The sequence below is a fragment of the Pseudomonas sp. G2-4 genome (genome assembly GCF_030064125.1).
GTDB lineage: Bacteria > Pseudomonadota > Gammaproteobacteria > Pseudomonadales > Pseudomonadaceae > Aquipseudomonas.
Genome location: NZ_CP125957.1, coordinates 4290155 through 4517124 on the forward strand (window position 1 = coordinate 4290155; position 226970 = coordinate 4517124).

The following is a 226970-nucleotide window of genomic DNA, read 5'->3' on the forward strand; positions in this document are numbered from 1 at the left end:
CGTCAACGCCGGCCAGCTGGAGATCTACGACCAGATCCCGGCGGAACTGCGCGATGCCGTGGAGGACGTGATCCTCAACCGTACCCCCGAAGGCACCGACGCCCTCCTCGCCATCGCCGACAAGTACAAGGGCGACGGCAGCGTCAAGGAAGCGGAAACCGAGGAATGGCGCGGTTGGGAAGTCAACAAGCGCCTGGAACATGCACTGGTCAAGGGCATCACCACCCACATCGTTGAAGACACCGAAGAGTCGCGCCAGTCCTTCACCCGCCCCATCGAAGTCATCGAAGGCCCGCTGATGGCCGGCATGAACATCGTCGGCGACCTGTTTGGCGCCGGTAAAATGTTCCTGCCGCAAGTGGTGAAATCCGCCCGGGTGATGAAGCAGGCCGTGGCCCACCTGATTCCGTTCATCGAGGCGGAAAAAGGCGACAAGCCGGAGGCCAAGGGCAAGATCCTGATGGCCACGGTCAAGGGCGACGTCCATGACATCGGCAAGAATATCGTCGGCGTGGTGCTCGGTTGCAACGGCTATGACATTGTCGACCTGGGCGTAATGGTGCCGGCGGAGAAGATCCTGCAGGTGGCCAAAGAGCAGAAGTGCGACATCATCGGCCTGTCCGGCCTGATCACCCCCTCCCTGGATGAGATGGTGCATGTGGCGCGCGAGATGCAGCGCCAGGATTTCCACCTGCCACTGATGATCGGCGGCGCGACGACCTCCAAGGCCCACACAGCGGTAAAAATCGAACCCAAGTACAGCAATGACGCGGTGATCTACGTCACCGACGCCTCCCGTGCCGTGGGCGTGGCCACCCAATTGCTGTCCAAGGAACTCAAGCCGGCATTCGTCGAGAAAACCCGCCTGGAATACATCGACGTGCGCGAACGCACCTCTAATCGCAGCGCCCGCACCGAACGCCTGAGCTACCCCGCAGCCGTGGCCAAGAAGCCGCAATTCGACTGGAGCAGCTACCAGCCGGTCAAGCCGACCTTCACCGGCGCGCGGGTCCTGGACGACATCGACCTCAACGTCCTGGCCGAATACATCGATTGGACACCGTTCTTCATTTCCTGGGACTTGGCCGGCAAATACCCGCGCATCCTCACCGACGAAGTGGTCGGGGAGGCCGCCACCGCGCTGTACGCCGATGCCCGGGCCATGCTGCGCAAGCTGATCGATGAGAAACTCATCAGCGCCCGCGCCGTGTTTGGCTTCTGGCCGGCCAACCAGGTGCATGACGACGATCTGGAAGTCTACGGCGACGACGGCAAGCCGCTGGCCCGCCTGCATCACCTGCGTCAGCAGATCATCAAGACTGACGGCAAGCCGAACTTCTCCCTGGCCGACTTCGTCGCGCCCAAGGACAGCGGCGTGACCGATTACGTCGGCGGCTTCATCACCACCGCCGGCATCGGTGCCGAAGAAGTGGCCAAGGCCTATCAGGAGGCCGGTGACGACTACAACTCGATCATGGTCAAGGCCCTCGCCGACCGCCTGGCCGAAGCCTGCGCCGAATGGCTGCACCAACAGGTGCGCAAGGAGCATTGGGGCTACGCCCAGGACGAGAGCCTGGACAACGACGCCCTGATCAAGGAGCAATACACCGGCATCCGCCCTGCCCCCGGCTACCCGGCCTGCCCGGACCACACCGAGAAAGCCACCCTGTTCCGCCTGCTCGACCCCGAGGCCAGCGAACTGAAGGCCGGACGCAGCGGGGTGTTCCTCACCGAACACTACGCGATGTTCCCGGCGGCGGCGGTCAGCGGCTGGTACTTCGCCCATCCCCAGGCGCAGTACTTTGCCGTGGGCAAGATCGATAAGGACCAGGTGCAGAGCTACACGGCGCGTAAAGGCCAGGAGTTGAGTGTGACGGAGCGTTGGTTGTCGCCGAACCTGGGCTACGACAACTAAAACCCCCTCTGCCAAAAAGATCGCCGCTTGCGCCAGCGCCTACAGGGATTAACAATCTCCGCAGGGGCCGACGCAAGCGGCGATCTTTTTTCATGGGTTGTCTATGCTTGTCCCACACACATGACAGACGAGGGATTTATGGACGATCCAGTCGACAACAAGCCGCCCACCCTGTGGCAGATGATGCACAGCGTGCTGGCCGCCGCTATTGGCGTGCAGAGTGGCAAGAACCGCGCCCGTGATTTCACCCACGGCAAGCCCAGTCACTTCGTGCTATTGGGCATCGCGTTCACGGTGATTTTCGCCCTGACGCTGTTTGGCATCGTCAAGCTGGTGGTGCATTTGGCGGGGTTGTAACGCTCTCCAACACAACACATGGCCCTGTGGGAGCGAGCCTGCTCGCGATGGCGGTGTACCAGTCGACATCAATCCGACTGAACCACCGCCATCGCGAGCAAGCTCGCTCCCACAGTTTTTTCATCGCCTGGGACAACCGCTTATTGGTGACTGACCCAGAATACTGCGGTGCCTACCACCAGGATAATCAGGAACAAAATGGCCCAGGCATCAACAGAACTGTCGCTTTTCCTTGCTTTGGTCGGATTGCTCATTGCATCGCCTCTTGTCGGTTTTGTAGGTGATTGCATAGGGACTCGACCACAGTTAAGACGATGATTGCCCGTACGACAAATGTGGGTTAGGCAATAATCACTCTCAATAGTCGATTTGGTTCTTTACATATACTCAAACATCACTTTTGCGCATAACCCAAAACAGGTATCTTGCACCGGCTCCTTTAGGAGTGCGCGGCCGTGCGCGCAGAATTGCCGAGGCAGAATCCGATTTCAGCGAGCCAACACACAGCTGTTTCTGATCGGCCCAAGCCTGAGAACGAGACTTATATGTACGTATATGACGAGTACGATCAGCGAATCATCGAGGACCGCGTCAAGCAGTTCCGTGATCAGACCCGACGCTATCTGGCAGGCGAGCTGAGCGAAGAAGAATTCCGCCCTCTGCGCTTGCAGAATGGCCTCTACATCCAGCGCTTCGCGCCGATGCTGCGCGTGGCTGTGCCTTATGGCCAGCTGACTTCGCGCCAGGTGCGCATGCTGGCCAAGATTGCCCGCGACTACGACAAGGGCTACGCCCACATCAGTACCCGGCAGAACGTCCAGTACAACTGGCCGGCGCTGGAAGACGTGCCTGAGATCCTGGCTGAGCTGGCCACCGTGCAGATGCACGCGATCCAGACCAGCGGCAACTGCCTGCGCAACGTCACCACAGACCAGTTTGCCGGTGTCGCCGCCGATGAGCTGATCGACCCGCGTCCATGGTGCGAGATCGTTCGTCAGTGGACGACATTCCACCCGGAATTTGCCTACCTGCCGCGCAAGTTCAAAATCGCCATCAATGGTTCGACCTCGGACCGTGCCGCCATCGAAGTCCATGACATCGGGCTGGAGACGGTCTACAACGCCGCCGGCGAGCTGGGCTTCCGTGTGCTGGTAGGTGGCGGCCTCGGCCGTACACCGGTGGTCGGCGCGTTCATCAACGAGTTCCTGCCGTGGCAGGACCTGCTCAGCTACCTGGACGCCATCCTGCGGGTGTACAACCGCTACGGCCGTCGCGACAACAAGTACAAGGCGCGGATCAAGATTCTGGTCAAGGCCCTTACGCCTGAAGTGTTCGCCGAGAAGGTCGAAGCCGAAATGGCTCACCTGCGCGGCGGCCAGACCACCCTGACCGAAGCCGAAGTCCACCGTGTGGCCAAGCATTTCGTCGATCCAGACTACAAGGCCTTGAGCAATCAGGACGCCGAGCTGGCTGCACTCGACAAAGAACATCCAGGCTTCGCCCGCTGGCGCACCCGCAACACCCTGGCTCACAAGAAGCCGGGCTACGTCGCGGTAACCCTGTCCCTGAAGCCAACTGGCGTTGCGCCGGGCGACATCACCGACAAGCAACTGGACGCCGTGGCCGACCTGGCCGAGCGCTACAGCTTCGGTCAACTGCGCACCTCCCACGAGCAGAACATCATCCTGGCGGACGTTGAACAGAGCCAGTTGTTCACCCTGTGGGGCGAGTTGCGCGAGCAAGGTTTCGCCACCCCGAACATCGGCCTGCTGACCGACATCATCTGCTGCCCGGGCGGCGACTTCTGCTCCCTGGCCAACGCCAAGTCGATCCCTATCGCCGAGTCGATCCAGCGTCGTTTCGACGACCTGGACTACCTGTTCGATATCGGCGAGCTGGACCTGAACATCTCCGGTTGCATGAACGCCTGTGGCCACCACCACGTCGGCCACATCGGCATCCTGGGCGTGGACAAGAAAGGCGAAGAGTTCTACCAGGTTTCCCTGGGTGGCAGCGGTAACCGCGAAGCCAGCCTGGGGAAGATCCTCGGCCCGTCGTTTGCCCAGGATGACATGCCTGATGTGATCGAGAAGCTGATCGACGTGTACATTGAACAACGTACCGAAGACGAGCGCTTCATCGACACGTATCAACGTATTGGCATCGACCTCTTCAAGGAACGCGTCTATGCAGCGAATCATTAAGAACAACGAGGTCATCGACGAAACCTGGCACCTGCTGCCCAAGGATGCGTCTTTCGATGGCATCTCCAACTGCGATGACCTGATCGTTCCCCTGGCCCTGTGGCGCGATCACGGTCACGCCCTCAAGGCCCGTGACGGTGGCCTGGGTGTGTGGTTGGATGCCGACGAGGAAGCGGAAGAGATTGGTGATGATGCCAATCATTTTCAGGTCATCGCCTTGAACTTCCCGGCGTTTACCGACGGACGTAGCTACTCCAACGCCCGCCTGCTGCGTGACCGCTATGGCTTCAAGGGTGAATTACGGGCGATTGGCGATGTGCTGCGCGACCAGCTGTTCTACATGCGCCGCTGCGGTTTCGACGCCTTTGCCTTGCGCGCCGACAAAGATCCCTACGAGGCCCTCGAAAGCCTCAAGGACTTCTCGGTGATTTACCAGGCTGCCACCGACGAGCCGCTGCCGCTGTTTCGTCGTCGCTGAAACAGCCCCATGAAAAAGCCCTGATCCGGGTGTTCCGGTTCAGGGCTTTTTTATTGGGGCATGAATCATGTCGAAATCCCGCAACCACTTCGAAACCAAGGTGGGAGCGAGCTTGCTCGCGATGGGGGTGGGTCAGCTTGCATCAATGTGGGATGTGCCACCGTCATCGCGAGCAGGCTCGCTCCCACAAGGGTTAGCCGTTACCAGAAACGCTGCTGGGTAAGACGACTCCACCAACTGAGCAGCACCCGGTCAACAGAACCGCTGGCCGCCATGCCGATGCGTTCCTGCAGGCTTTTGCGTTCGGCGTAGTGCAGGTGATACAACTCGGCGCCTTTGGCTCGTTCGGCGAGGTATTCGTCGCTGGTCTTCAACTCGTCTACAAGCCCTTTGCCCAGCGCGGCGACACCCAGCCAGACTTCACCGGTCGCCACTTCGTCAATGGCCAGCTGCGGACGGTAGTTGGACACGAAGTTCTTGAACAGCTCATGGGTGATGTCCAGTTCTTCCTGGAATTTTTCCCGGCCCTTCTCGGTATTTTCGCCGAACACCGTCAACGTGCGTTTGTATTCACCGGCGGTCAGCACTTCGAAATCGATGTCGTGTTTTTTCAGCAGACGGTTGACGTTGGGCAATTGCGCGACGACGCCGATGGAGCCAAGAATGGCGAACGGTGCACTGATGATCTTCTCGCCGATGCACGCCATCATGTAACCGCCGCTGGCCGCGACCTTGTCGATGCAGACCGTCAACGGCACGCCAGCCTGACGGATGCGCGCCAATTGCGAGGAGGCCAGGCCATAGCTGTGGACCATGCCACCGCCGCTTTCCAGGCGCAGCACCACTTCATCCTTAGGGGTTGCCAGGGTCAGCAGCGCGGTGATTTCATGGCGCAGGCTCTCGGTGGCCGAAGCCTTGATGTCGCCATCGAAATCCAGCACGAACACCCGCGGCTTGGTCGCCGGTTTGGCCTTTTGCTTCTTTTCAGCCTTCTCAGCCTTGCTCTCTGTCTTGCGCAGGGCCTTGAGCTGGTCCTTGTCCAGCAGCGTCTGCTCCAGACGCTCGCGCAGACCTTTGTAGAAATCGTTGAGCTTACTCACCTGCAACTGGCCAGCCGACTTGCGCCGCCCCTTGCTGCGCAACGCAGCAAAACTGGCCAGCACCACCAGGATGGCGATCACCAGCGTTACGGTCTTGGCCAGGAAACTGGCGTATTCAATGAAAAACTCCACAATGGCTCCTAGTCGATTCAAAACGCCGCTCAAACGCCGGCACTTAACGCTCCCAGCATACCCATGCGCCTGCCTCGCGGCCAGCCATGAAACCTGCGGTTACCTTGGCGCTCCTTGGAATACAGGCTGCGCACTCAAACGCGAGCAGGCGCCTTGGCCAGCAGCTGCAACAGGCATTTCAAACAAGCGTATGTTTTTTCATTGACAGCTCACCGCCATCCCCATAACCTCGCCAAACCTTCAACGTACCGGGATGACGCGGACGTGGGCAGCATCTATCTGATTCGACATGGCCAGGCCTCCTTCGGTGCGGACGACTACGATGTCCTGTCGCCCAACGGCGTGCGCCAGGCGCAAGTCTTGGGCAGCCACCTGGCAGAGCTCGGTGTCGTGTTTGATCGTTGTCTCTCGGGTGACCTGCGCCGCCAGCAGGATACCGCCACCGGCGCGCTGGGCCAGATGTCCGCCGCAGGGCTACCGGTGCCCGAGCTGGAAATCGACGCCGCGTTCAACGAGTTCGATGCCGACGCGGTGATCCGCGCCCTGCTGCCAGATATGCTCCCGCAGGAACCCGAAGCCCTGGACATCCTGCGCAACGCCGCCCAGAACCGCGCCGAATTCCAACGCATCTTCGCACTGATCGTCGAGCGCTGGCTCAGCGGCCGCTACGACCCACCTGGGCTGGAAAGCTGGCTGGGGTTCGTCGAGCGGGCCCAGGCCGGCCTGCAGCGCATCCTGGAACAAGCCGACAATACCCAGAAAATCGCCGTGTTCACCTCCGGCGGCACCATCACGGCCCTGCTCCACCTGATCACCCAGATACCGGCCCGACAGGCCTTCGAAATGAACTGGCAAATCGTCAACACCTCGCTCAACCACCTGAAATTCAGAGGCCGCGAGGTGGCCCTGGCTTCCTTCAACAGTCATGCCCACCTGCAACTGCTGAAGGCCCCGGACCTCATCACCTTTCGCTGAGTCCGGATTACTGTAGACCCTTGCTGTATCACCCAAATAAGGATCGAAACCATGACCTCCGTAGCTGACGCCGTACAAGCCATGAAAGCCAAGTTCAACCCAGCCGCCGCTGCCGGCCTGGACGTGGTATTCGGTTTCCGTATCGACGATACCAAGAATTTCTCGCTGATCGTCAAGGACAGCACCTGCGAGCTGCAGGAAGGTGAAAACCCGGACGCCCAGGTGACCCTGGTCATGGACGGCGAAACCCTCGAAGGTATCGTCAGCGGCGAAACCGACGGCATGCAAGCGTTCATGGGCGGCAAGCTGAAAACCGAAGGCGACATGATGCTGGCGATGAAACTGTCCGAGCTGTTCCCAAGCTGAGACAGCGCTCGCGTTCTTCGCGGGCTTTTTGACTGCAAACGAATCCCGCCCCCCTCGTGGCGGGATTCGTGTTTTTGCCCTTCCCTGGTTTCTCCCTGCACGCCCCTCCAATGATTCCCGGTATCGGGGACGCGTGGCTGCTCTTACAATGCCCGCTTCCCCCGCATCGGCCCGAACATGGACATCGACCTCGCCCGCACCTTCCTGGAAATCGTCCGCCACGGCAGTCTCGCCGCAGCAGCCGATAAGCTGCACGTCACCCAGACAGCGATTACCGCTCGGGTACAGAAGCTCGAAAGCCAGCTCGGCTGCGCGCTGTTCGTGCGCAACCGGGCCGGTGCACGCCTGACCGCCGACGGCGAAGCCTTCGTGATCTACGCCAACCAACTGGTGCAAACCTGGGAAGCCGCCCGCCGGGACCTGCCGCTGCCCGAGGGTTATCGCAACGTTTTGCACCTCGGCGGCGAAGTCAGCCTGTGCAATCCCTTGATGCTCGCCTGGGCCGGCGAGCTGCGCCGGAAGATCCCCGGCCATGCCCTGCGCATGGACATCCGCGACGGTGAAAAGCTGCTGCAACAGCTGGAGTTGGGCCTGCTGGACGCGGCGGTGGTGTACCAACCGGAATACTGGCCGCGCCTGCAAGTCGAACAACTGCTGGAGGAAAAACTCATCCTGGTGCGCCTTGCCACGTGCCCCGAACCCTACGTGTACATCGACTGGAGCGCCGACTTCCGGCGCCAGCACGACACTGCGCTACCGGACAAGGCCAAGGCGGCAGTGACCTTCAACCTAGGCCCACTGGCCTTGCAGTACATTCTGGAAAACGGTGGCAGTGGCTACTTTCGCACTCGCGTTGTGCAGAGCTACCTGGACAGCGGCATTCTGGAACGGGTGCCCAAGGCCCCGGAATTCAACTACCCGACCTATCTGGTCTATTCCCGGGACCGGGATTCGGTCGCACTGCAGCAGGCGTTCGAAGTGTTGCGCGAAATCGTGCAGACCGGCAGCGACTGGTCCCAGCGCTGGGATCCGCTGACCTGATGGATCTGTGGCGCATCGTGGCGAGGGAGCTTGCTCCCGCTCGGCTGCGCAGCAGTCGTAAAACTTGCGAAATCGTTTTTTCCTGGTGCACCGTGTCGAATGGTTTTGGGGCTGCTGCGCAGCCCAGCGGGAGCAAGCTCCCTCGCCACGGGTTCATTGAGTTTCACCCGACAAGTCCAGGGCCCTTCAAAAGGGCCCCTCACAGGCAGGCCAGCCTGACGACTACTTCAATTTCTCTGCAATCTCGTCTTTGAGCAGCAAGCGTTTCTTCTTGAGTGTCTCCAGGGCTTCATCAGACAGCGACGCCGACGATGGCTTCTCGGCGTCGACCACCTCGGCATCAAGTTGGGAATATTTCTGAAGTAACGAGTTGAGCCTTGGGTCCTCGCTGCGTTTTTGCTGGATGTGGTCTTTTGTGCAGTTCAGGTCCTGGCACAAATCGTGGGACACCGGCATGGAACACCTCCTTCAGTGGTTCGGTGGAAGACGCCTTTACAGCGCCCGTCGATTATCAGGATGGCCTCGTCGACGGGGTTCTGTCGACCGCCAATCCGACCAGCGGTGACCGTTCGTCGTAACACCTCCCCCTCCAATCAAACCTTTGCCTCGGCGCCGCTCTCCATTGATCAGAGACGAAAAGAATCGCTCTTTCAACCTGTGTGGAGACTTACCTATGGACGGATTTACCCTACGTCAACTCGGCCTGGCAGTTGCCCTCAGCACCAGCATGGGCATGGCTTGGGCCGCAACCTCCAATGACTTCGTCGACAATGCGGCGGCCGGTGGCATTGCGGAAATCGAGACCAGCAAGCTGGCGTTGGAAAAAAGCGCCTCGGCAGATGTAAAGGCGTTCGCCAACAAGATGATCACCGACCACACCAAAGCCAATGAAGAGCTACTCGCGCTGGCGAAAAAACACGACATCGAAGTACCAGACGAAACCACGCTGATGAAGAAGGCCAAGGCCAAGATCCTCGAAGTACGGGATGAGTCTTTCGATGCGGCCTACGCCAACAACCAGGTGATGGCCCACGAAGAAACCATCGCCCTGTTCAAGAAAGAAGCCGAGACGGTTACGGACGATAAGAAGGCGGGCAACACCGAACTCAAGGCGTTCGCCCAGAAAATGCTGCCAGACCTGCAACACCACCTGGAAGAAGCCAAGAAACTTCAGGCTGCTCATCCAAGCAAGTAACAGGTGAAGTACGAAAAAGCCCGACCATGGCGTCGGGCTTTTTATTGACTAACCGCCGTCCGTGTCGATATCCGCATCCGTGCTGTCATCGGACTTTGGCCGGTCCGGTTCAGGCTTGAAGCCCGGACTGAAGGTATTGTCATTGTCCTGATGATGATTTTTCTGATCGACTTCGCTTTCGGCGCTCTGGGCCTGGTTTTCCCCTGCAGGGCTGACCGGCGGGGTGCCAGCCGGGGTGCTCGGAACCTGGGGATCGATGGCCGGATCGTTACGGGGGGACGGAGTTGGCGTCTGGTCTGGTTGCTGGGACTTTGCAGGATCGTCGTTCATGGGCACCTCGTTCATGGCAGGGCCGGATGGATGACCGGTCTTGTTTATTCGAAGGTGACGCAACGGCTTCGGTTCCATTTGTTTAAGGGCCTCGATCAGCCGCCCAACACAGTCCTCACCATCCGCGTCAGCGCGTCCGGCCCATAGGGTTTACTCAGCAAATGAGTATCGGGGCTCAATTGGTGATTCCGCGAGATGATGTCCCGGGTGTGGCCCGAGGTGAACAGCACCGGTACCGCTGGGTTCTGCACCTTGGCCCAGGCTGCCAGGTCGGAACTCTTGATCAGGCCGGGCATGACCACATCGGTGAAGATCAGGTCCACTGCGGCGCCCTCGAGCAGCAGTTTCATGGCCTCATCGGCGTTGACGGCCGTGAGGGTCCGATAACCGGACTGCTCCAACAACTCCACCGAGGCCCGGCGCACCTCGTCGTTGTCCTCCACCACCAGGATCGTTTCCTGCCCACCAGGCTGAAGCGAGTCGTGGTGCGCCTCTTCCGTGTTTTCAGGCTGGAGGCTACGGGGGAAATACATCTGCGCCCGCGTTCCCTCCCCCAGGCTGCTGGAAATCTCGATATGGCCGCCACTCTGCTTGACGAACCCGAACACCATGCTCAGTCCCAGGCCGGTGCCCTGGCCGTGAGTCTTGGTGGTGAAGAACGGCTCGAACACTTGATTCAGGACATCGGGCGGCATGCCTGCGCCGCGATCGATTACCGACAAACGCACATAGTCACCTGCCGGGAGCCCCTTGCCGGCGCAGGATGACTCATCGAGCAGGATGTTCTCGCCAATCATGCTGATCGTGCCCTCGCCGCCCATGGCATCGCGAGCATTGATCGCCAGGTTCAACAGGGCATTTTCCAGTTGATTGCGATCGACATGGATGCACCAGGGCTCCTGGGGCAAGCTCACTTCGATTTGGATGGTCTCGCCCAGGGCCCGTTGCAGCAATTCGACCAGGCCGTCGTAGATCCGCCGTGGGTTGTAGACCGCCGGTGACAGTGGCTGGCGTCGGGCAAAAGCCAGCAGTTGCGATGACAGCTTGGCACCCCGCTCCACGGCTTCGAGGGAGGCATTGACCCGCCGTTGCACATTGGCGTTGTCCAGCTCGTGGCGGGCGAGCAAGTGCAGGTTGCTGGCAATCACTTGCAGCAAGTTGTTGAAGTCATGGGCCACACCGCCGGTGAGACCACCAATGGCCTCGAGTTTCTGCGACTGGCGCAGCTGCTCCTCAGCCGCCAATCGCGCATGCACCTCGTCGGCGACGCGCTGCTCCAGGTCTCGGGTGAATTTGAGCAACGAGGCTTCGGCGGTCTTGCGTTCGTTGATGTCGATCAGCACCCCCGGAAAACGCAGGGGAGTGCCCGTCGCATCGAACTCGCATCGACCGCTGGCCAACACCCACAGGTAATCACCGCCCAGGCGCCGCACCCGATATTCAGCACTGTAAGGGGTGCCCGTACGCACGGTCAGTTCAACCCGCTGGTTGACCTCTTCCAGGTCATCCGGGTGGATGCGCTGGCGGGCAATCTCAACGGGCAGTGCGTCCAATGGAGTATCTGGCGGGTAGTTGAAGGTACGGGCAAAACGCTCATCGCCAGACAACGTATCGGCCTGGACGTCCCAGACAAACGACCCCAGCAATGGCCCGGCCGAGAGGGCCAGCTGGATGCGCTCATTAACGGCCCGGTAACTGCGCTCGGCTTCTTGCCGGGCACGCTCGGTCAGCACATGCTCGGTGGTCTCTACCACGACTGCCAAAACGCCTGCCGGAGCCTGGTCATCACCGGGGACAGGGCTGTAGTAGAGATCCATCCACACGTCTTCAGGTTTGCCGTTGCGCAGCAGTACCAGCTCCTTGCTGCGATAAGACAAGGTGCCACCGGCCAGGCAGACATCCAGCACATGGCGATTGAATTCGGCGACCTCCGGCCAACCCAACTCCACCGCGCACCCCAGCAGGTACGGATGACGACCACCGGCAAACTCAGCATAGGCATCGTTGTAGATCATGAAGCCCTGGCGGCCCCACAACATGACCATCGGCAGGGGCGAAGCCAGCAGCATTTGGACAGCGTTGCGCAGACTGGGGGACCAGTGCTCGATAGCGCCCAACTCGGTCCGACTCCAATCGAACGCGCGGATGCGCCCGGCCATCTCACCGTCCCAACCGGAACATCCATGATTTTGGGATAAGAACTGCATGGGTCGACTCTGAACCTGAAAATGCTTGCAGGGAACGTATAACACGAGTCCCTTGCGCTCAGACCTTCGAGCGCTGCGGTGGCGTTTGGTTTCATGGTGGTCGATCCAGGCTCGATCCTGTGGCGAGGGAGCTTGCTCCCGCTCGGCGGCGCAGCCGTCGTAAAAGCCGGTACATGCGGTGTGCCAGGCGAAACGCGGTGACAGGTTTGGGGCTGCTTCGCAGCCCAGCGGGAGCAAGCTCCCTCGCCACAGGTCCGGCATGTTCTCGGTCCAAACAAGTTGGCAGCCGATTTCAGCGAAAATCGCGGCTATACACTTGGATACCCGCCAACAAATCGCTCAAATCGCTCAAGCGCCCGGCAATCAGGTGGCGGACCTCGCCGACGCTTTCCCAGCGCCCGTCGACCCTGAGCAACTGCGATCCCACCAGAACCTTGCGTTGACGTTCGGCCAGGTCGCGCCAGACCACCACGTTGAGGTTGCCGAATTCATCTTCCAGGGTGACAAAGGTCACGCCGCTGGCCGTACCCGGACGTTGGCGGCCGGTGACCAGCCCGGCGACGCTGACGTTGCGGCCATGTTCCACTTCCTGCAATTCCCGTGAGCTGCGACAACGGCGGCCCCGCAGTTCGGGGCGCAGCAGGGCCAGCGGATGAGGCCCCAATGTCGTGCCGAGCGTGGCGTAATCAGCAAACAGGTTCTCTCCCACGGTGGGTGTTGGCAGGTCCACGGGGGGTTCTTCCTGGCTGGGCAAACCGGCGAACAAGCCCAGTTGTTTCTGCACCCCGGCCACCTCCCAGCGGGCACGATGACGATCACCGGCCAAGCCCTGCAAGGCATCGGCGTCGGCCAGTTGCGCCTGGGCCCGCGCATCGAGTTGCGCACGCTCACCCAAGTCGGCCACGTCTGTGAAGGCCCGCTGTCGACGAGCCGCTTCGATACGACGAGCATCCTCTTCACGAAAGCCTTTGACCATGCGCAGGCCCATGCGGATCGCCGGTTGCCGCCCCTCCACGGTTTCGAGGCTGCAATCCCAATCGCTGGCGCGCACGTCCACCGGACGGATCTGCAGTTGATGTCGGCGCGCATCCTGGAGGATCTGGTCCGGGCTGTAGAAACCCATGGGCCAGCTGTTGATCAAGGCACAGGCAAACGCCGCCGGTTCGTGGCATTTGAGCCAACTGCTGACGTAGGTCAGCAAGGCGAAACTGGCAGCGTGGGATTCAGGAAAGCCGTAGTTACCGAAACCCTTGATCTGTTCGAAAATTTGCGCGGCGAATTCAGGCGTGTAGCCATTTTTTTCCATTCCCTGCGCCAGGCGAACCCGATGCGGTTCAAGCCCGCCGTGGCGCTTCCAGGCGGCCATGGAGCGACGCAACTGGTCGGCCTCGCCAGGCGTGTAGTCGGCCGCGACGACGGCAATCTGCATGACCTGCTCCTGGAACAACGGAATGCCCAGGGTCCGCCCCAGCACCGTCTCCAGCTCTGGCGAAGGGTATGTGACGGCCTCCTCGCCGTTTCGCCGTTTCAGGTACGGGTGCACCATGCCGCCCTGGATCGGCCCCGGCCGCACGATCGCCACTTCGATCACCAGGTCGTAATACGTCCTGGGCTTGAGCCGGGGCAGCATCGCCATCTGTGCCCGTGATTCGATCTGGAACACGCCGATGGTGTCTGCGCGACTGATCATCTCGTAGGTCGCCGGATCGTTCTTGGGCAACGACGCCAGGGTATGGCGCTGACCCCGGTAGTGTTCGATCAGGTCGAAGCATCGACGAATCGCGCTGAGCATGCCCAAGGCCAGTACATCCACCTTGAGCAGCCCGACCGCGTCCAGGTCGTCCTTGTCCCACTGGATGATGGTGCGCTCAGCCATGGCGGCGTTTTCCACCGGCACCAAGGTGTCCAGGGGCTGCTCGGAAATCACGAAGCCGCCCGGGTGCTGGGACAAGTGGCGAGGGAAACCGATCAGTTGCTGGGTCAGGCCGAGCACCCGGCGCAGTATCGGACTGTCCGAATCGAAACCACCTTCGCGCAGGCGATCTACGGGGGGGGCCTCGTCGCTCCAGCGACCACAACAATCGGCCAGTGCGTTGACCTGGTCCGGCGGCAGGCCCAGGGCCTTGGCGACGTCCCGCACCGCCCCTGCACCGTGGTAGCTGCTGACCACCGCCGTCAGCGCCGCGCGATGGCGACCGTAGCGCCGGAAGACGTATTGCAACACCTCTTCGCGGCGCTCATGCTCGAAATCCACATCGATGTCCGGCGGCTCGTTGCGCTCCTTGGACAGGAATCGCTCGAACAGCAGGTTGGTCTGGCTCGGATCGATTTCGGTAATGCCCAGGGCATAACACACCGCCGAGTTGGCCGCCGAACCACGTCCTTGACAGAGGATGCGCTGCTGCCGGGCGAAGCTGACGATGTCCTGCACGGTGAGGAAATAGCTGTCGTAGCCCAGCTCGGCAATCAACGCCAATTCCTTGTCGATCTGTCGCCGGACCTTATCACTGACCCCATCAGGCCAACGTGCGCACATGCCGCGCTCGGTCAGTTCCCGTAGCCAGGACGCCGGATCATGGCCCTCGGGCACCAGCTCGCGGGGGTATTGATAACGCAGTTGGCCGAGGTCGAAGGTACAGCGCCGGGCAATGTTCAGCGTCTCATCGAGCAAGGCACGGGGATAGAGATCCGCAAGATCCTTGCGGCTACGCAGATGGCGTTCGCCGTTGGGGTGCAGGCGCTGGCCAGCCTCGGCCACCGTGACGTGGTGGCGAATGGCGGTCATGGTGTCCTGCAAGGCGCGACGACCACGCACGTGCATGTGCACATCGCCACTGGCCACGGCCGGAAGGCTCAAGCGCTCCGCCAACGCCAGCACATCCGCCAACCGACGCCGGTCGTCCTGCCCGCAATGCAACTGGACCGTCAGCCACAGGCGCCCGGCAAACCTCGACTGGAGCCAGCGGCCCTGTTCTTCGGAGGCTTTACCCTCGGGCACCCACAGCACCAGCAATCCCGGCAGGGGCTCGTCGAAGTCCTCCCGCATGATGCGATAGCGGCCCTTCTCGCTCCGACGCCGGGCACGGGTGATCAGCCGACACAAGGCTTGGTAACCTTCCAGGTTTTCCACCAGCAACACCAACTTTGGACCGTTCTCGACCTGGATCTCGCTGCCGACGATCAGTTGCAAGTCCAGCTCCTTGGCCGCCTGCCAGGCCCGGACGATCCCGGCCAGGGTGCATTCGTCGGTGATCGCCAGGGCCTGATAGCCCTGCTCTTTAGCCCGTCGACACAGTTCCAGGGCGCTGGAGGCGCCGCGTTGGAAGCTGAAGTTCGACAGGCAATGCAGTTCGGCATATTCGACGTTCATGCGAACCACCCCTGCAACCAAAGTGGCCCGCCCTCGCCCACCGGTCGATAGGCCCAGCCTCGTTGTCCTGCACGGGTTTCGATCAGGTAGTAATCCCGGCGTACGTCGGCGCCATCCCACCAGCCGGATTCGATGCGCTCCGGGCCGATAAGGATGCGTGCCTGGCTCTCTTGCAACGCTTGGGGTTCACCCAGCAGCCAGCCGGGACGCTGCACGCCATCGCGCACCGGGCAGGCCAGCGGCTGCGGCTGGGGGGTCAGCTGCCAGGCGCATTCGGGCCGATGGTCGTCGCGAAACCCCAGGCCCTGCACCGCGTCATCCCCCAGCCGGGCCCGCAAGCGTTCGCGCAGTTGCTCCCAGGGCAAGGACTGTTGCGGGCGCTCATCGAACAGTTCCTGGCGCTGGGGCACGAAACTCGGCAGGTCTTCGGCACACAAGCGAAAGCCCCGCACCGGGGCCTCCACCTGTACTTGTTCCAAACGGCCACGGGCCAATTCGAAGAGCATCGCAGGATCCCGTTCGGCGCTGAGCAGACCGACCTTGATCAGCGTGTCCGGCAATCCAGCGTGTTCCAGGTGCAGGTCAAACCGCTGCACGCCGCTGTCACGACCGCAGAGGAAAGCCGACAGATCACCCGTCAGCCGGCGCAACGGGAACAGCAACGCCTGATGGGACTGCACGTCGTAGTTGAGCTCGATGCGCACATCGAAACGGTCCGGTGGCAAATAGAACGACAACGCCAGGGTGCGGCTGCCTGTCAGCGCGTCGAGGTGCTTGAGCACTTGGGCCTCGAAGCGTCGTGCCAGGGTGTGCCGGGGCAAGGCCTGGACCTGGCTCAGGCGACGCAGGCCCATGCGCGCCAACGCCATGGCGACGTCGGGCTCCAGGCCGATTCGGTCCACCGGCATTTGCGCCAGGCACGCCTGCAAAGTCTCGCTATCGGGGACCACCAGGGCGTCATAGGCATTGGCCAATACCCGTGCCGCCACCGGGTTCGGAGCGGCGACGATGCGATGCCGAAAGCCCAGTTCGGTCAGCTCGGCCCGCAACCGCGCCTCGAACACCGGCCAGGGTCCGAACAGGCCCAGGCTCGACTCGATCTCGAACACCACCGTGCGCGGATAATGCACGCTGACCTGGGAGCTGAAACGGTAGGCCCAGGCCGCCAGGAACTGTTGCCAGTGCTCGATCTGCGCCGCGTCGTACTCGGCGGTGGCAAACCCTTTGCTCAGGGCCTGGGCAGCGGTCATGGTCTGGCCGGGACGCAAGCCCAGGGCACGGGCCGGTGCATTCACCGCTTGCAGCACCCGTCGCTGGGCCGGACCGGTCAGCAGCGCCAGGGGTTCGTCTGGATCGGGGCGCTGACGCAGCGCGGCGTCCAGCGCCAATTGCGGGAAAAGAATACACACCCAGCGCATCGCAACCTCAATGCTCTGTCAGTGAGGCAGGCGTGGCGAAGGCAATCGGCGCCGAACGGGTCAGCCCGCCCCGGCACTTGAGCACGCGCAATTGCCCAGGCCGGGCATCGATGGCGATGCGCAAGGCGGCCGGCGACGGGTTGATGGCTTCCTGGATCGAGCGCCAAGCGAACGCCAGGGTCTGGCCGGTTTCCGCCGCCACTTGCAGGCGGCGCAGGGCCCGGTCGTCCGCCTGGCGAGGCCAGCACAGCACCGCGCCACAGCTGCCCGAGCGCAGGCATTGTTCGGTGGCCCACAGGGCATCGCGCTCATCGGCCCGGATCACTGACAATTGGCGCAGGTCTACCCCGGCGTTCTGCCAGGCCTGGGGATAGGGCACGAACGGCGGCGCCACCAGCACAATCCGCTCCCCCGCCGCCGACAACCGCGCCAGGGTCGGCCACACCAGTTGCAACTCACCCACGCCCGGCGCGGCGATGAGCAATTCCGTCAACGCCGCTTCCGGCCAACCACCGCTGGGCAACGCCGCGTCCAATGCAGCATGGCCGGTGGGTTGTGGGCTGGCGGCCGGAGGAGCAGGCCGGCCCTTCCAGACCTGGCCGCCATTGAACAGCGTGTCCAGCGCGACGACAGCGCCCATCAGCCTTGCCTCAACAGGCCACAGAACACCCCTTCAATGGCCAGGTCTCGGTCGGCTTCGACGATGATCGGCTGGTAGGCCGGGTTGCGCGGCAGCAGGCGCACCCGTTCGCCGATTCGCTCGAAGCGCTTGATGGTGACTTCACCGTCCAGGCGTGCCACGACAATCTGGCCGTTGGAGGCTTGCGGCGTGCGCTGCACGCCCACCAGGTCACCGTCGAAAATACCGTCCTCGATCATCGAGTCGCCTTGGACCCGCAGCAGGTAATCCGGCGCCTTGGTGAACATCGCCGGGTCCAGCATCAAGCGGCTGTGGACCTCGGCATCGGCGCCAATCGGCCGGCCGGCAGCCACTCGCCCCAGCACCGGTACGTCCAGCAGTTCGGGGCGCGCTGGCTGGTTCAGCAAGCGGATACCTCGGGCCTGGTGCGGATTGACCTCGATGAAACCGGCCTCGGTCAGCGCCAGCACGTGCTTGCGCGCCACACTGCGGGAGGCGAAACCGAACGCCTCGCTGATTTCAGCGAGGCTCGGAGGCTGACCCTGCTCGGCGATGCGTTCGCGGATGAAGGTCAGGATGGCGGTACGGCGGGGCGTGAGAGTCGTCATGGAGTACATTTGTACTCTTTCGGGATTTTTCTGACAAGCGCCGCCAGTCAGTTCACAGGTTGACTGCACAAGTCCTTGTGGCGAGGGAGCTTGCTCCCGCTCGGCTGCGCAGCAGCCGTAAAAACCTACCTAATGTTTCCCAAATACACCGTGTTGAATGATTTGGGGCTGCTGCGCAGCCCAGCGGGAGCAAGCTCCCTCGCCACAGGTGTTGTCTCGGGATTGCGTGATCAGGGCAGCAACAACCCTTGCTCACGCTCACACAACTGCACCACGTAATCCCACAGCACCCGCAACCGCACGGATTTATGCAGTTCACGGCGGGTGCTGATCCAGTAGCTGCGGCGGATGGTTTCGTCTGGCAGCAGTGGCACCAGCGTCGGGTCGCCGCTGGCCATGTAGCAAGGCAGCACAGCGATCCCCAGGCCCGAGCGCGCAGCCTGTTGCTGGGCGATGACGCTGGTGCTGTGGAACACCACCCGGGGGTTGCGGCAAAAACTGTTGAGGAACATCAGTTCCTGGCTGAACAGCAGGTCGTCGACGTAACCGATCCAGGCGTGGCGGGCCAGGTCTTCGCGGCTGCGCAGCGCGGGCGAGCGATTCAGGTAGGCCTGGCTGGCGTACAGCGCCAGGCTGTAGTCGGTGAGCTTGCGGGTCACCAGCAGGTCGGCCGCCGGGCGTTCGAGATGGATGCTGATTTCCGCCTCACGGTTGAGGATGCTGACAAACCGCGGCACAGCCACCAGCTCCACTTCCAACCCCGGATAACGCTGGAACAACCCGTCCATGCGACTGGCCAGGAACATGATGCCCAAACCTTCGGTCACCCCCAGGCGGATCTTGCCCAGGGGCGCGCTGGACTGGGTGATGTCCTCCTGGGCCAGCAGCGCCACGTTTTCCATGGCCTCGGCGTGCTTGAGCAGCGCCTCGCCGGCCGGGGTCAGTTCGTAGCCTTGGGCATGCTGGACAAACAGCGCGGTGCCCAGGCTCTTCTCGATGGCTTCGATGTGCCGGGCCACCGTGGCGTGGGTGGTGTTCAGGCGGCGTGCGGCCGTCAGCAAGCGACCGCTGCGTTGCAGCTCCAGAAAGTAGCGCAGGTCATTCCAGTCGAACATCAACCCTCCTTGAACACGCCTGACGGCACAGCTGTTTATAAACGCACAGCAGCTGCGCAAAAACTAACATTCTTTTGACGAAAACTAACAACTAGGATGGCTCCCACAAGAACAAAAAATGAGGTCGCGAATGCAACCTGTCGTCGATGAATACGATTATGTGATCGTGGGCGCCGGCCCTGCCGGATGCCTGCTGGCCAACCGGCTCTCGGCCAACCCGCAACATCGGGTGCTGCTGCTCGAGGCCGGTGGGCGCGACAACTATCCGTGGATTCACATCCCGGTCGGCTACCTGTTCTGCATCGGCAACCCCCGCACCGACTGGTGCTTCAAGACCGAAGCGCAACCCGGTCTGCAAGGGCGCGCCTTGAGTTACCCACGGGGCAAGGTCCTGGGCGGTTGCTCCTCCATCAACGGCATGATCTACATGCGCGGCCAGGCTGCGGACTACGATGGCTGGGCCGCCGAGGGCAATCCCGGCTGGGCCTGGAACGACGTGTTGCCGCTGTTCAGGCAGAGTGAAAACCACTTTGCCGGCGATTCCGAATTCCACGGTGCCGGCGGTGAATGGCGAGTCGAACGCCAACGCCTGTCATGGCCGATTCTCGATGCGTTCCGCACCGCCGCCGAGCAGAGCGGCATTCCCAACGTCGACGACTTCAACGGCGGCGACAATGAAGGCTGCGGCTACTTCCAGGTCAACCAGAGGGCCGGGGTCCGCTGGAACGCGGCCAAGGCCTTTCTCAAACCGGTTCGCCAGCGCCCCAACCTCACCGTGTTGACCGACGTCGAAGTCGACCGCGTGTTGCTGCGTGATGACCGGGCCTACGCCGTCAGCGCCCGCTGGCAAGGCAAAGGCATGACCTTCAAGGCGCGTAAGGAAATCGTGCTGTGCGCCGGGGCCGTTGGCTCGCCGGGGATCCTGCAACGCTCCGGGATCGGCCCACGCAACCTGTTGCAACGCCTGGGCATCGGCGTGGTGCATGAACTGCCCGGCGTCGGCGGCAACTTGCAAGACCATCTTCAACTGCGGCTGATCTACCAGCTGGAAAATGCCCGCACCTTGAACCAGATCGCCGGCACCTTATGGGGCAAGATGGGCATGGGCCTGCGCTACCTGTACGACCGCAGCGGCCCACTGTCCATGGCCCCCAGCCAACTCGGCGCATTCGCCCGCTCGGGGCCGGAACAGACCTCGGCCAACCTCGAATACCACGTACAACCATTGTCCCTGGAACGCTTCGGCGAACCGCTGCACAGCTTCCCGGCGTTCACCGCGTCGGTCTGCGACCTGCGTCCGCAAAGTCGTGGCCGGGTCGATATCCGCTCGGCCGACCCGCACGAAGCGCCGCTGATCCAGCCCAATTACCTGAGCCACCCCGAAGACCTGCGGGTCGCCGCCGACGCCATCCGCCTGACCCGACGCATCGTCGCGGCCCCCGCGCTGAGCCGCTTCAAACCGGTGGAATACCTGCCGGGCCCCAGCCTGCAAACTGAAGAAGAACTGCACCAGGCCGCCGCTCGCATCGGTACGACGATTTTCCACCCGGTGGGCACCTGCCGCATGGGCCAGGACCGCGACGCCGTGGTGGATGCGCAACTGCGGGTCCACGGCGTCAAAGGCCTGCGCATCGCCGACGCCTCGATCATGCCGCGCATCACCTCGGGCAACACCTGCTCGCCGACGCTGATGATTGCCGAGAAGGCGGCGCAGATGATGCTTGAGGCAGACACAAGAATCACCACGTCCCAAAAGGAGCCGGCCACGGTCTGAAGAACAACAGAGTCCCCCTGTGGGAGCGAGCCTGCTCGCGAAGGCGGTGTGTCAGCTAACGATGATGTCGACTGGCACACCGCATTCGCGAGCAGGCTCGCTCCCACAAGGGAATGTGTGTAAGCAAAGGAAACGCATCAAAGCAGGAGACGCCACCCCGGCGTCGACAGTGGAACAACAAAAACAATCACTGTGAGGGATACCGCAATGTCTGAACATGTTCAGCCCCTGGAAGCCACGCGCAGCGCCGGCACCAGCCAGGAAACCCAGAAAGTCATCTTCGCCTCGTCCCTGGGGACGGTGTTCGAGTGGTACGACTTTTTCCTCTACGGCGCCCTGGCGGCGGTGATCAGCAAGCAGTTCTTCGCCGGGGTCAACGACACTACGGCGTTCATCTTCGCGCTGATGGCGTTCGCCGCCGGCTTCATCGTGCGGCCGTTCGGTGCGCTGGTGTTCGGGCGGTTGGGGGACATGATCGGACGCAAATACACGTTCCTGGCAACCATCGTGCTCATGGGCCTGGCGACGTTCTGCGTCGGCCTGCTGCCCAACTACGCCACCATCGGCATCGCCGCACCGATCATCCTGGTGGTGCTGCGCATGCTCCAAGGCCTGGCCCTGGGCGGTGAGTACGGCGGCGCCGCCACCTACGTCGCCGAACACGCGCCCATGGGCAAGCGCGGCTTCCACACCAGTTGGATTCAGTCCACCGCCACGCTCGGGCTGCTGCTGTCGCTGCTGGTGGTGCTGGGCTGCCGCTACTTCACCGGTGATCAGTTCGAAGTCTGGGGCTGGCGCATTCCGTTCCTGCTGTCGATCCTGCTACTGGGCATCTCCACCTGGATTCGCCTGAGCCTGCACGAATCGCCGTCCTTCGTAAAAATGAAAGAAGAAGGCAAGTGCTGCAAGGCGCCGATCCGCGAATCCTTCGGCAAATGGGAAAACCTGAAAGTGGTGCTGATCGCCCTCTTCAGCATCAACGCCGGCCAAGCAGTGACCTTCTACGCCGCACAGTTCTACGTGCTGTTTTTCCTCACCCAGTTCCTGAAAATGGACCCGGCCCTGGCCAACAGCTTGCTGATCGTCAGCGTAGTGATCGGCGCACCGTTCTTCATCTTTTTTGGCTGGCTGTCGGACAAGGTCGGGCGCAAACCGGTACTGATGATCGGCCTGCTGCTGGCGACGGCATTGTACTTCCCGATCTTCAAGACCCTGGCCCACTATGCCAACCCGGCCATCGACATGGCGAGCCGTCAGGCGCCAATCACCGTGATCGCCGACCCGGCCACCTGCACCTTCCAGTTCGACCCGGTGGGCAAGGCGCGTTTTGATAGCCCCTGCGACAAGGTCAAGACTTTCCTGGTCAAGCAAGGCCTGCCCTACAGCAGCGTCGCGGCCCCGGCCGGCAGCACGGTGCAGGTCAGTGTCGGCGACGTGAAACTCGAAGGCTATGACGAAGCCGCCCTGCGCGGTGCGGTGACCCTGGCCGGCTACCCGCAGCAGGCCGACGCCCAACAGATCAACCGGCCGATGATTGTGGCGCTGATCGTGGCGCTGATCATCATCTCGGCGATGTGCTACGGCCCGTTGGCGGCGTTGATGGTCGAGCTGTTCCCAACCCGGATCCGCTACACCTCCATGTCCCTGCCCTACCACATCGGCAACGGCTGGTTTGGCGGCTTCCTGCCCACCGTGTCGTTCGCCCTGGTGGTCTACACCGGGGATATCTTCTACGGGCTGTGGTACCCGGTGGTGATTACCGGGGTGAGCCTGGTAGTGGGCATGATCTGCCTGCGGGAAACCCGGAACGTGGACCTGGATAAGAACTGAGAAACGGCTGCTTCAGCAACATCCTGTGGCGAGGGAGCTTGCTCCCGCTGGACTGCGAAGCAGGCCCCTCTTGGCGGTCGCTGCGCACCCGAGCGGGAGCAAGCTCCCTCGCCACAAGGTCTGCCTGCCGAATGCCTCAGTGAACCTGGTGATCCTTTACCGTGCTTTCCACCAGATCCAACATCTGCCCCAACGCCCAAGGCTTGGCGATGAAGGACGCGTGGTGCTTGATCCCGGCGCTTTCCGGGGTCTCGAAACCGGACATGATCAGCAACGGTATCTGCGGCCAACGGTCACCGGTAACGTTGGCCAGGTCCGCACCGTTCAGCATGCCGGGCATGGTGATGTCGGTAAGCAGCAGGTCGACGTAATCAGCGCTCTCCTCGAGAAACGTCAGTGCCGCGTCGGCGCTTTCCCGAGGCTCCACGACAAACCCTTCGTCTTCGAGGATTTCGCACAAAAACTCTAGGATCGTCGGATCATCTTCAACAACGAGGATCAAACGTGTAGTCGCCTGTCCGTTGCCCTTTGGCATCGAATTCATGAAAGTGACTCTCCTTGACCTCATAAATCTTTTTTGCGGTTTCAACCGCTGTGCAAGTTATGAGCGATGCCTGTGCGAGAAATTCATTTTGCCTGTAGTTATCCCGCCGAACGTCGTGCCAGACATCCCGTCGCAACCCAGAGCAATGTTTTATCTGTATATCCATACAGATAAAACTTGCCCCGACACGCATCCATGACCATGCTACAGCCCCATGAAGTCTGTTGAGGATTGGGTGCCATGCAGTTGTACCTATGTGAAAAGCCGTCCCAGGCCAAGGACATCGCCGCCGTGCTCGGTGCCACGCGCCGTGGCGACGGTTGCTGGCTGGGCGCGAACGTCACGGTCACCTGGTGCATCGGTCATCTGCTGGAAACCGCTCCGCCCGACGCCTACGACGCCCGCTACAAGCGCTGGGTGCTGGCCGACCTGCCTATCGTGCCGGCGCAATGGAAAATGACCGTCAAGCCGAAAACCGCCAGCCAATACAAGGCGGTCAAGCGCCTGCTGGGGGAAGCGAAGGCACTGGTGATTGCCACCGACGCCGACCGTGAGGGCGAAATGATCGCCCGGGAGCTGGTGGAACATTGCCGCTATCGCGGGCCAATCCAACGGCTATGGCTGTCGGCCCTGGACGAGGCGTCGATCCGCAAGGCCCTGGCGACCCTCAAGCCGGGCGCCGAAACCTTCAACCTGTATCATTCGGCCTTGGGCCGTTCCCGGGCCGACTGGCTGATCGGCATGAACATGAGTCGCCTGTTCACGCTGCTGGGGCGCCAGTCCGGCTACCAAGGCGTGCTGCCGGTGGGCCGCGTGCAGACACCGACGCTGCGACTGGTGGTGGATCGCGACCGCAGCATCGCCAACTTCGTGCCGGTCGCCTATTGGGCCATCGACGTGCAGCTCAGCCACGATGGCACGGCCTTCACCGCCCAATGGCGCGCCGACCCGGATGCTTGCGACGATCAGGAGCGTTGCCTGAACCAGGCCCTGGCCCGCGATGCCGCCCAGGCCATGGGCAACGCCGCCACTGCCCGGGTGCTGAAAGTGCGTACCGAGCGCCTGCGCGAAGCGGCGCCGCTGCCGTTCGACCTGGGCACCCTTCAAGAAATCTGCTCGAAGAAGCTCGGCCTTGGCGCCCAGGAAACCCTGGACATTGCCCAGTCGCTCTACGAAACCTACAAACTCATCACCTATCCCCGCAGCGATTGCGGTTTCCTGCCCTTGAGCCAGCACAGCGAAGCACCGGCGATCCTGGCCGCCCTCGCCCAGGCCGACCCAAGCCTTGCACCGCTGCGCGAGCACCTGCAGCCACAGCGTAAATCCCGGGCCTGGAACGACGCCAAGGTCAGCGCCCACCACGGCATCATTCCCACCGCCGCCGCGAAGAACCTCGACAAACTCGCCAACAAGCAACGAGCCGTCTATACGCTGATTCGTGCGCGCTACCTGGCGCAGTTCCTGCCCAACCACGAGTACGACCGCACCCAGGCCGACTTTGACTGTGCCGGCCAAGCGTTGCGGGCCGTGGGCAAGCAGATCGTCGAACCCGGCTGGAAACGCGCCCTGCCCGAAGCGCTGGCGCCGGCAAAGGGTCGTGAAGCACCGACGCCGCAAACCCTTCCGGCGCTGGCCGAAGGTCGTGACTGCGCGGTGGACGAGGTGAAGTTCAAGGACCTGTGGACCCAACCGCCCAAGCCATTCACCGAAGGCGACCTGATCAAGGCGATGAAAAACGTCGCCAAACTGGTAGAAGACCCGCTGCTCAAGCAAAAACTCAAGGACACCACCGGCATCGGCACCGAAGCGACCCGGGCCTCGATCATCCAGGGGCTGCTCGACCGCGGTTATCTGGTGAAAAACGGCAAGGCCCTGTCCGCCACTCCGGCGGCCTTCAGCCTGATCGACGCCGTGCCCCGCGCCATCGCCGACCCGGGCACCACCGCCATCTGGGAGCAAGCGCTGGACATGGTGCAAAGCGGTGAAATGAGCCTGGAAGAATTCGTGACCCGGCAAGCCGCGTGGATGAGCAAGCACATCGCTCGCTGCCAGGGCATGAGCCTGACCATCAACGGCCCGGCCAGCCCTGCCGGGCGCGGGGCCACACCGTGGAAGAACAAGCGCAAGCCGGCCAAGCGCAAGACCGGCGGCGCACCGCGCAAGGCCAGCAAGGCCAAGGCCACCTGAGCCGATCAGGTTCCGCCAAACACAAAGCCCGTGGCGAGGGAGCTTGCTCCCGCTGGGCTGCGCAGCAGCCCCTCCTCCACAACCCCTCGCTCACCCTGACCCACCGCACCGCCAGGTTTTAGGGCCGCTTCGCGCCCCAGCGGGAGCAAGCTCCCTCGCCACGGGTCCAGGCCTCAAGCCCCATTCTTCATACCCAAACCATTTTGTCCGACAATATGTAGTGACCAAAAATAATCACTACAAAACCGTTGACGCTTCCGATTTGCCCTTGCATGATGCAGACGTCTCCCCGATCGGGAGTACAGGTAAATTGTTTGAGCAAGCTCGTCTGACCGCCGAGCTGTTTTTTGGATAAGGGACTGCCCACAAGGCAGATTGAAGGTGCTGACCTGGCATGACCGTCCGGTAACAAGGACGAGAAACGCTGGCGATCAATCCTCATGACGCGCGTGGTCGACCCTCGAAAGTTGACATGCCTGACGATTCTTCGCTGTTTCTCTTCGTTGTAGCGCATTTGCGTAGCAGCCCTTCGATAACACTACACAACCGATGCACGACCCCGTCGAAGTTCGACGGACGAACGCTGACGGCCTGGTTTCGGTAGCAGGCAGGCACTTACCGAGAAGCGAAGTTTTTGCGAACCACCAGACAGATCAACCAAATGGTCAAGGGGCTTACACATGAATCTGAATAATCAACCATCTATTGATGAACTGGCTCGCATGTTCGCAGCACATAAGGACACTCTCGACAGCCATATCCTGTGGATCAGCAAGACTGGCCAGGTGCATATGGACTGCCTGTCTCCCTACACCCAGGAAGACGAGTTCGAAAAGAACACTCAGGACCTGTGCGCCCGGCTGAAGATGTACCGTCGCGGCCAGGGCTACGTCGGCAAGAAGGCCGCCGCGGACAAGGACTTCATGGGACGCGTCCTGCAAACGCTGACCCAGGCCTGGGAGTCGATACAGAACACTTCGCAAGTGCGGGTCATTGACCGCCTCTGCTGATTGCACTTGAGTAAAAAAGGGCCCGTTCCTCAACCAGGAACGGGCCCTTTTTCATGGTGCCTAGAACACCGACCAGCCGATCCGCTGGCTGAGCAACTCCAGCGCCGCCATGCCCGCCAGCGAGTTACCGGCGACATTGAGCTCAGGCGACCAGACACACACCGTGAAGCGTCCCGGCACTACCGCAACAATTCCGCCCCCCACCCCGCTCTTGCCCGGCAGGCCCACGCGATAGGCGAAATTACCGGCTTCGTCATACAGCCCGCTGGTGGCCATGATGGAATTGACCTGCTGAGTCTGCCGCGCACTGAGGATCTGCTCGCCACTGTGTTTGCAGAACCCGTCGTTGGCCAGGAAGCAAAACGCCCGGGCCAGGTCGATGCAGCTCATCCGCAGGGCGCAGTGGCTGAAATAACTGCGCAGCACCGCCTCCACGTCGTTATGGAAGTTGCCGAAGGACTGCATCAAGTAGGCCATCGCGGCGTTGCGTGCGCGATGCTGGTATTCCGACTCAGCGACCTTGCCGTCCACCATCACTTGCGGGTTGCCTGACAGGCGCCGCACGAAATCGCGCATCGACAACGCGGGGGCGGCGAAACGCGACTGATTGATATCGCAAATCACCAAGGCGCCGGCGTTGATGAACGGGTTGCGCGGCCGACCGCGCTCGAATTCCAGCTGCACCAGGGAGTTGAAAGGCTGGCCGGATGGCTCATGGCCCAGACGTTCCCAGATCGCTTCGCCGGAATGCCCGATGGCCTGCACCAGGCTGAACACCTTGGAAATACTCTGCACAGAAAACACCGTATCGGCGTCGCCGGCGCAATACATCTCGCCGTCGTTGCCGTACACGGCAATGCCCAGCTGGTTAGGCACCACGGTGCCCAGGGCCGGAATGTAGTCGGCCACCTTGCCCTGACCGATCAGGGGGCGAACCGCATCGAGGATCTCGTTCAACAGTGCTTGCATATGCGCAGGGTCCAGTCATTCCCCGTTCGAGTGCGGGGATACAGACGCTAGACGCTGATGGGCGGTGTCAGAGCACACTGGATTGCCCGTAAAATCCGTGGCGAGGGAGCTTGCTCCCGCTGGGGCGCGAAGCGGCCCCTGATCCAACCCTGGGGAGATCAGTTGCGGCAAACCCTTGATGGGGCTGTTTCACAGCCCAGCGGGAGCAAGCTCCCTCGCCACAGGAGCCTTGCACGACACAATAGATGCAAGGGTTTTCACCGGCGCTTGTCACGAAATCGAGCAGTCTATAGTTGAGGGGATCAAACGGCAGGAGGTACACCATGCGTCAGATCATGCAGAAAGAACCCTGGTGGGCCTCGCCGCCCAGGCCCGGACAGGATGAAAGTGAGCTGGAATGGGGCTGGCTGGTGATCTACAGCGAAGGTGAACCACGCTTCGAATTCGTAAAAGAGCGCCCCACGGACGAACAGATCCGCCACCGCAAGGGTTGCCGCGTCACCCTCGGGCCCGAATGAGCCCGCCCCGTCACGGCTTGATGTCCGGCAACACCAGCGCTCGATTGGCCAGATCCGCCTCCACCAGGTTGCCTTCTATTTCCTCGCCCAGGTAGTACACCGGCGCCATCACCCCGCTAAGGGGATGCTTGAGCGAGGTGAACCAGGCCTCGTCGAACGCGGCGCTCAGGCTTTTGCGGATCTGCGTTTCCATTTCCGGCCGCTCGCCCTCGTGGATAATGGCGCGAATACCCGCCACGCCCACCGAGATCAATGCCCCCGCCGCCTTCCCCGCCACGGCCGCCGCCGCACCGGCCGCCCCTCGCGTGGCGAACTGCGCTTCAATCTTTTCACTGGTGCGTTGTGCCACCGTGGCGATCACTGCGTCCGATGGTCCCGAACCGGTGGCGGCGGCCTTGTTGACGTGGTCGATCAACGCGGCGTAGGCCGGCAGGGTGTTCAGCGGTTCGGTATGGACCATCTCATACAACGAAGCGTTACGCGCCGCGGGTGGGCCCAGGGTGACAGCAGGAATCGCGTGCAAGCGCCGGCTCATCAGTTCGGTGGGGATGTGCTGCCGCTGGCCGATCAGCTGGACCTGCTGATTGAGCAATCGCAGGTAATAACTCGTCGCATTCGCCCTGATCGCCTCGGGATCGATCTCCACCGCCACCGGCTCCAACACCTGCTCGCGATACTGCTCTTGCAGATAAACCGCCAGGCGCCTGGCCGAGGAACCCTCTTCACCCTTGGCACTGGCGGAATACCAACTGACCTTCATCGCCAGCCACTCCTGGGTCCAGTAGCTGCTGAACCAGGGAATGAACTCGGCCTCGGTACGTTCATACACCAACAACCGCCAATGCTCCATCGACCCACGAGCGTAGAGTCCGGCCTGTTCGATGGCACTTTTCGACGCGGCGATGATTTGTCGATCTACCTGCCGCCAAGTGTCCTGGGAAATTGCCACCGTGGCGCCCTGTTGCCCGCGCTGAGGCGTGGCGCACCCCACCAAAACGATCAACACGGCCAGCATCAGCGAACGCAGCACGATCGCGCCACCCCGGATTCATGTCACCCACGGGGTTGAGTATAGGTGGCGAGGAACAGGGGCTTGGCAAAAACACATAAAACCCATGCGAGAGCGCTTGCTCGCGCTCGGTTGCGCAGCCCCGATGAACTGACGAGCGCTTCGCGCCCGAGCAGCTCTTCAACCGAGCGCAGTATCGAGAAACATCATCACCGCAAACCCCATCATCAGGCCCAGGGTAGCGGGCGTCTCATGGCCGTTGCGGTGGGTCTCGGGAATCACTTCGTGGGACACCACGAAGATCATCGCCCCCGCCGCCAGCCCGAGGCTGATGGGGTACGCGACCGCCACGCCCGAGGACATGCCCAGGCCGATCACCGAGCCCAGCGGTTCCATCAGACCCGAGCCCACCGCAATCAGCGCGGCACGCAGGGTGCTGATGCCGGTAACGCGCAGCGCCATGGCAATGGCCAGGCCCTCGGGGATGTCCTGGATGGCAATGGCGGTGGTCAGGGGCAGGCCGACCTTGAAATCGCCGTCGGCAAAACTGACACCAATGGCCATGCCTTCCGGTAAATTGTGCAAGGTGATGGCGAGGACGAACAGCCAGACACGATTGATGCGTTCGGCCTGCGGGCCGCGCCGACCACTCAACTCGTGTTCGTGGGGAACGAAACGGTCAAGGCCGATCATCAAGGCGACGCCCAGCCCCAAGCCGACTACGACGACAAACGCGGCAAGCAGCTGATTGCCACAAATGACCTGCGCAGCCTCGATCCCCGGCAAGATCAGTGAGAATGAACTCGCGGCGAGCATCATGCCCGCGGCGAAACCCAGCATGATGTCCTGGGTACGGGACGAGATATCGCGCAGCACCACCGCCATCATGGCGCCCAACGCAGTGGCGACGAAGCCGGACGTGCCGCCCAGTACCGCATACCCCAGGTTTTGCCGGTCAGCCCCCACCAGAGCGTTGTAGCCGCTGTAGAGCAACAACGCGGTAATGACTGCCAACCCCAGCCAGAAGCTCACCCCCAGCAGCAGGTTGTTCTGCACAGGACCCAGCCAGTTACGCCAGGGCGATCGGATCCGGGAAGTGGGCTGGTCCATCGAATGTCCTTACTGGTCTGCAACCATGGCAAGCCTGATCGCAGCGAGATCGATCAGGCGGAAAAGGTCAGGCGAGGGAGTCGCCTCCCTCGCCGTTTTTTTACAGTTTGTCACCTTGCATCCCCGAACCCAAGTCGGCGCCCGTGGTGGGGTCGCTTTCGGGGTTGGACATCGTCCGCGCCTTCATGTCCATTAACAGTGCTTCGTCCTTTTTACTCAACTGTACGCTGGCCAAGCCATCGCCCCCGTCCACGGCTGGCGTTGGATTCTCGACGAACTCCCAATCATCGCCCTGGTTCCACGGCCCACGCACCGTAGGTTCGCCCTGGGACATGTTGAAGTACACATTGGTAAACTCCGGCATGCCCGGCAATTTGCCTTGGGGGAAATTGGGCTGGATGGAATGCAGGGCTTTTTCAAACGACATCTGGTGAGCGATTTCACGCGTCATCAAAAAACCCAGCGCTTCTTTTACGCCAGGGTCATCCGTGAGGTTCATCAGCCGTTCATAGATGATTTTCGCCCGGGCCTCGGCGGCGATGTTGGAGCGCATGTCCGCCGTTGGTTCACCGATAGTGTCCACATAGGCGGCGGTCCAAGGCACACCGGCGGAGTTGGTCAGCGGCGAGCCGGCGCCATACAAGAGGCTCGTGATGTGGGAGTCATTACCGGCACCGTTAATGTCTCGGTACAGTTGACCTTCCTTCTCCACGCCCTCAGCCATCTGACCCTTGGCGCCCTTGTTCAGCATCACAATGATCGAACCGATCACCTCCAGATGACTGAGCTCTTCGGTGGCGATATCCATCAGCAAATCCTTGCGACCCGGATCATCCTCGGACAGCGCCTGGGTGAAATAACGTGATGCCGCAGCCAACTCTCCTTGGGCGCCACCGAACTGTTCGAGCAGCAGGTTGGCCAACCCTGGATTAGGTTCAGCGACACGCACGGTGTATTGCAGTCTTTTGTTATGCAGGAACATGATTAAACCCCTCGATCAGGACACACCTCATGAGGACACTGGCGATAGCAAGGTCCACATAAATCAGAAGAAGTTAAGGCAATATGATTTATTTCTTATTCAGCAAACAAGACAAACGGTAATCAACCCAACTATGACCGTACATCGAGCCTTGGATAAACGATCAAGACGAGATAGCCAGGCAACACTCAAAAATGCCGGTAACTGTTATATAACCAATGGCGGCCCCATGCCATGAGCACGGGGCCGATAAAGTCACCGGGCGTTAAGAGTCACGGCCACCACCGCGGCTTTTTTCTCCGCCTTTCTTGCCGGATCCCGAGGCCTTTTCCTGGTCGTTGGCAACGTTGCCACCCGACGCCTGGCCACCTTTGCGGCCCGCTTCCGAAGCGCGCTCAGGATCGTTGGCAAAATTACCACCCGATGCTTGCCCGCCTTTGCGGCCGGCTTCTGCAGCACGTTCGGGGTCGTTGGCAAAATTGCCGCCGGATGCCTGCCCTCCTTTGCGCCCAGCCTCAGAGGCGCGCTCAGGATTATTGGCAAAGTTTCCACCGGACGCGTGTCCGCCTTTTTTCCCAGCTGCCGATGCCTTCTCACGATCGTTAGCGAAATTGCCAGGATTGTTATTTCCTGTGTTAGCCATTTCATTCACCTCGTTAGTCAAATTGAAACGAGCCTCATTGGCTCGTGTAATTGGGAAAACCTGCGGCGAATTAGGTTTGAAATAAGACCGTGAGTGGCGACGAACGGTCAAAACTTATCACCAACCTATATATAGGCCTCCCTGACATTACAGAGCACTATCCAATATGCAGCGCTTAATAAATTATCTTAAACACTTTGAGGCTGACTTATTGCAATTCGAATTAAAACAGTGCGTGTCTTTCCACGCTGTCCGCCAAAAAGCCGGGCGACGCCGGCACCCCTCTGCACCGGTCTCGTCACCCTGGCCTCGCGCCGTTCCAGGAAGCTAAAACTCGCGGGCTGCCGGCGTTTTCTTGCACCACCGCACTGACCGGCTTGCGGCGTCCGGATACCTGTCGCAGGTATCCGGATCAGAGGGGGTTCACGCTTGCCTTGCCAGTGCTTTCGCAGTGACAGTCCGGCGATGGACAAGGCTCACCGTTGGGATGCTGTTCGGCGCAGGCCTGGCTGCAATAAGCCTCGCCGTCGTGGTTGAACATCCGCTGCGGATCCACCTCACATTGGCAATCGGGGCAACCACACTTCAATTCGCTCATATTCTTTCTCCCGAGGTAATGGGTCGAAGGCGCCGTCAGGAAGATCCCACCAGCAGTTGAACCTCCAGGTTCGCCGCCGCGACTCCGTGGTTAGCCACATACACATCGGCGATCCAGCCCTTGGTCAGGTTGTGATAGGACTGAGTGCCCAAAGCCGTGCCGCTGTCCCACTCAAGGATGTCGCCGATGTCGATGTCGTTGGTCGAACTCAGTTCGAGCACGGTGTGCCCTTCCCCTTGCGCCACGTACACACCCACCATTGCGCTCTGTCGATTGATGGCCCGTACTTCACCTGTGGTCAGCTTCATACGTTTCCTCTTCTCGGCAGAATCAGAAGCGACCGACATCGGGCCGGTCGCTCATCACCTCAGCGCTTGGCTTCGGTGTGGGGATTGGCCGAACGCTCCAGGAATGCCTGGGTGATCTCCGGCAGGTGATCGCGCAGCCAGTCGGCCATGGCGATTTCCTGCGGCAGGATCTGTTCGCAGGCCCGTTGTGTCTCTACATCACCGGCCACTTTCGCGGCCTCGATCAGCACGGTGTAGGAAGCGATTTCGAGGTTTTCGAACACGTAGCCACTCATGGCGCCTTTGACCACTTCGTCGCTCATCGTCATGCCACCCACCGCCTGGCCGAAAGCCATGAGTTTGCCGGCCAGGTCCTTGAGCGTCGACGTACTGCCACCCAGGCGCGTAATGCACTGCTCCACCAACTTCTGCTGCCCGAGGGTTTCCTGCAGATGCTCCTCGATCCGGGCCTTGAGCACCGGATAATGTTCTAGGCGTTCGGCCTGGGCCTTGAGCATTTTTTCCGCCTGCTGTTCCATGGCGTGGGCATCGTTGAGCCAGTCCAGCAGGTTCTCTTTAGGCGTTGCCATGTCCTTCTCCTTAGCCGTGGTCGCCACTGCTGTGCAGCGCGACGGTTCTGAAGTACCGCACATAAAAATGGATATCGCGGCGCCGGGGAAAGTTTGAAAAGACCACAGGCCAGGGCGACGAAAGGCGCTGCAACGGTTTCCCGACACGTATGGAGTGCTAACCTCAACGGCTCCAGGCCAGCGGAGACACCCCATGCCCGACGACCTTCACCTCGAACCACTCGACCGGTTACTGGAGCACATGGCCGGACGCCGCTTCCTCGTGCTCACCGGTGCCGGCATCAGTACGCCCTCGGGCATCCCCGATTATCGGGACAGCGACGGAGTACGACGGGGGCGACAGCCAATGATGTACCAGGAATTCCTCGCCCAGGCCGAGGCCCGGCGGCGCTATTGGGCGCGGGCGATGCTTGGCTGGCCACGTGTGAGGCAGGCTCGGCCGAACGCTGCCCATGAGGCCTTGGCCGCGTTGCAGGCCGAACAACGCATCATCGGATTGATCACCCAGAATGTCGACACGCTGCATGACCAGGCCGGCAGCCAGGACGTCATCGAACTCCACGGCAGCCTGCACCGCGTGTTGTGCCTGGATTGCGGCCAGCGCAGCGAACGGGAGCAGATCCAGTTATTGATGGAAGCACAAAATCCTTACCTGGCCGGTGTCGACGCCGTGCAAGCGCCCGACGGCGACACCCTGCTGGACCCGGCGTTCGAGGCGCGCTTCCAAGTGCCCCCCTGCCCCCATTGCGGTGGCGAGCGCTTGAAGCCCGACGTGGTGTTCTTTGGCGAAAACGTCGCCACCGCCACCGCGACCCGCGCTACTGAAGCCGTCCGGGAAGCGGACGGCCTGCTGGTGGTGGGATCGTCGCTGATGGCTTATTCAGCCTTTCGGCTGTGCCGGGCGACCAAGGACCAAGGCAAGCCGTTACTGGCGATCAACCGGGGCAAGACCCGGGCCGATGAGCTACTGGATTTGAAACTGGAAGCGCCATGCGAACAGCTGTTGCCGCTGCTGACACAGCGCTCATTCCAGTAACACCCAGGTTCCCTGTGGGAGCGAGCTTGCTCGCGATAGCTGTGTGTCAGTCAACATCAATGCTGGCTGATCCAACGCCATCGCGAGCAAGCTCGCTCCCACAGGAGTCGGTCAATTGCGGCGCAAATCCTGCTCCTTGAGCGTATCGAACAACGCCTGCGCCGCCGCCGACAGTTCATGTCCCGGCTTGGTCAGCACACCGATAGCCCGTTCGATCACCGGATCGCTCAAGGTGATGCAGCGGGCTCCCAGCTCATGCATCTGGCCGACGCACAGCGCTGGCACCGCACTCACTCCCAGTCCACTGGCGACCATCCGTCCGACCGTCGCCAGTTGATGGCTCTCGAACTCAACGGGCAGTTTCATCCCCCGGGCCCGCAGATGCTCCTCCAGCATCACTCGGACGGTGGACGGCCGCTGCAAGGTAATGAACGGCTGCTCCAGCAAAGCCTGCCAGTTGATTTCACTGAGTTGAGCCAACGGTGAATCCAGCGGCACCACCGCGACAAAACGGTCCAGATACAACGGGGTGAAGGCCAGGGACGAACTCTGCATCGGCTCGAACGCCACGCCCAGCTCGACATGCCGATCACGCACCATCTCCAGCACCTGCTCGTTGATCACATCGTTGACCGTGACGTTGACATTCGGATAGCGGGCGCGGAAGGTCTTGAGGATCGGCGGCAGCAGGTTGCCGGCAAACGAAGGCATCGCGGCCAACGTCACGCGACCGCGCTGCAAGGTGAAGCGTTGGCGCATTTCATCCTCGGCGTTGTCCCAGTCGGCAACCAGCCGTCGAGCCAATGGCAGCAAGGATTCACCCTCGGGCGTCAGCGCTACGTTACGGGTATTGCGGCTGAACAGGCGTCCGCCCAGGCCTTCTTCCAGGGCCTTGATCGTCAGGCTCAGGGCCGACTGGGACAGGTGCAGACGCTCGCACGCCACGGCGAAGCTCAGGCTCTGGGCCACGGCGAGGAAGGCGCGGATTTGCTTGAGGGTCATGGTGGCTATGCTCCCAGCGGCAAGTGGTTAGCTTCAAGCTGCAAGCAGATGCCAGCCATTATTGAGTTTTATCAATCAATACCACCTAAAAATCAACTTAACAAATATATGACTTGGCGCAACACTGCATTTCATTGCGACCCCATCAAGAATAAAAGAGGTGTCTATGGCAGGTTTCGACAAACGCGTGAGTTCTTATGAAGAAGCGCTGGAAGGCTTGAAAGACGGCATGACCGTCATCGCTGGCGGCTTCGGCCTCTGCGGTATCCCGGAGAATCTGATCGCCGAGATCAAGCGCAAAGGCATCCGCGACCTCACGGTGGTGTCCAATAACTGCGGCGTCGACGGCTTCGGCCTTGGTGTACTGCTGGAGGATCGGCAGATCCGCAAAGTTATCGCCTCCTACGTCGGCGAAAACGCCCTCTTCGAGAAGCAACTGCTGAGCGGTGAAATCGAAGTCGTGCTCACCCCCCAAGGCACCCTCGCCGAAAAAATGCGCGCCGGTGGCGCTGGCATCCCGGCGTTCTTCACCGCCACGGGCGTCGGCACGCCGGTGGCCGAAGGCAAGGAAGTGCGTGAATTCCATGGCCGGCAGTACCTGATGGAAGAATCCATCACCGGCGACTTCGCCATCGTCAAGGGCTGGAAAGCCGACCATTTCGGCAACGTGGTCTATCGCCACACCGCCCAGAACTTCAATCCGCTGGCCGCCACGGCGGGCAAGATCACCGTGGTGGAAGTCGAAGAAATCGTCGAACCCGGCGAGCTGGACCCGACGCAGATCCACACCCCTGGCATCTACGTCGACCGGGTCATTTGCGGCACGTTCGAAAAGCGCATCGAACAGCGCACCGTGCGTAAGTGATCCCCTGCCCCCGGCCCGAATGAAGGAATAACAACATGGCACTTTCCCGCGAACAAATGGCTCAACGCGTCGCCCGCGAAATGCAGGACGGCTACTACGTGAACCTGGGCATCGGCATTCCGACCCTGGTCGCCAACTACATCCCCGAAGGCATGGAAGTCATGCTGCAATCGGAGAACGGCTTGCTCGGCATGGGCGCATTCCCCACCGAAGCCGAAGTCGATGCCGACATGATCAACGCCGGCAAACAGACCGTCACCGCGCGCATCGGCGCCTCGATCTTCTCCTCGGCCGAATCGTTTGCCATGATCCGCGGCGGCCACATCGACCTGACCGTACTCGGCGCGTTCGAGGTGGACGTCGAAGGTAACATTGCCTCGTGGATGATCCCTGGCAAGTTGGTCAAGGGCATGGGCGGCGCGATGGACCTGGTGGCCGGTGCCGAGAACATCATCGTCACCATGACCCATGCGTCCAAGGACGGCGAGTCGAAACTGCTGCCGCGTTGCAGCCTGCCGCTGACCGGAGCTGGTTGCATCAAGCGGGTATTGACCGACCTGGCCTACCTGGAAATCCAGGACGGCGCCTTCATCCTGAAAGAACGGGCCCCGGGCGTCAGCGTCGAGGAAATCGTCGCCAAGACCGCCGGCAAGTTGATCGTGCCGGACCACGTGCCTGAAATGCAGTTCGCTGCCCAGTGAGGAGAGATTCGATGCAAGAAGTCGTAATTGTCGCCGCCACCCGTACGGCCATTGGCAGTTTCCAGGGTGCGTTGGCTTCCATTCCCGCACCGGAGCTCGGTGCCGCGGTGATTCGGCGCCTGCTGGAGCAAACCGGCCTGACCGGTGAGCAGGTCGATGAAGTGATTCTCGGCCAGGTGCTGACCGCAGGCTCCGGGCAAAACCCGGCGCGCCAGGCGTCGATTCTCGCCGGCCTGCCCCATGCGGTGCCGGCGCTGACCCTGAACAAGGTCTGCGGTTCGGGCCTCAAGGCGTTGCACCTGGGCGCCCAGGCGATCCGCTGTGGCGATGCCGAGGTGATCATTGCTGGCGGCATGGAAAACATGAGCCTGGCCCCGTACGTGCTGCCGGCCGCCCGCACCGGCCTGCGCATGGGCCACGCGAAGATGATCGACAGCATGATCACCGACGGCCTGTGGGATGCCTTCAACGACTACCACATGGGCATCACCGCCGAGAACCTGGTGGACAAGTACGGCATCAGCCGCGAAGAGCAGGACGCCTTTGCCGCCGCGTCCCAGCAGAAAGCCGTCGCCGCCACCGAGGGCGGTCGGTTCGCCGATGAGATCACGCCGATCCTGATCCCCCAGCGCAAAGGCGATCCCGTGGCCTTCTCCACCGACGAGCAACCGCGCGCCGGCACCACCGCCGAATCCCTGGGCAAGCTCAAGCCGGCCTTCAAGAAGGACGGTAGCGTCACCGCTGGCAATGCTTCGTCGCTCAATGACGGTGCTGCTGCCGTTGTGCTGATGAGTGCCGAAAAAGCCAAGGCCCTGGGCCTGCCCGTACTGGCAAAAATCAGTGCCTATGCCAACGCTGGCGTTGATCCGGCGATCATGGGCATCGGTCCGGTCTCGGCCACCCGTCGCTGCCTGGACAAGGCCGGCTGGTCGCTGGATCAGTTGGACCTGATCGAGGCCAACGAAGCCTTCGCCGCCCAGTCACTGGCCGTGGCCCGGGAACTGAAATGGGACATGGACAAAGTCAACGTCAACGGCGGCGCCATCGCCCTGGGTCACCCCATCGGTGCGTCGGGCTGTCGGGTACTGGTGTCGCTGCTGCATGAAATGATCAAGCGCGACGCCAAGAAAGGCCTCGCGACCTTGTGCATCGGCGGCGGCCAGGGCGTGGCCTTGGCGCTGGAACGCGGGTAACCGGCAAAGCGTTCAACAGTGGTTGTGCGGCCCCACGAACAGCCGCGCAGCCACTGGCGACACCACCGGCGCCACTTCGGTTGCGCCGGTTTTTTTTGCCTGATGGTTTGAGCACGACTGGCCGGCTTCATCGCGAGCAGGCTCGCTCCCACAGGGGGCCGCGGTGTACCTCGACTGTGTGCCCAACCCCATCCCTCGTGGCGAGGGAGCTTGCTCCCGCTGGGCGGCGCAGCAGACCCTTTGCCTGAGACACCGGATCGTCAGGTTTCAGGGCCGCTTCGCGCCCCAGCGGGAGCAAGCTCCCTCGCCACAAGGGATCGGGGTCGATTGGCGGATTCGTGCACGCCACAACGCCATTGTGGGAGCGAGCTTGCTCGCGATGGCGGTGGCTCAGGTGACGATGAACTGTCAGGTTCGCGCACCAAACCGATCACGGCTGTTGGTCAGGTGCAGCCACATGGCGGCGCGGGCGGCGTCGGGGTCCTGGCGCTTGATGGCGTTGAAGATCGCCTCGTGCTCGAGATTGGCCAACTGCGCCAGCTTGCCGAGGTCTGCCTGGCCGCGCTCGGCCACGTTGACCCGGGTCCTGGGAATCATCGCGCTGCCCAGGTGCTGCATGATTTCGACGAAGCAGGTGTTGTCCGTGGCTTCGGCGATCAGCAGATGGAAACGCCGGTCGGCTTCGACGCAGCTGTCGTTGTTGCTGGACAAGCGCTGATAGTCATCCAGCGCCTGACGCATCTGCTGCAGCTGGCGTTCGCTACGGCGCTGGGCGGCCAAGGCGGCAGCCTGGGTTTCCAGGCCCAGGCGCAACTCCAGGATGCCCCGCACACCCGCTGCGGTGTCGACATTGAGGCGCAGCCCCGGCTCGCCGGTCTGCTCCAGCACGAAGGTGCCGATGCCGTGGCGGGTTTCCACCAGCCCTGAGGCTTGCAACTTGGAAATCGCCTCGCGCACCACCGTACGGCTGACCCCATGCTCCCGCACGATGGCCCCTTCGGAAGGCAGCTTCTCTCCTGGCTTCAACTGCCCCAACAAGATGCTCTGGCTCAGCTTTGCCACCAAGTCATGGGCCAGGTTATGGGTACGCTTGCGCGCGGGCGCTGCGGTGTCTTGCTGCATGAGTTGCTGTTCCTCGAAACGGCCCGGCTGAGGGTGGGGCGGAATTTACACCACCCTCTAGCTTGTATGACAAGTCAGATCATCTCAGCCAGCGGGAAAATCCACCAGTCCCGAACAGAACATTTATTTTTCCGCGTACCCCCAATGAATATTGGCCATACAAGCATGTGCAGGTGAAAAATCCCTTACTAACAACACCTCCTCGCTTGTCAGATAAAAAAATCAAGTTGTATGATGTCTATCAACACCATCGCCAAGCGATGCCCCTATAAAAACAATGAGTGGGAAAAACATGCAGACCCAAGAATCCAGCAAAGCCCCGATCATCACCAGCATGCAGATCGTGCCAGTGGCCGGCCATGACGGCATGCTGCTGAACCTCAGCGGCGCCCATGGCCCGTTCTTCACCCGCAACATCGTCATCCTCAAGGACAACGCCGGCCACACCGGCGTGGGTGAAGTCCCCGGTGGCGAGCGCATTCGCCAGACCCTCGAAGACGCCCGCTCGCTGGTGGTCGGCAGTCCCATCGGCACGTACCAGAAGATCCTCAACACGGTGCGCCACGCGTTCGCCGACCGCGATGCCGGTGGCCGTGGCCTGCAGACCTTCGACCTGCGCATCACCATCCACGCGGTGACCGGTCTGGAAGCGGCGTTGTTGGACCTGCTCGGCCAACACCTGGACGTACCGGTCGCGGCCCTGCTTGGCGAAGGCCAGCAGCGTGATGAAGTGAAAATGCTCGGCTATCTGTTTTATGTCGGCGACCGCCAACAGACCGACCTGCCCTACCGCAGCGAGCCGGACGCTGACAACGACTGGTTCCGCGTACGCCACGAAAAGGCCCTGGACGCCGACGCCGTGGTGCGCCTGGCCGAAGCCGCCCATTCGCGCTACGGCTTCCAGGATTTCAAGCTCAAGGGCGGCGTGCTCCAGGGCGACGCAGAGCTCGAAGCGGTCACCGCCCTGGCCGAGCGCTTTCCCCAAGCCCGCATCACCCTGGACCCGAACGGTGCCTGGTCATTGAAGGAAGCCATCCGTCTGTGCCGCGACCAGCACAAGGTGCTGGCCTATGCCGAAGACCCTTGCGGCGCCGAGAACGGCTATTCCGGTCGAGAGGTGATGGCTGAATTCCGTCGCGCCACGGGCCTGAAGACCGCCACCAACATGATCGCCACCGACTGGCGCGAGATGGGTCACGCCATCACTTTGCAGTCGGTGGACATTCCGTTGGCCGATCCGCATTTCTGGACCATGCAGGGTTCCGTGCGGGTGGCGCAGATGTGCAATGAATGGGGACTGACCTGGGGCTCGCACTCCAACAACCACTTCGACATTTCCCTGGCGATGTTCACCCACGTGGCCGCTGCGGCACCGGGCGATATCACGGCGATCGACACTCACTGGATCTGGCAGGACGGCCAACGGCTGACCAAGGCGCCGCTGCAGATCCAGGGCGGCTGCGTGCAGGTGCCGAAAAAACCGGGCTTGGGGATTGAGCTGGACACGGATCAGTTGGCCAAGGCCCATGAGTTGTACAAGGGCATGGGCTTGGGCGCGCGGGATGATGCGGTGGCGATGCAGTTCCTGATTCCGGGGTGGACGTTCAACAACAAGCAGCCGTGCCTCGTCCGCTGAAGCGACTCCGCCCCTTGTGGGAGCGAGCTTGCTCGCGATTGCGGTGGATCAGCCACATTGATGTTGACTGACACTCCGATATCGCGAGCAAGCTCACTCCCCCATTTGGAACTGTGGTGACCTTTGATTTTATGATCACCACAAATACCTGTGGCGAGGGAGTTTGCTCCCGCTGGGCTGCGCAGAAGGTCCCTCTTCGGGCGGTCGCTGCGCAACCGAGCGGGAGCAAGCTCCCTCGCCACAGTCATCATTCGCCTTCAGGCTTTTGTGGACCCTAACCCTCCGGACGCAGAATCAACACCGCCAACGGCGGCAGGTTGAGTTCCAGCGACAGGTTCTGCCCGTGGCTAGGCACTTCTTCGGTGGAGGCACCGCCGCCGTTGCCGTAGTTGGAACCGGCATAGGTGTCGGCATCGCTGTTGAGCAGTTCCACCCAACGCCCAGCGAACGGCACGCCGACCCGATAGGCCTCGCGCGGCACCGGTGTGAAGTTGGCCACCACCAACGCCGGCCGACCATCCTTGCTCCAACGCAGCCAGGCGTAGACGCTATTGACCGCATCGTCACCAATCAACCATTGGAAACCCTGAGGCGCGTCATCCTGATCATGCAGCGCCGGTTCCTCGCGATACAGTCGGTTCAGATCGCTGACCAGTTTCTGCACCCCACGGTGCTCAGGGTACTGCAGCAGGTACCAGTCCAATTGCTGATCGTGATTCCACTCCCGCCATTGGCCGAATTCGCAACCCATGAACAGCAGCTTTTTACCCGGATGTCCCCACATGAAGCTGAGGTAGGCCCGCAGGTTGGCGAACTTCTGCCAGCGATCACCGGGCATCTTGTCGATCAGCGAGCGTTTGCCATGGACCACTTCGTCATGGGAAATCGGCAGGACGAACCGCTCGGACCAGGCGTACATCAAGCCAAAACTCAGCTCGTTGTGGTGGTGAGCGCGGTACACCGGATCCTGCTGGATGTAGTGCAGCGAGTCATGCATCCAGCCCATGTTCCATTTATAGGCGAAGCCCAGGCCGCCTTGTTGCGTGCTTTGGCTGACACCCGGCCAGGCCGTTGACTCTTCGGCAATGACCAGCGCACCGGGGGTTTCCAGGGCCACCACGTCGTTGAGGTGCCGCAGGAAATCGATGGCTTCCAGGTTCTCCCGTCCGCCATGGCGGTTAGGCACCCACTCGCCAGCCTTGCGCGAATAGTCGCGGTACAACATCGAGGCCACGGCATCCACACGCAAGCCGTCGATGTGAAAGTGCTTCAGCCAGTGCAGGGCCGAAGCGAGCATGAAGCCATGCACCTCGGTACGTCCCAGGTTGTAGATCAGCGTGTCCCAATCCTGGTGAAAACCTTCCAGCGGATTGCCGTACTCGTACAGCGCAGTGCCGTCGAACTGGGCCAGGCCGTGGGTGTCGGTGGGAAAATGCGCTGGCACCCAGTCGAGGATCACCCCGATGTTGGCCTGGTGGCAGGCGTTGATGAACGCGGCAAAATCGTCCGGCGAACCGAAACGCGCCGTCGGGGCGAACTGCGACAGCGGTTGATAGCCCCAGGAACCACCGAACGGGTGCTCCATGATCGGCATCAGCTCGATGTGAGTGAAACCCAGGTCCCGGACGTAAGGGATCAACCGTTCGGCCATTTCATGCCAGTTGTATTGCCGGGCCACCTCCCCCGCCTCGTCGATTTCGCACTGCCAGGAACCGGCATGCAATTCGTAGATCGACAGCGGCGCACCTGGAAGCTGCCGTTCGCGGCGATGCTGCATCCACTCGTCGTCCTGCCACTCGATCTTCAACGGTGAGGCGACTTTCGACGCCGTGTCTGGCGGTAGCTGGGTGGCCAATGCCACGGGGTCAGCCTTGAGCGGCAGGATGCCGTGGGCCCCGAGGATTTCGTACTTGTAGCCTTCGCCCGCGCCAAGCCGCGGGACAAACAGCTCCCACACGCCGGACGGATAACGGATGCGCATCGGGTGCCGACGCCCGTCCCAGACGTTGAAGTCCCCGACCACCGAAACGCGCCGTGCGTTCGGCGCCCACACGGCAAAGCGCACGCCGTCGATGCCATCGACCGTGGTCAGTTGCGCACCAAGGCAGGAACTGAGGTCGCGGTGATTACCCTCGCCGAACAGGTAAAGGTCCATTTCCCCCAGCAACGGGCCGAAGCTGTAGGGGTCCTCTGCCACTTGCTCGCCACCAGCCCAGCGGGTGCGCAGCAGGTAAGGCTGGGCACGGTCAAAATGGCCGACGAACAAGCCAGGGGTTTCAGTGAGTTGCAAATCGCCCAATTCTTCGCCGCCATCGCGGGCGAGCACCTGCACGCTCAGCGCACCGGGCAAGTACGCCCGGATGAATTGCCCGCCCGCACCATCGCCGTGGGGGCCAAGGATAGAAAACGGGTCCTGATGTTCTGCACGCACCAGCGCATCGATGTCATGGGGGGCTGGCAGTAATGACTCTTTGGCCTGCCCCTGTGGTTCTTTGTTCGAGACACTCATGATTTTCTCCACTAAATCGGTCCGGCTAAGTCGGAAAAGGGTTTCAACCCACTCAATAACCCGTACAGGCCGTGCAATGGCACGGGCAGCCAGGCGGGGCGATTCTCGGCTTCATAGGCCACTTCATAGGCCGCCTTCTCCAGGCCGAACAACGCCAGCGCGGCGTCTTCGCCTTCAGCATCCTTCCATTCATGAGCAAGACTAGCTGCCGCCAGTCGATATGCCTGAACAAATGCCTCGCGGGCCTCTTTCAAATAACGATCAGCCACCCGTTGCCGGGCCGCATCGGCATCGGCCGTGCTGTCGACGGTGTTCAAATGGATCGCCATGGCCGCCGCGTAATCGAAGGAACGCAACACACCACTGACGTCCTTGTACGGGCTGTGCTTGCCTCGACGCTCGTGCAGCGGCCGTGCCGGCTCGCCTTCGAAGTCGATCAGGTAAGCGTCGCCCTTGATCACCAGCACCTGCCCCAAATGCAAGTCGCCGTGGACGCGAATGCGCAAACCACCGACGGCCTTGCTGGCCAGCGCCTGGATGTGGGCCAGGACGGTTTTCTTGTGCTCCAGCAAACGTGCGACCATGGCCTGGTCCGCCGGGGTCAGTTGGCCCTGGTTCTGCTTGAGCAGACGCAAGGCATTCTCCACCTGCGCAGCCACATCCTTGCCGATGGCCTGGGCTTCCTTGGCGTTGGTGGCCTGAGGCGCGAAGTCCGGGTCGTCGGTGGCCTGGGCCAGTACCTGGTGCATTTCCCCGAGGCGCTGGCCGAGCATGCCGGCAAAATCCTTTAGTTCGCCCAAGGCGTTGTAGTGTTGTTCCTGCTCGGACACGGCATCGGCCAGTTCATCACGCAACGCGCGCTCGAGGTTGTTCTGGGTCCATTCCCACGCATCGCCCTGGTTGCTCAGGTAGCCCTGGGCAATCATCAGCAGTGCATCCTCGCCCTGGGCATCACGGCGGATCACCGAACCCAGCAGCGGCGAGATGTTGTTGAACCCTGCGGCCGTCAGGTAGGCACTCATCTCCAGTTCCGGATGCACGCCCGAGGCGACTTTACGGATCAGCTTGAGCACCAAGGCGCCGCCCACTACCACTGAACTGTTGGACTGCTCGGCGGACAGATAACGCACTTCCGGCTCGGTCCCTAGGTTCAACGCGGTCAGGCCTTCGGTGGGCTCGAAACGCAACTCACCGTCGTTGCATGGCAGCACCGTACTGGTCTGCATGCCTTGCAGCACGGCCCGGACGAAGCTTTCCAGGCTGAACGCATCGGTGATCAAACCGACCTGACGCACCCGACGTACCCGTGACAGCGCCAATTGCTGTGGCAGCGCCGCGCCCACCTGGTCTTCGGCCAGCAGACCAAATGGCAGTTGATAGCGCAGCGTCTGCCCACCGCTGGTGACGTCGATTTCACTGAGCAGCACGGGATGCTGCGCGTCGCCGAAGCGCACGCCATAGACAATGTTGACCTTCTCGATGGCGCTGTCCTTGCCGGCGAACCAGCGACGGTTCTGCAACCAGCTCGGCAGGATGGTCTGCTCCAGCGTGGTGCGCGACGGCGCTTCAAGCAACTCTTCCAGGCGTTTTTTCAGCACCAGGGTGGTGAAGTCCGGCAGGCTCTGGGCCGGCTCCACGTGCCAGCTCGGCATCTGGTTTTCCGTCGCCAGGGCGAACCAATAGAAGCCATAGGGCGGCAGGGTCAGCAGGAAATTCAGCTGGCCGATAGGCGGGAAGGCATTCCCCCCCAGCATCTCGACCGGGACCATGCCAGCGTAGGTCGACAGGTCCAGCTCGGCCGCCTGGGCGCTGCGGGACACGTTGGCCACGCAGAGGATGATTTCGTGCTTGCCTTCCGGACTGGTGTACTCGCGGGTATAGGCCAGGATCCGACGGTTGCTCGGCGACAGCATTTTCAGCGTGCCCCGGCCGAAGGCCTGGGACTGCTTGCGCACCGCCAGCATCCGCCGGGTCCAGTTGAGCAGCGAATGCGGGTCGCCGGCCTGTGTCTCGACGTTGACCGACTGGTAGCCGTATTGGGGGTCCATGATCGGCGGCAGCACCAGGCTGGCCGGGTCGGCCCGCGAGAAACCGCCGTTGCGGTCGATGGACCACTGCATTGGCGTGCGCACGCCGTCACGGTCGCCCAGGTAAATGTTGTCGCCCATGCCGATTTCATCGCCGTAGTACAACGTCGGCGTGCCGGGCATCGACAGCAGCAGGCTGTTGAGCAATTCAATGCGGCGACGATCGCGCTCCATCAGCGGCGCCAGGCGTCGGCGAATCCCCAGGTTGATCCGCGCCCGACGATCGGCCGCGTAGTAATTCCACAGGTAGTCGCGCTCCTTGTCGGTGACCATCTCCAGGGTCAGCTCATCGTGGTTGCGCAGGAAAATCGCCCACTGGCAGTTAGCCGGGATCTCCGGCGTCTGACGCAGGATATCGGTAATGGGGAAACGGTCTTCCTGGGCCAGCGCCATGTACATGCGCGGCATCAGCGGGAAGTGGAACGCCATGTGGCATTCGTCGCCGTTCAGGCCTTCGGCATCCACGTCCCCGAAGTACAGCTGGGTGTCTTCCGGCCACTGGTTGGCTTCGGCCAGCAACATGCGATCTGGATAGTTCGCGTCGATCTCGGCACGGATCTGCTTGAGGACGTCGTGGGTCTCGGGCAGGTTTTCATTGTTGGTGCCGTCGCGCTCGATCAGGTATGGGATGGCATCCAGGCGCAGGCCGTCGATACCCATGTCCAGCCAGTAGCGCATCACCGACAGCACGGCCTTGATGACCTGCGGGTTATCGAAATTGAGGTCGGGCTGGTGGGAATAGAAACGGTGCCAGAAGTACTGGCCGGCCACCGGGTCCCAGGTCCAGTTGGATTTCTCGGTGTCGAGGAAAATGATCCGCGTGCCGTCGTACTTGTGGTCGTCGTCGGACCAGACGTAGAAATCCCGCGCCGCCGAACCCGGCTTGGCCTTGCGCGCCCGTTGGAACCATGGATGCTGGTCGGAGGTATGGTTGATGACCAGCTCGGTGATGACCCGCAGGTTGCGCTTGTGAGCCTCGGCAATGAAGCGTCGCGCATCGGCCATGGTCCCGTAGTCGGGGCTCACACCCCGGTATTCGGCAATGTCGTAGCCGTCATCGCGCCGCGGCGAAGGATAGAACGGCAGGAGCCAGATGGTGTTGACGCCCAGGTCAGCGATGTAGTCGAGCTTCTCGATCAAGCCGGGAAAGTCACCGATCCCGTCGTTGTTGGAGTCGAAATAGGATTTTACGTGGACCTGATAAATCACCGCATCCTTGTACCAGAGCGGGTCTTTGATAAAGGTGGCAGACCGGGGTTTCTTCGCCATTTGCAACTCCTGATGAATTCTATAAAGCCGCTGGAACAGGCTTGTGAGGTCTTATGTGGCAAGGGCGCTGTTGTAGTACTGAATGATCTGTCGTGCTGAGTTAGCTGTTGTGGCGAGGGAGCTTGCTCCCGCTTGAGTGCGCAGCGCTCATCGCTTTTTTGGGGCCGCTGCGCGACCCAGCGGGAGCAAGCTCCCTCGCCCCCCCCTCAGCCCCGCGCCTGTCTCACGCCACGCTGATCCGCCAGATCCCAAACGGCTGGTGAGCCGGATCAATGCGCATGAACTGATACTTGCCATACCAGGTCCAGCGGTGCCCGCTCATCAAATCCTCGCCCTGGGTCTGGGCATCGTCCGGCAGGCCCATCTCCCACAACGGCAGCTCGAAATTGGCTTCCTGCGGGTTATGCGGATCAAGGCTCACCGCCACTAGGATGAAATTGCTGCCGTCCGGCGTGCGCTTGCCGAAGTACAAAATGTTGTCGTTCCAGGCGTTGTAGACCTTCAGGCCCAAGTGCGTGTGCAGCGCCGGGTTCTGTCGACGAATGCGGTTGAGCTGGGCGATTTCGGCAATGATGTTGCCCGGGGCAGTGAAGTCTCGAGGGCGGATCTCGTATTTCTCCGAATCGAGGTATTCCTCCTTGCCCGGCACCGGCGCCGATTCGCACAGCTCGAAACCCGAGTACATGCCCCACAGGCCCGAGCCCATGGTCGCCAGCGCCGCGCGGATCAGAAAGCCTGCACGCCCCGATTCATGGAGAAAGGCCGGGTTGATGTCTGGTGTGTTGACGAAAAAATTCGGCCGGTAGCATTCGCGCCAGGGTGATTCGTTAAGCTCGGTGAAATAAGTCGCCAGTTCAGCCTTGGTGTTGCGCCAGGTGAAATAGGTGTAGCTCTGGGAATAACCGACCTTGCCCAGGCGCGCCATCATTGCCGGGGTGGTGAAGGCTTCAGCCAGGAACATCACTTCAGGGTGTTGGGCCCGCACGTCGGCGATCAGCCACTGCCAGAATGGCAAGGGCTTGGTATGGGGATTGTCGACGCGGAACATCTTCACGCCTTCGTTGACCCAACCCACCACGATATCCCGCAGCTCCAGCCACAGGCTGGGGATCGCATCTGCGGCATAGAAGTCGACGTTGACGATATCCTGGTATTTCTTCGGTGGGTTTTCCGCGTATTTGATCGTGCCGTCCGGCCGCCAGTTGAACCAGCCCGGATGCTGCTTGAGCCACGGGTGGTCCTGGGAACACTGGATAGCAAAATCGAGGGCGATCTCCAGGCCATGCTCGGCCGCTGCCGCCACCAGGCGCCGGAAGTCTTCACGGGAACCCAGTTGCGGGTGAATCGCCTCGTGCCCGCCCTCCTCGCTGCCGATGGCATAAGGGCTGCCCGGGTCGTCGGGGCCGGCCGTGAGGGAATTGTTCGGGCCTTTACGGAAGCTGCGACCGATGGGGTGGATCGGCGGGAAGTACAGCACGTCGAAGCCCATGTCCTGGATCACCGCCAGGCGCGAATGCACGTCGTTGAAGGTACCGTGGCGGGCGGGATCATCGGTGATCGAGCGTGGGAACAGCTCGTACCAACTGGCGAACTCGGCCAACTCGCGCTCCACATCCAGTGGGAATTCGGGGCTGATGCTCAAGTAGGGGCGATGATCGGCCAGGGACATGAGGTCGGCACTGCGCGGTGCCAGGAACAGCTCCACCTGCTCGGCCGGCAACAGGCCCGAGAGTTCATGGTGCAGCTCGGCCAATTGCTCGCTCAGTTCGCCGTCGCTACGCTCGGCCGCCATTTGTACTTGGTGACGCCCCTCCTGCAGCTCGAGGCTGATAGGCACCCCGGCACCGAATTTTTTTTCCAGCTCGTAGCAGAAACTGGCGAACTGATCGACCCAGGCCTCGATACAGAACACATAACGGCCCTGTTTCGGCACGTTGAAGCGCCCTTGCCAGCCGTTATTACCCAGTTCCGTCATGACCTCGCTGTTCCACACTTCAGCGCCCAGCGCGTGCCAACGAATTCGCACGGCCAGCTTGTCATGGCCATCGGCAAATACTTTGCTGGTCACCGTTACGTCCTGCCCGGCCACGGCCTTGGCGGCGAACTGACCGCCGTCGATGACCGGCATGGTGTCTTCAATCGCAATTCGCGGCAGCAACAAGGCCTGGGACAACGGCAGGTGCAGGTTATGGCCCAGGTCAGTCGGGTGTTCAGCAGTCATCGAGCATCACTCCTTTTACGCCCCATGGACGCGCTTGTGGCGGTAAAGGCCCAACGGGTCCCTGAAAAAAGTCACTTAAACTCCGAACCGAACCAGCGGTTAAAAGTTCAGAGGGATTTGCCCGAATGCATCCCGGGGATCAAACCCGGTGCGGGGTGGTCAACAACAATAAGCACGACTCAAGCCATGTGCGTCACGGAGACCCGTCCTGATGAATATTCCCATCCCGGCCGAAACACCCGATCCGAACATCGACGACCCCATCTTGCCGCCCCCCGGTCCTGATCCGGAACCGATTCCCGAAAAAGACCCGCCGCTCGACCCGCAGCCGCCGTTGGGCGACCCGCCGAACGAGAAGCCTCCAGAGCGGGTTTGATTGAAGCGTAGTAGTAAAGAAACTGGATGACGAAAACCTGTGGGAGCGAGCTTGCTCGCGATAGCGCTGGATCAGTCTGTATAGACGTTGGCTGGCAGACCGCTATCGCGAGCAAGCTCGCTCCCACAGGGTTGTGTATTGAGGCTGAGGGCCGAGTCACGGCTTGTCCTCCTTTTCCAACGCCCGGACAATCACCGGCATCACACTGAAAATCGCCAACGCCAGGATCGTGCTCAACACCGCCGTCGCTTCGCGCCCCAGCCCGGCGGCAACGCCGATGGCGGCGGTCATCCACAGGCCAGCAGCGGTGGTCAGGCCTTTTACGTGGCTTTCGTCGCCGTCGCTGTTTTTCAGGATGGTGCCCGCGCCGAGAAAACCAATGCCCGCGACAACGCCTTGAATGACCCTGCTCATGGCGTCAGCCTGGGAGCCGGACATCTGCGGTACCAGCACGAACAGCGCAGCCCCCAGGGCCACCAGCATGTGGGTGCGTACGCCAGCAGCCTTGCCCTTGTGTTCCCGCTCAAAACCGAGGATGCCGCCCAACAGCGCGGCCATCAGCAGGCGCACCGTGACCCGGGTCATCTGCTGGGCATCGGTGATGTCGGCGAATTCCGCTTGCAGGGTCACCCAGACTTCATGCCACCAGGCATCCATGAGTCGCTCCTTTTTTCAATCGATAAACGATGGACCGCACGCGGCGGCAGAGGTGCGCTTGACCGCTGATCAGCCGCGACGAACCCTGGCTTTGGGGTGACGCCTAACGTTCAGGACATCCAGAAGGAAGTGCAACCATGACTGTAAGTATCGACGAAGACAAAACCTGCCATTTCGACACCCCCAACGGCACGGAACAACGCCCTGCCAGTGAACTGACCATCGTCACCGACCCGGATAAAGCCATGTCAGCCGTGGAGCTCAATGGCGGACGGGTCTACATTACCGAAGCTGAAGCCGATGCCTTGACCGTGGCTGGGGCAGTCGATGGACGTCAGCACGTCAAGGCTACCGATGGTGATTCGGTGATCTGACATTCCAATAAAGAGGGTGAAGGCTGTTGTGGCGAGGGAGCTTGCTCCCGCTGGGCTGCGAAGCAGACTGATCATTGCCGCGTCGGAGTGTCAGGTTGATTGCATCTGCCAGTTTGGGGCGGCTTCGCCACCCAGCGGGAGCAAGCTCCCTCGCCACAGAGAGAGATGTTCACTCATCCCAGGCGTGCATCAAAGTGTCGCAGGGCCGGCACTTGAGGCTATCTGATCCGGTTTTTATCGATTTACCTGAGTCTGTTATGCAAACAGTTCGCTGGTCATAGTGCATCGGCCAGATAGAGGCTGATGAGCGACCGACCATGAGCGATAGAATCCCCGTCCAGTTGATACAGACCTTCGAACCCGCGCCAGCGAAAATCAAGGCCAGGACCACCGATAACCCGATCCACACCCGCAGCTTCACCGGCTTGTTCCGCACTTTGCGCATGAGCGGTGCGGGTGTTCTGTTCCTGCTGTTTTTCGGCACGGTGTGGTTGGACTGGGGTGGTCGCCAGGCAGTGCTCTGGGATCTTTCCGAAAGCAAATTCCACATTTTTGGCGCGACTTTCTGGCCCCAGGATTTCATCCTGCTGTCGGCGCTGTTGATCATCGCCGCGTTCGGCCTGTTTGCGATCACCGTGTTCGCCGGGCGCGTGTGGTGCGGCTACACCTGCCCACAGAGTTCCTGGACCTGGATTTTCATGTGGTGCGAGAAAATCACCGAGGGTGAACGCAACCAGCGGATCAAACTGCAAGCAGCGCCGTGGGGCCTGAACAAACTGCTGCGCCGCTCGGCCAAGCACACGCTGTGGCTGGCCATCAGCCTGCTCACCGGCCTGACCTTCGTCGGTTACTTCACACCGATCCGTCCACTGGCCGAAGAGCTGCTGACCCTGCAAATGGCCGGCGTCAGTCTGTTCTGGGTGCTGTTTTTCACCGCCGCCACCTACCTCAACGCTGGCTGGTTGCGTGAAGCGGTGTGCATGCATATGTGCCCCTACGCACGGTTCCAGAGCGTGATGTTCGACAAGGACACGCTGACCATTTCCTACGACACGGCCCGTGGCGAAATCCGTGGTCCGCGCAAACGCGAAGTGAACCCGGCCAATGTCGGCCTCGGCGATTGCATCGACTGCCAGATGTGCGTGCAGGTCTGCCCCACTGGCATCGACATACGCGACGGCCTGCAAATGGAATGCATTGGCTGCGCAGCGTGCATCGACGCCTGCGATTCGATCATGGACAAGATGGGCTATGCCCGCGGGCTGATCAAATACACGTCCGAGCATCAGCTGCAAGGTGGCAGGACACACCTGCTGCGGCCCAGACTGATCGGCTATACCGCCGTGCTGCTGGTGATGATCGGCGCACTGGCCCTGGCGCTGGTGGAGCGGCCCATGGTGTCCCTGGACGTGAGCAAGGACCGTGGCCTGTTCCGCGAAAACAGCGAAGGCCAGATCGAGAACATCTACAGCCTGAAAATCATCAACAAGACCCAGCAGCGCCAGGATTACCAGCTGTCCCTGGTGGACGGTGACGGCTTCGTCCTGCAAGGCAAGACACACCTGAGCCTGGCGCCGGGGGAAATCGTCGATGTGCCGGTGTCGGTGGCGATGCTCAGCGAACGGCCCCGCAGTGGCTCCCAGGAAATGACTTTCAAGGTGACCGACAGCGATGAGCCCGACATCTACAGCCTGGGCAAGAGTCGTTTTGTCGCGCCGATGAATCGTTGAAGCTTTAAGATGCCGGGCACCCTGTGGAAGCGAGCTTGCTCCCACAGTTAAGTCCACACATGCCACCCAAGACTGGGCACGCCATGAAACGCTACGAGAAATTCGCCGACGACATCGCTGAACTGATCCGCTCCGGCATGCTGGGACCGGGCCAACGCGTGCCGTCGGTGCGTTACGCCAGCCAGACCTACGGCGTCAGCCCATCTACGGTGTTCCAGGCTTATTACCTGCTGGAGCGACGCGGCCTGATCCGCGCCCGGCCGCGTTCGGGCTACTTCGTCAACACACATGCGCCGAGCCCGTTCTCCGAGCCGGCAATCAGCAGCCAGGTGCACGAATCCACCGAGGTCGATGTCAGCGAACTGGTGTTTTCAGTGTTGGACTCGATCAAGGACCCGACCACCGTACCGTTCGGCTCGGCGTTCCCCAGCCCGATGCTGTTTCCGCTGCAGCGGTTGTCCCGTTCGCTGTCCAGCGCCACACGGGACATGGATCCGCGCATGGTCGTCACTGACATGTCGCCGGGCAACCCTCAATTGCGCCGGCAAATCGCCCTGCGCTACATGGTTGGCGGGCTAATGCTGCCCATGGAGGAACTGCTGGTCACCAACGGTGCCCTGGAAGCCTTGAACCTGTGCCTGCAGGCCGTGACCGAACCCGGCGACCTGGTGGCGATCGAAGCGCCGGCGTTCTACGCCAGCCTGCAGGTGTTGGAACGGCTCAAGCTCAAGGCCGTGGAAATTCCCGTCCACCCGCGCGACGGCATCGACCTGGACGTATTGGCGCAGACGCTGGAACGTCATCCGATCAAGGCCTGCTGGTGCATGACCAGTTTTCAGAACCCCATGGGCGCAACAATGCCCGAGGAGCGGAAACAAGCGTTGGTGGAACTGCTGCGCCGCCACCAAGTACCGCTGATCGAAGACGACGTGTACGCCGAGCTCTATTACGGCCAGCAGGCCCCCAAACCAGCCAAGGCATTCGACACCGAAGGGCTGGTGATGCATTGCGGTTCGTTCGCCAAGAGCCTGGCACCGGGTTATCGCATCGGCTGGGTCGCCGCCGGGCGCTATGCGCAGAAGATCGAACGGCTCAAGCTCATGACGTCGCTGTGCGCCTCGATGCCGGCTCAGGCCGCCATTGCCGACTACTTGCAACACGGCGGCTACGACCGTCACCTGCGCAAACTGCGCTATGCCCTGGAAGAGCAGCAAAGCGCCATGCTTGCCGCCATCGCTCGCTATTTCCCGGCCCAGACTCGCGTCAGCCAGCCAGCGGGCGGGTATTTCCTGTGGCTGGAGTTGCCCGAACAGATCGACTCGTTGAAATTGTTCCAGATGGCGTTGGCCCAGGGCATCAGCATCGCGCCAGGGCCGATCTTTTCACCGACCCAGCGGTTCCGGAACTGCATCCGCCTGAACTACGGCAGCCCGTGGACCGAAGCGTCGGAGAAAGCCATGGAGACGTTGGGGCGGATTATTCGATCGTTTTGATAGGGGTTGTCGGTGAGAACGCCATCGCGAGCAAGCTCGCTCCCACACTGGCTCTGCTGTGTATGGGAGAGATACGACTCACCGCCGATCAAACTGTGGGAGCGAGCTTGCTCGCGATGGGTCCAGTCCCGACAACCCAAGGCTCAGCGCCCGCCCCCCAGGTCCACAAACGTCCCGGTCGCATACGAAGCCTTGTCCGACAGCAACCAGATAATAGCTTCGGCCACTTCGTCCGGACGCCCGCCCCGGGCCATGGGGATCGCCGATTCCAACTTGCTGACCCGGTCCGGGTCGCCACTGAGGGCATGGAAATCGGTGTAGATGTAACCCGGGCGAACCGCGTTGACGCGAATGCCTTCGCCGGCCACTTCTTTGGACAGGCCGATGGTGAAGGTGTCCAATGCGCCCTTTGAAGCGGCGTAGTCGACATATTCGTTTGGCGAGCCCAGGCGGGCCGCCACCGATGAGACATTCACGATGCTGCCGCCCTGCCCGCCATGCCGGGGTGACATGCGCAGCACCGCGTGCTTGGCGCAGAGAATCGGCCCCAGCACGTTGGTCTTCAAGATCTTGAGAATACGGAATTCGGACATTTCATCGAGCCGGGACTTGTGCGCCACCGTACCGGCGTTGTTCACCAGTGCCGTGACACGACCCAGTTCGGCGTCCACACGATTGAACAGGCCAACCACTTCGTCTTCGATACTGACGTCGGCCCGCACGGCAATCGCCTGCGCGCCCTTGGCCCGGACTTGCCCAAGGACATCCTGCGCGGCGCTTTCATCGGACTGGTAATTGATGCAGATCCGATAACCCAGCTCGGCAGCCAACAGCGCCGTGGCCGCCCCGATTCCGCGGCCGCCACCGGTGATGACGATGACTTTATCCACGCTTGCTTCTCCCGTTCCGCGGATGACGTGCGCACCAAGAATAGCGTTCACGTCACGCTTTGCACAAACCGTTGCGCTTACCGGGCCAGGGCCCGCAAATCCAGGCGTCCGTCCAACAGCGGCGGGCACCAGTAGTAGCCACCGGTGATCGGCCGGCTCATTCGATACAGTCCATCGGTAATGCCGTCCTCCAAGCCACTCATGCGACGCAACTGTGCCTCGAAGGCGTCGAGGGAGAAACCAAACGCCAGGAACATCAGGCCCGCGCGATCGCCCTCGATCCAGGGCATGGAACGACGCACGACGAAGGCTTCCGGTGCGAAGCTTTCCTGGGCCGTGCGCTTGACGTGGGCCGATTCCGGCGCGTCGTCGATTTCTTCGTTGTCACTCAGGCGTCGGCCCATGATGTTGTCGCGTTCATGGGGCTGCATTGCCGCGAAACCGTCCAGATCGTGTTGCCACTGCTGGATCGCCGCGAAACTGCCACCGCGCACCCCATCGACGCCTTGGGCCAGGGCCGCGGCGACGGCGGCTTCATCGTGAGGATTTTCGGTGCCGTCTTCGTAACCCGTGAGGTCATGGCCGGTCATGTGGCGGAAGGTTTCGTTCATCTGCACCAGGCGCAACGCCGGGGCCAACGCCGCCTCGATGGCGCGACCGCGGTGCATGAGCTCGCCCCGGTCTTCGCCGTGCAGCCAGCACCACAGCGCATGCTGGGTCGAGGGATTGTCCACGCCGACGCCGGCCAATGCCGGAAATGCCCGCAGGCCTTCGACCTGGGCCCCCAGCGCCTGGACCAGCGATTCACCAAAGCCGATCACGGCCCGGCCATCGAGCTGCAACAGGAGTTTGTCTATCGCAGCCGGCAGCGCCTCGACCGATTCCAGGGCAAAAAACAAATGGCGGGCCTGAGGCGGAACTGGGGTGGCGAGAATGCCGGACTGGTAGTAACTCATGTGGGCTCCTTTAGAAAGAGCGCAAGTTTACCCGGCAGCCGTAGGTTTGTGTGATTTGCCATGCGCGGCCCAAACCTGGACGGCCAAAGATTTTCGTAGGAGCGTTCCTGCGACCCAGTCGGACAACTCGGAACCTGGCCTGGGCCGGTTGACGTCCGATTGCCGAACAATCAAAAACCTCCTAGATTGGCCTCCCCCTCAGGTGAACCCAGGCACTCAAAGCTGCTGGACGCAGGCGGCTTGACCATCGCAATCCAAGGAGACGGTCCGACATGCACATTGCCAAATCACTACTCGCAGGTACTTTTTTGCTGGCCTGCGGGACGACTCCCGGCTTTGCCCAGGACCGCATTGAAGAGACGGTCAATGCCACCATCGAGCCCCTGATGAAACAGCAGGGCATCGCGGGCATGGCCGTGGCGATCACACACAAGGGCCAGCGCCATTTCTTCAACTATGGCGTGGCCTCCAAGGACACAAAAAAACCGGTCACCGACCAGACCCTCTTCGAGATCGGCTCGGTCAGCAAGACTTTTACCGCGACCCTGGGTGCCTATGCCCAGGCCCGGGGCAAACTGTCGCTGTCGGACCCGGCCAGTCGCTTCGCCCCCGAGCTGCGTGGCAGCGCCTTCGACAGTATCAGCCTGCTCAACCTCGCCACCTACACCCCAGGTGGCCTGCCGTTGCAGTTCCCCGACGAGGCGGACCATCCAGATCGGATGCTCAATTACTACAAGACCTGGAAACAGCTCTATCCGACCGGCACCCAGCGGGTCTATTCAAACCCGAGCATCGGCCTGTTCGGCTTCCTGGCGGCCCGCAGCCTGGGACAGCCATTTGACGAGCTGATGGAGCACACACTGATGCCAGGGCTGGGGCTCAAGCACAGTTATGTGCGGGTGCCCCAGGACCAGTTGGGGCGATATGCCCAAGGCTACGCAAAGGACGGTAAGCCCGTCCGGGTCGGGCCTGGTGCGCTGGATTCCGAGGCTTACGGGGTGAAAACCAGTTCATCGGACCTGATCCGCTTCGTCGAGGCCAACCTGCAGCCTGAGAAACTTGAAGCCGATCTGCGCAAAGCCATCGCCACCACCCATACGGGGTTCTATTCGGTTGGCGGGATGACCCAGGGGTTGGGTTGGGAGTTCTACCCTTACCCGGTCAGCCTGGAAGAATTGCTGGCCGGCAATGCCCCCCAGATGGCCATGACGCCGAACACGGTAGAACCTCTCGACCCGCCCCGCCCTGCACCGGACAATGCCTGGATCAACAAGACCGGCTCGACCGGCGGGTTTGGCGCCTATGCGGCTTTCGTGCCCGGTAAAAACATGGGCATCGTGCTGCTGGCAAACAAGAACTATCCGATCGAGGAGCGGGTGAAAGCAGCGCACCGGATCCTGACGGCGCTGGAAGCGCAGTAAACCAAGGTTGAGCGAGTCACTGTGGCGAGGGAGCTTACTCCCGCTGGGTCGCGAAGCGGCCCCTGATTGTTGGCATTCGCCCAATATACCGAGATGGCTGGCTTTGGGGCCGCTTCGCAGCCCAGCGGGAGCAAGCTCCCTCGCCACAGGGGCCAGTCAATCGTCCAGCGGCTTCGGTGCAGCCGGCGGCTTGCCTGCCTTACCAGGCTTGGCGCCCTTCGCATCCTTGGTCGGTGCGGGTTCCGGCGCAGCAGGAGGGGGTGGAGGTACCGCTTCCTTTTCTGCCGCAGGCAGTTTATCGACGGTGTCGAAGAGGTCTTTCAGTTCGATCGCCCCGGAATGCTCAAGCTTCTTTTCCCCGTCCTTGCCCACCAGGATGATCTTGGTCTGGGCACCGGCTCCCAACTTGAGTGAACGGATCAACGCCATGGTGCTTTGCGGGTCCAGGTCTTTACCGTCACGCTGCCCTATGGTGTTAAGCACGGTATAGAGCACCAGGTTGCGCTCGGAAAAGCCCTGCTTGCCGGCGGGTTCCTCCAAGGCTTTTTTCAAGCTGACCCACGCAGGGTCGACAGTGCTGGGGGCGATGACGATCAGGGGGCGGGCCTTGCCCACCTCCGCCACCAAGGGTGAATCGCCATCAGCGGCGAACAGGGGACCGGCGACAGCCAGCAAGGTAGCGAAGGTCAATGACCGAATGAGCATGCGCCTCTCCTTTTGATATCTACGCTGTACTGATTGCCCATGGCGGCGATTGTTCCGCGAGTCGCTCAATACTGCGCCTGTCTGCCCTGAAGCTTAGGCCAGAGGGTTCATTGCGCAACCGTGAGGGTAGCGAGCGCTGGAGGGGTGGGACTCAGAACGCCAACTTGAACCCGATCATCGCCAGCATCACCGCCAGGCATGGGCGCAGCACCTCGTCGGAGATGCGCCCCGACAAATGGCTGCCCAGGTAGATACCCGGCAACGAACCGATCAGCAGGAAACCCAGGATGTGCCAGTCCATGTTGCCCATGCTCGCGTGGCCCAGGCCTGCGACCAGGGTCAACGGCACCGCGTGGGCGATTTCGGTGCCCACCAGGCGCTTGGTGACCAGGAATGGGTAGAGGATGAACAACGCAACGGTGCCCAGGGCCCCGGCGCCGATGGAGGTCAACGCGACCATGGTGCCCAGCACGAGACCGGTGATGACTGTAAGCACATTGAGTCGCGTGCCAGTAGGGTTGTAGTGCCCGCCGGCGCGGTCATGGGCGAATTGCAGCAGGCGTTTCTTGAACAGGATCGCCAGGGCGGTGGCGAACAACACAAAGCCCAGGGCCTGCTTGATCACTGCGTTCATGGCATCGGGCGAGCTGTGCAGGCTGCTGAGGAACCACAGCGTCAATCCGACCGCCGGCACGCTGCCCAGGGTCAGCCAGCCGGTAATGGCCCAGTCGATGTTGCGATTCTTGGCGTGAACCAGGACACCGCCCGATTTGGTAATGGCTGCGTACAGCAAGTCCGTACCCACCGCAGTGGCAGGGTTGATACCGAACCACAACAGAATGGGGGTCATCAGCGAACCACCGCCCACGCCGGTCATCCCGACGATGAAACCGACCACCAGGCCTGCTACGACTAAACCGACATTACCGAAATCCATTAAACCCGTCTCAGCGCTACCGCGTGAAAAATCTGGCCGCGAGCATAGCGATTTTTCTTATAACTCCCTATATCGATGTGATCTATCTTTATTCCTTTTCAGACAGTACTTCATTGAACCGGCAGGAAGTTAAGGAATAACAGACTCTGGGCATAGTTCAGGCCGATCCGCCGATAGCGCTCATCCAACATCTGGGTCAAAAGGTCCAGTCGCGCGACGATCTTCCCGAACTCCACGGCGAAACTCAGGTTGCTGCCCTCCTCCGAGATCTCGTTGGAAAACAGCAGCAGCTTGCCGTCCTTGTTCTGTCGCTGGCTCAGCAACCAGGTGGCTTTTTCAATATTGCGTGCCGCGTTGCTGACAAAGCGTGGGTCGATGGCGTCGGTCATGTAGAACTCAAGACGATTGCCGTGGGCCGTGACCAGCATGCTGCCGATCGCATAGATGAACGCACCGACCCGATCACCGAGGAACTCCGGACTCATGGCATAGCTCAGGGCGGCCAGGTCCTTCTTGCCACCCAGGGTCGGCAGCGGTTGTTGCTGCTCAATGGCCATGCGCACCTGCTTCTCGGCGGCACGGGCATCAAGAAAGCCTGACTTGCGCAGTTCCTCAGGGTTGCGCAGGTAAAGCTTGCTCATCAGCAAGTAAAGGCTTTGCAGGTTGTCGCGCATCGACAGCGTGGCCATGCGGTCGACGCTGGTCTGCAGGAACTCCTGAGGCCTGGCATTACTGAACTGAGTGACCATGTCCTGCCCCTGCTGATGGCTGCAGCCACCGCTGAGCAGCATCAACGCGCCGAGCCACAACGTGGAACAACGACGTCGCAACCTCATCACAGAATAAAAAGCACCGGCCATCGAGTCTCGGTCTGGATAGGGGAAGCGATGGGGGTCGCCGCTTCCAGGCCATGGATAGAGCGGCAAAAACCGCAAAAGTGCAGTGCCTGGCAAAAATCCTCACCCTCGGGCTACGCTTGCCACACTCAATTAGTCTTACTTTTTAATTGATTAATCTCTATTTATGGCTATAAATCCCTTCTTACCACTCAAATAGAAAGACTACTAAACAGAAAAACCTTCAAAGCTGTCCGACCAGTAACGACTCGACCCGCGTTCAAAACAACAACAAAACAATAGAAGGAAGGTCATACCATGCTTGAATCCAGACATCTGCTCACGGCCCTCGGAGTGTCTCTGATGATCGCCACCTCGGCTTCCCAGGCTGCCGGCCTGACCAATGAACACGGTGCGTTCGGCAAGACCGATGACGGTACCCCGGTGGAAAAATTCGTGCTGCGCAACAGCCACGGCATGGAGGCCACTGTCATCACTTACGGTGGCATCCTCCAGTCGTTGAGCGTGCCGGACAAAAACGGCAAGGCCGCCGATATCGTGCTCGGATTTGACGACGTACAGGGTTACCAGAAGAACGGCAGCGTGTATTTCGGTGCAACCATCGGCCGCTTTGGCAATCGCCTGGCCGACGGGGCATTCGAGCTGGATGGCAAGCGTTACCAGGTACCGCAGAACGACCATGGCAACTCCCTGCATGGCGGGCCACAAGGGTTCGACAAGCGTGTGTGGAAAGCCCAACCCCATGATGGCAAGGATTCAGTGGGCGTCACCCTGACCTACCTGTCGGCGGATGGAGAAATGGGCTTTCCCGGAGCGCTGAAGACCGACGTTACCTACAGCCTCAACGAACAGAACGAATTGCGCATCGAGTACAAGGCCACCACCGACAAACCCACGGTGCTGAACCTGACCAACCACAGCTATTTCAACCTGGCTGGGGCGGGTAACGGCGACATACTCGAGCAGGTCGCGACCCTGCATGCAGCCCACTACACGCCGGTCACTGGCAAACTCATTCCCACCGGCGAACTGGCCCCCGTGGCCGGCACACCGATGGATTTCACCCAACCCACCGCCATCGGCACCCATATCAAGGCTGATCACCCACAACTCAAATTCGCCGAACCAAAACAGGGCGGCTTCGATTTCAACTGGGCGCTGGACGCCAAGGGCGACGTGAACAAACTGGCCGCCGAGGTGTATGACACAGAGTCCGGACGACGCCTGCAGCTCTACACCACCGAGCCTGGCGTGCAGTTCTACACCAGCAACTTCCTCGACGGCACCGTCAAAGGCAAGCAAGGCAAGGTCTACCCGCATTGGGGCGCATTCACCCTGGAAACCCAGCACTTCCCCGACTCGCCCAACCAGCCGAACTTCCCCTCGACGCGGCTTGATCCAGGCCAGACCTACACCCAGACCATGGTGTTGAGGTTCTCGGCAAAATAACGTTCCCGCCGACTGATCATCCCCACACTCCACGTGGGGACGATCATTTGTGAACACCTGGTCTATCCTGCTGCCACAGCACTATCTGGTCTGAAAAACAGGAGGTTGGCATGAAGACTCTGGAATTGGCCGGCGTACCCGTGCCCGTGATCGGCCAAGGCACTTGGCGCATGGGGGAGGAGCCGTCCCATCACAAGAAAGAAGTCGCGGCCCTGCGGTTGGGCATCGAGTTGGGCATGACCCTGATCGACACGGCGGAGATGTATGCCGAAGGCGGTGCCGAGGCCGTCGTGGGCGAAGCGATCACCGGTCTGCGGGACCAGGTTTTCCTGGTGAGCAAGGTCTATCCCCACAACGCCAGCCGCAAAGGCATTCCCCAGGCTTGCGAACGCAGTTTGCGCCGGCTCGACACCGATTACATTGATCTTTATCTGCTGCATTGGCGCGGACAGTACCCGCTGGAGGAAACTGTCGAAGCCTTCGAACGGTTGCGCGAAGAAGGCAAGATCGGTCGTTGGGGCGTGTCGAACTTTGATGTCGCCGACCTTGAAGAACTGGCCTCGCCGACCTGCGCGACCAACCAGGTGCTGTACAACTTGCAGGAGCGCGGTATCGAATTCGACCTGCTGCCCTGGTGCCAGGAACAGCGCATGCCGGTCATGGCTTACTGCCCGGTCGGCCAGGGCGGGCATCTGCTCAAGGACCATACCCTGGGACAGATCGCCGAACGCCATGGCGCGACACCGGCGCAGATCGCACTGGCCTGGCTGTTGCGCCAGGACAATGTCATTGCCATTCCCAAGGCCGTACAGCCTGAGCACGTGCGTCTGAATGCCGAGGCGGCGAACCTGAAGCTTGAACCGCAGGACCTGGCGGCCCTTGACCTGATGTTTCCCCAGCCTCAGGGCAAGCAGCGGTTGGCAATGGTCTAAAGCAAATGAGTTTTATGTGGCGAGGGAGCTTGCTCCCGCTGGGTCGCGCAGCGGCCCCATTTTTCCTGCGATCGCTGCGCGATCGAGCGGGAGCAAGCTCCCTCGCCACAACAGCAAAAAAACAAGAGCAACAGCAACAGCAACAAGCCGCAGTCTTTAGAACAACCCCATCTGCCCCCCCACCAACGTCGAGAAATCGTCATCCACAAACGGCAGGATCGCATCCGCTACCGGTTGCAGCTGTTTGCTCACGTAGTGGTCGTAATCAATCGGCGCGCTACGAATTTCCAGGGGTTCGGGGCCAGCGACGGTGATGACGTAGCTGATCCAGCCGCCATTCTGATATTGCCGTGGCCGGCCCTGGCGCTGGTTGAACTCGTCGGCCAGCCGCGCGGCCCGGACATGGGGCGGCACGTTGCGTTCGTAGTCCTCCAGGGGCCGGCGCAGGCGCTTGCGATAGACCAGCCGATCATCGAACGCGCCGGACAGGGTCTGTTGCACATAATCGCGCACATAATCCTGATAAGGCTGGCGGTGGAAGATTCGCCCGTACAGCTCTTGCTGGAACTGTCGGGCCAGCGGCGACCAGTCGGTGCGCACGGTTTCCAGGCCCTTGTAGACGATTTCATCGCGGCCATCGGCGCGGGTCACCAGCCCGGCGTAACGTTTCTTGCTGCCCTCCTCGGCGCCACGAATGGTCGGCATCAGGAAGCGTTTGAAATGGGTTTCGAACTGCAACTCCAGCGCACTCTCCAAACCGAACTCCTCTCGCACCTGCTCGCGCCACCATTGGTTGACGTGCGTCACCAGCTCATGGCCGATTTTCGCCGCCTCTTCCTGACCGTGGGCACGGCGCAGCCAGACGAACGTGGAGTCGGTATCACCGTAGATCACCACATGCCCCTGGGCTTCGATCAACTGCCGGGTGCGCTGCATGATCTGGTGGCCGCGCAAGGTGATGGACGACGCCAGCCGTGGATCGAAGAAGCGACAGCCACTGGAGCCGAGCACACCATAAAAAGCGTTCATGATGATTTTCAACGCTTGGGACAGCGGTGCGTTGTGTTCGCGCTTGGCAGTTTCCCGGCCTTCGGCGACCCTCGCGACGATGGCCGGCAGGCAATGCCGGGTACGTGAGAAGCGTGCGCCGCGAAAGCCGGGGATCGACTCGCGGTCATCCGGATGCCGTAGCCCCTCGATCAGGCCCACCGGGTCGATGAGGAAGGTGCGGATGATCGACGGATACAGGCTCTTGTAATCCAGTACCAGCACCGACTCGTAGAGCCCTGGCTGGGAATCCATGACAAACCCACCCGGGCTCGCTTCGGGCGGGCGCTGGCCGAGATTCGGCGCCACGAAACCCTGGCGATGCATCAGCGGCATGTACAGGTGGGTGAAAGCCGCCACGGAACCACCGCTGCGGTCCGCCGGCAAGCCGGTGACGCTGGCCCGTTCCAAGAGGAACTTGAGCAGCTCGGTCTTGGCGAAGATTCGCGTCACCAGCTCACAGTCCTTGAGGTTGTAGCGGGCCAGGGCCGGTTTGTCCTCGGCGAACATGCGGTTGATCTCGTCCATGCGCTGGTAGGGATTGTCGATGGACTTGCCCTCCCCGAGCAGCGTCTGGGCGACGTTTTCCAGGCTGAACGAGGGGAAACTCCAGGTCGCCGAACGCAGGGATTCAATGCCGTCGATGATCAGCCGACCGGCTGCCGAGGCGAAGAAGTGGTTGTTGCGCGCGCCGTGCTCGCGCCATTGCATTTCTTCCCCGCCACGGCCCAGGCGCAACGGCACGGCCAGGCGCCGGGCGTGTTCATGCAGCACTCGCAGATCGAACTGCACCAGGTTCCAGCCGATGATCGCGTCAGGGTCAAAGCGGGCGAACCAGTCATTGAGCTTTTTCAACAGCGCGGTGCGCGATTCGCAGTATTCAAGCTGGAAATCCACGCCGGTGTCGTCGCCATTGGGCGGCCCGAGCATGTAGACCTGGCGCTCGCCGCAACCTTCCAGGGCAATGGAATACAAATCGCCCTGGGCGGTGGTTTCGATGTCCAGGGACACCAGGCGCAACGGTGGACGGTACTCGGGCGCCGGTTTCATCTGGGCGTCACGCAGCAGGCCGTCAGCAGTAACTGTGCCGCCAAACCAGACGGGGGCAGTGATGAAGCGCTCCATCAGGTAGCGTTCCGGCGGTCGGATGTCAGCCTCGAACACCTCCACACCGGCACGGCGCAAGGTGGTGTCCAGGCGCATCAGTTGGCCGTGCTGCTGGCAATACAGCCCCAGCACCGGGCGATGCTCGAAATCCAGCAGGTCAAGGGGACGCAACTCGACGTCCTTCTCCCCTTGCAACAACGCTTCGACCTGACCGCGCTGAACCTGGGGCACGAACGCCACCGACGGCTGCACCGGCAGGCGCACGCGCCGGGGGCCGGCGTCGGTCGCCAGCCAGAACTCGACTTCGGTGCCGGCCGGGGTATCGCGCCAATGCCGGGTCAGGACGAAGCCCTGCTGTAAATCCACCGCTGCAACCTCGAATTTTGCGTGAGCCCGGATTCTACCTGTGGAGAGGAGACTTCACCTGCTCAACTGACAGGCTCTTGCTGACAGGCTCTTGTGGCGAGGGAGCTTGCTCCCGCTGGGCTGCGAAGCAGACCCGGTGGTTGGCTTTCGCCTCCAGAGACCGAGATGGCTGGTTTTGGGGCTGCTGCGCAGCCCAGCGGGAGCAAGCTCCCTCGCCACAGACAGTGCATGGCTGCATATCGAGGTGAATTCAGCTGTAATGACGTTTTTGGATGACTGGCCGCCGCTTTCCCGCTTGCTCTGCGCCGTTGGGTCTACGATTCTTAAACCACCCGCAAAAACAACACCTGAGGCTTCCCATGAAAACCGTCGCGCAGTTGCTCCGGCTAAAAGATGAGAAAAACCAGCAAGTGCACACCATCTCACCGGACGACATGGTATTGCAGGCCCTGATGCGCATGGCCGAGAAAAACGTCGGCGCCTTGCTGGTGGTGAAAAACGATGAAGTGCTGGGGATCATCAGTGAGCGCGACTATGCGCGCAAAATGGTCTTGCACGGCCGCTCGTCGGTGGGCACGAAGGTGAGTGACATCATGGTATCCCCGGTGATCACCATAGACCCGCAGCAGAATGTCGAAACCTGCCTGAGCATCATGACCGAAAAGCACCTGCGGCATTTACCGGTGGTCGAGAACGGCAAACTCGTCGGCCTGTTGTCCATCGGCGACCTGGTCAAGGAGGCCATTGCCGAACAGGCGGACCTGATCCGACAACTGGAGCAATACATTCGCGGCGAATGATCCGTCCGGGCGGGTTGCTCATTCTCAACGCACTTCTATATTGAAGGATGGTTCCTGCCCGAGCGCCCCGATGGCCGATACCGAGCGACTGATCATCTGTGAACATTGCGATGCGGTGTACGAGCCGGTGGTGCTCGTCCCGCATCAGAAAGCCTCGTGCGTGCGATGCCACGCGGTCATCCAGCGCTACGACGGCCTGAGCATCGAACAGCGCCTGGCCTTGAGCGTGACGGCCGCGGTGCTGTGGGCTTTTGCCAACGTCTATCCGGTGATGAGCATCCGGCTCCAGGGCCTGAGCAACAGCGCCACGCTGTGGGATTCCATCGTGGCCCTGAGCCAGGGGCCTATCACCTTTATCGCCCTGGTGGCCGCGGTGGCGATCATCGTTGCGCCGGCCTTGCAACTGGCACTGCTGATCTGGGTACTGGCCTATGCCTATGCCAACCAGCGGGCGCCAGGGTTCAACCTGTGCATGCGCAGCCTGGAAACCTTGCGGCCGTGGAGCATGCTGGAGGTGTGCCTGCTGGGCGCGCTGGTGGCCGTGATCAAGCTCGCCGGGCTGCTGGACGTGCTGCCGGGCATCGGCCTGTTCGCCCTGGCAGCCTTGAGCCTGCTGATGATCCGCATTGCCGGGCGTGATGTCCGCGACCTGTGGGAGCGCCTGTGAACGGCACACCGCTGGACACCCCGCCCCAGGCCAGTGACCTGAACCTGTGCCTTTGCCACAGCTGCGGCCTGGCCTGCGACATGACCGACGAGCCCGAGACTTGCCCGCGCTGCGATGCCGCCCTGCATCGACGCAAATCCGACTCCATTACCCGCACCTGGGCCTACATGCTGGCGGCGCTAGTGTTCTATATTCCGGCCAACCTGCTGCCGGTCATGAACACCGAGATGCTCGGAGAAGGTGCCGACAGCACCATCATCAGTGGCGTCATCGAGTTCTGGCAAGGCGGTGCCTGGGACATCGCCCTGATCATCTTCATCGCCAGTATCGCGGTGCCGGGCATCAAGTTCGTGGTGTTGACCCTGCTGCTGGTCACCGTGCAACGACGCAGTACCTGGGCCCAGGTCCAGCGGGCGAAGCTGTACCGGCTGGTGGAAGTCATCGGCTACTGGTCGATGCTCGACGTGCTGGTGGTGGCCCTGGTGGCGGCGCTGGTGAAGTTCCAGGCTTTGAGCGATATCGAACCGCGACCAGGCATCCTGTTTTTCGGCCTCGTAGTGCTGTTCACCATGCTCTCGGCCATGAGTTTCGACCCCCGGTTGATCTGGGACACCCAGCCCTGCGAGGAGATCCTGGATGAAGTCGCAAGCCACTGACGGGCAACGACCCGCACCGGGTCGCGCCCATGTCACCTCTCGCCGCTGGACGGTGTCACTGGTGTGGATCGTGCCGATCATCGCGGTTCTGGTGGGGCTGTCCCTGGTGGTCCACAACTGGCTGCAGGAAGGCCCGACCATCACCATCACCTTCAAGACCGGCCAGGGCCTGACTGCCAACAAGACCCAGGTGAAGTATCGCAACGTGGTCATCGGCCAGGTCACCGACGTGCAACTGAGCGACGACCAGAAGAACGTCACCGCCACGGTCAAGCTCGCCAAGACGGCCGACACCTTCACTCACGAGGACTCGGTGTTCTGGGTGGTACGGCCGCGCATCGGAGCCGGCGGTATCTCGGGGATCGACACCTTGCTGTCCGGCGATTTCATCGGGGCCGACGCCGGCCAGTCGAAAGTGCGTGCCAAGTCCTTCACTGGCTTGGAGAACCCGCCACCCATCACCTACGGCGAACCGGGCAAGCGCTTCACGCTGCATTCCCAGGATCTCGGTTCCCTGGACATTGGCTCGCCGGTGTACCTGCGCAAGATCCCGGTGGGCCAAGTGGTGTCCTACGCGTTGGACGCCGACGGCAAGGGCGTCAATATCGACGTGTTCGTCAATGCCCCCAATGATGTGTACGTCACCGAAAACACCCGGTTCTGGAATGTCAGCGGCGTGGACGTAAACGTCGGTGCCAACGGTTTCGCAGTCAAGACCGAATCACTCTCGGCGCTGCTGCTGGGGGGCATCGCGTTCCGCGCGCCGGAGTACAGTCCCAACGACAGCCCCGCCACCGAGGACAAGACGTTCGAGCTGTTTGCCGACCAGCAAAGCGCCCTCGCCCCGCCCAATGGCAAGGCACAGTACCTGGCCTTGCGTTTCGATCAGGCGCTGCGCGGGTTGCGGGTTGACGCACCCGTCGAGTTCCTGGGGGTAGAAGTGGGCAAGGTTGTCGCCATCAACCTGGACTTCGACGAGAAGCAGCGCAGCTTTCCGGTCAACGTCGGCGTCGTGATCTACCCTCAGCGCCTGGGCAGGGCCCATGAAAAACTGCTCAAGGCACTCAATCACAATCCAGACGACGAAGCCGCCGGTGCCCGCCTGATTGGCAGTTTCGTCGAGCGCGGCCTGCGTGCCCAGGCGCGCAGCGGCAACCTGCTGACCGGACAGTTGTACATTTCGCTGGATTTCTACCCCAAGGCGGAAAAAGTCGTCTTCGACCCTGCCGCCCGACCTGTCCGTATACCGACCATTCCAGGCAGCCTCCAGCAATTGCAGGAACAACTGCAGGCGATGGTCGAGCGGATCAATAAACTGCCGCTGGAAAGCGTCGCCAGCAATCTGAACGGCAACTTGGTGGAGCTGCGCAAAGGCCTGGCCCAATTCAACAGCAAAACCCTGCCAAGCGTACAAAACACCCTGCAAGATGTGAGCAAGACCCTGCAATCGGCCAACTCCACCCTGGCCGAAGACTCACCACAACGCGAACAACTGACCCAGACCCTGGACGACCTGGGCCGAATGTCGCGCTCGCTGCGCGAACTGTCCGACTACCTGAGCCGCCACCCTGAATCGCTGCTTCGCGGCCGTCCCAAGGACGCACCAGCGCAGAACCTCACATTCCCGGTGAAAGAATGATCACAGGAGCACGCCTTATGCCGCGGATGCTGAAATGCTCACTGATTGCCCTGGCACTGCTGCTCGGCGCCTGTCGCAGCGATCCCATCCACTATCACACCCTGAGCCCGGTCCAACCGGCCGACCGGACGCGCTCCAGCGTGGACATCCAGGTCGAGCAAGTCAGTGTCCCGCCTCAAGTGGATCGCACCCAGATGGTCATTCGCCAAGGCGACAGCGGGCTGGCGCTCCTGGAAACCGAATGGTGGGGGGCCAGCCTGGCGGATGAGCTGCACAGCAGCCTGGACGAACAACTGAACAACCCCGGCGCACCGAAGCTGTTGCTGCGGGTGGATGTGCAGCGTTTCGACTCGGTCCCTGGCCGTTATGCCCGCATGGACGTGCAATGGCGCCTGCGTAACCAGGGCAACGAAGCCCGCCCCCTCACCTGTCGCAGCAGCCTGCAAACGCCAGCAGGGGGCAGCATCGACGAACTGGTGACGGCGCATCAAAACAATGTCCGGCAATTTGTCGGCTTGGTACAGCAAGCCGCTTCACGCATGGCGTGTCCCTGATTCATTCCGGCCAATGCTGCGACAGGATCGGCGCAACGCGCGGATGGCGATCGATGCGCTCCAGCAGCCCATGAAACGCCGGACGGGCACTTAACATCGCTTCGCGCGTGCCTTGCCACTGAGTGATCACGGCGGCCAGGATGTCCAGCGCGCCCGGCTCGGCGCCGCTGAGAAACGGCCGGGCCGGGAATTGGTCGGCAAACAGCGCCCAGTTGCGATACAGCCGTTGCCGGGTACCGCAGACCAATTGCTGCCGAGTCGCTTCGTCCGCATCCTCCAGCCAGCGTTCCGGAAAGTCGATGATGCCGATGGGCGTATAGCAATGGGCGACGATATAGACCAGGCCCCGTATGGCTTGCGCGCGATGCCCAGGATCTTCCGGTAGCAACTTCGACTGTGGAAAGGACAGCCCCAGGTGAATCAAAATGGCTGCGGTTTCCGTCAGCACCGAGCCGTCCGGCAATTGCAGAGTCGGGACCAGCTTCTGAGGGTTCAGCGCCTCGAGTTCCTTCGCCGCAGCACTGTCCTCGGTCGAATACGCGTCGACCCGGCGGTACGCCACGTCGCACAGGCTCAGGGCAATCTCCACCGCCGAAGAGCCGGACTGGCTGTGGCCGAATAACTGATACATGAGCTTGCCTCCTGCTGGGTATTGAGCCCGGTAGAACCCGCGAATCCATCGGTGTTCCACTGGGCGGACGACACGCACCTTTCGCTATCACGCTAACCGAAGGTCAGTGAACGAGCTATCACTGCCGTCGATGTTCACCATCATGCCAATGAAGTTCTCTTGATGATTGCCCGGCGCAACAATGGCCCCACACCAACCCACTGCACCCCCGGAGCACACCATCATGAAACGCCAAATCATCCTCAGCTTCGCTTTCTCTGTACTGGCCGCCAACGTATTCGCCGCCTCCTCCCAACCGGTCGTTGCCGAGGGTGGCTCTGATCGACTGATTGAAAATCGCGTTGCCGAAGGCGGTGCTGATCGTCTGCTGGATCGTCGTGTCGCCGAAGGTGGCTCTGATCGCCTGATCGAAAACCGCGTTGCCGAAGGCGGTGCTGAACGTCTGCTGGAACGTCGCGTTGCTGAAGGTGGTTCCGATCGACTGATTGAAAATCGCGTTGCCGAAGGCGGTGCTGATCGTCTGCTTGAACGTCGTGTAGCCGAAGGCGGCTCTGATCGCCTGATCGAAAACCGCGTCGCTGAAGGCGGTGCTGAGCGTCTGCTGGATCGTCGCGTTGCTGAGGGCGGCTCTGATCGCCTGATCGAAAACCGCGCATGAGTTGCTTGACCGCAACAAATGATCGGCAATACACCCTGTGGCGAGGGAGCTTGCTCCCGCTCGGCTGCGAAGCAGTCGAAAACCGGCGGGTGCGGTGTGTCTGATGCTCCGCATTTGGCAGGTTTTGGGGCCGCTTCGCAGCCCAGCGGGAGCAAGCTCCCTCGCCACGGGTTTGTCGATTGCCTTAAGTGAACAGCATTAGGCCTCATCCGCCGGTTTTTCTCATGCCCCAACGTCTGGCTATCGCCCCGACGCCCGCGTCATGCATCGCTGATAACGCTCATCCACCCGCTTGGCAAACCACGCTGTGGTCAACTTGCGCGTGATTTTCGGACTCTTGAGCACGATTCCCGGCAATACGGCCCGCGGCAACGGCTTGCCCTCGGCCTGTTCAGCCAATTCGAACACACGCTTGTAGAGCTTGCTGTCTTCAAACGCCAGGCTATCGCCCTGCTCCAACTGATTGCGAATGGTCGGATTGCGCATGCCCATCGATTTGCCCAGCGTGCGCACTGCCAGCTCCGTACTGCCCGGCATGATTGAATCATGCATGATCAAATCCCCGTCCAGCGCCAGGGGAATACCCGACGCCCGACTCACCGCATGCTGGAAAGCCGCGTTGCGACTGGCGTACCACCCGGCATTGAAATCGGCGAAACGATACAGCGGCTCGGTGTAGCTCACCGGATAGCCCAGCAAATGCGCGATACCGAAGTACATCCCCCCGCGACGACTGAACACTTCCCGACGAATAGAGCCGTCCACCGCGTAGGGGTAATCCCGGGCAGTGGCTTGGGCAAAGGCGATGCTGACCTGCATCGGTCCACCCGTGTGCACCGGATTGAAACCGCCAAACAGGGTCTTGCCCAGCGGCACCATGTCGATGAAGTCATCGAAAATCTCACTCAACTCCTTCTCGCTACGCGCCCCGTTGAGCCGAGCGCTGTAGCTCTTGCCGTTGGGTGAGCGCACCTGCAGCGCGCCGGTGACCAATAGCTCCGGAATGTGCACTTTCGCCGCACGGCGGTTGATTTCCTGCCGAGCGATCTTGCCCAGCCCCGGCACCGCCGGATCAGCCTGGAACGTCGACTCCTGTTCGGTCACCGCCAGGACAGCACAGATGTTCTGCGTCGTGGGTGAGATCTGCTGAGCCGCAAAGGCCACATAGATGTCCGTGGCCCAGCCTTCGCGATCCGCAGTCTTGGCCGGCAACAACCGCACGATCTGCGCCTTGACCTCGGCAGGTTGGCGTTCAGGCTCCTGCGCCTGGCGACTGCCGCAACCGGCCAGAACCAGCAACGCGGCGAGGCTGATCATCAATCGATTGAGTTGCATGGTGCTCCATCAGGTTGGTTATTCCCGAGCAACCATACGATCAAAAGCGAGCACGGGCTATGTTCCGTCGCGCAGAGCAACAAAATGATGCGGGGAGGAAACCCATGTGGGAGCGAGCCTGCTCGCGAAGGCGTCGGCATATTCGACATCAGTGCAAGCTGACACACCGATTTCGCGAGCAAGCTCGCTCCCACAGGGGATTGGGGTGGATGTACGTTCTATGGACACCCTCGAAATCCATGTGGGAGCGAGCTTGCTCGCGATGACGTCGGCACATTTGACATCAGTGCAAGCTGACACACCGATTTCGCGAGCAAGCTCGCTCCCACAGGGGATTGGGGTGGATGTACGTTCTATGGACACCCTCGAAACCCATGTGGGAGCGAGCTTGCTCGCGATGACGTCGGCACATTTGACATCAGTGCAAGCTGACACACCGCTATCGCGAGCAAGCTCGCTCCCACAGGGGATTGGGGTGGATGTACGTTCTATGGACACCCTCGAAATCCATTGTGGGAGCGAGCCTGCTCGCGAAGGCGTCGGCATATTCGACATCAGTGCAAGCTGACACACCGATTTCGCGAGCAAGCTCGCTCCCACAGGGGATTGGGGTGGATGTACGTTCTATGGACACCCTCGAAATCCATGTGGGAGCGAGCTTGCTCGCGATGACGTCGGCACATTTGACATCAGTGCAAGCTGACACACCGCTATCGCGAGCAAGCTCGCTCCCACAGGGGATTGGGGTGGATGTACGTTCTATGGACACCCTCGAAATCCATGTGGGAGCGAGCCTGCTCGCGAAGGCGTCGGCATATTCGACATCAGTGCAAGCTGACATACCGCTTTCGCGAGCAAGCTCGCTCCCACAGGGGATTGGGGGTGGATATGGATCTTGCGTCAGACCGCATTCCCTGACGCTGGATCAGATCCCACTCAACGCCAAATCCATCGCAAAGTAAGTAAAGATCAGGTCCGCACCCGCCCGCTTGATCGCACCAAGACTTTCGCGCACCACGCGGGCTTCGTCGATGGCGCCGGCCTGGGCGGCGAATTTGATCATCGCGTATTCGCCGCTGACCTGATAGGCCGACAGCGGCAGGTTCGAAGCCTGGCGAATGTCGCGGATGATATCGAGGTAGGCACCGGCCGGTTTGACCATCAGCGCATCGGCGCCTTCCTGCTCATCAAGCAAGGACTCGCGCAGGGCTTCGCGACGGTTCATCGGGTTCATCTGATAGCTTTTGCGGTCGCCTTTCAAGGCACTGCCGCCAGCCTCGCGAAACGGACCATAAAGCGCCGAGGCGAACTTGGTGGAATAGGCCATGATTGCCGTCTGGCTGAAGCCCGCTTCGTCCAGGGCCCTGCGAATCGCCTGGACCTGACCGTCCATGGCCGCGGACGGCGCGATCACATCGGCACCGGCACGGGCCGCTGCCACGGCTTGCTTGCCCAGGTTGAGCAAGGTCCGGTCATTGTCCACTTCATGCCCGTGGAGTACGCCGCAATGACCATGATCGGTGTACTCGCAGAAGCACGTGTCGGACATCACGATCATTTCCGGCACCGCGTCCTTGCAGATCCCGGCCATGCGCGACACCAGGCCGCGCTCGCTCCAGGTGTCGCTACCGTCGCTGTTCAGATGATGGGACACACCAAAGGTCATGACGGACTTGATGCCGGCTCGGGCATAGCGCTCGATCTCGCCAGCCAGTTTCGATTCAGGGATGCGCGCCACGCCTGGCATGCTCTTGATCGGCACGAAATCATCGATCTCTTCTTCGACGAAAATCGGCAGAACCAGGTCGTTCAAGGTGAACTCGGTTTCCTGGAACAGGCTGCGCAGGCTCGCATTGCGACGCAGACGGCGTGGACGTGCTTCGGGGAACTGGCTGGACATGGGACTCCTGAGGTAAACGGGTGCTCGATCACAGGGGGCAAAGCTTATGCCCTGGTCGGCCAGGGCACAAACGCGGGCTTGAAAACAGAGTGTTACCCGCCGGGCAATAATCCCCTCACAAGGTCAGCGAGCCATTGATGCAAGTCACCACTGCGCCGCCAATCCAGACCTCCTCCCCCAACTGCTCGACATGAATGCGCCCGGCCCGGCCCATCGTCAGCCCCTGGCTGACCACATAGGACGTCGGCGCCAAACCCTTGGCCAGCATCCACTGGGCGAGCCCGGCGTTCAGGCTGCCGGTGGCGGGATCCTCCGGCATGCCGTCACCGGCAATGAAACCGCGCACCTCAAATTGCGCCTCATCGCCATCCACCGCCGGATCCCACGGTGCAATCACGCCCACGGCCAGATCCAGCAACTGATGATAATCGGGCTTGAGTGCCAACACTTGCTGGCGATCCTTGAGCATCAAGGCCAGCCAACCGGCACCGTTATCAACCCATTGCGCCGCGACAATCGCCTCGGCCGCCAACCCAAGCCCCCGGCGCACCCGCTCCAGCAGGTCGGATTCCAGCGCACCGGACTTGAGCAAGGGCGGTGCCAGGAACGCCAATCCATAATCGCTGCGGCGGATCCTGACCAGGCCGACGCCACACTCCTGCACGATCTCCAGCCCTTTCGGCACACCGCCGGCTTCGAGCCAGGCGTGACAACTGCCCAACGTCGGATGACCGGCAAACGGCAACTCGGTCGACGTGGTGAAAATTCGCACCCGGTAATCGGCCTCCGGATACCGAGGCTCCAGCAGAAACGCGGTTTCGCTGAGGTTGGTCCAGTTGGCGAACGCGACCATGCGCTCATCACTGATCTCATCCGCGCCGAGCACCACCGCCAGTGGATTGCCCTTGAGCGGCACGGCGCTGAACACATCCAGTTGCTTGAATTCGAATCGGCTGGCCATCGGGTCAGTCATTCCGGGATCTTCAGCCCGCGCGCCACGGCCGGTCGCGCCAGGAAGCGCTCCAATACCCGTGTTACATTGGGGAAGTTCTGGATGCCCACCAAATCACCGGCCTCATAAAAACCAATCAAGTTGCGCACCCAGGGAAAGGTGGCGATATCGGCGATGGTGTAGCGTTCGCCCATGATCCAGTCCCGCCCTTGCAGACGACCGTCGAGCACCTTGAGCAGGCGTTTGCTTTCCTCGACATAACGATCGCGAGGCCGCTTGTCCTCATAGTCCTTGCCGGCGAACTTGTTGAAGAATCCCAACTGCCCGAACATCGGCCCGATACCGCCCATCTGAAACATCAGCCACTGAATCGTCTCATAGCGCGCCGCCGACTCCTGGGCCAACAACTGGCCGCTCTTGTCCGCCAGATAAATCAGAATCGCCCCCGACTCGAACAACGCCAACGGCTTATCACCCGGCCCATGAGGGTCGAGAATCGCCGGGATCTTGTTGTTGGGGTTCAGGGAAAGGAACTCGGGGGACAACTGGTCGTTGCTGGCGAAATCCACTTTGTGGGGTTCATAGGGCAGGCCGATCTCCTCCAGCATGATCGAGACCTTGACGCCGTTGGGGGTTGGCAGGGAATAGAGCTGGAGCCACTCCGGGAATTGGGCGGGCCATTTTTGGGTGATGGGAAATGAGGTTATATCGGGCATGGGGGCAAGCTCGGAAATTAAGGAAAGACCTGAGAATAATCCAAGACGGTGGGCAGCATCACAAGCGCGTCATGGAATTCACGGCGGCCATTCTTAATTCCGCAACATCCTGTCGCTAACATTCGACCAGCCTCCAAGGAAGAGGCCTTACAGTGCACCGGATCAGCCGAGATCGAACCAAAGGGCTTCAGGAGACTCTGAGCAGTGCCCCTGAAAGAATCGGCGCGGTATCACGACAAGGAAAACACCCGAGGCCAGGCGCTTCGCGGTGCCAAGGTTTGTCAGCCTGACTCAAGATTGCTGAAGAATATTTATTCGATGATGAACCCACTGAATTTCGCCAGACGCTTCAACCACCGCTCGTGGCTGATGCTACCGACGCTGCTTGTGGTCTGTGGACTGGGCCTATTGCTGGAATCCAGCATCAGCCGCGCCCAGCCAGCCGACGGCACCCAGACCCTGGTGTTCCTGCGTCATGCCGAGAAACCCGTCGGCGGCCTGGGCCAGCTCAATTGCCAAGGCCTCAACCGCGCCATCGACCTGGCCACCCTGCTGCCGGAAAAATTCGGCAAGGCCGACTACGTCTTCGCGGCCAACCCTACCCGCAACGTCGAAGAGGGTGAGCTGGACAACTCCTATAGCTATATTCGCCCGCTGGTGACCATCAGCCCCAGTGCCATCAAGCTTGGGCTGCCGGTGAACATCAATTATTCGGCCAACGACACCAGCGACCTGGCTGACGAATTGCTCCACGACAAGTACCACGACTCCACCATCTATACCGCCTGGTCCAATGGCTATTTGCCGGAGCTGATCAACAAGGTCGCCGAAGAGGCGGTGGGCGAGGAGCAGGCCATTACCGATGAGTGGGCATCCAACGACTATGATTCGCTGTTCGTACTGACCCTGACCTGGCATAACGGCAAGGCCAGCCTCACCAGCCAGAGCTACAAGCAAGGTTTGGACAACGGCGAGGTAGCCTGTCCGACATAACCATTCGGTACTTTCCACTGTGGGAGCAAGCTTGCTCCCACATCAATTTTTCTCCCGCATTACCCGCCCCGCAGCGCTCGCTCCCGCAGATACTCCAACACCGCCGCCTGCTCCCCCGAGAACTCGATCCGCAAGCCCTTCTTTTCCCGTTGGAACACATACATCGGGTCGTAGTATTCACGCAGCAAGCCTTCGATCCAGGCGCGATGCAAGTCGACAGCACCGCTATCGGCCTGCTCGACAAGGGCAGCTTCCATGATCTCCATCAAACGCCGATGACGATCCCCGCCCAGGCGCTTGTGAATGTTGTTCAGGCTCGCCAGCAATCTTTCGGAAAACAGCGAGAACCCTTCGTCGCCATGGACGGCTATAAATTCGGCGCACAGGTTGATGACGTAATCGCGCAAAATCCGCTCGACCCGCCGCTCCAGGCTGTCTTCAAGCCAGACCATCGGAACCTGCTGCATGCGCTGGAACAAGGGCAACGGCAAGGCGCAACTGCCGACCATGCGGCTTTCATCCTCCAGCACGAATTGTTCGATACCGGCGGCGCGTTTTTTCAGCACATCCACCGCCAGGCGGTTCTCGAAATCGATGTTGGAAGGCTGCCCGGTGGCGCGTTTGCCAAAGCTTGAGCCGCGATGGTTGGCATAGCCCTCGAGGTCCAGGCTATTGCCCAACTGGGTCAGTACTTCGGTCTTGCCGGTGCCGGTCATGCCGCCCAACAACACCAGGTCACATTCGCTAACCGCGTGCTCGACGGTGTCCAAGAGGAAGGTGCGCATGGCCTTGTAGCCGCCACCCACCCTGGGGTATTCGATCCCCGCTTCGTCCTTGAGCCACTGCTGGACGATCTGCGAACGCAAGCCACCGCGAAAGCAATACAACACACCGTCGGGATGGGTTTTGGCGAACTCGGCCCAGGCCTGGATACGTTGCGCCTTGATTTCACCGGACACCAGTTGATGGCCCAGGACAATGGCGGCTTGCTGCCCTTGCTGTTTGTAGCAGGTACCGACGCGTTCCCGCTCGAGGTCGGTCATCAGCGGCAAATTGACCACGCCGGGAAATGCACCCTTGAGAAATTCGACTGGCGCGCGAGTGTCCATCATCGGCCGGTCGTTGAGGAAGATATCGCGGTAATCGGTGATGTCCTGGGTCATCAAGACACCTCGACCGCGTAGGTCTGTCGCTCAACCAGCTCGCCAATCGGCTCCAGCGCCAGGCCCAGTTCAACGGCCACCCGCAGAAACTCACTTTCGCCCTCGGGGGTGACGGCGACCAGCAGGCCGCCGCTGGTCTGCGGGTCGCACAGCACGCGCTTGTGCAGTTCCTGGACGCGACCGACCTTGCTGGCGTAGCTGTCGTAGTTGCGCAACGTACCGCCCGGCACACAGCCCAGGTCGAGGTAATACTCGACGCCCGGCAGACGCGGCACCGCGTCGTAGCGGATCCGCGCCGTCACTTGGCTACCATCGGCCATCTCCACCAGGTGCCCGAGCAGGCCGAAACCGGTGACGTCGGTCATCGCGGTCACACCTTCGAGCTTGCCAAAGCGGCTGCCAGGTTTGTTGAGGGTGCACATCCAGTCGCGAGCCAGGCCAACGTCGGCGGCGCGCAGCTTGCCTTTCTTTTCCGCGGTGGTGAGGATGCCGATGCCCAGAGGCTTGGTCAGGTACAGACGGCAACCGGCGGTGGCGGTGTCGTTGCGTTTCATGTGGCGCTTTTGCACCAGACCCGTGACTGCCAGGCCGAAAATCGGCTCAGGGGCGTCAATCGAATGCCCACCGGCCAGGGGGATGCCCGCCTCGTCGCATATTGAACGGCCACCGCGAATCACTTCCCGGGCAATTTCCGGGGCCAGCACGTTGACTGGCCAGCCGAGAATCGCAATGGCCATCAGCGGATCGCCACCCATGGCGTAGATGTCGCTGATGGCATTGGTGGCGGCGATGCGGCCGAAATCGAACGGATCGTCGACAATCGGCATGAAGAAGTCAGTGGTCGAGACCACCCCGCGCTCCTCGTCGATGGCGTATACCGCCGCATCGTCCCGGGAGGCATTGCCGACCCACAACTTGGGGTCAAGGTTCTGCGCACCGCTGCCGGCCAGGATCACTTCCAGCACTTGTGGCGAAATCTTGCAGCCGCAACCGGCGCCGTGGCTGTACTGGGTCAGGCGAATCGGCTCGCTCATGGGCATACCTCTCGTAAGTCAAGGTGGCCGATTCTACCAGCATCGCCAACGGCTCAGTGTTGCATCGCGATGGGGCTGAGTTGTACAGCTCACCCGATGGAATTTTCAGCCCCAGGCGGGATCATTTGAACATCAACCGCACGCAACCCATCAGGAGACCGTCGATGCCCCTCGCCCCCGCCGCCGACAGCACCCACCTTGACTACGGCCTCGACACGATGTTTGGTCGCGAGACTAAAAGCGTCGATTGCCAATTCGATGTCGAACGCCTCGACGCCGACGAACCGCCATGGTTCGCGCTGCACGTGCTCCCCCCGATCCCAGAGGATCTGGATAAGGCCCAGATCGTGGTGTTCAGCGCCGAAGGCCGGCGTATCAGCGGCATTGTCCGGCGAGCCAAGCGCTTGGCTGATGACAGCCTGCAATTGGAGGTGGAGCCCGACTGAACCGTTCAAGCCTGGCGCGCACTGCTGCGATACATGAACACCAGGGCCAATGCCAGGCAGGCCATGGCCAGGATCCGGCTACCGGACAATTCGATGGCCGGATTGCCCAGCCAGCCGAAGTTGTCGATCAGCATGCCCATGCCCAATTGCCCGACGATCACCGCCACTGTCGCCACCGCCGTGCCAACCCTTGGCACAGCGCCTACCATCACCATCATGTACACGACGCCGAACAAAGCCCCGCTGAGCTGCCATTTCGGCACATCCAGGAGGGTCAATGCATGGGCGGGTTCAAAAAACACGATCAGCAGCCCGGTGGTCACCGTGCCCACCGCGAACGTCAGCAGACTGCTGCGCAGCACTCCAACCGTCTGGCCCAAACGGCCGTTGATGGCCGCCTGCACGCTCAACACCGCACCGGCCGCGACGACCACTAGCAACAAAACAAACAGGTTCATGTTCAACCTCGGGCAATCAGGACAAGGGCAACGACAATCAGGGCCAACGCCAGCCAGCGCTCCCCATTGACTCGCTTGCGGGTCGCACCGAACCAGCCGAAATGATCGATCAGGACACTTTTGCCAACCTGGCCGGAGAGGATCGCGATCATGGTCATGGCAATGCCGATGTGGGGCGTGGCGAGCGTCAGTACAACCACGTAGATCGGACCGAGCAAACCGCCGATCAACTGCCAGCGCGGCAACTCATGCAAGGCCGGGCCGTGCTGTCGGCCACTGAGCAGCAACAGCAGGAAAAGAATCGCCGAACCGACACCGAAGATGCTCAGGGTGGCCCACAGATGACCAACCTGGGCCCCGAGTGGCCCGAGCACGCCAGCTTCCACCGACAAGCCCATGCCGGCCAGGATCACCAAGGGCAACAATAGCCAGCGCAAGAATGGTCGGGTTTGGGAAGCAGCCGCTACCGGCGCGGCCTCGTTGAGTGAAGACGCCTGCATGTTCAGAACCTGTGCCAGAGAAAGATGGCCGGCATTATCGGTTGGCGTCGCTGTGCGATAAACGGGAGTATCCTGACAACAGTTTTGCGAATTACGCACAGGAAAGCTTTCATGCAAGGTCTCAATGAACTGGGTTTCAAGGCGCTGCGACTGTTTGTGGCGGTGCTTGATCACGGCAGTTTTTCAGAGGTGGCGCGGCGCGAAAGCCTTGCCCCGTCATCGATCTCCCGGCAGATCCAACTGATGGAACAGGCCTTGAACCAGCAGTTGCTCTATCGCCATACCCGTGCTGTGTCCCCCACCGAAGCCGGCCGCCTGCTGGGGCATCACGCGCGCCTGCTGCTGGTGCAATTGGAAGAAGCCGAACAAGCCTTGCAGGAACAACACAGCGAACCGTCCGGACTGGTACGGATCAACGCCCCGGTGGTATTCGGCCAACGTCACCTGACTCCGTGGCTGGGACAGCTGTGCGAGCGCTACCCGAAGCTGCAACTGGAGATCCAGCAGACCGACAGCTACGTCGACCCGCTGCAGGAAGGCGCCGACCTGCTGTTTCGCATCGGCCCGTTGCACGACTCAGGCATGCAGGCGCGGATTCTGGCCCCCCACCATTTCCAGATCGCGGCCAGCCCGACCTACCTGGCCCGCCACGGCGCACCGAGCAAACCCCAGGACTTGGCGGCCCATCAGTGCTTGGCCTACAAAGGCGTGACCGGCCAGCAACGCTGGTTCTTCCGCCGCCCGGGCCAGACCTGGACGCCTTACAGTGTCAGGGGGCCGATCACTGGCAACCACGCTGATACCCTGACCCAGGCCGCTGAACAGGGCCTGGGGCTGGTGATGTTTCCGTCGTGGTTGATCGGCGAAGCCGTGCGCAAGGGCACGCTGGTACCTGTGTTGCAGGATTACGAGGCCTCCAACAGTCTTGAACCCCAGCAGATCGCTATCCTCTGGCCGGGCAGTCGTCGCCTGTCGGTGAAGGTCCGCACGGTGATCGATTTCTTTCTGGAGTGTTTTGGCGAAGTGCCCTACTGGGATCGCTGAGTAGCGATTTCTCAACATTGGATAATGCAGACCTTGCGCTGGAGTCTGATGTGATGCCCATGGGATGATCGACCTCCAAGCGCGACCATCCGTGGAGAGTTTCAATGTCATTGCTGAGTAAACATGCCGCCGCCCTGTTGCTGACGGCCATCGCCGCTCTGGTAGCGGTGCCTGCCCAGGCAGCTCCGTCCAAAGCCACCGGCGATGCAGCGGCACAGAAGGTTTCGATGTTGGGCGGCAAGTTCGTCTTCACCTTGCCCAAGGGGTTCATCGCAACGCCATTGCCCGCCGGTGATGCCGCCCAGGGCACCGCTGGGGCGACAGGCACGATGTACAGCAATGCCACCAGCCGGACCGTGGTGATCGCGGCGGAGAACACCATCATTAACGGCGCGAAGGTGAAGGACGATGATGGTGCATTCCTCGACACCACCATGGGGGACTTCGCTGTCCAGCGCACCACAGCACTGCCGGATGCCAAGATCCTGAGCGCAAAGAGCCTGACCCAGAAAGGCACCGGCCTGGGTCTGCGTCAGCTCGACACCAGCGCCACCCAGGGTGGCGGGCCGACCCTCGACACCACGTTGCTGGCCGCCTCAGGCACGCGCATGGCAGTGGTGCAGGTCATCTCCCGGGCCAAAGACAAGGCCGGTCATGAGGCGTTGGTGAAGCAGATCGCCAGCGGTCAATAAGCGCCCCAGAACAGCTGGGAGCCGAGCTTGCTCGCGATGGCTTCGGCACACCCAACTTTGATGCAAGCTGACCCACTGCTATCGCGAGCAAGCTCCCAAAGGGATTTACAGTGATCAGGGATTAAGCCGCTCCAGCCAGGCCCGCAGGTCTTGTACTTCCAGGGCGCTGATGCTGTGACCCACGCCCGGGTACGCATGGAATTCGGGCTCCAGGGCCAGGGTCTTGAGGAAGGTGTTGGCCTCGGTACCGTCGTGGTAAGGGATGATCGGGTCCGCCGTGCCATGGCCGATGAACACAGCCAGGGTTCGTCGCGACTCGTCGGGGGTCAGTTCGGCCCGCAGCACCGGCAGGACCCTCCCGCCCATCGCGGCAATCCCGCCAACAGCCTCGGGGTGTCGCAGGGCAACCTCATAGGACATCATCGCGCCCTGGCTGAAGCCCACCAGGTACACATTGCTCGCGTCAGTCGGGTACTTGGCCCGGGCCTTCTCGATGAACTCCAGCAGCAGTTGGCCGCTGGCCTTCAGGTCTGACGTGTCGCCGTCATAGGCGCCCTCGCCCTTCTTGGCAAACCATTGGTAATGATCCGGCTCCATGGTTTTAGGGGCCCGCACCGAGAGGTAATTGTAGTGCCCGGGCAGTTCGTCCCTGAGCTCGAACAGGTCCTGTTCGTTGCTGCCGGAGCCATGCAGGAAGATCACCAGCGGTCGGTTCCTGGCCTGTTCATCGGCGTCGGCGAGGTAGTTGAGCGGCAAGTCCGTGTGCAGCGAGGGTTGGGCCTGCAACCCGGACGAAACCAGCAACAGCAACAGGGCGAGCATTTTAAACATCGATCTTCCTCCATCATTCGATAGCCGCACGGCAGACACCGTGCGGTGAGGTAGACAGCACTTATCAGTCGTTGATCAATTTCCCCGTACGAATAGGCTCACGTCCGGCGACTTTCGCCTGCCAGATTCCCGGCTGGGTGTAGCGTCCGCGGTCCAGGGCGAACAGCACGCCGCTGGTGCCCGCCCGTACGATGGAGACACGATCGCTCAACGGATCGACCACTTCGAACAACGGATCGCCCTGCTCCACCCACTCCCCGGCTTCACGCAGGAAACTCACGACGCCATGGTGCGGCGCGAACAGGTATTGCGTGCCTTCGAAGGGAAAGCCTTCGCAACATTCGCTGGGCGCGGATGGCCAGTCCCCGGCGATAAGGCCCTGCTCGGCCAGGAACCCGAGGATGGCCTCGCAATTGGCCCGGGCCTGCTCCACCCGGGTATCACCCATGCTCCCCAGTTCCAGCGTAGTCGCCAGGTTGGCTGGCGGAATCGCCGCTTCGGGAAAGGCCTTGGCCAGGCGCAACCAGGGCGAGGAACAGGATTCGTCGAACGAACTGCCGCCGGAATCCTCGCACAGCAACGCTACTCCGGCGTTCAACCGTGCAGCCAGGGAGCGCCACTGCGGCCATTGCTGTGGTAAAGCGTACAAGTGGATCGCCGCCTCGAAGTCGCAATGCAAATCCAGGGTGACATCAGCGTCGCAAGCATGGCGCAGCAACAGGCGATGCAGCGCTTCGAGTTGTGAAGGTGGCGCTGGAAGGTCATCGAGGACCTGGGCCATGGTCTGGCGGATCAGCGTGATATTGGCAGCGGGGTCGTCCCCCAGGCGATCACCGATGCGTTGCGCCACCGGGCCGCTGAGTTCGACAAAGGCACGGTTGAAGTTCTTGCCGCTGCCCAACTCGAAACGCCCCATGTGAGCGCTTTGCACATGCTGATCCAGCCCAATGGGATTGGCCACCGGCACCAGCTCGATCACCCCTTTGAGCAGGCCCTGGGCCTCAAGATCGTTAAGCCGCTGCTTAAGCTCCCAGGCGGTGCGCATGCCCGGCAATTCATCGGCGTGCAGGCTGGCCTGGATGTAGGCCTTGCGCGGGCCATGGCCGTAACGAAACACACTGAGCCGGCGTTCGGTGCCCAAGTGGCTCCATGGCAGGGTATGGTCGATGCGTTGCATGAGGAACTCCGGATGACGGTATCTCGATAGGCGCAGGGTAAAACAATCGCCCATGAAAAAGGCGGCCGGCCGGGTCAACGGCGGGCCACCTTGGATTCAGCGATTAATGCCCGTAGACGTCAAACGCGAAGTATTTGTCCTGCACCTTCTTGTAGGTGCCGTTGGCGCGGATTTCAGTGATGGCGGCGTTGAATTTCTCGGCCAGGGCCTTGTCACCCTTGCGCACCGCAATGCCGGCGCCGCCGCCGAAGTACTTCGCGTCTTCATAGGTCGGGCCCACGAAGGCGAAACCTTTACCAGCGTCGGTTTTCAGGAAGCCGTCGTCGAGGTTGACTGAGTCGGCCAGCATGGCGTCGAGGCGTCCGGCGACCATGTCCAGGTTGGCTTCCTGCTGGGAGCTGTAGCGCACCAGGTTGATGCCTGCTGGTACCAGTACCTCGGTGGCGAAACGGTCATGGGTACTGGCGCGCAGCACACCGACTTTCTTGCCCTTGAGTTCAGTCAGCGGGTCTTTGACCTCGGAGCCTTCCTTCATCACGAAGCGCGCCGGGGTGTGGTAGTACTTGATGGTGAAGTCGACGTTCTTCTTGCGGTCGTCAGTGATGGTCATGGACGACAGGATCGCGTCGATTTTCTTCACTTTCAGCGCCGGGATCAGGCCATCGAACTCTTGCTCGACCCAGGTGCACTTGATCTTCATCTGCTCACAGAGCGCGTCACCGATATCGACATCGAAGCCGGCCAGCTTGCCGTCAGGGGTTTTCATCGAAAACGGTGGATAACCGGCTTCGATCCCGAGGCGGATCGGCTTGGCCTCTTCGGCCACGGCCGACAGGGACAACACGGACAGTGCCAGGGCACCGAACATTGCTAGCTTCTTCATTTTTGCTCCTGAGTGCGCAGGGGTTTTTATTGGTCATTATTGGCAGATTCGTAGGCAGCGTTCGGTCGGTGAGGACCGAAGTGGCCGGGAGTCTAGAGGGGTGCTCAGGTGGGGAATTGCGTGGAGGCGACAAATAGTTATGAAAATAATCAGGGTTGCTTGGTGAGCATGAGGTTTGAGAAAAACCTGACAGGCTTGTAGTTCGGGTGTATATCCGTTTCTTCGGTAACGGCCACTTAGGGTTACGCCCTTACGGCGTCTCACTTTTGAGAAGCGCAAAAGTAAGCAAAACGCTCTTGCCCCACCACTCGGTGCCTCGCCTAGGCTCGGCATGCCCTCTCTCCGGCATTGCTCCGTGGGCCCGCTGCGAAGGGCCATCCATGGCCCAGCGCAGCTATCCCGGCATCCATGCCGGGATGCCCACTACGCAATGCCTGCGTTCGGCCAGCGTGGTTTAACGGGGCGCCTAAGATCAAAAGCCGAAGCGAGGCGGCCTTATAGCCGACCTGTCTCTTTGTCGTACTCCGATCCAACTGTGGGAGCGAGCTTGCTCGCGAAAGCGGAGGGCCAGTTTGCGGTGATGTTGGCTGTGCCTACGTCATCGCGAGCAAGCTCGCTCCCACAGGTTTTCGACGCTCCGCGTTCCGTTTCTGAAATCAATTGCTCCCCTGGCCTTCTGAAAATCTCGTGGGAATTTACTCACCGTGGCGAGGGAGCTTGCTCCCGCTGGGCTGCGAAGCAGCCCCCTCTTTTCGTCAGACCAACCCCATGCCCAGGATTTACGGCGGCTGCGCCACCGAGCGGGAGCAAGCTCCCTCGCCACGGGGTTTGTGGGCGTCCTACAGGTCGGTTGTTGCTTCAAAAATCCCCTCCTATAGTTCGGTTCACCTGCTGGCGTTGGTCAGTGGGGAGGGTTTCGCAGCCCTAACAACGGATGAGACTTTGCACCGTCGAATGAAAACTCAGGCAAACTTGCCCGCGTTCGTTTTATGGCGGTTGCGCGTGGGAGACCTTCGGGTCTGCCGGGTTTGGTCTCTTCCTCGGTCTGCGAACCCGCGCGCAACTGCCACCCGCTTGATTCGCAGCAAAAAGGTGGCAATTCATTTTCCTTGATAGAGCCCAACCTTATGACGACAAATCAATCATCTAACCGCTTTACCCCGCTAACCCCAATCGCCACCACCCAACCCATCCTGTTCATCGACCGCACCGCCCCATTGCCCGAACTCCACGCCTGCGTCAGCGAACGCCTGCACGCCACCCTCGACTACCTGACGCTCATGGCCTGCACGACTCTGCGCGACTCAGCCGAGACCGACATCAATACCCTCGCCAACATCGCCCGGATCATGGTCCAGGATGTGGCGGATGTTTTTGGGGTGGTTGAACAGCGGGGGCTTGAAGGGTAATAGAGCTTCCCTGAGAAGCGAGCTTGCTCAATATCTTCATCGAGAGTGACATCGCCTTCGCGAGCAGGCTCGCTCCCACAGGGGAAACGCGCTCCCCCAGAACCAGGTCGGCTATAAGGCCGCCTCGCTTTGGTTTTTGATCTGGGGCGCCCCGTGAACCACGATGGCCGAACGTAGGTATTGCGCAGTGGGCACCTCGGCATGGATGCCGAGGTAGCCGCGCTGGACCATGGATGGTCCTTCGCGGCGGCCCACGGAGCAATGCCTACGTTCGGGCATGCCGAGCCTAGGCGAGGCACCGAGTGGTGGGGCATGTACGGGACAACCACATGGGTTACAAAAAAGAGCATTCACATAGGTGACACTTTTATTGAAACATAACCGTTCTTCGCGTCCCTGGCATTGACGTGACCTAGGATCACCGGACCGAAGATCACATTCCATACCCCGTCTTTGATCATCTCCATTCCAATGTTCTGATGCCTGAGCAGATTCCCCACGTATATCCGCAGGCCAGCTCGATTAATGATGCCGCTACCATCTGCCAGGTAACACTCAATATGGCTCGCATATCCCATTTCCGGTAGCTTCTCCGGATAAGATCGAGTTGAGGGCATATAGCAGGTCGCCGGGGTTTTCTGGCCGAGCGCCTCGTGTCCTCGCTCATAATTGTAGTGCTGCATAAATCGATCAAAGTGTTTTTGCTGAGCCTCCCAAGCAATTGCCGGCGGTTGGGGAAAGGTACTTTTCAAAGTCCGATGCATGCGCTCATGTCGTCCATTTTGGTCTGGCCGACCGGGCTCAATTCGCTCAGGAATAATCCCAAGCCGCAGCCACCAGATCGACAACTGCGACAGCCCCGCACGCCCTGTACTGGCAAACGGCACGCCGTTATCGGTGCGGATGCGCTCAGGCATCCCATACTCACGAAAAACGCGCTCGAAGGTTTGCTGGGTCTCCTTGAGATTGGTATTGGCCATACTCTCGCAGGCCAGCAGGAAGCGACTGGCATGATCCATGATCGTCAGCGGATAGCACCAAACGCCCGCCCCGGTAAGGAACTGGCCCTTGTAATCTGCACTGAAGATCTGATTAGGCGTTTCTGCCTTACGCAAAGGCTTGGGATAGACAGCGACACGCTGACGCGACGGTCGAGGCGTGATCAGGTCAGCTGCCTTAAGTATGTTGTAAATGGTCGTTTTCGACGGAGGATCCTGGCCGGGGAAACGCGTCATCAAGTCGTTCTGAATCTTTTTAGGTCCCGGAACCGTTTCGCCAACAGAACGAAGCTCAATGATCGCCTGCCTCACGGCCAGCGGCACCACATAGGTTTGGTTGATCCGTCGGCGGCTACGTTCGTCAAGCCCGCTGGGGCCCTCCCGCTCATAGCGTTCAACCCATTTGTAGCCAGTCTTTCGGCTGATCTGATAGTCCTGGCACAGCCGGCTAAAGCTGTGCTTTTCAGACAGATACTCAGCGATGAACATCACTTTAAGGTCCATAGGTTTCAGCTCTTTCCAGGGCATGGTCAGATCCTCGCGAAATCGACCCTGCCAGTTAAAAACTGTTACCTATGTGCGTGAACTGATTTGTAACCCATGTGGGTGAGTCATACCGGCAAAAGCGTTTTGCTTACTTTTGCGCTTCTCAAAAGTGAGACGCCGTAAGGGCGGAACCCTAAGCAGCCGTTACCGCAGCAACGGATATACACACGAACTATAAAACCAAGTCAGCAGTCACAACGAATAGCCTGGTCCGCCACCCGCTCCACCAAACCGTTCAGGCGAAAGCCCTCATCAAGCCAACCCATGACCCCGCCAATCATCTCCTTCACCGGATACCCCAAGGTCGCCAAACGCACCGCCGCCTTGTTCGCCCCATTGCAATGCGGGCCAGCGCAATACACCACGAACAGAGTGGTCTTGGGGTAGGCAGCCAGAGCCTCGGCGGTGAGCGTGCGGGTGGGCAGGTTGATCGCCCCAGGCACGTGCCCACGCTCATAAGCCAGCGGCCCACGCACATCCACCAACACAAAATCGACATCGCCGGCCTGTTGGCTGGCGTGAACGTCGGAACAATCGGTTTCGAACGTCAGACGACTGCTGAAATGCTGCAGGGCTATCTCGGGCGAGGCGGCAGGCACTTCACGAACCAGGCTGGTCATCGGCGGGTACTCCAAGGGGATGAGGGCGTAAGAAGACTTTATCCGTCTGAGGCTTAAGGCTACAGTGGCGTACAAGACACTCTGTGGGAATTTTCCGCCAAATGCAGCCTACCCCAGGTCTGGTCGCGATCCTCGCCTACGACGGCCTATGCACGTTTGAATTCGGCGTTGCCGTCGAGATCTTCGGATTGGAGCGACCCGAGTTCAATTTTCCCTGGTACGAACACCGGATCGTCGCGGTCGACAACGGCCCGATGCGCGCCATGGGCGGTTTCCAGGTATTGGCCGATGGCGGCATGGAACTGCTCGAAACGGCTCGAACCATTGTCATACCCGGTTGGCGCAACCGTAGCGAGCCACCGTCCGGAGCCTTGCTGGAGGCACTGCGCAGAGCCCACGCCCGAGGCGCACGCCTGCTATCGATATGCTCCGGGGCATTCGTACTGGCGGCCGCCGGGCTGCTCGACGGGCTGGGTGCCACCACTCACTGGCGCTACACCGACGAATTGGCCGAGAGTTATCCCGCCGTGCGGGTGGACCCGGATGTGCTGTACGTGGACTCAGGACAGGTCATCACCTCGGCGGGCAGCGCCGCTGGCATCGATGCCTGCCTGCATCTGGTGGCCCGGGACTTCGGGGTCCAGATCGCCAACACCGTGGCGCGTCGGCTGGTGATGTCACCGCAACGTACGGGTGGGCAGGCGCAATTCATTCCGTCACCGGTCAGCCGCACGCCACGCAGCGATCTGTCGAGCGTCATGCAATGGGCCCGCGAGCGCCTGCATGAACCCCTCGGCGTGCGCGAACTGGCCAGCCAGGCGGCCATGAGCGAACGGACTTTTTTGCGCCACTTCACCCAAGCCTGCGGCCTGTCACCCAAGGCCTGGTTGCAACACGAACGCCTGGCCCGGGCCCGCGAGTTGCTGGAGAGCACCACAAACAACACCGACAACATCGCACAGTTGTGCGGCTACCGCTCGGTGGAAAGCTTTCGCGTGGCGTTTCGCAGCGTGGTGGGGTTGGCGCCGTCGGTGTATCGGGAGCGGTTTGGGCGGGGGTGAAGCGACAACGCTGTCTCGCCAGTTAGCCCCTGTGTGGCAAGGGAGCTTGCTCCCGCTCGACTGCGAAGCAGGCGCAAGATGGAAGCGATGACACCCTATGAGGAACTTGGGGCTGCTGCGCAGCCCAGCGGGAGCAAGCTCCCTCGCCACAGTCCGGTTTGAGTCATCGGATCAAGGTTTACGCAGCAAATAAGTATCCATGATCCACCCATTCGCCTGCCGCGCGGCCTTGCGGGTGGCTTCGATGTCATCGGCCACGTCCCCCAGCCGGCCAGCAATGAGGATTTCATCCGGCGTTCCCACATAGGCGCCCCAGTAGATGTGCGTATCAGGATCGCTCACCTGGTGGTACGCATTCTCGGCATCGAGCATCACCACCACGTTCGCCGCCTCACCCACCTGCCCGGCTATCAACCGGCGTCCGGTGGTGATTTCCAGCGAACCGCCAATGCCGTTCAACGGCACTTTGTGGCGGGCCGCAAGGGCCTGGACGCTGGTAATGCCAGGGATCACCTCGAACTCGAAGACGCAGCGACCGGCATCAAGAATCGTCTGCACGATGCGCACGGTGCTGTCGTACAACGCCGGATCGCCCCACACCAGGAAACCACCGCACTGCCCGTCGGACAGTTCTTCATTGATCATCCGCTCGAAGGTGGCCTGCTTTGCACCGTTCAACGCTTCGACACTGGCGGTGTAGTCCAAGTCGTCGCGTTGGCGCTCAGGGCTGTAGGCTTCGACGAAACGGTACGTACGATCGACGATGTAGCGCTGACAGATTTCCCGCCGCAGATCCAGCAGCTTGCTCTTGGCGGGCCCTTTGTCCATGAGGAAAAACACGTCCACCCGATTCAAGGCTTTCACCGCCTGTATCGTCAGGTAATCCGGATCGCCGGCGCCGATGCCGATGACTGATAATTTTTTCATTCCACTGACTCCTGGCCAGGCCCCTGGGCACGCAATCGCCACACGCCGTTGAAACGCAACTCGATGACGGACAGCGGTTCAATGTCGATTCGGTTGAACGCAGCTGCCGGGCAGTGCAAGACATTCACCAGGGCCGCGCGGATCACGAACGGATGGGTGACGGCCAACCAATGTCCCGGTTGGTCTTCCAGGCTTGCCAGCCAGTCCCCGACACGGCGACACAACCGGGCAATGGATTCGCCGCCATGGGGAGTGGCCTCGGGATCGTCGAGCCAGGTTTGCAGGTGGTGCGGCTCGGTCTTGAGCAAGTCGTCGATGGACCAACCGCGCCAGCGTCCCAAATCGCAATCGGCCAAGGCCTCGACCACTTGGGGCTCATCACCGAACAACGCGGCGGTCTGGCGAGTACGCAGCTCCGGCCCACAGAGCAACCGCCTGACATTTCGATAACCCTGGCCAACGTCTGGCCGCTGCGCCAGCCAATCGGCATCCAGCGGTTCTTCCAGGGCAAAGCGCGCCCGTTTCTGGGCGACGGTGCGGGCGTGGCAGATCAGGGTCAGACGAGTAGCTTGCACGCGGGTTCTCACGTAATCAGTGGGCAGAATATTCAGCCTTTTTCTTGTACAGCACCTTATATGAAATCAAATAACTTGGACAAAAAGGCGCTATATCTGACACGAATTGAAGCGCCGACTGACATATTCATTCCAAGCAACCAAGCCCAAGTCCTACAAGGGTTTCGCACCATCTTCGAGCATTTTAAACGGAACGTAAAAACCACTGGACATGTAGTACCAGCTACATAAATACTATTTTCAGGAGTAATGAAAGAAATCCAACACACCATCCCAGCAAGGAGCACGGATGCCGCCCCTCAGAGACCTGATCACCGATCCCGGCCTCGTTTTGACGCCGTCGGAACGCAAGGTCGTACGAGCCCTGCTCGATCACTATCCACGCAACGGCCTGGGGCCGATGTCGCGCCTTTCAGACCATGCCGGCGTCAGCGACCCGACCATCGTGCGGCTGGTGAAAAAACTCGGGTTTGGCGGTTATGCCGAATTCCAGGATGCGCTGCTCAGTGACATGGACCATCGCCTGCGCTCTCCTCGCACGCTGTTGCAACCCCGGGCCAAATTGCCGCAAGGCGATACCTGGAGCCAATACCTGGCCGCCAGCCAACGCGCCCTCATCAACACCCAGGCCCTGACCCAGCCTGAAGACGTGCGCATTCTCGTCCAGTGGCTACTCGACAGCCGGCACCAGGTGCATTGCTTCGGTGGACGCTTCAGCAGCTTTCTTGCCCACTATCTGCTCAACCACTTGCGCCTGCTGCGCGCCGGCTGCTTTGCCCTGGAAGACAACGCCCAGCTGCCTGACCGGTTGTTCGACGTACAGCGCCAGGACGTGGTGTTGATCTTCGATTATCGTCGCTACCAGGCCCAGGCCCTGCGTGTAGCCAGCGCAGCCAAGGAACGCCACGCCCGGGTCGTACTGTTCAGCGACGTCTACGCGTCACCATTGCGCGAGCTGGCCGACCTGATTATCAGCGCGCCGGTAGAATCGGTCTCGGCCTTCGACACCCTGGTACCGGCGCTGGCCCAGGTCGAGGCGCTGATCGCCTGCATGACCCTGCAATGTCCTGACCTGGCCGAACGCCTGGAAGGTATCGACGCCTTACGCACGGAATTCAACACGCACCTGTTGGAGGAAAAATAAGGATGTTCTCGCTCCCCCACCGCTCCCCCCGGGACTTGCCGTTCACCCGTGATCACACGGCACTGCTCTTGGTGGACATGCAACGCGCCTGGCTGGAACCACAATTCGACACCCATCTGGACGCTCCCGACGCTGCGTATTTCATTCGCCGTGCCCGCCATCAGGTTATTCCCAACCAACAGCGCTTGCTCAACGCGATGCGAGCAGCGCAGCACAACGTGCTGCACACCCACATCGAAAGCCTCACTGCCGATGGCCGCGACCGCTCCCTGGATCACAAGCTGTCGGACATGCACCTGCCCAAGGGCAGCCCCGAAGCGCAGATCATTGCCGAGCTGACGCCGCTGGAAAACGAAATCGTGTTGCCCAAGACGTCCTCGGGCGTTTTCAACTCCACCAATATCGACTACGTGCTGCGCAACCTGCAGACCCGCCACTTGATCGTTGCCGGCATCGTCACCGACCAGTGCGTCGACATGGCCGTGCGCGACGCCGCCGACCGCGGCTACCTGGTCACATTGGTAGAAGATGCCTGCGCCACTTACACCGAACAACGGCACCTGGCGTGCCTGAACGCGATCAAGGGCTATTGCTGGATCACCGATACCGACACCGTACTCGGGCGCTTGCAGGAGATGCAGCCGTGAACCGCCTTGATACCGCAACGCCCCTGGCACCGTTGCCCGTCACGACACTGGTGAGCACCGACCTGATCGGCGTAACCCGCGGGCGCTCGTTCCCCAGCGATGAACTGCCCCACTACGTCACCGCCGGTTGCGGCTGGGTGCCGGCCAACAGCGCGCTGACGCCCCAAGACATCATCGCCTCGGCCAACCCCTGGGGCGCGTATGGCGACCTGCGGCTGATCCCGGACCTGTCCAGCCGCGTGACCGTCAACAACGGCCCCGACGCCCAGGCCCCCGCCCTGGATTTCATTCATTGCGACGTGCGCGAGACCGACGGCCGACCCTGGAGCACCTGCCCGCGCACCCTGTTGCATGACGAAGTGGAGCGTTATCGGACTGAGCTGAACTTGCAGGTGTTCGCCGCGTTCGAGCATGAATTCAACCTCAGTGCCACACCGGCCCAACCTGATCGCCTGGCTTTCAGCCTCCAGGCCCAGCGCCAGCAGGCCGGGTTCGCCGGATGGCTGCTCAGCGCATTGCGCGCCGGTGGTGTCGAACCGGAAATGTTCCTGCCGGAATACGGCAAGCAGCAGTACGAGATCACCTGCCGCCCAGCCCTGGGCGTGGCCGCCGCCGACCGTGCCGTGAACGTGCGGGAAATCACCCGCGAAATCGCCCGGCAAATGGGCCTGGCGCTCAGCTTCGCTCCCAAGACCGCGGAGAATGCCGTGTGCAACGGTGTGCACCTGCACCTGAGCCTGCAAGACCTGAGCGGTGATCCGGTGCTCCATGACACCGCCAGCAGCAACGGCTTGTCCAGCCTCGGCCAGCACTGGGCTGCCGGTGTGCTGCACTATCTACCTGCGCTGTGCGCGCTGACCGCACCGACGCCGGTGTCCTACGAGCGCCTGCAACCCCATCACTGGAGTGCATCCTATGCTTGCCTGGGACAGCGCAACCGCGAAGCGGCGTTGCGTATCTGCCCGACCGTGAGCCTGGGCGGAAAACCCGTGGCAAACCAGTACAACCTGGAATTCCGCGCCATGGACGCCACCGCTTCGCCGCACCTGGCGATGGCCGCGCTGTTGATCGCCGGGCGCCTGGGCATCGAGCAGCAACTGGCGCTGAATGCCGTGACCGATGAAATACCCGATGAACTGAATGAAGAACAACGTCGCGCCCGTGGCATTATCGCCCTGCCGACGACCCTGGCCCAGGCACTGGATTGCCTGCGCCACAGCGGAGCGCTGCTCGAGGCCCTGCCCGGCCCCTTGGTCGAAACCTACTTTGCCTTGAAGGCCCAGGAGCTGGCCTTGACCCAGGCGCTGTCACCTGCCGAGCGTTGTGAGCACTATGCACGAATCTATTGAATGTGCTGAGTCGGGCCTCTACACCAGGCCGGCTTACCGACTGATCCGGGAAGACGCCGAGCATCCGTTGGTGCTGGTGTGCGAGCACGCCAGCCGCTTCATTCCCGCTGCGCTGAACGATCTGGGCTTGGATGAAACCGCCTCCCAGGAGCACATTGCCTGGGACATCGGTGCCTTTGCCCTGGCCGAACGCTTGTCCGAAACCCTCGGTGCGACCTTGTTGGCGGCCAATTATTCACGACTGTTGATCGATCTGAACCGCCCGCTGCATGTACCGGACAGCATTCCGCCCCAGAGCGAGATCTACCAGGTCCCAGGCAACCAGGCCCTGGACGAGGCCACGCGCGAGTATCGCCGCCAGTGCCTGTTCCATCCCTTCCATGATCGGTTGCGGACGTTGATCGACCAGCGCCTGGCCGCCAACCGGCCAGTGCGGGTGGTGGGCATCCACAGTTTCACCCCGGTGTTCTATGGCCAACCGCGCGCGCTGGAAGCCGGCGTGCTGTTCGGCGAGGCCAAGGACTACGCCCAGCACATCGTCGACGGGCTGAGCCGGCATTCGCTGCGCGCGGCGGGCAACCAGCCCTACAAGATCAACCCCTTGACCGACATGACAGTCCCGGAGCACGGCGATGCCCGCGGCCTGGATTCAGTGTTGATCGAAGTGCGCAACGACCTGCTGCGCAGCCCCGAGTCGGTAAGGGCCTGGAGCGCTTACCTGGCCCCATTGTTGTAGGAAAGCAGTGGCGAGGTTTGAACGGCAAGCGACAAGCAAGAGCACACCCACACACAGCTGAGAAGGAGAACGGCTTATGAGTATCGAGGCATTTGGCTACAAACAGGAATTGAAACGCAGCCTGTCGCTGACAGACCTGGTGGTGTACGGGATGATTTTCATGATCCCCATCGCACCGTTTGGCGTGTATGGCTACGTGAACGCCGAGGCGCCGGGAATGGTGCCGCTGGCGTATATCATCGGCATGGTGGCGATGCTGTTCACCGCGTTGAGCTATGGCAGCATGGCCCGGGCCTTCCCGGTGGCCGGCTCCGTCTACTCCTACGCGCAACGGGGACTTAACCCACACGTCGGCTTCATCGCCGGCTGGCTGATGTTGCTGGACTACCTGCTGATCCCGCCGCTGCTCTATGTCTATGCCGCCATGGCGTTGAACCACTTGTACCCGGACATTCCCAAGGTCGGTTTCATCCTGGCGTTCCTGGTCAGCGCCACCTTCGTCAACCTGCGGGGCATCACGTTCACCGCGCGGATGAACATCATTTTTCTGCTGGCGCAGTTGGTGGTGCTGGGGATTTTCCTGTTCTATGCCTGGAATGCCCTGCACGGTGGCGCCGGTAACGGCCAACTGACCCTGGCGCCGCTGTACAGCCCGGAACACTTCAACTTCGCGCTGCTGATGCAAGCCGTGTCCATCGCTGTATTGTCGTTCCTGGGGTTTGATGCCATCTCCACCCTGGCCGAAGAGATCAAGGACGACCCGGGCCGCAGCGTCGGCAAGGCAGCGCTGGTGACCTTGCTGGTGATGGGGGCGATTTTCGTGGTGCAGACCTGGATCGCCACTGACCTGGCGGCCGGCATGGGCTTCAAGTCCGCCGACACCGCGTTCTATGAGATCGCCGAACTGGCGGCCGGCAGCTGGCTGGCAACCTTGACCGCGGTCGCCACGGCGCTGGCCTGGGGCGTCGCGGTGGCGATCACCTCGCAAGCAGCGGTGTCGCGCCTGTTGTTCGGCATGGCCCGGGACGGCAAGTTGCCCAAGGTCCTGGCCAAGGTCCATCCGAAACACAACACCCCGTACGTGAGCATTTACCTGGTCGCGGTGCTGTCGCTGCTGATCTGCTACCTGTTCATCAACGCGGTGGACACCCTGACCTCCCTGGTCAACTTCGGCGCCCTGAGCGGCTTCATGCTGTTGCACATCACGGTGATCAACCATTACTGGCGCCGTCAGCGGTCCGGCCAGGTGATTCGCCATCTGCTCTGCCCGCTGGTGGGCTTCGTGATCGTCGCGGCCATCATGTACAACATGGGCGTGGATGCGCAGAAACTCGGCCTGATCTGGGTGGCCGCAGGCGTGGTCTATCTGTGTGTGCTGAATAAATTCGGCAGCCCCACGGCGCTGCCGGATCCGGCCGCTCCTTGAGGTCCGGCGGTCGAAGGGTTCGACCCGCCGTGGTTATTACGCGTGGACATCGACAGTGATCGTCAAGCCCGGTGCCTGTCACCGGGCCTTCTGGAACAGGAGTGCAATCCATGCTGGCTTTACGTCCAGTGCAATTAACCGATCTGCCCCAACTGCAGCAACTGGCCAGGGACAGCCTGGTGGGCGTCACCTCGCTTCCAGACGATACCGAGCGCCTGCAGGAGAAAATCCTCGACTCGTGCGCCTCGTTCGAGGCCGATGTACGAAGCCCTGGCGGGGAGAGCTATTTTTTCGTCCTGCAGGATCTGGTATCCGGGCGCCTGGCAGGCTGCTCGGAGATTCTCGCCAGCACCGGTTGCAACGAACCGTTCTACAGTTTGCGCAACCGGCCGTTCTCCAGCGAGTCCCGGGAATTGAACATCCACCATGGCGTGCCGGCGCTGTCGCTGTGCCAGGACCTCAACGGCCAGACATTGCTGCGCGGTTTTCACATCGACGCCGAGCGGGTGCGCACGCCGGAGTCGGAGCTGCTGTCCCGGGCCCGGTTGATGTTTATCGCCGCCCACCCCCACCGCTTTGCCGAATCGGTGATCACTGAAATCGTCGGCTTCAGCAGCGAGGACGGCCAATCGCCCTTCTGGGACGCCATCGGCCAACATTTCTTCGACCTGCCCTACGTCGAGGCTGAACGCTTGTGTGGCCTGCAAAGTCGTACCTTCCTCGCCGAACTGATGCCGCAATACCCGATCTACGTGCCCATGCTCCCTCCGGCGGCCCAGGCCTGCATCGGCCGGGTGCATCCCGACGGCCAGGAAGCCTTCGACATCCTGGAGCGCGAGGGTTTTGAAACCAACAGCTACGTGGACATCTTCGACGGCGGGCCGACGTTGCATGCCCGTATCGCGAACATCCACTCCATCACCCAAAGCCATGTCGCCATGGCCCGGCAAAGCGCGCAGATCGACGCCCGGGGGCGTTATCTGGTGAGCAACGACAGCCTCGGGAACTACCGGGCCATCGTGGCCGAACTGGATCTCGACGCCGACGGTACCGTGGCGCTGTCGCCAGACATGCTGGCAGCCTTGGGCGTCATGGATGGCGAGCAGGTCCGGGTGGTTGCCTTATGAATCGCATTCAATCCCGTGCCGTGCATCGACGCTTCGACCGACACGAAGAAGGAGCCGCATCATGATTGTCCGCCCGGTCGCCATCACCGACCTGCCCGCGCTACTGGACCTCGCCCGCTGCGCGGGCCCTGGGTTTACCAGTCTGCCGGCCAATGAAGAGCGCCTGGCCCATCGCGTGCGCTGGGCCCAACGCACCTTTGCCGGGCAAGTCGAACGTGCCGACGCCGATTACCTGTTCGTACTCGAGGATGATGACCGGCAAGTGGTGGGCATTAGCGCCCTGACCGGCGCGGTCGGCCTGCGCGAGCCTTGGTACAACTACCGGGTCGGGGTCACCGTCAGCTCGGCGCCTGAGCTGGGTATCCAGCGGCAGATCCCGACGCTGTTTCTCAACAACGAGATGACCGGGCAATCGGAAGTCTGCTCGTTGTTCCTGCATCCCGAGCAGCGTCGCGGTCACAATGGGCGCCTGTTGTCCCTGGCGCGCCTGCTGTTCGTCGCTGAGTTTTCCCAGCTATTTGGTGAAAAGCTGATTGCCGAATTGCGCGGCCATGCCGATGAACAAGGCTGCTCGCCGTTCTGGGACAGCCTGGGACGGCATTTCTTCAAGAAGGATTTCAGCTACGCCGATCAGTTGTCCGGCATGGGCAACAAATCGTTCATTGCCGAGTTGATGCCGCGCCAGCCGCTGTACACCTGCCTGCTCACTGAACAGGCCCAGGCCGTGATCGGCAAGGCTCATGCGAACACCGAGCCGGCCATGAAGATTCTCGGCGCCGAGGGCTTTGCCCATAAGGGCTATATCGACATTTTCGACGCCGGCCCGGTGATCGAGGCACCGGTTTCGAAGATCCGCACGGTGCGCGACAGCCAGTCGCTGACCCTGGCCGTCGGCACGCTGGACGAACAGGCACCGGTCTGGTTGATCCATAATCGGCGCCTGGAGAACTGCCGCGTGACCAGCGCCCGGGCACGCCTGCACGGCCACAGCCTGCTCGTCGACCGGCTCACCGCCAAGCGCCTGCAAGTACAACCGGGCGACACGGTGCGCGCCGTGGCGTTGCTCAAGCAAGGGAAGCAGGCGGTGGCGGCATAAGCCTCAAGCGCGAGGCTTACTGCTTGCCGCTGTTTCCAGGCTTCGCGGGATCGACTTCGGCCAGTCCGTCCCTGTAAATTCGTCATCATCCCCGGCCGTCCCACGTGGTAGCTTTCCATCCTTCGGCGTTGACACTTTTGCTCAAGCCTTTCCATTCCATTGGTGGAACTCATATGTCCAGGCTTTCTCATCAAGATTTGCGTCGTAACTTTCGCCAACTGCTGGCTTCCGGCACCTGCTATCACACCGCGTCGGTGTTTGACCCGATGTCGGCGCGCATTGCCGCCGACCTGGGTTTCGAAGTGGGCATCCTGGGCGGCTCGGTCGCGTCGTTGCAAGTATTGGGCGCTCCGGACTTTGCCCTCATCACTCTCAGCGAATTCGCCGAACAGGCCACCCGCATCGGCCGTGTGGCCCAACTGCCAGTGATTGCCGACGCCGACCACGGCTACGGCAACGCCCTGAACGTGATGCGCACCGTCATCGAGTTGGAACGCGCCGGCGTGGCCGCGCTGACCATCGAGGACACCTTGTTGCCGGCCCAGTTTGGCCGCAAATCCACCGACCTGATTGGCGTAGCCGAAGGCGTCGGCAAGATTCGCGCGGCGCTGGAAGCGCGAGTCGATCCGGAAATGGCGATCATTGCCCGGACCAACGCCGGGATTTTGCCGGTCCAGGAAATCATCAGCCGCACCCAGCAGTATGAGCGTGCCGGTGCGGACGGGATTTGCATGGTGGGTGTGCAGGACTTCGAGCACCTGGAAAAAATCAGCGAAAACCTGACGCTGCCGTTGATGCTCGTCACCTATGGCAACCCGCTGCTGCGCGACGATAAACGCTTGGCCGAGCTGGGTGTGCGGATCACCATCGACGGCCACGGCGCCTATTTCGCCGCGATCAAGGCCACCTACGACAGCCTGCGGGAACAGCGGCAGATCTTCACCCAGGCATCGGACCTCAGCGCCACTGAACTGACCCACACCTACACCCAGCCCGAGGACTACATCCGTTGGGCCGAGGAGTACATGAGCGTCAAGGAGTAAAAAGGCTCACTGTCCTAGAGGCCGCTATCGCGAGCAAGCTCGCTCCCACAGTGGGTTTGCGGTGCGACGTACATCTCGGGCACACACCCCATTCCCTGTGGGAGCGAGCTTGCTCGCGATAGCGGTGGTTCAGCTTGCATGAGTGTTGGATGTGCCAACGCCATCGCGAGCAAGCTCCCACAGGCGGATTTGTGGTGAGCGCGATGGCGTTGCCTAGGTAAAACAGTCCTTCAGCGCCCGCTACGCAGCATTTCCTTGGGCACGTACTTGCCGATCTCGAACTTGCCGATAGCGGCGCGGTGCACTTCGTCCGGGCCGTCGGCCAGGCGCAGGGTGCGTTGCATGGCGTACATGTAGGCCAACGGGAAATCGTTGGAAACCCCGGCCCCGCCGTGGATCTGGATCGCCCGGTCGATGACCTTCAGGGCCACGTTCGGCGCAACGACCTTGATCTGGGCGATTTCGCTCTTGGCCACTTTATTGCCAACGGTGTCCATCATGTACGCCGCTTTCAACGTCAGCAGGCGGGCCATGTCGATTTCCATCCGCGAGTCGGCAATCTTGTCGACGTTACCGCCCAGGCGCGCCAGTGGCTGACCAAACGCGGTGCGGCTAATGGCACGCTTGCACATCAATTCCAGTGCGCGCTCGGCCATGCCGATGGAGCGCATGCAGTGGTGGATCCGGCCTGGACCGAGGCGGCCTTGGGCAATTTCAAAACCGCGTCCTTCACCCAGCAGAACGTTTTCGTACGGCACCCGCACGTTCTCGAACAGCACTTCGGCGTGACCGTGGGGCGCATCGTCATAGCCGAACACCGGCAGTGGCCGGACGATTTTTACCCCGGGCGTGTCCACCGGTACCAGGATCATCGAATGCTGGGCATGGCGTGGCGCATCGGGGTTGCTCAGGCCCATGAAGATCAGGATCTTGCAGCGCGGGTCGCAGGCCCCTGAGGTCCACCACTTCTTGCCATTGATCACCCATTCGTCACCGTCACGCTCGGCACGGGCGGCCATGTTGGTGGCGTCCGAAGAGGCGACGTCCGGCTCGGTCATGGCGAAGGCCGAGCGGATCTCGCCCCGCAGCAGTGGCTCAAGCCAGCGTTGCTTTTGTTCTTCATTGGCGTAGCGCACCAGCACTTCCATGTTGCCGGTGTCCGGTGCCGAGCAGTTGAACGGTTCCGGCCCCAGCAGCGAACGGCCCATGATCTCTGCCAGCGGCGCGTACTCCAGGTTGGTCAGGCCAGCACCCAGCTCGGACTCAGGCAGAAACAGATTCCACAGGCCTTCGGCCTTGGCCTTGGCCTTGAGCTCTTCCATGATGGCTGTGGGCTGCCAACGATCGCCTTCGGCCACTTGCCGCTCGAATACCGCTTCAGCCGGGTAGACGTAGGCATCCATGAACGCCGTGACGCGTTCACGCAGTTCCTGAACCTTGGGGGAATAGGCAAAATCCATGAGCAGCACCTTCTTGGCAGAGGTTGTTTTAGGTCATGAAATCGATGCTAGTTCAGCTACGAAAATTTACCTAACCTATTCTCGGCGTGTATTAACATTCATCACCGATATATGTTTCACTGATTCTCATCGCCATCCGGCACCTCACAACACGCCAAGAATAAGAGTGCAGCGCCATGAATCTGAGCAAGGTCGATCTCAACCTTTTCATTGTCTTCGATGCGATCTACACCGAAGCCAACCTGACCCGCGCCGGGCAGATCGTCGGCATCACACAGCCGGCCGTGTCCAACGCCCTGGCCCGCCTTCGGGAGACTTTCAACGACCCGCTGTTCGTGCGCACCGCCCAGGGGATGGTGCCCACGCCCATGGCCCAGAACATCATTGGCCCAGTGCGCAATGCCTTGTCGCTGCTGCGGGTGTCGGTGCAGGAAAGCCGGATCTTCAACCCACTCCAGGCCGTCAAGACCTACCGCATCAGCATGACGGACCTGACCGAAGGGGTGATCCTGCCGCTGCTGTTCCAGCGTCTGCGGCGCCTGGCGCCGACCGTGGCCATCGAGAGTTTCCTGTCCAAACGTCGCGAAACCACCAAGGAGCTGGCCGCCGGTCGCCTCGACTTCGCCGTGGACGCGCCGCTCAACACCGATCCGCAGGTGCGTCACGTCAAGCTGATGGAAGACCGTTATGTGTGCGCCATGCGCAAGGGCCATCCCCTGGCGGGCAAGGAAAAGATCAGCCTCGACGATTACCTGGCCCAGACCCACGTGCATATTTCCAGCCGTCGCAATGGGCTAGGGTATGTCGACCTGGCCTTGGGCAAGATGGGCATCCAGCGCAAGATCGCCCTGCGTTCCCAGCATTACCTGATGGCCTCCCAAGTGCTGCAACAGACCGACATGGTCATGACCGTCCCCGAACGCTTTGCCCGTCGGCACGATTTGCATGCGTTCCTGCTGCCGGTCAACGATGTGCCGCCGGTTGAAACTCATCTCTACTGGCATGAAAGTACAGACCAGGACCCGGCCAACCGCTGGATGCGCGAGCAGATGATCGAGTTGTGCCAGCAGGTGACGGCTCATGAGAAGAAGCTGGATAAGGTCTAGAAGATCAAAACTGTGGGAGCGAGCTTGCTCGCGATAGCGGTAGACCGGCCAATATCAATGGCGACTGATCCGCCGCCATCGCGAGCAAGCTCGCTCCCACAGGTTTTGTGTGCAAACCTCATTGCTTGACGCGAACGTCAACCTGCCATTAGCTTAGCGCCAGCCCCTTTTGTTTCGAGCGCTTCCATGAGCAGCCAGACCTACAGCATCTCCGACCTCGCCCGCGAATTGGATATCACCACCCGGGCCATCCGCTTCTATGAAGAGCAAGGCCTGCTGAGCCCGGAACGACGGGGCCAGGAACGTATTTACTCGCCCCGGGACAAGGTCAGCCTGAAGCTGATCCTGCGGGGCAAGCGCATTGGTTTTTCCCTGGCCGAATGCCGCGAACTGATCGAACTCTACGACCCCACCAGCGGCAATCAGAAACAGCTGCACAGCATGTTGGCGAAAATCGCCGAGCGTCGGGAACAACTCGAACAGCAATTGCTGGACATCGAACAGATGAAACTCGAACTCGACACCGCCGAAGAACGCTGCATCCAGGCGCTGGAGCAGACGATCGAGGGCCAGGAAGCCATTCAGTAACACTTTCCCTGTGGGAGCGAGCTTGCTCGCGATGGCGGCACATTCAACATCAATGCAAGCTGATCCACCGCTATCGCGAGCAGGCTCGCTCCCACAAGGGATACATCATCGCTCTCGACATCATTGGCAACTCACTACAGGTCAACCCTCATGTCCCTCCCCTCCTTTGTACGCCTGATCGAAGTCGGCCCCCGCGACGGGCTGCAGAATGAAGCTCAACCTATCAGTGTCGCCGACAAGGTGCGCCTGGTAGACGCCTTGAGTGCCGCCGGCCTGGGTTACATCGAGGTTGGCAGTTTTGTCTCGCCCAAGTGGGTACCGCAAATGGCCGGTTCCGCCGAGGTGTTCGCGCAGATCCAGCGCAAGCCCGGCGTTACCTACGGTGCCCTGGCCCCGAACCTGCGTGGTTTTGAAGACGCGTTGGCGGCCGGCGTAAAAGAAGTCGCGGTGTTTGCCGCTGCGTCCGAAGCCTTCTCCCAGCGCAACATCAACTGCTCCATCAAGGAAAGCCTGGAGCGCTTTGCACCGATCATGGAAGCCGCAAAACAGCACGGTGTCAGCGTGCGCGGCTACGTGTCCTGCGTGCTGGGCTGTCCGTACGAGGGCGAGGTCAAGCCTGAGCAGGTGGCGTGGGTCGCGCGGGAGCTGTATGCAATGGGCTGTTACGAGGTGTCCCTGGGTGACACCATCGGCACGGGCACCGCCGGCGCCACGCGCAAGATGTTCGAAGTGGTTTCGGCTGACGTGCCTCGAGACAAGCTCGCCGGACACTTCCACGACACCTACGGCCAGGCCATGGCCAACGTCTACGCCAGCCTGCTGGAAGGCATCGGTGTATTCGACAGTTCCATCGCCGGCCTTGGCGGCTGCCCTTATGCCAAGGGCGCCAGCGGTAACGTTGCCACCGAAGATGTGCTGTACCTGCTCAATGGCTTGGGCATTGAAACGGGCGTCGACCTGGACGCATTGATCGCCGCGGGGCGGCAGATCTGTGACGTGCTCGGCCGCCCGACCGGTTCGCGGGTTGCCAGGGCCCGCACCGCACAGTGAGGTGTTACCGCGTTCCTGTGTAACGGCGGCGAAACGAGTAACACGGAAACAATTTGTCAGGTTTGGTCAGGCATGTTTTTCGGCCATTAAAAGTAACTATTTGATTTATATGGATTTTTAAAAGTTGGCACGCCACCTGCTATATCTCTGACATAACAAGAATAAAAAAACGCAGCAAACCTAATAAAAACAAGACGAAACGACTCTGACATAACAAAAACAACACGGCAGAGACGCAGCTAACAGATTTTTTTGGAGAGGATGTGCTTTTCAGGGTGCTTTCAGGAGCAACCCGCAACCGGGCAGAGAACAATAAAACTACCTTCAGGTAGCTCCCGAATCGGTTGGATCGCCAGGCGAAAAAGCAGATCAGCGCTCAAAAAAATACGTTTGCTCTTGATCCCGGATGGGGATCGCCAAAACAGCGGTAAGGGTCACGGCTACCAAAAACAACAACAGGCCGCCCCTCAATAATAAAAAAAGAGCACGCGACGACAAAATTAAAGGGGAGCTTCGGCTCCCCTTTGTGCTTTCCGGATTTCACATTTCCCCTGTGGGAGCGAGCTTGCTCGCGATAGCGGAGTGTCAGACAACTTGGTTGTCGACAGATGTACCGCCATCGCGAGCAGGCTCGCTCCCACAAGTGCTGCCCCTAGCTTTCCTTCCCGCGCAGTTCTTCGATGCTGATTTCGCGCATGCGGAATTTCTGGATCTTGCCGGTCACGGTCATCGGAAACTCCTCGACGAACTTAAAATAACGCGGCGTCTTGAAGTGGGCGATACGTTCCTTGCACCAGGCCTGCAGCTCCTGCTCCGTGGCGCTGTGGCCGGGATGGAATTTGATCCAGGCGACAATTTCTTCGCCGTAACGCGAGCACGGGATGCCGATCACCTGCACGTCCGCCACCGCCGGGTGGGTGAAGAAGAACTCTTCCAGCTCACGCGGGTAAACATTCTCACCGCCGCGAATAATCATGTCCTTGTTGCGCCCGACAATGCGGACATAACCCTGCTCGTCCATGGTCGCCAGGTCGCCGGTGTGCATCCAGTTGTCCTGGTCTATGGCCTCGGCGGTGCCCTTGGGGTTGTTCCAGTAGCCGAGCATCACGCTGTAACCGCGGGTAAACAACTCGCCGATGGTGCCACGGGAAACGATCTCGCCAACCTCATTGACGATCTTGCTTTCCAGTTGCGACTGGGTGCGGCCCACAGTGGTGACGCGCAACTCCAGTTCATCCGCAGGACCGGTCTGCAATGACACCGGGCTGGTTTCCGTCATGCCGTAGGCAATTTGCACCTCGGCCATGTGCATCTCATTGATGACCCGCCGCATCACTTCGATCGGGCACGTGGCCCCGGCCATGATCCCGGTGCGCAGGCTGGACAGGTCGAATTCTCCCCTTTGCGGCTGATCCAGCATGGCGATGAACATGGTGGGTACGCCATACAACGCCGTGGCTTTTTCCTCGGCGACGGTCTTGAGCGTCAATAACGGATCGAAGGCATCGTTGGGGTAGATCATGGTGCTGCCATGGGTCATGCAGCCCAGGTTACCCATGACCATGCCAAAGCAGTGGTAGAGCGGCACCGGAATCACCAGCCGGTCGGCGGCGGCCAGGCCCAGGCTTTCGCCGACCATGTAGCCATTATTGAGGATGTTGCGGTGGCTGAGGGTCGCGCCCTTGGGAAAACCGGTGGTACCGGAGGTGTACTGGATATTCACCGGCTGATCGAAATGCAGGCTGGCCTGGCGCTCGGCCAGTTGTTCAGATGTAGTCGCTGCGCCAAGGGCGGCCAATTGCGACCAGGGCAGAAAGCCTGGCGGCGGCTGAAGATCCAGGCTGATCACACCTCGCAGGTCCGGTAAGCGTTCACTCTGCAACTGGCCAATCGATTGTTCCGCCAACTCCGGGGCCAGCGATTGCAGCATGGCGTGATAATCCGACGTCTTGAACGCCCCGGCGCACACCAGCCATTGGCAGCCGGATTGTTTGAGCACGTATTCCAGCTCCGAGGTGCGGTAGGCCGGGTTGATGTTGACTAGGATCACACCGATCTTCGCACTGGCGAACTGGCTGATGCACCACTGGGCGCAATTGGGCGCCCACACACCGAGGCGATCGCCGGTTTTCAAGCCCAGTGCCAACAAGGCTCGGGCATGCAGATCGACGGCTTCGGCCAGTTGTCGCCAGGTGTAACGCAGCGATTGATGGCGAACCACCAGCGCCTCGCCCTCCGGATAGCGAGCCACAGTCTGGTCGAAAGCCTGACCGATGGTCTGCGCCAACAAGGCCTTGGCCTGGGAGCCACGGGTGTAGCTGAGTTGCGAATGCGAACCGGGTTGATCCATGACGCCCCCTCTTGTCTTTATTAGTGGGTGTAGCGGTGAACCTGATGCAAAGCGCACTTACTCTGGCTCAAGTTGACGTTAACGTAAAGGTCGATTGACAGCCATTCGTCACAGGCTTACGTTAACGTAAAGGTGAGAGCCATTCCTCAGCTCTCCGCACCCGATAAAAAAGCCAAAGGTGTCCCATGAGCTACCCATCCCTGAACTTTGCCCTCGGCGAAACCATCGACATGCTGCGCGACCAGGTTCAATCCTTTGTCGCCAAAGAGATCGCCCCTCGCGCCGCTCAGATCGACATCGACAACCTGTTTCCCGCTGACCTGTGGCGCAAGTTCGGCGACATGGGCCTGCTGGGCATTACCGTCCCGGAAGAATATGGCGGCGCTGGCCTGGGCTACCTGGCCCACGTGGTGGCGATGGAAGAAATCAGCCGCGGTTCAGCCTCGGTCGCCCTCTCCTACGGCGCCCACTCCAACCTCTGCGTGAACCAGATCAACCGCAACGGCAACCATGAACAGAAAACCAAGTACCTGCCCAAGCTGATCAGCGGCGAACACATCGGCGCCCTCGCCATGAGCGAGCCAAATGCCGGTTCCGACGTCGTCTCGATGAAGCTGCGAGCCGACAAGCGTGGCGACCGTTACGTGCTCAACGGCAGCAAGACCTGGATCACCAACGGCCCCGATGCCAACACCTACGTGATCTACGCCAAGACCGATCTGGAAAAAGGCGCCCACGGCATCACCGCCTTCATCGTCGAGCGCGACTGGAAAGGCTTCAGCCGCAGCAACAAATTCGACAAGCTCGGCATGCGCGGCTCGAACACCTGCGAGCTGTTTTTCGATGACGTCGAAGTGCCGGAAGAAAATATCCTCGGCGTGCTCAATGGCGGTGTGAAAGTGCTGATGAGCGGCCTCGACTACGAGCGCGTGGTGCTCTCCGGCGGCCCGACAGGGATCATGCAGGCCTGCATGGACCTGATCGTGCCGTACATCCATGACCGCAAGCAATTTGGCCAGAGCATCGGCGAATTCCAGCTGATCCAGGGCAAGGTCGCCGACATGTACACCCAGCTCAACGCCAGCCGCGCCTACCTGTACGCGGTGGCCCAGGCTTGTGAGCGCGGCGAAACTACCCGCAAGGACGCCGCTGGGGTGATTCTGTACAGCGCCGAACGCGCCACGCAAATGGCCCTCGACGCTATCCAGATCCTCGGCGGCAACGGCTACATCAATGAATTCCCGGCTGGACGTCTGCTGCGTGACGCCAAGCTGTACGAAATCGGCGCTGGCACCAGTGAGATTCGTCGGATGTTGATCGGCCGCGAACTGTTTAACGAAACCCGCTAACGGAGCTGACCATGGCCACGCTGCACACTCAGCTCAATCCGCGCTCGCCAGAATTCATCGCCAATCGCGATGCGATGCTCCACCAGGTCGAGGCCCTGCGCACCTTGCTCACGCAGGTCCAGCAAGGTGGCGGCCCGAAAGCACAAGAACGTCACACGTCACGGGGCAAGCTGCTGCCTCGTGAGCGAATCAATCGTCTGCTGGATCCCGGCTCGCCGTTTCTGGAAATCAGCCCACTGGCAGCCTACGAAGTTTATGGCGAAGACGTTCCAGCCGCCGGGGTGATTGCCGGCATCGGCCGCGTGGAAGGCGTCGAATGCATGATCGTCGCCAACGACGCCACGGTAAAAGGCGGATCGTATTACCCGCTGACGGTGAAAAAACACCTGCGTGCCCAGACCATCGCCCAGCAGAATCGCTTGCCTTGCATTTATCTAGTGGACTCCGGCGGCGCCAACCTGCCGCGCCAGGACGAAGTGTTCCCTGACCGCGAGCATTTCGGTCGGATCTTCTTCAACCAGGCCAACATGAGTGCCCAGGGCATCCCGCAGATCGCCGTGGTCATGGGCTCCTGCACCGCCGGGGGCGCCTACGTGCCAGCCATGGCCGACGAAGCGATCATGGTTCGCCAGCAGGCCACGATTTTCCTCGCCGGCCCGCCGCTGGTGAAAGCCGCCACCGGCGAGGTGGTCAGCGCCGAAGACCTCGGCGGTGCCGATGTGCATTGCAAGATCTCCGGCGTGGCCGATCATTACGCCGACAGCGACGAACATGCCCTGGCCATCGCCCGCCGCAGCATCGCCAACCTCAACTGGCGCAAACTCGGCGATGTGCAGCAACGCATGCCCATTGCCCCGCTGTATTCGAGCGACGAGCTGTACGGCGTGGTGTCGGCCGACGCCAAGCAACCGTTCGATGTCCGGGAAGTGATTGCGCGGCTGGTGGACGGTTCGGTGTTCGACGAGTTCAAGGCGCTGTTCGGGACGACGCTGGTGTGCGGCTTCGCCCACTTGCACGGCTATCCCATCGCGATCCTCGCCAACAACGGCATTCTGTTTGCCGAAGCCGCGCAGAAAGGCGCGCACTTCATCGAGCTGGCCTGTCAGCGCGGCATACCCTTGCTGTTCCTGCAGAACATCACCGGCTTCATGGTCGGCCAGAAGTACGAAGCCGGCGGCATCGCCAAACACGGTGCAAAACTGGTGACCGCCGTGGCGTGTGCCAAGGTGCCGAAATTCACCGTGATCATCGGTGGCAGTTTCGGCGCGGGTAACTATGGCATGTGCGGTCGCGCCTACGATCCACGCTTTCTGTGGATGTGGCCGAACGCGCGGATTGGCGTGATGGGGGCCGAACAGGCGGCCGGTGTGTTGGTGCAGGTCAAGCGCGAACAGGCCGAACGCAGCGGCCATCCTTTCAGCGCCGAGCAGGAAGCCGAGATCAAGCAACCGATTCTCGACCAATACGAAGAACAGGGTCACCCCTACTACTCCAGTGCGCGGCTGTGGGACGACGGTGTCATCGACCCGGCCCAGACCCGCGATGTGCTGGGCCTGGCCTTGTCCGCGTCGCTGAACGCACCCATCGAACCGAGCCGCTTCGGCGTGTTCCGGATGTAAACGGGAAATGCCCATGGATAACTTCAACACCCTCGAACTGCTCACCGACTCGCGCGGCGTCGCCACCCTGTGGCTCAGCCGCGAATCGAAAAACAACGCGTTCAACGCCGAAATGATCCGTGAGCTGATCCTGGCCCTGGATCACGTCAGCAGCGATCCAAGCCTGCGATTCCTGCTGATCCGTGGCCGTGGCAAACACTTCAGCGCCGGCGCCGACCTGGCCTGGATGCAACAATCGGCCGAGCTCGACTACCACACCAACCTTGATGACGCCCGGGAACTGGCGGAGCTGATGTACAACCTCGCCAAGCTGAAAATCCCTACGCTGGCGGTCGTCCAAGGCGCGGCATTTGGCGGTGCGCTAGGATTGATCAGCGCCTGCGACATGGCCATTGGCGCCGATGAAGCGCAATTCTGCCTGTCGGAAGTGCGCATTGGCCTGGCACCCGCCGTGATCAGCCCGTTCGTGGTGCAAGCCATCGGCGAGCGCGCGGCCCGGCGTTACGCCCTGACCGCGGAACGCTTCGGCGGGCAACGGGCGCGGGAAATCGGTTTGCTGTCGGAAAGCTACCCGGCCGAGACACTGGATCACCAGGTCGAACAATGGATCGACAACCTGTTGCTCAATAGCCCTGCAGCCATGCGCGCCAGCAAGGACCTGCTGCGTGAAGTCGGCAACGGCGCCCTCACCCCGGCGCTGCGGCGTTACACCGAGAACGCCATCGCCCGCATCCGCGTCAGCCCGGAGGGCCAGGAAGGTCTGCGGGCCTTCCTGCAAAAGCGCGCACCCAACTGGCAAGCCGAGTCGAAAAATAAGGAGCCCCGTTGATGAGCGCCCCTGTCCTCACCACTTTGCTAGTGGCCAACCGTGGCGAAATCGCCTGCCGCGTGATGCGTACCGCCAAGGCCATGGGCCTGACCACCGTGGCCGTGCACAGCGCCACCGACCGCGATGCCCGCCACAGCCGCGAAGCCGACATTCGCGTCGACCTGGGCGGCAGCAAGGCGGCCGACAGTTACCTGCAAATCGACAAACTGATTGCCGCTGCCCTGGCCAGCGGCGCCCAGGCCATTCACCCCGGTTATGGCTTTCTGTCCGAGAACGCCGGGTTCGCCCGGGCGATTGAACAAGCCGGCCTGATTTTCCTCGGCCCGCCCGCCTCGGCCATCGACGCCATGGGCAGCAAATCCGCCGCCAAGGCCCTGATGGAAACCGCCGGTGTGCCGCTGGTGCCCGGTTATCACGGCGAAGCCCAGGACCTCGACACGTTCCGCGACGCCTGTGAACGCATCGGTTATCCGGTGCTGCTCAAGGCCACTGCCGGTGGTGGCGGCAAAGGCATGAAAGTGGTCGAGGACGTCAGCCAACTGGCCGAAGCCCTGGCCTCGGCCCAGCGAGAAGCGCAATCGTCGTTCGGCGATTCACGGATGCTGGTGGAGAAATACCTGCTCAAGCCGCGCCACGTTGAGATCCAGGTCTTTGCCGACCAACACGGTAACTGCCTGTACCTCAACGAGCGGGATTGCTCGATTCAACGCCGACATCAGAAGGTCGTCGAAGAAGCACCGGCGCCGGGCCTGAGTCCAGAGCTGCGGCGTGCCATGGGCGAGGCAGCGGTGCGTTCGGCGCAGGCCATCGGGTATGTCGGTGCCGGTACCGTGGAATTTTTGCTGGATGCGCGCGGCGAGTTCTTCTTCATGGAGATGAACACGCGTCTGCAAGTCGAACATCCGGTGACTGAAGCCATTACCGGCCTCGACCTGGTGGCCTGGCAGATCCGTGTGGCACGTGGCGAGCGGCTGCCGATCACTCAGGAGCAAGTGCCGCTGCTGGGCCACGCCATCGAAGTGCGGCTGTACGCCGAAGACCCAGCCAACGATTTCCTGCCGGCCACCGGGCGCCTGGCGTTGTATCGCGAATCCGCCGAAGGGCCGGGGCGTCGTGTGGACAGCGGGGTTGAAGAAGGTGATGAGATTTCGCCATTCTACGACCCGATGCTCGGCAAGCTGATCGCCTGGGGCGAGGACCGTGAACAGGCACGCCTGCGGTTGTTGAGCATGCTCGATGAATTCGCGATCGGCGGGCTGAAAACCAATATCAGCTTTCTGCGACGGATCGTCGCCCACCCTGCCTTCGCGGCGGCGGAACTAGACACGGGATTTATCCCACGTTACCAAGCGCAATTACTGCCAGAACCTGGCGAATTGGATGACGACTTCTGGCTCGCAGCGGCCCATGGCTTCGCGTTGAGCCTGATGTCGCGTGTGCGCTCTGACGACGCCCACTCGCCCTGGGCCAATACCGACGGGTTGCGCCTGGGACTGCCGAGGGAAACCACCTTGCACCTCAGCTGCGAGGGCCAGGATCGGGCGATGACGCTGGACGTTGCAACCGGTAGTGCCCAACGCCAGGGCGATCAACTGATCATCGAGCACAACGGCCTGCGCCGCAGACATCGCGCCATTCGCGCGGGCGACAGCCTGTTTCTGCAATGGGAAGGCGACCTGCACCGAATCGATGTGCATGATCCGTTAGCCGCCGCTGAGTCCAGCCATGGCCATCAGGGCGGCCTGACCGCGCCTATGAACGGCAGCATCGTTCGCGTACTGGTCAATGTCGGCCAAACGGTGGAAACCGGGACGCAACTGGTGGTGCTGGAGGCGATGAAAATGGAGCACAGCATCCGCGCGCCCAAGACCGGTGTGATCAAGGCACTGTATTGCCAGGAAGGTGAAATGGTCAGCGAGGGCAGTGTGCTGGTTGCGTTCGAAGAATAGGTATCGGCCCTTTTTTCGGGCCGATCCAGTTAAAACCTGATGGTTGCCTGCACCACTACACCGATGATGCGGCATTGTTCGGTATACAGGTTTTTCGGGTAAGTCGGATTGAGCGGAACCAGGTAACGCTGCCCGCTCTCTTCGATCAATTTACGAAAGGTCGCATCGCTGCTGCCAGGCAACTGAGCGACCACCAGTTTGCCCGGCACCGCCTCGATGGCCGGGTCTACCAGGATCGACATGCCCTCGGGGATGCTCAACCCGCTCGGCGCGGTCATCGCATCGCCGACCACTACCAGCCAGAACGCTCGCCCCTGGGCGTGGTAATCCGTCAGCTCATAGCGCGCCTGGCCGTAGGCAGCGAGATCACCTTCGCGGATCTCACCCACTTCGTTCCAATCGCTCACCGGGTAGCGGAAATACGGGTTGTACTTCTGCGCCAGGGCCATGCCTTCGTCGGTCGTGGTGTCCGGCTCACGAATCACCATCGCCACTTCCAGAAATTCCATGCCCAGCTCCTGCAGCACCCGATTCATGTCTTCGACACTCGGCTGCCGGCGCTTGGTCAGCCAATGGCCGACACCGCCCTGGGACATGCCCAAACGCTCTGCGAGCACCACTTGCGTGACGCGCAGCTCCTTCATCTTGGCCTTGACCAACTCTATCCATTTATCCATGTGCGGCACGATACGTGGCTGGCTCCGACCATCAAAACACAAATTGTAGTATTTAAATTATCGTCACAATTACGATAGGTACTATTCTGGACTCAGGATTTCAGCCCCCACACGGAGAATCTCGACAGCATGGACATCCCCAGCAAAGATCAGCCCAACAGCCCGCTCAACAGCACGTTTCCTTCACTGCAAGATTGCCCGGCGGCCCAACGCGCCCTCGACTACTACTTGAAACCAAGTGTTTCGAATGCACAGCAAGAGCATCGTTTCTTCGACGTCAATCACAACATCAGCGCAGAGGAAGCCCTGGTTCACGCGTGTGACCTGCTGCGCTGCGCGGCGGCCACCGCCCACGAATCCGCCAACCAACTCAATGGTTCGAACCGTGACCTGGCATTTTCAGTGGTGCATATGATTGATCTGGTCAAGGTGATGCTTGACCGGTCCCTGGATGGCTACCCTACTCGCTAGGCGTAACACAGGGAAATGGCGTGGCGAATGCGCACGCGAGAAAAAATTTTTCCAATCGGTGCGATAAAACCATTTGACTTGCAAATGATAATGATTATTATTGCATCAGCTGGTCGCGAGATCAGTCGATAGGCCAGAAGACCTTAGGTCGGACTTCTGGAATATCTCCTCATCAGGCTAATCACGGTTTTTGACCCGGCTTTTTGCCGGGTCTTTTTTTGCCGATTTTTCGGCTTATGGCTTCAGGCTAATGAAGTCTTTGGGTGTCGCGAATTCAGTGGCGGCGATGATAGCAAATGAATATCCATTTACAAGGGTTCCCCCGCGACACCCGTAAAAAACGATCGATAGGCAGCTACTTGAGAATCCAGTGTTGACTCTCTAAGCTGACTTGGCGTCCAGGGAGGGCGCCCCCTTCTTCACATTGATGCAAATCGTCTGATTTTCCCTTTCTTGCGTGTAAAGTAACGGCCATAAGAATCCTTTCAGGAGCCGTGACCGTGGCTAAATCCTCTTTTGATATCAGCGCCAATTTTGACAGCGGCAACATTCAGGTCGTCGACATCAGCAATCCGTTGCAGTCGTTGCTGAAGATCAGGCCCGACACCCGCAGCGCCCACTTTCAATGGTTCCACTTCAAGGCCAGCGGCCTGCACGTTGGCCAGGAATATTCCTTTCGCCTGCTCAATGCCAGCCAATCGTCCTACAACAAGGCGTGGACTGGTTACCAGACAGTCGCCTCTTACGATCACGTGAACTGGTTCCGTATTCCCACACAGTTCGAAGGCGACGCCCTGCGCTTTCACCTGGAAGCCGAACAACCTCACGCCTGGTTTGCCTACTTCGAACCCTACAGCCGTGGTCGTCACGACTGGTTGATCGAGCAAGCGTTGCACAAGGCCGGCACCGAACTGTTGGCCACCGGTAAAAGCGTGGAAGGTCGTGACATTCAATTGCTGCGCAAAGGTAGCGGCGCCGAAGGTCGGCGCAAGGTCTGGATCATCGCCCAGCAGCATCCGGGCGAGCATATGGCCGAATGGTTCATGGAGGGCGTGATCGAACGCCTCCAACACCAGGATGACCCACAGCTGGAACAACTGCTTGCCAAGGCCGATTTGTATCTGGTGCCGAACATGAACCCGGACGGTGCGTTTCATGGCCATCTGCGTACCAACGCGGTGGGCCAGGACCTCAACCGAGCCTGGCAGAACGCCAGCCCCGAAGTCAGTCCCGAGGTATTTTTCGTACAACAGCAAATGGAAAAGTACGGCGTCGACCTGTTTCTCGACGCTCATGGTGATGAAGAAATCCCCCACGTCTTCACGGCCGGATGCGAAGGCAATCCAGGCTACACGCCGCGCATTGCCGAACTCGAAGAGCGCTTTCGCAATCACCTCAAACATCAGACCAAAGACTTCCAGACCACTTACGGCTACACCCGCGACGAACCGGGCCGGGCCAACATGACGTTGGCCTGTAACGCGGTTGGTCAGAAATACGATTGCTTGTCCCTGACCCTGGAAATGCCGTTCAAGGACCACGACGACCATCCGAACCCGCTCACCGGCTGGTCCGGCAAGCGCTCGATGCAATTGGGCAAGGATGTGTTGAGCACTATTGCGGACATGGTTGACGAATTGCGCTGATCACGCGATTCCCGTGGCGAGGGAGCTTGCTCCCGCTCGGCGGCGCAGCCGTCGTGAATGAGTCTATGCGGTCTGACTGACAGATCGCGGTGCCTGGATCAGGGCTGCTTCGCAGCCCAGCGGGAGCAAGCTCCCTCGCCACCGGTCCCCTTTCAGCCCTTGCCTCGCAACATACTGTCCAACACCTCATCCCGGCGCACCCAAGCGTGAAACAGCGCCGCGGCCAGATGCACCAGCACGGTCAAGAACAACAGATACGCCAGGTACCCATGGGCCTTGCGCAGCAATGCGAACGTCTCGGCGTGCGCTGGCAGGATCGAGGGCAGTTGCAACGAGCTGCTGAGCATCACTGGGTCTCCCGCCGCCGAAATCATGCCCCAGCCCAGCAGCGGCAGGACCAGCATCAAGGCATACAACAAAACGTGCGAAGCTTTGGCCGCCAACACCTGCCAGCCAGGCAGATCGACCGGTAGCGGCGGCTGGCGGGTACTGAAGCGCACCACCAGGCGCACAATCACCAACAACAGAATCGCGATGCCCAGCGGCTTGTGCAGTTGGAGCAGCCATTCATGGCGCTCGGACACCGAGGCGACCATGCCCGCACCGATAAACAGCATGGCGATGACCATCAATGCCATCAGCCAGTGCAACAGCCGAGCCAGCGGGGCGAAGTGACGGGGGGCGCTCATGGGCGGGACTCCTGGGTGGCGGGCAGTTGGCTGACTTCGCTGGTACGTCGCAGATAGGAACTGGCATAGGCGGCGGAGCGTGCGGCCAGCAGCGGGTCTTCGGAACCTTCGATTCCGCTGGGCAGGATCAGCGGGTCATAGTTGATATCCCGGCACTCGCCGTTGTCCTGTGCCTGGGTGCGCTCCAGCACCAACGTCCCGGCATTGAGCACCTTGCGATCAGAGGGCCAGGCCTTGCTGGCATCGTTCACCGGGTCGCCCGGATTGGCCAGGGTGATATTCAACTGCCAGCGCAATGGCCCCGCGGCGAGGCGCTTCACCAGATCCTGCTCCAGAAAATCGCCACCCTGGGGAGGCATCGCATCCGCAGTGTCCCGACTCATCGGCACCACGCCCCAGCGCACCGCCTGGCGTTGCCCCGTCGGGTTGACCAAATAGAACGCATTGATGCCGTTGTAGGTTTCGGTGGCGTAACTGGCCGACGGCTTGGCCGTCTTGATCCATTGCAGGAACGGCACAGCCTCCGGGTGCGCGGCAAAAAACGCCGGCACGGCGGCAGGGTTGGGTTTCCCCGTGGCCGGGTCCGGTGATTGGGCCTGTTGCAATTGATAGAAGGCTTCGGGCGTGCCCACCGGAAACACTGGCATGCTGTTCATGCCGGTGCGCCATTGCTGGCCGTTGGCTTGGGTGAAACGCAGCGCCAGGCTGCGGATCGGTACGCTGCCGTCAGGTGCATAGGGGTTGCCACTGGGCAAGGCGAAACGTCCGACCACTGGCGTTCGCGCGTCCAGGAACACTTGGGCACTGGAGAAGGCGCGGGCCTCGCCGCTGCTTTCGAAGTAGCCGGCGACGCAGACACCTTTTGAGTGATTACGCCGGAAGCCCGGGTGAACACCGTTATTTTTTTCCAGCACGTTGACCAGCGCATCCGGTGTCAGCCGCTGTGGGTCGAGGGTGCCATGGACATAGGCAAACGCCCCGGCCAGCGCGGCAACGATCACGGCGATGCCGCTCAGGCGCAGCGTCAGGCTGGCGGCGCTCAACGGCGGCCGACTCGGTGAAGAGGAAGGGGCAACCATGAACAAGCTCCAAGGCTCAAGGCCATTTGCGGAAAGGACCCGTCAGACGAAGCCCTGACAGGTTTATTCCCACGCCGCGTATTTATTTTTCCTGGACTGGAATAATCTCGTTCGCGGGTCGCCTTTCCAGTCCCGGCGCAGTGACTGCCCACAGAAGCCACACTCCCATGAACGAAATCGACGAACAGTTACGCGAGCTCATCCCCAGGCTACGGCGTTTTGCCGTGTCGCTGACGCGTAACCCGAGCAACGCCGATGACCTGGTGCAGGCGTGCCTGGAGCGGGCGTTGTCCAAATGGAACGACAAGCGCCCGGACGGCGACCTGCGGGCCTGGCTGTTTTCGATTCTGTATCGGCAGTTTCTCGACGCTCATCGCCGCTCACGGCGTTATGCACGCATGCTGGAGTTTTTCACCGGCCGCGACGATGCCCACCCTTCGGCCGAACGCAGCGTGATCGCACAATCATCCCTCCAGGCGTTCGAGCAACTCACCACAGAACAACGGGCGCTGTTGCTATGGGTGTCGGTGGAAGGCTTGAGTTACCAGCAAGTCGCCGACATCCTCGGCGTGCCGACCGGCACCGTGATGTCACGCCTGTCCCGCGCCCGCCAGGCCCTGCGCCAACTCAGCGATGGCGAAATCACCCGCCCTACCCTGCGGATACTCAAATGATCAACATGCCTCCCAGCGACAGCGACTTGCACGCCTACGTCGATCGCCAACTGAGTGAAAACGACCAACGCCTGATGGAAACGTACCTCGGCACTCATCCCGACGTCGCCGCGCGGGTCCGCGCCTGGCAACAGGACGTGCAACACCTGCGCACGGCCCTGAGTGGCGCCTTGCAACAGCCCGCCAATCCGAATCTCGATCCGGCAATGATTAGCCAACGCCTGAAACATCGATCCCGCCGTCGCCTGGCCAACGCCGCGGTGTTACTGCTGGCGGTCAGCGTGGGCGGCTACAGTGGCTGGCAGGCGCGGGAAATGACCCTCCTCAGCGCTGCTGCACCCATGGCTGATGCCCTGCAGGCATACCGGTTATTCGCCCAGCAGGGCATCCTTCCAGCCGATTACCAAACCGGTGACGAGGGCAACATGCAAGGCTGGCTAGATCGTTATTTCACCCAGGCGAACCGGCTACCGGACCTGTCGGGCGCGGGCTTCAAGCCGGTCAGCGGCCGCTTGCTCAGCACCGAGCAAGGTGCGGCGGCCATGGTGGTTTACCAAGACGCGAGCGGCCAGAAGATCAGCTTCTACGTGCGCCCGCCAGGCCCGAAAAATTTCCTGCTGCCCCGAGGCAGTCGGCGCGACGGCGAGTTGCAGGCCGAGTATTGGTCCGGACCGGGATACAACTATGCGATGGTCATACCGAGTGATACGCCGACGGTGCAAAGGCTCAAGCAGACATTGGACTTCTGATTCACGCAGATCCCTGTGGGAGCGAGCTTGCTCGCGATAGCGGTGTGTCTGTCGGCACATCACTGACTGAACCATCGCCATCGCGAGCAAGCTCGCTCCCACAGGGGGACGGCGGTGTTCTTGAGAAAGTGCTCACCCCTGCCCAAACACCTGCGAAGGCCTGCGCAGCAGCGGGTCGAACGGGTTGACCCGCGGTCCGATCAGGGCCGCCTCGCGCTTGAGCATTTCCACCACCGTTGGCAGGCGATCAGGGCCCAATCGGTCGCTCACCGTTGCCACGCTCAAGGCGGCCATGGCCCGCCCCTCACGGTCAAGGATCGGCACCGCCACCCCGGCCATGCCTTGCAACACGCCGGTATTGCGCCCGGCGTAACCCAGCGTGCGCACGTTCTCCACTTCCGAACGCAGAAAGACTTCGTCGTACAAATGGAAATCCTTGAGCCGCGGCAGGTTGTATTGAATCACCGTGTCACGCTCTTCTTCCGGCAGGAACGCCAGGATGGCCAGGCTCCCCTGCCCCACGCCCAGTGCCACTCGGCCGCCAATGTCGCCGGTAAATGTACGGATCGGGAACGGCCCTTCGCTGCGGTCCAGGCAGATGGCATCAAAACCGCTGCGCGCCAGCAGAAATAACGAATCCCCCAGAGACGCTGACAACCGCAGCATGGCCGGCCGTGCAAGATCGCGCAGGTTGCCAGTGTTGCCGGCACGGGCAGCCAGGGCAAAAAAGTCCAGGCTCAGGCGATAGCGTTTGCTGCGCGCGTCCTGCTCGACCATGCCTTCGTCCATCAGGCTGCGCAACAAGCGATGGGTAGTGGGCTGGGACAAGCCAATACGCTGGGCCAACTGCGTCACCCGCTCCCCGCCCTCGACGGTGTCACCCAGGCTGCGCAGTACGGCGAACAGCCTGGAGACCGCGCCGACCCCTACTTCACTCTTCTCGTTATTCCGATCAATGGAATTCTGCATTTGATTGCTCATAAATAAATTTACTCACCGAATGAAACTGAAAATAGTCTTCGCTTCAGTGAAATAGTCCATTGAGCCCATCCTATTCTTCGTCCTACTCTGCGTCCATACAGGGGCGATTCGAACAACAGCGGCAGCCGACCCAAAGTCGAGCGCCAACGCACCCCGCAGCACCCTTTCGTATCTGCCCATACAAAAAAGCGCGCCTCACGGCGACGCATAACAATCTCAGGTGGAGCGCAGCGATGGCTTTTGTGCAACTTGAAGGACTTGGCAAACGTTACGGCGAGATCGACGCCGTGGTCGCCACCAACCTCTCGGTGGAGAAAGGCGAATTCGTCTCGCTGCTGGGGCCCTCCGGCTGCGGCAAAACCACGACGCTGCAAATGATCGCCGGCTTCGTCGAAGTCACCAGCGGCCGCATCCTGCTGGACGGTCGCGACATTACCCACGCCAAGCCCGCCAGCCGAGGCCTGGGCGTGGTGTTCCAGAGTTACGCGCTGTTCCCTCACATGACCGTCAAGGACAACGTCGCCTTCGGCCTGCGCATGCGCAAAGTGGCCAGCGCCGAGCTGCAACAACGGGTGGATCGGGTGCTGAAACTGGTGCGCCTGGACCCGCACGCCGAGCGCTACCCACGGGAACTCTCGGGCGGCCAGCGCCAGCGCGTCGCCCTCGCCCGGGCGCTGGTGATCGAACCACCGGTGCTGCTGCTCGACGAACCACTGTCCAACCTCGACGCCAACCTGCGCGAGGAGATGCAATACGAAATCCGCCGCATCCAGCGAGAAGTCGGGATCACCACGTTGATGGTGACCCACGACCAGTCCGAGGCGCTGTCGATCAGTGACCGGGTCGTGGTGATGCAGGCCGGGCGCATCACCCAGATCGACGCGCCCTACACCCTTTACGAACACCCGCGCACCGAGTTCATTTCCGGCTTCGTCGGCAAAGCCAACCTGTTGCCCGGCGTCCGCGACAGCGCGGGGGCCGTTCAAGTGTGCAGCCCGGGTAACGGGGAACTGACCCTGAGCCTGCGCCCGGAAAAAATCGACCTGTGTGAATCCGGCTCGGGTCGCCTGCAAGGCACCCTCACCAACCGTTTCTTTCTCGGCAGCCAGTGGCTCTATGGCGTCTCGACCAGCCTGGGCGAACTCTGCGTGGTCCGCCGCAACGACGGCTCCGCGCCGATGACCGAAGGCACGGCGGTGGGCCTGGACTGGGACCCGGCGCTGGTGCGGGTGCTGAGCGTGGACGAGGTGCCGGCATGAAGCTGCTCGATGCGATGCGCCGGGGACGCCAAGGCTACCTGATGTCTGCGCCGGCGCTGGCTTTGTACCTGGGCCTGCTGGTCATTCCCCTCGGCCTGACGCTGGTGCTGTCGTTCAACGTCTTCGACTACAGCTCAGGCATCGACGGCGACGCCTATACCCTCGACCACTACGCCAGCCTGCTGGGCGACCCATACTTCTACGAGATCTTTTTGCGCACGCTCTGGATCAGCGCCCTGACCACGATTTTGTGCGTGCTGATCGGCGTGCCCGAAGCCTACGTCCTCAGCCGCATGCGGGCGCCGTGGCGCTCGATCTTCCTGATCCTGATCCTCACGCCGCTGCTGATTTCGGTGGTGGTGCGAGCCTTCGGCTGGAGTCTGTTGCTCGGCGCTGACGGCCTGGTCAACCAGGCCCTGCAAGCCTTCGGCGGCTCGCCGGTGAAGCTGCTCTATACGCCGTTCGCCGTAGTCATCGCCCTGGTCCACGTGATGTTGCCGTTCATGATCATTCCGGTCTGGACCTCGCTGCAAAAACTCGACCCGGCCGCCGAACAGGCCGCGCTGTCCCTGGGGGCCAGCCAGTTCACGGTGATCCGCAAGGTCGTGCTGCCGCAGATCATGCCGGGCGTGCTGTCGGGCACGCTGATTGTGTTCGGTCTCGCCGCCAGTTCCTTCGCCATTCCCGGCCTGCTCGGCGGCCGCCGCCTGAAGATGGTCGCCACGCTGATCTACGACCAGTACCTGTCGGAGCTGAACTGGCCCATGGGCGCGACCATTGCCGTCGCCCTGCTGCTGCTCAACCTACTGATCATGCTGTCGTGGAACCGGATGATCGAAGGCCGCTACAAGAAGTCATTGGGGTAACTCGTCATGTCCAGGAACGGTCCTTTCGCCCTGTTGTTTCATGCCCTGGTGGTGGTGTTCATGCTGGCGCCGCTGGTGGTGGTCTGTCTCGTCGCCTTCACCCCGGAAAACACCCTGAGCCTGCCAACCACGGAATTTTCCCTGCGCTGGTTCCGCGCGGTGTTCGAGCGTGCGGATTTCGTCGATGCGTTCTACAACAGCCTGATCCTCGCCTTCTGCGCCGCCTCCCTGGCGACGTTGATTGCGGTACCGGCGGCCCTGGCGATCACCCGGCTCGAGTTTCCAGGCCGGGACTTTTTCAACGGCCTGTTCCTGTCGCCGATCATCATCCCGCACCTGGTATTGGGCGTCGCACTGCTGCGCCTGTTTGCGCTGATGGGCGTGAACGGCAGCTTTGCCTGGCTGATCTTCGCCCACGTGCTGGTGATTACGCCGTATGTGCTGCGCCTGGTGCTCGCTTCCGCCATCGGCCTGGACCGCAGCGCCGAGCAGGCCGCGCAATCACTGGGGGCCGGGCGCTTCACACTGTTTCGGCAAATCACCTTGCCGATGATCCTGCCAGGAGTGGCCGGGGGCTGGTTGCTGGCGTTCATCAACAGCTTCGATGAAGTCACGTTGTCGATCTTCGTCACCTCGCCAGCCACACAAACCTTGCCGGTGCGCATGTACGTGTACGCCACCGAATCCATCGACCCGATGATGGCGGCGGTGTCGGCACTGGTCATTGCGCTGACCGCGGTGACCATGATTCTGCTCGACCGGGTCTATGGCCTGGATCGAGTCCTGGTAGGCAAACAATGAGGGCGCCATGGCTCTGCTGAAACGACTGGCCGAAGGCGACCGCCCGGCCCTGGACTTTACCCTCGACGGCAGACCTGCCACCGGCCTGCTGGGCGACACGCTGCTGACCGCCGTGCTGACCCGCAGCGAACACCTGCGCGGCAGTGACTTCAGCGCCGAGCCCCGGGCCGGATTCTGCCTGATGGGCGCCTGCCAGGATTGCTGGGTGCGCCTGGGCGACGGCCGTCGCGTCCGCGCCTGCTCGACCCTGCTCGAAGCTGGGCAGGACATCCGCCGCGAGCCGGGGCGTCTGGTATGAACAATGCCGCCTGGACTGGCCCCATCGCGAGCAAGCTCGCTCCCACGGGGAGCCTACAGCGTTCACAAAACCAAAACCCACTCCCGATCCAATGTGGGAGCGAGCTTGCTCGCGATGGCGGCTTCAACAGCACTATAAATCCACAGCGCCTGTCGACGAGGTGGATATGAAACCGGTCGCCATCATCGGCGCCGGCCCAGCCGGTATCCGTGCTGCGCAGACCCTGGTCGCCCACGGCGTGTACCCCGTCCTGCTGGACGAAGCCGCCCGCGGTGGCGGGCAGATTTATCGGCGCCAACCGGCCAACTTCAAGCGCTCGCCCGCCAAGCTCTATGGCTTCGAAGCGCACAAGGCCAGCGCCCTCCACCAGACCCTGGACGAGTTGCGCGAGCAGCTCGATTACCGTCCCGACACACTGGTGTGGAACGCCGAAGCCGGTCTGCTGGACACCTTGCATGAGGGCCGTGCCGACCGTCTTGAGTACGCCAGCGTGATCGTCGCCACCGGGGCCACCGACCGGATCCTGCCCGTGCCGGGTTGGACCCTGCCCGGGGTGTACAGCTTGGGCGCGGCGCAGATCGCGCTGAAGTTCCAGGGCTGCGCCATCGGTGAGCGGGTGGTGTTCGCCGGCAGCGGTCCCTTGCTGTATCTGGTGGCGTATCAGTACGCCAAGGCCGGTGCCAGCGTGGTCGCGGTGCTCGACAGTTCGCCCTTCAGCGCCCAGGTCCGCGCCCTGCCCGGCCTGCTGGTGCAACCGGCCACCCTCGCCAAGGGTCTCTACTACCGCGCCTGGCTGACGGCCCACGGCATCCGCGTGCACCAAGGCGCGAATCTGTCGCGTATCGACGGCGACCGCCGGGTGCAGTCGCTGGCATGGCGCAACGCAAAAGGCGAGCACAGCCTCGATTGCGATGCGGTGGCCTTCGCCCACGGCTTGCGCAGCGAAACTCAGTTGGCCGACCTGCTGGGCTGCGAGTTTTCCTGGAACGCTCTCAACCGCGCCTGGCTGCCACTGCGGGACCGCGCCGGACGCAGCAGCGTGACCGGGGTTTACCTGGCGGGCGACGGTGCCGGAATCATGGGCGCCGATGCCGCCGAGATGGCCGGTGAACGGGCGGCCCTGGCCTTACTTGAAGACCTCGGTTACTTGATCGACCCGCAGCGTTGCACCCAGCTGGAACAATCCCTCGAGCGCATCGGCCATTTCCGACAAGGCCTGGAGCGCGCATTTGCCTTTCCCGAAGGTTGGGCCACCGACGCAGCCGACAGCCTGATGATCTGCCGCTGCGAAGAAGTCAGCGTCGGCGACATCCGCCAGGTAGTGGGCGAAGGCCACTGGGAGATCAACCGGGTCAAGGCCCATTGCCGGGTCGGCATGGGGCGTTGCCAAGGACGGATGTGTGGCGCCGCCGCCGCCGAAATCATTGCCCGCGAGAGTGGCCGCCCGGTCTCCAGCGTCGGCCGCTTGCGTGCCCAGGCGCCGATCAAGCCGCTGCCGTTCGGCCTGGAGATCGAGCCATGATCGACGTGGACGTGGTGATCATTGGCGGCGGCATCGTCGGGGCCTCGGCCGCGTTGTTCCTGAGCCAGGCCGGACAGCGGGTGGCTCTGTTGGAACGGGATTTCTGCGGTTCGCACTCCAGCGGCGTGAACTACGGCGGTGTTCGCCGCCAGGGACGGCCGTTGTCGCAACTGCCCCTGTCGCAACGGGCCCATGAAATCTGGAGCCAACTGCCCCGGTTGATCGGCATCGACGGTGAATACCAGCGCAGCGGTCATCTGAAACTGGCCCGCAGCGCTGAAGATCTGCAAGCGTTACAGGACTACGCCGCCAGCAGCCAGGGCTTCGGCCTCGATTTGCAACTGCTCGATCGCGAGGCGTTGCGCGCGCGGTTTCCGTGGGTCGGCGCCGTCGCGGTCGGGGCATCGCTGTGCCCGGACGACGGTCACGCCAACCCGCGCCTGGTGTCGCCGGCATTCGCCCAGGCAGCCCGCCGACATGGCGCGCAGGTCTACGAACAATGCGCGGTCAGCGCCGTGGAGCACGACGGTCAGCGCTTTGCTGTACACACCGAAACGGACCTGGCGTTTCACGCGCCGTGGCTGTTGAACTGCGCCGGCGCCTGGTCGAGCCAGTTCGCTGCACAATTCGGCGAAGCGGTGCCGATGTCTGCCGGGCACCCGGCGATGCTGGTCACTGAGCCGTTGCCCCTGGTGATGAATGCCAGCACCGGTGTGGAAGGCGGCGGCATTTACGCCCGGCAAGTCGTACGCGGCAATTGCATTCTGGGGGGCGGTCAAGGTTTCGCGCTGGACGACGCTCGCGCCCGGCCCGGCCAGAACGCCGTGATTGAGATCCTGCGCCAAGCGGTCGAACTCTACCCATTTCTCGAAGGTGCCCAAGCGATTCGTACCTGGAGCGGCACCGAAGGATACCTGCCCGATCGCCAGCCGGTGATCGGCCACAGCAGCACCCAACCCGGTCTGTTGCATGCATTCGGCTTTGCCGGCGCAGGCTTTCAGATCGGCCCTGCGGTGGGCCAGGCGCTCACCGAGATCATCTGCAGCGGCGCCTCAACCACACCGCTGGATGCGTTTTCCATCACCCGGTTTCACTCCATCTCCGTTGCTTGATAGAGGAAGGTCGCGCCATGAATAACGTCAAACGCAGTGCATTGTTCGGTTTCTGCTCGCTGGGTTTCACTGGCCTGGGCGCCCTGCTCCCGGTCACCCAGGCGTTGGCCGAACCGACGCTTTACCTGGGCATGAACGGCGGGACCATGGAGCGGCTCTACGCCGACAAGGTCTTGCCGGCGTTCGAGAAAGCCAACAACGTCAAAGTGGTGATCGTGCCCGGCACCTCCGCCGACATCCTGGCGAAAGTCCAGGCCAGCAAAGGCAACCCGCAGATGCACTTGATGTTCCTGGATGACGGCATCATGTACCGCGCCATCGCCATGGGGCTGTGCGACAAGCTGGAGGACAGTCCGACCCTGGCGCAGATTCCGGCCAAGGGTCGCATCAAGGATCAAGCCGTGGCCGTTAGCCTCGGGGTGACAGGACTGGCCTACAACACACGGTTGTTCAAGGAAAAAGGCTGGAGCGCGCCGACCTCATGGATGGACTTGGCCGATCCGCGTTTCAAGGACAAAGTGGTGTTCCAATCGATGGCCTCGTCCACATTCGGCCTGCACGGCTTCCTGATGTTCAACCGGATCCAGGGCGGCAGCGAGGCCGACGTCGAGCCGGGTTTCAAGGCCTGGCCAAACACCGTCGGACGCAACGTGCTGGAGTACATCCCGAGCTCGGCGAAGATTTCCGAAATGCTGCAGACCGACGAAGCCGCGCTGTTCCCACTGACGCCGACCCAGGTCACCGCGCTGAAACTCAAGGGCATGTCGGTGGAGTACGCGCAACCGAAGGAAGGCGCCGTGGTACTCAACGTCGCCGAATGCGCCATCGCCCAAAACACCCAACCTGAACTGGCGCAGAAGCTCGCCGCGTTCCTGCTGTCCCCGCAAGCCCAGGCCATCGCCCTGGAAGAAGGCGACCAGATCCCGTCCAACCCCAACACCCCGACCACCGACAAAACCCGTGGCCAGGTGGAGGCGATGAAGCAATACCTGGAAACCGCGATTGCCGTGGATTGGGACCAGGTCAACGAACAGCGCCCGGCCTGGAACGCACGGTGGAACCGCAGCATCGAGCGCTAGAGCGTTCGACATCGGCCCACGTTTTGTAGTTATCATGCGGCCATCTTGAGCTTGATGCCTGATGCCAATGAACCTGTGGCGAGGGAGCTTGCTCCCGCTCGGCGGCGAAGCCGTCGTGAATGAGTCTACGCGGTCTGACTGACAGACCGCGGGGCCTGGATCAGAGCTGCTTCGCAGCCCAGCGGGAGCAAGCTCCCTCGCCACAGGGCCATGGTTGGCTTCAGGTGTTGCGCCCGCCCCTTGATCAACAGCGAACCCCTCCATGGATACCCTCGCCCAACTCCGCGCCGGCCAGCTGTCAGGCATCACCCGGCTGGACCTGGCCTGCGGCCTGACGCAGTTTCCCAGGGAAATCTTCGACCTGGCCGATTCCCTAGAGGTCCTCAACCTCAGCGGCAATGCGCTGGACACGCTGCCCGACGACCTGCATCGGCTGACCCGCCTGCGCGTGCTGTTCTGTTCGGACAACCGTTTCACTGAACTGCCCGAATGCCTGGGCCGTTGTGCCGCGCTGACCATGGTCGGCTTCAAGGCCAATCGCATCGAGCGCGTAAGCGGCGCCGCCCTGCCGCCGCTGCTGCGCTGGCTGATCCTGACGGACAACTGCGTCAGCCAATTACCGGATGAGCTGGGCCAACGCCCCCATCTGCAAAAGCTGATGTTGGCCGGCAACCGCTTGCAGCAATTGCCGGCGAGCCTGGGCCAGTGCCATCGCCTTGAGCTGCTGCGCATCGCCGCCAATCAGCTGACCGAACTGCCGCAATGGCTACTGGAACTGCCCAGCCTCAGTTGGCTGGCCTACGCCGGTAACCCGCTGGAACCCCAAGCCCATGCCCCGGCAGCCACAACACCTTTCGACTGGTCCCAACTGAGCCTGCAACAGCGGTTGGGCGAAGGGGCGTCGGGGGTGATTCACCAGGCACTCTGGCAGCCGCCAGGCCAGGTCGCGCGCAAAGTCGCGGTGAAGTTGTACAAAGGCCAGATCACCAGCGACGGCTCGCCGCTGCATGAAATGCAGGCTTGCATCACCGCGGGCCGGCATCCGAACCTGATTGACGTGTTGGGCCAGATCGTCGGGCATCCCGAGGAACAGGCCGGGCTGGTGATGGCGCTGATCGAGCCCAGCTACCGCAATCTGGCCGGGCTGCCGAGCCTGGCCTCGTGCACCCGCGACGTGTATGCCGACGAGCTGCGCTTGAGCGCCCCAGTGGCCTTGCGCATCGCCCGCGGCATCGCCTCGGTGGCGGCGCACCTGCATCGCCAGGGCATCACCCATGGCGATTTGTACGGACACAACATTCTTTACGATGACCAGGGCGATTGCTTGTTGGGAGACTTTGGCGCGGCGTCTTTTCACGCCACCGCCGATACCTTGCAAACCCGCGCACTGCAACGCATCGAGGTGCGGGCCTTCGGGATTCTGCTGGGGGAATTGCTGGCGCGGATTGAGCCGGCGTCCAGTGCCATGGAGTTGGCAATGATGCACGAGCTGCAGGCACGCTGCTGTCAGCCAGACGTGCTGGCGCGGCCGGGGTTCGATGAGATTGAAGACTTACTGCAAGACCGTGGCGAGGGAGCTTGCTCCCGCTGGGCTGCGAAGCAGCCCTGATCCGGGCACCGAGGTCTGTCAGTCAGACCGCGTAGACTCATTCACGACGGCTTCGCCGCCGAGCGGGAGCAAGCTCCCTCGCCACAAGGGATCTGTGCCGTTTACCCCGCCAACCCGACAAACATATCCTGCACATCATCATGGTTGTCGAGGCCTTCAAGGAACGCTTCGACTTCAGCCATTTGCTCATCGGTCAGGCCGCTGACCGGGTTCTTCGGCTGATAGCCCAGCTTCGCCGACAACACGGTGAAACCCTGCTCCGGCAGCGCCTTCTGCACGGCATCAAGATCGACAGGATCAGTGAGGAACAACGTCGCGCCCTCTTCGCCTGGCTCAAAATCCTGGGCACCGGCCTCGATGGCGGCCATTTCCGGATCGGCGTCCGGGCTGTCCGGCGCGGCCTCGATCATGCCGACATGATTGAAGTCCCACGCCACCGAGCCCGAGGCGCCCAGTTGGCCCTTGCGGAACGCAACGCGAATTTCGGCAACGGTGCGGTTGATGTTGTCGGTCACGCATTCAACGATCAGCGGCACCTGATGCGGGGCAAACCCTTCGTAAGTGACGCGGTGGTATTGCACGGTCTCACCGAGCTGGCCAGAACCTTTCTTGATCGCACGCTCCAGGGTCTCGCGGGGCATCGAGGCCTTCTTCGCCTGCTCGACCACCAGTCGCAAGTGCGCGTTGGTCGCGGTATCGGCACCGTTGCGCGCGGCAATGGTGATTTCTTTCACCAGCTTGCCGAAGATCTTGCCCTTGGCGTTGGCAGCCGCTTCTTTGTGTTTAACCTTCCACTGTGCGCCCATTACTCACTCTCTTGTCTGACGCGCCGAGACATCTGCCGGCCGGCGCTGTGGCGCAAGTTTATACGGCCTAAACCGGCTGATCGACCAAAAAATTTCCCGGCTGAATCGACATTTTCCCAGGATGTTGTAGGGGGATTCTGAAATAGCGATTCACTGGCACCCTTCCGCCCTGGGGTTTCGTACCCTCTGCGCCTCTCTCCCTGCAAGTAAGAGCTGCGATGCGCAACGACACGGAAAGTCCCTTCAGCCTGATCCTCACGCAAAGCGACTTGAGACTGCAAGTATTGCGGCTCAACGGTCGGGAAGCCCTCAACCAGCCGTACCGCTTTGACCTCGAACTGATCGGCCTGGCGCCGCCGATGAATCCCGACGCGCTACTCGGGCAACCGGCCTTCCTGCGCCTGGACGGCGAGTCGGGCATCCATGGGATTGTCCACAGCGTCAGCCTGAGCGCTCATACCTCGCACCGCATCGGCTACCGCGTGGCGCTGGTGCCTTACCTCCAGCATTTGGATCAAGGCCCACGACGCCGGATTTTCCATCGACTCAGCGTTGTGCAAGTGCTGCAACGTCTGTTGGAAGACAACGCGCTGCCCGTCCACAGCTACCGTTTCGAACTGCTCCATGGGCAGTATCCGCTCCGGCCCTTCTGCATCCAGTACGAGGAAAGCGATCTGGATCTGTTACAACGCTTATGCGAGGAAGAAGGCATCCACTATCACTTCGAACATGCCCTCGAGGGGCATGTCCTGGTGTTCGCCGAAGACCCTGCCAGCTTTCCCGCGCAGCCGATCGAGTTGACACTGCGCCAGGACGCCGGCCCGCAATCGACGATCCAACGACTTTATCAGCGTCACCACTCAATAACGCCTGGCCTGCCTGCAGACTTCAGCGACCGGGCGATGAGCGAAGCGGCCGCCAGCGCAGCGAATCACGCGTTCAAAAGTGTCGACCACGAAACAATGCGGCGCAATCCGGCGCAGGCTTATCGTGACCAGGTCGGTCGCCGGAACCTTGAACGGTTGCGCTGTCGGCAACGGCAGATCCACGGCCACAGCACCCAGCCAACCTTGCGCAGCGGCCATATCGCGCAGATCAGCGAACACCCGATCTCCACCTTCAATGACCAATGGCTGATCACAGAAGTCCAGCATCGCGGGCGACAGTTTTCGATTCTTGAAACCAACCTGCCGTCCACACCGCCTGCCCGAGACTATCGCAACCGATTCTCGGCCATTGCATGGTCCACCGTGTTCAGGCCGGCACTCAAGCATCGCAAACCGAGTATCCCCGGTTATCACCTCGCTCATGTGCTCGGTCCTCCCGGCCAGCCGGCCAGACGCGATGAGCGCGGCCACGTCGATGTCAGCCTGTGGGCACCGGATGACGAAGGCATCAGCCTGCCCGTGTCGCGACTGACGCTGGACGCCAGCCCCACCCTGATAGCCGGCAGTGAAGTACGGGTGAGCTTTCTCGATGGCGACCCCGACCGGCCGGTGCTGTGCCCCGGGGCTGTCGATACCGGCGCAGGATCGGCCGCGGCAGCGCCGAAACCACCGTTGCGCGATCATGATGCGGGGCTGCTGTTGGACTGGCTGCTGAACCCTCCGGACTTGACGCCCTGAGCCCAAGCGCGGTTGACGGCGGATTACTCGAACCCTCGGCGGCCTTGCAAGCCGCCGGTGTGCACGAAGATCAAGCGGGTACCTGGGACAAACCGCCCGGCCTCGACCTGTGTCTTGAGCAACATCAGCGCTTTGCCGGTGTACAACGGCTCCAGCTCGAGGGCAGCGGTGGTTTCGATGAAGGCGCTGAGTTCGGCATCGACCCGGGCGAACCCGCCACGGCTGCCGTCGAACAACTCATAACGCGGACTACAAAGCCCCGCCGTTGCCATGATGCTTGCGACCTGCTGCGCCACGCCGTGATCCTGGGGCACCGCCAGCACGCCATAGACCGGGCGCTCCCCCGCTTCAGCCAGCACCAGCCCCGCCAGCGATGTGCCGGTGCCGCAGGCCAACCACCAGCCGTGATAGTCCGCCCACCCCAATGTCGCCAGTTGTTCACGGGCGCTGGTCACCCAGCCCATGCAGCCCTGGGCGCCGGGCAATCCTGAACCGCCCTCGGGCACAGGATGCAAATGTGGGTAACGCGCCTGCCACGGCACCCAGAAATCTGCAGCGTGTCGCTCTCGGTATCCGCCATACCCCAACCAGTGCAACGTCATACCGAACGCTTTCAGGTCGAGCACCGTCGGCGTGTCCTGGGGGTTGCCGCGCAGCAGCCCGACGGTTGCAAAACCGAAACGCTTGCCTGCCGCGGCCAGGGCATGCAAATGGTTGGAATAGGCGCCTCCCAGGCTCATGACCCCTTCGGCACCGACCTCGTGGGCCGCGCGCAAATGGTGAACCAACTTGAACCACTTGTTACCACTGATCAGTGAATCGATGCGGTCCAGGCGCAACACCGCCACTTCAATGCCGGCATGGACAAGCCAGTCCAGATGAAGGGGTTCGAGGTGGGGTTGGGGGTGCCAGTCGAGGGCGGGGAGTAGCATCGCGGTGGGCCGGAGGGGGAGATGCCGGCATATTAACAGCTCGGTGTAGGGAGACTTCAGGATCGGAGTTCACCACCTCCCTGTGGGAGCGAGCTTGCTCGCGATAGAGGCAGGCCAGTCGACATTGATGCAACTGACTAACCGCAATCGCGAGCAAGCTCGCTCCCACAGGGAGATTGGAGATCTACCGTCTTGCGCCTTACAACTGCGCCGCCAACCGCGACCCCTGGTTGATCGCCCGCTTGGCATCCAGCTCCGCCGCCACGTCGGCACCGCCGATGAGGTGCACGTTCTGCCCCGCTGCTTCCAAGCCTTCCTGCAACTCGCGCAACGGATCCTGGCCGGCACAGATCACGATGTTGTCCACCGGCAGTACTTGCGGCTCGCCGGTTTCGCCGATGCGAATGTGCAGACCGTCATCGTCGATCTTCAGGTACTCGACGCTGTTGAGCATCTGCACCTGCTTGTTCTTCAACCCCGTGCGGTGAATCCAACCGGTGGTCTTGCCCAAGCCGTCGCCCACCTTGGATTTCTTGCGCTGCAACAGGAACACCTGACGCGCCGGGGCATGAGGCTCGGCCTTGATCCCGGCCACGCCGCCGCGAGCCTGGAGCTGGGTGTCGATCCCCCATTCCTTCCAGAACGCTTCGCGGTCCTGGCTGGTGGCGACGCCCTGATGCACCAGGAACTCCGACACATCGAAGCCGATACCGCCCGCGCCGATCACCGCCACGCTGCGACCCACCGGCTTGCGCTCGAGGATCACGTCCAGGTAGCTCAGCACCTTGGCATGCTCCACGCCGGGAATCGCCGGCATGCGCGGCGCGATACCGGTGGCGAGGATAATCTCGTCGTAACCGCCCGCCACCAGCTGTGCCACATCCACACGGGTGTCGAGGCACAGCTCGACGTGGCTGGTCTGCAATTTGCGATGGAAGTAACGCAGGGTTTCAAAAAACTCTTCCTTGCCCGGCACGCGCTTGGCAACGTTGAACTGGCCACCGATCTCACTGGCCGAATCGAACAACGTCACCTGATGACCGCGCTCGGCCGCCACCGTAGCGGCGGACAGCCCGGCCGGGCCGGCGCCCACAACAGCGATTTTCTTCACCTGCGTCACCGGCAAGTAGTTGAGCTCGGTTTCATGGCACGCCCGTGGGTTCACCAGGCAACTGGTGAGCTTGCCGCCAAAGGTATGGTCGAGGCAGGCCTGGTTGCAGCCGATGCAGGTATTGATTTCATCGCCACGCCCCGCGGCTGCCTTGTTGACGAACTCCGGGTCCGCCAGGAACGGCCGCGCCATGGAAACCATGTCGGCGTCACCTTCGGCGAGAATCTGCTCGGCCACTTCCGGGGTGTTGATACGGTTGGTGGTGATCAGCGGGATATTCACCGAACCACGCAGTTTGGCCGTGACTTTACTGAACGCCGCCCGCGGAACCTTGGTGGCAATGGTGGGGATCCGCGCCTCATGCCAGCCGATGCCGGTGTTGATCATCGTCGCACCGGCCTGCTCGATGGCCTTGGCCAACTGGACGATCTCGTCCCAGGAACTGCCGCCCTCTACCAGGTCGAGCATCGATAAACGAAAAATAATGATGAAATTCGGGCCAACCGCTTCGCGTACCCGACGCACGATTTCCACCGGCAGGCGCATGCGATTTTCGTAGCTGCCGCCCCAGCGGTCAGTACGGTGGTTGGTGTGGGCCGCTAGGAACTGGTTAATGAAATAACCTTCCGAGCCCATGATTTCGACACCGTCGTATTCGGCTTGCTGGGCCAGCACCGAACAGGTGACGAAATCACTGATCTGCTTCTCGATACCCTCCTCGTCCAACGCCTTGGGCTTGAACGGGTTGATCGGCGCCTGGATCGCGCTCGGCGCCACTTGCTTGGGGCTGTAGGCATAGCGCCCGGCGTGAAGAATCTGCATGCAGATCTTGCCACCGGCCTCGTGTACCGCCCGGGTGACGATCTGATGCTTGAGAGCCTCTTCTTCAGTGGTCAGCTTGGCGGCGCCGGAGTACACGCCGCCCTCGTCGTTCGGCCCGATCCCGCCGGTGACCATCAGGCCCACACCGCCCCGGGCCCGCTCGGCAAAATACGCCGCCATGCGTTCGAAACCGCCGGGCTTCTCTTCAAGACCGGTGTGCATCGAGCCCATCAGGGTACGGTTGCGCAACGTGGTAAAGCCCAGGTCCAACGGGGCCAACAGGTTCGGGTAATGAGAGGCGGTCATCGGGTCACTCCACAACGGCAATCACGGGAATTGCGGAAGCTCTGCGGCTTCCATCAGTCATGCCCAACAGCCTAAGAGCCGGGATGCGGGCACTCAATGACCGTAACTGACAACTTAATGATCCAAATGCGCAGCGCGCCGATCAATGCGTCGAACAGCCGGCCATGAGCGTCTGCTACTTTTGGCGACCTGCTTCAAGCACGGGTGCAATTTGACTTTGCGTAGGCTCCCACTCAGCACAAATAAGCCCGCGCCCTTCGCTAATCCCTTGTTTTACCGTACCCTGCCCCATAGCCCTTGATGAAGAAATCACGAACCTGCATACGGCCGCTGACTGTCCCCCATGCGCAAACTTCTGTACCTGCTGTTCTCACTGGCCTTGATTGCCGCCCTGATCACTTATGCACTGTGGACGACGGATCGCCAGACGGGTCATTACCTGTCAGACCTGCGCATCAACCTGGCGGTCGACCAAGGCACCCCGGCCGACCGGGGCAATTTGCTGGGCATCCAACCCGAGTTATTTCCCACCGACTACCAGAGCCTCGAGCACCTGCATCGCAAACTGGCGGCCTATTTGCAGAGCGCTCGCGACCAGGGGTTTCTCAATGACAAAACCATCGTGGTTTTGCCCGAGCACATCGGCACCTGGTTAATGGTCAGCGGTGAAAAGGACGAGTTGTATCAGGCCGCCACGTTGAAGGACGCCATGAACTGGCTGGCGGTCAGCAACCCGTTGGCGTTTGTCCAAGCGTTGCTCAGTGCTCAAGGCGACAATCGACTGGACGATGCCTACCTGCGCATGAAAGCCGACACCATGGCCCGCGATTACCAGGCGCTGTTCGGCGGGCTGGCCAAGGAATTCGGCGTGACGCTGGTGGCCGGCTCCATCGTGCTGCCCGAGCCCAGCGTCAGCGAAGGTGAACTGAAAGTCGGTGGCGGCGCGCTGTATAACAGCAGCCTGGTGTTCGGCAGCGATGGACGGCCGATTGGCCAGCCCCAGCGTCAACAACACCCGGTGTTCGAACAGCGGGACGTGCTGGGGGCTGACCGCCCGAATGTAAGCCGCGTCATCGACACCCCCGCCGGGCGCCTGGGCGTGCTGATTGGCAGCGACAGCTGGTACCCCCTTCACTATCGACAACTCGACGAGCAAGGCGTGGAACTGATCGCCGTACCCGCCTTCGTCAGCGGCCGCGACACTTGGGACAAACCCTGGAGTGGCTATAAGAGCGTGTCCACGCCGAGCGAAGTGAGCCTCAAGCCTGGGGAGGTCAGTGAAGGCCAAGCCTGGCATCGCCTGACGCTGACCAGCCAGCAGCCCATCAGCCGGGCCAGGGGCGGCGTCAGCGTCTTCCTGCGGGGCCAGTTCTGGGACGGCGGCAGCGCCGGCCAGAGTTTCATCAGCCACAACGGCGAACACTTCTCCGCCGGCGAGGCCCGTGGCGCCCGCCTGCTGAACCTTTGGTTGTGAGCATGAAACCGCAGCCGATGCGCTTGGGGGATCTGTCGGTGGGCTTCGTCCACAGCCTGGCGGACGCGGTTGCCAGCCACGGACAGGATCCCCGGCCCTTGCTTGAACAGTACGGTCTGGATGCCGCACGCCTGGCCGAGCCGGGGGCTCGATTGTCAATCCCGCGCTACATGCGCCTGGGCCACACCGCGATCCAGCAGACCCAGGATCCGGCCCTGGGTCTGCGCATGGGCCAACTCAGCCGTTTGAGCCAGGCCGGGCTGGCAGGGGTCACCGCTGCCCAGGCACCGACAGTACGCGAAGCCGCGCGCTGCATGATCCGCTTCGAGCCACTGTATGGTTCCAACTATCGCGGCCAATCGAGCTTTCATGAGGACGCCCGGGGCGCATGGCTGCGGTTCTATTCCATCAGCCCGTATAACGCCTACAACCGCTTCGTCGTGGATTCGATCATATCCGGCTGGCTGACGCAGTTATCCAGTGTCGGCGGCGTGGCGCTGCGGGCCGAACGCATAGACATCGAATTCGAGGAGCCGGCGTACCTGGAGGCCTACCGGCTGTTCGGCGACTGCCCAATCCAGTTTGGCGCCGAACAGAATCAGCTGCGCCTGGGCCTGGACAGCCTCGCCCTGCGCAATCCACAGCATTGCCCCAGCACCTGGCAGCACCTGGTGCAGTTGTGTGAACGGGAACTGGAACAGTTGACCCGCACCCGCAGCCTGCGTGAACGCATCACCCAACTGTTGGGGCCGTTGCTCAATGGCGGTCGGGAGCCCGACCTGGAAGAAGTGGCAGCACGCCTGAAGCTGCCGACCTGGACCCTGCGACGCAAGTTGGCCGAGGAAGGCACGCAATTTCGCGCCATCCTCAACGACACCCGTCGGGACCTGGCCATGACCTATATCCGCGATACCGAACTGGCGTTCGGCGAAATCGCCTACCTGTTGGGCTTCGCCTCAGCCGAGGCGTTTCAACGGGCCTTCAAGCGCTGGAACGATCAGACGCCTGGAGAATTTCGTCGCAGTCATCGGATCATTTGAGCTTCACGCTTGCTGCTTATAGTGACGCGTAGCTTGCCGCTGCATCAGAGCTCCGTCGCATCCTCGGCGGGTTCCAGTGGGTCCAGTTCATACGCCTGGTATTCCAGCAGCTCTTCCTGATATTCATCCATTGCGAGTCCTTCCCCTGTTATTGAAACCGATGCCTGATGGCGTTGGAATCAGCATAAAGCTGCTTTATGAACAAAACATGAAGCAAAGGCTTCATGAGTTAAACGTAGCACAGCGTCGGGAAATTACCGTTGAAGGTGTGACAAGGGATGACCCCTCGCCGAACCTCAGGGGAGCGGCTGGATCGGCTCGCTCGGAGCAGGCAGCGTACTGGGCGGAGGAGCAGTGATGGTGTCCGTCGCTGGCGCGGGCGTGTCGGGAGCGATCGGCGCTGGCTCTTGCGACTCGGGAGCAAGCGGCGCCGGCTCTGGCGACTCGGGAGCAATCGGCGCCGGCTCGGCTGGCGGGGTGATCGGCTCCGAGGCTGCGGGGGCGGTTTCGACGGGCGCTGGCGCAGCTTGCGGCGCGACAGCTTCAGGAGCTGGCATCAGCGCCGCCGGCTCGACCTTGGTTTCCGGAACACCCAACTCGGTTTTTGGTTTTTCGACGTTCTCAACGGGTTTCTTCGCTTCTGGTGGCAGGAACAGTTCCACCAGAGCAAAGAATCGCTCGTAGAACTTGGCCGCCGACACGGTTTCACTGGCGACCTTGACCATCGAATCATCTGACGAGCCGATCGGCATCGACACCGACCCCAGCACCCCCACGCCCAGGCTGGCGGAGTTGTTGGTTTTCTTCAGGGCATAGCGGTCCTGCAGGGCGTTGGCGAACATGGTCGCACGGTGTCCGGCACCGCCGTCTTCGGCACAGACCAGGTTGAAGCTGATCTCCATGTGGGTTTCGCCGGTCTGCTGGAAGCTCTTGTGACCGCTGACCAGTTTCGCATCGCTGCTGGTAATGATGTAGCCCTGGCTGAGCAATGCCCGGCGCCCGGCTTCACAGGTCGCGGCATCACTCACTGGATAAGTCCGCGAGAACGTACCGGAATCATCGAAGTTTTCATGCTCGTAAATGGCGGTTTTCTTGGACGAGCAACCGGCTGCGGCGGCCAGCGCCAATGCAAGCCCGAAGGTGCGCATGTGAGGTGATCTGAACATTGGACATCCTGAGAAAAACAGTCCGGGGCGTATTGTGCAACAGAACACGGCTCGGCAACGTGAAGTAATCACGACTAAAAGGGTGACCAGTCTACTGGGGGTTGTCGGCAGGAAAAAGGTGCGATCCCCATGGATCGACGAACATTCCGCCACTGGCAATAAGCAGATACAAAAAGACCCCGGCTTTTCGGCCGAGGTCTTTGGTTAACAGCAAGCCATCAAGGCATTCAGAAACGCTTGATGTCCGCCTGGCTCTCCAACTGCTTGCGATAAGCCGCGAAGTCCTGTTGGCCGATACGAGAAGCGAGATACTGACGGTACTGGGCTTTCTCTTCGTCGGTCGGTGCCGCCGCTTCATTCACGCCATTCAGACGCACGACCACCAGACTGCCATCGGGCAAGGTCACGCTGGTGAATGTCGGCTTGTCCTTCGACTCGGGCTTAGGCATGCGGAACAGTGCTTGCAGCACCGCCGGATCGATACCTTCCTGGTTGCGGGTTGCCGCTTCGCTGACCTTCCAGCTTTGGCCGACGATAGGCTTATCCAACGCCGTCTTGCCGTCACGCAGGCTGGCGATCAACTCATCGGCCTGGGTCTTGGCTGCCGCGCTGGCGTGCTCCTTGGACAGCTGGGTGCGAATTGCCCCGGCCACGCTTTCCAGTGGCATTTGCTCAGGCTTGCGGTGTTCCTTTGCACGCAGCACCACGACGGTCTCCGGGTCCAGCTCGATGGCGGTGCTGTTGGCACCCTCATCCAGCACTTCCGGACTGAACGCAGCAGTCACCACGGCGCGGTTGGCGGCAATCCCCTCGCCGCCCTCACGACCGAATGGCGCCGACGTGTGAACGGTCAGTTTCAAGTCCTGGGCCGGTTGCGCCAGGTCGGAGGCTTCGAACGAGGCGTCCTCCAGTTGTTTGGTCGCCTCCACGAAACGCTGCTCTACCTGCAGGGTTTTAAGCTCGCGGGTCAGCTTGTCCTTGAGGCTGGCAAACGAGGGTACCTCGGGCGCTTCGACACCCAGCAGCTTGATCAAATGCAGACCGAAGTCGGTGCGCACCGGCGCCGAGACCTGGTCCTTGCCCAAGGCATACAGTGCCTTTTCGAACGCGGGGTCGTAGACGCCTGGACCGGCATAACCCAGATCGCCGCCGCTGTTCGCCGAGCCCGGATCCTGGGAAAACTCCTTGGCCAGGGCTTCAAACGATTCGCCTTTGGCCAGGCGCGCCTGGATTTCTTCGATCTTCGCCTTGGCCTGGGCTTCAGTGACCTTGTCGTTCACCTCGATCAAAATGTGCGCAGCCCGACGCTGCTCGGACAGGTTCGCGATTTCTTTCTGATAGGCAGCCTGCAGGTCTTCATCCTTCACGCTGACCTGGTCGAAGAACGAGGCCTTCTTCAACTCCAGGTAATCAATGACCACCTGATCAGGCGTCATGAATTCCTTGGCATGCTTATCGTAGTAAGCCTTGACCTCGTCATCGGTCAGCTTCACGGACGACGGATCGGCCTTGATGTTCAAGGTGGCAAAATCACGGGTCTGTTTTTCCAGGCGAGCGAATGCAAGCACCTGGGCATCAGTGACGAAACCGCTGCCAGCCAGGCCTGCACGCAGCTGACCGATCAGCATTTCCTGAGCCAGCATCTGGCGGAATTGCAAACGGCTGTAACCCAGCTGGCGGATCACCTGATCGAACCGCTCGGCGCTGAATTTGCCATCGACCTGAAACTCAGGCGTTTGCAGGATCACCTGATCCAGCGCGGCTTCGGAGAACGCGAATTTCGATTCGTGCGCGCCTTGCAGCAACAGCTTGCGCTCGATCAGGCCCTTGAGCGCCGAATCACGCAGCATTTTTTCGTCCAGCAAAGAAGCGTCAAAATCCTTGCCCAGCTGTTGCATGAGCTGACGGCGTTGCATATCGACCGCCTGGCTCAGCTCGTTCTGGCTGATTTCTTCGCCGTTGACCTTGGCCGCGTCATTGCTGTTGGTGGTAGCTTGAAAAATGGCATCGAAACCGGTCAACGCCATCAATGCGACGATGACCCCGATGATGGTCTTGGCAATCCAGCCTTGTGAATTGTCCCTGATATTCTGCAGCATGCGTCCCCCAGAAACGGTTGAACTTCAAAATTAGGCAACCGTGGAGCGTGGGTAGAATCCGGATAGAAGAAAGGCGCATCCGAGGATGCGCCTTCTCGTAACTGGCGGAGCGGACCGGGCTCGAACCCGCAAGCCCTGGCGTCACAAACCGGTAGCAACCGGTCGCATTACCGCTCCGCTGCCAAGCCAGGTATGACCCCGACCCGGATAAACTCAATGAAACCTTAGTTAACGGCTTCTTTCAGCGCTTTACCAGCTTTGAAACCTGGCTTTTTGGCAGCAGGAATCTCCAGCGTCTTGCCGGTCTGCGGATTGCGACCGGTACGAGCTGGACGATCAGTCACGGAGAAGGTGCCGAAACCGACCAGAACAACGGAGTCGCCGGCTTTGAGAGCGCCAGTGACGGATTCGATTACAGCGTCCAGCGCACGGCCAGCAGCAGCTTTCGGGATATCAGCGGATGCAGCGATAGCATCAATCAGTTCCGACTTGTTCACTCTAAGTCCCCTTATATCTATTTTGAGATGATTCTAAGTTTTTTTGGTGAAAGCATAAACGAGTGCTGAATGGCCTACAGACACTTAAGAGCCGCTTTATAACAAGGGCTCTAAAAAACTGTCAAGGAAGCCCCCCAGGCAAATGCGTATTAATGCGTGCTAATTCTTTCCTTAGAGTCAGACTCGCGCTTCTCGTCCTTCGCGACTATCTCCGGGGCCACATCCGGCAAGGGCTCCGGCGCGTATTGCAGCGCAATTTGCAGGACCTCGTCAATCCATTTAACCGGTTTGATCTGAAGATCCTGCTTAATATTGTCAGGAATTTCCTTCAGATCGCGAACATTCTCCTCGGGAATGATCACCGTCTTGATCCCACCACGGTGTGCCGCCAGCAATTTTTCCTTCAGGCCGCCGATCGCCAATACTTGGCCGCGCAGCGTAATTTCACCCGTCATGGCGACGTCGGCACGCACCGGGATGCCGGTCAGCGCTGATACCAGGGCCGTGCACATGCCTACGCCAGCGCTCGGGCCGTCCTTGGGGGTCGCCCCTTCAGGCATGTGGATGTGCGTGTCGCGCTTCTCATGGAAGTCCAGGGGGATGCCCAGGCTGCGAGCCCGACTACGAACCACCGTCAGTGCCGCGGTGATCGATTCGACCATCACGTCACCCAGGGATCCGGTCTTGATCAGCTGCCCTTTGCCCGGCACCACAGCCGCTTCGATGGTCAGCAACTCACCACCTACTTGAGTCCACGCCAGACCGGTCACCTGACCGATCTGATCCTGCTGCTCGGCAAGACCGTAGCGGAATTTGCGCACACCCAGGAAGTGCTCCAGCAGGTCCGCAGTAACCTTCACCGAGAAGCGTTTTTCCAGCGCATGTTCCTTGACCGCCTTGCGGCAAACCTTGGCAATTTGCCGCTCCAGGCCACGCACCCCGGCTTCGCGGGTGTAGTAACGGATGATGTCGCGAATCGCTTCCGCATCGAATTCCAGCTCGCCCTTTTTCAAGCCGTTGGCCTGGATCTGCTTGGGCGAAAGGTATTTCACAGCGATGTTGATCTTCTCGTCTTCGGTATAGCCCGGTAGACGAATCACCTCCATCCGATCCAGCAATGCCGCCGGGATGTTCATGGAGTTGGAGGTGCACAGGAACATCACGTCCGACAGGTCGTAGTCGACCTCCAGATAGTGATCGTTGAAATTGTGATTCTGCTCAGGATCGAGCACTTCGAGCAACGCGGATGCGGGATCGCCACGCATATCGCTGCCCATCTTGTCAATTTCGTCCAAAAGGAACAGCGGGTTGCGCACGCCAACCTTCGTCATCTTTTGAATCAATCTTCCTGGCATCGACCCGATATAGGTACGACGATGGCCGCGGATTTCCGCCTCGTCGCGCACGCCACCAAGGGCCATGCGTACGAATTTACGGTTGGTGGCGTGGGCAATCGACTCGGCCAGGGAGGTTTTACCGACGCCGGGAGGACCGACCAGGCACAGAACCGGGCCACGAATTTTCTTCACGCGCTTTTGCACGGCGAGGTATTCAAGGATGCGCTCCTTGACCTCTTCCAGGCCGTAATGGTCGGCGTCGAGGATGTCTTCGGCACGGGCCAAATCCAGGCGCACCTTGCTCTGGGCTTTCCACGGCACCTGGACCAGCCAGTCGATGTAGGAGCGCACAACGGTGGCTTCGGCAGACATCGGCGACATTTGCTTGAGCTTGTTGAGCTCGGCCTGGGCCTTTGCCAATGCGTCCTTGGGCAGGCCAGCGGCATCAATGCGCTTTTTCAGCTCTTCGATTTCGTTGTGGCCTTCATCGCCATCGCCAAGCTCCTTCTGAATGGCTTTCATCTGCTCATTCAGGTAGTACTCGCGCTGGCTGCGCTCCATTTGTTTCTTGACCCGACCACGAATACGTTTTTCGACCTGCAACAGATCGATCTCGCCGTCGAGCAATGCCAGCACGTGTTCGACACGGGCCGACAAATCAATGATTTCGAGAATTTCCTGCTTCTGCTCGATCTTGAGGGCCATATGGGCCGCCATCGTATCAACCAGTCGCCCAGGCTCGTCGATGCTGTTAAGCGACGACAGGACCTCAGCAGGCACCTTCTTGCCCAGTTGCACGTATTGTTCGAACTGAGACAACAGGCTGCGGACAAACACCTCTGATTCACGCTCGGGAGCATCCACCTCTTCGATCAGTGACACCTCGGCCCGGCAATGGCCGTCCACTTCACTGAAACGCTCGACTGCACCGCGCTGCTCACCTTCAACCAAGACTTTGACGGTGCCGTCAGGCAACTTGAGCAACTGCAGAACCGTTGCAATCGTACCTACGCGATAAAGTGCGTCTTCGCCGGGATCATCGTCGGCAGGATTTCTCTGGGCCAGCAGAAGAATCTGCTTGTCACCCGTCATCGCAGCCTCGAGGGCTTCGATGGACTTCTCGCGCCCCACGAACAGCGGGATAACCATGTGCGGATACACCACGACATCGCGCAATGGCAAAAGAGGCAATTCGATGGTTGTCTTCATGATTTCGCCTCTACGGCGGCCACAAGGCCGGAAACAGATGGAAGTAAGCTTGAAACCAAGATGGGGGCAGCCTTGAAAAAAAACAAGCGCAAGTCACGTCTAAAACGCGCTAAAAGCAAAGGGGCCCGAAGGCCCCTCCTTTGTTCCGGCAGCCGGACGCTTAAGCGTCCGGTGCGGCCTTGGCAGTCTTCTCATTGTTTTCGTAGATATACAATGGCTTGGACTTGCCTTCGATAACGCTTTCGTCGATCACGACCTTGCTCACCTCGGACTGCGAGGGGATTTCATACATCGTGTCGAGCAATACACCTTCGAGAATCGAGCGCAACCCACGGGCACCGGTTTTACGTTCCAAGGCACGTTTGGCAACCGATTTCAGCGCGTCGGAACGGAACTCCAGGTCTACACCTTCCATTTCGAACAGCTTGGCGTACTGCTTGGTCAGGGCGTTCTTCGGCTCGGTCAGAATCTGCATCAACGCCGCTTCATCCAACTCGTCCAACGTCGCAAGAACCGGCAGACGACCCACGAACTCCGGGATCAGACCGAACTTGACCAGATCGTCAGGCTCGACTTCACGCAGGGATTCACCGACCTTCTTGCCCTCTTCCTTGCTGCGCACTTCGGCGTTGAAACCGATGCCGCCACGGGTGGAACGGTTTTGAATAACCTTTTCCAGGCCGGAGAACGCACCGCCGCAGATGAACAGGATGTTACGCGTGTCGACCTGCAGGAATTCCTGCTGTGGATGCTTGCGACCACCCTGGGGCGGAACGGAAGCGACCGTACCTTCGATCAACTTGAGCAAGGCCTGCTGCACGCCCTCGCCGGAAACATCCCGGGTGATGGACGGGTTGTCGGACTTGCGGGAAATCTTGTCGATTTCGTCGATGTAGACAATGCCCATCTGGGCTTTTTCCACATCGTAATCGCACTTCTGCAACAACTTCTGAATAATGTTCTCGACATCTTCACCCACATAACCCGCCTCGGTAAGGGTGGTTGCGTCGGCGATGGTGAACGGAACGTTCAGCAAGCGGGCCAAGGTTTCGGCAAGCAGGGTTTTACCCGAGCCTGTCGGGCCGATCAGCAGGATGTTGCTCTTGCCGAGTTCGACGTCGTCATTCTTTTTATCGCGCTGGTTCAGGCGTTTGTAGTGGTTGTACACCGCTACGGCCAGTACCTTTTTCGCGCGCTCTTGACCAATCACATACTGATCAAGGATGCCGCTGATTTCTTTAGGCGAAGGCAATTTATGCGCGCTGCTTTCGGCCTGGGCTTCCTGCACCTCCTCGCGGATGATGTCATTGCACAGGTCGACGCACTCGTCGCAAATGAAGACCGAGGGGCCGGCAATCAATTTGCGTACTTCATGCTGGCTTTTGCCACAGAAGGAGCAATAAAGCAGTTTGCCGTTGTCCTCGCCGTTGCGGGTGTCAGTCATTCGATCGATCCAAATCCGATAGGCTTGCAACACAAGATGAAGGCAATTGCGGGCTTTTTCAAGCCCGCAGGCGGCCGGTCATCCCAACCACCTGCATTTTGAGCGGCTTAGGCAGGCATTTGACGCTTGTTGATCACGGAGTCGATCAGACCGTATTCGGCCGCACGCTCTGCGCTCATGAAGTTGTCGCGCTCGGTGTCACGCTCAATGGTTTCGAGGCTTTGCCCGGTGTGATGGGCCAGCAACGCGTTGAGGCGCGAGCGAATATGGAGGATTTCCTTGGCATGGATGTCGATATCCGACGCCTGACCTTGGAAACCGCCCAGTGGCTGGTGAATCATCATGCGCGAGTTCGGCAGGCAGTGACGCTTGCCCGCTGCACCACCGGCGAGCAGGAACGCGCCCATGCTGCAGGCCTGGCCAATGCAAATGGTGGAAACGTCTGGCTTGATGAACTGCATGGTGTCGTAGATCGACATGCCGGCCGTCACCGAACCGCCGGGTGAGTTGATGTAGAGATGGATATCCTTGTCCGGGTTTTCCGCTTCAAGGAACAGCAATTGCGCCGCGACCAGGTTGGCCATGTAGTCTTCAACGGGGCCGATCAGGAAGATGACGCGTTCCTTGAGCAGACGCGAGTAGATGTCATAGGCACGTTCGCCGCGGGCGGACTGCTCGATAACCATCGGGACCAGGCCGCCTGCGGCCTGGATGTCAGAGCTCTGCTGATAAAAAGAATTGCGGGACATGTCTCGCAGTCACTCCCAAATAGTTATGTCTTGAATACGCATAAGCCAGCGCGAAGGCTGGCTTATGGGTGTGTATTTCTTACCGCAAAACAATCAATCGGCTTGTGGAGCTTCCACCGGCTTGACCGCTTCTTCGTAAGAGACCGCTTTATCGGTCACGCTAGCTTTCTGCAGAACAGTATCCACAACTTGTTCTTCCAGCACAACCGAACGGACTTCGTTCAGCTGCTGGTCGTTCTTGTAGTACCAGGACACGACTTGCTCAGGCTCCTGGTAGGCCGAGGCCATTTCCTGGATCAGCTCGCGAACGCGGGTTTCGTCAGGCTTGAGTTCGAACTGCTTGACCACTTCGGCCACGATCAGGCCCAGCACGACGCGGCGCTTGGCTTGCTCTTCGAACAGCTCGGCAGGCAGTTGGTCCGGCTTGATGTTGCCACCGAACTGCTGGACAGCCTGCACACGCAGACGATTCACTTCGTTGTCCAGCAGCGCTTTTGGCACTTCGATCGGGTTGGAGGCCAGCAGACCGTCCATGACCTGGTTCTTGACCTTGGACTTGATGGCCTGACGCAGCTCACGCTCCATGTTCTTGCGAACTTCGGTGCGGAAACCTTCCAGGCCCGTTTCCTTGATACCGAACTGAGCGAAGAATTCTTCGTTCAGCTCAGGCAGCTTCGGCTCGGAAACGCTGTTGACGGTCACGGTGAACTCGGCGGCTTTGCCGGCCAGGTCCAGGTTCTGGTAGTCCTCGGGGAAGGTCAGGCTCAGAACCCGCTCCTCACCGGCTTTCGCGCCGACCAGGCCATCTTCAAAGCCAGGGATCATGCGACCGGAACCCAGCACCAGCTGAGTAGCCTTGGCGGAACCGCCCGCGAACACTTCACCGTCGACCTTGCCGACGAAATCGATGTTCAGCTGATCTTCGTTCTGGGCAGCGCGATCGGCCACTTCAAAACGGGTGTTCTGCTTGCGCAGGATGTCCAGCATCTTGTCCAGGTCGGCATCCGACACGTCAGCACTCAGGCGCTCGACGGCGATGGATTCGAAACCGGCAACAGTGAACTCAGGGAACACTTCGAACGTGGCGATGAATTCCAGGTCCTTGCCTTTCTCCAGCACTTTAGGCTCGACGGATGGAGCGCCAGCCGGGTTCAGCTTCTGCTCGACAACCGCTTCGTAGAACGAAGACTGGATCACGTCACCCACGGCTTCCTGACGCGCGTCAGCTTCGTAACGCTGACGGATCACGCTCATTGGCACTTTGCCTGGGCGGAAACCTGGGATTTTGGCCTTTTGGGCAGTCTGCTGCAGACGCTTGTTGACCTGAGTCTCGATGCGCTCAGCCGGCACGGTGATGCTCATGCGGCGCTCAAGAGCAGAAGTATTTTCAACAGAAACTTGCATGGATATTCCTCGTTGCACAGACGTTGGCCGGGCGTTTCCGACCCCAGAATCAAGGGCATGCATTCTAGTAGGTCAAACTCAAGAAGTCACCCTACTGAGATCAGGCAGGAAACAGGCGCCGAATTTAAAAGCGAGGCAAACGGTCATGCCTCGCCCGGATTGCAAATACAGTCGATCATCCCAAGGCTCTGCGCCGACGCTTCTATATATAGAAGCACTGTATCGGCGAAACGGGCACCCGGCCCCACAAGGAGACCGACGGGCATATCGCGCATCATCACGAAACACAATCGCGACGAATCGCCGGCCCGGCACGACCCGAAACGGAGCCGCCGATGAACACAAAACCACTGAAAACAAAAACGGCGCAGCCCTCTTCAGGTGCTGCGCCGTTTTCTGCTATTTAAATAGCCACTTGTATGGTGCGGACGGAGAGACTCGAACTCTCACACCTTGCGGCGCTGGAACCTAAATCCAGTGTGTCTACCAATTCCACCACATCCGCGTATCAAGCTTTTAAAGCAAAGGCGCCAGACCGTTAAATCTGGCGCCTTTTCTAGAATATGGGGTGGACGATGGGGATCGAACCCACGACAACGGGAGTCACAATCCCGTGCTCTACCAACTGAGCTACGCCCACCATATTGCCTTGTTGCGTTACTTGTGCCAAAGCTGCCTAATGGCGCACCCGGCAGGACTCGAACCTGCGACCATCCGCTTAGAAGGCGGATGCTCTATCCAGCTGAGCTACGGGCGCCTTTTTAATCTGTATTCTTGGACGATTACAAACTAAGTGCTTTCAGCTTTGCCGAGTTTAAACAACCAACTCCGCTCCACCTTCTTAACCAGTGCTAGGCTGTGCCCGACAAGTGCGACGAATCTTATAGACGGCCTCATAGGTCGTCAACTCTTTTTTAAAAAAAATTCATTTAATTAAAGGGCTTAGGGGAATTTGCAGACCAAGCGCCTTTGCCCTCACGCCTCGGCATGCGAGAATGCGTTCTCTTTTTTCCCCCTCTCGATGGTTAACCACGCGCAATGACTGCACAACTTATCGACGGCAAATCGATCGCCGCCAGCCTGCGCCAGCAGATCGCCCAACGAGTTTCCGAGCGCCGCCAGCAAGGCCTGCGCACGCCCGGACTTGCGGTGATCCTGGTCGGCAGCGATCCTGCCTCTCAGGTTTATGTCTCGCACAAGCGTAAAGACTGTGAAGAGGTCGGCTTCCTGTCCCAGGCCTACGACCTGCCTTCCGAAACCACCCAGCAAGCGTTGGCCGATCTGATCGATCGCCTGAACGATGACCCGAACATCGACGGCGTTCTGCTTCAACTGCCCCTGCCCGAACACCTCGACGCCTCCAAGCTGCTGGAGCGTATCCGCCCGGACAAAGACGTCGACGGTTTCCATCCTTATAACGTCGGCCGGCTGGCCCAGCGCATCCCGTTGCTGCGCCCCTGCACCCCCAAAGGCATCATGACACTGCTGGAAAGCACCGGCGTGGACCTCTATGGCCTTGATGCCGTGGTCGTGGGCGCGTCCAATATCGTTGGCCGCCCGATGGCGATGGAGTTGCTGCTGGCCGGCTGCACCGTCACCGTGACCCACCGGTTTACCAAGGACCTGGCGGGCCACGTCGGCCGCGCCGACCTGGTGGTCGTTGCCGCCGGCAAGCCTGGCCTGGTGCAGGGCGAGTGGATCAAGGAAGGCGCCATCGTCATCGACGTGGGCATCAACCGCCAGGACGATGGCAAGCTGGTGGGTGATGTGGTCTACGAGACTGCCCTGCCCCGTGCCGGCTGGATTACTCCCGTCCCTGGCGGCGTGGGCCCAATGACCCGCGCCTGCCTGCTGGAAAACACGCTGTACGCGGCAGAGACGCTGCACAGCTGATACACCGCTTCAATCCATTCGCCCCCCCTGTGGGAGCGAGCTTGCTCGCGATAGCCTCGGATCAGCCAGCATCAATGGTGACTGACATACCGCTATCGCGAGCAAGCTCGCTCCCACAGGTGTTTTGGTCGCCTGCTCTTGAATCGACAGGCAGCCGTCGGCGGTTGTTATTGAAATCCCCCAAACTACAATTTTTTCAGATCCGACTCGCCAAAATCCCCCTCATTAAACTTTATTTATTCACAAGCCCCGACGGCACAGGCATATAGCGCTGCTGTCGCCCATACTCATAAAATGCAACGTTTTTTAGAAAACCGTCGCCAACGGCACCTTCAACTCCATCGAGCCTACTCGCGTGAAAATCCGTCTTTCGATCCTTAGCCTGTTCATCGCTTTCACAGGCACCTTCATCACGCAAAATGTCGATGCGCAGGAAACCATCGCGGCCCCACGAGACACGTCAAAGCTGCAAGTCGCCTCAGGCAGTGCGATCCTCTTGGATCTGCAAACGGATAAAGTCGTTTATTCCAGTAACCCGGACGTGGTCGTACCGATCGCGTCGGTGACCAAGTTGATGACCGGTTTGATCGTGCTGGATGCCAAACAGAACCTGGATGAATACATTTCCATCACCATCGCCAACACGCCAGAGATGAAAGGTGTGTTTTCCCGAGTGAAGCTCAACAGCGAACTGTCGCGCCGGGATGTGTTGCTGATCGCCCTGATGTCCTCGGAAAACCGCGCCGCCGCCAGCCTCGCCCATCATTACCCAGGCGGTTACGCGGCGTTCATCGCGGCCATGAACGCCAAGGCCAAGTCGCTGGGCATGAGCAGCACTCATTATGTCGAGCCCACCGGCCTGTCGATTCACAACGTTTCCACCGCCAGAGACTTGACCAAGCTGCTGATCGCCGCCCGTAAGTATCCGCTGCTGAGCGAACTGAGCACCACCAAGGAAAAGACCGTCACCTTCCGTAAACCGGTATATAGCCTGGGCTTTCGTAACACCGACCATTTAGTCCATAAGGCCAATTGGGACATTCAGTTGACCAAGACCGGGTTTACCAACCAGGCCGGCCACTGCCTGGTACTGGTCACGAAAATGGGGAATCGTCCGATGGCATTGGTGATTCTGGATGCCTTCGGTAAGTACACCCACTTCGCCGATGCCAGCCGAATTCGTAGTTGGGTCGAAACCGGCAAGAGCGCCAAGGTGCCGGCGGTAGCCCTTCAATACAAGGCGGCGAAGAATCTCAAGAGCCGCCAGAGTGGTGTTGTGGAGGCTTCTCAGTAACTGCGCTTCGCAAAAGCCCCCGATTCGTCGCAATGCGGGGGGCGGGGGTTCTCGTGTGTATATCCGTTTTTGCGTAACGGCTACTGACGGTTCCGCTCTTACAGCGGCTCACTTTTGAGAAGCGCAAAAGTAAGCAAAACGCTCATGCCCCACCACTCGGCACCTCGCCTAGGCTCGGTGTGCCCTCTCTCCGGCATTGCTCCGTGGGCCGCCGCGAAGGGCCATCCATGGCCCAGCGCGGCTAACCCGGCATCCATGCCGGGTTGCCCACTGCGCAATGCCTGCGTTCGGCCAGCGTGGTTTAACGGGGCGCCTAAGATCAAAAGCCGGACGAGGCGGCCTGATAGCCGGCCTAGTTTTGGGGTGAACGCGTTCCTCCTGTGGGAGCGAGCTTGCTCGCGATAGCGGTGGCTCAGCCACATAGTTGCTGGATATGCCCCGCTCCTGCTTTGCTTTAGATCTTGATCTTGATCTTGATCTGAGCGCCCCATAAAACCACGCTGGCCGAACGCAGGTATTGCGCAGTGGGCACCTCGGCATGGATGCCGAGGTAGCCGCGCTGGACCATGGATGGTCCTTCGCGGCGGGCCCACGGAGCAATGCCGGAGTGAGGGCATGCCGAGCCTAGGCGAGGCACCGAGTGGTGGGGCAAGAGCGCTTTGGTTACTTTCGCCTGGGCCGGCTTCCGGATTTTCGAAAGTGACCCGCTGTAAGAGCGGAACCGCCAGTAGCCGTTACCGCAGAAACGGACATACACCCCACCCCAGACGTCCAGACAAAGCCCCTAGAACAGAAGATCAAAGCCCTGACCCACCGCCTAAATATTTCCTGAGAACTTTTCAGTTCAAGGCTTTAGATCACCAAGCGGGTCATAAGCCTTGGACGGGGACTCCTCCTGCTTTTCCTTATCCCGAGGCGCCTTGGCCGGCCCGACCGGATCGACTTGTGGATCGCCGAGATCCGGAGAATCAGGATCAAACCCCAAATCATCATCACCCGATGAATGCTCGGAAGAATGCGGCCCCGTAGGTGTTTTCGACTCTGCCATACCTGCCTCCTCAAATCATGGCCCGAAAACGCCGGACCCTGACGATAAGAGCCTCGGCCGTGCCGGGTCGTGCCCGGCAAGTGACGAACGGGGCCAGCAATCAGTGGGCGGTGTTCAGGGCCTTGGTGGCCCGCGCCGCCTCTTGCTCCTGCCCTGCCCCAGCCAGCTCACCCGCTGCTTTCAGCCAGCGCTGCGAACTGACATTGGCAGGGAGCTGCGTAGGACGCTGGACCAACACTGCCCAGCCACCTGCGCTCTTGAAGGCTGATTCGAACGCGCTGAAGCTCATCAGCTGCCGCCGGTTCATGCCTGATCGCAGCAAGACCGTCTGCTTCTGCCGGTTGTAGCCAGCGAGAATCCCATAGCGCGGCCCGGACCAGAACGCCGTTCCGCCGGTGTAGCGCAGCAACACGGGGTAGCCCGCCGCAACCTGCTCCAACAGTGCCGGCAGCTTGTCGTCGAGTGGGTACACCACCAACCCATATTCCCGCGCCAGGGTTTGCATATTCTGCTGCAAACCGGCTTCGCCTCCCGGCAGGTGCAAAGGCTTCTCCAGCAGCCCCGGCGTGATCACTGTGCCTTGCAACGTCAACAGGGCAGCCAGGGACTGCGGGGCGCCTTGGTACATTTCACCGCGAAAAAACGGCACGCTGTTGAGCTCTACCCGCTCAGGCAGGCGTTTGATCTCGGGCGACACACTGCCCGCGCAACCCGCCAGGGCTACCAGGCAAGCCGTCGCCAGTACCAGTGATCGAAAAGAGGAAATTACCGGCAACATTAAGACTCTCTTGTTCAGGCACCCGATAGTCGGGCCATGCTTGGGCCGTCGATCATAAGGTGCGCGCACGCTTGGGTATAGCCTTAAACAACAGTCGCACCGCCGCGATAGAGCGAATTTCCGGGTCCTTGGCGTTCACCATCGACTACCTGCAACACTGGGTCGACTAGACTGTCTACTGTACTGATTGCGTGCCCTGAACCTGGGCGGAAGGAGGCACAGATGAGCCTGACGACGACAATTCTGATGCTGGTATTTGGTTGGCTGAGCGTAGCGACGGCCATGCTGTGGGGTGTGCTGCGGATCACCCGTCGCCATCACCACGCGCCACCGCAAGTGGAGAAAGCCGCAAAACCTACCCGGCGCCACGCCGCCGCACACTGACCGCCACTGTTTAACACTCATAAAAAAACCTCCCGGGCCTGGACCCGGGAGGCTTCTTGCTGTCTGCGTGAGATCAGGCTTTGTTGACCAACGCCTTTTCCCGGCGTCGGCGGGACATCATGTTCAACACCTCGATCGCCGCCGAGAACGCCATGGCCGCGTAGATGTAGCCTTTAGGCACATGGGCGCCAAAGCCTTCAGCGATGAGCGTCATGCCGATCATGATCAGGAAGCCCAACGCCAGCATGACCACCGTCGGGTTGTCATTGATGAATTTAGCCAGGGGCTCGGCCGCCAGCAGCATCACCAGTACCGAGACCACCACGGCAATGATCATGATGGGCAGGTGCTCGGTCATGCCCACAGCCGTGATGATGCTGTCGATGGAAAACACCAGGTCCAGCATCAGGATCTGACCGATTGCGGCAGCAAAGCCCAGGGTCACGCCAGACGAGGCCGATTTAGGATCATCCGGCGCGGGGTCCATGCTGTGATGGATCTCGGTAGTGGCTTTCCACAGCAGGAACAGGCCGCCTGCGATCAGGATCATGTCCTTCCAAGAGAATGCATGGCCGAGGATTTCGATGACAGGCTCAGTCAACTGCACAATGAACGCAATGGTACTCAACAAGCCCAGGCGCAGGATCAACGCCATGCTGATACCGATGCGTCGGGCCTTGGCACGATGCTGTTCGGGCAGTTTGTTGGTCAGGATCGAAATGAAGATCAGGTTATCGATGCCAAGCACGATTTCCATGACGACCAGCGTAGCCAGGGCAATCCAGGCGGTGGGGCTGGCAGCGAGTTGCAGAAGATAATCCATGGGTCAGTCCTGACTCGATAGGGCGGGTTAGATGGTTTGGGTGGAATTTTTGGTTTCGTCAGCGTCGTCCGCCGGTTTTTTCTCAGGGCTGATCAACCCGCCGGTGGCCTCGCTGATAGCCTGCTCGGCAGCCTTATGGGTGTCGTCAATGGCCTTTTTCGCGGTTTCGGCGGCCTGCCCCATCAGTTGCTGGGCGCTTTTTTCAGCCTGCTCACAGCCCATGAGGGTCATTGAAGACACCGTCAGCAAGGCGACGAGGCCCAGGGTTTTGTATGTCATGAATAATTGCCTCTTGGGAGAATAGAAGGAGCCCGAAGGGTGGCTCACCAATGGCTGGGCATTCTAGAGATGCGAACACTTCAGGAAAATTCGTATTTTTAGCGGTTATACTTCGCTTTTTACGAACTAACGTGACCCTATGCTCAATTATCGACAACTGCATTACTTCTGGGTGGTGGCGAAAACCGGAAGCATCGTGCGGGCCTGCGAGCAACTGAACCTCACCCCGCAAACCATCAGCGGGCAGATTTCCCTGTTCGAGCAGACCTATAACATCAAGTTGTTTCGCCGGGTCGGGAGGCAGCTGGAACTGACCGAAGCCGGCCGCCAGACGCTGCCCTATGCCGAACACATGTTTCAGTTGGGGGGTGAGTTGGAGCTGATGCTGCGGGCCCAGCCCAACGAGCAGCAGGCCCTGTTTCGGGTCGGGGTGGCGGATGTGGTACCCAAATCCATCGTTTATCGGTTGCTCGCCCCAACCATGGAGTTGAGTGAACCGCTGCGCATCACCTGTCGCGAGGACAAGCTCGAACGGCTGCTGGCGGACTTGGCGATCCAGCGCCTGGACCTGGTGATTTCCGACAGTCCGATGCCGACCCACCTGGACATCAAGGGCTATAGCCAGAAGCTGGGGGAATGCGGGATCAGCTTTTTCGCCACTGGCGCATTGGCCGAACGCTACGGACAGGATTTCCCCCGCAGCCTGCATGACGCGCCGCTGCTGATTCCCGGCCCGGAAACCGTGGTCCGCAGCCGCCTGCAACGCTGGTTCGCCGAGCAGCAGATCCAGCCGCGTATCGTCGGCGAATTCGACGACAGCGCGTTGATGCAGGCCTTCGGCCAATCAGGCAGTGGGATTTTCATCGGCCCGAGCGTGATCGCCGAAGAAGTGACGCGCCAATACGGCGTACAGGTGATTGGCCGGACCGATGCGGTGAGCGAGTCGTTCTATGCCATCTCCGTGGAACGCAAGGTCAGCCATCCGGGCATCGTCGCGATTGCCGAAGGGGCGCGCCGCGAACTGTTCAGCGCTTAACCGTCCGCGCAGGCGGCGCGAGGCTTGAAGGTCATCAGCAACAAGGTCAGCAGGATCGATACGAGGATGAACCCGGCCGCAGCAAAACCGACGCTGCCCAAGCCCAGGGTATCGATGACCCGTCCACCGACCAACGCCCCCAGCCCAATGCCCAGGTTGGCACCGGCGATGTTCAGCGACGCGGCAAAGGCCGGCGCCTCAGGCGCGGCCTTCATCAGCCGCACGTGGCTGACCAGAAACAAGGCTGCCTGGGTCACCCCCCAGATGCCCATTGCCGCAGCCAGCCCGAGGGTCGAATGAATGCTCGGCACCAATGCCACCATGCCGCCAATCATGAACAGGCAGAACACCATCGACGCAATCAATGGATGCCGGTCCACCGCACGGCCGCCCAGGGAATTGCCCAACAGCCCCACGGCGCCGAAGCCCATCAGGCACCAGCCCACCAACATGCCGTCGAAACCGGCCAGGCGCTCAAGAATGTCTGCCAGATAGGTGTAGGCGGTGAACATGCCGCTGAACACCAGGATCGACAGCAGCACATGCCCTTGCATCAAGGGGCTGCGCAGGATCTTGAATTGCGCACGCAAGCTCACCTGATGTTGGTGCAGGTTGGTTTTTGGCAGATAGATAAACAGCAGCAAAGCTTTGGCGAAGGCGACAACCGCCAGGATCGCAAAAGCGCTGCGCCAGCCGAACGCATCGGAAATCAGCGTACCCACTGGAATGCCGAACACCGTGGCACAGACGATGCCGAACCCGATCCGGGCAATAGCCCGCCCGGCGTATTCCGGCCCGACAATGTCCACCGCTGTTTCACTGGCCAGCGCCCAGAACACCGGCAGGCCCAGGGCGGGAATCAACCGGGCGATGGCCATCACCCAGATGTTGGGCGCCAGGGCCGCCAGCGTGTTGGCCAGGCCGAACATCACCAGCACGCTGATAAACAGCTTTCGTCGCTCGAAGCGGGCGAACCAGGCAGTCAGAAACGGCCCGAATGCCGCCACCGTAAACGCGAACAATGTCACCAGCAGCCCGGCTTGGGGGATGGTGACTTGCAGGTCGCGGGCGATGGACGGCAACAGGCCAACGATGATGAATTCCGTGGTCAACACCGTAAAACCGGCGGCCGACAACAGGAAAATGGGCAACAACATGCAGAACTCCAGCAAAACGACGACACCAGCGTTAGCCCAAGGGCCCGCTGGCGGTATAGAAAGGTGAGAAGACAAAGCCTAACAGAATGCGGGCCGCAGACAAACGCGCAGGATGACCCGGATAAGGGTGACGGATCGTCACAGGTCCGTCAGATTTTTCATCGGGCTGTGATAAAGTCCGCGGCCTGCAAACGCTGTACTCCTTTTCGGTCCCGCTCATGTGGCCTGCCCGCTTGTTGCCCTGATTCGTCGACCGTTGCACACAAAAAAAACAGAGATGCCGTTATGACTGCCGTGTCCCCTTCTCTCTTGCAACGCCTCAAACGCACCGGTCTGGTGACACAGATCGTCATCGGTCTGATCGCCGGTATTATCCTGGCGTGGCTGGCGCCGGACCTGGCGAAGTCCACCGCCTTCATCGGCACCGTCTTCGTGTCCGCGCTCAAGGCCGTGGCTCCGATCCTGGTGTTCGTATTGGTCATGGCGTCGATCGCCAACCACAAGCATGGTCAGGAAACCCATATCCGGCCGATCCTGTTCCTGTACCTGCTGGGTACCTTTGCTGCTGCGGTCGTCGCGGTGGTCGCCAGTACGCTGTTCCCGTCGAGCCTGGTGTTGACGACCCATGAAGTGGCTGTCACTGCACCCGGTGGCATTGGTGAGGTATTGCAGTCGTTGGCGTTGAGCGTGGTGGACAACCCCGTCAACGCGCTGATGAAAGCCAACTTCATCGGTATCCTGGCCTGGGCCATCGGCATGGGGATTGCCATTCGCCATGCAGGCGAAACCACCCGCACCGTCCTCGGCGACCTGTCCAACGGTGTCACTCTGATCGTGCGTCTGGTGATCCGCTTCGCCCCGCTGGGCATCTTCGGCCTGGTCGCCTCGACCCTGGCGACGTCCGGTTTCGGTGCCCTGCTCGGTTACCTGCACCTGCTGACCGTGCTGATCGGCTGCATGCTGTTCGTGGCGCTGGTGATCAACCCCCTCATCGTGTTCTGGAAGTTGCGTCGCAACCCATACCCGCTGGTATTCACCTGCCTGCGCGAGAGCGGCATCACCGCATTCTTCACCCGCAGCTCGGCGGCGAACATTCCAGTGAACCTGGAACTGAGCAAGCGCCTGGGCCTGCACGAAGATACCTATTCAGTGTCGATCCCACTGGGCGCGACCATCAACATGGCCGGCGCCGCCATCACCATCACCGTATTGACCCTGGCGGCCGTGCACACCCTGGGTATCACGGTGGACGTGCCGACTGCAGTGCTACTGAGCGTCGTCGCGGCCATTTGCGCCTGCGGTGCGTCCGGGGTCGCCGGCGGCTCGCTGTTGCTGATTCCCCTGGCCTGCAGCCTGTTCGGCATTCCCAGCGAAATCGCCATGCAAGTGGTCGCGGTGGGCTTCATCATCGGTGTCGTGCAGGACTCGGCCGAGACGGCGTTGAATTCCTCTACGGATGTGCTGTTCACGGCGGCGGCTTGCCTGGGTGAGGAAGAGAAGCTCGCGCGTACGGCGTAATCAGGATCGACCTGCCTGTGGCGTCTGTGACGCCGTCATCGCGAGCAGGCTCGCTCCCACATTGGATTTGTGCCTGTCGCAAACCCTGTGGGAGCGAGCCTGCTCGCGATAGCGGTAGATCACTCACAGATGACTAACCAGCTGATCCCATAAACAGCAGCCAAAAAAAAGCCCGGAACGGCCCACACCGTTCCGGGCTTTTTCATGCCGGCGGGTTTAGAACGCGCCCATGTAGTCGCGCTTGCCCACTTCCACACCGTTGTGGCGCAGCAATGCGTAAGCGGTGGTGACGTGGAAGAAGAACTGCGGCAGGCCATAGGTCAGTAGGTAGTTTTGGCCGGTAAAGCGTTTTTCCTTCGGCGTGCCCGGGCGGGTGACGATTTCGATGCCTTCCTTGCCATCGATCTGCTCGGGGCTGATGCCGTCGATGAAGGCCAGCACCTTGGTGATCAAGGCTTGCAGCTCGGCAAAGGTGGTCTCGCTGTCTTCATACTTCGGCACTTCAAGCTCGGCCAGGCGCGCGGATACGCCTTTGGCGAAGTCCACAGCGATCTGCACCTGGCGCACCAGCGGGAACATGTCCGGGTACAGGCGGGCTTGCAGGAAGGCGTTCGGGTCGATGTTTTTCGCCGTGGCGTGGGCTTCGGCCTTGTTCAGCACATCACTCAGGGCGTTGAGCATCTGCTTGAAAACCGGGACGGAAGCGGCGTACAGGGAAATAGTCATGGTGATCTCATGCAGGTGGTGGAAAAGGACAAATCAAAACGTGGAGCGATTATAGCCACGGCTGTTGTACAGCTTGTCTTTTATTGCGCAAGGATTAGGCTAGGCGGCTTCCACAGCATAGGGAACGCGCGATGAGCATAGAAGAACAAAGCCAGGCAGAAGAGCCTCGGCTCAACAGCACGGAAATCCGCATCCTCGGCGCGCTGGTCGAGAAGCAGGCCACCAACCCCGAGACCTACCCGCTGACCCTTAACGCCTTGGTACTGGCCTGCAACCAGAAGACCAGCCGTGAACCGGTGATGAACCTCAACCCGGGCCAGGTCGGCCAGAGCCTGCGGGCACTGGAAGGCCGCGGCTTTACCCGGCTGGTGATGGGCAGCCGCGCCGACCGTTGGGAACACCGGGTCGAGAAGGCTTTGGAGTTGGTGCCGGCCCAGGTCATTCTGATGGGGTTGCTGTTCCTGCGTGGCCCGCAAACCGTCAATGAGCTGCTGACCCGCAGCGGCCGCATGCACGACTTCGAGGACACCGAACAAGTGGTGCACCAGCTTGAACGCCTGATCGCCCGTGGGCTGGCGCTGCTGATACCGCGCCAGGCCGGCCAGCGCGAAGATCGCTACATGCACGCCATGGGCGACCCGGCGGACATCGAGGCAATCCTCGCCGCCCGCCAGCACCCCGCCGAACGCGGTGTCGGCGGCGTGTCACTGGAACGCTTCGAAGAACTCGAGGCGCGGGTCGCGGCGCTGGAGGAGCGCCTGGCGCGCCTGGAATAATCGCCGTTCAGGACCGGGCGAACGCCACGGCTTTTTCGAATTGCGCCAGGTCTGGCCGCACGCCCGTGTACAGCACGAACTGCTCCAGGGCCTGGATCGCAATCACTTCCAGCCCGGTGATGACCCGTTTGCCTTCAGCCCGGGCGTGCATGATCAGTGGCGTCTCGGACGGGATCGCGACGACATCGAACACGGTTTCGGCCGCTGCAATGGCGTCAGGCTCGAACGCCAATTGGTTGGCTTCCGGGCCGCCAGTCATGCCGATCGGCGTGACGTTGATCAGCATCTGTGGCCGTAGCTCACCCAGTTCAGCTTGCCACTCGTAACCCAGGGACCCGGCCAGGGCACGGCCGGCCGCTTCATTACGGGCAACGATCACGCCCTTCTTGTAGCCGCCGTCGCGCAAGGCGCTGGCCACAGCCTTGGCCATGCCGCCGCTACCGCGCAGGGCAAAGGTCGAGTCCTGGGGCACGGCGTGGGTTTGCAGCAACTGAGCGATGGCAATGTAGTCGGTGTTGTAGGCTTTCAAATGCCCGTTGGTGTTGACGATGGTGTTGATGGACTGGATCGCCGCGGCGGAAGGATCCAGCTCATCGACCAGGGCAATGCAGGCCTCCTTGAACGGCATCGACACACCGCACCCACGGATACCCAAGGCGCGGATCCCCCCCACAGCGCCGGGCAGGTCCTGGCTGCTGAACGCCTTGTAATAGAAGTTCAGGCCCAATTGTTCATACAGGTGATTATGAAAACGCAGGCCGAAATTTCCGGGGCGCCCCGACAGGGACATGCACAGTTGGGTGTCTTTGTTGGGATTGATCTGCATGCTCGTCTCCTTGCAGTCACTTTCGGATAGACGGAGTCACCGTCCCGAAAGGTTTTATGAGTTGGTGCAGCCAGGCCGCATGCCGGCTGGGTTGCCCGGCGCGGTAAAAAAACCGATACAGACCTTACACAATATTTACCCAACGGCGCGGTAAAATCTGGAAAAATCGCTGTCAGAGCAAGTATCCCCGCGACCCTCATTGGGTCTGTTGCAGACCACAGGCGCCGGGGCCGAAACGAGGAACAGCCATGAATCGTAAACTCCCCATAATCGCCCTGCTCATGGGGGCACTCGCGGTCACCGGCCAGGCATCCGCCCATGGTCGCGGTGGTTGGGAGGGGCCTGCGGTGTTCGGTGCCATCGTCGGTTCGGCGATCGTCGGCTCGGCCTTCATCAACCGTGACCGACCGGTTTATGTGCAACAACCGGTCTACGTCCAGCCGCAGCCGGTCTATGTGCAGCAACCACCACCGGTCTACTATCAGCCGCAGCCGGTGTATGTAGAGCAACCGATCTACTATCGCCCGGCACCGGTGTATTACGGGCCACCACGGGGCTACTACTACGGCCCACCTCGCGGTCATTACGGTCGCTGGTAATCAGCCTCTGATGCGACACAAAAAAGCAGCCTGTGATCGAGGATCACAGGCTGCTTTTTGCATTGGACCGACGCTGGTTTGACTGGATCAGACATGCTCGCTGCTTTTCAGTCGAACCTGGCCCGGGCCTATAGGCGCGTGGGAAGGTTCCGTCACCACGGGGATCTCATTGCCATCACCATCGTGCAACTTGCCGTCACTGAAGTAATCACCTTCACGCAGCGCAGCCAGGTCCTGGTAGCGCAATACTCGCTCGGTGCCGGCGGCAAAGACTGACTGCTGGTCGGAGTTGCCCGTGGTGAGATGGTTGAACGCCAGGTTCAGCACGATTGCCATGATGGCCGAGGAACTGATGCCCGAGTGAAAGATCGTCGCGAACCAGCTCGGGAAATGATCGTAGAAACTCGGTGCGGCGATAGGAATCATGCCGAAGCCGATTGAGGTCGCGACAATGATCAGGTTCACGTTGTTGCGGTAGTCGACTTTCGACAGGGTCCGGATGCCGCTGGCGGCAACGGTGCCGAACAGCACGATACCGGCGCCGCCCAGTACCGAGGTTGGCACCGCTGCGATCACCCGGCCCATGAAGGGCAACAGGCCGAGCACCACAAGGAACAGTCCGCCGGTCGCCACTACGAAACGGCTCTTGATCCCAGTCACCGCCACCAGCCCGACGTTCTGGGCAAAGGCACTCTGCGTGAAGGAACCGAAGATCGGAGCGATCATGCTCGACAGCATATCGGCCCGCAAGCCGTTGCCCAGACGCCTGGAGTCGACTTTGGTGTCGATGATCTCGCCCACGGCCAGAATGTCGGCGGAGGTTTCCACCAGCGTCACCATGATCACAATGCACATCGAGAGGATCGCCGCGATGTGGAAGGTCGGCATACCGAAGTGAAAGGGTGTGGGGAAGCCGAACATCGGGCCTTGACTGACGGATGAAAAGTCCGCCATGCCGAGGAACACCGCGATGACCGTGCCGATGACCATCGCCAGCAGAATCGATAATCGAGAGATGGTGGCATTGCCCATTTTGCTCAATAACAGCACCAGCACCAGCGTGACAGCAGCCAGGCCGATGTTCGCCATGCTGCCGAAATCGGCGGCGTGACTATTGCCCCCCATTGCCCAACGCGCCGCTACGGGCATCAACGTCAGGCCGATGGTGGTAATCACGATGCCGGTGACCAGCGGCGGAAAGAACCGGGTGATTCTCGAGAACACCGGGGTAATCAGCAAACCGATCAAGGACGCAGCGATCACCGCGCCCAGGATGGCCTGGAAGCCCCCTTCTCCGCCGCTGCCGACAATCGCCACCATGGTGGCAACGCCTGAAAACGACACCCCCTGAACCAGCGGCAACTGACAGCCAAAGAACGGCAGGCCGAGGGTTTGCAACAAGGTCGCCAAGCCCCCCGCAAACAATGACGCAGCAATCAACAGACCTATATCCGCCGGTGAAAGCCCGGCCGCCTGGCCGATGATCAACGGCACCGCAACGATCCCCCCGTACATGGTCAAGACATGTTGCAGGCCGTAAGCCATATTCGCACCGACACCCAGGTTTTCGTCCTCGGGCCGTGGGGGTAAAACATGGGGCGTTTTCATGGTTCGCAGGTTCCCTGTTTTTTGTTATGGGCACACTGTATTCAAACCTCGGGACAAATGTCCATAGAGTTGTATACAACTTGTTGCCGATTGCGCCTTCAACAGAGGATCAATCCATCACCGGGAAGCCTGGCTCATTGCTGGAACAACCCCTCGACTGCGGGCCGCAGGAGCTCCCTGGGGGGTACACGCAAGCCGAACTCATTTTCCAGCAGGTCAATCAATTCGTCTGCGTCGTTGATGAGTCGTCGCTCGCTCTCCTGCCCCATCCGGTGGACGGCATAGCTGTTGCCGTTAAGGGTCTTGCGCAACCCGTCACCCGTGCGGGCCACCATCAACCGGCCCATGAAGGGCGATTCGGGGTGATTGCAGACGTACCAATTGCCGACGGTGTAGTCGATGTCCTGCTGGCGCTGCAGATCGAACAGGTACATGGGTCGCCACTCGCCCGCGACGTTGGCACGCAACAGGTAACCGTCCTCGTGGACCTCGATGCGGTACGGTTCGTGGGGGGTGAGCTGGGTGTCGCGGCTGTCCAACAGCAGTGGCGCGGTGGGCACCATGCCACCGAAACCCACATCCGTGATGTAGCGCACGCCGTCGAACATCACCAGGCTGAGGCGGTGCGTTCGGGCAGTCCAGGCGCCCTCGGGGGCATTCATTACCACCCGTCCGGTGATGCCTCGGGCGACGAAGCCCAGCGCCTGCAACAGCGCCAGGAACAGTTGATTGAGTTCATAGCAATAGCCACCGCGCCCTTGTTCGAAGACTTTTCGCTCGACCGATTCGAGGTCAATGGGCACCGGCTGACGCAGCAGCGTCGAGAGGGTTTCAAAAGGAAACTCAGCCGTGTGGCGCCCTTGAAGCTGACGCAAGGTCTCAAGGGTCGGTGGCGGCGGCGAATCGAAGCCCAGCCGTTGCAGATAACGGCCGATATCGCTCAGTCGAGGTTGGCTCATACGGGTGTCCTTTCCTGGTCCAATGCAGGGCTTGCAGAAAGCTCGCTGCTGTTGGGCGCCAGGTATAAGGCATTCCTTTTCCAGAGACAATAAGCGACCCGGGCGCTTCGTCCCTCAACGGCGCTTTCGCGACGCCAGCCGGATCCACGTGGGGGCATGGTCGCTGGGGTGCGCCTGGTTCCTGACCCAGGCGTCCACCCCCGCCTCGCTCAAGTAGGGACTGGCCACGGGGTTGAGCAGCAGGTGATCGATGCGCAGCCCGGAGTTTTTCTGCCAGTGCTGACGGAAATAATCCCAGAAGGTGTAGATCCTCTCCTCTGGATACAGATGGCGCAACGAATCCGTCCAGCCCTGGTCCAGCAGGCGCTGGTAACACTCACGGCTTTCGGGCTGCAACAGTGCATCCTTGAGCCATGAACGCGGGTTGTAGATATCCATGTCGGTGGGCACCACGTTGTAGTCACCGGCCAGCACCACCGGGTGATCGCTGGCCTGCAGCCCCTGGGCGTAAGCGATGAGCCGTTCGAACCACGCCAGTTTGTAGTCGAACTTGGGGCCAGGTTGGGGGTTGCCATTGGGCAGGTAGAGGCAACCCACCAGGACGCCATGCACCGCTGCCTCCAAGTAGCGACTGTGGCTGTCGTCATCTCCGTCGGGCAGGCCACGACGGCTCTCCAACGGTTGCGCATCGCGGGCCAGGATGGCAACGCCGTTCCAGGACGTCTGCCCGTGCCAGATCGCCCCATACCCCACCGACTCCAGCTCTGCCGCCGGGAAATCCTTGTCCGCAGCCTTTAGCTCCTGCAAACAGACAATGTCGGGTTGCTCCCGCTCCAGCCACTCCAGCAGGTTGGGCAGGCGCGCCCGGATGCCGTTGATATTGAAGGTCGCGATCCGCAGGTTTTTCATGGGCCAGCACTCCATCTACCAGGACAATACTGAGACCGGCTACACGTCGCGGTGGTTGCAACGAGTGCTCACGAGGCGGTTTTCGGCAAGGGCTCGCCGCTTTCCAGCAAATGCGCAAACGCCGCTTTGTCGATCGGCCGGCTGAGGAAATAACCCTGTACTTCGTGGCATTGGTCCGTGCCCAGGGAGCCGAGCTGGGCCAGGGTTTCCACGCCTTCTGCGGTGACGGTCAACCCCATGGCGTTGCCCAGGTTGATGATTGCCTGCACCACGGCGCGGTCATTGCTGCTGTTGCTCATGGACGCGATGAAACGCTTGTCGATCTTGATACCGTCGAATGGGTAGGTGCGCAGATAGCCCAGGGATGAATAACCGGTGCCGAAATCGTCCATGTTCAAACGCACGCCCAACTCCTTCAACGCATTCATGACCTGAAGGGCGCCGTCCACATCATTGAGCATCACGTTTTCGGTGATCTCGAGTTCCAGGCGACTGGCCGGAAAATGGGTTTCAATCAATACCTGGCGCACATCCTCCACCACATCGCTGCGCTCGAACTGCGCCGGTGACAGGTTGACCGAAACCATCAGCTCCCCTGGCCAGGTCAGTGCAGTTTCGCAGGCCTCGCGCAATACCCAACGCGACAGAGGAACAATCAGGTCGGTTTGCTCTGCCAACGGAATAAAGGCGTCAGGTCCCAACAAGCCTTGGGTTGGATGTTGCCAACGAACCAGTGCTTCGACGGCGACGATCTCCCGGCCATTGACCTTGTAACGCGGCTGGAAATGCAGGACGAATTCGTTTTTCTTCACGGCCAGGCGCAGGTCACTTTCCAGCTGGCGACGCTGCTGGATCTGATCGTTCATCTGTGAAGCGAAATAGCACCAGGTTTTCTTACCCTCGGACTTGGCCTGATACAAGGCAATGTCGGCGCAGCGGATCAACTCACCGGGCACATAGCCCTGGCGACGACTCACAGCGATGCCGATGCTGGCGCCAATGTGCAGCGAATGGCTTTCGTAAAGGATCGGTTGCTGCAGGCTATCGATCAGCCGCCCACAGAAGCGGTCGATCTCAGTGATGTTTTCCATCCCGTTGAGTACCACCACGAATTCATCTCCGCCCAGGCGCGCCACCAGGTCCTGCTCGCGGGTGCTCTCACGCAGGCGCTGGGCCACTTCCAGCAACACCGCATCGCCGGCCGGATGACCGAGGGAGTCGTTGATCGGCTTGAAGTTATCCAGGTCCACCATCAGCAGCGTCAAGGGTATGGAATGCTCCTTGGCCACCAACGCATCATCCAAGTGCCGCGCCAGCTTGTTGCGGTTCGGCAGGCCGGTCAGCGCATCGTGCAACGACAGATGTTGAACCTGGGCATGGGCGGCCACTTCGTCGGTGATGTCGCTGGCGGTGCCGCGATACCCCACGACCTCGGCCTTGTTGCAGATCGGCCGCGCCGACACCCGACAGAAGCGCAATTGTCCGGAATGGTCGCGGTAGGAACAGCGCAAGTTGCCGGCGTTCTGTTCCTCCGTCAACTTGCCCAACCACAGGGCAATCGGCGTGGTGTCGCAATACAGCAGCTGCTCGATGTCCTGCCCCAGCCATTGTTGGTCGGAAAACCCGGTGACCGTATTGAAGCGGCCTGACAAATAGGTGATGCGTTGCAGGCTGTCGATTTCCCAGATCCAGTCGGAGGCCGCTTCGGCCACGGCCCGGAAGCGCTCCTCGCTGGCTTCAAGGGCCTGGGTCGACATTTCCAGGCTGTCGTAACTGGCGTCCACATGCCGTGCCGTACGAATGGCGTATCGAAAAAAGTAAGCGGTCAGCAGTGCCAGAATCAGCAGTGCCCCACCCAGTGGCGGCACCAAGGACCAAAGCAATTGCTGGCCCGGCCGCTCCAGCCGGGACACCAGGCTGTAGCCGGTGCTGTCCAGCGGCACGGCTGGTTGGCCGGATTGCAGCTCGGTGTCTTTCTTGAGCGTCAAATCGGTCAGGCCGTAGCTCTTGCCCAGCTTGCGCAGTTTGACGGGCGTCAACTGATCGACGAACAGCAACACGGATGTGCCGTTGGCATCGACCTGAGGACGTTCGTCATTGGGCAGGATGACCGAGGCGGTGACGACGGCCGGCCAGCCTTCGAACAGGGTGTAGCGCACCGCCGACAGGGTCAGGTCAGGCTGCCCTCGCAACTGATCCACCAGATCCGTCAACGGCAGGTCCATATAAGTCGCCGCATCTGCCGGGACATTCTGCCCACGCACCACGGCGTACTTGGTGCGCTCGCGGTCAATGACAAACACGCCTTCGTATTCGTCGTTGGTAAACAGGGTCTTGCCCATGTTCTGTTCGGCATAGGCCCATTGCACATCGACTTCACTGTTGAGGTGATCGTAGGCCGTCGTCCAATAGGTATAACTGGTGATGTAGTTTTTCGAGGCCGTAATACGATTCTCGAGGGCACGTTCGGTATAGAAGCGGGTCTTGCGCACGTCCTCTGCGTCCAGCTTAGCGGCGATGTTGAACAGCGCGGCAACAGCCATTAGAACACCCAGGACGAACAGCCCCGCGACGGCCACCACCAGGCGACGAGTAATGGGGGTGTGGCGCGTGGTAGTTGAAGGGGTATCGGCAGTGAAATCCATTGACCTGCTCCTGTCCTGGCTACACCGGCTTCGAGGCGTAGAACCGCCTCCATGTCGCCAGCGAAGTTGTCTGAGCAATGGACCGTTGTCAGGTACCGATGATTCCAACCAATCTCAACGATCCGAGCGCTCCAGCGCATCGAGTCCACCTTCGGTCGATAACGCCGCCACACGGTTGCGACCGCCGTGCTTGGCCTGATAAAGCGCCGCATCGGCCCGCTGGATGAAGACTTCGATGCTGTCCAGGCTGCTGGGCACAAAGGCGTAGCAACCCAGGCTCACCGTCAGGTAGCCGGTCGGGGAGCCCGAATGAGTGATGCGCTTGTCGATAACCTTGTGGCGGATCTGTTCGGCCAACGCCATGGCCCCGTGCAGGTTGGTATCGGGCAGCAGCACCGCGAATTCTTCACCGCCGTAACGCACCGCGAGGTCAGCCTTGCGATGACAGCAATCCTTGAGCACCTGCGCCACTTCCGCCAGGCAATGATCCCCCACCACGTGCCCGTAGGTGTCGTTGTAGCGCTTGAAGAAATCGATATCGACCATGATCAGGCTCAAGGGGCTGCGCTGGCGGGCGCCTCGGCCGAACTCGATGTCCAGCGCCCGTTCGAATAGCCGCCGGTTCGCCAGCCCGGTCAGGCTGTCATGGGTGGCAATCAGCTCCAGCGCCTCCTGGGCCTTGCGCAGGTCCGCTTCGATCCGCTCGCTGTTACGCACCTGACGCACGAATACCCAGCCGAACAGGCAAATGCCCAGGACCACCAGGGCCACAATGAGACTGGATTGGAAAGCCCGCTCATACCAGCCCGCCAGGATCGACTCCTCGGACATCGCGGCCGTGACCACCAGCGGGTAGGTCTGCAAATGTTGATGGCCATAGAGCCTGACGATGCCGCCGACGGCGGAGCGGATGATGACGTCGTCGGATCTCCCGCTCACCGGGTCATGCCGGAAAATATGCTCCACGGCCAGGGGATGGCCGATCCGCGCCTCGTCGAAGGGCCGCCGGGCCAACAATGTCCCATCGGACAAAGCCAGGGCCATCTCGCCTTTATCGTCGAGACTGAAGCTTTTGAAGAACTGATCGAAGTACGACATTTTGATGCCGGCCAGCAATACGCCCTGGAAGTTGCCGTCCTGATCATTCAAGCGCCGGGACACCGGGATGATCCACTCGCCATTTTGCCGACTGCGGATCGCCGGACCGATATGTGCGATCAGGGAGGCATTCTGCTGGTGGAACGCAAAGTACTCCCGATCCGCTACCCCTGCCCCCCTGTGCAGGTTTTCGAAGGAGGTGATGACCCAATGACCGTGCTTGTCGAACAGGTACAGGCCATGCAACTGCTCCAAGGACTGCACTCGCCGGGCAAAAGTACGCTGCAAACGCGATTGCATCACCGAGCCGAAACCATCAATTTGGATCCAATCCACCAAGCTGGCCAGAACCAGATCAGCCTGCAGGAAAGTATCCTGAGCCTGCTGGGACATGGCGCGTGTCAGGTTGATCGAAGCGACACGGGCCGACTCCAGGTCGTGGCGACGGGACTGCTCCAGTTGCAGGTAAAGCAAACCACAGAGACACAGGCACACCGCCGCGATGAACATCACCGCGGCCTTGAGCAGGGGTAGGCGCTTCAAGGCACCACCAGGGGCATGGAACGGATCGAGGATGGGGATAGGCAAGCGAATTCCTGAAGAGGACAAAGCATGAGCGAATCGCTCAAAGCCCCCAATATCCGTGAGCTTATCCTACCGCTTGTGGGGCAGCAATTTGCCCGTATTGCGCAGCCGATGGGCGGCTGGAGTGGATCCAAAACCCCGTGTCATCCTGGCCTGCTTTTCCAGCTACCAGTGCTCTGGGCCAACGGTTTTGCATGTGAGCTGGCCGGGCTGGCAGTGCAGCTAGACGAGGCTCTTGCTCAAATACGTCGCCGAGGCCGGGCACAAGGTCTTGAACTGGGCCGTTGCGCTGATCGAAGCAGGCGCCAGCGAGCGATCTCGCGCCTGGTAGCCGTGGGCAGTAAAGAACGCGACGGCGCTGTCAGTGAGCAAATGGAGCCGCCCGACCCCTTCGCTTTTCGCAAACGCCTCGAGCACGTCCAGCACCGCCGCGCCAGTGCCGCGTCCCCGCTGTGCCTCAAGGACCACCAGCGAGCGCAGCAACCGCTCGGCACCACTGCCCTCGATTCCACCAAACGCCACTTCGATGCCGTGTTGGTTGAAGCTGAAAAACCGTCGGCCGGGAAGCGTCAGGTCGTCCACGGGTAGACCGGCCAGGGTGAGTGCATTGCGCAGCGCCCCCAGATCTTTATCATCCATTGTTGTCATGTGCATGACTTGCTCCCTCGTAAGTGTCTCAGTGATCTTCGTCGCCACCGAGATTCTACAACCCCCTTCATGACCCAGCGCAAATGAAGCCTCCACCCCGTCAGCTAAGCTCAACCTATCATCACGACAGGGAATCGACATGAGCAAGGCAGACGAGCTAGCGGCAAAATTGAGGAAAATCCAGCAAACCGGCGCGGATACCGACAACTGCGCCGACCTGGCAATCGAACATTGGCCCGCCCAGGTCTACGAGTTGTACCGCCAGATCGAAACCTGGCTGGCCCCGGTGTGCGAGGCCGGGCTGGACATCCGGCGCAACCCCACCCACGTATTTGAAAGTCACTCCAGCGGTTCGACCTACAACTACGCCATTGATCAACTGGTGATCGAAGGCAACCATCGCCGCATTTCATTCGACCCCATCGCCCGCTTTTCTCCCACGGGGGAAGGCTGCATTGAGGTCCATATGAAGGGGCAAGCATGCTGCATTCTGCGGACACTCAGCGACCATGGCCAATCGCTGTGGCATCTCCAGGCGCTCCAGTCGAGCGGACAATCACAGCCTGAGCCGGTGCCCCTGGACGAAGACGCCTTGCTCTCCCTGATAGAAGAGGGTCTTGGGCTTTAACGCAAATGGGCGACCGTGGAGGTCAATGCCGATCAGTTAACCGACACAGAACCCTGCATGGGTTGCTCTGGTATGGGTTGGGCCGTGCCGAACAGGCTGACCCGCACCTGCTCATCGCCCTGCTTCTGCAACAGAATCGGCGCGATGCCGCCGGGCATCACGACGTTCACCGGCCCCGCCTTCACCCAACCCACCCGCCATGCAGCGCAGGCCACGGCGCTGGCGCTGGTGCCCGAGGATGCAGTGGGACCTTCGCCTCGCTCGAACACTCGGGCAGCGATCCGCCCTTCAGCTTCGAGCCAGGCCCATTGCAGGTTTATACCCAGTGGGCAGGGAACTCCTGCCCCGCCGGGAGCGGCGTAAGCGATACGCGTCAGGCGTTGGCACAGCGCCGTCGCACGCATCTGCGGATTGCTCGGCAGCGCCTCGACACTCTCCACCAGCGTCACGCAATGAGGGTTGCCGATGTTCACGAACAGGCTGTTGCCCCACGCCGGGTTCAACGCCTGCAGATCGGCCACTCGACTGACGTCCCGCTGGTTGAAGGTCATGCTCTCCACACCTTGGGCGCCGACGACGTGAGGTCCGAACGACGGTTGTCCCAGGTCCAGCCAAAAACCCTGCGCCCCCTCGAAGCCAGCGGCACGAACCGACGTTTGCAGCGGCCACACCGTGGGATTTGTCGTGATGAACCTGTAGCACACAATCCCCATCGTCCGGCATCAAGCCTTGTTCCAGCAGAGCCTGGGAGAAAATTGTCAAGCCATTGCCGCTGCGTTCGGCCAGAGTGCCGTCGGTGTTGACGATCAAAACGTCAAAGGGTGGTTCACTCTGGAACGGGCCGATCAACAAACCGTCGCTACGATGGGCCTTGGCACCCGACGGCGCTTCGCCCGGCGCCCAGGCACAGAAGGCGTGCACGGCGGCCGTTGCCCAGGATTGACGCGTGTGTGCGGCCTGGGCAGCCGAGTGCGGCAGGTCCACACCGCCGGCACGAACCTGCTGCGGTGAGACGACCCCATAAATATTGCCGCGTGCGTCATAAAACTGCGTCATGGACCAGACCCCGGAATCAGCCAGCAAGGGCCGGTACTTTATGCTGGCAACAGCTTGGGGAGCAAAGCGTGCTCGCACGCCCCGCACTTGAGTCGGCACCTTGGGGTCGCGGTGCGGTCAGTGGATATGCAAGCATAGAGCCCCTGCCCGCATCACCGCATCGCAAGAAAGCCAAGGACGTTTCATGACCGCCATTACGCCCCCGCCCACCTTTATCCCCGGACGTCTGGAACAGATGTCCACCCGCATCGCTTATCTCATCGCCGGCATCGGCATTGCAGCCTGGGCGCCGCTGGTGCCTTACGCGAAGGTGCGGGCGAACCTGGATGAAGGCACCCTCGGGTTGCTGTTGTTGTGCCTCGGTGTGGGCTCGATCCTGGCGATGCCGATTTCCGGCGCGCTTGCCGCGCGATTCGGCTGCCGTCGGGTGCTCAGCGGCGGCACGGTCCTGATCTGCCTGGCGTTGCCGCTGCTGGCGACGATGACGTCCCTGCCCTGGCTGGTGGCCGCCCTGTTCGTGTTTGGCGCCGGACTCGGCACCGTGGACTCGACCGTGAACCTGCAAGCGGTGATCGTCGAGCGGGCCAGTGGCAAGACCATGATGTCGGGCTTCCACGGCATGTTCAGCCTCGGCGGGATCATTGGCGCGGCCGGGGTGAGTGCCTTGCTTGGCCTTGGGCTTTCGCCGCTGGAGGCGACGCTGGTGGTCAATGGGGTGCTGCTGGTGGCGTTGTTCAAGGCTGCGCCGCATTTGCTGCCCTACGGCAGTGAAAGCTCAGGCCCGGCGTTTGCCATTCCCCACGGCGTGGTGCTGTTTATCGGCATCCTGTGTTTCATCGTATTCCTGGCCGAAGGTGCGGTGCTGGACTGGAGCGCCGTGTTCCTGACCAGCGAGCGCGCAGTGGACACCGCCTATGCCGGCCTGGGCTACGCCGCCTTCGCGCTGACCATGACCGTCGGCCGCCTGACAGGGGATTCGGTGGTGCATCGCCTGGGTGCGAAGCGCGTCATCATTTATGGCGGCGCCATCGCTGCGGCGGGGTTCCTGCTGGCGACCCTGGCACCGATGTGGCAAGCGGCGCTGTTGGGGTATGCATTGGTGGGAGCCGGGTGTTCGAACATCGTGCCGGTGTTGTACACCGCCGTTGGCAAACAGACCTTGATGCCGGAAGCGATCGCCGTACCGGCCATCACCACCATCGGTTATGCCGGCATCCTTGCCGGTCCGGCGCTGATCGGGTTTGTTGCCCATGGCAGCAGTTTGAGCTTTGCGTTTGGGTTGATTGCGCTGTCGCTGGTGGCGGTGGGGATTAGCGGGAAAGTGTTGAAAGTCTGATTTCCCCACAATCCCCCTGTGGCGAGGGAGCTTGCTCCCGCTCGGCTGCGAAGCAGTCGCAAACCGGACAACTCGGTCTACCTGAAGGACTGTTGGGGCCTGCTTCGCAGGCCAGAGGGAGCAAGCTCCCTCGCCACAGGATTGTGTTCAGGCCACAGGACGGTACCTGGGCCTTGAGTTTTCATCAGAACCCCACACTGGCCTGCACGAAGAACGTGCGCGGGGCGCCGGCATAGATGCCCGAGTTGTTGTCGCTGGAGCGGGTGTAGTACTGATGGTCGAACAGGTTTTTCACCCCGGCACCCACTTTCAGGTTCGACAACTGCGCGCCGAAGTCATAGCCGGCGCGCACGTTCCAGAGCACGTAGCCGGGCATGTCACCAAACTGCCCGTCGGCGCTGCCGTCAGTGATGTAGTCATCGCTGAAACTGCCATCGGCCTTCACGTTGTTGCCCGGTGAACGCTGCTTGGACTGGGCAAAGGCGTCGAGGTTGTAGGTCCAGCGATTGACGTCATAACGCAGGCCCAAGGTGGCCACCTGACGAGAATAGAACGGCAGGTCACGGCCCTTGAAGCTCGGGATCTCGCCTTCGTAGGTCGCACGGGTGTAGGTGAAACCGGCATTGGCACTCAAGCCTTCGAGGCGCGGATCCAGCGCGGCCATGTCGTAGTGCACCGAGGCTTCCAGGCCCTGGTGCTTGGTGGCGCCCATGTTGGTCCAGCCCACGTCGTTGCTGATGTATTGCAGCTCGTCATCGAAGTCGATGTAGAACAGCGTCACTTCCCCGCCCCACACGTCATCGTTGTAGCGCGTACCGATCTCGTAGGTCTTGGCCTTCTCCGGGCTCAAGCCGTTGGCGGTGTTGTTACCGTCGCCACCCTGGCCGAGCTGGAAATATTGCAGGCTGCCGAACGAGGTCTCGTAGTTGGCGAACAGCTTCCACGCATCGGACAGGTGATACATCACGCTCAGTGCCGGCAGCGGTTCGTTACTGTCGATGCTGCGGCGTTTTTCCTGCACCGGGCGACCGGCGGTGTCGAGCACCGGGCGGTCGTGCCATTCGGTGCTGATGCGTTCAAAGCGGATGCCCGGGGTGATGGTCCATTTGCCGACATCGATCTTGTCATCGAGGTAGACCGCGTGAGCTTCAGTGCCGCCGGTACGGTCCTGGTAGACATGACCGTCGGCGCCCGGACGCACCACCGGCTGGTTATCCCGCAACGCCAGGCGACTGGCCTCTTCGTGCATGCCCTCCTTGAGGTAGCGATAACCGATGCTGGCCTCCTGGGTGGTGGGGCCGAGGTCGAACACATGGGACACCCGGGGCTCGATACCGAAGGTGTAATAGGTGCGCGGGTAGGACGCCAGGTTGCGTTGGTCCCGGGAGGCGATGGTGCTGCCACGGTAGCTGTCGGAGTAATAGGTCAGCACTTCGGCCTGGGTGCGGTCGTCGACCTGTCGCAACCACTTGAACGACACGTCCTTGCGCCGGCCACTGAAGTTGTCCCAGTCGCGGTCGGACTGGTACGGGTCCGCGTCGTATTGCTTCTGGGTCAGGCCACCGGGCATGTCGGCCTTGGCGTCGTAGTAATGGAAGTTCAGCGAGAAGTCGTCCACCTCGGTGGGCGCCCAATGGGTCTTGAGGATGACGTCGTCGATGTCGTTGCCATTGTTGCTCTGGCGATAGCCGTTGCCGTTCACGCCGGAATACAGCAGCGCGACGCCCAGGCCGTTGTCCGCCGTGCCGCCGAGGAACGCCGTGTCGATGTGCTTCCAGCCGCCACGCTGGGAGGTTTCCAGGGTGGTGCCGATTTCACCGGTGGCTTTTTCCGGGATGGCGCGGGTCACGAAGTTGATCACCCCGCCGACGTTCTGCGGCCCATAGCGCACGGAACCGGCGCCGCGTACCACGTCGATGCTGTCCAGGTTACCCGAGGAAATCGGCGCCATGGACAGTTGCGGCTGGCCGTAGGGGGCGAACGCAGCCGGAACACCGTCGATCAGCACCGTGGAGCGTGGTGACAAGCGCGAAGTCAGGCCACGCACCCCGACGTTAAGGGAGATGTCGCTGCCACCGGTGCCGTTGGCCTCCTGCACCTGCACCCCCGGCACACGCCGCAGCACATCGCCGACGTTCATGGCGCCCTGCTCCACCATCGCTTCGCGGCGGATCACCGTCCGTGCGCCGGGGTGGTTCTGCACCACTTCGGCGTTGGCATCGCCGAGCCAGTCGCCGACCACTTGGATTTCGGTGGCCCCCAGCTCCAGCGGGCCAGCACCGGATGCCGACGGCGCCGGCAACACCGTCACCGAGCCGTCGTCGATCTGGTATTGCAGGCCGCTGCCCTGCAGCAATTGGCGCAGGGCCGCTTCCGGGGACAGGTTGCCATTCACCGCCGGGGCTTGCTTACCGGCCACCCGCTCGGGACTGAAGAACACTTGCAACGAGGTCTGCTGGCCGAGTTGACTCAAGGCCTGGCCCAACGGTTGCGCCTGGATGTGAATGTTACTGGCCTGATCGGCGAATGCTTGGGGCAGCGCGGCGCTGACGGCCAGGGTCAAGGCCAGCGGCAGCCAGCGCGAAGAGGTGCGGTTGTGGTTTTTGGCGGAGGTTTTCACGTCGAACCCTGTCCTGTCGAATCGCAAGAATACGCGTCTGTTAATGCAAACCAGTTGCAGTTGGACAAGAAGACGAAGAACTCGAAAAAAACCTGAATCTATCGCGCAATTATTTCCTGGCTGCCGTCCTCCAGGGTTCGCACGGCCACTGGCAGGATGTTTGGCAGCGCCTTGAGCAGCGCCTCGGGATCATCGGAACGGAACACGCTGGTCAGGCGCAGATTGCCCACCGCCGCGCTGCCGACCCGCAAGGGCTTGGCCCGGTAGCGGGAAACCTCCTCGGCCACTTCACTCAACGGCGCGTTGTTGAACACCAGTTTGCCGCTGCGCCAGGCAGTCAGCGCATCGGCGTTGATCGCGTAAGGTGCGGCGACCTTGCCCTGAGCATCGATCTGGGTGCCCAGGCCCGCCGTAAGGCTGACGAACTGCAATCGCGGCGCACCCCGCCCCTGGACCTTGACGCTGCCCTGCTCCACCGCCACCCGGGTTGTGTCAGCATCGCGACGCACGTCGAAGCGCGTCCCGGTCACCGTCACCTGGCCATTACCCGCTTCGACGGTAAATGGGCGGCCGGCATCATGCTCGACACTGAACAACGCCTCGCCTTCGAGCAGTTCCACCCGCCGCTGATGGTGCGCGAATTGAACACGTATCCGGCTACGGCTGTTGAGGTCGATCACCGAGCCGTCCGGCAATGCGAGGTGCCGACGCTCGCCGAAGGCCGTGGCAAATTCGCCGCTGTAATCGGTGGAGGAACTCAAGCCGCTGAACAAACCCAATCCGATCGCCACCGCGAGCAGCCCGGCGGCGACCGCATAGCGCAGCAACGGCCGGCGCCTGGGGCGTTCGGCGGGACGTTCGCACAATGCTTGCAGGCGTTCCCGGGGCAGCAGGTCCGTGGCGCTCCAGATACCCTGGAGCAACTGGATTTCATCGCGATGATTGGGATGTTCGTCGAGCCAGGCTTCGAAACCCTGGCGTTCCTCGAGACTCATGGCAGGCGCTTGCAAGCGCACGAACCATTGCGCCGCCGCGTCGCGAACCCTGTCCTGCCCGCACGGGCATTCACGGCTATCCATCATGCAAGGTCCTGTGGTTCAGGTGGAAGATGGCGACGGATCATTGGCCTGGCCCGTCCAGGCGATCGCGCAGATGCCGCAGGGTGCGGATCATATACTTTTCCACCATATTTTTTGACAAGCCCAGGCGCTCGGCGATTTCCGCCTGGGTCAGGCCTTCGATCTTCTGCCAGACAAACACCGTACGGCAGTTGGCCGGCAGCTCGGCAAGCGCTCGCTCGATGGAGTCTGCCAGCTGGATCGCGTGCATGTAGTGCTCCGGGTCGCCCGAAAGCGACTGGCTGTGGTCGACGGCCGCCTCCTCCATGGCCCCACGTCGATCTTCACGCCGATAGCCATCCACTGCAATATTGCGTGCCGTCTGGTGCAGATAGGCCCGCGGCTGCTCGACCCCGGCCGAATCGGACTCAAGCACCCGCACAAAGGTGTCGTGGGCCAGGTCCTCGGCCTGCTGGCGATTGCGCAGGCGACGGGTCCAGGTGCCGATCAACTCTTCGTAATGCTCGAAAAAGCCGGTTCTGCGGGGCAGCTTGGGGGTCATCGCGGCGCGCTGTGGAAATGGGGCGTGAATAGTAATGCTTCCTATTAAGGCGAAGCAAACCTATTGCGGTGCCTGTCGTCCGAAGCTTTTCCAGCCTGTAAGCGCGCGCCGGTTTTGGCACCGCTAAGCGGAGTAATTGGCACCAGCCTCTGTTAGGACGGTTGAGTGGGCCAATCGAAAGATGTGGGAAATCCGGCCTCCATCTGAATTCGGTTGAGCGCAACGCGATACTGCTTCCATTCCAGCAGCGCTGCCAATTCGATATCTGTCGCAATTCCAAGGTCAGCGGCATCCTGGAGCGGAGCCATGCGGGTCGTAGCTACCGCCAGCATCTGGTCGCGCTGCACAAGCGCGGATGCTCGAAGCTCATCTTCCGTTGGCATATTCACATCCGGTAGCTGCGGAAGCTCTGGAGAGGCCAACGCAAAGCCATTGGCCACGCTGACGAGCATTCCATTGCACATGCCTTCGACGGCCTTCCGGTATTGATCATCGGTAATCTCGACCCCGCCTTCGATGACGTCGCTCGATACCATGCCATCAGTTGCATACGGCATTATTTAATCCTCAAGTAGTAAGTCACGCCGATGTTCTTGGTCCGTGTTTCGTTACCGATTCGCGGCGTACCGTTCGCTCCGTCATCACCGAGCAGTGGATAGGCACCATTTCGAACAGTCGCTCGATACACCACGCCGGGATCGGCTGCCACAGAGTTGCCGCCGATGCCTGTGTTATTAGGACTTTGCAACGGTTCGACGGAGGTGGTAGGGAGGTTGGTACCGCGTGTAGCCAGCCCAAAGCCTTGGAACTGATCGTCCTCAACCGTCCCAACCGAGCCCGCACGAATCGACCTCCGCTCTGTGTTAATGAGGTTGATACGCTGATTATTTAGCGGACTACCTGCCAAGGAGATTAGGCCACTAGCCTGTACCAGAGGCGCGCTACCGCTCACTACCTCCGCTATAAGCACACCGTCGTTATAGGGGTCAGCGGCACTGAGTTTGATGTACCGGTAGGACTGATTGGTCGGCGGCTCCAGCACGGCCGAAAGATGCGTGAATACCGGAATAGGAACACCAATGGGCTGTAGTGCCCACAGCTCGGCCTGGGTAGTGGTTGAGATAGGTAGAGGGTTTAACAGCACAAAATCGATACCGTCGTATTCGACGTCTGATAGTTGTCCGGCCATAAAGACGGCCGGGATTTTGACGCCGAACATTGAATACTGCTTGAGGCTTTTTGCCCCCTTGGTGGAAATATTGAGCGTGTCCGCTCCAGTACTCGCCACGTTGAATTTCACGCGGAATCGCTGGTTGGCAGCGTATGCGGTTATAGCTGGTGACGGGGTAAGCGTTAATGCAGAAGCGGCCCCCCCAGTAGTGAAGGCTGTAGCGCCTTGAGACTGGATGCTGGCAATACTGGCTTTTCCAGCAAGCGCGTTCGTCATGGTGGTGGCAAAGTTCGGATCCCCGCCCAGAGCATCCGCAAGTTCCTTGAGGGTATCGAGTGCAGCCGGTGATGAGGCGACCAGACTGGCCACAGCCTGTTGAATTGCAGTGCTCACCTCAGTCTTGGTAAAAGCATCCGTTATGCCAAAGCCCGAAACGGTCGTAGGCTTGCCCGTTAGCTTTGCCCAGGTGTTCGCTGCGGCCTGGATGGCCTGGATCGACTTGAGCAACTGCGAGTCGTCAGCAGGATTTAGAGTAATGCCTGCCCCTGCAATTACGTTGACGATCTCCCGCTGGACGGCATTTAGCCACGCGGCGGTGATCATAGTTGCGTCAATACCTGAGCCTGGCTGTCCTTGGGTGTATTCACCCGCACCGTTTGCCGTGCTGGTGCTATCTCCGATTTTTTGCATCAGTTGTCTCCGTAGCCGAATAGCAAAATGGACTCGGCCGGTTTCATCTGGCTGAGTCGGCACTCAAGTGCTTTGTTGCCCCAGGATGCTAAGGGGTCCCCTGCGGCGGTTAAGCCCGCCACTGCGTAGGTGACGGTCACGTCGGGGGCACTGACTCGCCAAGTGAAATTCCAGTCGCCGCCGTAAAGTCGGTCACCGGCTCGCGCGGAGCCTGCGCGGGCTGGTCGAAAGGTAGTGATGGTGATGTCGTAGCCAAGAGACTTGGCCAGAGCGATAAAAAAGGGCTTGCTTTGGCCTCCACGGGCTTGCAGCTTACTAACCACTGCCTGGACGCGCTGGCGGACGGATTGCGGCACGCCAATCAGGCACGGATCAGGCAGCGCTAGCACGCGTTCCCACTCGGCCAGCCCCATACCGCTATCAGCAAAAATCGCGCTGTAGGTCGCTTCAATCTGAGCATCAGAAGCAGTAAGCCCGTTGGCCTCTGCCTCGATGGTGGCGGATAGTTTCGGTGCTAGTCCGTCATAGGACGCAGGAGGTAGTAAAAGCCGGATCTGATCCGAGAGCGCGGTCATTCGAGCAGCCCCAGAGTAATGGTGCCAGGCCGAATCCAGCCGATCAGCGCCGGGTCATCCGACGCGCTGACGTTACCGGTCGGGGCCGTCACAGAGCGATCAACAACACCCGCCAGGTTGTTGACCATGGCCTCAATCTGCGAGCGTTTGAGGGCTTCGCCAGGCTTCAAAGCGCCGAGCAATGCCTCATAGGCAACCTGCGCAGCGGACTGAACCTCTGCCAGCGTATAACCTCCCGTCAGTTCGACCTGCGCCGTACAATTGACCGTCCGAATCGTAGGCGCATAGACCCACACATCAGCGATGACGGAACACTGTTCCAGGATATATTCCAGGCAATTGGCGATGACCTCGGCTGACGGATTGCCCGTACTGGCGGTGATGACAACGTCGACGGAGCCACCACCTCGACGCCTCGGGATGACCAGTGCGTCCGCGACACCGTCCACGCTTCTTGCCCACCGCTTAAAGTCGTAGGCGGCGCCCCCGGCCGGGGGCAGTTGAATAATGTCCAGGAGGCGAGCAAGCAATGCCTCTGGCCTTTCCTTATCTTCACCTCCGGTTGTCAGCCCGATGAAAGTGGCCGCCGAATCCATGCCCAGTGGTGGACTCACCAGAATCACCGCGCCGGAGAGATTATTGAGCCCAGTTCCCAAACTCTCTGCCCTGGCCTGGACTGTCGCCGTGCCACCTGTGCCAATTGTCGCGCTAGATAGCGTGTTAAACCGTTCACCGGTCACTACGTGCGTGATTGTCGAGCCTTGCAACAGCTCAACCCCCGCAACGCCTTTCAGCTCCACCGTACCTGTCGAGGCAACGGCTTCTTTACGTGGCACGCCTCTTATCGCAGCGGTTCGGACCAGCTCGTCTTCGTCTGCTGTATCGGGGAATATCTGGCGATACGTCCAAGCAATCTTCTGATACAGCCCCTCAATGGCGGCGGCAACCGCCGCCGAACGGACATAGTTATCGCTGTCAGTGCCGATATCGGCTTCGGCTTGGAGGTTGCGAATGTCCCGCAGAATGCCCGCGAGAATTTCCTCCAGCGAGGGGGCGGAAAAGGCCATGTCAAATCACCCTTACAGGTTGGCGAAACACCTGCGAATTGCCGGTGGCGTCGATGATGTCGGTTTGCAGCTCAAGCCAGCCGTTGTGAGGCTGCTCGGCGGTAATGGTGATCTTCTTGGCGCGGCCGTCATCCAGCAGGGGTTGGAGCGCTTGCTCGGCGTATTGCTTGGCGAGGATGCCAACCCGAGGGCGGTCTTTTTCGCGGCGAAGTTCATGCAGGCGGGAACCCAACTCGGGATCAGCCCACCAGGTTCCGAGGGGAGTCATGAGGCGGATGTAGACGGCGTTTGCCAGCGTATTGATACGCTGGCCCGTCAAGTCGCCAGTGGTGGGGTTTATGCCTGCGTCCATAGGCAGGCATCTTGCAGCGCTATGCGCTGGAAAGGACTTTCAGGGTGATTTAAGGTTCCAGGATGGGCATAGAAATCTGTAGGGAGACGAGCTTGTTAAGTTCACTTTTATGGCAATTGAAAACAATATCTGAAAGATCGCCAATGTTGAGCGTGCGAGCATCATTTCCTTTAGATCCATCCCAAGCGAAAATCCTAAACTCTCTTTGGTGACCGAAGCTGTTGGCTTTTCTCAGAAAGGCTTCGTCTCCTTTAAACGTGCCACTAAAGGTGATCGGGTCGTAGTACTCAACTAGGCCATAATTCGATCGATTTTGGGTCAGCCCATCAAGGGCGCTGTCCAAGCGAGAGAAAAAATGATCCAAACCGAAAATGACGGAGCAATAATCGCCTAGGTCGCCTTTGTCGACGTCGAGCATTGCTTCAGACCTGATCGTTTCAAGACTTTTGGCGGAGTCATCATTGCAATAGAGCGCCGACATACAATAGACGTGGTACTCGTCGTGATGGTGATAACCAAGTCTTAGCGGTCCAGCGAATCCTTCAATCTGGAAGGTCTCCCCAGTCTTATTGTTCTCAATTGTCATTTTCACATCTGTAGGCTGAAGCCAACCCGACAGCCCTTCGTGCCTATCCCCAATATTGCATTTGTCCTGCTCTTCGTATTGCCTGAAGTACTTCAGACGATTCATGTACAAATTGCCGCGCAAAAAATCCTCGCGATGCGACTCCTGTTTGAAAAAGCGGACAAGTGCGTAAAGGGTCGCTGCCATGCTGTGCTTACTCGACGGGAAATCTGCGTCCATCGTAACCAGAAACTCACTGCGCTGGCGATGGCTTTGGGCCACCCCCATGATCGTGTTGATTGTAGAGATCACGATCTGCCTGCATGGTCCGCGCATGGTCGGCAATTTCGCCATCAGCCTTGATGCTTCCCTCGTTATGCTGGTCTCCAGACATCTCAACCAACGGAGTTTCAAATCGCACCTTCATCCCAGCCTTAATTACCAGCGTATCGGTAACGATCTCGACCACCCGGCCGCGCTTCAAATGCACGTAATCCCCCTCATCGGTGTAGATCGACACTTCGCCGTCCTGGAGCGCGATTCTGTAGCGACCGTCCTCACTGGCGGCAACAATGGCATGTTTGCTGTTGCCTCCCACAGGGATAACCAGATATTCAGCTCCCGGCAAAGGTGCGGAGCTATAGCCATAGTGCTGGAACAGCTCCCCAGTCACCGACTCGCCGGACAAACCTTGCATGTCCACACCGATCAGCTTGCCATGGCTATTACGGGCCGCGACGGCACGGAACGGCAGACGTATATTCGACATGAAGCGCCCGACCTGGTCGCGAATCAATCGCCCCATATTGCTCATCACAACCCCTTAACCATTTCGATGAAGGCCGCGTCTTTATGGACCTTGCCTTTATGCTTCTTCTGCTTCACGCCATCGAGTACCCACATTTTGTCTTCTCGCAAACGCAGCTCGGTAATTGCCCCTTCACCCCGGGACAAGCGCAAGGTACGAGCCATCAAGAAATAGGTGGCATCCAGTTCGTGGGGCTCGCTACGGACGATGATGCGCTGGCCAGGTGTCCAAACCTGCCCGTTGTCGGCCCGGTGCCCCTGGACGATGGCGCGGATCTCGAAACCTTCCAGACGGCTGTCAGCCAACAGCTTGCGGGCGCGGGTGGTGGCCATGTCCTGGTTCTCGCTGGCGCTGTCGATAATAACCTTGGGCCGAAAGATCCCCCGGCGGGCCAAGGTTTCGTCCTGGATGACCGAACGCAAGTGGGAACGCTTGGTGTCGAGGCCGTCATTGTCGTACTGCCCGTGCTGGCCAAGGACGGTGATCTGGCTAAAACGGTTGGCGATGGAACGGCGCACGCTCAGGCGTTGCACGTTGTTGCCGATGCCATCCTCACGCATGATCAGCGCGCCAACCGGTGGCGTGTTGTAGTCGGGACCACCAATGACCAGGCGGCCATCGGGTTCGACCCATGGCCATAGCCCATTAGCCTCGGCAACCTGGAGCAACGCCTCCCAAGCTGTTTGGCCTGGCTCTATCTGAATGCGGCGCCGGGTCTTGGCCTGGTCGGCGCGGATCTCGACCCGGTCAATGCCCAAGGGTTTAACCACCTGGTCAAGGATCTGCGCCAACGAGGCTTCGCGCATCGATACGAATGGCGCCGAGCAGTCAACCAGGGGAGCAGCACGGTCGCGGCCGTTGATGCGAATTGAAATGCCCTGACGGGAAATATCGTGCTCGAACTCGTCGAGTTGGCCCGTCAGCACGCGATCCGTCCCCAGCGTCAGGGAACACGGCGCACCTTCTTTCAATACGGACGGCAAGCGCGTCGTGTCCTTGGTGTACAGCTCCAGCTCAAAGGCATCCGCAGGTGTCAGCAAGTCGGATTCAACCGACCAACCGTCCCAAGTGTCGTGGGCCAACCCACCAATGGCCAGGCGGATCGGTGCCGTTTGGTCATTCTGCGTAGGCACGTAGCACCCTCCCGGCCGGGATGTTGTGTGGGGTATTCAGGTCGGGATTGAGGCGGATCAACTCAAGGGCGCGGGTGTGGTCGCCATACCAGCGATGGGCCAATAGGCGAAGACTGGCCGGTGTCTCGACCAGGCGCTCAACCATGGGCGGGCTCTGCAAGATGACCTGGCGAGCGCGGGCCTGGATCAGCGCGGCAGTGTTGCGCAACGCTTCGATGATAGGCCGCGAGGTCTCAACGTCATACAAACGCCGCTGAAGCAGGATTGCGGACTGGACCAACGAACGCACCAGGTTAACCAGGCCTTCCAATTCCAACGGGCTGAGCGTCGGCTTTTGGCCTTCGTCCTCGATGACGATGGCCACCGCCTGGGCATGTGCCGCCGCCAATTCAGTGATGACCAGCACCACCAGGGCAAAGCCGCTACTTTCCACTGGATCATCAGGCATACCGTCGGGCAACAGGTTGGCATCCGGTGCATTTCCCTGGCGGGCGCTGATCAAAAAAGCGTTGCCCGCTCGCGCCGCCTCAGTAGTCAGGCTGGCACCGCCGGGGATGCTGGCCGGGACGCCGGACATCGACAGCAATGCAGTCGATGTACTGGGCGTGCTGCCCTGGACGGCGCTGCGGATCTGCGTCGGAGTGCGGAACAGGTCGACCAGCGGGTCGTAAGCGGCCGAAGGATGTTTGGCCATGGACGCCACACCAGAGACCACGCCGAGGATCTGTGAGCGCAGTTGTTGCACACGGAGGAAAATACCGGGCAAGCCCAGGGCTTTTTCGATCAGCCCGATCCAACCGCCACCGATCCAGGATTGAATCTCACTGACAAGGGAATCGATACGGCCGAACAAATCAAAAACACCGTCCTGCCATCTCGCTTGCTCTTCCAGGTCAGTGACGCCGATGTCGACGAATTCGAACTGACGGGCAAAGAATGGCAGCTCCGGTGTGTCCTCCAGAAATAGCAGACTGACCAGGGCTGAGTCGGGGCCGTCCGCGTTGTGCTTCACCTCCCACGTCTGGCTAACGACACTGAGGCTGCCATAGATGGGATGGATCAGTTCTCCAGGGCCTGGCGTGTCTAGGGCTCGTAAGATGTTCTGTAGTTCCAACTCATAGTTGACGCCGAACACTACGATTTGCATTTGAAAGCGACGGGCACCGCGCCCTAGATCCCTAACACTGTCTCCGTCCTTAAAGGGCGTGCCGTGCTCGGCCAAAGCCCGTTGGGCCTGGAGACTTTCCTCGACAACCTGGAGCGCCACCCCGCGAAAGGAGGCGTCCAGTAAAGTTTCCGCCCAGCTCATTGGCCGCGCCTCACTTGCAGGTCGGTACGGCGCTCGACTTCGGCCTGGATCATTCGTGAGTCAGACCGAACCTCAATGACCAATGGTTTGTCTAGGAGCTGCTGCAAGCGCGTTACTGCGGCTTGTGTATCAGCCCCAGCGCCTACGGCACGATTGGCAACCCCAGCCGCCCAAGCGTTGGCACCTGCGACGGATGTGCCCGAAGCTGTCAGCCCCGTTTGTTGATGCGCCAAGCGTTGGGCTTGGCTCGACAACCAGTCCTGAGATTGGCCGGGATTCTGCCCGGCCAGAGCAATGCGGTTGCCATAGAACGATGATTGATAGGCACGCTGCCCGTCGTCCAAAAGCTTGTTCCTTGCAACCATGGCCAAGCGATCTTCGTCGGTGTTCTGACCGGTCGATCCGCTGAGTTGCGTTGCACTGACGCCAAGCGCAATCGGTGCCAACCATGGCGCAATAAAACCACCAGGCTTGCCCTTGCCAGATGAAGAGGTGCCACCGGGGATATCCGGCATTCCAACGCCAGACTGCATGTTGCCCGGCCAATTAGTCACAAACACTGAAGTGACTCCCGTGGCTTCCTCCAACACCTTACCGACCGCTATGTTCTTCAGCGTCTCCGGTCCACCCATTACCCTGTTCAGCAACGCACCTGCACCGGCTTTGGCACCACGCCCACCGTAATAACCACCCACGCCCAATGCTGCACCACCCATGAGCATTTGTTCGCCCGACAAATTCAAGTCATCGAGCAGGTAGCTCCCCATATCCGCGAAGGTTTTATTAATAGGCGTCGCCATTCGGTCGATGGCCTCACCCAAAGTAGCTTTCATTCGGGCAGCCGTACCGCTGGCACTGTTCGTGTTTTCTTTCAGGTCACTGTTGAAGATTGGTTCGGCTTTCTGGAGCGTGGTAGCGCCATTGCGGAAGTCGTCCAAGCGCTCGCCGGTCAACATGCTGCGCATACCGCGCACGGTGTCCTGGTCCATGCCCTTGAAAACGACGCCCATAAACTTTGCGCGTTGTTCATCTGTTTTCATTGCGCTGTACTTTCTTTTCAACTCTTCAAATACAGCGAGTGGGTTCTTTGATGTCCCGTCTTTGTTGAAAAAGCCAACACCGCTTGAGTTGGTGATTTGATCTCGGTATTGCTTATTACTGAATACGCGAAGGGTAGATTCGGCCAACGTCCCGAGTCGATCCGGTTGTAGCTCGACTTTCGAAAGGGCTTCAGTGAAGGCGAGAGCTTGCTCAATCGACATGCCTGCGGCTGATGCGACACCGCCAATTTTGGGAAACAGATCAGATAAGTTCTCAAGTTCCGCCGTACCGAGGCGGCCTGCGACGGTCATTTTTTGCAAAAGGTCGAGGGCCGCATCGCCCTTGTTCAGATCGATGTTAAAGGCGCTTGCAGCCGCAACAACAGCCTTACCCAGGACGGCGGAATCTGCGCCCGTGATAGTTGATGCCTGACCGATAGCATCGGCAGTCTTTTTAGCCGGGTCATAATCCATGCCTGAGGCGATCAAGGTATTAAAACCAGAGTCCACACTTTCGCGGCTCAAACCGTAGTCCTTGGCGATCCTAAAGCCTTCGTTCTTCCAATCGTCCTTCTGCTCTGGCGACATGTTCGCCGTTTGTTTTGTGCGGATTAACTGACGATCTAAACGAGCACTACCGGTCAAACCGGCCACAGCGCCTATGCCAACGCCAAGGCCTGCCAATTGGCCCTGAGCACTCGCCCCCAAAAACTTGATTCGATCAAACTCTTTGCGAACACCTGCTGCGACAGCCTTAAGCGCCTGGAGATTGCGGCCACCATTTTGCGCCAGACGACGGAAGGCTGATTCGGTGCGCTCAACGCTTTGACGAAGCGGCTGCACACCTTGACTATCCGCGCTTGCGGCGTCGGCCTTGATGTCTCGCGCAGCCTTGCGCCCAGCGTCGGCCATCGCTTTAAGTTCGTCCTTGGTCTTGCTGATCTCTAGCCGAGTCTGCGAGCCCGCTTTCGCGGTTTCGCGCATGGAGTTTCGGATGACCTGGTAACTCGTTGCGCCAGCCTGGCCGACCTTTGAAATGGCCGCCCCAGCCTTCCAGCTTTCATCGGCCAATGACTTTGCGCCTTCCTTGCCAGCCTTGCGCAAGTCGCGGTTGAGCTGGTCGATTTCGCGGCGGCTGTTTCCCGAGTGGGCTTGAATACGGAGCGCAACGCGCAAATCTGAACTCATCAAACACTCCAGAGCGTCTTACAGATACAAGAAAGGCCCGGTATCGAGCCTTTGAATCACTTGGGGGCAGGCAACTTTTTACGTTGCCGTTTGCTCACGTACCGCGTGGCTTTGGGCTTGCCTAAGATCAGGTCAATACGTGCGTCGATCTCCGGCCGAGTCATCCGCCGGATCTCGTCTAGGCGGTAGCCTGCTCGGACGAGTCCATGCTCAATGCGTCGCCAGTCGGCGATGCCGCGCTCGGCGGCGCGAGCTTTTTTTCCAACGCGGCATCGGCATCTGCGAGTAGGCCAAGATCGCTTTCAGTCAGCGCTACGCGTAGCAGATCCGTTGTCAACGCCTCGGCCGGAATATCACCCAAGTAAAGAAGCTGGCGGCGATACACATCGACCGTGATCAGTTGCATTGGCCCATGGGGGAAGAGTTCTTGTGCGCCGATCAAATCTCCGGTGACAGGCGTTCGTAGTGTGAAACGCTTATGGCGCGTTCCGGCGTAGTACACACCGATTTGCAGCTCACCGCTGATGGTCAAGCCATCCCACTCTTTATTCGATTGCTCGGTCATTCCCTCACTCCGTGTAGTAGTTCAATGCAGCGACGGTTAGATCTCGGGTGGCTTCACCTTCGACCTGGTACTTGCTGCCCATCTCCAGCAACGAGCAGCCGGTCCAGGTCTGGCGCTTGCTGCCACCGTCCTGGGGATAAATCGTGATTTTGGCGTCCATCAATGCGCGCCAATCCGGTTCGCCCGACTTGGGAATGGCCACCGAGATTTTCAGCTCATGCTCTTCAATGCCTTTCGCCGTGCCGGAAGCTCGACCGGTACGGTTCATGGTCTTGACCACCTTGCGTCCGGTCTTGAGGCTCGGCTCAACACTGAGCACTTCATAGTCGGTGCCGTTGATCTCCAGGACGATTTGTCCCACATAGTTATCAGCCATCTAGCGTTACCTCTTACAAGAGCAGGTCGATGCGGCCAGCAAACACATGCAGGCCGTTGACGACATCGGTGGGAATGGAAGCGTTGAGGCGGTTCACGTCCTGGAGCGAGCGCTCGACCACCAAGCCATCGGCGTTGGCCTCCACCTCTTCGATGATCTCCAGCTCTTCCAGCTTGAGCAGCACGTCCAGCAGCTCGCCGCGCACGGCGTCTGGCGTTTTCTTGGAGAGTTTCGAGCGAGGGAAGCGCAGGCGAATGCGCTCGCGACAGGCATTGCGCACGTAATACAGGATGCGCATGGTGGTCAGATCGAGCAGCGACACATCCGTCGCACCGGCTGCGGACTTGGTGTAAGTCGTGACGGCGCGCACGATTTGAATCACATCACCGGCCGCAACCTCCAATGGTGTAACGCCATTGGCCAGCGCGGTTTCCTGCTCGGTGCGGCCAAGACGCTGGGTGATGGTCGGCACCTGGATACCCTTCAGCACCAGGGTATTCAATGGCCGGGCCGGATCTTCCTCCGAAGCAATCACGGCGGCGTAGGCAGCAGCCACCTGACGCGCTGTCGAGTTGGTGCCCGGCAGCACGGCCAAGGTGATCGCACCCGAGTTCAGCGAGGCGGCCAACGTGGTGGCGGCGGACAAGGTGCTGGTCAACGCCGCCACACCGATGATGCTTTGTTGCTCGATAGAGTCGGTGTAGGTCTGGATATGCGTGCGCAGCGCAGTCAACGCGGTTTGGCTGAACCAGGCAGGCACCAACAGCGTGTAGCCGCCCAGCGCCGTGGCATCCAGCGCGGCGGTAATGCTTGGCTCGGCGTCACCTTCAACCACAACACCCACGGCCGAGATAGCCACGTAGCGATAGGCTCCAATCGCAGCGGCGACCATCTCTTCAGCAACCGGCCCAAAGAGCTTCCCAGCTTCGGTGGCACTGTAGACCTGGATCGGCACATGCGGTGCCGCCGTCGCGTTGGCGCCAAGCGGAACAATCAGGCAAATGCTCTGTTTATTCGTCGGCAGTGTACGCACGGCAAGGCTGGTGTTGAATTCAAAATAGGCACCCGGCTTGCGGATCGAGGCCGGGATCGTGTCAAAGGCAATGCTCATTCGACGGGCTCCTGTGCGGGTTGTTTGGCACTGCTGCGAGGCTTCTTGCTGATGAGCAGTTCGCCCGCCGCAATTCGGCGACGGTAATAAGAAGTGTCCGGCACCTCGACCGAGTCAGCGGGTGCCGCTTCGATCTGTTGATACGGGTCTTTTTCCATGGGCACTCGGTGACCAGGCGCGGCGATTACGTGCATTACACGTCCCTCAGTTCGATGTTGTCGGTGGCCACCGGCTCGGGGTTATCCGACGGCGAGTGGTACGCCATGTTGATGCCCAACAGGTCCGGCAAGGCCTCGGCCGGTTTCTGCCAATCCAGCTCAATCAGGAACGATTGCCCCAGGACAGACAGGTGGTCGCTCGACAGCTTGCCGTTGACCAGGTTGGATAGTTCTGTCGGTCGGATGGCGGCGCGGTTTTCCCACGGCTGCCAGTCCACCAGTTGATGCATGCAGGCCTCCCAAAGCGCATAGCTGCCGATATCAGTTGGCGTCGTTCCGCGCCGGGTCTCCCGCTCACCGCGTGGGTGACGGGTGGCTATGACCAGGCGGAACGTAATCGGCACGCTGTAGCGCCCTTGGGCAGAGCGTTTAAACGTCACTTTCGGCACCATCACCAACACGGCCGGGCAACGCTTGAGCAAGCCGGACAACAGATCGGGGTCGCTCAACTCACCGCCGTAGCTTTCAACGGCCAACTTGGGCAGCTTGGCTTTCAGCTCTTTGAGCCGCGCCTCGATCAAGTCCTCCAGCTCGCCCAGCATTACAAAGCCCTCAAGGTGCGACGGCTCATAAGCCGAGGCTGACTGCTGACTTGTAGCCCGGATTGGCCGCCATCACCGGCGCCGCGTTCCTTGTCCTCGGCAGCCAGGGTTTCCAGGCGTTTGATGACGTCCTTGTAGAGCACACGCACTGTCGACTCTTCCTTACCGGCGTCGTCGTACAGGTGGTAGCGGGCAATCTCGGCCAGGTCGTCAGTCACCCATTGGGGTGCATCCTCTCCGGCCGGGCGGAAACGCAGGTAAAACGAAACCTCACTGCGTGCCCTGGTCACGGCGTCGGCGATCCTGGCCAACGTCGCAACCGCGATGGCGATGTCCTCGGCGGGCCAGTCATCCAACGGCTGACCCGATGCAGCCGCCACCAGCAGCTCCGGCTCAATGGTCCGCCCGTCGTCCGGCGCCGCGACCTGGGAGATGTCGCGGGCACCAAAGCGGATCAGCAGTTGAGTAGCCGATGGCAGCGTCAGATTCATTTGCCGTCGGCCTTGGCTTTGGTGGAGCGGGCTTTCTCAGGCTTAACAGGCGCTTCAACTGCACCCGAGGGTGCGGGCGAGTCGTCCGCAGGGCGCCCATCTACCGTAACCGGGCCAGGTCCCTGAGCATCCGGTCCTGGCTCGCTGTCGCCCAGGACTTGAGCGGCGGTGTCGACCACTGCATCACCCACAGGTGCAGCGTTTGCTTCAAACGCTTGCGACTGGCTTGTTTCCAGGGCGTCGGGCGCTTGCGATGACGGGGTTTGCGACAAAGGTTCATTGACCTGCTCCTGCACCTGGTCGAATCCATCCGCCCCATAGGCGAGGATCAATTGCGGCTCTTTACTCAGCGCCTCCAACTGTTCATCCGTGAAGAAGTCGTCCGCGTAGCTCGTCGGCGTACTGGGATGGGCGATACCGCAGCGACGGAAACCGTCGCGCTTGGAGGTGATAACAATCGTCATAGCGCCTCCTTATCCCAGCCAGCTCGGCGCCAGTACTTCGGCGGTGCCTGCCCACTCGTTGCCGTTGTCGGCGTCCTTGACCAGGATCTTGCGTGCCATGCCTTCCAGTTGGGACGGCACGACCAGCAGCCCAGGGTTGATGCCCAGCGGACGACCACCGTCGGCTTGAAAGTTCTTCATGGCGGCACGGGCGGCGCCGTAGGTCTCGGCGGTCAGCGGCTCTTTCGAGCAGTAGGCGAATTGCCAGAAACCGAAACCCACATTGACGCGGGCGTCGACGCCATAGCGGTACTCGTCGCGCATGAACACCTGCTCATCGTCCATGCTGGTCATCGCTTTGAGGGCATAGTTGCGACGGGTCTGGAAGATGATCGGCTTGATTGCGCGGCTGACATCGAGCAGATACCAGGCCGGACCTGTGCCGTCCTTGTAGTTGCTGACCGATACGGCCGTGCCGGTGCCGTCAGTTTCTGGGTAGACAGGGTGATCGGCGTCGAAGAAATTTTGGCCGTCATAGCACTGCGTGGTCAGCCCGGCTTTCAGCAGGCCAAACACCAGCTCGTCGGGGTGGGCGCTAGAGGCCCGGCCCATCTCGGCGAACAGCGGCTTGTAGACGCCGATCTCGTCGTCTTCGATGGAGTCGCGAGGAACGCCTACCGACGACTCGAACTTTTTGTTAGTGATCGAGTAGCCGTGCGCCGCCATGTTTTTGAGCACGCGGTCGCCGATCCACTCGCGGAAGGTCGGGAACTGACCCAGCCAACCGTAGGTGTTGCTAGCGGACGAAGAAGGCACAGGCGTAGCGATGCGCTTCCAATCCGTTGGGGTTGTCGCCTGGGCGTTCTGAAACTCTGCCTTGAACGCGGTAAACAATGCCGTCAAGGAGCTGGATGTAATGATCATGAGTGCTTCCTATATAGAGGGACGGATTACGCCTTGCCCTTGATGAACTCGGCTTCGCTCATACCCAGCAGCGAGGCGACCTTTTGCTCTTCGGCGTTCAGCGCCGTAGCCGTGTTGTCTGGCTTGCGTTCGCCCAAGTTGCTGGCAGCGGCCACAACCGGCGCCGCCTCGACAAAGGCCTTGAAGCGGGCCAACCCGGTTTCGTCCTGGCAGGCGGCACGGTGGTAATCAACAGTGGCTGGGGTGATCTTTCCGGCCTGGGTAGCAGCAGTGATCAGGGCGTCGACCGCCTTCTCGTGGTCGGCTTTCTTCTGCGTGGCCAGTGCTTGTTCGGCGTTAATGGCGCGGCTCTCCAAAGCGTTGTAATCCGCCCGAGGGACGAACTGTTCCAGGTTGGGCCGTTCGGCATTCATTGCCTGGGCGGTGGTTTTGAGTTGCGTGGTGGCCGCGATGGCCTGTTCTTCGGTGGCGGTTTCGGGCAAGCCGAGCGCGGCCAAAAGCGCAGGTGAAAGCTTCACAGGCGAGTTCTCCAGGGTTTCTTGGTTGAGGGCTGTCAGCAGAAAGTTGGGTTTGTTGGTCAGCCCGGCGCTGACCAGGCGCACAATGCGCGTGGAGTCGGATTCGTAGTCGAAGACGGGAGAAAGGAAGCGGTATTCGCGGTTGACGACTTGATTGGCACCGCGGGGCGTCCAATCGACAAGACCCCACAGGCCGCCGTTCCGGATTTCCAGTTGCTTGATCCAGCCAGCGGCCGGGGCGTCTTCGCCCTTGGTGGCTCGGTGCTGGGTGGCGTGCTCCCAATCGATGGGCAGATCGATAGCGCGACCGGTGAAGCTAGATTGCACGAGCAACCCGGCCTGCTCATCGAACAACCATTGCCGACCGTCACGGCCAGAGACCTTTGGGCCTGGGGGGATAAGTTCGACCCATTCAGGCGCCTGGCCGTCAGAGACGGCGGCGGATAGGTCAGTGTTGAGGGCGAGTTGTGTTTTCATGCCGCCAGTTTGGGATACGTGGCGGCTCTACTAAATGTCAGGAACGTTTAAGATTTTTGGGAACGGCTATTAATCTGAGCGATTAATTCTTCGACAACCAACTTAGCACCAAGCTGCGTGGCGGCACTATTTACAACAAGTACTTCCCCGTCGACTAGTCGTTCAGGCGTTTCATCACCATCGCTGTCAAGTACCAACTGAACAACAGGTTTCTTACCGACTCGATGCTGTAGGTTTGCTAGGATGTTCGGCTCTAGCTGTTTTCCCCGGCGAAAAACCAAGATAACACAGCTAGCATATATATTTGATTCATGGCGCCTAAGCGCTCCTTCCATCGCTATTCCGCCACTGCAAGCAACCCTTTTAGCTCTCAAATTATCTTGTATTTGCTGACCTAAGCTCAAAGATAGGCCTGCATCATCTAAGATAATTATCTCGCATTTGTGGCCGCTCCAAACATTGAGTTCATACACTTGTGGCGTTAAATCTTCTACAGTCGAACAGGCCTTTACAAAATCTTTGCCAAGTTCGCTTAATTGAACCCCGTCTACGAACCCTTTTGCTGACAGGCCTACCACCGCTAGATGCTCGACACTCCATGGGATGTAATTAGTCAAAAATTTTTCGGCTGTCAGTTCACCTGGGCCTTGGTCAGGTATGATTGAAAAACTGCTGATTACATACGCTTTTCTGAGGAAGTCCAGATGGTCCCATGCCATTTCCTTGAGCGCCAATATGTAGTGCCGCCTCAGTTCCGACTTTATCTTGCCCAGGGCAATAGCACGGGTTAGCAATGCGTAGGGGACAGTTTTTTCATCCTCGATGTCTGACAGACAAGCTTGCATAAGCGCATGAAAATTGGCTTCTTCTAATTCTGCGCTCAGCATCTCCTCGTCTAGCAATTCATCTCGATACAGAAGATGCTGATGAAACTCCAGGATCCGCTTGTCGTCTCTGGCATGCACATATTCTCGTATTTTCCCTATTCCAGTCTTTGATATCTCGTACAAAGCATCAGCGATGGGAGAGCCCCCTGTTGAGATGTTCACCCCGGCCTTCAGAGCAATGTCAGCGACCTTCAGTACTTTTCCAGTGGCTGAATGCCTTGAAATGCCTATGAGATTTTTTGTAATCCTTGCCATAAGGCGATCCTTCTTAGCGAGTGTCTGGGTCAGGCTAGCACTGAAACGCAATCTAACGCGTGTCTAACGCCTAGTCTGGCATACGCCCCCGCCCAAGGCATGCGACGAGAAGTATCGTGGCTGATACGCGACTTGGATGGCTCAATCGCCAACCGGCTCTAGAAGGTAATTTTTAACAATAAAAATCAGCTCCTCATCATCCTCAGAGGACAAGCCTAGATAGGGGCGTTCGGGCAACTCTGCCGAGTGCGCACCTCGTGTCACCCACTGTGAAAAATTGGATGTGCGTTTCCTAACAAAGCGATTCCCGACCGAACCATCCTTACCCTGACGGAAGTAGACCTGCTGCGATCTTGCCGCGTGCTCGATCTTGCCGCCAAACTGGTGGATCGCACCGTAAGGGCGGTCGGTGCCAAACGCTAGCTCGTTATTGCTGACGCTATGACGTAGCGTGTCCTGGAGGGCACCTGTCTCCCGCAGGATGCGGGCATCTCTCTTTTTGGCCAAGGTTGATGGCGCAAGCGGCGCCCAGGGCGAACCATCAGGAGCAACCTGGCGCCTGAATCTATCGTCCGTGGATTGATGCAAGTACTCGGCGATGTCCAGGAGGGGTGTCGTCAGATCCCCAAGGCGCCCCATCAGCTCTGTGAGCGCAGCCCCCGTCCGGCTGTCGTCCAGTTCCACATTAAGCATTGCACCGGCCACAAGCACCTCCTACTATCTATTCAGCCCATTGAGTGAGCAGTCCCCGCCAGGACCTCCAGGCCTACACTCAGGGTCTAATCGCGTGTGGCGGCGCGCGGTTTTATTTCTGACCAATCTGCGGTCGGCGATACAAGCGAACCCCAATCCTGAGTTGTTCCAGGTAGTCGGGATCATTCGACTCCGGTGAAAACGTCGTGACACCGTCCCAACCATCATCCCCCACCTCGAACACAGACAGCGCCGGAACAGGCTCGCCATCGACTTGATAGCGCGAGATGTAGCGACGGCGCACAACGGCCTTGTTCCTGGAATAAAGCCACTCCAAGCGCACCCATACCTCATCGGGATCTTTGATCGCGTCGGCCAGGAGCAGCAGCTCGCGGGCGTGGCCGCGCTTGCGAATCTTCAAAGCGCCTGTTTTGGCATTGGTGAACAACTCGCGCCCGATGACCACTGTGTCCCCAGTCACGTCCTTGAACACCACCGGCTTTGCATCGGTCGCGCCGAACTCACCGAGGAATCGCTCTACATATTCCGAATCGCTTAAGTCCGTCGGCAACAGCCGGTCGGGCGCCATTTCTCGCGCTGGAGGCAGCGCACCTGGTGCACGACGGTTCGGCAGTCCGGCGCCTTGAATGCTACTTGCACGCGCTCCGGGATCAGGCAGAGGGTCATAGGCTCGCAGAGGTGGAACGGCTGCATTCAACCGCGATTGACCGGGCGCATAGTCGAAGCCTGGATCAATTCCTTTGGGCACCTGGACCACTCTGGGGCCGTTCGGACTGTTAACGCCGATGGTCCTACTTTCGTATTCAATAACCGGCGCAGGACCCACCGTCAGCCCTTGCCGGTCAACGTCTCGCTGACTAAGCATGAACTTCTTGCACTTGCAGCCCCAACCATTCTGCGGACTATGAGTCGTCCACCATGGATCATCCAGGGGTAACACCGTGCCATCCCATGCCAGATGCTGCGGCCGTGGGTGCGCACTATCTCCGTGACGATAAATCCCAAAAGGCCGACGCTTGCGCAGCTCAGGGTCCGCCATCTGCGTTTCACGGCCAGCGTTATAGGACTGACGTAGGTTGGTTTCGTAAATCACGCGGGAGCGCCAGCCCCGGCCGCCGTTGTACTGCCATCCATGCTTTCCAACAACCTGGTCGAAGTCCTTTCTGAACTGTTCAAGGGTCAAACCCTGGCTAATCGCCTTTTCAACGGCGCCGCGCATGTCACAAAGCAGGTCCCGCTTCATCGTCCCGGCGACGACAAAAGCCCAGTCATGTTCGACGTTATAAATGTCCGTCCAAGCGCGGGTTGGAACGTCCGTCTTGCCCCGGAAATAGTCGATTTGCTCTTTGAATGGAAGAGAGCCATGAGATACCGCCATTGTTAACCTGCTCTGGTCGCGTTAAAAAATGCCATACAGCCCTAATCATTTCCGAATCTCTGCCGACCCTATGTCGTTAGTCCATCACATTTCAAATGGAAAGGTTTAAATGCTAAACGATCTTATGTTCTATTCGTTTTTCCTCAGTGCAGCCATCTTTGCCGGCACTTACTATCTGACGAAGAAAAGTAAAGGCCTTGCTTGGATCGTTACTATCGTCGTGGCTTTGGTGGTTGTTGGATTCGTGTTTCCTTCACCTCAGCAGGCGCACGACCTTTCAAATATTGCAAACAACTTCACGCTGCTTATTTCCAAGGGTGTTTATCTGCTTTGTTGGGGTGGGGCAGCAGTGATTTTGCATAAGCTGCTTCCAGATTGATTCGAAGCGACTCATAGTCCTCGCAATATGTCATCTCGCCCAGCCAAACTGGCAGCCGCAAGCCCATCGGCAATTGCATCTGCCAACTGGGCGGTGTTCATCATTGGATAGGTTTCAATCAACCGATCCCGAAACTCTTCCAAGCTATTGACGGTGTCGAGCAATTCTTTGATTTGCTCGACCATGTCATCTAAGGGGCCCGCTACGGCCTGTTCCAACCTCCGCACCTGGTTATCCACGATGTCCGGAATAGCCGCTGGCTTGACTGGCGTCTGCTCACGGTTCGTTGCCTGTGCCAAAGCTGGAGAAACGACCGGCGCTGGCATGCCCAGCAGTTCCGCCCCGGCCGCTGGTTCGGGAATATTGAGCTTGTCCCGAATAACCGACTGCTCGACCTTCAGGCCCAGTGGCACTAGATCCTTTAGCGCCTGTATCAGAATCTTCGAATCTTCCGGTTGTGGAACGTCCAGGATCAGACGCGGATAAGGTCGACCTGGTGCAAAGTTCAGGTCGCACCAGGGGCGGACGAAGTACCGTTGCAGGGTGTTGGATTCAGCCTTGGCGTCGGCTTGCAACAGGTCAAGGCGTACCTCGTTATGCACCGTGGCTTGGGCTTGGCTGGAACCGTCGTCGGTAGACATGGTTTGCCCGACCACCGCCTTACTGACCTGTTTATCCCACCACTCGGCCAGACCTTTGAAGAAGTCACCCGCGCCCGTGACATTAGCGGCCTGGGTGAAGTCGATGCGCATGCTGTCAGGGATGACGGCGGCGGCATCGCTGCCGAGGTTGGCCACCGCCGACATGAGTGTCGCAATGTCTTCTTTACTCGCCCCTGGTCCATAGCGACCGACGCGCATGGGCATGCCAAAGATGTCGGCAAAGCCCATCCAGTCTTTCCAGGTCCAGGCCTTGCACATGTAACCAACGGCGGCGAGACGCGCCAAGCCGCCCCGGATAGGCAGACCCGAACGGATGCGCGGCAGGTGGACGATGAACTTGTAAGGTGCCAACGCAACGCCGTCGACGGGATCAGCCTCATCTAGCAAGCGCAGTTCCCGGCCGGTGTCTCGGTCGAATTGAAAGAAGCGCTGGTCGCGGGGTTCAAAGCGTGATGGGTTCCAGGTCTTGCCGCTGCGATCCCACATGATCTCCGACACAGCGTAACCCTTGCCCATGGCGTCGGTCAGGTCGGCTTGCAGCTCGCCAAATTCGGGCGAGTCGACAACCTCTTTCAACGCATCGGCCCGACGGATGTCCTCGGCGTCGTCGCTCGCAGCCTCAACCCGGATGTTCAGGCCAGCCACCGCTAACTTGCGAGTGCCCAGGACCGAGGCGTAATGCAGATCGCGCTCTTCCATTTCCTCGGCCAGGGTCAGGTAGTCATGGGCTGAGCCTTCGGAGGCAGCTTGCAGGATATTGGCGAGCCGACCAGGCGTCAGGCCGCTGGCCACCGACTGGTGCCAAACCTGGCGAATGCCAGTGGTGCGGGCGGCGGCCAGTTCTTCGGTGAGTTTGTCGTACTGGATGGGTCGGCCGTACTGGTCGACGATGCGTGAATCAGCCATTACCAAATGCCTTTCTGAGTTCGCCAGCCGCCACCGAGCTTGATCTCGCGATCTTGCTGGGCAGCGGGTTGGATTCGGTGATATTCGAAGATTTCGATTTCTTGCCGCGAGGCGTAGTCCGCCAGCACGGCGGCGATACCCGCGTCACCATGGCGTTTGGGACCGGACTTTTCGCCTTTCTCGTTGGTGCGCTTTTCCGGGATCCGAGCCACGCCCTTGACCATGCGAAAGGCGCGTACATCGCTGACCACGTCTTTGTCGGCCGGGATGTCGTAGAAGCTGTCGTCTTCCAGAGCCGCTTTAAAGGGCGGCATGTTGTCTCGATACCATCCCTCGGTAAGCATTACCCGTTCAATACGGTTGAAACCGTACTCAATGGCGGTTTCTTCCGAGAGCTGAGAGCCGTTGCCCCTAGCGTCATCTGCGCCTTTGCGGAAGTTCGGTAAGCGGTCGATGATGTAGAACTTGATCTGACGCTGTTGCTTGAATGGCACGTTGCGCAGTTCGACTACGAACGGTGTTCGCCTGCGCAGATTCTGTTCCATGAGCAGCGGCCAGATGACCGAGAGGTCGCCAGAGCGAGCGAAGTCCATTCCATAATAGCTTTGGACATCCAGCGGGATCGCTTTAAGCAACGGGTTTAAATGCTCTTCGCACCACTCCAGCGACTCAGCAAGGCGCAGGTGTTCCGGCAGGGTCTCGTAGCCCTGAGGATAGGCCAGGCGCAACACAGGCACATCGCGGTTACTGCGCTGCTCGACCAGGGCTAGGCTTAGGAAGGCACCACCGCCTTGGGACGGCACACAATCCAACTCTTCTTCTGAGGCATCGCCATAGAAGTCATAAACGTCCTGGACCCAGGCAGCTTCCTCTTCGGGTTTGTACTCGATGCCCTTACGCAGACACACACGCTGATAAAGCCCATCGGCTACCGCTTCGCGGAACAGGCAGCGGAACAAGGCACCCTTGCGTTTGCCTGCGCGAATGTCATTGATCAGTTCATTGAAGGCATTTTCGGTGCCGTCATGGGTACTGATGACATGCACTTCGCCACCCCAAATCAGCAGCGCCAGTGCGGCTTTCAACAGCTCGGCCAAGTCCTGGTGAAACGCTGCCTCGTCGATTACAACGACGCCCTGACGGCCGCGCAAGTTGGATGGACGACTGGTCAGCGCGACGATGCGGTGCCCGCTGGGAAAGATGATGGTGTAGGTCTTGATGTGCTTGTCAGGATCGCTGTCGGGCCAGATGCCCTCCTCAATCTCTCCGGCCGCGTAGTTGAAAGCCCGCGCCCACATAGCGCAGGCCTGGATGTACTCAACTGTCATGTCCTGGTTGTAGCCCAGGTAATAGACCGTTTGGCCTGCAGCGGATTTTTCGGCGGCAGCCACTAGCACATTGTCCGCTGCTTCCGCCCAAGTGAGACCGATTCGGCGGGATTTTTCTCCGACCTTTAAGGGCGCGCGAATTCCGATCCAATCTTTTTGGTACTCGAGCAGAACTGCTGGCGCGGCGAAGCTGGTCGTGTTTTCAAGAATGATTGGGAGGCTCATGCTATAAAGCCTCTAACGCCCGGTATCACTAGCGAAGAACCATTCAAAGGACATGATTGATGATCGACTGGATAGCAGCTGCATTTACAAGTACCAAGACCGCTGGTGATATCGCTAAAAGCCTGATGACCTTGCGAGATGAGGAGTCTGTACGAAGCCGGGTCTTCGAGTTGACCTCCAGTTTGATGGATTTGCAGGGTCAGCTCCTTAGCGCCCAATCGGAACAGACCACCCTTATTAACCGTATCCATGCACTCGAAGTCGACATTCTGAAATTTCAGCGATGGGATGAGGAAAAGGCACGATATCAACTGCATCAGTTTCCTTCCGGAGCGCTGGCTTTTCAGATTAAACCGGAGTGTCAAAGTACAGAGCCGATGCACTATCTGTGCGCGCTCTGTATTGAACGAGCGGAAAAATCTGTAATGCAGCCCTGTGGGGCCGGTTTGAAATGTCATTCTTGTGCGGCCGTCATCCCGACGAAGGCACATGTCCCCATCAATGTTCGGCGGATTAGAAACCGCTAGCATTTTCATGTGGCCATTCCCAATATCTCGCGACGGATCTCGTCAACCGTCGCTTGATTCAACCCACCTTTCCTAGCTATTTTCTCCACACGAGACGCCGCCGCTTCGGCCTTCTCGCGATATTCGGTTTGCCATTTTTTCTGCGCAATGGAAGCCTTTCCCAACTCGGCAACAGCTTTGGCAACCTTGGCTAAATCAAACGGCTTATCATCCGTCATCAGCAGCTTAAACAAATGCTCCTGGACCAGGCGCATCAGTGCTTCGTTAACAGCCCCCTCTTCATCCGGAGCAGCCGCCACCACGGCTCGGGCTTGTTCGCTAGCGACCTTGAGCGCCGACAGCTTGGACTCGAAGTCCTGACCATAGCGGTGCAGCGCTGACTTGCTGATCGAAAATCCCTTAGCCGAAAGCTCGGCCGCAAGGCTTTCGTACTCGCCGAAGCCGTTTTCAGCGAGGGCTTTATCCAGCCACGCTTTAACAGCCGCTGGCAGGCTGGCGACTTTGCTGCGCGGGGGCATGACTTAGCTCCAATATTTTTCGGGGCGGGCAATGCCGGGATTGCAAGGAATGGTGTATTCAGCAAGGTCTACACCGTAGTGAGTCAGGCCACAGATCCAAACACCGTTCGGTTGTTTGTTCAGAGTCACCAGGCTACGGTCGGCCAGGTAATCCAGCTCGCGGCGCAGCTCCATTGTGGTGGAGTCCGGGTAGATGCCTTGGATAGTGGCAAGTACTACAGCTTCGTGCGGATCCACAGGACGCGAAGTGTCCAGGGTCTTGATGATGTACCAGCGCAGGGATTCCCGGCGCGTCTTGGCGGGGTCGATCATTTGACGGTTCCTTTCAGTTGAACGTTTTCCAGCTTCATGGCCAGCGCGTCGAGCTTGGCCTCGATGACGGTCTGGTTACGCACGTAATCTTCCCGGCGCACGTAGTGCAACGGCATGTCTCCCCGCAGACGTTCAAAGCTCAGTTCAAGCTGACGCAGACGTTCACCGTCTTTAGCGATAGCGTTAAACCGGTCATCCATGACGGCGTTGCGTTGATCAAGACGACGTTCCATTTGCAGCAGCAGGAGTTTCACCAACCCAGCAAAGCCGCCCAGGACGGTCACCCCCGCGCCAATCAGTTGCCAAGCGGGCATTTCAATCATCAGCATCAGCGCCCCCTTGCTCGGTCGCGACGTGTCTGGCATTCGGCGCAAAATTGCACGCCAACCAAAGCCAAGCGACGTCCCTCGGGGATCGGCATTTCACAATCCGGCATCTGGCAAAATTCGGCGGAGGGTCCTGTCAAGGTTTCCCGTTGTGCCAAATGAGCCGCCAAAGAGGTTTCGTTGTGAATCGCCTCCAGTTCGCTGGCTCTATCAATTGCTTTCATTCAGCGTCCAATCAATCAAGTTGTTGAGCTGCGCCCGGCAGATTCCATGCAGCTCGGCATTGCGCACCTGGTTGGCCAGGATTTGAGCCTGGCCAACGCCGGAGTCGAGTTCGTCAGCGGTTCCGGTTCCGCTGGCCGTCGCAGTAGTTCCGCTGGCGTCGTTCGGGGTTGGCACTGCGGTGTTGATTCCGTTGGCGTTGTTCCACACGCGGATAAAGCCAGTAGTGAACACAGCAACAGGTAGCGGTTCGAGCTGCGCGCCAAAGGTCGGGCGGTAGGAGCTGGTAACACGGGCAATCTCTCCAGTGAGTGTGTCGGTGGTCTTGCGCAACAGGTCTTTAGTGTCCGCAAGCTGGCGCGCCAGCCGGTTGCCCTTGGCCTGTTCGGCAATCAATGAGGCGGACGATTGTTTCGCCGCGCTGGCTGAGGCTTCGGCCATGTGTTGTTTTTCCTGGGCGATTGATTCGCGCAGTTGGGCGACGACGACTGCACCGTCGGCTTTGCCCTGTGCATAGCCGTCGTCATAGCCGTCTTGCCGGTTGAGGTGCAGGCCATAGACGGCCGCAGCGATAACGCCCAGATACCAGAGCGCTGGCTTGAGCAATTCGAAAGTGGTTTTCATGGACAGACTCCCTGGCCCCAACCATTGGCGACATACAGGGCTTCCCAGCGCAAAAGGATCAGGCGCGGGTATCGGCGGTTTTCCTTGAAGGCTGCGGCCGAGCGGCCTGCGTTGTAGCGCTCGACGGAGTTGAACCAGGTCAGCGGGTCGGCCCCTTTAGCCGATGCCAACTTGCGGTCACGAACCACCCAGCCCAAGCCACCGTTGTAGGCAGACAAGGTCAACGCCGCATGTTCGCAAGGGTCACGCCCCTGGAGACGAGACGACAACCAACGGTCATAGCTGACAAGCGCCTGCATGGACCAAATTGGGTTGAACGGCTCGACCTTGCCCAGAGCTTTAGGGAACACCTGAGCAAGCCAGGTCGCGGTCGAGGGCATCACCTGGCCCAAGCCTTGCGCACCGACTGGCGACTTGGCGTCGAACCGCCACCGGCTTTCCTGGTGGATCTGCGCGGCAAAGGTCGCGACCGGGGCATCCAAACCCCATTCAGCCTGAGCAATACGGGTCAGGTCGCGGCGGTAGCGTTCGGCTTCGTCGGGGATCTCTGCGCGTACCGGCAAGCTGACTGCCAGCCCAATGATGGAAGCCATGCAGAGCGCCGACAGATAGAGAAGAGGCGTTCGCATGATCAGAGCCCCAACGTCAGGCCAAGCACGCAGGCCAGTACGACCAGAGCACGGCGGACTCCGGCCATGGCGCGTTCGGGGCGAGCCACTTGGTTGGGCCGTGCATAGGGGAACAATGCGCGATCAATCCAATAACCGAGCACCCCGCCCAACGTGACCAGGCCAGCCTTATAGAGCACGACCGGAAGTTTGGTGGGAGCGACCAGGGCAAGGCAGATCAGGAGAATCAGCGTGATCAATGTCCAGTCGGTCATGCGTGGCGCACGGCGGCGCCGTTGAATGTGATCCATCAACGAACTTCCTTTGTTGGTTTGAGTGCTGCGCGAATATCCGCAATTGAGCGTGCAGCAATAACGGGATTGCCCCGTACTGCATCCACGGATGTGTAGGTGCCTAACTCTGGCGTTGTGATTTGCTGTTTAGGTCGGAGCTTTTCTTTCTGCCGGACGTGTTCGGCAACACGTCGTTCATGACTCGTTACCATCAACTCGACAGTAGGCCGCCACTCCGGAGGACACTTATCCAAGAGCGCCTGGGATTCATCCGCAAACGGAGTATCAATAACGAGTTGGGCGTATTGCCTGGATGAACGGGGCGCAATGACCATGTGCGAACCTGCCGGATTAGATGTCCGGACTAGATTCGCTTGGGAAGGGATGCCGCAGTGTTTCTTAAGCGCACAAGAAAAAGCCCCGACTTTGCGGGGCTTTGATTAAAGGCTTCTGATCGCCTTCATTGTTTCTATTTCTGTATCCGTGGCGCCTTCCTTGCGACGCTCCGCTTCCCATTCTGAATCCGAAAGCGTTTCCATATTCGATGATGGTTTGGCTATTTGTGCGGCACAATCCGCATCATCCCGCGACCAGTTGGCTCGCACGCGATCCAACTCAGCTTGGGAAAAACTGCCGGTGTAACAGCCACCGCTGAAGTACACGACATCGGTTAGCAACAACCGGCAACTTGGAAAGCGCGACGCCGGTGCCTTACTTTGTGAATGCAGTTGCTCATTTGCCGAGCGCTGGATCTGCGCTAGCGCCGAGGTGTCACGGGTCAAGCAAGCATCGATATTCTTCGACCACAGTTGCTGGGCAATCGACTGGTTAGCCTTTGCGTGGCTTAAGTCGTCTTCAAGAGTGGTGTCGGATGTCGGCGCTGCGAACGCCACTGACGCATACATTGCCGATACCGTGAACATCACTCTCAAAGCAGTCATCATTAATGAACTGTCCTGTCATCAAAGCCGAATAGATCGGGCTCATTGCGTCTGTGCAACGCCCTTTGGCGGGCGATGATGTCATAAATGGTTGGTGATGCAAGCTTGTACTTGCGCACCAAATCTGTGGGCTGGATGTTTGCGTCGCGCCAATCCCGATAGATCGCAGCATCGCGCATGGCTTTCTTCAAAGAGTCACCGCGAGGTAGATAAACCACCGCTCCCCCCATGGTGTCGCATATTGCAAAGACCACCGCTCTGGCAATTTCCGCCACTGCCTCCGGTCTGTCTTGAAGCTTGCCCTTCAATTCAGCTTCAGCGATTTCAACCATTTCCTTGATCGTCCCCTCCCAACGATGCATGACTGAAGGATCTTCCATGTGGGCCAAGACCTTATTGGGATCCAGCCTGTCGGTATCATTAGGGAATAGCTGATCCTGACTCATAAGGCTGGCCTCTTGTTACGCTTCGCATCGTAAGTCAGCGCCGAAACCAGGCTCCCGAGCTGCTGGCAGTCCAGCCACTCAACCCGGTCAACCTTAAACATCCGTTTCGCCATTCCATCGGCATATTCCCAAGGTCGCTTGGCGTCAGCCATGAACGCTTGAATCTTGCCGATCAGCTTCTGTTTATCTGGTGCAACGTTCGGAGCTGCCCGTCCTGCTGGTTTGGCTTTGGGTTTCCAGCCCAGCCGCTCAAACTCGGCGAGCACGGCTACCACTTTGATCGGTCCCAAGTCCTTGGCGGACTTTACCCCTGCGACTCTGTTGAGTAAGGCTCGGTAGGTTTCATCGTCAAGGCCCAAGTCCTTTTTAGCGATATGGATCTTTGACAGGTTTGCGTTACGTCGATTCATTTCTCCTTTCCCCTCACATTCCTCGGCAGCTCATCAGTATCCGGATGCCACACCGGATAGACCGTCCCAGGATGCCTGGGACGGTTTCGCTTAGTGGATGGTTGGGTTAAGGACTAGTTTTTCGCGCATCGCTTGGCAGATCTCGCAATCGCAGCCCCCCATGTGCCGGACGGAGCCTTCAAGCGGAATACGGGCGATAAGGCGTGCGGCGACTAGGCCTGCTGCGCTACCACTCATTTGGCTTGCGTTATCTACGGTGATGGACACGCCATCGGTGCTGTCTTCGATGATGATTTGGAATTTGGCCATTCGAATTAATCTCGCGGTTGGTCTGTGTTGGCAGATGCGTTGTCAGAGCTGGTCGCAATTCAATGCAACGTTGGGGACGCTGTGTCCTGCACGTAGATGCTTGCGATATCAAGGGGTATGGGTGCGTACTGGTCTGAGTCCCCAATACGCTCGTAAACCCGGATATAGCTCTTTGAACCAACAACTTGAACGGCCTCACTGATGGCTTGCATCGCCCGCTGCCATCGTTCGTCCTGGATATCCAACCTGCGCAGGCCAAGCACTCGACCGGTGCTGATTTCACCGGCCTTGTCGGTGCGGAATGCCTCGTTGACCAGGACGCGTACCTCGCTACGTGCGTCCTGCGTCCATTCGGCTGCGCATTCATCGATCAACACGCGTGCCGCTTGTAGCCGTTCGTCGAATTTGATGGAGTCCTGGACCGCGTGGATGATCTTGTAGCGGCCATCAAACGACAGCAGCGTGACATTGCCTTTCTTGCCTCCAATGGTCGCTTTGTATTGTTCTGCGGACATGTCCACAAACGCCTTGATGTCCCCAAACGCCGAGGCTTTGAAAGCACCCAACGCCCCTGACACTGCTTTTGCTTTGTTGACCAGCTCAGTGACCAGCTCATCGCGAGCCAGATCAATAGGCTTAATCAATACGACCGGCACCAAGTGGCCCTTGGCGTCCTGGCGGAACCCTTCTGGAATGCTCATTCGTTGTGTTGCTCCGTGTTCGTTTCGTGTCTGGTAATACGGCGCCCAAGCACTTCGAAGATCTCCCCGATCTGTCGACGTCCATTTGCGCGTTGCTCATTTGTTAAAACAGGCTTCGGTAATGCCCGAGGGAGATCCCTGGAAGGCAACATCCGAATCAGTGCGGCAGGTGCTGGCCACCGCTCGCAGCTTGCAAATAGCATTTCGAAAGCGGCCTTAACGCGCTCCCTGTCTGCCTCTTCGCTCCAGCGTTGCGCCTTTTTCAAGGCCACCAGCCAGATATCCAATGTGTGTGTCACGGCATCGGCGGCAGGCGCACCGTCCAAGCGCAGAGCGACGAGCCCCATCAACCCGGCGATTACTTCGCGCTCTAGCCAGTCATCCACCATTTAATCGCCCCTGTAGCGCTGACAACGCGGCAGTTGTTTGGCTTGGCCGGGCGATCACAGCCGGTTTATGCGCAGTGGTCTCAGGCCGGAGTACCGTCAGACTCGTTTCACCTTGCCACTGACTCATCACTTGGTAGAGCCAGCCGTGGCCCTTAAGCGGCGGCGTTAATCGACCGGAATCGCGTGCAGTAATCGCCTGTTCAATCGCCCATACCCAACATGCTGGAGGGGCATTGAAAACTGCTCCGTTGCGTTCGATGCGCTGGGCCTGAAGATCGGGAAGCAATTCCCCGAGGATCTTGGCTACGCGATCCATGGTCAGTTCTCGGGTTTCCGGCCGGAACAAGCCGACATACCGAATCAAGGCACTACCAAGCTGACCGGAAACCTTAAAGGCCGCTCCGAGCGCTTCGCGTGCACCGTCGTGAGCGATCAGCGCATCAAGGCTTATTGTCGTCCCGCAGTTAGGGCATCGAGTGCGCATCAATGGACCTCCCGTTTCGGCTTCGCCTTTGCCAGTTCATTCGCTCGGATTTGGGCGAACTTATAGCTGTTGGAAAACCCGACGCATTTCTCGCCCTGGTACAAACGGATCATGCTGCGACCAGCGATATAGATCTGGACAACGGGCACTGGTGGGCTGGCAATCTCAATGGATGGTTGCATTTTCGGCACCTGCACAATTGGGATTGAAGGCGCAGTACTGGCAGGCTCGCCAACTCTGCATCGCTTGTGGGTTGTGCGTTGGAGGTGATTTATCGCGGTAGTTTTGGCACTGCTCAATGGTTACAACATCGTCGACAGCAACGCAGTCCATCCGGCCTAGCGCGTTCATGACGCGGCGCTCAACACCCGCTGTGCTCGGACTGGTGTATTTATTCGCCAGGATCAAACTTACCGCTGTACGGCTCATTCCGATGCGAGCCGCTGCTTTGGTGCGGTCGCTCGCCGCCACTTCCGCCGCAAGCAGACGAACAAAGAGCGGTGGCTGCTGGCCCCATTTCGAAAGGTCTACCTGCGTCATTGGAGGCCTCCCGATTCTTCCTGCGAAGCCAACTCCAACTGAGTCCGCTGCACCAGGTCATTAGGAAGTGAGACCGGCCCCTTTGCAGTTTTTGCCAAGGTTAACCATTCGCCCAAGAGTTCACGGGTTCGCGCTAAGTCGATGCCAGGCTCGATCAAACTACGATCTGCACCTGGCGTACCGGTGGTCTTGGTGTAGATCAGCCGGTGGAGGTTTGGATCGTAGACCTGCAATGACTCAAGCTGACGGATCTCCGGTGGACGGGGACCAGTGTCTTTGCCAGGAATGAGGCAGTAAAACGTAGGTATTCCCATGGCGGTATCGCCAGGGGTCTTAGCCAAATAACCCGCCTCGCTAAGGGCATTCAGATATTGCCTAACTTTGGTAGCGGTGAGCGACACCGCGCCGACTGACGCAGCACTTACCACATCCCGTACCGTTACGTTCCCACCAAGAATACGAAGGGAACGCCATATGTTCTCGGTTGCGAGATGGTCATAAGTGCGTTCACCTTTACTATTGAGATGCGGATGCTCTGCCCCCTCATCCTTGACCAATCTGTAAAGTCGAGCTTGGCCCTTGCGATAGTCATCAACTACAGTCTCGACGATGCCCGCTTTCTTTAGCGCATCGAGGTAACGAACAATCTCGTTAGGCATCTGATCGCTACGTCTTGCAATATCATGAACATCGAACCCTTGAGCCAAGATGCGCATTGCTTCCCACATACGCTGCTTTGAGCTTTTGCCGCCTGAAACGATAAGGTGAGGTGTCCGGCCTGCCATCACATGGCCCTCCGAATCGGGGCTTCTCCGGTATACCAACCGCGATTTCCCCAAGCTTTCAAATCCACTTGATCAAGCATCATCGCCGAAGCTTCGGACTGGACCTTGTAGAGGTTCACCGCCACCCGACGCAGGCAGCCTTTGGTCGCAGTATTCAAATCAGACAGCAGGTCATCTGCAAAGCTGACCCCTGGGTAGTTGTCGCGTGCCAGTTGGCGGACATCATCAAGCGTTGCAGGCTGTGCTGGAACCCATTCCAGCACCCGGTTATGCAAGCGCTCCAGACGTTGAAGCGATGCAGGAACTCGCTCTTCGCCGATCAGGACGATTGTCCCTTCGCTCGCGTTGTAGATATCGGTCAGCACATTTGCCACAGCCTTATCCAACAGATATTGCACGTCATCCACGATTAATGGGCGACGCGAAGCGGATAGCTGGACGGAGATCTGGTCGACCATTTCTGACAACGTGCGGCCAGGTAAAAGGCTCATCTCGTGAAGAATCGCGGTCAGAAACGCTTTCTTACTCCAAGTGTCGCGACATTCGACGTAATAGCAGCGATGCTGATTGGCAGCAAATGCCGCCGCCGCGCTCTTTCCAAAGCCACTGGGGCCGTACATTGCCACCAGTCCTGGCAACCCGATTGGACGCCCCATAGCGCGACTCATTGCGCCGGACAAAAGACCGACATTTGTTAAAGGAACAATTTTGTTTACACTCACTGTGCTTCTCCTCCTATGTCTAGCGTGTTGGCGCACGCTGACTGCTTTGAAACGTGGGCTTCTCAACCCGCGTGTTGAAATACTCTTTGCATTGCCACGAAGTCCGGATGGGCGGGATAACGCTCCCACCACCGGGCTTCGTCGGTAGTCAATTCTTCTCCGGCAATCTTTCGTTGATTCAACCGAACCCAAAGTCGGTAACGAGCTACGTCGTCCCCTGGGACTACGAACGTAGGCCGCTGCTGATCCAACGACTGGGCGTAATCTCGTGCCGCTTCCAGGGCTTCTGCCGAAAGGCTTGCAGACGGCGCCGTTGTAGGGGCGATCATCTCTACTCGCTGCCCGGTCAACGTTTCCAACTTGTCTACTGCACGCTTGAACTGGCCTTGTTGCCGTTTGTCTCGCGCCATCTCAACCATGGTGCGAGGCATATAATCCGAGCTGTTTCCATCTAGTTGGGCCGCGCCGATCAGTTCGCCGTCTAACGTGAACGTCCAGATTTGGCTAGCATCTCTAACGTCATAGGCGATGCGTATTTCTTGCCCGTGCAAGGCCGTTAGATCTGTTAGGAAATAGGTGCTCCCCGCCCAAGCGACTTCGCCGCGTCTCGTCGTGCGCACCACTTGCGGACGCATGAGCGATTCAACCAACGAACCGGGCGCGGTGATCGGCTCCCAGCCTTCCGCTATCGCGGCTTGCCAAGCCTCGTTCGGGCTCATATGCCGCAATACGCCGGTTTCGGGGTCGCGAATTTTGGCGAGGCCTCGATGGGGAGTAGCGTTGTAGGTCGCGATTTCATGTTCAACGCCCGACATGAATTCACCGAACGCGGGGAGCAGTCTGCTTTTCCCGCCCTCACGCAGTTCCTTACGGCCAATGCGATGCACTCGTGTACCGGCGTGCTTATCCATGTCGGCACCGATGTAGCTCGTCAGCTTCTTGGCCGCTCGCACCCAAATGGTCTGGTGTCCCCGCTCGGAGAGGCCCCGCGCTTGGCTGTTGTATGGCAGCGAGTGGGTCATCGTGCCGCCCAAGCGGTCGACAACTTCCCGCACGGTGTCGTTAGCGAAACCGGAGCCGTTGTCGACGTAGAAGATGCCGAACATGCATTCACGGACCGCATCACGCAGCGCGTCCAGAACACCAATAGCCGACTCTGCTTCCCCAACCGATACGCCAACGACTTTCCGAGTGGCTACATCCAACACGGTTGTGATCTCTGGCCGGTATGGCTTGCCGGTCAGAGGATTGATGACCTCCGCATCGAATTTATGGCCGTCGGCGGTGTAAACGTCTCCTGGGAAAAGATTTTTCGTAGAGCGACGCCGGAACGGTTGCAGCGCTTTAAGTTCCTGCGGGCTCATTCGCCCCGCCTGCAAAGCTTCTGGCGACAGTTTCTTCAGAAAGCGTTGCACTGCATGGATGCTTGGCATCGGGCCTTCATAGCGTTGTGCAAACTCGGCATAGCTGGCCGCCACACTCGGTTTTGTAGGCCGCTGGTAACACCGAAGAAAGTCCTTCGCCCACGCAGGAACCGTCAGATTCGGACGTTGGCGCAACGGCGCTAAGCCCGCCTCACCATCGGTCCGATATGCAGATAGCCAACGCTTTAGGCTTCTCTCCGATAGCGTTCTGCCGCCTGTCTTTTTGTTGTTGGCCAGGGCCAGCCGCTCAGTCAAATACGGGCTCAATGCCCCATCGCGGGCTTGCTTAACCAAAACGTCTATGGCGCGATTTTGCGATGTCGCGACGCACATGCGCTCGATCTCCCGAATGAAGCAGAGCCGAGCCACCATGACTGCGCGCTGGACGTCATTCAGCTTTGAGGTGCCCTTGGCCACAGTCGCGATAGCCTTTTGCTCCGGAACCTTGGCGGGGACCGCTTCGACTGGAGCCTCCACTTCTGCAATAGACCGAGCCATCAACGCGGCTTGAGTTTCGGTGGGCAGACTCGAAAACGGGTACTCGACCGCTTTGGTGCCGAGACGTTTCCGGCTCTCCCACTCAAGGCGAGTAGCCAACTTGCGAATACCAGGAACGGTTCCTGGCAGCCCAGGGAGGCCCGCCAGTTCCTGCGACGTGTACCAGTCACGCATCGCCGTCTTTCCACTTGGTTTTACTGTGACCAACCGGACTATTTTCGGTATGCTTTGGATAGACCGAATTCGTCTCAGCGCGGTTTGGCCGCTGACGAAGTGGAGAGCCATTGGCATTCCAACGCTCTGGCCATAACTGGACAGGCTGAAGCCCTAGGGCTTGAGCAATCGCCCGCTCTACCCGAGGGTAAGGTCGGTGCTTAGCGTTACGGATGGCGCGCTCATTCAGGCCATTCGTCCTGGCCAGTTCGGCAAAGTTTGTGCCGCGAACACGGAGCTGGAATTTAATCCATTCCCAGCGTCGTTCGGAATCGAGCGGTATGTCGTAGGTTTCCATTTTTCAACCATCGTCTAGGGTGGTTTTTTTAGGCTTTCTAACGGCCGGTTTAGGACAATATATCCCGTATTCGGGATGTGGTAAACCGAATTTGGGAGTTTTTATTCCCGTTTTCGGGTAAGACAACAGCCTATTGTGGAAAACTCAAGTGAATTCAGTGACTTACACGGAATCGAAACACGCGCCTATAGGCGAAAATGCGGTTTCTTTTCCAAATTCGGGAATAGAAACCCGGATAGCCACGGTCGCAAGCTTGTTCGAATCCCGAAAACAGGCTGCCGAGGCTGCGAATGTGGCGTTGTCGTCTCTTCAGAGGTGGATTGCTGGGGAAGGCATGCCCGCGTTCAATTCATTGGCGCTATTGGCTTCTGCGGTAGGGGTGTCCCTTGACTGGATCGCGTCGGGGCGCGGAGAGATGTATCCGGCGGAGGGAACACCTGCCCAAGCGCAGGACGACAGCATCTATGCCTATGTTCCTCTGTACGACGCCAGGATTAGCCAGGGTCACGGTGCTTGGAGCGATGGCGCTCGCATCCTGACAATGCTTGCCTTCACTAAATACAGCTTGCAGAAAAAAGGGCTGCAAGCGTCGCAACTCGCGGCGGTGCGGGTGGATGGCGACTCGAACGAGCCGTTTCTAAAGGACGGCGATACCGTGATGGTGGATCTTTCCCGGAACACCATCCAGGGCGAGGCTTTTTATGTGATACGCCTGGATGACCTCCTGTACGCCAAGCGGTTGCAACGCCAAATCGACGGCGGGGTGTTGGTCATCAGCGCCAACTCGGCTTATCCCAGCGTCCATGTACCTACTGATCGGCTTGAGCGACTTCAGGTCGTAGGGCGTGTGGTCTGGTCAGGCGGGTGGATGATCTAAAGAGCCAGTGCCAAAAAGCCCGCGAAATGCGGGCTTTTTAGTTTGTGGCGGGATTTTTGGGGGCTGCATCTCTTTTGGCACTGATTAGTCCCGTTTACTGGCTCCTGCCCCCGTTTTTCCTGGCTTATCCTTTTTCTTCCCTTTTCTTCCCACCAGTTTCCTTTGGTGCCATATCTCTCACTGCCTCACACAGCCGAAGATGGATTCCTGTGGGAGCGAGCTTGCTCGCGATGGCGATGCATCAGTCACCTTCACTGTTGAAGGTCAGTCCGCTATCGCGAGCAAGCTCGCTCCCACAGGGTGTGGTGTTGCTATTGAGGACGGCAGGACACATGCCCTGTCCGTATAGAGAGGGGCTACCTTACGCCTCAGGCATCTTGCGAAAGCCCACCGCCAGGCGGTTCCAGCCATTGATGGCGTTGATCGCCACGGTCAGGTCGACCATTTCCTTGGGGGTGAAATGCTCGCTCAACAAGGCATAGTCGGCATCCGGCGCGTGGGTTTCGCTCAGACGGGTCAGGGCTTCGGTCCAGGCCAGCGCGGCGCGTTCGCGCGGGGTGAAGAACGGTGCTTCGCGCCAGGCGGTGACGGCGTACAGGCGACGTTCGGTCTCACCGTCCTTGCGGGCATCGGCGGTGTGCATGTCGATGCAGAAGGCGCAGCCGTTGATTTGCGAGGAGCGCAGCTTGACCAATTCCAGCAGGGATTTTTCCAGGCCCAGTTTCGAGACAGTGGTTTCGAATGTCAGCATGGCTTTGAGGGCGTCAGGGGAAGCGGTGTAGAAATCGATGCGCGGTTGCATGATGAACTCCATAACAATTAGGTGTGGCGCTACGTTAGCGTTGCGCCGGCGCAGGACAAATAGCCAATTGTTGGGAAGTTTGGGTGGCCAATGGCGCCGCAAGACGCGACCGGGTATTGGCCTTTTCAAGGGAGTCCAATTCTACGGGCTGTTGTGGCGAGGGAGCTTGCTCCCGCTCGGCTGCGAAGCAGTCGTCACCCAACTGATGCGGTCTGCCTGGAGAACGGTGTCAGGCCTTTTTGGGGCGGCTGCGCCACCCAGCGGGAGCAAGCTCCCTCGCCACAGAGGATCGGTGCGCACCGTCTGAGTGTGGTTCAGGCCCGGCTGCGCAACCACTGCAGAAAACGCTTCTTGGCCACGGGCTTGGGCAGCTCGCGGGTGAGGTTCTGGGCGAGGTGAATGCGTACGTCCAGCAGGTTTTTCATGGCCTCGTTGATGTCGTGACGGGCATCGAGGCAAGGTTTGAGGTAGCTGTTCTCAATGCGATAAAGGGTGCAGAAGGTCTTGGCCGAAAAGCTCGCCAGCGCGGCCTGCTCGGACACGATCCCGGCTTCGCCGATCACCTCCCCCGGCCCCATGCGCCCGGCCTCGAATGGCTGGCCGTTGCGCATAAGGGTCACGCTGACCACGCCGGATTCAATGATGAACAGATGATCGCTGACCTCCCCCGCCGGCAAAATCATCTCGCCGGCGCGAAAGGTCTGCAGGGTCATGTTCTGGCTGAAAGTGTCTTTCTCATCCTGGCGCAAAGTGGAGAAAATATTCGAGCTTTCCAGCAACGCCCGGGGCCGCGACACGTCCTTGGCCAGGGTGCTTTCGCTGGAAGACAACAGGCTCACGCCCGAAGCCTGCAAGTGCCGGAACGCTAGGTCGAACAGTTGGTTGCGCACCTCGCGCTTCTGCGCCCGGGAGGCGACAAACCCGCTGATCTCGTATTCCGCCCCGCCACTGCCGCTGCTTTTGAGCGTCACACAGGGCGCCGGACTGGCAAGCAAGGTACGACAGCCGATCATCGCCCGCTCCAGCGCGTCGATCACGGTTTGTGGCCGCGCGTGGGGGCTGACCTGGACGCTGATGGACAACCCGTGGACATCGCTGGGTCGGCTGAAGTTGATGACCTTGGCCTTGGCCGCCAGTGAGTTGGGGATTACCGCCATGCTGCCCTGGGCGGTCTGCAACCGCGTGGCCCGCCAGTCGATGTCAGTGACCCGGCCTTCAGTGCCGTCGATGGAGATCCAGTCATCGAGTTGATAAGGCTTGGTGGTGTTGAGCACGATCCCGGAGAACACGTCGCTGAGGGTGCTCTGCAACGCCAGGCCGACGATGATCGCCATCGCGCCGGAAGTCGCCAGCACGCCCTTGACCGGCAGGTCCAGCACATAGGCCAGCGCCGCGATGACGGCGATCAGGAAAATCACCGCGCCGAGCAAATCCTGCAACAAGCGCCCGGTGTGACCGACCCGTTGCATCATCACCGCGCCCATTATCACCGTCAGGGTTCGCGCGGCGAGCAGCCACCAGGCGATCTGCAAACCGGTCGCCGCCAGATGCCGTGGCACGTCGTCGACCCATTGCGCCGGCTCCATGGGGTTGAGGCCCTCGTTGAACAGCAACATGCTGAACAAGGAGAAAATCACCAGCCGCGCGCCGATTTTCCAATAGGTCCGATCCGCACTGACCAGTCGCCATATCAGTATGTCGAGCACCAGCAGCGCCAAGGCACAGAGCAGCGGGTGGTCGGAGATCAGAGACAGCATCGGACAGCTCCAGGAAGATCATTGGGGCGAAGATTGGCACAGATTGAACACTGTGTAGAGATCACTGCAGATCCACTGTGAGAGATCACTGCAGATCCACTGTGGGAGCAAGCTCGCTCCCACATGGGTTCATGCATTGTGGGCCATTTAACCTTGAGCTCGCGCCTCAATCATCCATCTGCCCAAAGCGCCCCGAATGGAAATCGTTGAAGGCCTGGTGGATTTCCTGCTCGCTGTTCATCACGAACGGACCATGGCCGACAATAGGTTCGTCGATCGGCTCGCCACTGAGCAACAGCACCACCGCATCGTTATTGGCTTGCAGGCTCAACTGGTCGCCGGCCCGGTCGAACAGGGCCAGTTGCCCGGCCTCGACCCGTTCGCGACCGTTGACCTGGACCGAGCCATGCAGCACCACCAAGGCGGTGCTGTGGCCTTCATGCAGGTCGAGGGTCAGGTCTTTCCCAGCGTTCAAGCGAATGTCCCAGACGTCGATGGGGGTAAAGGTCTTCGCAGGCCCTTGATGACCCTCGAAGCGCCCGGCGATCAGGCGCAGGCTGCCGGCATCGTCCTTCAAGGCGATGTTCGGAATGTCGCCCTTGAGGAGTGTCTGGTAGCCGGCCGGGGCCATTTTGTCCTTGGCGGGCAGGTTGACCCACAGCTGGACCATTTCCATGAATCCGCCCTGGCGGGCGAAGGCTTCGGAGTGGAATTCTTCGTGGATGATCCCGGATGCGGCGGTCATCCATTGCACGTCGCCAGGGCCGATCTTGCCGCCGCTGCCGGTGGAGTCACGGTGTTCCAGTTCGCCCTGGTAGACGATGGTCACGGTTTCGAAACCGCGGTGAGGGTGTTGACCGACACCGCGACGCTCGGTGGTGGCTGCAAATTCGGTGGGGGCCGCGTGGTCCAGCAGCAGGAACGGGCTGATGTGCTTGCCCAGGTTGTCATAGGAAAACAGCGTGCGAACCGCAAAGCCGTCGCCGACCCAATGGGGCCGTGGGCTGGTATAGAGGCCGATGATGTTTTTCATACTGTGTCTCCAAATCAGGGACTGCGATTCGATGAACACAGGATAAAACCGCTACCTTTGAAGCACTAGACTGCAAAAACCGGCCTTAGCGTTCTATCCAGGGAACGATCAACAACCCTGTGGGAGCGAGCTTGCTCGCGATAACGCTCTACCAGTCAATGATGTGTCGACTGTCAGACTGCTATCGCGAGCAAGCTCGCTCCCACAGGGTTGGGTTCAGTTCATTTAGAGATGATTGCGCTTGGCGAACTCCGACAGACCCACCAAGGATTGCAAGCCAAGCTTTTCCAACAGCCGAGTCTTGTAGGTGCTGACGGTCTTTGGGCTCAGGAAAAGGTTTTCGGCAATGTCCTTGCCTCGCATGCCCATGGACAACATGCGCAAAATGGATAACTCGCGGGTGGACAGGCTCTCCAGGGCCTGCTGTTCAGTACGCTGTTGAAAATCCAGCCTGACCGACACTTGAGGAAAATAGGCATAACCGGACTTCAGCGCATGAATGGCCTTGGTCAGCTCCTGCAAGTCGCTTTTCTTGGTGACAAATCCCCTGGCCCCGGCCGAGATGCAACGGTTGCAGAAATGCTGCGCATCCTGGGAAGTAAACACCAGCACATTGCACTCAGGAAACTGGGCAATGATCCAGACCAGCAGGTCCAGGCCATCGAAGCCGTTCATCACCAGGTCCAGAATCACCAGGTCCGGCACCTTCTCCTTGATGAAGGTCCTGGCATCGGCCACGCCGCTGGCGTCCCTGACACAGGTGAACCCCTCATTCTGGCAAATGAGCCGCAAGGCCCCTCGTATGACAGGGTGGTCATCCACGATCAATACGTCTTTCAAGGCAGTCCCCCAAGTCAATACAAACGGCACCGATGCCATGACCGCACCGGACTCTTGCACAAGTGCCAGGCCATGCCACCTGTCAGATCCGACAGAGCAGACCAACGGTCTGCCTCAACCGCCACGGCCCTGTCGCAGGCCACGGTCCCAGGCTGGCAGCGACTCGCTGAGCTGAGGATCAATCCGTTCCATCAAGTTCTGCAGTGCAGCGAGGTCAGGCAGCGGGGCCTGGCTCAAGTGCATGCTCGATCGACGCGCGACGGGTGCGGACGACTGCCGGGCCTGTTGAACGTTGTAGATCATCCCGTGATGAACCTGTGGGTTATAGATAACAAAATCGTGCAGGTCCAGCGCCCCACTCGCCATCCCGGCGTTGACGACCACCAGGTCGAACGGCTCGCTGCCGTACTCCACCAACGTCAGCAATTCCTGCAGATTGCTCACAGGGACAATCCGGAAATAGCCCTGCTGATTGAACAGGCGCTCCAGCACGATTCGATGAGTATGTTGTGGGTCGGCAATCAGGATACGTAGTGCTTTGTTCGGCATGGCAGGCATTCCAATAGCAACGCGCCAGGTATGAACCGGCTTGTGAACGTTATTAAGGGGCGTCAGGCTAGAGGAAGCTTTTGAGAGACGCTGTAGGACTAGTCCTAAAATGAAGCCAGACGCAGCCCTTGCGACGAGAAGACTTATTCCCTCGCCAGCGAGATCTCCAGTTGTTCAGCCAGTTGCTCCATGGCCTGGTGCAGGTCGTCCACCGCTTGGGCGAGCAACGTCCTGTCGGAACTCCGGCAAGCGTTTTCCAGCGCCTCGCAGGCGGCGATCAGGCGTTGTGCCTGGATGATCCGCGCACCGCCCTTGATCCGATGTGCCAGGTCCGCCAAGCCCGGCAGGTCTTGTTGGGCGGACAAGCGCCGCAGACGCGCTGCATCTTCGGCATTGCTGTTGACCAGTTCCTTGAGCAGTTGCTTGATGGCAGTCGAGTCGTTGCCGGTCAGTTGTTCCAGGCTGGTCAAGTCGATGTCATTGGAGGAAGCAGACTCGGCATCTGGCGTGACCGACGCCAGGCGCGCATGGAGGTCCCTGAGGCTGATGGGCTTAAACAGACAGTCGTCCATCCCGGCTTCGACGCAGCGGTCCTTTTCCTCGGGTTGGGCGTTGGCGGTGAACCCCAGAATGACCGTCGATGCCAGGCCTCGAGTTTGCTCCTCGTCACGAATGGCGCGGGCCAGTTCGTAGCCGCTCATCATCGGCATGTTGCAGTCGGTGATGACCACATCGAAGTGTTCGCTGCGCCAGGCGCGCAACCCTTGGGCACCGTCCGGCACATCCTCGACGCGATGCCCCAGGTAGCTCAGTTGCTGGGACAGCAGCACGCGGTTGGCCGGGTAATCGTCGACCACCAGGATATTCAGCGCCCGGACCGGCCCCTGCGTCTCGACCTCGGCTGGCGGCGCTGCGGGCAGGGCCTCAAGCACAGGCAGACTCAGCAGTACCTCGATCTGCGTGCCCTGCCCCGGCACGCTGCTCAGCGTCAGGGTGCCGCCCATCATTTCGCACAAGGTGCGGCTGATCACCAGCCCCAGCCCGGAACCGCTGCGAGCCGACTGGGCGTTATGGCTGGCCTGGGTAAAGGGGCTGAACAAACGTCGCTGGTCCTCCACCGAAATACCGCAGCCGGTGTCCTCGACCCACAGGCAGATGCCCAGGTGCCCGTCGTCGCGGCCCGACTCAGCTCGCACACTCAGGCGCACCTCGCCCTGATCGGTGAACTTGATGGCGTTGCTCAACAGGTTCGACACCACCTGCTTGAAGCGCAACGGGTCGATCGATACGTCGCGGTTGATCGCGGCATCCAGGTCCAGCGACAAACGCAGGTGTTTCTGCCGGGCCAGGCCTTCGAAAATCCGCGCCACCGACTCGATCAGCTCCCGCAGGTTGGCCCGCTCCGGCGCCAGGGATAGCTTGCCTGACTCGATGCGGGCGATGTCGAGGATGTCGCCGATCAACTCCAGCATGCCCTGGGCGGCTCCCGAAGCGACTTCGATGGCGAACCGGTCCACGACGCCCTGGTCGGCTTTTTTCATGGCCAGCTCCAGCATGCCGATCACCGCATTCATGGGCGTGCGGATTTCATGGCTCATGGTCGCCACGAACGTGGTCTTGGCTCGATTGGCGTCGTCGGCGCTCTTCTTGGCTACGCGCAATTGCTCCAGCAGACGGCGAAGGTAGACAACCCAACCCAACGTCACCAGCAACAGCAGCGCGGCAATGGAAAATCCTTGGACGATGGTCGTGCGGTTGCGCAGCCAGTAGCTGTCATCGATCACCACCTCACTGCGCCAGCGGTTGGTCAGCTCGTCCATTTCTTCGGGGGAGATGCTCAGCAACGCCTTGTCCAGGATCGAGTAAAGCTCCAATGCTCCCCGATTCGTCGCCAGGGCCACGCGCGCAGGCAAGGTGCCCACGGTACTGGTGACCTGCAACTTGTCGCGGTACTGGCGGGAGATCATGTAGCGGGCGCTGATCAGCGGATTGATCGCACCGTCCGCCGTGCCTGCGGCAACCATGGCCATGGCGTCGGCCGCGTTCTGCGCCACCACCAACTGCACCCGGGGAAACTGCTCCAGCAGGAACTCGCGCAGTACGTTGCCACGCACCAGCGCCAGGCGCTTGCCGGCCATCTGGTCGAGAGTGAGCGGGACCTTGTCCCGAGCGGGCACCACCAGCACGAACGGGTTGGTCAGGTAAGGTCGGGTAAAGCGCAACTCATCTTCAAGTTCAGCGCTGGGTATGGCCGTCGCCAAAACGTCAGCCTTGCCGCTCTCGATCTGCCCGATCAGATCGTCAACCGAGCCGCCACGCTGCACATCGAACTTCAACCCGGTGCGCAAGCTGATGCGGGCCAGCACATCGGCACCGATGCCGCGCAAATGGCCTTGGTCATCGAAGAACGTCAGCGGCAAGAAGTTATCGTTGATCGCCACCTTGATGCGCGGATGGGCCTCCAGCCAACGCTGTTCCTTGACGCTGAAATGCAGCGCTTGCTGACCCGGCATGCTCGCACCGCCCGCGCTCCAGCGGCGCAGGATGCTCATGCGATCGCCGGCGGGAATGGCCTGCAGCGCGGCGTTGACGATGCGCAACAAGCGCGCATTGTCGCGAGCCAGCGCAAAGGCGAACGGTTGCACTTCCATGCGCGAGAAGTCCGCCAGTTGGATGTTGTTCAGGTAGTTCTTGCTGATCAGGTAGTTGGCGCTGATCGAATCCCCCAGATAGACGTCGGCCTGGCCGAACGCCACGGCGCCAATGGCGCTCAAGGTCGAGGGGTACAACCGCAGGGAAGCCTCCGGGTAGAAAGCCTCGACTGTGTCTGGCGGCAAGTAGTGGTAGAGCATCGCGATCCGCTTGCCCGCCAGGTCGGTGGGTAAGTCCTGGCTGTCGTCGAGTCGGGCCACCAGGGTGGGCAGGTCTTCGGCGTAGGCCTGGGACATCGCCAGGTCCGGGTCGCTGGCTTCGAAGCCGTTGGCAGTGCCGAGCAGGTCGATCTCGCCGCTGCGCAGGGCCTGGAGCGATTCGGCACGGGATGGATAGCGCTGGACCCGTATTTCGACATGCAAGAGCTGCCCGAGCAATTGGGCATAGTCGGCGGTCAGGCCTTCATAATCGTGGCCATTGCCGGTGATGCTGAAAGGCGCATAGTCCGGGGCCGAGGCCCCCAGCAATAACTGGCCTTTTTGCCGCAACCAGGTCCAGTCGGCTTCGCCCAGGGACACCGAATAGTCGCTCACATTGGAGCGCCCGAGCACTTGCAGCATCTCGGGAGCCGCGCCAACCCATGGCGCCACACTCAATGAGCCCAGCAACAGCACCACCAGGCCTGTGCGTCGAAGCAGCATCATCTGGATCAGGTTGTTTCGCTTGGCGTAGTCGGCCCGGCGCACCCGCGACTTCACAATCAGTCAGGGTGACCGGCTGATGGGTTCAGACTGCCAAAACGAGGGAACAGCGAACCGTCTAGGCGCCTGGCAAAAATGCACAAGGCGCGAAATGAGTGTAGGAAACTTCTGAAGAATTTCCTGCGGGTGACCTGATACCTGTGGGAGCGAGCTTGCTCGCGATTTCGGTGTGTCGGCCAATGATGCATTGACTGTCAGGCCGCTATCGCGAGCAAGCTCGCTCCCACAGGGTTTTGCATTGGCTGATGCGCCTACACGGCGGCGAGCAACAGATCGCGCACCGGACGAGCCTGGCCGCGATTTTTCCCGTGCTCATAGAGCGAGCCAGCGATTTCATCGGCGCGCACCGGCAGGATCGACAGCAGGGTATCGCTCAGGCCGTGGCTGGCCTGGCAGAAGCCCTGCATGTAGATCGCCGCCTTGCAGCGCTCGTCGGTGATCAGCTTGTAGTTGCGATCCACCTCGAAATCCCCCAGGTACTGCGCCAGCGGCTCCAGCAGGGTGCGATGCATCTGCCGTTCGTAACCGGTGGCCAGCACCACCGCGTCATAGCGGCGCACGGTCAGCTCGCCGGTGGCATTGTTGCGCACCGCCAACTCCACACCGGCGTCGGTGGCCGTGGCTTTCTCCACCGTGGTGAGGGTACGGAATGCATGGCGGGCCACACCGGAGACTTTCTGCCGATAGAAGATCCCGTAGATGCGTTCGATCAGGTCGATGTCCACCACGGAATAGTTGGTGTTGTGGTACTCGTTGACCAGCCGCTCGCGCTCGCTGTGGGGTTGCTGGAACACCAGGTCGGTGAATTCCGGCGAGAACACTTCGTTGACGAACGGGCTGTCGTCCGCCGGCTTCAGGGCCGAACCGCGCAGGATCATGTCGACCTGCACCGACGGGAAGCTGTCGTTGAGGTCGATGAAGGCCTCCGCCGCGCTCTGTCCGCCACCGATGATCGCAATGTTCATCGGTTGGCCGCTCACGCACGGCTGACTCGCCATGCGCTCCAGGTACTGGGAATGGTGGAACACCCGGCCGTCATCCTTGAAAGCCTTGAACGCATCGGGAATCCGCGGCGTACCGCCGGCACTGACCACCAGCGAACGGGCGGTACGCACGAATTCTTCGCCCTGGCTTCCGCGGGAAATCACCCGCAGGGCTTCGACCTGCTGGTTGTGCAGCACCGGTTCGATGCGCAGCACTTCTTCACCGTAGCGGCTCTGTTCGGCGAACTGCGCGGCCACCCAGCGCAGGTAGTCGTTGTACTCCATGCGGCACGGGTAGAAGGTGCCGAGGTTGATGAAGTCCACCAGGCGCCCGTGGTGCTTGAGGTAGTTGACGAACGAGTAAGGACTGGTGGGGTTGCGCAGGGTCACCAGGTCCTTGAGGAAGGAAATCTGCAACTCGCTCTGGGTCACCAGGGTGTTGCCGTGCCAGCGGTAGTCGGCCTGTTTGTCGAGGAACAGCACATCCAGTTCGCCCTGGACCGGGGCCCGCTCCTGCAGCGCGATGGCCAACGCCAGGTTCGAGGGGCCGAAGCCGATACCGATCAAGTCGTGAACGGTGGGCGATGCAATTGCCTGTGTCATGTCCAGTGTCCTCTGGAGAAGCCCTCAACAGGGCATGAAAAGCCTGGGGAACCTGACCAGCGTTTGTGAGGCCGGCAAGTCGTCTGTTGAGAGGAACGAGGACAAGGAAAAAAAATTTACCGCGAGGCGACCAATGTGGGCGGATTAATGCGCGTCCCACTGACGTACACGAATGCGACAGTGCTTCATGGCGTTGACGATGTGCTTCTCCACCAGCGCCCGGGAAATACCCAGGCGCTCGGCGATTTGCGGGTGGGACAGACCTTCGAGCTTGCGCAACAGGAAGCTCTCGCGGCACAGCGGCGGCAGCTCGGCCAGGGCGCGCTGCAGCATGTCCAGGCGCTGGCCATGGTCGAGACTGGTGTGGGGCGAGGGCGTGAAGAAGCGCTCTTCACTGTCCAGCACGTCCAGGGATTCGACCTGGCGCAGGGTATTGCGCCGATGACCGTCGATCACCAGGTTCAACGCGGTGCGGTACAGGAAGGCCCGGGGTTGTTCGATGGGGGTGTCGCTGGCACGCTCCAGTACCCGCACATAGGCGTCATGCACCACATCCTCGGCCGCCTGGCGGTTGCCTAGCCTGGCGTTCAGGAAACACACCAGCTCGCGATAGTAGTTTTCCAACATGACTCCCGTGCGCATGGCTTGCGCCAGCTATCCCTGTGCCAATTCGGCGTGCCTGGATAGGCAGTAGCACGATAGTGGCAGATTCAGTGGCGTAATTTATAGTAATTCTCATATAGATTTAAAGCTTTGCTTTGTATCGGGGCTGATTCGTTCAGTTGATGAGGCGCCGGGCCCCTGGCTTTTGTGGCGAGGGAGCTTGCTCCCGCTGGACTGCGCAGCAGGCCCAATGGCCGGAACCTCGGTGGGTCAGATGTTTTTGAGGGGGCTGGTTTGGGGGCTGGTTTGGGGGCTGCTTCGCAGCCCAGCGGGAGCAAGCTCCCTCGCCACGGGGTTCGGGTCGCTTCAGCTGATTCGTTAACCTGCGACCAAGTGTTTCAAACCAGTAAATTCCCGCCCCAAGCGCTCGTTTACCAGAACAGCCTCCCGTCCCTGCCCTGCCTGCGACGGGCCCGATATCACCGGCCGGAACCCTGCATGAAACGTCCCCGCCCTACCCGACGCGCCTGGCTTCTAACCTTCGCCCTGCTTCCGGCCGTGGCCTTTGCCACCTGGCAAGCGGTTGCACCGAGTCGCGAACCCCTGGCCACCGCCCCCGTCACCCGTGGTGATATCGAAAACAGCGTCACCGCCCTGGGCACTTTGCAGCCACGGCGCTACGTGGACGTCGGCGCCCAGGCGTCCGGGCAGATCCAGAAGATCCATGTGGAGGCCGGCGACGAGGTGCGTGAGGGCCAGCTCTTGGTGGAAATCGACCCTTCCACACAAAAGGCCAAGCTGGACGCCGGACGCTTCTCGATTGAAAACCTCAAGGCCCAGCTTCAGGAACAGCGCGCCCAGCACGACCTGGCCCGGCAGAAATTCCGCCGCCAGCAACAACTCAAGGCCGGCGGCGCCACCCGCGAGGAAGACGTGCAGACCGCCGAGGCCGAAGTGCGGGCAACCCAGGCACGCATCGACATGTTCCAGGCCCAGATCCGTCAGGCCCAGGCCAGCCTGCGCAGTGACGAAGCCGAGTTGGGCTACACGCGAATCTATGCGCCGATGAGCGGCACGGTAGTCGCCGTCGGCGCGCGGGAAGGCCAGACCCTCAACGCCCAGCAACAAACCCCATTGATCCTGCGCATCGCCCGCCTGTCGCCGATGACCGTCTGGGCCGAAGTTTCGGAAGCGGACATCGGCCACGTCAAACCGGGCATGACCGCCTATTTCACCACCCTGTCCGGCGGCACCCGTCGGTGGAGCAGCACCGTGCGCCAGATTCTGCCGGTGCCGCCGCGTCCGCTGGAAGCCAGCCAGGGCGGCAGCCCCACCGGTGGTCGCAGTGGCAGCGAACGGGTGGTGCTCTACACCGTGCTGCTCGACGTCGACAACGCCGACCGCAGCCTGATGACCGACATGACTGCCCAAGTGTTTTTCGTCGCCGCCCAGGCCCAGAACGTGCTGACCGTGCCTACCGCAGCATTACAGGACAACGCCGGCCAGGTGCGGGTCCTGGCCGACAATGGCGATGTCCAGTCGCGGGCCGTGCGCACCGGCGTCAGCGATCGACTGCGCATCCAGATTGTCGACGGCCTGAGCGAGGGCGAACAGGTGCTGATCGGCCCGGCCACCGGCAGCGGAGGCTGAATGAACACGCCCCTGATCGAACTGCGGGACATTCGCAAGGCCTACGGCGGTGGCGACAGCCCCCGGGTGGAGGTGCTGCGCGGCATCGACTTGTCCATTCACGCGGGGGAATTCCTGGCGATTGTCGGCGCGTCTGGCTCCGGTAAATCCACCTTGATGAACATCCTCGGCTGCCTCGACCGCCCTACCAGTGGCGAATACCGTTTTGCTGGCGAAGACGTCGCCAATCTGGGCAGCGATGAGTTGGCCTGGCTGCGGCGCGAAGCGTTCGGGTTCGTGTTCCAGGGCTACCACCTGATCCCGTCCGGCACCGCCCAGGAAAACGTCGAGATGCCAGCGATCTACGCCGGCACCTCGGCCGCCGAGCGCCACGCCCGCGCCAGTGCCCTGCTGGAACGCCTGGGCCTGGCCAGCCGCACCGGCAACCGTCCGCATCAGTTGTCCGGCGGCCAGCAGCAACGGGTGTCGATTGCCCGGGCTTTGATGAACGGCGGCCACATCATCCTCGCCGACGAACCCACCGGCGCCCTCGACAGCCAGAGCGGCATCGAAGTCATGGCCTTGCTCGACGAACTGGCGAGCCAGGGCCACGTGGTGATCCTGATCACCCACGACCGCGAAGTCGCGGCCCGGGCCAAACGCATCATTGAAATCCGCGACGGGCTGATCATCAGCGACAGCGCCGGCACTGCGCCCGCCACGCCCCCTGCCAATCCCAAGGCGCTGCAGGCTGTGGACCTGCGCCAGCGGCTGAGTGCCGGCAGCGAACACAACGGTGCCTGGAAAGGCGAGTTGCTCGACGCCGTGCAGGCCGCGTGGCGGGTGATGTGGATCAACCGCTTCCGCACCGCCCTGACCTTGCTCGGCATCGTCATCGGCGTGGCTTCGGTGGTGGTGATGCTGGCGGTGGGCGAAGGCAGCAAGCGCCAGGTCATGGCCCAGATGGGCGCCTTCGGCTCCAACATCATCTACCTCAACGGCAGCGCCCCCAGCCCACGCGCGGCCAAGGGCATCATCAGCGAATACGACCTGGCCGCCCTCGCCGCCCTGCCCGAAGTGCAGCGGATCATGCCGGTCAACGGTGCCGAAGCCAGCGTGCGTTTCGGCAACCTCGACCACACCAGCTACGTGGGCGGCAATGACACGAATTTCCCGATGATCTTCAATTGGCCAGTGGCCCAGGGCAGTTACTTCAGCGAGGCCGATGAACGTAGCGCCGCCGCGGTGGCGGTGATCGGCTACCGGGTCCGCCAGAAACTGTTCAGGGACGTCGCCGACCCCGTCGGCCGTTACATCCTGATCGAGAACATGCCGTTCCAGGTGGTCGGCGTGCTGGCGGAAAAAGGCGCCAGCTCCGGGGATTCGGACGCCGACAACCGCATCGCCGTGCCCTACTCCGCCGCCAGCGTGCGGCTGTTCGGCAGTCGTCATCCCGAGTACGTGGTGATCGCCGCCAAGGACGCGGGCAAGGTCAAGGAGGCCGAGCAAGCCGTCTCCCGAACGCTGTTGCGCCTGCATGAAGGCAAGCAGGATTTCGAACTGACCAACAACGCCGCGATGATCCAGGCCGAGGCCCGCACCCAGGGCACGCTGTCGCTGATGCTCGGCGCCATTGCGGCGATTTCGCTGTTGGTGGGCGGCATCGGCGTGATGAACATCATGCTCATGACCGTGCGCGAACGGACCCGGGAAATCGGCATCCGCATGGCCACCGGCGCGCGCCAGCGCGACATCCTGCGCCAGTTCCTCACCGAAGCGGTGATGCTCTCGGTGGTGGGCGGGCTGGCGGGCATCGGTCTGGCCCTGCTGGTGGGCGGCGCGCTGCTGCTGGGCAAGATTGCCGTGGCGTTCGAATGGCTGGCGGTGTTCGGCGCCTTCGGCTGCGCCTTGGTCACCGGCGTCGTCTTTGGCTTCATGCCGGCCCGCAAGGCCGCCCGCCTCGACCCGGTCGCGGCCCTCACCAGTGAATAAACCTCATCCCATGAAAGCGCCCCTAACCCTCCTGGCAGTCAGTTTGTTACTGACGGCCTGCGCCAGCCCGTTGTCGCCACCGGACAGCGGTATCCAGCCGCCACCGGCCTGGCAGAACCTCGACACGCCCAGCGCTCGCGCCGAAAACCAGCAATGGTGGACACACTTCGGCAGCCCACAGTTGAACCGGTTGATCGAACAAGCGCGCCTGGACAGCCACGACCTGGCCGCCGCCATGGCCCGGGTGCGCCAGGCCCAGGCCAGTGCGGTGATCGCCGGCGCGCCGCTGCTTCCGGCGGTCACGACCGGGCTCAACGGCAATCGCCAGGAATTGTTGCGCGGCAAAGGCTACAGCCAGCTGGACGTGGATCGGAACAACCGCACCATCGATTACTACGATGCCAACCTCAGTGCCACTTATGAGCTGGATTTCTGGGGCGGCAAACGGGCGGCCCGGGACAGTGCGTTGAGCACGCTCTCGGCCAGCCAGTTCGACCGCGCGACCGTGGAGTTGACCCTGCTCAGCGGCGTCGCCAACAGCTACACCCAGGCGTTGTCCCTGGGTGAACAGCAGCGCATCGCCGAACTCAACCTGGCCAACGCCGAAAGTGTGCTCGAACTGGTGCAGACTCGCTACGACGCCGGCGGCGCCACGGCCTTGGAGTTGTCGCAACAGAAAAGCCTGGTGGCGGCGCAGCAACGCCGCTTGCCCCAAGTGCAGCAACAGGCCAAGGAAGCGCTGATTACCTTGGCGGCGCTGCTGGGGCAACCGGTGCAGGCGGTCAGGCTCGACGATGAACAGTTCGAACAACTGCAGTGGCCTTCCATCGACGCCGGGGTGCCCAGCGAACTGCTGCGCCGTCGCCCGGACATCGCCGCCGCCGAAGCGCGCCTCACCGCTGCCCAGGCCGACATCAGCGTGGCCCGCGCCGCCATGCTGCCCTCCGTCACCCTGGGCCTGAGCCTGGGCACTGGCGCCGACATCGCCGACCAGTTGCTGCGCAACAACGTCTACAACCTCACCGCCGGTTTGGCCGCGCCGATCTTCAACAATGGCCGCCTGAGGGCCGAACGGGACAAGGCCACTGCCCGCCAGGAGGAACTGCTGGAGCTCTATCGAGCCGCCATCATCAACGGCTTCGCCGACGTCGAAAAAGCCCTGAACAGCATCAACGGCCTGGACCAGCAGCGGCAGTGGCAAAGCGAAGAACTGCAGCAGGCCCAGACCGCCTTCGACATCGCCCAGCGCCGCTACCAGGCCGGCGCCGAAGACCTGCTCACCGTGCTGGAAACCCAACGCACGCTGTACACCGCCCAGGACATGAACGTGCAGCTAAGACTGGCGCGGGTGCAGGCGAGTGTGGCGTTGTACAAGGCGTTGGGTGGGGGTTGGCGGGTGATGTAAACCTGAAGCCAAGTGACACCTGTGGCGAGGGAGCTTGCTCCCGCTGGGCTGCGCAGCAGCCCCCATGGCCGGCACCTCGGTGGGTCAGATGTTTTTGAGGGGGCTGGTTTGGGGGCTGCTGCGCAGCCCAGCGGGAGCAAGCTCCCTCGCCACAATAGCGTTCGCTTCAGTGCTGTTGAGGCTGCAATGTAGGACGTCCGAGCGAGGCTACATCGCCTTGCGCCGTTGCCTACAACTACGCCAGAATCCGCCGGCTTGTGCGCCTAAAGTCCTGTCGATAACTTGTTCCCCGTCACTGCTCATCAGTGACCGGGTCTGCAAGCCCGATGAATATCAGGCGCATAGCCAGAAAGCCATCGACACATTGGTGTTCGTTCCATGGCGGCTATGTGTGGGAGACCTTCGGGTCTGCCGGGTTCCTGATTTCCCGGTCTTGCAGACCCGCACATAGCTGCCACCCATCATCTGCAAGTGATGTCTGGCAGCGCCTTTTGAATAATCAGGAGCTGCACCATGTTCAAGATCACCCCCAATCCCCCCGAAGACGATTCCAAAAAACTCAACGAAGCCGCCGACCGCGCCCTCGCCTTTTATCTCGATCCAAAACCTGAAAAACCCAATCCATCACCGGGCCAGTTGTTCACTGTCGCAGAAGGCACGGACATGGAATGCCTGCTGGCCAACCTCAGCGAAACCCTGGCCTCGGTCAATGCCATGGCCAGTGACCTGGCGTTTGAACTGGACGGCTCGCGGCGGCATGTTGCTTTGGGGATTCAGCAGATGATCGAGCTGGGCGAACTGTTGGCGAATCGTGCCTTGGACATCGCCGCGCCGCGCTAAAAACCTTCACAACAAATCTCAAGTCAAGTGACACCTGTGGTGAGGGGATTTATCCCCTCGCCACAATGGTGTTCACTTGAGTTCAATCCCCAGCCAAGTACACCCGTGGTGAGGGAGCTTGCTCCCGCTGGGCTGCGCAGCAGCCCCAATGGCCGGCACCTCGGTGTGCCAGATGTTTTTGAGGGGGCTGGTTTGGGGGCTGCTTCGCAGCCCAGCGGGAGCAAGCTCCCTCGCCACAACGGCGTTCACTTTAGTTCTTGGGATGGCGGGGTTTACACCGGTTTGCTCTTGAGATTGCGCGCATACCACGGCCGTTGCGGCACGCGGCGGAACAGCTCGGAGAGCTTTTTGTCGTCGCTGCCAAAGGTAATGCGCAGCGCCAGTTTCATGGTTTCCGGGTCCATCTCCACCGAGCGCCCGACCTGCAGCCCAGGCGTAGAGTTGCAACCGTGGGTGTCCGGGCCCAGCCAGGGGTCAGATATCTCCACCCAGCGGCCTGGGGCGAACCAAGGTACGCCACTGACTTCGAGCCGGCTCACTTCCCCCGGATGGAACCGCTCGTGGGCACGGAACCAGTCTTCGAGGCGGTCGTCGATCCAGCCGTGGAAGGCCCAGAACACCGGGCTCACATGGGAGGAAAACGGATCGCCGAGGAAGTCGTTTTCCGGGGCGTACCAGCGCGCGGCGAAGTCGTCCGGGTCGCGGGCGAACGGCACCGGGTGGCCGTTGGACGGGTCGCGCGGCACCGAGGCCCAGCGCATGTGCAACCAGTCGTGCAGACCCAGTTCCACTTCCGAGCCAAACTGGCCCAGGGTCAGTTGCGACAGGTAACGAGGGTCGCGGTAGCGCGATTCCCAGACCTGGAAATTGCTGTGGTAAGTCTCGGCGGTCTTGATGTCACTGACCCACTGGGCGTATTGCTCATCGCCATCGGCCAGCCAGGTCGGCGGCAGTGCCGTGCCGTCGTGGTTATCGAAATAGCGGGCGAAGCCAAGGCGGTCACGTTCCAGCTCAGGTTGCGGCAAGGGGAAGCGCGGCCACGACGGCAACGCCTGGAAAGAACGCGCAGTGCCCAACATATGCCGGTGCATGAAAAAGAAATCGACGCCCGAGCCGTTGCGATCCTTGCGCGGCCCACGGGCGTCGCGCTCCTGATCCCGTGGGCCGGGCTGCCAACCGATGCCGCGCAGGGCGTTGCGTTTGTCTTCGTCCAGGGTGTGCCATTTGTCCCGCGAGGCATGCCAGAGCTGGTGGAACAGCCGATGTTCTGGCGACACCAGCCAGGCCAGCAGCGCCGGGCTCAGCGGCGTACGTTCGCGGGCTTCGGGGAATCGCTGCTTGCGGGCGATGAATTGATTGTCGAGTTCCAGCAGGCCCAGCGGACGATCCAACCGCAACACCCGACCGCTGAGCGTCGCGGTGCCTGCATTGCCGAAGCCGGCCCAGACTTCGTCCAGGGTCATGGTGAATTCATAGTCCGGCGCGCCGCCCGAGGCCTGGGCCCCTATCAGTCGCCAGCTCAGTTGCTTCGGGTCGGTGCCGGCCAAATCGCCCAACACCCGATAACGAGGCTCATCCCCGGCGCGCAGCCGTTCGGCGGTGTCGAGGCAACCCACCAGGCCACGGCCCTTGTGGCCGATATCGAGGAACACCTGGAGACCGTCCTGGGGCAAGCCATCGAGGCCGGCGTTGCGGCCGGTGAAACGGATTGTCCATATGCCCCGCAACGTGTCGGCCCGACGCTGGCCCGCCACGTCCGCCACATCGAACGAAGCCTCGCCGGGGGTGATGCTCGGGTCCGGTCGGGTCAGTTCGCGATGCCCGTAATACACCGCAGGCACGGCGGCACCGGTCAGCGCCAGGCCTGCCATGAACCATCGTCGAGAAATCGTCATTGCCTTACCTGTGTCCAGCCCTGGAGCGGGCTTTATCCAAGCTAGAACGATGGGCAGGCCAACAAATTTATAGGGGCTGTGAGGGCCTCATCGCGAGCAGGCTCGCTCCCACAATGGACCTGGTACATCCGCGCGAGATCGGTCGACTGTCAGACCGCCATCGCGAGCAGGCTCGCTCCCACAGGTTGACCGCGTTCCAATGTGGGAGCGAGCTTGCTCGCGATGGGGCCCTCGAAGCCGCCTAAATTTCCCCGCCGATCACTCGTTCTCCCCAGATAGCAGAGGCCTCTGCGCCTGTCCTTCCAAG

At 60.6% G+C, this 226970-nt stretch carries 213 protein-coding genes, 3 tRNA genes, 1 other RNA gene and 4 pseudogenes (1 of these 221 cut by a window edge); 84 read left to right on the top strand and 137 right to left on the bottom strand.

Annotated elements, in window-relative coordinates; genetic code table 11:
- The 4 genes from metH to QNH97_RS18580 all read left to right on the top strand — a co-directional run.
- Positions 1-1915 carry the 3' portion of a methionine synthase gene (metH, locus tag QNH97_RS18565; RefSeq protein WP_283553311.1) on the top strand. 1796 nt of this gene lie to the left of the window's left edge, so only the last 1915 of its 3711 coding nucleotides appear in the window; its start codon lies off the left edge, out of view; it ends in the stop codon at positions 1913-1915.
- Between the two features lie 138 nt (positions 1916-2053).
- Positions 2054-2272 (top strand): DUF2970 domain-containing protein, encoded by a 219-nt coding sequence (locus QNH97_RS18570; protein ID WP_283553312.1) that lies wholly within the window; start codon positions 2054-2056, stop codon positions 2270-2272.
- Between the two features lie 545 nt (positions 2273-2817).
- Positions 2818-4476 carry a nitrite/sulfite reductase gene (locus QNH97_RS18575; protein ID WP_283553313.1) on the top strand — a complete coding sequence of 553 codons (1659 nt, stop codon included), beginning with the start codon at positions 2818-2820 and terminating at the stop codon, positions 4474-4476.
- The gene (locus tag QNH97_RS18580; RefSeq protein WP_283553314.1) at positions 4460-4954 is read left to right on the top strand and encodes a DUF934 domain-containing protein; all 495 of its coding nucleotides are present in this window, start codon (positions 4460-4462) and stop codon (positions 4952-4954) included. The genes QNH97_RS18575 and QNH97_RS18580 overlap by 17 nt, the downstream gene beginning before the upstream one ends.
- Before the next feature lie 200 nt (positions 4955-5154).
- Here QNH97_RS18580 and sohB read toward each other — a convergent pair whose 3' ends face one another.
- Positions 5155-6186 (bottom strand): protease SohB, encoded by a 1032-nt coding sequence (sohB, locus tag QNH97_RS18585; protein ID WP_283553315.1) that lies wholly within the window; start codon positions 6184-6186, stop codon positions 5155-5157.
- Positions 6187-6450: 264 nt separating this feature from the next.
- Here sohB and QNH97_RS18590 point away from each other — a divergent pair, with 264 nt between their 5' ends.
- The 3 genes from QNH97_RS18590 (at position 6451) to QNH97_RS18600 (ending at position 8568) form a co-directional block, all read left to right on the top strand.
- Positions 6451-7161: a histidine phosphatase family protein gene (locus QNH97_RS18590; RefSeq protein WP_283553316.1), complete on the top strand. Its 711-nt coding sequence runs from the start codon at positions 6451-6453 to the stop codon at positions 7159-7161.
- Between the two features lie 51 nt (positions 7162-7212).
- Complete coding sequence (locus QNH97_RS18595; protein WP_283553317.1) at positions 7213-7527, top strand: SCP2 sterol-binding domain-containing protein; 315 nt, start codon at positions 7213-7215, stop codon at positions 7525-7527.
- 177 nt (positions 7528-7704) lie between these two features.
- Positions 7705-8568 carry a LysR family transcriptional regulator gene (locus tag QNH97_RS18600; protein WP_283553318.1) on the top strand — a complete coding sequence of 288 codons (864 nt, stop codon included), beginning with the start codon at positions 7705-7707 and terminating at the stop codon, positions 8566-8568.
- Positions 8569-8790: 222 nt separating this feature from the next.
- Here QNH97_RS18600 and QNH97_RS18605 read toward each other — a convergent pair whose 3' ends face one another.
- A complete protein-coding gene (locus tag QNH97_RS18605; RefSeq protein WP_283553319.1) occupies positions 8791-9024 on the bottom strand; it encodes a DUF465 domain-containing protein in 234 nt (77 codons plus the stop codon).
- 217 nt (positions 9025-9241) lie between these two features.
- On the opposite strand from QNH97_RS18605, the gene QNH97_RS18610 reads away from it, so the two are divergent.
- Positions 9242-9763 carry a DUF4142 domain-containing protein gene (locus QNH97_RS18610; RefSeq protein WP_283553320.1) on the top strand — a complete coding sequence of 174 codons (522 nt, stop codon included), beginning with the start codon at positions 9242-9244 and terminating at the stop codon, positions 9761-9763.
- A 48-nt stretch (positions 9764-9811) separates the two neighbouring features.
- Here the strand turns inward: QNH97_RS18610 and QNH97_RS18615 are convergent, their stop codons facing one another.
- The 7 genes from QNH97_RS18615 to QNH97_RS18645 all read right to left on the bottom strand — a co-directional run bounded on the left by QNH97_RS18615 (position 9812) and on the right by QNH97_RS18645 (position 19451).
- Positions 9812-10093 (bottom strand): hypothetical protein, encoded by a 282-nt coding sequence (locus QNH97_RS18615; RefSeq protein ID WP_283553321.1) that lies wholly within the window; start codon positions 10091-10093, stop codon positions 9812-9814.
- Between the two features lie 95 nt (positions 10094-10188).
- Positions 10189-12300: a hybrid sensor histidine kinase/response regulator gene (locus QNH97_RS18620; RefSeq protein ID WP_283553322.1), complete on the bottom strand. Its 2112-nt coding sequence runs from the start codon at positions 12298-12300 to the stop codon at positions 10189-10191.
- 292 nt (positions 12301-12592) lie between these two features.
- Positions 12593-15691, bottom strand: coding sequence for an error-prone DNA polymerase (locus QNH97_RS18625; RefSeq protein ID WP_283553323.1), 3099 nt, complete (start codon positions 15689-15691; stop codon positions 12593-12595).
- Positions 15667-17088: a Y-family DNA polymerase gene (locus tag QNH97_RS18630; protein WP_283553324.1), complete on the bottom strand. Its 1422-nt coding sequence runs from the start codon at positions 17086-17088 to the stop codon at positions 15667-15669. The genes QNH97_RS18625 and QNH97_RS18630 overlap by 25 nt, the downstream gene beginning before the upstream one ends.
- Before the next feature lie 7 nt (positions 17089-17095).
- Complete coding sequence (gene imuA / locus QNH97_RS18635; RefSeq protein WP_283553325.1) at positions 17096-17728, bottom strand: translesion DNA synthesis-associated protein ImuA; 633 nt, start codon at positions 17726-17728, stop codon at positions 17096-17098.
- Positions 17728-18345 (bottom strand): transcriptional repressor LexA, encoded by a 618-nt coding sequence (lexA, locus tag QNH97_RS18640; protein ID WP_283553326.1) that lies wholly within the window; start codon positions 18343-18345, stop codon positions 17728-17730. Before lexA ends, imuA begins: the two co-directional genes overlap by 1 nt.
- Before the next feature lie 221 nt (positions 18346-18566).
- Positions 18567-19451, bottom strand: coding sequence for a LysR family transcriptional regulator (locus QNH97_RS18645; RefSeq protein ID WP_283553327.1), 885 nt, complete (start codon positions 19449-19451; stop codon positions 18567-18569).
- 130 nt (positions 19452-19581) lie between these two features.
- Between QNH97_RS18645 and QNH97_RS18650 the strand changes: the two genes are divergently transcribed.
- Positions 19582-21225 (top strand): GMC family oxidoreductase, encoded by a 1644-nt coding sequence (locus tag QNH97_RS18650; protein ID WP_283553328.1) that lies wholly within the window; start codon positions 19582-19584, stop codon positions 21223-21225.
- Between the two features lie 207 nt (positions 21226-21432).
- Positions 21433-23055: an MFS transporter gene (locus QNH97_RS18655; protein ID WP_283553329.1), complete on the top strand. Its 1623-nt coding sequence runs from the start codon at positions 21433-21435 to the stop codon at positions 23053-23055.
- Between the two features lie 136 nt (positions 23056-23191).
- Here QNH97_RS18655 and QNH97_RS18660 read toward each other — a convergent pair whose 3' ends face one another.
- On the bottom strand, positions 23192-23599 hold the full coding sequence (locus QNH97_RS18660; RefSeq protein ID WP_283553330.1) for a response regulator: 408 nt from the start codon (positions 23597-23599) through the stop codon (positions 23192-23194).
- A gap of 240 nt (positions 23600-23839) precedes the next feature.
- Between QNH97_RS18660 and QNH97_RS18665 the strand changes: the two genes are divergently transcribed.
- Entirely contained in the window at positions 23840-25786 is a 1947-nt protein-coding gene (locus QNH97_RS18665) for a DNA topoisomerase III (RefSeq protein ID WP_283553331.1), read from the top strand.
- A gap of 680 nt (positions 25787-26466) precedes the next feature.
- Entirely contained in the window at positions 26467-26796 is a 330-nt protein-coding gene (locus tag QNH97_RS18670) for a hypothetical protein (protein ID WP_283553332.1), read from the top strand.
- 60 nt (positions 26797-26856) lie between these two features.
- Here QNH97_RS18670 and glsB read toward each other — a convergent pair whose 3' ends face one another.
- Complete coding sequence (gene glsB / locus QNH97_RS18675; RefSeq protein WP_025214577.1) at positions 26857-27765, bottom strand: glutaminase B; 909 nt, start codon at positions 27763-27765, stop codon at positions 26857-26859.
- 323 nt (positions 27766-28088) lie between these two features.
- Here glsB and QNH97_RS18680 point away from each other — a divergent pair, with 323 nt between their 5' ends.
- The gene (locus tag QNH97_RS18680) at positions 28089-28283 is read left to right on the top strand and encodes a hypothetical protein (protein WP_025214578.1); all 195 of its coding nucleotides are present in this window, start codon (positions 28089-28091) and stop codon (positions 28281-28283) included.
- A 10-nt stretch (positions 28284-28293) separates the two neighbouring features.
- Here the strand turns inward: QNH97_RS18680 and QNH97_RS18685 are convergent, their stop codons facing one another.
- From QNH97_RS18685 to QNH97_RS18720, 9 genes and pseudogenes are all read right to left on the bottom strand, one after another.
- A complete protein-coding gene (locus QNH97_RS18685; RefSeq protein WP_283553333.1) occupies positions 28294-29313 on the bottom strand; it encodes a hypothetical protein in 1020 nt (339 codons plus the stop codon).
- A 159-nt stretch (positions 29314-29472) separates the two neighbouring features.
- Positions 29473-30402, bottom strand: coding sequence for a ZIP family metal transporter (locus QNH97_RS18690; protein ID WP_283553334.1), 930 nt, complete (start codon positions 30400-30402; stop codon positions 29473-29475).
- 100 nt (positions 30403-30502) lie between these two features.
- Positions 30503-31384, bottom strand: a complete 882-nt coding sequence (locus QNH97_RS18695; RefSeq protein WP_283553335.1) for a manganese catalase family protein — start codon at positions 31382-31384, stop codon at positions 30503-30505.
- A 265-nt stretch (positions 31385-31649) separates the two neighbouring features.
- Positions 31650-31772, bottom strand: a pseudogene (locus tag QNH97_RS29585) (con-10 family general stress protein); the annotation flags it as partial.
- 24 nt (positions 31773-31796) lie between these two features.
- Positions 31797-31946 (bottom strand): annotated as a pseudogene (locus tag QNH97_RS29590) (con-10 family general stress protein); the annotation flags it as partial.
- Positions 31947-31961: 15 nt separating this feature from the next.
- Positions 31962-32027 (bottom strand): annotated as a pseudogene (locus tag QNH97_RS29595) (glucose starvation-inducible protein B); the annotation flags it as partial.
- Between the two features lie 412 nt (positions 32028-32439).
- Entirely contained in the window at positions 32440-32625 is a 186-nt protein-coding gene (locus tag QNH97_RS18710) for a metallothionein (RefSeq protein ID WP_283553336.1), read from the bottom strand.
- A 35-nt stretch (positions 32626-32660) separates the two neighbouring features.
- Positions 32661-32933 carry a hypothetical protein gene (locus tag QNH97_RS18715; RefSeq protein ID WP_283553337.1) on the bottom strand — a complete coding sequence of 91 codons (273 nt, stop codon included), beginning with the start codon at positions 32931-32933 and terminating at the stop codon, positions 32661-32663.
- A gap of 59 nt (positions 32934-32992) precedes the next feature.
- Positions 32993-33502, bottom strand: coding sequence for a ferritin-like domain-containing protein (locus tag QNH97_RS18720; protein WP_283553338.1), 510 nt, complete (start codon positions 33500-33502; stop codon positions 32993-32995).
- Between the two features lie 193 nt (positions 33503-33695).
- On the opposite strand from QNH97_RS18720, the gene QNH97_RS18725 reads away from it, so the two are divergent.
- Positions 33696-34538: an NAD-dependent protein deacetylase gene (locus tag QNH97_RS18725; RefSeq protein ID WP_283553339.1), complete on the top strand. Its 843-nt coding sequence runs from the start codon at positions 33696-33698 to the stop codon at positions 34536-34538.
- 111 nt (positions 34539-34649) lie between these two features.
- On the opposite strand, the gene QNH97_RS18730 is transcribed toward QNH97_RS18725, so the two are convergent.
- Complete coding sequence (locus QNH97_RS18730) at positions 34650-35540, bottom strand: LysR family transcriptional regulator (RefSeq protein WP_283553340.1); 891 nt, start codon at positions 35538-35540, stop codon at positions 34650-34652.
- Positions 35541-35706: 166 nt separating this feature from the next.
- Here QNH97_RS18730 and QNH97_RS18735 point away from each other — a divergent pair, with 166 nt between their 5' ends.
- From QNH97_RS18735 to QNH97_RS18745, 3 genes are read left to right on the top strand one after another with little or no spacing between them, the layout of a single operon-like run.
- Positions 35707-36405 carry a CoA transferase subunit A gene (locus tag QNH97_RS18735; protein ID WP_283553341.1) on the top strand — a complete coding sequence of 233 codons (699 nt, stop codon included), beginning with the start codon at positions 35707-35709 and terminating at the stop codon, positions 36403-36405.
- 35 nt (positions 36406-36440) lie between these two features.
- Positions 36441-37106 carry a CoA transferase subunit B gene (locus tag QNH97_RS18740; protein WP_003180355.1) on the top strand — a complete coding sequence of 222 codons (666 nt, stop codon included), beginning with the start codon at positions 36441-36443 and terminating at the stop codon, positions 37104-37106.
- Between the two features lie 11 nt (positions 37107-37117).
- Positions 37118-38299, top strand: coding sequence for an acetyl-CoA C-acetyltransferase (locus QNH97_RS18745; protein WP_283553342.1), 1182 nt, complete (start codon positions 37118-37120; stop codon positions 38297-38299).
- Positions 38300-38707: 408 nt separating this feature from the next.
- Here the strand turns inward: QNH97_RS18745 and QNH97_RS18750 are convergent, their stop codons facing one another.
- Positions 38708-39421, bottom strand: coding sequence for a FadR/GntR family transcriptional regulator (locus QNH97_RS18750; RefSeq protein WP_283553343.1), 714 nt, complete (start codon positions 39419-39421; stop codon positions 38708-38710).
- A gap of 292 nt (positions 39422-39713) precedes the next feature.
- On the opposite strand from QNH97_RS18750, the gene gudD reads away from it, so the two are divergent.
- Positions 39714-41057 (top strand): glucarate dehydratase, encoded by a 1344-nt coding sequence (gudD, locus tag QNH97_RS18755; RefSeq protein WP_283553344.1) that lies wholly within the window; start codon positions 39714-39716, stop codon positions 41055-41057.
- A gap of 274 nt (positions 41058-41331) precedes the next feature.
- Here gudD and glgB read toward each other — a convergent pair whose 3' ends face one another.
- The 3 genes from glgB to QNH97_RS18770 all read right to left on the bottom strand — a co-directional run bounded on the left by glgB (position 41332) and on the right by QNH97_RS18770 (position 49143).
- Positions 41332-43566, bottom strand: coding sequence for a 1,4-alpha-glucan branching protein GlgB (gene glgB, locus QNH97_RS18760; RefSeq protein ID WP_283553345.1), 2235 nt, complete (start codon positions 43564-43566; stop codon positions 41332-41334).
- An 11-nt stretch (positions 43567-43577) separates the two neighbouring features.
- The gene (gene treS / locus QNH97_RS18765; RefSeq protein WP_283553346.1) at positions 43578-46922 is read right to left on the bottom strand and encodes a maltose alpha-D-glucosyltransferase; all 3345 of its coding nucleotides are present in this window, start codon (positions 46920-46922) and stop codon (positions 43578-43580) included.
- Between the two features lie 223 nt (positions 46923-47145).
- A complete protein-coding gene (locus tag QNH97_RS18770; RefSeq protein ID WP_283553347.1) occupies positions 47146-49143 on the bottom strand; it encodes an alpha-1,4-glucan--maltose-1-phosphate maltosyltransferase in 1998 nt (665 codons plus the stop codon).
- A 211-nt stretch (positions 49144-49354) separates the two neighbouring features.
- Between QNH97_RS18770 and QNH97_RS18775 the strand changes: the two genes are divergently transcribed.
- The gene (locus tag QNH97_RS18775; RefSeq protein WP_283553348.1) at positions 49355-49519 is read left to right on the top strand and encodes a hypothetical protein; all 165 of its coding nucleotides are present in this window, start codon (positions 49355-49357) and stop codon (positions 49517-49519) included.
- A gap of 156 nt (positions 49520-49675) precedes the next feature.
- Here the strand turns inward: QNH97_RS18775 and QNH97_RS18780 are convergent, their stop codons facing one another.
- Positions 49676-50176, bottom strand: a complete 501-nt coding sequence (locus tag QNH97_RS18780) for an MgtC/SapB family protein (protein ID WP_283553349.1) — start codon at positions 50174-50176, stop codon at positions 49676-49678.
- 137 nt (positions 50177-50313) lie between these two features.
- On the opposite strand from QNH97_RS18780, the gene QNH97_RS18785 reads away from it, so the two are divergent.
- The 3 genes from QNH97_RS18785 to mapR all read left to right on the top strand — a co-directional run bounded on the left by QNH97_RS18785 (position 50314) and on the right by mapR (position 53773).
- A complete protein-coding gene (locus QNH97_RS18785; protein ID WP_283553350.1) occupies positions 50314-50550 on the top strand; it encodes a DUF3203 family protein in 237 nt (78 codons plus the stop codon).
- Positions 50551-50867: 317 nt separating this feature from the next.
- Positions 50868-52280, top strand: a complete 1413-nt coding sequence (gene ccoG / locus QNH97_RS18790; RefSeq protein ID WP_283553351.1) for a cytochrome c oxidase accessory protein CcoG — start codon at positions 50868-50870, stop codon at positions 52278-52280.
- Between the two features lie 83 nt (positions 52281-52363).
- Positions 52364-53773 (top strand): GntR family transcriptional regulator MpaR, encoded by a 1410-nt coding sequence (mapR, locus tag QNH97_RS18795; RefSeq protein WP_283553352.1) that lies wholly within the window; start codon positions 52364-52366, stop codon positions 53771-53773.
- Between the two features lie 143 nt (positions 53774-53916).
- Here mapR and QNH97_RS18800 read toward each other — a convergent pair whose 3' ends face one another.
- Both QNH97_RS18800 and QNH97_RS18805 read right to left on the bottom strand, forming a co-directional pair.
- On the bottom strand, positions 53917-54663 hold the full coding sequence (locus QNH97_RS18800) for an SDR family oxidoreductase (protein ID WP_283553353.1): 747 nt from the start codon (positions 54661-54663) through the stop codon (positions 53917-53919).
- Positions 54664-54740: 77 nt separating this feature from the next.
- A complete protein-coding gene (locus QNH97_RS18805; RefSeq protein ID WP_283553354.1) occupies positions 54741-55619 on the bottom strand; it encodes a Dyp-type peroxidase in 879 nt (292 codons plus the stop codon).
- Positions 55620-55891: 272 nt separating this feature from the next.
- Between QNH97_RS18805 and ampC the strand changes: the two genes are divergently transcribed.
- A complete protein-coding gene (gene ampC, locus QNH97_RS18810; RefSeq protein WP_283553355.1) occupies positions 55892-57040 on the top strand; it encodes a class C beta-lactamase in 1149 nt (382 codons plus the stop codon).
- A 156-nt stretch (positions 57041-57196) separates the two neighbouring features.
- On the opposite strand, the gene QNH97_RS18815 is transcribed toward ampC, so the two are convergent.
- From QNH97_RS18815 to QNH97_RS18825, 3 genes are all read right to left on the bottom strand, one after another.
- Positions 57197-57745 (bottom strand): DUF4174 domain-containing protein, encoded by a 549-nt coding sequence (locus QNH97_RS18815; protein WP_283553356.1) that lies wholly within the window; start codon positions 57743-57745, stop codon positions 57197-57199.
- A gap of 151 nt (positions 57746-57896) precedes the next feature.
- Positions 57897-58682 (bottom strand): sulfite exporter TauE/SafE family protein, encoded by a 786-nt coding sequence (locus QNH97_RS18820; protein WP_283553357.1) that lies wholly within the window; start codon positions 58680-58682, stop codon positions 57897-57899.
- 110 nt (positions 58683-58792) lie between these two features.
- A complete protein-coding gene (locus QNH97_RS18825) occupies positions 58793-59518 on the bottom strand; it encodes a hypothetical protein (protein WP_283553358.1) in 726 nt (241 codons plus the stop codon).
- A 318-nt stretch (positions 59519-59836) separates the two neighbouring features.
- On the opposite strand from QNH97_RS18825, the gene QNH97_RS18830 reads away from it, so the two are divergent.
- On the top strand, positions 59837-60988 hold the full coding sequence (locus QNH97_RS18830; protein ID WP_283553359.1) for an aldose epimerase family protein: 1152 nt from the start codon (positions 59837-59839) through the stop codon (positions 60986-60988).
- Between the two features lie 110 nt (positions 60989-61098).
- Positions 61099-61920: an aldo/keto reductase gene (locus QNH97_RS18835; protein ID WP_283553360.1), complete on the top strand. Its 822-nt coding sequence runs from the start codon at positions 61099-61101 to the stop codon at positions 61918-61920.
- A gap of 156 nt (positions 61921-62076) precedes the next feature.
- Here the strand turns inward: QNH97_RS18835 and QNH97_RS18840 are convergent, their stop codons facing one another.
- Positions 62077-64440, bottom strand: coding sequence for a DNA polymerase II (locus QNH97_RS18840; protein ID WP_283553361.1), 2364 nt, complete (start codon positions 64438-64440; stop codon positions 62077-62079).
- Positions 64441-64799: 359 nt separating this feature from the next.
- Here QNH97_RS18840 and QNH97_RS18845 point away from each other — a divergent pair, with 359 nt between their 5' ends.
- The 5 genes from QNH97_RS18845 to QNH97_RS18865 all read left to right on the top strand — a co-directional run bounded on the left by QNH97_RS18845 (position 64800) and on the right by QNH97_RS18865 (position 68756).
- Positions 64800-65240 carry a CBS domain-containing protein gene (locus QNH97_RS18845; protein WP_283553362.1) on the top strand — a complete coding sequence of 147 codons (441 nt, stop codon included), beginning with the start codon at positions 64800-64802 and terminating at the stop codon, positions 65238-65240.
- Between the two features lie 70 nt (positions 65241-65310).
- Positions 65311-65907, top strand: a complete 597-nt coding sequence (locus QNH97_RS18850; protein ID WP_283553363.1) for a paraquat-inducible protein A — start codon at positions 65311-65313, stop codon at positions 65905-65907.
- Between the two features lie 11 nt (positions 65908-65918).
- A complete protein-coding gene (locus tag QNH97_RS18855; protein ID WP_283557511.1) occupies positions 65919-66563 on the top strand; it encodes a paraquat-inducible protein A in 645 nt (214 codons plus the stop codon).
- Positions 66544-68202: a PqiB family protein gene (locus QNH97_RS18860; protein ID WP_283553364.1), complete on the top strand. Its 1659-nt coding sequence runs from the start codon at positions 66544-66546 to the stop codon at positions 68200-68202. The genes QNH97_RS18855 and QNH97_RS18860 overlap by 20 nt, the downstream gene beginning before the upstream one ends.
- A 17-nt stretch (positions 68203-68219) precedes the next feature.
- Positions 68220-68756: a PqiC family protein gene (locus QNH97_RS18865; protein WP_283553365.1), complete on the top strand. Its 537-nt coding sequence runs from the start codon at positions 68220-68222 to the stop codon at positions 68754-68756.
- A gap of 1 nt (position 68757) precedes the next feature.
- Here the strand turns inward: QNH97_RS18865 and QNH97_RS18870 are convergent, their stop codons facing one another.
- A complete protein-coding gene (locus QNH97_RS18870; protein ID WP_283553366.1) occupies positions 68758-69387 on the bottom strand; it encodes a glutathione S-transferase family protein in 630 nt (209 codons plus the stop codon).
- Positions 69388-69610: 223 nt separating this feature from the next.
- Here QNH97_RS18870 and QNH97_RS18875 point away from each other — a divergent pair, with 223 nt between their 5' ends.
- Positions 69611-70045 (top strand): phage infection protein, encoded by a 435-nt coding sequence (locus QNH97_RS18875; protein ID WP_283553367.1) that lies wholly within the window; start codon positions 69611-69613, stop codon positions 70043-70045.
- Positions 70046-70285: 240 nt separating this feature from the next.
- On the opposite strand, the gene QNH97_RS18880 is transcribed toward QNH97_RS18875, so the two are convergent.
- The 4 genes from QNH97_RS18880 to QNH97_RS18895 all read right to left on the bottom strand — a co-directional run bounded on the left by QNH97_RS18880 (position 70286) and on the right by QNH97_RS18895 (position 74948).
- Positions 70286-71380: a DUF1615 domain-containing protein gene (locus QNH97_RS18880; RefSeq protein ID WP_283553368.1), complete on the bottom strand. Its 1095-nt coding sequence runs from the start codon at positions 71378-71380 to the stop codon at positions 70286-70288.
- Between the two features lie 925 nt (positions 71381-72305).
- On the bottom strand, positions 72306-73280 hold the full coding sequence (gene hemB, locus QNH97_RS18885; RefSeq protein ID WP_283553369.1) for a porphobilinogen synthase: 975 nt from the start codon (positions 73278-73280) through the stop codon (positions 72306-72308).
- A gap of 115 nt (positions 73281-73395) precedes the next feature.
- Positions 73396-74253 carry a PhzF family phenazine biosynthesis protein gene (locus QNH97_RS18890; RefSeq protein ID WP_283553370.1) on the bottom strand — a complete coding sequence of 286 codons (858 nt, stop codon included), beginning with the start codon at positions 74251-74253 and terminating at the stop codon, positions 73396-73398.
- Positions 74250-74948: a glutathione binding-like protein gene (locus QNH97_RS18895; RefSeq protein WP_283553371.1), complete on the bottom strand. Its 699-nt coding sequence runs from the start codon at positions 74946-74948 to the stop codon at positions 74250-74252. Before QNH97_RS18895 ends, QNH97_RS18890 begins: the two co-directional genes overlap by 4 nt.
- A gap of 318 nt (positions 74949-75266) precedes the next feature.
- Here QNH97_RS18895 and QNH97_RS18900 point away from each other — a divergent pair, with 318 nt between their 5' ends.
- On the top strand, positions 75267-75941 hold the full coding sequence (locus tag QNH97_RS18900; RefSeq protein WP_283557512.1) for a histidine phosphatase family protein: 675 nt from the start codon (positions 75267-75269) through the stop codon (positions 75939-75941).
- Positions 75942-76000: 59 nt separating this feature from the next.
- Here the strand turns inward: QNH97_RS18900 and mnmH are convergent, their stop codons facing one another.
- Together mnmH and selD are read right to left on the bottom strand one after the other, a co-directional pair.
- Complete coding sequence (mnmH, locus tag QNH97_RS18905) at positions 76001-77104, bottom strand: tRNA 2-selenouridine(34) synthase MnmH (protein WP_283553372.1); 1104 nt, start codon at positions 77102-77104, stop codon at positions 76001-76003.
- Positions 77104-78138 carry a selenide, water dikinase SelD gene (gene selD, locus QNH97_RS18910; protein WP_283553373.1) on the bottom strand — a complete coding sequence of 345 codons (1035 nt, stop codon included), beginning with the start codon at positions 78136-78138 and terminating at the stop codon, positions 77104-77106. Before selD ends, mnmH begins: the two co-directional genes overlap by 1 nt.
- Before the next feature lie 164 nt (positions 78139-78302).
- Here selD and QNH97_RS18915 point away from each other — a divergent pair, with 164 nt between their 5' ends.
- A complete protein-coding gene (locus QNH97_RS18915; RefSeq protein WP_283553374.1) occupies positions 78303-78584 on the top strand; it encodes a hypothetical protein in 282 nt (93 codons plus the stop codon).
- Between the two features lie 5 nt (positions 78585-78589).
- Here the strand turns inward: QNH97_RS18915 and QNH97_RS18920 are convergent, their stop codons facing one another.
- Both QNH97_RS18920 and QNH97_RS18925 read right to left on the bottom strand, forming a co-directional pair.
- A complete protein-coding gene (locus tag QNH97_RS18920) occupies positions 78590-79042 on the bottom strand; it encodes a DMT family transporter (protein WP_283553375.1) in 453 nt (150 codons plus the stop codon).
- 2 nt (positions 79043-79044) lie between these two features.
- Positions 79045-79542, bottom strand: a complete 498-nt coding sequence (locus tag QNH97_RS18925) for a DMT family transporter (RefSeq protein ID WP_283553376.1) — start codon at positions 79540-79542, stop codon at positions 79045-79047.
- A gap of 111 nt (positions 79543-79653) precedes the next feature.
- On the opposite strand from QNH97_RS18925, the gene QNH97_RS18930 reads away from it, so the two are divergent.
- Positions 79654-80586 (top strand): LysR family transcriptional regulator, encoded by a 933-nt coding sequence (locus QNH97_RS18930; RefSeq protein ID WP_283553377.1) that lies wholly within the window; start codon positions 79654-79656, stop codon positions 80584-80586.
- A 104-nt stretch (positions 80587-80690) separates the two neighbouring features.
- Positions 80691-81278, top strand: a complete 588-nt coding sequence (locus tag QNH97_RS18935; RefSeq protein ID WP_283553378.1) for a DcrB/PsbP domain-containing protein — start codon at positions 80691-80693, stop codon at positions 81276-81278.
- 114 nt (positions 81279-81392) lie between these two features.
- Here the strand turns inward: QNH97_RS18935 and QNH97_RS18940 are convergent, their stop codons facing one another.
- The 3 genes from QNH97_RS18940 to aotJ all read right to left on the bottom strand — a co-directional run bounded on the left by QNH97_RS18940 (position 81393) and on the right by aotJ (position 84169).
- Entirely contained in the window at positions 81393-82109 is a 717-nt protein-coding gene (locus QNH97_RS18940; protein WP_283553379.1) for an alpha/beta hydrolase, read from the bottom strand.
- Between the two features lie 64 nt (positions 82110-82173).
- Positions 82174-83286 carry a M14 family metallopeptidase gene (locus QNH97_RS18945; RefSeq protein WP_283553380.1) on the bottom strand — a complete coding sequence of 371 codons (1113 nt, stop codon included), beginning with the start codon at positions 83284-83286 and terminating at the stop codon, positions 82174-82176.
- Positions 83287-83389: 103 nt separating this feature from the next.
- Positions 83390-84169, bottom strand: coding sequence for an L-arginine-binding protein AotJ (aotJ, locus tag QNH97_RS18950; protein WP_283553381.1), 780 nt, complete (start codon positions 84167-84169; stop codon positions 83390-83392).
- 1127 nt (positions 84170-85296) lie between these two features.
- Here aotJ and QNH97_RS18955 point away from each other — a divergent pair.
- The gene (locus QNH97_RS18955) at positions 85297-85578 is read left to right on the top strand and encodes a fructose-bisphosphate aldolase (protein ID WP_283553382.1); all 282 of its coding nucleotides are present in this window, start codon (positions 85297-85299) and stop codon (positions 85576-85578) included.
- 350 nt (positions 85579-85928) lie between these two features.
- Here QNH97_RS18955 and QNH97_RS18960 read toward each other — a convergent pair whose 3' ends face one another.
- The gene (locus tag QNH97_RS18960) at positions 85929-87104 is read right to left on the bottom strand and encodes an integrase core domain-containing protein (protein ID WP_283553383.1); all 1176 of its coding nucleotides are present in this window, start codon (positions 87102-87104) and stop codon (positions 85929-85931) included.
- Positions 87105-87307: 203 nt separating this feature from the next.
- Complete coding sequence (locus QNH97_RS18965) at positions 87308-87742, bottom strand: rhodanese-like domain-containing protein (RefSeq protein ID WP_283553384.1); 435 nt, start codon at positions 87740-87742, stop codon at positions 87308-87310.
- A 101-nt stretch (positions 87743-87843) separates the two neighbouring features.
- Here QNH97_RS18965 and ftrA point away from each other — a divergent pair, with 101 nt between their 5' ends.
- On the top strand, positions 87844-88803 hold the full coding sequence (ftrA, locus tag QNH97_RS18970) for a transcriptional regulator FtrA (protein ID WP_283553385.1): 960 nt from the start codon (positions 87844-87846) through the stop codon (positions 88801-88803).
- 171 nt (positions 88804-88974) lie between these two features.
- On the opposite strand, the gene cobF is transcribed toward ftrA, so the two are convergent.
- Both cobF and QNH97_RS18980 read right to left on the bottom strand, forming a co-directional pair.
- A complete protein-coding gene (gene cobF, locus QNH97_RS18975; RefSeq protein ID WP_283553386.1) occupies positions 88975-89730 on the bottom strand; it encodes a precorrin-6A synthase (deacetylating) in 756 nt (251 codons plus the stop codon).
- Positions 89727-90305 carry a histidine phosphatase family protein gene (locus tag QNH97_RS18980; RefSeq protein ID WP_283553387.1) on the bottom strand — a complete coding sequence of 193 codons (579 nt, stop codon included), beginning with the start codon at positions 90303-90305 and terminating at the stop codon, positions 89727-89729. The genes cobF and QNH97_RS18980 overlap by 4 nt, the downstream gene beginning before the upstream one ends.
- Positions 90306-90594: 289 nt before the next feature.
- On the opposite strand from QNH97_RS18980, the gene QNH97_RS18985 reads away from it, so the two are divergent.
- The 8 genes from QNH97_RS18985 to QNH97_RS19020 all read left to right on the top strand — a co-directional run bounded on the left by QNH97_RS18985 (position 90595) and on the right by QNH97_RS19020 (position 98873).
- Positions 90595-91449 carry a MurR/RpiR family transcriptional regulator gene (locus QNH97_RS18985; RefSeq protein WP_283553388.1) on the top strand — a complete coding sequence of 285 codons (855 nt, stop codon included), beginning with the start codon at positions 90595-90597 and terminating at the stop codon, positions 91447-91449.
- A gap of 2 nt (positions 91450-91451) precedes the next feature.
- Positions 91452-92096, top strand: a complete 645-nt coding sequence (locus QNH97_RS18990; protein WP_283553389.1) for a cysteine hydrolase family protein — start codon at positions 91452-91454, stop codon at positions 92094-92096.
- Positions 92093-93445, top strand: a complete 1353-nt coding sequence (locus QNH97_RS18995) for a type I glutamate--ammonia ligase (RefSeq protein WP_283553390.1) — start codon at positions 92093-92095, stop codon at positions 93443-93445. Before QNH97_RS18990 ends, QNH97_RS18995 begins: the two co-directional genes overlap by 4 nt.
- On the top strand, positions 93429-94181 hold the full coding sequence (locus QNH97_RS19000; RefSeq protein WP_283553391.1) for an N-formylglutamate amidohydrolase: 753 nt from the start codon (positions 93429-93431) through the stop codon (positions 94179-94181). The genes QNH97_RS18995 and QNH97_RS19000 overlap by 17 nt, the downstream gene beginning before the upstream one ends.
- Positions 94182-94257: 76 nt before the next feature.
- Entirely contained in the window at positions 94258-95607 is a 1350-nt protein-coding gene (locus QNH97_RS19005; protein WP_283553392.1) for an APC family permease, read from the top strand.
- A gap of 110 nt (positions 95608-95717) precedes the next feature.
- Positions 95718-96734, top strand: coding sequence for an arginine N-succinyltransferase (locus tag QNH97_RS19010; RefSeq protein ID WP_283553393.1), 1017 nt, complete (start codon positions 95718-95720; stop codon positions 96732-96734).
- A gap of 61 nt (positions 96735-96795) precedes the next feature.
- Positions 96796-97830, top strand: a complete 1035-nt coding sequence (astA, locus tag QNH97_RS19015) for an arginine N-succinyltransferase (protein ID WP_283553394.1) — start codon at positions 96796-96798, stop codon at positions 97828-97830.
- Between the two features lie 173 nt (positions 97831-98003).
- Positions 98004-98873, top strand: a complete 870-nt coding sequence (locus QNH97_RS19020) for an oxaloacetate decarboxylase (RefSeq protein ID WP_283553395.1) — start codon at positions 98004-98006, stop codon at positions 98871-98873.
- Between the two features lie 230 nt (positions 98874-99103).
- Here QNH97_RS19020 and QNH97_RS19025 read toward each other — a convergent pair whose 3' ends face one another.
- On the bottom strand, positions 99104-100333 hold the full coding sequence (locus QNH97_RS19025; RefSeq protein WP_283553396.1) for an acyl-CoA dehydrogenase: 1230 nt from the start codon (positions 100331-100333) through the stop codon (positions 99104-99106).
- A gap of 176 nt (positions 100334-100509) precedes the next feature.
- On the opposite strand from QNH97_RS19025, the gene QNH97_RS19030 reads away from it, so the two are divergent.
- The 3 genes from QNH97_RS19030 to QNH97_RS19040 all read left to right on the top strand — a co-directional run bounded on the left by QNH97_RS19030 (position 100510) and on the right by QNH97_RS19040 (position 103077).
- On the top strand, positions 100510-101439 hold the full coding sequence (locus QNH97_RS19030) for a LysR family transcriptional regulator (RefSeq protein WP_003200002.1): 930 nt from the start codon (positions 100510-100512) through the stop codon (positions 101437-101439).
- Positions 101440-101625: 186 nt separating this feature from the next.
- Complete coding sequence (locus QNH97_RS19035) at positions 101626-102027, top strand: MerR family transcriptional regulator (protein WP_025214653.1); 402 nt, start codon at positions 101626-101628, stop codon at positions 102025-102027.
- 150 nt (positions 102028-102177) lie between these two features.
- Positions 102178-103077, top strand: coding sequence for a hydroxymethylglutaryl-CoA lyase (locus QNH97_RS19040; protein ID WP_283553397.1), 900 nt, complete (start codon positions 102178-102180; stop codon positions 103075-103077).
- 652 nt (positions 103078-103729) lie between these two features.
- Here the strand turns inward: QNH97_RS19040 and QNH97_RS19045 are convergent.
- Entirely contained in the window at positions 103730-105427 is a 1698-nt protein-coding gene (locus tag QNH97_RS19045; RefSeq protein ID WP_283553398.1) for an AMP-binding protein, read from the bottom strand.
- 185 nt (positions 105428-105612) lie between these two features.
- Here QNH97_RS19045 and QNH97_RS19050 point away from each other — a divergent pair, with 185 nt between their 5' ends.
- From QNH97_RS19050 to QNH97_RS19065, 4 genes are read left to right on the top strand one after another with little or no spacing between them, the layout of a single operon-like run.
- Positions 105613-106776, top strand: coding sequence for an isovaleryl-CoA dehydrogenase (locus QNH97_RS19050; protein ID WP_025214656.1), 1164 nt, complete (start codon positions 105613-105615; stop codon positions 106774-106776).
- An 11-nt stretch (positions 106777-106787) separates the two neighbouring features.
- A complete protein-coding gene (locus QNH97_RS19055; RefSeq protein WP_283553399.1) occupies positions 106788-108395 on the top strand; it encodes a carboxyl transferase domain-containing protein in 1608 nt (535 codons plus the stop codon).
- A gap of 13 nt (positions 108396-108408) precedes the next feature.
- Positions 108409-109224: a gamma-carboxygeranoyl-CoA hydratase gene (locus tag QNH97_RS19060; RefSeq protein WP_283553400.1), complete on the top strand. Its 816-nt coding sequence runs from the start codon at positions 108409-108411 to the stop codon at positions 109222-109224.
- Complete coding sequence (locus QNH97_RS19065) at positions 109224-111173, top strand: acetyl/propionyl/methylcrotonyl-CoA carboxylase subunit alpha (protein ID WP_283553401.1); 1950 nt, start codon at positions 109224-109226, stop codon at positions 111171-111173. The genes QNH97_RS19060 and QNH97_RS19065 overlap by 1 nt, the downstream gene beginning before the upstream one ends.
- A 29-nt stretch (positions 111174-111202) precedes the next feature.
- On the opposite strand, the gene QNH97_RS19070 is transcribed toward QNH97_RS19065, so the two are convergent.
- The gene (locus QNH97_RS19070) at positions 111203-111850 is read right to left on the bottom strand and encodes a LexA family protein (RefSeq protein WP_283553402.1); all 648 of its coding nucleotides are present in this window, start codon (positions 111848-111850) and stop codon (positions 111203-111205) included.
- 129 nt (positions 111851-111979) lie between these two features.
- On the opposite strand from QNH97_RS19070, the gene QNH97_RS19075 reads away from it, so the two are divergent.
- Entirely contained in the window at positions 111980-112321 is a 342-nt protein-coding gene (locus QNH97_RS19075) for a DUF6124 family protein (protein WP_283553403.1), read from the top strand.
- 494 nt (positions 112322-112815) lie between these two features.
- Positions 112816-113967: a M14 family metallopeptidase gene (locus QNH97_RS19080; RefSeq protein ID WP_283553404.1), complete on the top strand. Its 1152-nt coding sequence runs from the start codon at positions 112816-112818 to the stop codon at positions 113965-113967.
- Positions 113968-114119: 152 nt separating this feature from the next.
- Here QNH97_RS19080 and QNH97_RS19085 read toward each other — a convergent pair whose 3' ends face one another.
- Positions 114120-114656 (bottom strand): cytochrome b, encoded by a 537-nt coding sequence (locus tag QNH97_RS19085; protein WP_283553405.1) that lies wholly within the window; start codon positions 114654-114656, stop codon positions 114120-114122.
- Positions 114653-115735, bottom strand: coding sequence for a catalase family peroxidase (locus QNH97_RS19090; RefSeq protein ID WP_283553406.1), 1083 nt, complete (start codon positions 115733-115735; stop codon positions 114653-114655). Before QNH97_RS19090 ends, QNH97_RS19085 begins: the two co-directional genes overlap by 4 nt.
- Positions 115736-115902: 167 nt before the next feature.
- On the opposite strand from QNH97_RS19090, the gene QNH97_RS19095 reads away from it, so the two are divergent.
- Together QNH97_RS19095 and QNH97_RS19100 are read left to right on the top strand one after the other, a co-directional pair.
- On the top strand, positions 115903-116409 hold the full coding sequence (locus tag QNH97_RS19095) for a sigma-70 family RNA polymerase sigma factor (RefSeq protein WP_283553407.1): 507 nt from the start codon (positions 115903-115905) through the stop codon (positions 116407-116409).
- On the top strand, positions 116406-117158 hold the full coding sequence (locus tag QNH97_RS19100) for an anti-sigma factor family protein (protein WP_283553408.1): 753 nt from the start codon (positions 116406-116408) through the stop codon (positions 117156-117158). Before QNH97_RS19095 ends, QNH97_RS19100 begins: the two co-directional genes overlap by 4 nt.
- A gap of 132 nt (positions 117159-117290) precedes the next feature.
- On the opposite strand, the gene QNH97_RS19105 is transcribed toward QNH97_RS19100, so the two are convergent.
- Complete coding sequence (locus QNH97_RS19105; RefSeq protein ID WP_283553409.1) at positions 117291-118127, bottom strand: IclR family transcriptional regulator; 837 nt, start codon at positions 118125-118127, stop codon at positions 117291-117293.
- A gap of 245 nt (positions 118128-118372) precedes the next feature.
- Between QNH97_RS19105 and QNH97_RS19110 the strand changes: the two genes are divergently transcribed.
- From QNH97_RS19110 to QNH97_RS19145, 8 genes are all read left to right on the top strand, one after another.
- On the top strand, positions 118373-119398 hold the full coding sequence (locus tag QNH97_RS19110; RefSeq protein WP_283553410.1) for an ABC transporter ATP-binding protein: 1026 nt from the start codon (positions 118373-118375) through the stop codon (positions 119396-119398).
- The gene (locus QNH97_RS19115) at positions 119395-120264 is read left to right on the top strand and encodes an ABC transporter permease (RefSeq protein ID WP_283553411.1); all 870 of its coding nucleotides are present in this window, start codon (positions 119395-119397) and stop codon (positions 120262-120264) included. Before QNH97_RS19110 ends, QNH97_RS19115 begins: the two co-directional genes overlap by 4 nt.
- A 6-nt stretch (positions 120265-120270) precedes the next feature.
- Positions 120271-121065, top strand: coding sequence for an ABC transporter permease (locus tag QNH97_RS19120; RefSeq protein WP_283553412.1), 795 nt, complete (start codon positions 120271-120273; stop codon positions 121063-121065).
- A 7-nt stretch (positions 121066-121072) separates the two neighbouring features.
- Positions 121073-121363: a (2Fe-2S)-binding protein gene (locus QNH97_RS19125; RefSeq protein WP_283553413.1), complete on the top strand. Its 291-nt coding sequence runs from the start codon at positions 121073-121075 to the stop codon at positions 121361-121363.
- A 166-nt stretch (positions 121364-121529) separates the two neighbouring features.
- Entirely contained in the window at positions 121530-122885 is a 1356-nt protein-coding gene (locus QNH97_RS19130) for an FAD/NAD(P)-dependent oxidoreductase (RefSeq protein WP_283553414.1), read from the top strand.
- The gene (locus QNH97_RS19135) at positions 122882-123997 is read left to right on the top strand and encodes an NAD(P)/FAD-dependent oxidoreductase (protein ID WP_283553415.1); all 1116 of its coding nucleotides are present in this window, start codon (positions 122882-122884) and stop codon (positions 123995-123997) included. The genes QNH97_RS19130 and QNH97_RS19135 overlap by 4 nt, the downstream gene beginning before the upstream one ends.
- Before the next feature lie 17 nt (positions 123998-124014).
- Positions 124015-125076, top strand: a complete 1062-nt coding sequence (locus QNH97_RS19140; protein WP_283553416.1) for an ABC transporter substrate-binding protein — start codon at positions 124015-124017, stop codon at positions 125074-125076.
- A gap of 262 nt (positions 125077-125338) precedes the next feature.
- A complete protein-coding gene (locus QNH97_RS19145; RefSeq protein ID WP_283553417.1) occupies positions 125339-126685 on the top strand; it encodes a protein kinase in 1347 nt (448 codons plus the stop codon).
- A 101-nt stretch (positions 126686-126786) separates the two neighbouring features.
- On the opposite strand, the gene QNH97_RS19150 is transcribed toward QNH97_RS19145, so the two are convergent.
- Positions 126787-127491, bottom strand: coding sequence for a YebC/PmpR family DNA-binding transcriptional regulator (locus QNH97_RS19150; RefSeq protein ID WP_283553418.1), 705 nt, complete (start codon positions 127489-127491; stop codon positions 126787-126789).
- Positions 127492-127709: 218 nt separating this feature from the next.
- Between QNH97_RS19150 and QNH97_RS19155 the strand changes: the two genes are divergently transcribed.
- Complete coding sequence (locus QNH97_RS19155) at positions 127710-129116, top strand: type VI secretion system Vgr family protein (RefSeq protein ID WP_283553419.1); 1407 nt, start codon at positions 127710-127712, stop codon at positions 129114-129116.
- 23 nt (positions 129117-129139) lie between these two features.
- Here the strand turns inward: QNH97_RS19155 and QNH97_RS19160 are convergent, their stop codons facing one another.
- On the bottom strand, positions 129140-130048 hold the full coding sequence (locus QNH97_RS19160; protein WP_283553420.1) for a 1-aminocyclopropane-1-carboxylate deaminase/D-cysteine desulfhydrase: 909 nt from the start codon (positions 130046-130048) through the stop codon (positions 129140-129142).
- A 199-nt stretch (positions 130049-130247) separates the two neighbouring features.
- On the bottom strand, positions 130248-132287 hold the full coding sequence (locus tag QNH97_RS19165) for an oxidoreductase (RefSeq protein ID WP_283553421.1): 2040 nt from the start codon (positions 132285-132287) through the stop codon (positions 130248-130250).
- 343 nt (positions 132288-132630) lie between these two features.
- Between QNH97_RS19165 and QNH97_RS19170 the strand changes: the two genes are divergently transcribed.
- On the top strand, positions 132631-133761 hold the full coding sequence (locus QNH97_RS19170) for a carbon-nitrogen hydrolase family protein (RefSeq protein ID WP_283553422.1): 1131 nt from the start codon (positions 132631-132633) through the stop codon (positions 133759-133761).
- A gap of 2 nt (positions 133762-133763) precedes the next feature.
- Positions 133764-134801 carry an AraC family transcriptional regulator gene (locus QNH97_RS19175; protein WP_283553423.1) on the top strand — a complete coding sequence of 346 codons (1038 nt, stop codon included), beginning with the start codon at positions 133764-133766 and terminating at the stop codon, positions 134799-134801.
- Positions 134802-135097: 296 nt separating this feature from the next.
- Here the strand turns inward: QNH97_RS19175 and QNH97_RS19180 are convergent, their stop codons facing one another.
- The 10 genes from QNH97_RS19180 to QNH97_RS19225 form a co-directional block, all read right to left on the bottom strand.
- The gene (locus QNH97_RS19180; RefSeq protein WP_283553424.1) at positions 135098-135967 is read right to left on the bottom strand and encodes a DUF2242 domain-containing protein; all 870 of its coding nucleotides are present in this window, start codon (positions 135965-135967) and stop codon (positions 135098-135100) included.
- A gap of 227 nt (positions 135968-136194) precedes the next feature.
- Positions 136195-138066: a SurA N-terminal domain-containing protein gene (locus QNH97_RS19185; RefSeq protein ID WP_283553425.1), complete on the bottom strand. Its 1872-nt coding sequence runs from the start codon at positions 138064-138066 to the stop codon at positions 136195-136197.
- Positions 138067-138290: 224 nt separating this feature from the next.
- Positions 138291-138563, bottom strand: a complete 273-nt coding sequence (locus tag QNH97_RS19190) for an HU family DNA-binding protein (protein ID WP_003183171.1) — start codon at positions 138561-138563, stop codon at positions 138291-138293.
- 149 nt (positions 138564-138712) lie between these two features.
- Positions 138713-141109 (bottom strand): endopeptidase La, encoded by a 2397-nt coding sequence (gene lon / locus QNH97_RS19195; protein ID WP_025214685.1) that lies wholly within the window; start codon positions 141107-141109, stop codon positions 138713-138715.
- A gap of 160 nt (positions 141110-141269) precedes the next feature.
- On the bottom strand, positions 141270-142553 hold the full coding sequence (gene clpX / locus QNH97_RS19200; protein ID WP_283553426.1) for an ATP-dependent Clp protease ATP-binding subunit ClpX: 1284 nt from the start codon (positions 142551-142553) through the stop codon (positions 141270-141272).
- Positions 142554-142660: 107 nt separating this feature from the next.
- Complete coding sequence (clpP, locus tag QNH97_RS19205; RefSeq protein WP_283553427.1) at positions 142661-143302, bottom strand: ATP-dependent Clp endopeptidase proteolytic subunit ClpP; 642 nt, start codon at positions 143300-143302, stop codon at positions 142661-142663.
- A 93-nt stretch (positions 143303-143395) separates the two neighbouring features.
- Positions 143396-144706 (bottom strand): trigger factor, encoded by a 1311-nt coding sequence (gene tig / locus QNH97_RS19210; protein WP_283553428.1) that lies wholly within the window; start codon positions 144704-144706, stop codon positions 143396-143398.
- Positions 144707-145126: 420 nt separating this feature from the next.
- Positions 145127-145211: transfer RNA gene (locus QNH97_RS19215), tRNA-Leu, on the bottom strand.
- 59 nt (positions 145212-145270) lie between these two features.
- Positions 145271-145346 (bottom strand) — tRNA-His (locus tag QNH97_RS19220).
- A 40-nt stretch (positions 145347-145386) separates the two neighbouring features.
- Positions 145387-145463 (bottom strand) — tRNA-Arg (locus QNH97_RS19225).
- 281 nt (positions 145464-145744) lie between these two features.
- Here QNH97_RS19225 and folD point away from each other — a divergent pair.
- Both folD and pbpG read left to right on the top strand, forming a co-directional pair.
- On the top strand, positions 145745-146599 hold the full coding sequence (gene folD, locus QNH97_RS19230) for a bifunctional methylenetetrahydrofolate dehydrogenase/methenyltetrahydrofolate cyclohydrolase FolD (protein WP_283553429.1): 855 nt from the start codon (positions 145745-145747) through the stop codon (positions 146597-146599).
- 355 nt (positions 146600-146954) lie between these two features.
- A complete protein-coding gene (gene pbpG / locus QNH97_RS19235; RefSeq protein ID WP_283553430.1) occupies positions 146955-147893 on the top strand; it encodes a D-alanyl-D-alanine endopeptidase in 939 nt (312 codons plus the stop codon).
- 844 nt (positions 147894-148737) lie between these two features.
- On the opposite strand, the gene QNH97_RS19240 is transcribed toward pbpG, so the two are convergent.
- Positions 148738-148941: a DUF6021 family protein gene (locus QNH97_RS19240; protein ID WP_283553431.1), complete on the bottom strand. Its 204-nt coding sequence runs from the start codon at positions 148939-148941 to the stop codon at positions 148738-148740.
- 100 nt (positions 148942-149041) lie between these two features.
- Positions 149042-149719 (bottom strand): peptidase C39 family protein, encoded by a 678-nt coding sequence (locus QNH97_RS19245; protein WP_283553432.1) that lies wholly within the window; start codon positions 149717-149719, stop codon positions 149042-149044.
- 222 nt (positions 149720-149941) lie between these two features.
- Between QNH97_RS19245 and QNH97_RS19250 the strand changes: the two genes are divergently transcribed.
- Positions 149942-150103, top strand: coding sequence for a hypothetical protein (locus QNH97_RS19250; RefSeq protein ID WP_283553433.1), 162 nt, complete (start codon positions 149942-149944; stop codon positions 150101-150103).
- Between the two features lie 73 nt (positions 150104-150176).
- Here QNH97_RS19250 and QNH97_RS19255 read toward each other — a convergent pair whose 3' ends face one another.
- Together QNH97_RS19255 and QNH97_RS19260 are read right to left on the bottom strand one after the other, a co-directional pair.
- Positions 150177-150926, bottom strand: a complete 750-nt coding sequence (locus QNH97_RS19255) for a TerC family protein (RefSeq protein ID WP_283553434.1) — start codon at positions 150924-150926, stop codon at positions 150177-150179.
- Between the two features lie 27 nt (positions 150927-150953).
- Positions 150954-151205 (bottom strand): hypothetical protein, encoded by a 252-nt coding sequence (locus QNH97_RS19260; protein ID WP_283553435.1) that lies wholly within the window; start codon positions 151203-151205, stop codon positions 150954-150956.
- A 139-nt stretch (positions 151206-151344) separates the two neighbouring features.
- Here QNH97_RS19260 and nhaR point away from each other — a divergent pair, with 139 nt between their 5' ends.
- On the top strand, positions 151345-152241 hold the full coding sequence (gene nhaR, locus QNH97_RS19265; protein ID WP_283553436.1) for a transcriptional activator NhaR: 897 nt from the start codon (positions 151345-151347) through the stop codon (positions 152239-152241).
- Here nhaR and QNH97_RS19270 read toward each other — a convergent pair.
- Positions 152238-153398: an MFS transporter gene (locus QNH97_RS19270; RefSeq protein WP_283553437.1), complete on the bottom strand. Its 1161-nt coding sequence runs from the start codon at positions 153396-153398 to the stop codon at positions 152238-152240. The genes nhaR and QNH97_RS19270 overlap by 4 nt on opposite strands.
- A 285-nt stretch (positions 153399-153683) precedes the next feature.
- On the opposite strand from QNH97_RS19270, the gene sstT reads away from it, so the two are divergent.
- Positions 153684-154916 (top strand): serine/threonine transporter SstT, encoded by a 1233-nt coding sequence (sstT, locus tag QNH97_RS19275; RefSeq protein WP_283553438.1) that lies wholly within the window; start codon positions 153684-153686, stop codon positions 154914-154916.
- 216 nt (positions 154917-155132) lie between these two features.
- On the opposite strand, the gene QNH97_RS19280 is transcribed toward sstT, so the two are convergent.
- Positions 155133-155642 (bottom strand): DUF1993 domain-containing protein, encoded by a 510-nt coding sequence (locus QNH97_RS19280; protein WP_283553439.1) that lies wholly within the window; start codon positions 155640-155642, stop codon positions 155133-155135.
- A gap of 131 nt (positions 155643-155773) precedes the next feature.
- Here QNH97_RS19280 and QNH97_RS19285 point away from each other — a divergent pair, with 131 nt between their 5' ends.
- Positions 155774-156418: a YceH family protein gene (locus QNH97_RS19285; protein WP_283553440.1), complete on the top strand. Its 645-nt coding sequence runs from the start codon at positions 155774-155776 to the stop codon at positions 156416-156418.
- A gap of 7 nt (positions 156419-156425) precedes the next feature.
- Here QNH97_RS19285 and QNH97_RS19290 read toward each other — a convergent pair whose 3' ends face one another.
- Entirely contained in the window at positions 156426-157244 is an 819-nt protein-coding gene (locus QNH97_RS19290; protein WP_283553441.1) for a shikimate 5-dehydrogenase, read from the bottom strand.
- Between the two features lie 248 nt (positions 157245-157492).
- Here QNH97_RS19290 and QNH97_RS19295 point away from each other — a divergent pair, with 248 nt between their 5' ends.
- Positions 157493-157843 carry a hypothetical protein gene (locus tag QNH97_RS19295; protein WP_283553442.1) on the top strand — a complete coding sequence of 117 codons (351 nt, stop codon included), beginning with the start codon at positions 157493-157495 and terminating at the stop codon, positions 157841-157843.
- Between the two features lie 87 nt (positions 157844-157930).
- On the opposite strand, the gene QNH97_RS19300 is transcribed toward QNH97_RS19295, so the two are convergent.
- The 5 genes from QNH97_RS19300 to QNH97_RS19320 form a co-directional block, all read right to left on the bottom strand.
- Positions 157931-159451, bottom strand: a complete 1521-nt coding sequence (locus QNH97_RS19300) for a nucleobase:cation symporter-2 family protein (protein ID WP_283553443.1) — start codon at positions 159449-159451, stop codon at positions 157931-157933.
- A gap of 134 nt (positions 159452-159585) precedes the next feature.
- A complete protein-coding gene (locus tag QNH97_RS19305; protein ID WP_283553444.1) occupies positions 159586-160410 on the bottom strand; it encodes an arylamine N-acetyltransferase family protein in 825 nt (274 codons plus the stop codon).
- A gap of 114 nt (positions 160411-160524) precedes the next feature.
- On the bottom strand, positions 160525-161319 hold the full coding sequence (gene xth / locus QNH97_RS19310; protein WP_283553445.1) for an exodeoxyribonuclease III: 795 nt from the start codon (positions 161317-161319) through the stop codon (positions 160525-160527).
- Between the two features lie 68 nt (positions 161320-161387).
- Positions 161388-163964: a bifunctional diguanylate cyclase/phosphodiesterase gene (locus QNH97_RS19315; protein ID WP_283553446.1), complete on the bottom strand. Its 2577-nt coding sequence runs from the start codon at positions 163962-163964 to the stop codon at positions 161388-161390.
- Between the two features lie 114 nt (positions 163965-164078).
- Positions 164079-165650, bottom strand: coding sequence for a sensor domain-containing diguanylate cyclase (locus tag QNH97_RS19320; protein ID WP_283553447.1), 1572 nt, complete (start codon positions 165648-165650; stop codon positions 164079-164081).
- An 8-nt stretch (positions 165651-165658) separates the two neighbouring features.
- On the opposite strand from QNH97_RS19320, the gene QNH97_RS29375 reads away from it, so the two are divergent.
- On the top strand, positions 165659-165709 hold the full coding sequence (locus tag QNH97_RS29375) for a hypothetical protein (RefSeq protein ID WP_350356203.1): 51 nt from the start codon (positions 165659-165661) through the stop codon (positions 165707-165709).
- Positions 165710-165869: 160 nt separating this feature from the next.
- On the opposite strand, the gene arsN2 is transcribed toward QNH97_RS29375, so the two are convergent.
- Positions 165870-166301 (bottom strand): arsenic resistance N-acetyltransferase ArsN2, encoded by a 432-nt coding sequence (arsN2, locus tag QNH97_RS19325; RefSeq protein ID WP_283553448.1) that lies wholly within the window; start codon positions 166299-166301, stop codon positions 165870-165872.
- Positions 166302-166434: 133 nt separating this feature from the next.
- Between arsN2 and QNH97_RS19330 the strand changes: the two genes are divergently transcribed.
- Positions 166435-166923 carry a hypothetical protein gene (locus tag QNH97_RS19330; RefSeq protein ID WP_283553449.1) on the top strand — a complete coding sequence of 163 codons (489 nt, stop codon included), beginning with the start codon at positions 166435-166437 and terminating at the stop codon, positions 166921-166923.
- A 32-nt stretch (positions 166924-166955) separates the two neighbouring features.
- Here the strand turns inward: QNH97_RS19330 and QNH97_RS19335 are convergent.
- Positions 166956-167979 (bottom strand): annotated as a pseudogene (locus QNH97_RS19335) (diaminopimelate epimerase).
- A gap of 184 nt (positions 167980-168163) precedes the next feature.
- Between QNH97_RS19335 and QNH97_RS19340 the strand changes: the two are divergent.
- Positions 168164-169315 (top strand): MFS transporter, encoded by a 1152-nt coding sequence (locus QNH97_RS19340; protein WP_283553450.1) that lies wholly within the window; start codon positions 168164-168166, stop codon positions 169313-169315.
- Between the two features lie 184 nt (positions 169316-169499).
- Here QNH97_RS19340 and QNH97_RS19345 read toward each other — a convergent pair whose 3' ends face one another.
- From QNH97_RS19345 to QNH97_RS19465, 25 genes are all read right to left on the bottom strand, one after another.
- Complete coding sequence (locus QNH97_RS19345; RefSeq protein ID WP_283553451.1) at positions 169500-171935, bottom strand: TonB-dependent siderophore receptor; 2436 nt, start codon at positions 171933-171935, stop codon at positions 169500-169502.
- A 98-nt stretch (positions 171936-172033) separates the two neighbouring features.
- The gene (locus tag QNH97_RS19350; protein ID WP_283553452.1) at positions 172034-173017 is read right to left on the bottom strand and encodes a FecR family protein; all 984 of its coding nucleotides are present in this window, start codon (positions 173015-173017) and stop codon (positions 172034-172036) included.
- Between the two features lie 37 nt (positions 173018-173054).
- Positions 173055-173555, bottom strand: a complete 501-nt coding sequence (locus tag QNH97_RS19355; RefSeq protein ID WP_283553453.1) for a sigma-70 family RNA polymerase sigma factor — start codon at positions 173553-173555, stop codon at positions 173055-173057.
- Positions 173556-173707: 152 nt separating this feature from the next.
- A complete protein-coding gene (locus QNH97_RS19360; RefSeq protein ID WP_283553454.1) occupies positions 173708-174112 on the bottom strand; it encodes a tail fiber assembly protein in 405 nt (134 codons plus the stop codon).
- The gene (locus QNH97_RS19365; RefSeq protein WP_283553455.1) at positions 174112-175416 is read right to left on the bottom strand and encodes a hypothetical protein; all 1305 of its coding nucleotides are present in this window, start codon (positions 175414-175416) and stop codon (positions 174112-174114) included. Before QNH97_RS19365 ends, QNH97_RS19360 begins: the two co-directional genes overlap by 1 nt.
- Positions 175416-175991 (bottom strand): YmfQ family protein, encoded by a 576-nt coding sequence (locus QNH97_RS19370; protein WP_283553456.1) that lies wholly within the window; start codon positions 175989-175991, stop codon positions 175416-175418. Before QNH97_RS19370 ends, QNH97_RS19365 begins: the two co-directional genes overlap by 1 nt.
- Positions 175988-177058: a baseplate J/gp47 family protein gene (locus QNH97_RS19375; RefSeq protein WP_283553457.1), complete on the bottom strand. Its 1071-nt coding sequence runs from the start codon at positions 177056-177058 to the stop codon at positions 175988-175990. Before QNH97_RS19375 ends, QNH97_RS19370 begins: the two co-directional genes overlap by 4 nt.
- A 1-nt stretch (position 177059) precedes the next feature.
- A complete protein-coding gene (locus tag QNH97_RS19380; protein WP_283553458.1) occupies positions 177060-177410 on the bottom strand; it encodes a phage GP46 family protein in 351 nt (116 codons plus the stop codon).
- A 49-nt stretch (positions 177411-177459) separates the two neighbouring features.
- Positions 177460-178329 (bottom strand): hypothetical protein, encoded by an 870-nt coding sequence (locus QNH97_RS19385; protein WP_283553459.1) that lies wholly within the window; start codon positions 178327-178329, stop codon positions 177460-177462.
- Positions 178229-178789, bottom strand: coding sequence for a phage baseplate assembly protein domain-containing protein (locus QNH97_RS19390; RefSeq protein ID WP_283553460.1), 561 nt, complete (start codon positions 178787-178789; stop codon positions 178229-178231). The genes QNH97_RS19385 and QNH97_RS19390 overlap by 101 nt, the downstream gene beginning before the upstream one ends.
- On the bottom strand, positions 178789-179916 hold the full coding sequence (locus tag QNH97_RS19395; protein ID WP_283553461.1) for a phage baseplate assembly protein: 1128 nt from the start codon (positions 179914-179916) through the stop codon (positions 178789-178791). Before QNH97_RS19395 ends, QNH97_RS19390 begins: the two co-directional genes overlap by 1 nt.
- Complete coding sequence (locus tag QNH97_RS19400) at positions 179900-181225, bottom strand: DNA circularization protein (RefSeq protein WP_283553462.1); 1326 nt, start codon at positions 181223-181225, stop codon at positions 179900-179902. Before QNH97_RS19400 ends, QNH97_RS19395 begins: the two co-directional genes overlap by 17 nt.
- Positions 181222-183453: a phage tail tape measure protein gene (locus QNH97_RS19405; RefSeq protein ID WP_283553463.1), complete on the bottom strand. Its 2232-nt coding sequence runs from the start codon at positions 183451-183453 to the stop codon at positions 181222-181224. Before QNH97_RS19405 ends, QNH97_RS19400 begins: the two co-directional genes overlap by 4 nt.
- Before the next feature lie 178 nt (positions 183454-183631).
- On the bottom strand, positions 183632-184018 hold the full coding sequence (locus QNH97_RS19410; RefSeq protein ID WP_283553464.1) for a hypothetical protein: 387 nt from the start codon (positions 184016-184018) through the stop codon (positions 183632-183634).
- Positions 184019-184022: 4 nt separating this feature from the next.
- Complete coding sequence (locus tag QNH97_RS19415; protein WP_283553465.1) at positions 184023-184394, bottom strand: phage tail protein; 372 nt, start codon at positions 184392-184394, stop codon at positions 184023-184025.
- A 13-nt stretch (positions 184395-184407) separates the two neighbouring features.
- A complete protein-coding gene (locus QNH97_RS19420) occupies positions 184408-185505 on the bottom strand; it encodes a phage tail sheath C-terminal domain-containing protein (protein ID WP_283553466.1) in 1098 nt (365 codons plus the stop codon).
- A complete protein-coding gene (locus tag QNH97_RS19425; protein ID WP_283553467.1) occupies positions 185502-185663 on the bottom strand; it encodes a DUF2635 domain-containing protein in 162 nt (53 codons plus the stop codon). Before QNH97_RS19425 ends, QNH97_RS19420 begins: the two co-directional genes overlap by 4 nt.
- 35 nt (positions 185664-185698) lie before the next feature.
- Positions 185699-186265 carry a phage protein Gp37 gene (locus QNH97_RS19430; protein ID WP_283553468.1) on the bottom strand — a complete coding sequence of 189 codons (567 nt, stop codon included), beginning with the start codon at positions 186263-186265 and terminating at the stop codon, positions 185699-185701.
- The gene (locus tag QNH97_RS19435) at positions 186265-186756 is read right to left on the bottom strand and encodes a phage protein Gp36 family protein (protein WP_283553469.1); all 492 of its coding nucleotides are present in this window, start codon (positions 186754-186756) and stop codon (positions 186265-186267) included. Before QNH97_RS19435 ends, QNH97_RS19430 begins: the two co-directional genes overlap by 1 nt.
- Positions 186753-187220, bottom strand: coding sequence for an HI1506-related protein (locus QNH97_RS19440; RefSeq protein WP_283553470.1), 468 nt, complete (start codon positions 187218-187220; stop codon positions 186753-186755). Before QNH97_RS19440 ends, QNH97_RS19435 begins: the two co-directional genes overlap by 4 nt.
- Positions 187221-187229: 9 nt before the next feature.
- Positions 187230-188123 (bottom strand): Mu-like prophage major head subunit gpT family protein, encoded by an 894-nt coding sequence (locus QNH97_RS19445; RefSeq protein ID WP_283553471.1) that lies wholly within the window; start codon positions 188121-188123, stop codon positions 187230-187232.
- A 26-nt stretch (positions 188124-188149) separates the two neighbouring features.
- Positions 188150-189118, bottom strand: coding sequence for a phage protease (locus tag QNH97_RS19450; protein WP_283553472.1), 969 nt, complete (start codon positions 189116-189118; stop codon positions 188150-188152).
- 47 nt (positions 189119-189165) lie between these two features.
- Complete coding sequence (locus tag QNH97_RS19455; protein ID WP_283553473.1) at positions 189166-190260, bottom strand: hypothetical protein; 1095 nt, start codon at positions 190258-190260, stop codon at positions 189166-189168.
- A 141-nt stretch (positions 190261-190401) separates the two neighbouring features.
- A complete protein-coding gene (locus tag QNH97_RS19460) occupies positions 190402-190965 on the bottom strand; it encodes a phage virion morphogenesis protein (protein ID WP_283553474.1) in 564 nt (187 codons plus the stop codon).
- 100 nt (positions 190966-191065) lie between these two features.
- The gene (locus tag QNH97_RS19465; protein ID WP_283553475.1) at positions 191066-192352 is read right to left on the bottom strand and encodes a PBECR2 nuclease fold domain-containing protein; all 1287 of its coding nucleotides are present in this window, start codon (positions 192350-192352) and stop codon (positions 191066-191068) included.
- 109 nt (positions 192353-192461) lie between these two features.
- Here QNH97_RS19465 and QNH97_RS19470 point away from each other — a divergent pair, with 109 nt between their 5' ends.
- Complete coding sequence (locus QNH97_RS19470; RefSeq protein ID WP_283553476.1) at positions 192462-192731, top strand: hypothetical protein; 270 nt, start codon at positions 192462-192464, stop codon at positions 192729-192731.
- Positions 192732-192742: 11 nt separating this feature from the next.
- Here the strand turns inward: QNH97_RS19470 and QNH97_RS19475 are convergent, their stop codons facing one another.
- The gene (locus QNH97_RS19475; RefSeq protein WP_283553477.1) at positions 192743-194299 is read right to left on the bottom strand and encodes a DUF935 domain-containing protein; all 1557 of its coding nucleotides are present in this window, start codon (positions 194297-194299) and stop codon (positions 192743-192745) included.
- Positions 194299-195852: a hypothetical protein gene (locus QNH97_RS19480; RefSeq protein ID WP_283553479.1), complete on the bottom strand. Its 1554-nt coding sequence runs from the start codon at positions 195850-195852 to the stop codon at positions 194299-194301. The genes QNH97_RS19475 and QNH97_RS19480 overlap by 1 nt, the downstream gene beginning before the upstream one ends.
- A gap of 59 nt (positions 195853-195911) precedes the next feature.
- Between QNH97_RS19480 and QNH97_RS19485 the strand changes: the two genes are divergently transcribed.
- Positions 195912-196379, top strand: a complete 468-nt coding sequence (locus QNH97_RS19485; RefSeq protein WP_283553480.1) for a hypothetical protein — start codon at positions 195912-195914, stop codon at positions 196377-196379.
- A 5-nt stretch (positions 196380-196384) separates the two neighbouring features.
- Here the strand turns inward: QNH97_RS19485 and QNH97_RS19490 are convergent, their stop codons facing one another.
- The 20 genes from QNH97_RS19490 to QNH97_RS19585 all read right to left on the bottom strand — a co-directional run bounded on the left by QNH97_RS19490 (position 196385) and on the right by QNH97_RS19585 (position 207442).
- Complete coding sequence (locus QNH97_RS19490) at positions 196385-196897, bottom strand: DUF3486 family protein (protein ID WP_283553481.1); 513 nt, start codon at positions 196895-196897, stop codon at positions 196385-196387.
- 3 nt (positions 196898-196900) lie between these two features.
- A complete protein-coding gene (locus tag QNH97_RS19495; protein WP_283553482.1) occupies positions 196901-197209 on the bottom strand; it encodes a hypothetical protein in 309 nt (102 codons plus the stop codon).
- The gene (locus tag QNH97_RS19500) at positions 197206-197538 is read right to left on the bottom strand and encodes a hypothetical protein (protein ID WP_283553483.1); all 333 of its coding nucleotides are present in this window, start codon (positions 197536-197538) and stop codon (positions 197206-197208) included. The genes QNH97_RS19495 and QNH97_RS19500 overlap by 4 nt, the downstream gene beginning before the upstream one ends.
- Positions 197538-197759: a TraR/DksA C4-type zinc finger protein gene (locus tag QNH97_RS19505; protein WP_283553484.1), complete on the bottom strand. Its 222-nt coding sequence runs from the start codon at positions 197757-197759 to the stop codon at positions 197538-197540. The genes QNH97_RS19500 and QNH97_RS19505 overlap by 1 nt, the downstream gene beginning before the upstream one ends.
- A complete protein-coding gene (locus tag QNH97_RS19510) occupies positions 197746-198381 on the bottom strand; it encodes a DNA-packaging protein (protein ID WP_283553485.1) in 636 nt (211 codons plus the stop codon). The genes QNH97_RS19505 and QNH97_RS19510 overlap by 14 nt, the downstream gene beginning before the upstream one ends.
- Complete coding sequence (locus QNH97_RS19515; protein WP_283557513.1) at positions 198378-198974, bottom strand: transglycosylase SLT domain-containing protein; 597 nt, start codon at positions 198972-198974, stop codon at positions 198378-198380. Before QNH97_RS19515 ends, QNH97_RS19510 begins: the two co-directional genes overlap by 4 nt.
- Before the next feature lie 38 nt (positions 198975-199012).
- Positions 199013-199300, bottom strand: a complete 288-nt coding sequence (locus QNH97_RS19520; protein WP_283553486.1) for a putative holin — start codon at positions 199298-199300, stop codon at positions 199013-199015.
- A gap of 422 nt (positions 199301-199722) precedes the next feature.
- Positions 199723-200226 carry a hypothetical protein gene (locus QNH97_RS19525; protein ID WP_283553487.1) on the bottom strand — a complete coding sequence of 168 codons (504 nt, stop codon included), beginning with the start codon at positions 200224-200226 and terminating at the stop codon, positions 199723-199725.
- The gene (locus tag QNH97_RS19530; RefSeq protein ID WP_283553488.1) at positions 200226-200669 is read right to left on the bottom strand and encodes a Mor transcription activator family protein; all 444 of its coding nucleotides are present in this window, start codon (positions 200667-200669) and stop codon (positions 200226-200228) included. Before QNH97_RS19530 ends, QNH97_RS19525 begins: the two co-directional genes overlap by 1 nt.
- A complete protein-coding gene (locus QNH97_RS19535) occupies positions 200666-201079 on the bottom strand; it encodes a gp16 family protein (protein ID WP_283553489.1) in 414 nt (137 codons plus the stop codon). The genes QNH97_RS19530 and QNH97_RS19535 overlap by 4 nt, the downstream gene beginning before the upstream one ends.
- Positions 201080-201099: 20 nt before the next feature.
- An RNA gene (locus QNH97_RS19540) (hammerhead ribozyme type II) lies at positions 201100-201171 on the bottom strand.
- Positions 201170-201388 carry a hypothetical protein gene (locus QNH97_RS19545; protein WP_283553490.1) on the bottom strand — a complete coding sequence of 73 codons (219 nt, stop codon included), beginning with the start codon at positions 201386-201388 and terminating at the stop codon, positions 201170-201172. Before QNH97_RS19545 ends, QNH97_RS19540 begins: the two co-directional genes overlap by 2 nt.
- A 59-nt stretch (positions 201389-201447) precedes the next feature.
- Positions 201448-202089 (bottom strand): DUF3164 family protein, encoded by a 642-nt coding sequence (locus QNH97_RS19550; RefSeq protein WP_092456678.1) that lies wholly within the window; start codon positions 202087-202089, stop codon positions 201448-201450.
- Positions 202086-202478: a hypothetical protein gene (locus QNH97_RS19555; protein ID WP_283553491.1), complete on the bottom strand. Its 393-nt coding sequence runs from the start codon at positions 202476-202478 to the stop codon at positions 202086-202088. The genes QNH97_RS19550 and QNH97_RS19555 overlap by 4 nt, the downstream gene beginning before the upstream one ends.
- On the bottom strand, positions 202468-202962 hold the full coding sequence (locus QNH97_RS19560; protein ID WP_283553492.1) for an HI_1489 N-terminal domain-containing protein: 495 nt from the start codon (positions 202960-202962) through the stop codon (positions 202468-202470). Before QNH97_RS19560 ends, QNH97_RS19555 begins: the two co-directional genes overlap by 11 nt.
- Positions 202963-203127: 165 nt before the next feature.
- Positions 203128-203502 (bottom strand): hypothetical protein, encoded by a 375-nt coding sequence (locus QNH97_RS19565; protein ID WP_283553493.1) that lies wholly within the window; start codon positions 203500-203502, stop codon positions 203128-203130.
- The gene (locus tag QNH97_RS19570) at positions 203499-204287 is read right to left on the bottom strand and encodes a helix-turn-helix domain-containing protein (RefSeq protein ID WP_283553494.1); all 789 of its coding nucleotides are present in this window, start codon (positions 204285-204287) and stop codon (positions 203499-203501) included. Before QNH97_RS19570 ends, QNH97_RS19565 begins: the two co-directional genes overlap by 4 nt.
- Positions 204287-205009 (bottom strand): AAA family ATPase, encoded by a 723-nt coding sequence (locus tag QNH97_RS19575; protein ID WP_283553495.1) that lies wholly within the window; start codon positions 205007-205009, stop codon positions 204287-204289. The genes QNH97_RS19570 and QNH97_RS19575 overlap by 1 nt, the downstream gene beginning before the upstream one ends.
- 62 nt (positions 205010-205071) lie before the next feature.
- Positions 205072-207105, bottom strand: coding sequence for a DNA-binding protein (locus QNH97_RS19580; protein ID WP_283553496.1), 2034 nt, complete (start codon positions 207103-207105; stop codon positions 205072-205074).
- Entirely contained in the window at positions 207098-207442 is a 345-nt protein-coding gene (locus QNH97_RS19585; RefSeq protein ID WP_283553497.1) for a helix-turn-helix domain-containing protein, read from the bottom strand. The genes QNH97_RS19580 and QNH97_RS19585 overlap by 8 nt, the downstream gene beginning before the upstream one ends.
- Positions 207443-207590: 148 nt before the next feature.
- Between QNH97_RS19585 and QNH97_RS19590 the strand changes: the two genes are divergently transcribed.
- Positions 207591-208319 (top strand): S24 family peptidase, encoded by a 729-nt coding sequence (locus QNH97_RS19590; RefSeq protein WP_283553498.1) that lies wholly within the window; start codon positions 207591-207593, stop codon positions 208317-208319.
- 361 nt (positions 208320-208680) lie between these two features.
- Here the strand turns inward: QNH97_RS19590 and QNH97_RS19595 are convergent, their stop codons facing one another.
- The 8 genes from QNH97_RS19595 to QNH97_RS19630 all read right to left on the bottom strand — a co-directional run bounded on the left by QNH97_RS19595 (position 208681) and on the right by QNH97_RS19630 (position 218926).
- Positions 208681-209121, bottom strand: a complete 441-nt coding sequence (locus tag QNH97_RS19595) for a carboxymuconolactone decarboxylase family protein (RefSeq protein WP_283553499.1) — start codon at positions 209119-209121, stop codon at positions 208681-208683.
- Between the two features lie 314 nt (positions 209122-209435).
- Positions 209436-210878 (bottom strand): mechanosensitive ion channel family protein, encoded by a 1443-nt coding sequence (locus QNH97_RS19600; protein ID WP_283553500.1) that lies wholly within the window; start codon positions 210876-210878, stop codon positions 209436-209438.
- Positions 210879-211044: 166 nt separating this feature from the next.
- Positions 211045-211911, bottom strand: a complete 867-nt coding sequence (locus QNH97_RS19605; protein WP_283553501.1) for a pirin family protein — start codon at positions 211909-211911, stop codon at positions 211045-211047.
- Positions 211912-212136: 225 nt separating this feature from the next.
- Entirely contained in the window at positions 212137-212751 is a 615-nt protein-coding gene (locus tag QNH97_RS19610) for a response regulator (protein ID WP_502944549.1), read from the bottom strand.
- A 114-nt stretch (positions 212752-212865) separates the two neighbouring features.
- Positions 212866-213300, bottom strand: a complete 435-nt coding sequence (locus QNH97_RS19615; RefSeq protein WP_283553503.1) for a PleD family two-component system response regulator — start codon at positions 213298-213300, stop codon at positions 212866-212868.
- A gap of 143 nt (positions 213301-213443) precedes the next feature.
- Positions 213444-216656, bottom strand: coding sequence for a transporter substrate-binding domain-containing protein (locus QNH97_RS19620; RefSeq protein WP_283557514.1), 3213 nt, complete (start codon positions 216654-216656; stop codon positions 213444-213446).
- Between the two features lie 308 nt (positions 216657-216964).
- Positions 216965-218299, bottom strand: a complete 1335-nt coding sequence (locus tag QNH97_RS19625) for a lysine N(6)-hydroxylase/L-ornithine N(5)-oxygenase family protein (RefSeq protein ID WP_283553504.1) — start codon at positions 218297-218299, stop codon at positions 216965-216967.
- 144 nt (positions 218300-218443) lie between these two features.
- Positions 218444-218926, bottom strand: a complete 483-nt coding sequence (locus tag QNH97_RS19630; protein ID WP_025214723.1) for a sigma-70 family RNA polymerase sigma factor — start codon at positions 218924-218926, stop codon at positions 218444-218446.
- Between the two features lie 474 nt (positions 218927-219400).
- Between QNH97_RS19630 and QNH97_RS19635 the strand changes: the two genes are divergently transcribed.
- From QNH97_RS19635 to QNH97_RS19650, 4 genes are all read left to right on the top strand, one after another.
- Positions 219401-220552 carry an efflux RND transporter periplasmic adaptor subunit gene (locus QNH97_RS19635; RefSeq protein WP_283553505.1) on the top strand — a complete coding sequence of 384 codons (1152 nt, stop codon included), beginning with the start codon at positions 219401-219403 and terminating at the stop codon, positions 220550-220552.
- Positions 220553-222523, top strand: coding sequence for a MacB family efflux pump subunit (locus QNH97_RS19640; RefSeq protein ID WP_283553506.1), 1971 nt, complete (start codon positions 220553-220555; stop codon positions 222521-222523).
- Positions 222524-222533: 10 nt separating this feature from the next.
- Positions 222534-223928, top strand: coding sequence for an efflux transporter outer membrane subunit (locus QNH97_RS19645; protein WP_283553507.1), 1395 nt, complete (start codon positions 222534-222536; stop codon positions 223926-223928).
- A 513-nt stretch (positions 223929-224441) separates the two neighbouring features.
- Positions 224442-224768 (top strand): DUF6124 family protein, encoded by a 327-nt coding sequence (locus QNH97_RS19650; RefSeq protein WP_283553508.1) that lies wholly within the window; start codon positions 224442-224444, stop codon positions 224766-224768.
- Between the two features lie 272 nt (positions 224769-225040).
- Here the strand turns inward: QNH97_RS19650 and pvdP are convergent, their stop codons facing one another.
- Positions 225041-226663 carry a pyoverdine maturation tyrosinase PvdP gene (pvdP, locus tag QNH97_RS19655; RefSeq protein WP_283553509.1) on the bottom strand — a complete coding sequence of 541 codons (1623 nt, stop codon included), beginning with the start codon at positions 226661-226663 and terminating at the stop codon, positions 225041-225043.
- Positions 226664-226970 lie beyond the last annotated feature (307 nt).

Bases quoted from the DNA above. Each gene is read 5' to 3' on its own strand.
- QNH97_RS18805 (WP_283553354.1), bottom strand. From the start codon at position 55,619: ATGAGTTACTACCAGTCCGGCATTCTCGCCACCCCAGTTCCGCCTCAG.
- QNH97_RS18735 (WP_283553341.1), top strand. From the start codon at position 35,707: ATGGCAGGTTTCGACAAACGCGTGAGTTCTTATGAAGAAGCGCTGGAA.
- tig (WP_283553428.1), bottom strand. From the start codon at position 144,706: ATGCAAGTTTCTGTTGAAAATACTTCTGCTCTTGAGCGCCGCATGAGC.
- QNH97_RS19110 (WP_283553410.1), top strand. From the start codon at position 118,373: ATGGCTTTTGTGCAACTTGAAGGACTTGGCAAACGTTACGGCGAGATC.
- QNH97_RS18775 (WP_283553348.1), top strand. From the start codon at position 49,355: ATGAATATTCCCATCCCGGCCGAAACACCCGATCCGAACATCGACGAC.
- QNH97_RS19525 (WP_283553487.1), bottom strand. From the start codon at position 200,226: ATGATGACTGCTTTGAGAGTGATGTTCACGGTATCGGCAATGTATGCG.
- QNH97_RS18890 (WP_283553370.1), bottom strand. From the start codon at position 74,253: ATGACTGACCCGATGGCCAGCCGATTCGAATTCAAGCAACTGGATGTG.
- QNH97_RS19570 (WP_283553494.1), bottom strand. From the start codon at position 204,287: ATGGCAGGCCGGACACCTCACCTTATCGTTTCAGGCGGCAAAAGCTCA.
- QNH97_RS18660 (WP_283553330.1), bottom strand. From the start codon at position 23,599: ATGAATTCGATGCCAAAGGGCAACGGACAGGCGACTACACGTTTGATC.
- QNH97_RS19050 (WP_025214656.1), top strand. From the start codon at position 105,613: ATGAGCTACCCATCCCTGAACTTTGCCCTCGGCGAAACCATCGACATG.
- QNH97_RS19605 (WP_283553501.1), bottom strand. From the start codon at position 211,911: ATGAAAAACATCATCGGCCTCTATACCAGCCCACGGCCCCATTGGGTC.
- QNH97_RS19040 (WP_283553397.1), top strand. From the start codon at position 102,178: ATGTCCCTCCCCTCCTTTGTACGCCTGATCGAAGTCGGCCCCCGCGAC.
- QNH97_RS19160 (WP_283553420.1), bottom strand. From the start codon at position 130,048: ATGCTACTCCCCGCCCTCGACTGGCACCCCCAACCCCACCTCGAACCC.
- QNH97_RS19600 (WP_283553500.1), bottom strand. From the start codon at position 210,878: ATGCTGTCTCTGATCTCCGACCACCCGCTGCTCTGTGCCTTGGCGCTG.
- QNH97_RS19470 (WP_283553476.1), top strand. From the start codon at position 192,462: ATGCTAAACGATCTTATGTTCTATTCGTTTTTCCTCAGTGCAGCCATC.
- glgB (WP_283553345.1), bottom strand. From the start codon at position 43,566: ATGAGTGTCTCGAACAAAGAACCACAGGGGCAGGCCAAAGAGTCATTA.
- QNH97_RS19170 (WP_283553422.1), top strand. From the start codon at position 132,631: ATGCGCAAACTTCTGTACCTGCTGTTCTCACTGGCCTTGATTGCCGCC.
- QNH97_RS18830 (WP_283553359.1), top strand. From the start codon at position 59,837: ATGCTTGAATCCAGACATCTGCTCACGGCCCTCGGAGTGTCTCTGATG.
- ampC (WP_283553355.1), top strand. From the start codon at position 55,892: ATGCACATTGCCAAATCACTACTCGCAGGTACTTTTTTGCTGGCCTGC.
- QNH97_RS19475 (WP_283553477.1), bottom strand. From the start codon at position 194,299: ATGGCTGATTCACGCATCGTCGACCAGTACGGCCGACCCATCCAGTAC.
- QNH97_RS19075 (WP_283553403.1), top strand. From the start codon at position 111,980: ATGGACATCCCCAGCAAAGATCAGCCCAACAGCCCGCTCAACAGCACG.
- QNH97_RS18820 (WP_283553357.1), bottom strand. From the start codon at position 58,682: ATGGATTTCGGTAATGTCGGTTTAGTCGTAGCAGGCCTGGTGGTCGGT.
- QNH97_RS19360 (WP_283553454.1), bottom strand. From the start codon at position 174,112: ATGCCGTATGCAACTGATGGCATGGTATCGAGCGACGTCATCGAAGGC.
- QNH97_RS19410 (WP_283553464.1), bottom strand. From the start codon at position 184,018: ATGACCGAGCAATCGAATAAAGAGTGGGATGGCTTGACCATCAGCGGT.
- QNH97_RS19120 (WP_283553412.1), top strand. From the start codon at position 120,271: ATGTCCAGGAACGGTCCTTTCGCCCTGTTGTTTCATGCCCTGGTGGTG.
- QNH97_RS19440 (WP_283553470.1), bottom strand. From the start codon at position 187,220: ATGACGATTGTTATCACCTCCAAGCGCGACGGTTTCCGTCGCTGCGGT.
- QNH97_RS19045 (WP_283553398.1), bottom strand. From the start codon at position 105,427: ATGGATCAACCCGGTTCGCATTCGCAACTCAGCTACACCCGTGGCTCC.
- pvdP (WP_283553509.1), bottom strand. From the start codon at position 226,663: ATGACGATTTCTCGACGATGGTTCATGGCAGGCCTGGCGCTGACCGGT.
- QNH97_RS19020 (WP_283553395.1), top strand. From the start codon at position 98,004: ATGTCCAGGCTTTCTCATCAAGATTTGCGTCGTAACTTTCGCCAACTG.
- QNH97_RS18965 (WP_283553384.1), bottom strand. From the start codon at position 87,742: ATGACCAGCCTGGTTCGTGAAGTGCCTGCCGCCTCGCCCGAGATAGCC.
- QNH97_RS19025 (WP_283553396.1), bottom strand. From the start codon at position 100,333: ATGGATTTTGCCTATTCCCCCAAGGTTCAGGAACTGCGTGAACGCGTC.
- QNH97_RS19185 (WP_283553425.1), bottom strand. From the start codon at position 138,066: ATGCTGCAGAATATCAGGGACAATTCACAAGGCTGGATTGCCAAGACC.
- folD (WP_283553429.1), top strand. From the start codon at position 145,745: ATGACTGCACAACTTATCGACGGCAAATCGATCGCCGCCAGCCTGCGC.
- sstT (WP_283553438.1), top strand. From the start codon at position 153,684: ATGACTGCCGTGTCCCCTTCTCTCTTGCAACGCCTCAAACGCACCGGT.
- QNH97_RS19315 (WP_283553446.1), bottom strand. From the start codon at position 163,964: ATGGATTTCACTGCCGATACCCCTTCAACTACCACGCGCCACACCCCC.
- QNH97_RS19030 (WP_003200002.1), top strand. From the start codon at position 100,510: ATGAATCTGAGCAAGGTCGATCTCAACCTTTTCATTGTCTTCGATGCG.
- QNH97_RS19340 (WP_283553450.1), top strand. From the start codon at position 168,164: ATGACCGCCATTACGCCCCCGCCCACCTTTATCCCCGGACGTCTGGAA.
- QNH97_RS18595 (WP_283553317.1), top strand. From the start codon at position 7,213: ATGACCTCCGTAGCTGACGCCGTACAAGCCATGAAAGCCAAGTTCAAC.
- QNH97_RS19650 (WP_283553508.1), top strand. From the start codon at position 224,442: ATGTTCAAGATCACCCCCAATCCCCCCGAAGACGATTCCAAAAAACTC.
- QNH97_RS19385 (WP_283553459.1), bottom strand. From the start codon at position 178,329: ATGGCGAAATTGCCGACCATGCGCGGACCATGCAGGCAGATCGTGATC.
- QNH97_RS19390 (WP_283553460.1), bottom strand. From the start codon at position 178,789: ATGAGCAATATGGGGCGATTGATTCGCGACCAGGTCGGGCGCTTCATG.
- QNH97_RS18725 (WP_283553339.1), top strand. From the start codon at position 33,696: ATGCCCGACGACCTTCACCTCGAACCACTCGACCGGTTACTGGAGCAC.
- QNH97_RS19545 (WP_283553490.1), bottom strand. From the start codon at position 201,388: ATGGCCAAATTCCAAATCATCATCGAAGACAGCACCGATGGCGTGTCC.
- QNH97_RS19165 (WP_283553421.1), bottom strand. From the start codon at position 132,287: ATGACCGCCTCTCATTACCCGAACCTGTTGGCCCCGTTGGACCTGGGC.
- QNH97_RS18860 (WP_283553364.1), top strand. From the start codon at position 66,544: ATGAAGTCGCAAGCCACTGACGGGCAACGACCCGCACCGGGTCGCGCC.
- QNH97_RS19000 (WP_283553391.1), top strand. From the start codon at position 93,429: ATGCACGAATCTATTGAATGTGCTGAGTCGGGCCTCTACACCAGGCCG.
- QNH97_RS19580 (WP_283553496.1), bottom strand. From the start codon at position 207,105: ATGCGTGACTGGTACACGTCGCAGGAACTGGCGGGCCTCCCTGGGCTG.
- hemB (WP_283553369.1), bottom strand. From the start codon at position 73,280: ATGTCCAGCCAGTTCCCCGAAGCACGTCCACGCCGTCTGCGTCGCAAT.
- QNH97_RS18990 (WP_283553389.1), top strand. From the start codon at position 91,452: ATGTTCTCGCTCCCCCACCGCTCCCCCCGGGACTTGCCGTTCACCCGT.
- ccoG (WP_283553351.1), top strand. From the start codon at position 50,868: ATGAGCGATAGAATCCCCGTCCAGTTGATACAGACCTTCGAACCCGCG.
- QNH97_RS18930 (WP_283553377.1), top strand. From the start codon at position 79,654: ATGCAAGGTCTCAATGAACTGGGTTTCAAGGCGCTGCGACTGTTTGTG.
- QNH97_RS19130 (WP_283553414.1), top strand. From the start codon at position 121,530: ATGAAACCGGTCGCCATCATCGGCGCCGGCCCAGCCGGTATCCGTGCT.
- QNH97_RS19105 (WP_283553409.1), bottom strand. From the start codon at position 118,127: ATGCAGAATTCCATTGATCGGAATAACGAGAAGAGTGAAGTAGGGGTC.
- QNH97_RS19070 (WP_283553402.1), bottom strand. From the start codon at position 111,850: ATGGATAAATGGATAGAGTTGGTCAAGGCCAAGATGAAGGAGCTGCGC.
- QNH97_RS18610 (WP_283553320.1), top strand. From the start codon at position 9,242: ATGGACGGATTTACCCTACGTCAACTCGGCCTGGCAGTTGCCCTCAGC.
- QNH97_RS19330 (WP_283553449.1), top strand. From the start codon at position 166,435: ATGAGCAAGGCAGACGAGCTAGCGGCAAAATTGAGGAAAATCCAGCAA.
- QNH97_RS19415 (WP_283553465.1), bottom strand. From the start codon at position 184,394: ATGGCTGATAACTATGTGGGACAAATCGTCCTGGAGATCAACGGCACC.
- QNH97_RS19280 (WP_283553439.1), bottom strand. From the start codon at position 155,642: ATGACTATTTCCCTGTACGCCGCTTCCGTCCCGGTTTTCAAGCAGATG.
- QNH97_RS19375 (WP_283553457.1), bottom strand. From the start codon at position 177,058: ATGGCCTTTTCCGCCCCCTCGCTGGAGGAAATTCTCGCGGGCATTCTG.
- QNH97_RS19595 (WP_283553499.1), bottom strand. From the start codon at position 209,121: ATGCAACCGCGCATCGATTTCTACACCGCTTCCCCTGACGCCCTCAAA.
- QNH97_RS18935 (WP_283553378.1), top strand. From the start codon at position 80,691: ATGTCATTGCTGAGTAAACATGCCGCCGCCCTGTTGCTGACGGCCATC.
- QNH97_RS19530 (WP_283553488.1), bottom strand. From the start codon at position 200,669: ATGAGTCAGGATCAGCTATTCCCTAATGATACCGACAGGCTGGATCCC.
- QNH97_RS19010 (WP_283553393.1), top strand. From the start codon at position 95,718: ATGCTGGCTTTACGTCCAGTGCAATTAACCGATCTGCCCCAACTGCAG.
- ftrA (WP_283553385.1), top strand. From the start codon at position 87,844: ATGCAGCCTACCCCAGGTCTGGTCGCGATCCTCGCCTACGACGGCCTA.
- QNH97_RS19445 (WP_283553471.1), bottom strand. From the start codon at position 188,123: ATGATCATTACATCCAGCTCCTTGACGGCATTGTTTACCGCGTTCAAG.
- QNH97_RS18780 (WP_283553349.1), bottom strand. From the start codon at position 50,176: ATGGATGCCTGGTGGCATGAAGTCTGGGTGACCCTGCAAGCGGAATTC.
- QNH97_RS19250 (WP_283553433.1), top strand. From the start codon at position 149,942: ATGAGCCTGACGACGACAATTCTGATGCTGGTATTTGGTTGGCTGAGC.
- glsB (WP_025214577.1), bottom strand. From the start codon at position 27,765: ATGCAAGCACTGTTGAACGAGATCCTCGATGCGGTTCGCCCCCTGATC.
- nhaR (WP_283553436.1), top strand. From the start codon at position 151,345: ATGCTCAATTATCGACAACTGCATTACTTCTGGGTGGTGGCGAAAACC.
- QNH97_RS19430 (WP_283553468.1), bottom strand. From the start codon at position 186,265: ATGCTGGGCGAGCTGGAGGACTTGATCGAGGCGCGGCTCAAAGAGCTG.
- mapR (WP_283553352.1), top strand. From the start codon at position 52,364: ATGAAACGCTACGAGAAATTCGCCGACGACATCGCTGAACTGATCCGC.
- treS (WP_283553346.1), bottom strand. From the start codon at position 46,922: ATGGCGAAGAAACCCCGGTCTGCCACCTTTATCAAAGACCCGCTCTGG.
- QNH97_RS19515 (WP_283557513.1), bottom strand. From the start codon at position 198,974: ATGGCTTCCATCATTGGGCTGGCAGTCAGCTTGCCGGTACGCGCAGAG.
- QNH97_RS18570 (WP_283553312.1), top strand. From the start codon at position 2,054: ATGGACGATCCAGTCGACAACAAGCCGCCCACCCTGTGGCAGATGATG.
- QNH97_RS18655 (WP_283553329.1), top strand. From the start codon at position 21,433: ATGTCTGAACATGTTCAGCCCCTGGAAGCCACGCGCAGCGCCGGCACC.
- QNH97_RS19060 (WP_283553400.1), top strand. From the start codon at position 108,409: ATGGATAACTTCAACACCCTCGAACTGCTCACCGACTCGCGCGGCGTC.
- QNH97_RS18845 (WP_283553362.1), top strand. From the start codon at position 64,800: ATGAAAACCGTCGCGCAGTTGCTCCGGCTAAAAGATGAGAAAAACCAG.
- QNH97_RS18770 (WP_283553347.1), bottom strand. From the start codon at position 49,143: ATGACTGCTGAACACCCGACTGACCTGGGCCATAACCTGCACCTGCCG.
- QNH97_RS18670 (WP_283553332.1), top strand. From the start codon at position 26,467: ATGAATCTGAATAATCAACCATCTATTGATGAACTGGCTCGCATGTTC.
- QNH97_RS19240 (WP_283553431.1), bottom strand. From the start codon at position 148,941: ATGGCAGAGTCGAAAACACCTACGGGGCCGCATTCTTCCGAGCATTCA.
- QNH97_RS19370 (WP_283553456.1), bottom strand. From the start codon at position 175,991: ATGACCGCGCTCTCGGATCAGATCCGGCTTTTACTACCTCCTGCGTCC.
- QNH97_RS19520 (WP_283553486.1), bottom strand. From the start codon at position 199,300: ATGGATCACATTCAACGGCGCCGCCGTGCGCCACGCATGACCGACTGG.
- QNH97_RS18875 (WP_283553367.1), top strand. From the start codon at position 69,611: ATGAAACGCCAAATCATCCTCAGCTTCGCTTTCTCTGTACTGGCCGCC.
- QNH97_RS18690 (WP_283553334.1), bottom strand. From the start codon at position 30,402: ATGGACCAGCCCACTTCCCGGATCCGATCGCCCTGGCGTAACTGGCTG.
- QNH97_RS18985 (WP_283553388.1), top strand. From the start codon at position 90,595: ATGCCGCCCCTCAGAGACCTGATCACCGATCCCGGCCTCGTTTTGACG.
- astA (WP_283553394.1), top strand. From the start codon at position 96,796: ATGATTGTCCGCCCGGTCGCCATCACCGACCTGCCCGCGCTACTGGAC.
- QNH97_RS19085 (WP_283553405.1), bottom strand. From the start codon at position 114,656: ATGAGCGCCCCCCGTCACTTCGCCCCGCTGGCTCGGCTGTTGCACTGG.
- QNH97_RS18600 (WP_283553318.1), top strand. From the start codon at position 7,705: ATGGACATCGACCTCGCCCGCACCTTCCTGGAAATCGTCCGCCACGGC.
- QNH97_RS18915 (WP_283553374.1), top strand. From the start codon at position 78,303: ATGCCCCTCGCCCCCGCCGCCGACAGCACCCACCTTGACTACGGCCTC.
- QNH97_RS19090 (WP_283553406.1), bottom strand. From the start codon at position 115,735: ATGGTTGCCCCTTCCTCTTCACCGAGTCGGCCGCCGTTGAGCGCCGCC.
- QNH97_RS19630 (WP_025214723.1), bottom strand. From the start codon at position 218,926: ATGTTGGAAAACTACTATCGCGAGCTGGTGTGTTTCCTGAACGCCAGG.
- QNH97_RS19495 (WP_283553482.1), bottom strand. From the start codon at position 197,209: ATGATCGACCCCGCCAAGACGCGCCGGGAATCCCTGCGCTGGTACATC.
- QNH97_RS19560 (WP_283553492.1), bottom strand. From the start codon at position 202,962: ATGCGCACTCGATGCCCTAACTGCGGGACGACAATAAGCCTTGATGCG.
- QNH97_RS18870 (WP_283553366.1), bottom strand. From the start codon at position 69,387: ATGTATCAGTTATTCGGCCACAGCCAGTCCGGCTCTTCGGCGGTGGAG.
- QNH97_RS19300 (WP_283553443.1), bottom strand. From the start codon at position 159,451: ATGAAAACGCCCCATGTTTTACCCCCACGGCCCGAGGACGAAAACCTG.
- QNH97_RS18895 (WP_283553371.1), bottom strand. From the start codon at position 74,948: ATGCCCGATATAACCTCATTTCCCATCACCCAAAAATGGCCCGCCCAA.
- QNH97_RS19295 (WP_283553442.1), top strand. From the start codon at position 157,493: ATGAATCGTAAACTCCCCATAATCGCCCTGCTCATGGGGGCACTCGCG.
- QNH97_RS18865 (WP_283553365.1), top strand. From the start codon at position 68,220: ATGCCGCGGATGCTGAAATGCTCACTGATTGCCCTGGCACTGCTGCTC.
- QNH97_RS18680 (WP_025214578.1), top strand. From the start codon at position 28,089: ATGCGTCAGATCATGCAGAAAGAACCCTGGTGGGCCTCGCCGCCCAGG.
- gudD (WP_283553344.1), top strand. From the start codon at position 39,714: ATGCAGACCCAAGAATCCAGCAAAGCCCCGATCATCACCAGCATGCAG.
- QNH97_RS18945 (WP_283553380.1), bottom strand. From the start codon at position 83,286: ATGCAACGCATCGACCATACCCTGCCATGGAGCCACTTGGGCACCGAA.
- QNH97_RS19260 (WP_283553435.1), bottom strand. From the start codon at position 151,205: ATGACATACAAAACCCTGGGCCTCGTCGCCTTGCTGACGGTGTCTTCA.
- clpP (WP_283553427.1), bottom strand. From the start codon at position 143,302: ATGTCCCGCAATTCTTTTTATCAGCAGAGCTCTGACATCCAGGCCGCA.
- QNH97_RS18940 (WP_283553379.1), bottom strand. From the start codon at position 82,109: ATGTTTAAAATGCTCGCCCTGTTGCTGTTGCTGGTTTCGTCCGGGTTG.
- QNH97_RS18720 (WP_283553338.1), bottom strand. From the start codon at position 33,502: ATGGCAACGCCTAAAGAGAACCTGCTGGACTGGCTCAACGATGCCCAC.
- QNH97_RS19425 (WP_283553467.1), bottom strand. From the start codon at position 185,663: ATGGAAAAAGACCCGTATCAACAGATCGAAGCGGCACCCGCTGACTCG.
- QNH97_RS19100 (WP_283553408.1), top strand. From the start codon at position 116,406: ATGATCAACATGCCTCCCAGCGACAGCGACTTGCACGCCTACGTCGAT.
- QNH97_RS18920 (WP_283553375.1), bottom strand. From the start codon at position 79,042: ATGAACCTGTTTGTTTTGTTGCTAGTGGTCGTCGCGGCCGGTGCGGTG.
- QNH97_RS19145 (WP_283553417.1), top strand. From the start codon at position 125,339: ATGGATACCCTCGCCCAACTCCGCGCCGGCCAGCTGTCAGGCATCACC.
- QNH97_RS19140 (WP_283553416.1), top strand. From the start codon at position 124,015: ATGAATAACGTCAAACGCAGTGCATTGTTCGGTTTCTGCTCGCTGGGT.
- QNH97_RS18730 (WP_283553340.1), bottom strand. From the start codon at position 35,540: ATGACCCTCAAGCAAATCCGCGCCTTCCTCGCCGTGGCCCAGAGCCTG.
- QNH97_RS19095 (WP_283553407.1), top strand. From the start codon at position 115,903: ATGAACGAAATCGACGAACAGTTACGCGAGCTCATCCCCAGGCTACGG.
- QNH97_RS19365 (WP_283553455.1), bottom strand. From the start codon at position 175,416: ATGCAAAAAATCGGAGATAGCACCAGCACGGCAAACGGTGCGGGTGAA.
- QNH97_RS19485 (WP_283553480.1), top strand. From the start codon at position 195,912: ATGATCGACTGGATAGCAGCTGCATTTACAAGTACCAAGACCGCTGGT.
- QNH97_RS19290 (WP_283553441.1), bottom strand. From the start codon at position 157,244: ATGCAGATCAATCCCAACAAAGACACCCAACTGTGCATGTCCCTGTCG.
- QNH97_RS19180 (WP_283553424.1), bottom strand. From the start codon at position 135,967: ATGTTCAGATCACCTCACATGCGCACCTTCGGGCTTGCATTGGCGCTG.
- QNH97_RS19380 (WP_283553458.1), bottom strand. From the start codon at position 177,410: ATGGACGCAGGCATAAACCCCACCACTGGCGACTTGACGGGCCAGCGT.
- QNH97_RS18710 (WP_283553336.1), bottom strand. From the start codon at position 32,625: ATGAGCGAATTGAAGTGTGGTTGCCCCGATTGCCAATGTGAGGTGGAT.
- QNH97_RS19640 (WP_283553506.1), top strand. From the start codon at position 220,553: ATGAACACGCCCCTGATCGAACTGCGGGACATTCGCAAGGCCTACGGC.
- QNH97_RS19255 (WP_283553434.1), bottom strand. From the start codon at position 150,926: ATGGATTATCTTCTGCAACTCGCTGCCAGCCCCACCGCCTGGATTGCC.
- QNH97_RS18645 (WP_283553327.1), bottom strand. From the start codon at position 19,451: ATGTTCGACTGGAATGACCTGCGCTACTTTCTGGAGCTGCAACGCAGC.
- QNH97_RS19635 (WP_283553505.1), top strand. From the start codon at position 219,401: ATGAAACGTCCCCGCCCTACCCGACGCGCCTGGCTTCTAACCTTCGCC.
- QNH97_RS19005 (WP_283553392.1), top strand. From the start codon at position 94,258: ATGAGTATCGAGGCATTTGGCTACAAACAGGAATTGAAACGCAGCCTG.
- QNH97_RS19270 (WP_283553437.1), bottom strand. From the start codon at position 153,398: ATGTTGTTGCCCATTTTCCTGTTGTCGGCCGCCGGTTTTACGGTGTTG.
- QNH97_RS19355 (WP_283553453.1), bottom strand. From the start codon at position 173,555: ATGACCCCCAAGCTGCCCCGCAGAACCGGCTTTTTCGAGCATTACGAA.
- QNH97_RS19500 (WP_283553483.1), bottom strand. From the start codon at position 197,538: ATGCTGATGATTGAAATGCCCGCTTGGCAACTGATTGGCGCGGGGGTG.
- arsN2 (WP_283553448.1), bottom strand. From the start codon at position 166,301: ATGCACATGACAACAATGGATGATAAAGATCTGGGGGCGCTGCGCAAT.
- QNH97_RS19615 (WP_283553503.1), bottom strand. From the start codon at position 213,300: ATGCCGAACAAAGCACTACGTATCCTGATTGCCGACCCACAACATACT.
- QNH97_RS18850 (WP_283553363.1), top strand. From the start codon at position 65,311: ATGGCCGATACCGAGCGACTGATCATCTGTGAACATTGCGATGCGGTG.
- QNH97_RS19135 (WP_283553415.1), top strand. From the start codon at position 122,882: ATGATCGACGTGGACGTGGTGATCATTGGCGGCGGCATCGTCGGGGCC.
- QNH97_RS19565 (WP_283553493.1), bottom strand. From the start codon at position 203,502: ATGACGCAGGTAGACCTTTCGAAATGGGGCCAGCAGCCACCGCTCTTT.
- lon (WP_025214685.1), bottom strand. From the start codon at position 141,109: ATGAAGACAACCATCGAATTGCCTCTTTTGCCATTGCGCGATGTCGTG.
- QNH97_RS19535 (WP_283553489.1), bottom strand. From the start codon at position 201,079: ATGAATCGACGTAACGCAAACCTGTCAAAGATCCATATCGCTAAAAAG.
- cobF (WP_283553386.1), bottom strand. From the start codon at position 89,730: ATGAAAAAATTATCAGTCATCGGCATCGGCGCCGGCGATCCGGATTAC.
- QNH97_RS18960 (WP_283553383.1), bottom strand. From the start codon at position 87,104: ATGCCCTGGAAAGAGCTGAAACCTATGGACCTTAAAGTGATGTTCATC.
- QNH97_RS18955 (WP_283553382.1), top strand. From the start codon at position 85,297: ATGACGACAAATCAATCATCTAACCGCTTTACCCCGCTAACCCCAATC.
- QNH97_RS18750 (WP_283553343.1), bottom strand. From the start codon at position 39,421: ATGCAGCAAGACACCGCAGCGCCCGCGCGCAAGCGTACCCATAACCTG.
- QNH97_RS18785 (WP_283553350.1), top strand. From the start codon at position 50,314: ATGACTGTAAGTATCGACGAAGACAAAACCTGCCATTTCGACACCCCC.
- QNH97_RS19175 (WP_283553423.1), top strand. From the start codon at position 133,764: ATGAAACCGCAGCCGATGCGCTTGGGGGATCTGTCGGTGGGCTTCGTC.
- QNH97_RS19245 (WP_283553432.1), bottom strand. From the start codon at position 149,719: ATGTTGCCGGTAATTTCCTCTTTTCGATCACTGGTACTGGCGACGGCT.
- QNH97_RS19400 (WP_283553462.1), bottom strand. From the start codon at position 181,225: ATGAGCTGGGCGGAAACTTTACTGGACGCCTCCTTTCGCGGGGTGGCG.
- QNH97_RS19350 (WP_283553452.1), bottom strand. From the start codon at position 173,017: ATGATGGATAGCCGTGAATGCCCGTGCGGGCAGGACAGGGTTCGCGAC.
- QNH97_RS18580 (WP_283553314.1), top strand. From the start codon at position 4,460: ATGCAGCGAATCATTAAGAACAACGAGGTCATCGACGAAACCTGGCAC.
- QNH97_RS18575 (WP_283553313.1), top strand. From the start codon at position 2,818: ATGTACGTATATGACGAGTACGATCAGCGAATCATCGAGGACCGCGTC.
- QNH97_RS19645 (WP_283553507.1), top strand. From the start codon at position 222,534: ATGAAAGCGCCCCTAACCCTCCTGGCAGTCAGTTTGTTACTGACGGCC.
- QNH97_RS19065 (WP_283553401.1), top strand. From the start codon at position 109,224: ATGAGCGCCCCTGTCCTCACCACTTTGCTAGTGGCCAACCGTGGCGAA.
- QNH97_RS19055 (WP_283553399.1), top strand. From the start codon at position 106,788: ATGGCCACGCTGCACACTCAGCTCAATCCGCGCTCGCCAGAATTCATC.
- QNH97_RS19150 (WP_283553418.1), bottom strand. From the start codon at position 127,491: ATGGGCGCACAGTGGAAGGTTAAACACAAAGAAGCGGCTGCCAACGCC.
- QNH97_RS18650 (WP_283553328.1), top strand. From the start codon at position 19,582: ATGCAACCTGTCGTCGATGAATACGATTATGTGATCGTGGGCGCCGGC.
- QNH97_RS19035 (WP_025214653.1), top strand. From the start codon at position 101,626: ATGAGCAGCCAGACCTACAGCATCTCCGACCTCGCCCGCGAATTGGAT.
- QNH97_RS19435 (WP_283553469.1), bottom strand. From the start codon at position 186,756: ATGAATCTGACGCTGCCATCGGCTACTCAACTGCTGATCCGCTTTGGT.
- selD (WP_283553373.1), bottom strand. From the start codon at position 78,138: ATGAGCGAGCCGATTCGCCTGACCCAGTACAGCCACGGCGCCGGTTGC.
- QNH97_RS19585 (WP_283553497.1), bottom strand. From the start codon at position 207,442: ATGGAAACCTACGACATACCGCTCGATTCCGAACGACGCTGGGAATGG.
- QNH97_RS18740 (WP_003180355.1), top strand. From the start codon at position 36,441: ATGGCACTTTCCCGCGAACAAATGGCTCAACGCGTCGCCCGCGAAATG.
- QNH97_RS18620 (WP_283553322.1), bottom strand. From the start codon at position 12,300: ATGCAGTTCTTATCCCAAAATCATGGATGTTCCGGTTGGGACGGTGAG.
- QNH97_RS18815 (WP_283553356.1), bottom strand. From the start codon at position 57,745: ATGCTCATTCGGTCATTGACCTTCGCTACCTTGCTGGCTGTCGCCGGT.
- QNH97_RS19465 (WP_283553475.1), bottom strand. From the start codon at position 192,352: ATGGCGGTATCTCATGGCTCTCTTCCATTCAAAGAGCAAATCGACTAT.
- QNH97_RS18880 (WP_283553368.1), bottom strand. From the start codon at position 71,380: ATGCAACTCAATCGATTGATGATCAGCCTCGCCGCGTTGCTGGTTCTG.
- QNH97_RS18605 (WP_283553319.1), bottom strand. From the start codon at position 9,024: ATGCCGGTGTCCCACGATTTGTGCCAGGACCTGAACTGCACAAAAGAC.
- QNH97_RS19620 (WP_283557514.1), bottom strand. From the start codon at position 216,656: ATGATGCTGCTTCGACGCACAGGCCTGGTGGTGCTGTTGCTGGGCTCA.
- QNH97_RS19305 (WP_283553444.1), bottom strand. From the start codon at position 160,410: ATGAGCCAACCTCGACTGAGCGATATCGGCCGTTATCTGCAACGGCTG.
- QNH97_RS19155 (WP_283553419.1), top strand. From the start codon at position 127,710: ATGCGCAACGACACGGAAAGTCCCTTCAGCCTGATCCTCACGCAAAGC.
- QNH97_RS18715 (WP_283553337.1), bottom strand. From the start codon at position 32,933: ATGAAGCTGACCACAGGTGAAGTACGGGCCATCAATCGACAGAGCGCA.
- QNH97_RS19125 (WP_283553413.1), top strand. From the start codon at position 121,073: ATGGCTCTGCTGAAACGACTGGCCGAAGGCGACCGCCCGGCCCTGGAC.
- QNH97_RS19405 (WP_283553463.1), bottom strand. From the start codon at position 183,453: ATGAGTTCAGATTTGCGCGTTGCGCTCCGTATTCAAGCCCACTCGGGA.
- QNH97_RS18925 (WP_283553376.1), bottom strand. From the start codon at position 79,542: ATGCAGGCGTCTTCACTCAACGAGGCCGCGCCGGTAGCGGCTGCTTCC.
- QNH97_RS18745 (WP_283553342.1), top strand. From the start codon at position 37,118: ATGCAAGAAGTCGTAATTGTCGCCGCCACCCGTACGGCCATTGGCAGT.
- xth (WP_283553445.1), bottom strand. From the start codon at position 161,319: ATGAAAAACCTGCGGATCGCGACCTTCAATATCAACGGCATCCGGGCG.
- clpX (WP_283553426.1), bottom strand. From the start codon at position 142,553: ATGACTGACACCCGCAACGGCGAGGACAACGGCAAACTGCTTTATTGC.
- QNH97_RS19480 (WP_283553479.1), bottom strand. From the start codon at position 195,852: ATGAGCCTCCCAATCATTCTTGAAAACACGACCAGCTTCGCCGCGCCA.
- QNH97_RS19505 (WP_283553484.1), bottom strand. From the start codon at position 197,759: ATGAAAGCAATTGATAGAGCCAGCGAACTGGAGGCGATTCACAACGAA.
- aotJ (WP_283553381.1), bottom strand. From the start codon at position 84,169: ATGAAGAAGCTAGCAATGTTCGGTGCCCTGGCACTGTCCGTGTTGTCC.
- QNH97_RS19455 (WP_283553473.1), bottom strand. From the start codon at position 190,260: ATGGCAAGGATTACAAAAAATCTCATAGGCATTTCAAGGCATTCAGCC.
- QNH97_RS18835 (WP_283553360.1), top strand. From the start codon at position 61,099: ATGAAGACTCTGGAATTGGCCGGCGTACCCGTGCCCGTGATCGGCCAA.
- QNH97_RS19420 (WP_283553466.1), bottom strand. From the start codon at position 185,505: ATGAGCATTGCCTTTGACACGATCCCGGCCTCGATCCGCAAGCCGGGT.
- QNH97_RS18665 (WP_283553331.1), top strand. From the start codon at position 23,840: ATGCAGTTGTACCTATGTGAAAAGCCGTCCCAGGCCAAGGACATCGCC.
- lexA (WP_283553326.1), bottom strand. From the start codon at position 18,345: ATGTACTCCATGACGACTCTCACGCCCCGCCGTACCGCCATCCTGACC.
- QNH97_RS19510 (WP_283553485.1), bottom strand. From the start codon at position 198,381: ATGAAAACCACTTTCGAATTGCTCAAGCCAGCGCTCTGGTATCTGGGC.
- QNH97_RS19550 (WP_092456678.1), bottom strand. From the start codon at position 202,089: ATGAGCATTCCAGAAGGGTTCCGCCAGGACGCCAAGGGCCACTTGGTG.
- QNH97_RS19490 (WP_283553481.1), bottom strand. From the start codon at position 196,897: ATGCCCCCGCGCAGCAAAGTCGCCAGCCTGCCAGCGGCTGTTAAAGCG.
- QNH97_RS18900 (WP_283557512.1), top strand. From the start codon at position 75,267: ATGATGAACCCACTGAATTTCGCCAGACGCTTCAACCACCGCTCGTGG.
- mnmH (WP_283553372.1), bottom strand. From the start codon at position 77,104: ATGACCCAGGACATCACCGATTACCGCGATATCTTCCTCAACGACCGG.
- QNH97_RS19625 (WP_283553504.1), bottom strand. From the start codon at position 218,299: ATGACACAGGCAATTGCATCGCCCACCGTTCACGACTTGATCGGTATC.
- QNH97_RS18825 (WP_283553358.1), bottom strand. From the start codon at position 59,518: ATGAGGTTGCGACGTCGTTGTTCCACGTTGTGGCTCGGCGCGTTGATG.
- QNH97_RS19555 (WP_283553491.1), bottom strand. From the start codon at position 202,478: ATGGTGGATGACTGGCTAGAGCGCGAAGTAATCGCCGGGTTGATGGGG.
- imuA (WP_283553325.1), bottom strand. From the start codon at position 17,728: ATGGGCGCTGTCGTCGCGCTGGACACGCTGTTCAATGGCGGCCAGGTC.
- QNH97_RS18615 (WP_283553321.1), bottom strand. From the start codon at position 10,093: ATGAACGACGATCCTGCAAAGTCCCAGCAACCAGACCAGACGCCAACT.
- QNH97_RS19450 (WP_283553472.1), bottom strand. From the start codon at position 189,118: ATGAAAACACAACTCGCCCTCAACACTGACCTATCCGCCGCCGTCTCT.
- QNH97_RS18630 (WP_283553324.1), bottom strand. From the start codon at position 17,088: ATGCGCTGGGTGTGTATTCTTTTCCCGCAATTGGCGCTGGACGCCGCG.
- QNH97_RS19285 (WP_283553440.1), top strand. From the start codon at position 155,774: ATGAGCATAGAAGAACAAAGCCAGGCAGAAGAGCCTCGGCTCAACAGC.
- QNH97_RS18695 (WP_283553335.1), bottom strand. From the start codon at position 31,384: ATGTTCCTGCATAACAAAAGACTGCAATACACCGTGCGTGTCGCTGAA.
- QNH97_RS19115 (WP_283553411.1), top strand. From the start codon at position 119,395: ATGAAGCTGCTCGATGCGATGCGCCGGGGACGCCAAGGCTACCTGATG.